215 protein-coding genes, 2 pseudogenes and 2 riboswitches (3 of these 219 running past the window's edge) are annotated in these 216016 nt (G+C 69.2%); of the genes and pseudogenes, 104 read left to right on the forward strand and 113 right to left on the reverse strand.

Features of this window, described 5'->3' with window-relative positions; genetic code table 11:
* Window positions 1–9, reverse strand: partial view of a polysaccharide deacetylase family protein gene (locus tag ACZ5RK_RS07820; protein WP_464908691.1) — the start only. The gene continues 1185 nt to the left of window position 1, outside the view; the window shows 9 of its 1194 coding nt (coding positions 1–9); its start codon is at window positions 7–9; its stop codon lies off the left edge, out of view.
* Window positions 1–1166: the 5' portion of an MFS transporter gene (locus tag ACZ5RK_RS07825; RefSeq protein ID WP_464908692.1), read on the reverse strand. Its footprint begins 1 nt before the window's first position; 1166 of the gene's 1167 nt are visible here — the first part of the coding sequence; its start codon is at window positions 1164–1166; only part of the stop codon is in view: it crosses the left edge, with 2 bases visible at window positions 1–2. Before ACZ5RK_RS07825 ends, ACZ5RK_RS07820 begins: the two co-directional genes overlap by 10 nt.
* A gap of 14 nt (window positions 1167–1180) precedes the next feature.
* Between ACZ5RK_RS07825 and ACZ5RK_RS07830 the strand changes: the two genes are divergently transcribed.
* Window positions 1181–1864 (forward strand): glycosyltransferase family 2 protein, encoded by a 684-nt coding sequence (locus ACZ5RK_RS07830; protein ID WP_054647461.1) that lies wholly within the window; start codon window positions 1181–1183, stop codon window positions 1862–1864.
* Here the strand turns inward: ACZ5RK_RS07830 and ACZ5RK_RS07835 are convergent.
* From ACZ5RK_RS07835 to ACZ5RK_RS07855, 5 genes are read right to left on the reverse strand one after another with little or no spacing between them, the layout of a single operon-like run.
* The gene (locus ACZ5RK_RS07835; protein WP_464908693.1) at window positions 1803–3014 is read right to left on the reverse strand and encodes a glycosyltransferase family 4 protein; all 1212 of its coding nucleotides are present in this window, start codon (window positions 3012–3014) and stop codon (window positions 1803–1805) included. The two genes, ACZ5RK_RS07830 and ACZ5RK_RS07835, sit on opposite strands and share 62 nt — an antisense overlap.
* Window positions 3015–3023: 9 nt before the next feature.
* A complete protein-coding gene (locus ACZ5RK_RS07840) occupies window positions 3024–3911 on the reverse strand; it encodes a glycosyltransferase family 2 protein (RefSeq protein WP_464908694.1) in 888 nt (295 codons plus the stop codon).
* On the reverse strand, window positions 3904–5022 hold the full coding sequence (gene glf, locus ACZ5RK_RS07845) for a UDP-galactopyranose mutase (protein WP_464908695.1): 1119 nt from the start codon (window positions 5020–5022) through the stop codon (window positions 3904–3906). Before glf ends, ACZ5RK_RS07840 begins: the two co-directional genes overlap by 8 nt.
* Window positions 5019–6068, reverse strand: coding sequence for a glycosyltransferase family 4 protein (locus ACZ5RK_RS07850; protein WP_464908696.1), 1050 nt, complete (start codon window positions 6066–6068; stop codon window positions 5019–5021). Before ACZ5RK_RS07850 ends, glf begins: the two co-directional genes overlap by 4 nt.
* Complete coding sequence (locus tag ACZ5RK_RS07855; RefSeq protein ID WP_464908697.1) at window positions 6065–6643, reverse strand: pyroglutamyl-peptidase I; 579 nt, start codon at window positions 6641–6643, stop codon at window positions 6065–6067. The genes ACZ5RK_RS07850 and ACZ5RK_RS07855 overlap by 4 nt, the downstream gene beginning before the upstream one ends.
* A 51-nt stretch (window positions 6644–6694) precedes the next feature.
* Between ACZ5RK_RS07855 and ACZ5RK_RS07860 the strand changes: the two genes are divergently transcribed.
* Together ACZ5RK_RS07860 and mfd are read left to right on the forward strand one after the other, a co-directional pair.
* Window positions 6695–7531, forward strand: a complete 837-nt coding sequence (locus ACZ5RK_RS07860) for a DegV family protein (protein ID WP_464908698.1) — start codon at window positions 6695–6697, stop codon at window positions 7529–7531.
* Between the two features lie 27 nt (window positions 7532–7558).
* The gene (gene mfd / locus ACZ5RK_RS07865) at window positions 7559–10495 is read left to right on the forward strand and encodes a transcription-repair coupling factor (protein ID WP_464908699.1); all 2937 of its coding nucleotides are present in this window, start codon (window positions 7559–7561) and stop codon (window positions 10493–10495) included.
* Here the strand turns inward: mfd and ACZ5RK_RS07870 are convergent.
* Both ACZ5RK_RS07870 and ACZ5RK_RS07875 read right to left on the reverse strand, forming a co-directional pair.
* Window positions 10492–11049: a membrane lipoprotein lipid attachment site-containing protein gene (locus ACZ5RK_RS07870; RefSeq protein ID WP_464908700.1), complete on the reverse strand. Its 558-nt coding sequence runs from the start codon at window positions 11047–11049 to the stop codon at window positions 10492–10494. The two genes, mfd and ACZ5RK_RS07870, sit on opposite strands and share 4 nt — an antisense overlap.
* A gap of 10 nt (window positions 11050–11059) precedes the next feature.
* On the reverse strand, window positions 11060–12400 hold the full coding sequence (locus ACZ5RK_RS07875; RefSeq protein WP_464908701.1) for a hypothetical protein: 1341 nt from the start codon (window positions 12398–12400) through the stop codon (window positions 11060–11062).
* A gap of 122 nt (window positions 12401–12522) precedes the next feature.
* Between ACZ5RK_RS07875 and ACZ5RK_RS07880 the strand changes: the two genes are divergently transcribed.
* The 3 genes from ACZ5RK_RS07880 to ACZ5RK_RS07890 are packed head-to-tail and all read left to right on the forward strand — an operon-like array spanning window position 12523 to window position 17765.
* Window positions 12523–14814, forward strand: a complete 2292-nt coding sequence (locus tag ACZ5RK_RS07880; RefSeq protein ID WP_464908702.1) for a 3-hydroxyacyl-CoA dehydrogenase/enoyl-CoA hydratase family protein — start codon at window positions 12523–12525, stop codon at window positions 14812–14814.
* Window positions 14815–14826: 12 nt separating this feature from the next.
* Window positions 14827–16020 carry a thiolase family protein gene (locus tag ACZ5RK_RS07885; protein ID WP_464908703.1) on the forward strand — a complete coding sequence of 398 codons (1194 nt, stop codon included), beginning with the start codon at window positions 14827–14829 and terminating at the stop codon, window positions 16018–16020.
* Window positions 16021–16031: 11 nt separating this feature from the next.
* Window positions 16032–17765, forward strand: coding sequence for an acyl-CoA dehydrogenase family protein (locus ACZ5RK_RS07890; protein WP_464908704.1), 1734 nt, complete (start codon window positions 16032–16034; stop codon window positions 17763–17765).
* Window positions 17766–17877: 112 nt separating this feature from the next.
* Here ACZ5RK_RS07890 and cysS read toward each other — a convergent pair whose 3' ends face one another.
* Window positions 17878–19317 (reverse strand): cysteine--tRNA ligase, encoded by a 1440-nt coding sequence (gene cysS / locus ACZ5RK_RS07895; RefSeq protein ID WP_464908705.1) that lies wholly within the window; start codon window positions 19315–19317, stop codon window positions 17878–17880.
* 37 nt (window positions 19318–19354) lie between these two features.
* On the opposite strand from cysS, the gene hslO reads away from it, so the two are divergent.
* The 6 genes from hslO (at window position 19355) to merA (ending at window position 24222) form a co-directional block, all read left to right on the forward strand.
* Window positions 19355–20380, forward strand: a complete 1026-nt coding sequence (gene hslO / locus ACZ5RK_RS07900; protein WP_464908706.1) for an Hsp33 family molecular chaperone HslO — start codon at window positions 19355–19357, stop codon at window positions 20378–20380.
* A gap of 12 nt (window positions 20381–20392) precedes the next feature.
* Window positions 20393–20806 carry a universal stress protein gene (locus ACZ5RK_RS07905; RefSeq protein WP_464908707.1) on the forward strand — a complete coding sequence of 138 codons (414 nt, stop codon included), beginning with the start codon at window positions 20393–20395 and terminating at the stop codon, window positions 20804–20806.
* Between the two features lie 10 nt (window positions 20807–20816).
* Window positions 20817–22055, forward strand: coding sequence for an aminotransferase class I/II-fold pyridoxal phosphate-dependent enzyme (locus tag ACZ5RK_RS07910; RefSeq protein ID WP_464908708.1), 1239 nt, complete (start codon window positions 20817–20819; stop codon window positions 22053–22055).
* 152 nt (window positions 22056–22207) lie between these two features.
* Window positions 22208–22636 carry a MerR family transcriptional regulator gene (locus tag ACZ5RK_RS07915; RefSeq protein WP_464908709.1) on the forward strand — a complete coding sequence of 143 codons (429 nt, stop codon included), beginning with the start codon at window positions 22208–22210 and terminating at the stop codon, window positions 22634–22636.
* A 9-nt stretch (window positions 22637–22645) separates the two neighbouring features.
* Complete coding sequence (locus ACZ5RK_RS07920) at window positions 22646–22855, forward strand: heavy-metal-associated domain-containing protein (RefSeq protein ID WP_054647615.1); 210 nt, start codon at window positions 22646–22648, stop codon at window positions 22853–22855.
* Window positions 22852–24222, forward strand: a complete 1371-nt coding sequence (gene merA, locus ACZ5RK_RS07925) for a mercury(II) reductase (RefSeq protein WP_464908710.1) — start codon at window positions 22852–22854, stop codon at window positions 24220–24222. Before ACZ5RK_RS07920 ends, merA begins: the two co-directional genes overlap by 4 nt.
* Window positions 24223–24343: 121 nt before the next feature.
* Here merA and ACZ5RK_RS07930 read toward each other — a convergent pair whose 3' ends face one another.
* The gene (locus ACZ5RK_RS07930) at window positions 24344–24700 is read right to left on the reverse strand and encodes a DsrE family protein (protein ID WP_464908711.1); all 357 of its coding nucleotides are present in this window, start codon (window positions 24698–24700) and stop codon (window positions 24344–24346) included.
* 79 nt (window positions 24701–24779) lie between these two features.
* Between ACZ5RK_RS07930 and ACZ5RK_RS07935 the strand changes: the two genes are divergently transcribed.
* Window positions 24780–25526 carry a Crp/Fnr family transcriptional regulator gene (locus ACZ5RK_RS07935; protein WP_464908712.1) on the forward strand — a complete coding sequence of 249 codons (747 nt, stop codon included), beginning with the start codon at window positions 24780–24782 and terminating at the stop codon, window positions 25524–25526.
* On the opposite strand, the gene ACZ5RK_RS07940 is transcribed toward ACZ5RK_RS07935, so the two are convergent.
* From ACZ5RK_RS07940 to ACZ5RK_RS07950, 3 genes are read right to left on the reverse strand one after another with little or no spacing between them, the layout of a single operon-like run.
* A complete protein-coding gene (locus ACZ5RK_RS07940) occupies window positions 25523–26005 on the reverse strand; it encodes a cytochrome P460 family protein (protein WP_054647129.1) in 483 nt (160 codons plus the stop codon). The genes ACZ5RK_RS07935 and ACZ5RK_RS07940 overlap by 4 nt on opposite strands.
* A gap of 56 nt (window positions 26006–26061) precedes the next feature.
* Window positions 26062–27288, reverse strand: coding sequence for an aminopeptidase (locus ACZ5RK_RS07945; protein ID WP_464908713.1), 1227 nt, complete (start codon window positions 27286–27288; stop codon window positions 26062–26064).
* Window positions 27289–27320: 32 nt separating this feature from the next.
* The gene (locus ACZ5RK_RS07950) at window positions 27321–27452 is read right to left on the reverse strand and encodes a hypothetical protein (protein ID WP_464908714.1); all 132 of its coding nucleotides are present in this window, start codon (window positions 27450–27452) and stop codon (window positions 27321–27323) included.
* 135 nt (window positions 27453–27587) lie between these two features.
* On the opposite strand from ACZ5RK_RS07950, the gene ACZ5RK_RS07955 reads away from it, so the two are divergent.
* Genes ACZ5RK_RS07955 through ACZ5RK_RS07965 form a run of 3 tightly spaced genes read left to right on the forward strand, consistent with a single transcriptional unit; the run spans window position 27588 to window position 32097 of the window.
* Entirely contained in the window at window positions 27588–28544 is a 957-nt protein-coding gene (locus ACZ5RK_RS07955; RefSeq protein WP_464908715.1) for a 2-oxoacid:ferredoxin oxidoreductase subunit alpha, read from the forward strand.
* A gap of 14 nt (window positions 28545–28558) precedes the next feature.
* Window positions 28559–31096: a pyruvate:ferredoxin (flavodoxin) oxidoreductase gene (gene nifJ, locus ACZ5RK_RS07960; RefSeq protein ID WP_464908716.1), complete on the forward strand. Its 2538-nt coding sequence runs from the start codon at window positions 28559–28561 to the stop codon at window positions 31094–31096.
* A 2-nt stretch (window positions 31097–31098) separates the two neighbouring features.
* On the forward strand, window positions 31099–32097 hold the full coding sequence (locus tag ACZ5RK_RS07965) for a dihydroorotate dehydrogenase-like protein (RefSeq protein WP_464908717.1): 999 nt from the start codon (window positions 31099–31101) through the stop codon (window positions 32095–32097).
* Here the strand turns inward: ACZ5RK_RS07965 and ACZ5RK_RS07970 are convergent.
* Window positions 32063–32311 (reverse strand): HTH domain-containing protein, encoded by a 249-nt coding sequence (locus ACZ5RK_RS07970; RefSeq protein ID WP_054647130.1) that lies wholly within the window; start codon window positions 32309–32311, stop codon window positions 32063–32065. The two genes, ACZ5RK_RS07965 and ACZ5RK_RS07970, sit on opposite strands and share 35 nt — an antisense overlap.
* A gap of 34 nt (window positions 32312–32345) precedes the next feature.
* On the opposite strand from ACZ5RK_RS07970, the gene polX reads away from it, so the two are divergent.
* Window positions 32346–34073: a DNA polymerase/3'-5' exonuclease PolX gene (polX, locus tag ACZ5RK_RS07975; protein ID WP_464908718.1), complete on the forward strand. Its 1728-nt coding sequence runs from the start codon at window positions 32346–32348 to the stop codon at window positions 34071–34073.
* Here polX and ACZ5RK_RS07980 read toward each other — a convergent pair.
* Both ACZ5RK_RS07980 and ACZ5RK_RS07985 read right to left on the reverse strand, forming a co-directional pair.
* Window positions 34051–34710, reverse strand: a complete 660-nt coding sequence (locus ACZ5RK_RS07980) for a type-5 uracil-DNA glycosylase (RefSeq protein ID WP_464908719.1) — start codon at window positions 34708–34710, stop codon at window positions 34051–34053. The genes polX and ACZ5RK_RS07980 overlap by 23 nt on opposite strands.
* On the reverse strand, window positions 34710–36275 hold the full coding sequence (locus ACZ5RK_RS07985; protein WP_464908720.1) for an acyl-CoA carboxylase subunit beta: 1566 nt from the start codon (window positions 36273–36275) through the stop codon (window positions 34710–34712). Before ACZ5RK_RS07985 ends, ACZ5RK_RS07980 begins: the two co-directional genes overlap by 1 nt.
* A gap of 70 nt (window positions 36276–36345) precedes the next feature.
* Between ACZ5RK_RS07985 and ACZ5RK_RS07990 the strand changes: the two genes are divergently transcribed.
* Window positions 36346–36762, forward strand: a complete 417-nt coding sequence (locus tag ACZ5RK_RS07990) for a hypothetical protein (RefSeq protein ID WP_464908721.1) — start codon at window positions 36346–36348, stop codon at window positions 36760–36762.
* 142 nt (window positions 36763–36904) lie between these two features.
* Here the strand turns inward: ACZ5RK_RS07990 and ACZ5RK_RS07995 are convergent, their stop codons facing one another.
* The 3 genes from ACZ5RK_RS07995 to ACZ5RK_RS08005 are packed head-to-tail and all read right to left on the reverse strand — an operon-like array spanning window position 36905 to window position 39756.
* Complete coding sequence (locus tag ACZ5RK_RS07995; RefSeq protein ID WP_464908722.1) at window positions 36905–37846, reverse strand: electron transfer flavoprotein subunit alpha/FixB family protein; 942 nt, start codon at window positions 37844–37846, stop codon at window positions 36905–36907.
* Between the two features lie 9 nt (window positions 37847–37855).
* On the reverse strand, window positions 37856–38599 hold the full coding sequence (locus tag ACZ5RK_RS08000; RefSeq protein ID WP_054647622.1) for an electron transfer flavoprotein subunit beta/FixA family protein: 744 nt from the start codon (window positions 38597–38599) through the stop codon (window positions 37856–37858).
* An 11-nt stretch (window positions 38600–38610) separates the two neighbouring features.
* Window positions 38611–39756: an acyl-CoA dehydrogenase family protein gene (locus tag ACZ5RK_RS08005; RefSeq protein ID WP_464908723.1), complete on the reverse strand. Its 1146-nt coding sequence runs from the start codon at window positions 39754–39756 to the stop codon at window positions 38611–38613.
* Between the two features lie 97 nt (window positions 39757–39853).
* Between ACZ5RK_RS08005 and ACZ5RK_RS08010 the strand changes: the two genes are divergently transcribed.
* The 3 genes from ACZ5RK_RS08010 to ACZ5RK_RS08020 are packed head-to-tail and all read left to right on the forward strand — an operon-like array spanning window position 39854 to window position 44189.
* On the forward strand, window positions 39854–42745 hold the full coding sequence (locus ACZ5RK_RS08010) for an ATP-binding protein (RefSeq protein WP_464908724.1): 2892 nt from the start codon (window positions 39854–39856) through the stop codon (window positions 42743–42745).
* Window positions 42723–43076: a response regulator transcription factor gene (locus ACZ5RK_RS08015; RefSeq protein ID WP_054647650.1), complete on the forward strand. Its 354-nt coding sequence runs from the start codon at window positions 42723–42725 to the stop codon at window positions 43074–43076. The genes ACZ5RK_RS08010 and ACZ5RK_RS08015 overlap by 23 nt, the downstream gene beginning before the upstream one ends.
* Window positions 43077–43112: 36 nt before the next feature.
* Window positions 43113–44189 (forward strand): TRAP transporter substrate-binding protein, encoded by a 1077-nt coding sequence (locus ACZ5RK_RS08020; protein ID WP_464908725.1) that lies wholly within the window; start codon window positions 43113–43115, stop codon window positions 44187–44189.
* On the opposite strand, the gene fdhF is transcribed toward ACZ5RK_RS08020, so the two are convergent.
* The 5 genes and pseudogenes from fdhF to ACZ5RK_RS08045 form a co-directional block, all read right to left on the reverse strand.
* On the reverse strand, window positions 44186–46225 hold the full coding sequence (fdhF, locus tag ACZ5RK_RS08025) for a formate dehydrogenase subunit alpha (RefSeq protein WP_464910074.1): 2040 nt from the start codon (window positions 46223–46225) through the stop codon (window positions 44186–44188). The genes ACZ5RK_RS08020 and fdhF overlap by 4 nt on opposite strands.
* Window positions 46225–46827, reverse strand: coding sequence for a 2Fe-2S iron-sulfur cluster-binding protein (locus ACZ5RK_RS08030; RefSeq protein WP_464908726.1), 603 nt, complete (start codon window positions 46825–46827; stop codon window positions 46225–46227). The genes fdhF and ACZ5RK_RS08030 overlap by 1 nt, the downstream gene beginning before the upstream one ends.
* On the reverse strand, window positions 46817–48286 hold the full coding sequence (locus ACZ5RK_RS08035) for an NADH-ubiquinone oxidoreductase-F iron-sulfur binding region domain-containing protein (RefSeq protein WP_464908727.1): 1470 nt from the start codon (window positions 48284–48286) through the stop codon (window positions 46817–46819). The genes ACZ5RK_RS08030 and ACZ5RK_RS08035 overlap by 11 nt, the downstream gene beginning before the upstream one ends.
* Window positions 48287–48301: 15 nt before the next feature.
* Window positions 48302–49346 (reverse strand): annotated as a pseudogene (galK, locus tag ACZ5RK_RS08040) (galactokinase).
* Between the two features lie 7 nt (window positions 49347–49353).
* Window positions 49354–50208, reverse strand: coding sequence for a metal ABC transporter substrate-binding protein (locus ACZ5RK_RS08045; RefSeq protein ID WP_464908728.1), 855 nt, complete (start codon window positions 50206–50208; stop codon window positions 49354–49356).
* An 88-nt stretch (window positions 50209–50296) separates the two neighbouring features.
* Here ACZ5RK_RS08045 and ACZ5RK_RS08050 point away from each other — a divergent pair, with 88 nt between their 5' ends.
* Both ACZ5RK_RS08050 and ACZ5RK_RS08055 read left to right on the forward strand, forming a co-directional pair.
* Window positions 50297–51613, forward strand: a complete 1317-nt coding sequence (locus ACZ5RK_RS08050) for an aminotransferase class III-fold pyridoxal phosphate-dependent enzyme (RefSeq protein WP_464908729.1) — start codon at window positions 50297–50299, stop codon at window positions 51611–51613.
* Window positions 51614–51745: 132 nt separating this feature from the next.
* Window positions 51746–53479, forward strand: a complete 1734-nt coding sequence (locus ACZ5RK_RS08055; RefSeq protein ID WP_464908730.1) for an aldehyde ferredoxin oxidoreductase C-terminal domain-containing protein — start codon at window positions 51746–51748, stop codon at window positions 53477–53479.
* Here the strand turns inward: ACZ5RK_RS08055 and ACZ5RK_RS08060 are convergent.
* Window positions 53452–54999: an acyl-CoA dehydrogenase family protein gene (locus tag ACZ5RK_RS08060; protein WP_464908731.1), complete on the reverse strand. Its 1548-nt coding sequence runs from the start codon at window positions 54997–54999 to the stop codon at window positions 53452–53454. The two genes, ACZ5RK_RS08055 and ACZ5RK_RS08060, sit on opposite strands and share 28 nt — an antisense overlap.
* A gap of 111 nt (window positions 55000–55110) precedes the next feature.
* Between ACZ5RK_RS08060 and ACZ5RK_RS08065 the strand changes: the two genes are divergently transcribed.
* Genes ACZ5RK_RS08065 through pxpB form a run of 3 tightly spaced genes read left to right on the forward strand, consistent with a single transcriptional unit; the run spans window position 55111 to window position 59046 of the window.
* Entirely contained in the window at window positions 55111–55512 is a 402-nt protein-coding gene (locus tag ACZ5RK_RS08065) for a MarR family winged helix-turn-helix transcriptional regulator (RefSeq protein WP_464908732.1), read from the forward strand.
* Window positions 55509–57557 carry an MDR family MFS transporter gene (locus ACZ5RK_RS08070; protein WP_464908733.1) on the forward strand — a complete coding sequence of 683 codons (2049 nt, stop codon included), beginning with the start codon at window positions 55509–55511 and terminating at the stop codon, window positions 57555–57557. The genes ACZ5RK_RS08065 and ACZ5RK_RS08070 overlap by 4 nt, the downstream gene beginning before the upstream one ends.
* A 4-nt stretch (window positions 57558–57561) precedes the next feature.
* Window positions 57562–59046 carry a 5-oxoprolinase subunit PxpB gene (gene pxpB, locus ACZ5RK_RS08075; protein ID WP_464908734.1) on the forward strand — a complete coding sequence of 495 codons (1485 nt, stop codon included), beginning with the start codon at window positions 57562–57564 and terminating at the stop codon, window positions 59044–59046.
* 68 nt (window positions 59047–59114) lie between these two features.
* On the opposite strand, the gene ACZ5RK_RS08080 is transcribed toward pxpB, so the two are convergent.
* On the reverse strand, window positions 59115–60320 hold the full coding sequence (locus ACZ5RK_RS08080; protein ID WP_464908735.1) for a thiolase family protein: 1206 nt from the start codon (window positions 60318–60320) through the stop codon (window positions 59115–59117).
* Between the two features lie 143 nt (window positions 60321–60463).
* Here ACZ5RK_RS08080 and ACZ5RK_RS08085 point away from each other — a divergent pair, with 143 nt between their 5' ends.
* The 14 genes from ACZ5RK_RS08085 (at window position 60464) to ACZ5RK_RS08150 (ending at window position 73497) form a co-directional block, all read left to right on the forward strand.
* Window positions 60464–61456 (forward strand): LacI family DNA-binding transcriptional regulator, encoded by a 993-nt coding sequence (locus tag ACZ5RK_RS08085; protein ID WP_464908736.1) that lies wholly within the window; start codon window positions 60464–60466, stop codon window positions 61454–61456.
* A 72-nt stretch (window positions 61457–61528) separates the two neighbouring features.
* On the forward strand, window positions 61529–62833 hold the full coding sequence (locus tag ACZ5RK_RS08090; RefSeq protein WP_464908737.1) for a sugar ABC transporter substrate-binding protein: 1305 nt from the start codon (window positions 61529–61531) through the stop codon (window positions 62831–62833).
* A 34-nt stretch (window positions 62834–62867) separates the two neighbouring features.
* Window positions 62868–63788 carry a carbohydrate ABC transporter permease gene (locus ACZ5RK_RS08095; RefSeq protein WP_464908738.1) on the forward strand — a complete coding sequence of 307 codons (921 nt, stop codon included), beginning with the start codon at window positions 62868–62870 and terminating at the stop codon, window positions 63786–63788.
* Between the two features lie 3 nt (window positions 63789–63791).
* Window positions 63792–64649, forward strand: a complete 858-nt coding sequence (locus ACZ5RK_RS08100; protein WP_464908739.1) for a carbohydrate ABC transporter permease — start codon at window positions 63792–63794, stop codon at window positions 64647–64649.
* A gap of 20 nt (window positions 64650–64669) precedes the next feature.
* Complete coding sequence (locus tag ACZ5RK_RS08105; protein WP_464908740.1) at window positions 64670–65995, forward strand: GH1 family beta-glucosidase; 1326 nt, start codon at window positions 64670–64672, stop codon at window positions 65993–65995.
* Between the two features lie 49 nt (window positions 65996–66044).
* Window positions 66045–66776 carry an MIP/aquaporin family protein gene (locus ACZ5RK_RS08110; RefSeq protein ID WP_464908741.1) on the forward strand — a complete coding sequence of 244 codons (732 nt, stop codon included), beginning with the start codon at window positions 66045–66047 and terminating at the stop codon, window positions 66774–66776.
* Between the two features lie 32 nt (window positions 66777–66808).
* Window positions 66809–67750, forward strand: a complete 942-nt coding sequence (locus tag ACZ5RK_RS08115; RefSeq protein WP_464908742.1) for a tyrosine-type recombinase/integrase — start codon at window positions 66809–66811, stop codon at window positions 67748–67750.
* A gap of 79 nt (window positions 67751–67829) precedes the next feature.
* Window positions 67830–68441: a TetR/AcrR family transcriptional regulator gene (locus ACZ5RK_RS08120; RefSeq protein WP_464908743.1), complete on the forward strand. Its 612-nt coding sequence runs from the start codon at window positions 67830–67832 to the stop codon at window positions 68439–68441.
* Window positions 68428–69399: a 1,2-phenylacetyl-CoA epoxidase subunit PaaA gene (gene paaA, locus ACZ5RK_RS08125; RefSeq protein ID WP_464908744.1), complete on the forward strand. Its 972-nt coding sequence runs from the start codon at window positions 68428–68430 to the stop codon at window positions 69397–69399. Before ACZ5RK_RS08120 ends, paaA begins: the two co-directional genes overlap by 14 nt.
* Before the next feature lie 9 nt (window positions 69400–69408).
* The gene (locus ACZ5RK_RS08130; RefSeq protein ID WP_464908745.1) at window positions 69409–69939 is read left to right on the forward strand and encodes a phenylacetic acid degradation protein; all 531 of its coding nucleotides are present in this window, start codon (window positions 69409–69411) and stop codon (window positions 69937–69939) included.
* On the forward strand, window positions 69929–70690 hold the full coding sequence (gene paaC, locus ACZ5RK_RS08135) for a 1,2-phenylacetyl-CoA epoxidase subunit PaaC (protein ID WP_464908746.1): 762 nt from the start codon (window positions 69929–69931) through the stop codon (window positions 70688–70690). The genes ACZ5RK_RS08130 and paaC overlap by 11 nt, the downstream gene beginning before the upstream one ends.
* The gene (gene paaD, locus ACZ5RK_RS08140) at window positions 70684–71139 is read left to right on the forward strand and encodes a 1,2-phenylacetyl-CoA epoxidase subunit PaaD (RefSeq protein WP_464908747.1); all 456 of its coding nucleotides are present in this window, start codon (window positions 70684–70686) and stop codon (window positions 71137–71139) included. Before paaC ends, paaD begins: the two co-directional genes overlap by 7 nt.
* Before the next feature lie 11 nt (window positions 71140–71150).
* On the forward strand, window positions 71151–73145 hold the full coding sequence (paaZ, locus tag ACZ5RK_RS08145; protein WP_464908748.1) for a phenylacetic acid degradation bifunctional protein PaaZ: 1995 nt from the start codon (window positions 71151–71153) through the stop codon (window positions 73143–73145).
* 28 nt (window positions 73146–73173) lie between these two features.
* Window positions 73174–73497, forward strand: a complete 324-nt coding sequence (locus tag ACZ5RK_RS08150) for a winged helix-turn-helix transcriptional regulator (RefSeq protein WP_054647830.1) — start codon at window positions 73174–73176, stop codon at window positions 73495–73497.
* Between the two features lie 19 nt (window positions 73498–73516).
* On the opposite strand, the gene bfr is transcribed toward ACZ5RK_RS08150, so the two are convergent.
* The 5 genes and pseudogenes from bfr to nadC all read right to left on the reverse strand — a co-directional run bounded on the left by bfr (window position 73517) and on the right by nadC (window position 75792).
* Window positions 73517–73993: a bacterioferritin gene (gene bfr, locus ACZ5RK_RS08155; protein ID WP_464908749.1), complete on the reverse strand. Its 477-nt coding sequence runs from the start codon at window positions 73991–73993 to the stop codon at window positions 73517–73519.
* Between the two features lie 13 nt (window positions 73994–74006).
* On the reverse strand, window positions 74007–74264 hold the full coding sequence (locus ACZ5RK_RS08160; protein WP_464908750.1) for a hypothetical protein: 258 nt from the start codon (window positions 74262–74264) through the stop codon (window positions 74007–74009).
* A 104-nt stretch (window positions 74265–74368) separates the two neighbouring features.
* Window positions 74369–74785: a type II toxin-antitoxin system VapC family toxin gene (locus tag ACZ5RK_RS08165; protein ID WP_054647892.1), complete on the reverse strand. Its 417-nt coding sequence runs from the start codon at window positions 74783–74785 to the stop codon at window positions 74369–74371.
* Complete coding sequence (locus ACZ5RK_RS08170) at window positions 74769–75020, reverse strand: ribbon-helix-helix protein, CopG family (RefSeq protein WP_054647893.1); 252 nt, start codon at window positions 75018–75020, stop codon at window positions 74769–74771. Before ACZ5RK_RS08170 ends, ACZ5RK_RS08165 begins: the two co-directional genes overlap by 17 nt.
* 25 nt (window positions 75021–75045) lie before the next feature.
* Window positions 75046–75792 (reverse strand): annotated as a pseudogene (nadC, locus tag ACZ5RK_RS08175) (carboxylating nicotinate-nucleotide diphosphorylase).
* Between the two features lie 59 nt (window positions 75793–75851).
* Between nadC and ACZ5RK_RS08180 the strand changes: the two are divergent.
* Window positions 75852–77804, forward strand: coding sequence for a thioredoxin domain-containing protein (locus ACZ5RK_RS08180; protein ID WP_464908751.1), 1953 nt, complete (start codon window positions 75852–75854; stop codon window positions 77802–77804).
* A gap of 68 nt (window positions 77805–77872) precedes the next feature.
* On the opposite strand, the gene ACZ5RK_RS08185 is transcribed toward ACZ5RK_RS08180, so the two are convergent.
* From ACZ5RK_RS08185 to cobT, 6 genes are read right to left on the reverse strand one after another with little or no spacing between them, the layout of a single operon-like run.
* A complete protein-coding gene (locus tag ACZ5RK_RS08185; protein WP_464908752.1) occupies window positions 77873–79198 on the reverse strand; it encodes a cobyrinate a,c-diamide synthase in 1326 nt (441 codons plus the stop codon).
* Window positions 79195–79794 (reverse strand): protoglobin domain-containing protein, encoded by a 600-nt coding sequence (locus tag ACZ5RK_RS08190; RefSeq protein WP_464908753.1) that lies wholly within the window; start codon window positions 79792–79794, stop codon window positions 79195–79197. Before ACZ5RK_RS08190 ends, ACZ5RK_RS08185 begins: the two co-directional genes overlap by 4 nt.
* A gap of 60 nt (window positions 79795–79854) precedes the next feature.
* Window positions 79855–80418, reverse strand: a complete 564-nt coding sequence (gene cobO, locus ACZ5RK_RS08195; protein WP_054647793.1) for a cob(I)yrinic acid a,c-diamide adenosyltransferase — start codon at window positions 80416–80418, stop codon at window positions 79855–79857.
* The gene (locus tag ACZ5RK_RS08200) at window positions 80397–81095 is read right to left on the reverse strand and encodes an adenosylcobinamide-GDP ribazoletransferase (protein WP_464908754.1); all 699 of its coding nucleotides are present in this window, start codon (window positions 81093–81095) and stop codon (window positions 80397–80399) included. Before ACZ5RK_RS08200 ends, cobO begins: the two co-directional genes overlap by 22 nt.
* Window positions 81096–82904, reverse strand: coding sequence for a hypothetical protein (locus tag ACZ5RK_RS08205; RefSeq protein ID WP_464908755.1), 1809 nt, complete (start codon window positions 82902–82904; stop codon window positions 81096–81098).
* Between the two features lie 44 nt (window positions 82905–82948).
* A complete protein-coding gene (gene cobT / locus ACZ5RK_RS08210) occupies window positions 82949–83959 on the reverse strand; it encodes a nicotinate-nucleotide--dimethylbenzimidazole phosphoribosyltransferase (RefSeq protein ID WP_464908756.1) in 1011 nt (336 codons plus the stop codon).
* A gap of 23 nt (window positions 83960–83982) precedes the next feature.
* Here cobT and ACZ5RK_RS08215 point away from each other — a divergent pair, with 23 nt between their 5' ends.
* The 8 genes from ACZ5RK_RS08215 to ACZ5RK_RS08250 are packed head-to-tail and all read left to right on the forward strand — an operon-like array spanning window position 83983 to window position 89791.
* Window positions 83983–84498, forward strand: a complete 516-nt coding sequence (locus tag ACZ5RK_RS08215; protein ID WP_464908757.1) for a histidine phosphatase family protein — start codon at window positions 83983–83985, stop codon at window positions 84496–84498.
* Complete coding sequence (cbiB, locus tag ACZ5RK_RS08220; protein WP_464908758.1) at window positions 84495–85343, forward strand: adenosylcobinamide-phosphate synthase CbiB; 849 nt, start codon at window positions 84495–84497, stop codon at window positions 85341–85343. The genes ACZ5RK_RS08215 and cbiB overlap by 4 nt, the downstream gene beginning before the upstream one ends.
* A gap of 9 nt (window positions 85344–85352) precedes the next feature.
* Window positions 85353–85784, forward strand: a complete 432-nt coding sequence (locus ACZ5RK_RS08225) for a HEPN domain-containing protein (protein WP_054647576.1) — start codon at window positions 85353–85355, stop codon at window positions 85782–85784.
* Complete coding sequence (locus ACZ5RK_RS08230; protein ID WP_464908759.1) at window positions 85711–86040, forward strand: nucleotidyltransferase domain-containing protein; 330 nt, start codon at window positions 85711–85713, stop codon at window positions 86038–86040. The genes ACZ5RK_RS08225 and ACZ5RK_RS08230 overlap by 74 nt, the downstream gene beginning before the upstream one ends.
* Before the next feature lie 45 nt (window positions 86041–86085).
* Window positions 86086–87084: a pyridoxal phosphate-dependent aminotransferase gene (locus ACZ5RK_RS08235; RefSeq protein ID WP_464908760.1), complete on the forward strand. Its 999-nt coding sequence runs from the start codon at window positions 86086–86088 to the stop codon at window positions 87082–87084.
* Window positions 87081–87410 carry a nucleotidyltransferase domain-containing protein gene (locus ACZ5RK_RS08240; RefSeq protein ID WP_054647575.1) on the forward strand — a complete coding sequence of 110 codons (330 nt, stop codon included), beginning with the start codon at window positions 87081–87083 and terminating at the stop codon, window positions 87408–87410. Before ACZ5RK_RS08235 ends, ACZ5RK_RS08240 begins: the two co-directional genes overlap by 4 nt.
* Complete coding sequence (locus tag ACZ5RK_RS08245; protein WP_464908761.1) at window positions 87385–87798, forward strand: HEPN domain-containing protein; 414 nt, start codon at window positions 87385–87387, stop codon at window positions 87796–87798. Before ACZ5RK_RS08240 ends, ACZ5RK_RS08245 begins: the two co-directional genes overlap by 26 nt.
* Window positions 87785–89791: a cobyric acid synthase gene (locus ACZ5RK_RS08250; protein ID WP_464908762.1), complete on the forward strand. Its 2007-nt coding sequence runs from the start codon at window positions 87785–87787 to the stop codon at window positions 89789–89791. The genes ACZ5RK_RS08245 and ACZ5RK_RS08250 overlap by 14 nt, the downstream gene beginning before the upstream one ends.
* 36 nt (window positions 89792–89827) lie before the next feature.
* Here ACZ5RK_RS08250 and ACZ5RK_RS08255 read toward each other — a convergent pair whose 3' ends face one another.
* The 20 genes from ACZ5RK_RS08255 to ACZ5RK_RS08350 all read right to left on the reverse strand — a co-directional run bounded on the left by ACZ5RK_RS08255 (window position 89828) and on the right by ACZ5RK_RS08350 (window position 110841).
* Window positions 89828–91414, reverse strand: coding sequence for a hypothetical protein (locus ACZ5RK_RS08255; protein ID WP_464908763.1), 1587 nt, complete (start codon window positions 91412–91414; stop codon window positions 89828–89830).
* Window positions 91411–92115: a hypothetical protein gene (locus tag ACZ5RK_RS08260; RefSeq protein WP_464908764.1), complete on the reverse strand. Its 705-nt coding sequence runs from the start codon at window positions 92113–92115 to the stop codon at window positions 91411–91413. The genes ACZ5RK_RS08255 and ACZ5RK_RS08260 overlap by 4 nt, the downstream gene beginning before the upstream one ends.
* Before the next feature lie 8 nt (window positions 92116–92123).
* Window positions 92124–92573 (reverse strand): YbjN domain-containing protein, encoded by a 450-nt coding sequence (locus ACZ5RK_RS08265; protein WP_464908765.1) that lies wholly within the window; start codon window positions 92571–92573, stop codon window positions 92124–92126.
* Window positions 92573–92965: a hypothetical protein gene (locus ACZ5RK_RS08270; RefSeq protein ID WP_464908766.1), complete on the reverse strand. Its 393-nt coding sequence runs from the start codon at window positions 92963–92965 to the stop codon at window positions 92573–92575. Before ACZ5RK_RS08270 ends, ACZ5RK_RS08265 begins: the two co-directional genes overlap by 1 nt.
* A 165-nt stretch (window positions 92966–93130) precedes the next feature.
* Window positions 93131–94417 carry a family 4 glycosyl hydrolase gene (locus ACZ5RK_RS08275; RefSeq protein WP_464908767.1) on the reverse strand — a complete coding sequence of 429 codons (1287 nt, stop codon included), beginning with the start codon at window positions 94415–94417 and terminating at the stop codon, window positions 93131–93133.
* Window positions 94418–94495: 78 nt separating this feature from the next.
* A complete protein-coding gene (locus tag ACZ5RK_RS08280; RefSeq protein WP_464908768.1) occupies window positions 94496–95743 on the reverse strand; it encodes a Gfo/Idh/MocA family protein in 1248 nt (415 codons plus the stop codon).
* On the reverse strand, window positions 95737–96978 hold the full coding sequence (locus ACZ5RK_RS08285) for an ABC transporter substrate-binding protein (protein WP_464908769.1): 1242 nt from the start codon (window positions 96976–96978) through the stop codon (window positions 95737–95739). Before ACZ5RK_RS08285 ends, ACZ5RK_RS08280 begins: the two co-directional genes overlap by 7 nt.
* Before the next feature lie 12 nt (window positions 96979–96990).
* A complete protein-coding gene (locus ACZ5RK_RS08290) occupies window positions 96991–98403 on the reverse strand; it encodes an endo alpha-1,4 polygalactosaminidase (protein WP_464908770.1) in 1413 nt (470 codons plus the stop codon).
* Window positions 98404–98413: 10 nt separating this feature from the next.
* On the reverse strand, window positions 98414–99241 hold the full coding sequence (locus tag ACZ5RK_RS08295) for a carbohydrate ABC transporter permease (RefSeq protein ID WP_464908771.1): 828 nt from the start codon (window positions 99239–99241) through the stop codon (window positions 98414–98416).
* A complete protein-coding gene (locus ACZ5RK_RS08300) occupies window positions 99228–100058 on the reverse strand; it encodes a carbohydrate ABC transporter permease (protein ID WP_464908772.1) in 831 nt (276 codons plus the stop codon). The genes ACZ5RK_RS08295 and ACZ5RK_RS08300 overlap by 14 nt, the downstream gene beginning before the upstream one ends.
* 112 nt (window positions 100059–100170) lie before the next feature.
* Window positions 100171–100704, reverse strand: a complete 534-nt coding sequence (locus tag ACZ5RK_RS08305) for a hypothetical protein (RefSeq protein ID WP_464908773.1) — start codon at window positions 100702–100704, stop codon at window positions 100171–100173.
* A 100-nt stretch (window positions 100705–100804) separates the two neighbouring features.
* The gene (locus ACZ5RK_RS08310; protein WP_464908774.1) at window positions 100805–101254 is read right to left on the reverse strand and encodes a hypothetical protein; all 450 of its coding nucleotides are present in this window, start codon (window positions 101252–101254) and stop codon (window positions 100805–100807) included.
* A 14-nt stretch (window positions 101255–101268) separates the two neighbouring features.
* The gene (locus tag ACZ5RK_RS08315) at window positions 101269–103338 is read right to left on the reverse strand and encodes a hypothetical protein (protein ID WP_464908775.1); all 2070 of its coding nucleotides are present in this window, start codon (window positions 103336–103338) and stop codon (window positions 101269–101271) included.
* Complete coding sequence (locus ACZ5RK_RS08320; RefSeq protein WP_464908776.1) at window positions 103307–104044, reverse strand: fimbrial biogenesis chaperone; 738 nt, start codon at window positions 104042–104044, stop codon at window positions 103307–103309. The genes ACZ5RK_RS08315 and ACZ5RK_RS08320 overlap by 32 nt, the downstream gene beginning before the upstream one ends.
* A complete protein-coding gene (locus tag ACZ5RK_RS08325) occupies window positions 104044–106617 on the reverse strand; it encodes a DUF4832 domain-containing protein (protein ID WP_464908777.1) in 2574 nt (857 codons plus the stop codon). The genes ACZ5RK_RS08320 and ACZ5RK_RS08325 overlap by 1 nt, the downstream gene beginning before the upstream one ends.
* Window positions 106614–107531, reverse strand: coding sequence for an NHL repeat-containing protein (locus tag ACZ5RK_RS08330; RefSeq protein WP_464908778.1), 918 nt, complete (start codon window positions 107529–107531; stop codon window positions 106614–106616). Before ACZ5RK_RS08330 ends, ACZ5RK_RS08325 begins: the two co-directional genes overlap by 4 nt.
* Complete coding sequence (locus ACZ5RK_RS08335) at window positions 107528–108418, reverse strand: N-acetylglucosamine kinase (RefSeq protein ID WP_464908779.1); 891 nt, start codon at window positions 108416–108418, stop codon at window positions 107528–107530. The genes ACZ5RK_RS08330 and ACZ5RK_RS08335 overlap by 4 nt, the downstream gene beginning before the upstream one ends.
* Window positions 108415–109278, reverse strand: coding sequence for a 1-phosphofructokinase family hexose kinase (locus ACZ5RK_RS08340; RefSeq protein WP_464908780.1), 864 nt, complete (start codon window positions 109276–109278; stop codon window positions 108415–108417). Before ACZ5RK_RS08340 ends, ACZ5RK_RS08335 begins: the two co-directional genes overlap by 4 nt.
* Window positions 109275–110135, reverse strand: coding sequence for an SIS domain-containing protein (locus ACZ5RK_RS08345; RefSeq protein ID WP_464908781.1), 861 nt, complete (start codon window positions 110133–110135; stop codon window positions 109275–109277). The genes ACZ5RK_RS08340 and ACZ5RK_RS08345 overlap by 4 nt, the downstream gene beginning before the upstream one ends.
* Complete coding sequence (locus ACZ5RK_RS08350; protein WP_464908782.1) at window positions 110113–110841, reverse strand: DeoR/GlpR family DNA-binding transcription regulator; 729 nt, start codon at window positions 110839–110841, stop codon at window positions 110113–110115. The genes ACZ5RK_RS08345 and ACZ5RK_RS08350 overlap by 23 nt, the downstream gene beginning before the upstream one ends.
* A gap of 110 nt (window positions 110842–110951) precedes the next feature.
* On the opposite strand from ACZ5RK_RS08350, the gene ACZ5RK_RS08355 reads away from it, so the two are divergent.
* Entirely contained in the window at window positions 110952–111740 is a 789-nt protein-coding gene (locus tag ACZ5RK_RS08355) for a class II fructose-bisphosphate aldolase (protein ID WP_464908783.1), read from the forward strand.
* A 21-nt stretch (window positions 111741–111761) separates the two neighbouring features.
* On the opposite strand, the gene ACZ5RK_RS08360 is transcribed toward ACZ5RK_RS08355, so the two are convergent.
* From ACZ5RK_RS08360 to ACZ5RK_RS08415, 12 genes are read right to left on the reverse strand one after another with little or no spacing between them, the layout of a single operon-like run.
* Window positions 111762–112538 carry an ABC transporter permease gene (locus ACZ5RK_RS08360; RefSeq protein WP_464908784.1) on the reverse strand — a complete coding sequence of 259 codons (777 nt, stop codon included), beginning with the start codon at window positions 112536–112538 and terminating at the stop codon, window positions 111762–111764.
* Window positions 112526–113332 carry an ABC transporter permease gene (locus tag ACZ5RK_RS08365; RefSeq protein ID WP_464908785.1) on the reverse strand — a complete coding sequence of 269 codons (807 nt, stop codon included), beginning with the start codon at window positions 113330–113332 and terminating at the stop codon, window positions 112526–112528. Before ACZ5RK_RS08365 ends, ACZ5RK_RS08360 begins: the two co-directional genes overlap by 13 nt.
* Before the next feature lie 39 nt (window positions 113333–113371).
* Entirely contained in the window at window positions 113372–114472 is a 1101-nt protein-coding gene (locus tag ACZ5RK_RS08370) for an extracellular solute-binding protein (protein ID WP_464908786.1), read from the reverse strand.
* Window positions 114469–115284, reverse strand: coding sequence for a sugar phosphate isomerase/epimerase family protein (locus ACZ5RK_RS08375; RefSeq protein ID WP_464908787.1), 816 nt, complete (start codon window positions 115282–115284; stop codon window positions 114469–114471). Before ACZ5RK_RS08375 ends, ACZ5RK_RS08370 begins: the two co-directional genes overlap by 4 nt.
* Window positions 115281–116279 carry an ABC transporter ATP-binding protein gene (locus tag ACZ5RK_RS08380; RefSeq protein ID WP_464908788.1) on the reverse strand — a complete coding sequence of 333 codons (999 nt, stop codon included), beginning with the start codon at window positions 116277–116279 and terminating at the stop codon, window positions 115281–115283. Before ACZ5RK_RS08380 ends, ACZ5RK_RS08375 begins: the two co-directional genes overlap by 4 nt.
* A 40-nt stretch (window positions 116280–116319) precedes the next feature.
* Window positions 116320–117159, reverse strand: a complete 840-nt coding sequence (locus tag ACZ5RK_RS08385; protein WP_464908789.1) for a carbohydrate ABC transporter permease — start codon at window positions 117157–117159, stop codon at window positions 116320–116322.
* Entirely contained in the window at window positions 117156–118421 is a 1266-nt protein-coding gene (locus tag ACZ5RK_RS08390; RefSeq protein WP_464908790.1) for an extracellular solute-binding protein, read from the reverse strand. Before ACZ5RK_RS08390 ends, ACZ5RK_RS08385 begins: the two co-directional genes overlap by 4 nt.
* 8 nt (window positions 118422–118429) lie before the next feature.
* Window positions 118430–119248: a carbohydrate ABC transporter permease gene (locus ACZ5RK_RS08395; protein WP_464908791.1), complete on the reverse strand. Its 819-nt coding sequence runs from the start codon at window positions 119246–119248 to the stop codon at window positions 118430–118432.
* Window positions 119229–119999, reverse strand: coding sequence for an SDR family NAD(P)-dependent oxidoreductase (locus tag ACZ5RK_RS08400; protein ID WP_054647463.1), 771 nt, complete (start codon window positions 119997–119999; stop codon window positions 119229–119231). The genes ACZ5RK_RS08395 and ACZ5RK_RS08400 overlap by 20 nt, the downstream gene beginning before the upstream one ends.
* Window positions 119992–121464 (reverse strand): FGGY-family carbohydrate kinase, encoded by a 1473-nt coding sequence (locus ACZ5RK_RS08405; RefSeq protein ID WP_464908792.1) that lies wholly within the window; start codon window positions 121462–121464, stop codon window positions 119992–119994. Before ACZ5RK_RS08405 ends, ACZ5RK_RS08400 begins: the two co-directional genes overlap by 8 nt.
* Window positions 121465–121466: 2 nt before the next feature.
* Window positions 121467–122264: a BtpA/SgcQ family protein gene (locus tag ACZ5RK_RS08410; protein ID WP_464908793.1), complete on the reverse strand. Its 798-nt coding sequence runs from the start codon at window positions 122262–122264 to the stop codon at window positions 121467–121469.
* Window positions 122251–122991: a DeoR/GlpR family DNA-binding transcription regulator gene (locus ACZ5RK_RS08415; RefSeq protein ID WP_464908794.1), complete on the reverse strand. Its 741-nt coding sequence runs from the start codon at window positions 122989–122991 to the stop codon at window positions 122251–122253. The genes ACZ5RK_RS08410 and ACZ5RK_RS08415 overlap by 14 nt, the downstream gene beginning before the upstream one ends.
* A gap of 67 nt (window positions 122992–123058) precedes the next feature.
* On the opposite strand from ACZ5RK_RS08415, the gene ACZ5RK_RS08420 reads away from it, so the two are divergent.
* A complete protein-coding gene (locus tag ACZ5RK_RS08420) occupies window positions 123059–123742 on the forward strand; it encodes a gamma-glutamyl-gamma-aminobutyrate hydrolase family protein (protein WP_464908795.1) in 684 nt (227 codons plus the stop codon).
* 190 nt (window positions 123743–123932) lie between these two features.
* On the opposite strand, the gene lysA is transcribed toward ACZ5RK_RS08420, so the two are convergent.
* Genes lysA through ACZ5RK_RS08470 form a run of 10 tightly spaced genes read right to left on the reverse strand, consistent with a single transcriptional unit; the run spans window position 123933 to window position 134942 of the window.
* On the reverse strand, window positions 123933–125087 hold the full coding sequence (gene lysA, locus ACZ5RK_RS08425; RefSeq protein ID WP_464908796.1) for a diaminopimelate decarboxylase: 1155 nt from the start codon (window positions 125085–125087) through the stop codon (window positions 123933–123935).
* An 8-nt stretch (window positions 125088–125095) separates the two neighbouring features.
* On the reverse strand, window positions 125096–125920 hold the full coding sequence (gene nikC / locus ACZ5RK_RS08430; RefSeq protein WP_464908797.1) for a nickel transporter permease: 825 nt from the start codon (window positions 125918–125920) through the stop codon (window positions 125096–125098).
* Entirely contained in the window at window positions 125913–126920 is a 1008-nt protein-coding gene (locus tag ACZ5RK_RS08435) for an ABC transporter permease (RefSeq protein WP_464908798.1), read from the reverse strand. Before ACZ5RK_RS08435 ends, nikC begins: the two co-directional genes overlap by 8 nt.
* A 12-nt stretch (window positions 126921–126932) precedes the next feature.
* Window positions 126933–128498, reverse strand: coding sequence for an ABC transporter substrate-binding protein (locus ACZ5RK_RS08440; RefSeq protein WP_464908799.1), 1566 nt, complete (start codon window positions 128496–128498; stop codon window positions 126933–126935).
* A 27-nt stretch (window positions 128499–128525) separates the two neighbouring features.
* Complete coding sequence (locus ACZ5RK_RS08445; RefSeq protein ID WP_464908800.1) at window positions 128526–129353, reverse strand: carbohydrate ABC transporter permease; 828 nt, start codon at window positions 129351–129353, stop codon at window positions 128526–128528.
* Complete coding sequence (locus ACZ5RK_RS08450) at window positions 129350–130312, reverse strand: carbohydrate ABC transporter permease (RefSeq protein ID WP_464908801.1); 963 nt, start codon at window positions 130310–130312, stop codon at window positions 129350–129352. Before ACZ5RK_RS08450 ends, ACZ5RK_RS08445 begins: the two co-directional genes overlap by 4 nt.
* Before the next feature lie 22 nt (window positions 130313–130334).
* Window positions 130335–131603, reverse strand: coding sequence for an ABC transporter substrate-binding protein (locus tag ACZ5RK_RS08455; RefSeq protein WP_464908802.1), 1269 nt, complete (start codon window positions 131601–131603; stop codon window positions 130335–130337).
* Entirely contained in the window at window positions 131600–133111 is a 1512-nt protein-coding gene (locus tag ACZ5RK_RS08460; RefSeq protein ID WP_464908803.1) for a glycoside hydrolase family 3 N-terminal domain-containing protein, read from the reverse strand. Before ACZ5RK_RS08460 ends, ACZ5RK_RS08455 begins: the two co-directional genes overlap by 4 nt.
* Entirely contained in the window at window positions 133108–133968 is an 861-nt protein-coding gene (locus ACZ5RK_RS08465) for an N-acetylmuramic acid 6-phosphate etherase (protein ID WP_464908804.1), read from the reverse strand. Before ACZ5RK_RS08465 ends, ACZ5RK_RS08460 begins: the two co-directional genes overlap by 4 nt.
* Window positions 133965–134942, reverse strand: coding sequence for a serine hydrolase domain-containing protein (locus ACZ5RK_RS08470; protein ID WP_464908805.1), 978 nt, complete (start codon window positions 134940–134942; stop codon window positions 133965–133967). The genes ACZ5RK_RS08465 and ACZ5RK_RS08470 overlap by 4 nt, the downstream gene beginning before the upstream one ends.
* An 84-nt stretch (window positions 134943–135026) precedes the next feature.
* On the opposite strand from ACZ5RK_RS08470, the gene ACZ5RK_RS08475 reads away from it, so the two are divergent.
* From ACZ5RK_RS08475 to ACZ5RK_RS08490, 4 genes are all read left to right on the forward strand, one after another.
* On the forward strand, window positions 135027–135707 hold the full coding sequence (locus ACZ5RK_RS08475) for a GntR family transcriptional regulator (protein ID WP_464908806.1): 681 nt from the start codon (window positions 135027–135029) through the stop codon (window positions 135705–135707).
* The gene (locus ACZ5RK_RS08480; RefSeq protein WP_464908807.1) at window positions 135704–136744 is read left to right on the forward strand and encodes an anhydro-N-acetylmuramic acid kinase; all 1041 of its coding nucleotides are present in this window, start codon (window positions 135704–135706) and stop codon (window positions 136742–136744) included. Before ACZ5RK_RS08475 ends, ACZ5RK_RS08480 begins: the two co-directional genes overlap by 4 nt.
* A gap of 10 nt (window positions 136745–136754) precedes the next feature.
* A complete protein-coding gene (gene nagA / locus ACZ5RK_RS08485; protein WP_464908808.1) occupies window positions 136755–137873 on the forward strand; it encodes an N-acetylglucosamine-6-phosphate deacetylase in 1119 nt (372 codons plus the stop codon).
* A gap of 83 nt (window positions 137874–137956) precedes the next feature.
* Window positions 137957–138883, forward strand: coding sequence for an AI-2E family transporter (locus ACZ5RK_RS08490; RefSeq protein ID WP_464908809.1), 927 nt, complete (start codon window positions 137957–137959; stop codon window positions 138881–138883).
* 154 nt (window positions 138884–139037) lie between these two features.
* On the opposite strand, the gene ACZ5RK_RS08495 is transcribed toward ACZ5RK_RS08490, so the two are convergent.
* Genes ACZ5RK_RS08495 through ACZ5RK_RS08520 form a run of 6 tightly spaced genes read right to left on the reverse strand, consistent with a single transcriptional unit; the run spans window position 139038 to window position 146093 of the window.
* Window positions 139038–140897 (reverse strand): APC family permease, encoded by a 1860-nt coding sequence (locus ACZ5RK_RS08495; RefSeq protein WP_464908810.1) that lies wholly within the window; start codon window positions 140895–140897, stop codon window positions 139038–139040.
* A 3-nt stretch (window positions 140898–140900) separates the two neighbouring features.
* Window positions 140901–141818, reverse strand: coding sequence for a tetratricopeptide repeat protein (locus tag ACZ5RK_RS08500; protein WP_464908811.1), 918 nt, complete (start codon window positions 141816–141818; stop codon window positions 140901–140903).
* Window positions 141767–142765, reverse strand: coding sequence for a DUF5009 domain-containing protein (locus ACZ5RK_RS08505; protein ID WP_464908812.1), 999 nt, complete (start codon window positions 142763–142765; stop codon window positions 141767–141769). The genes ACZ5RK_RS08500 and ACZ5RK_RS08505 overlap by 52 nt, the downstream gene beginning before the upstream one ends.
* Window positions 142762–143889, reverse strand: a complete 1128-nt coding sequence (locus ACZ5RK_RS08510) for a polysaccharide deacetylase family protein (RefSeq protein WP_464908813.1) — start codon at window positions 143887–143889, stop codon at window positions 142762–142764. The genes ACZ5RK_RS08505 and ACZ5RK_RS08510 overlap by 4 nt, the downstream gene beginning before the upstream one ends.
* Window positions 143890–143898: 9 nt before the next feature.
* A complete protein-coding gene (locus tag ACZ5RK_RS08515; protein ID WP_464908814.1) occupies window positions 143899–144822 on the reverse strand; it encodes an NHL repeat-containing protein in 924 nt (307 codons plus the stop codon).
* 41 nt (window positions 144823–144863) lie between these two features.
* Window positions 144864–146093, reverse strand: a complete 1230-nt coding sequence (locus ACZ5RK_RS08520; RefSeq protein ID WP_464908815.1) for an Nramp family divalent metal transporter — start codon at window positions 146091–146093, stop codon at window positions 144864–144866.
* Between the two features lie 87 nt (window positions 146094–146180).
* Between ACZ5RK_RS08520 and ACZ5RK_RS08525 the strand changes: the two genes are divergently transcribed.
* From ACZ5RK_RS08525 to ACZ5RK_RS08590, 14 genes are all read left to right on the forward strand, one after another.
* A complete protein-coding gene (locus tag ACZ5RK_RS08525) occupies window positions 146181–146633 on the forward strand; it encodes a c-type cytochrome (protein ID WP_464908816.1) in 453 nt (150 codons plus the stop codon).
* Between the two features lies 1 nt (window position 146634).
* Window positions 146635–147294 carry a response regulator transcription factor gene (locus ACZ5RK_RS08530; protein ID WP_464908817.1) on the forward strand — a complete coding sequence of 220 codons (660 nt, stop codon included), beginning with the start codon at window positions 146635–146637 and terminating at the stop codon, window positions 147292–147294.
* Entirely contained in the window at window positions 147291–148562 is a 1272-nt protein-coding gene (locus ACZ5RK_RS08535) for a sensor histidine kinase (protein WP_464908818.1), read from the forward strand. The genes ACZ5RK_RS08530 and ACZ5RK_RS08535 overlap by 4 nt, the downstream gene beginning before the upstream one ends.
* Window positions 148559–148969: a hypothetical protein gene (locus ACZ5RK_RS08540; RefSeq protein WP_464908819.1), complete on the forward strand. Its 411-nt coding sequence runs from the start codon at window positions 148559–148561 to the stop codon at window positions 148967–148969. Before ACZ5RK_RS08535 ends, ACZ5RK_RS08540 begins: the two co-directional genes overlap by 4 nt.
* A gap of 25 nt (window positions 148970–148994) precedes the next feature.
* Window positions 148995–149056, forward strand: a riboswitch (Fluoride riboswitch).
* Window positions 149057–149087: 31 nt separating this feature from the next.
* The gene (locus ACZ5RK_RS08545; protein WP_464908820.1) at window positions 149088–150623 is read left to right on the forward strand and encodes a MutS-related protein; all 1536 of its coding nucleotides are present in this window, start codon (window positions 149088–149090) and stop codon (window positions 150621–150623) included.
* Entirely contained in the window at window positions 150620–152083 is a 1464-nt protein-coding gene (locus ACZ5RK_RS08550; RefSeq protein ID WP_464908821.1) for a MutS-related protein, read from the forward strand. The genes ACZ5RK_RS08545 and ACZ5RK_RS08550 overlap by 4 nt, the downstream gene beginning before the upstream one ends.
* A gap of 38 nt (window positions 152084–152121) precedes the next feature.
* Window positions 152122–152183: riboswitch (Fluoride riboswitch) on the forward strand.
* A gap of 43 nt (window positions 152184–152226) precedes the next feature.
* Window positions 152227–153396 carry a cation:proton antiporter gene (locus ACZ5RK_RS08555; protein ID WP_464908822.1) on the forward strand — a complete coding sequence of 390 codons (1170 nt, stop codon included), beginning with the start codon at window positions 152227–152229 and terminating at the stop codon, window positions 153394–153396.
* A gap of 42 nt (window positions 153397–153438) precedes the next feature.
* On the forward strand, window positions 153439–153858 hold the full coding sequence (locus ACZ5RK_RS08560; protein WP_054647307.1) for a universal stress protein: 420 nt from the start codon (window positions 153439–153441) through the stop codon (window positions 153856–153858).
* 7 nt (window positions 153859–153865) lie between these two features.
* Window positions 153866–154276 carry a hypothetical protein gene (locus ACZ5RK_RS08565; protein WP_054647306.1) on the forward strand — a complete coding sequence of 137 codons (411 nt, stop codon included), beginning with the start codon at window positions 153866–153868 and terminating at the stop codon, window positions 154274–154276.
* Window positions 154261–154707: a hypothetical protein gene (locus ACZ5RK_RS08570; RefSeq protein WP_464908823.1), complete on the forward strand. Its 447-nt coding sequence runs from the start codon at window positions 154261–154263 to the stop codon at window positions 154705–154707. Before ACZ5RK_RS08565 ends, ACZ5RK_RS08570 begins: the two co-directional genes overlap by 16 nt.
* Window positions 154695–155399 (forward strand): metallophosphoesterase family protein, encoded by a 705-nt coding sequence (locus ACZ5RK_RS08575; protein ID WP_464908824.1) that lies wholly within the window; start codon window positions 154695–154697, stop codon window positions 155397–155399. The genes ACZ5RK_RS08570 and ACZ5RK_RS08575 overlap by 13 nt, the downstream gene beginning before the upstream one ends.
* 5 nt (window positions 155400–155404) lie before the next feature.
* The gene (locus ACZ5RK_RS08580) at window positions 155405–155746 is read left to right on the forward strand and encodes a DUF190 domain-containing protein (protein ID WP_464908825.1); all 342 of its coding nucleotides are present in this window, start codon (window positions 155405–155407) and stop codon (window positions 155744–155746) included.
* Window positions 155743–156864: an MFS transporter gene (locus tag ACZ5RK_RS08585; protein ID WP_464908826.1), complete on the forward strand. Its 1122-nt coding sequence runs from the start codon at window positions 155743–155745 to the stop codon at window positions 156862–156864. The genes ACZ5RK_RS08580 and ACZ5RK_RS08585 overlap by 4 nt, the downstream gene beginning before the upstream one ends.
* A gap of 2 nt (window positions 156865–156866) precedes the next feature.
* The gene (locus tag ACZ5RK_RS08590; RefSeq protein WP_054647879.1) at window positions 156867–157487 is read left to right on the forward strand and encodes a hypothetical protein; all 621 of its coding nucleotides are present in this window, start codon (window positions 156867–156869) and stop codon (window positions 157485–157487) included.
* A gap of 79 nt (window positions 157488–157566) precedes the next feature.
* Here the strand turns inward: ACZ5RK_RS08590 and ACZ5RK_RS08595 are convergent, their stop codons facing one another.
* A complete protein-coding gene (locus tag ACZ5RK_RS08595) occupies window positions 157567–158364 on the reverse strand; it encodes a universal stress protein (protein WP_464908827.1) in 798 nt (265 codons plus the stop codon).
* A 173-nt stretch (window positions 158365–158537) separates the two neighbouring features.
* Here ACZ5RK_RS08595 and ACZ5RK_RS08600 point away from each other — a divergent pair, with 173 nt between their 5' ends.
* The 12 genes from ACZ5RK_RS08600 to ACZ5RK_RS08655 all read left to right on the forward strand — a co-directional run bounded on the left by ACZ5RK_RS08600 (window position 158538) and on the right by ACZ5RK_RS08655 (window position 169672).
* Complete coding sequence (locus ACZ5RK_RS08600; RefSeq protein WP_464908828.1) at window positions 158538–159077, forward strand: hypothetical protein; 540 nt, start codon at window positions 158538–158540, stop codon at window positions 159075–159077.
* Window positions 159078–159174: 97 nt separating this feature from the next.
* Window positions 159175–160386 (forward strand): S1C family serine protease, encoded by a 1212-nt coding sequence (locus tag ACZ5RK_RS08605; protein WP_464908829.1) that lies wholly within the window; start codon window positions 159175–159177, stop codon window positions 160384–160386.
* Window positions 160383–161219 (forward strand): SDH family Clp fold serine proteinase, encoded by an 837-nt coding sequence (locus ACZ5RK_RS08610; RefSeq protein WP_464908830.1) that lies wholly within the window; start codon window positions 160383–160385, stop codon window positions 161217–161219. The genes ACZ5RK_RS08605 and ACZ5RK_RS08610 overlap by 4 nt, the downstream gene beginning before the upstream one ends.
* Window positions 161216–162130 carry a c-type cytochrome gene (locus ACZ5RK_RS08615; protein WP_464908831.1) on the forward strand — a complete coding sequence of 305 codons (915 nt, stop codon included), beginning with the start codon at window positions 161216–161218 and terminating at the stop codon, window positions 162128–162130. The genes ACZ5RK_RS08610 and ACZ5RK_RS08615 overlap by 4 nt, the downstream gene beginning before the upstream one ends.
* Complete coding sequence (zwf, locus tag ACZ5RK_RS08620; protein ID WP_464908832.1) at window positions 162127–163494, forward strand: glucose-6-phosphate dehydrogenase; 1368 nt, start codon at window positions 162127–162129, stop codon at window positions 163492–163494. Before ACZ5RK_RS08615 ends, zwf begins: the two co-directional genes overlap by 4 nt.
* Window positions 163491–164396 carry an NADP-dependent phosphogluconate dehydrogenase gene (locus ACZ5RK_RS08625; RefSeq protein ID WP_464908833.1) on the forward strand — a complete coding sequence of 302 codons (906 nt, stop codon included), beginning with the start codon at window positions 163491–163493 and terminating at the stop codon, window positions 164394–164396. Before zwf ends, ACZ5RK_RS08625 begins: the two co-directional genes overlap by 4 nt.
* The gene (locus ACZ5RK_RS08630; protein WP_464908834.1) at window positions 164393–165040 is read left to right on the forward strand and encodes a 6-phosphogluconolactonase; all 648 of its coding nucleotides are present in this window, start codon (window positions 164393–164395) and stop codon (window positions 165038–165040) included. The genes ACZ5RK_RS08625 and ACZ5RK_RS08630 overlap by 4 nt, the downstream gene beginning before the upstream one ends.
* Window position 165041: 1 nt before the next feature.
* A complete protein-coding gene (locus tag ACZ5RK_RS08635) occupies window positions 165042–167330 on the forward strand; it encodes a glycoside hydrolase family 15 protein (RefSeq protein WP_464908835.1) in 2289 nt (762 codons plus the stop codon).
* 2 nt (window positions 167331–167332) lie between these two features.
* Window positions 167333–167926, forward strand: a complete 594-nt coding sequence (locus ACZ5RK_RS08640) for a QcrA and Rieske domain-containing protein (RefSeq protein WP_464908836.1) — start codon at window positions 167333–167335, stop codon at window positions 167924–167926.
* A gap of 9 nt (window positions 167927–167935) precedes the next feature.
* A complete protein-coding gene (locus tag ACZ5RK_RS08645) occupies window positions 167936–168772 on the forward strand; it encodes a sulfite exporter TauE/SafE family protein (protein WP_464908837.1) in 837 nt (278 codons plus the stop codon).
* A 3-nt stretch (window positions 168773–168775) separates the two neighbouring features.
* A complete protein-coding gene (locus ACZ5RK_RS08650) occupies window positions 168776–169126 on the forward strand; it encodes a DUF1634 domain-containing protein (RefSeq protein WP_054647202.1) in 351 nt (116 codons plus the stop codon).
* A gap of 48 nt (window positions 169127–169174) precedes the next feature.
* The gene (locus ACZ5RK_RS08655) at window positions 169175–169672 is read left to right on the forward strand and encodes a VIT1/CCC1 transporter family protein (RefSeq protein ID WP_464908838.1); all 498 of its coding nucleotides are present in this window, start codon (window positions 169175–169177) and stop codon (window positions 169670–169672) included.
* Here the strand turns inward: ACZ5RK_RS08655 and ACZ5RK_RS08660 are convergent.
* Complete coding sequence (locus ACZ5RK_RS08660; RefSeq protein WP_464908839.1) at window positions 169643–170389, reverse strand: mechanosensitive ion channel domain-containing protein; 747 nt, start codon at window positions 170387–170389, stop codon at window positions 169643–169645. The two genes, ACZ5RK_RS08655 and ACZ5RK_RS08660, sit on opposite strands and share 30 nt — an antisense overlap.
* Before the next feature lie 136 nt (window positions 170390–170525).
* Here ACZ5RK_RS08660 and ACZ5RK_RS08665 point away from each other — a divergent pair, with 136 nt between their 5' ends.
* The 6 genes from ACZ5RK_RS08665 to ACZ5RK_RS08690 are packed head-to-tail and all read left to right on the forward strand — an operon-like array spanning window position 170526 to window position 174988.
* Window positions 170526–170966 (forward strand): PepSY domain-containing protein, encoded by a 441-nt coding sequence (locus ACZ5RK_RS08665; RefSeq protein WP_464908840.1) that lies wholly within the window; start codon window positions 170526–170528, stop codon window positions 170964–170966.
* A gap of 56 nt (window positions 170967–171022) precedes the next feature.
* Entirely contained in the window at window positions 171023–171523 is a 501-nt protein-coding gene (locus ACZ5RK_RS08670) for a PepSY domain-containing protein (RefSeq protein ID WP_464908841.1), read from the forward strand.
* Between the two features lie 6 nt (window positions 171524–171529).
* Window positions 171530–172177, forward strand: a complete 648-nt coding sequence (locus tag ACZ5RK_RS08675) for a phosphatase PAP2 family protein (protein ID WP_054647198.1) — start codon at window positions 171530–171532, stop codon at window positions 172175–172177.
* Window positions 172152–172805 (forward strand): response regulator transcription factor, encoded by a 654-nt coding sequence (locus tag ACZ5RK_RS08680; RefSeq protein WP_054647197.1) that lies wholly within the window; start codon window positions 172152–172154, stop codon window positions 172803–172805. Before ACZ5RK_RS08675 ends, ACZ5RK_RS08680 begins: the two co-directional genes overlap by 26 nt.
* Window positions 172802–174043, forward strand: coding sequence for a sensor histidine kinase (locus tag ACZ5RK_RS08685; RefSeq protein ID WP_464908842.1), 1242 nt, complete (start codon window positions 172802–172804; stop codon window positions 174041–174043). The genes ACZ5RK_RS08680 and ACZ5RK_RS08685 overlap by 4 nt, the downstream gene beginning before the upstream one ends.
* 9 nt (window positions 174044–174052) lie before the next feature.
* A complete protein-coding gene (locus ACZ5RK_RS08690; protein ID WP_464908843.1) occupies window positions 174053–174988 on the forward strand; it encodes a PIG-L deacetylase family protein in 936 nt (311 codons plus the stop codon).
* Here the strand turns inward: ACZ5RK_RS08690 and ACZ5RK_RS08695 are convergent.
* The 4 genes from ACZ5RK_RS08695 to ACZ5RK_RS08710 all read right to left on the reverse strand — a co-directional run bounded on the left by ACZ5RK_RS08695 (window position 174985) and on the right by ACZ5RK_RS08710 (window position 179002).
* Window positions 174985–175503, reverse strand: a complete 519-nt coding sequence (locus tag ACZ5RK_RS08695) for a DUF421 domain-containing protein (protein ID WP_464908844.1) — start codon at window positions 175501–175503, stop codon at window positions 174985–174987. The genes ACZ5RK_RS08690 and ACZ5RK_RS08695 overlap by 4 nt on opposite strands.
* A 73-nt stretch (window positions 175504–175576) precedes the next feature.
* Window positions 175577–176008: a hypothetical protein gene (locus tag ACZ5RK_RS08700; RefSeq protein WP_464908845.1), complete on the reverse strand. Its 432-nt coding sequence runs from the start codon at window positions 176006–176008 to the stop codon at window positions 175577–175579.
* Window positions 176009–176064: 56 nt separating this feature from the next.
* Window positions 176065–177327 carry an ABC transporter ATP-binding protein gene (locus tag ACZ5RK_RS08705; RefSeq protein WP_464908846.1) on the reverse strand — a complete coding sequence of 421 codons (1263 nt, stop codon included), beginning with the start codon at window positions 177325–177327 and terminating at the stop codon, window positions 176065–176067.
* 10 nt (window positions 177328–177337) lie between these two features.
* Window positions 177338–179002 carry an ABC transporter permease gene (locus ACZ5RK_RS08710; RefSeq protein WP_464908847.1) on the reverse strand — a complete coding sequence of 555 codons (1665 nt, stop codon included), beginning with the start codon at window positions 179000–179002 and terminating at the stop codon, window positions 177338–177340.
* Between the two features lie 338 nt (window positions 179003–179340).
* Between ACZ5RK_RS08710 and ACZ5RK_RS08715 the strand changes: the two genes are divergently transcribed.
* From ACZ5RK_RS08715 to ACZ5RK_RS08750, 8 genes are all read left to right on the forward strand, one after another.
* Window positions 179341–180150 (forward strand): cyclase family protein, encoded by an 810-nt coding sequence (locus ACZ5RK_RS08715; protein WP_464908848.1) that lies wholly within the window; start codon window positions 179341–179343, stop codon window positions 180148–180150.
* Window positions 180144–180476, forward strand: coding sequence for a hypothetical protein (locus tag ACZ5RK_RS08720; protein WP_054647352.1), 333 nt, complete (start codon window positions 180144–180146; stop codon window positions 180474–180476). The genes ACZ5RK_RS08715 and ACZ5RK_RS08720 overlap by 7 nt, the downstream gene beginning before the upstream one ends.
* A gap of 21 nt (window positions 180477–180497) precedes the next feature.
* A complete protein-coding gene (locus ACZ5RK_RS08725; RefSeq protein ID WP_464908849.1) occupies window positions 180498–181451 on the forward strand; it encodes a TRAP transporter substrate-binding protein in 954 nt (317 codons plus the stop codon).
* Window positions 181448–181918, forward strand: a complete 471-nt coding sequence (locus ACZ5RK_RS08730) for a TRAP transporter small permease (RefSeq protein ID WP_464908850.1) — start codon at window positions 181448–181450, stop codon at window positions 181916–181918. Before ACZ5RK_RS08725 ends, ACZ5RK_RS08730 begins: the two co-directional genes overlap by 4 nt.
* Window positions 181915–183216 (forward strand): TRAP transporter large permease, encoded by a 1302-nt coding sequence (locus ACZ5RK_RS08735; RefSeq protein ID WP_464908851.1) that lies wholly within the window; start codon window positions 181915–181917, stop codon window positions 183214–183216. The genes ACZ5RK_RS08730 and ACZ5RK_RS08735 overlap by 4 nt, the downstream gene beginning before the upstream one ends.
* Window positions 183217–183906, forward strand: coding sequence for an MBL fold metallo-hydrolase (locus tag ACZ5RK_RS08740; RefSeq protein WP_464908852.1), 690 nt, complete (start codon window positions 183217–183219; stop codon window positions 183904–183906).
* 10 nt (window positions 183907–183916) lie between these two features.
* Window positions 183917–184669, forward strand: coding sequence for a LamB/YcsF family protein (locus ACZ5RK_RS08745; protein WP_464908853.1), 753 nt, complete (start codon window positions 183917–183919; stop codon window positions 184667–184669).
* Between the two features lie 168 nt (window positions 184670–184837).
* Window positions 184838–185284: an SAM-dependent methyltransferase gene (locus ACZ5RK_RS08750; RefSeq protein WP_464910075.1), complete on the forward strand. Its 447-nt coding sequence runs from the start codon at window positions 184838–184840 to the stop codon at window positions 185282–185284.
* A gap of 156 nt (window positions 185285–185440) precedes the next feature.
* Here the strand turns inward: ACZ5RK_RS08750 and ppdK are convergent, their stop codons facing one another.
* Window positions 185441–188056, reverse strand: a complete 2616-nt coding sequence (gene ppdK, locus ACZ5RK_RS08755; RefSeq protein WP_464908854.1) for a pyruvate, phosphate dikinase — start codon at window positions 188054–188056, stop codon at window positions 185441–185443.
* A 67-nt stretch (window positions 188057–188123) separates the two neighbouring features.
* Window positions 188124–188600 (reverse strand): thioredoxin family protein, encoded by a 477-nt coding sequence (locus ACZ5RK_RS08760; protein WP_464908855.1) that lies wholly within the window; start codon window positions 188598–188600, stop codon window positions 188124–188126.
* 76 nt (window positions 188601–188676) lie between these two features.
* On the opposite strand from ACZ5RK_RS08760, the gene ACZ5RK_RS08765 reads away from it, so the two are divergent.
* Window positions 188677–189825 carry an MFS transporter gene (locus ACZ5RK_RS08765; protein WP_464908856.1) on the forward strand — a complete coding sequence of 383 codons (1149 nt, stop codon included), beginning with the start codon at window positions 188677–188679 and terminating at the stop codon, window positions 189823–189825.
* Here the strand turns inward: ACZ5RK_RS08765 and ACZ5RK_RS08770 are convergent.
* From ACZ5RK_RS08770 to hpaI, 14 genes are all read right to left on the reverse strand, one after another.
* On the reverse strand, window positions 189817–190611 hold the full coding sequence (locus tag ACZ5RK_RS08770; RefSeq protein WP_464908857.1) for an SDR family NAD(P)-dependent oxidoreductase: 795 nt from the start codon (window positions 190609–190611) through the stop codon (window positions 189817–189819). The two genes, ACZ5RK_RS08765 and ACZ5RK_RS08770, sit on opposite strands and share 9 nt — an antisense overlap.
* Before the next feature lie 119 nt (window positions 190612–190730).
* Window positions 190731–191153: a thioesterase family protein gene (locus tag ACZ5RK_RS08775; RefSeq protein ID WP_054647758.1), complete on the reverse strand. Its 423-nt coding sequence runs from the start codon at window positions 191151–191153 to the stop codon at window positions 190731–190733.
* Window positions 191154–191155: 2 nt separating this feature from the next.
* Window positions 191156–192490 carry an AMP-binding protein gene (locus tag ACZ5RK_RS08780; RefSeq protein WP_054647757.1) on the reverse strand — a complete coding sequence of 445 codons (1335 nt, stop codon included), beginning with the start codon at window positions 192488–192490 and terminating at the stop codon, window positions 191156–191158.
* The gene (gene paaI, locus ACZ5RK_RS08785; RefSeq protein ID WP_464908858.1) at window positions 192447–192857 is read right to left on the reverse strand and encodes a hydroxyphenylacetyl-CoA thioesterase PaaI; all 411 of its coding nucleotides are present in this window, start codon (window positions 192855–192857) and stop codon (window positions 192447–192449) included. The genes ACZ5RK_RS08780 and paaI overlap by 44 nt, the downstream gene beginning before the upstream one ends.
* Entirely contained in the window at window positions 192854–193579 is a 726-nt protein-coding gene (locus ACZ5RK_RS08790; RefSeq protein WP_464908859.1) for an ABC transporter ATP-binding protein, read from the reverse strand. Before ACZ5RK_RS08790 ends, paaI begins: the two co-directional genes overlap by 4 nt.
* Complete coding sequence (locus ACZ5RK_RS08795) at window positions 193579–195327, reverse strand: branched-chain amino acid ABC transporter ATP-binding protein/permease (RefSeq protein ID WP_464908860.1); 1749 nt, start codon at window positions 195325–195327, stop codon at window positions 193579–193581. Before ACZ5RK_RS08795 ends, ACZ5RK_RS08790 begins: the two co-directional genes overlap by 1 nt.
* Complete coding sequence (locus ACZ5RK_RS08800) at window positions 195327–196304, reverse strand: branched-chain amino acid ABC transporter permease (RefSeq protein WP_464908861.1); 978 nt, start codon at window positions 196302–196304, stop codon at window positions 195327–195329. The genes ACZ5RK_RS08795 and ACZ5RK_RS08800 overlap by 1 nt, the downstream gene beginning before the upstream one ends.
* Window positions 196305–196307: 3 nt before the next feature.
* Window positions 196308–197480, reverse strand: coding sequence for an ABC transporter substrate-binding protein (locus ACZ5RK_RS08805; RefSeq protein WP_464908862.1), 1173 nt, complete (start codon window positions 197478–197480; stop codon window positions 196308–196310).
* Between the two features lie 129 nt (window positions 197481–197609).
* A complete protein-coding gene (gene hpaD, locus ACZ5RK_RS08810) occupies window positions 197610–198566 on the reverse strand; it encodes a 3,4-dihydroxyphenylacetate 2,3-dioxygenase (protein ID WP_464908863.1) in 957 nt (318 codons plus the stop codon).
* Window positions 198554–199003 (reverse strand): 4-hydroxyphenylacetate 3-monooxygenase reductase subunit, encoded by a 450-nt coding sequence (gene hpaC, locus ACZ5RK_RS08815; protein WP_464908864.1) that lies wholly within the window; start codon window positions 199001–199003, stop codon window positions 198554–198556. The genes hpaD and hpaC overlap by 13 nt, the downstream gene beginning before the upstream one ends.
* A complete protein-coding gene (gene hpaB / locus ACZ5RK_RS08820; protein ID WP_464908865.1) occupies window positions 199000–200451 on the reverse strand; it encodes a 4-hydroxyphenylacetate 3-monooxygenase, oxygenase component in 1452 nt (483 codons plus the stop codon). The genes hpaC and hpaB overlap by 4 nt, the downstream gene beginning before the upstream one ends.
* 10 nt (window positions 200452–200461) lie before the next feature.
* Window positions 200462–202009 carry a 5-carboxymethyl-2-hydroxymuconate semialdehyde dehydrogenase gene (hpaE, locus tag ACZ5RK_RS08825; protein WP_464908866.1) on the reverse strand — a complete coding sequence of 516 codons (1548 nt, stop codon included), beginning with the start codon at window positions 202007–202009 and terminating at the stop codon, window positions 200462–200464.
* A complete protein-coding gene (locus tag ACZ5RK_RS08830; protein ID WP_464908867.1) occupies window positions 202006–202746 on the reverse strand; it encodes a fumarylacetoacetate hydrolase family protein in 741 nt (246 codons plus the stop codon). The genes hpaE and ACZ5RK_RS08830 overlap by 4 nt, the downstream gene beginning before the upstream one ends.
* A complete protein-coding gene (gene hpaI, locus ACZ5RK_RS08835; RefSeq protein ID WP_464908868.1) occupies window positions 202743–203639 on the reverse strand; it encodes a 2,4-dihydroxyhept-2-ene-1,7-dioic acid aldolase in 897 nt (298 codons plus the stop codon). The genes ACZ5RK_RS08830 and hpaI overlap by 4 nt, the downstream gene beginning before the upstream one ends.
* Window positions 203640–203786: 147 nt before the next feature.
* On the opposite strand from hpaI, the gene ACZ5RK_RS08840 reads away from it, so the two are divergent.
* Window positions 203787–205160: a PucR family transcriptional regulator gene (locus tag ACZ5RK_RS08840; protein WP_464908869.1), complete on the forward strand. Its 1374-nt coding sequence runs from the start codon at window positions 203787–203789 to the stop codon at window positions 205158–205160.
* Window positions 205161–205183: 23 nt separating this feature from the next.
* Entirely contained in the window at window positions 205184–205600 is a 417-nt protein-coding gene (locus ACZ5RK_RS08845) for a hypothetical protein (protein ID WP_464908870.1), read from the forward strand.
* A gap of 184 nt (window positions 205601–205784) precedes the next feature.
* On the opposite strand, the gene serA is transcribed toward ACZ5RK_RS08845, so the two are convergent.
* Window positions 205785–207350 carry a phosphoglycerate dehydrogenase gene (serA, locus tag ACZ5RK_RS08850; protein ID WP_464908871.1) on the reverse strand — a complete coding sequence of 522 codons (1566 nt, stop codon included), beginning with the start codon at window positions 207348–207350 and terminating at the stop codon, window positions 205785–205787.
* A 99-nt stretch (window positions 207351–207449) separates the two neighbouring features.
* Between serA and ACZ5RK_RS08855 the strand changes: the two genes are divergently transcribed.
* Window positions 207450–208292: a DegV family protein gene (locus ACZ5RK_RS08855; RefSeq protein WP_464908872.1), complete on the forward strand. Its 843-nt coding sequence runs from the start codon at window positions 207450–207452 to the stop codon at window positions 208290–208292.
* A 29-nt stretch (window positions 208293–208321) separates the two neighbouring features.
* On the forward strand, window positions 208322–208780 hold the full coding sequence (dtd, locus tag ACZ5RK_RS08860; protein WP_054647334.1) for a D-aminoacyl-tRNA deacylase: 459 nt from the start codon (window positions 208322–208324) through the stop codon (window positions 208778–208780).
* Here dtd and ACZ5RK_RS08865 read toward each other — a convergent pair.
* Window positions 208767–209216 (reverse strand): EAL domain-containing protein, encoded by a 450-nt coding sequence (locus tag ACZ5RK_RS08865; protein WP_464908873.1) that lies wholly within the window; start codon window positions 209214–209216, stop codon window positions 208767–208769. The genes dtd and ACZ5RK_RS08865 overlap by 14 nt on opposite strands.
* A gap of 120 nt (window positions 209217–209336) precedes the next feature.
* Between ACZ5RK_RS08865 and ACZ5RK_RS08870 the strand changes: the two genes are divergently transcribed.
* The gene (locus ACZ5RK_RS08870) at window positions 209337–210389 is read left to right on the forward strand and encodes a fatty acid desaturase (RefSeq protein WP_464908874.1); all 1053 of its coding nucleotides are present in this window, start codon (window positions 209337–209339) and stop codon (window positions 210387–210389) included.
* Here ACZ5RK_RS08870 and purH read toward each other — a convergent pair.
* Complete coding sequence (gene purH, locus ACZ5RK_RS08875; RefSeq protein ID WP_464908875.1) at window positions 210361–211851, reverse strand: bifunctional phosphoribosylaminoimidazolecarboxamide formyltransferase/IMP cyclohydrolase; 1491 nt, start codon at window positions 211849–211851, stop codon at window positions 210361–210363. The two genes, ACZ5RK_RS08870 and purH, sit on opposite strands and share 29 nt — an antisense overlap.
* A 31-nt stretch (window positions 211852–211882) precedes the next feature.
* Here purH and ACZ5RK_RS08880 point away from each other — a divergent pair, with 31 nt between their 5' ends.
* From ACZ5RK_RS08880 to ACZ5RK_RS08890, 3 genes are all read left to right on the forward strand, one after another.
* Window positions 211883–212269 carry a GatB/YqeY domain-containing protein gene (locus ACZ5RK_RS08880; RefSeq protein ID WP_054647332.1) on the forward strand — a complete coding sequence of 129 codons (387 nt, stop codon included), beginning with the start codon at window positions 211883–211885 and terminating at the stop codon, window positions 212267–212269.
* Window positions 212266–212817 (forward strand): NUDIX domain-containing protein, encoded by a 552-nt coding sequence (locus tag ACZ5RK_RS08885; RefSeq protein WP_464908876.1) that lies wholly within the window; start codon window positions 212266–212268, stop codon window positions 212815–212817. Before ACZ5RK_RS08880 ends, ACZ5RK_RS08885 begins: the two co-directional genes overlap by 4 nt.
* Window positions 212818–212884: 67 nt before the next feature.
* Window positions 212885–214183: an acetyl ornithine aminotransferase family protein gene (locus ACZ5RK_RS08890; protein ID WP_464908877.1), complete on the forward strand. Its 1299-nt coding sequence runs from the start codon at window positions 212885–212887 to the stop codon at window positions 214181–214183.
* A gap of 13 nt (window positions 214184–214196) precedes the next feature.
* Here the strand turns inward: ACZ5RK_RS08890 and ACZ5RK_RS08895 are convergent, their stop codons facing one another.
* Complete coding sequence (locus tag ACZ5RK_RS08895; protein WP_464908878.1) at window positions 214197–215333, reverse strand: BMP family ABC transporter substrate-binding protein; 1137 nt, start codon at window positions 215331–215333, stop codon at window positions 214197–214199.
* A 5-nt stretch (window positions 215334–215338) separates the two neighbouring features.
* Window positions 215339–216016, reverse strand: the 3' portion of a protein-coding gene (locus tag ACZ5RK_RS08900; RefSeq protein ID WP_464908879.1) for an ABC transporter permease. It continues 156 nt past the right edge of the window; the window shows 678 of its 834 coding nt (coding positions 157–834); the start codon falls outside the window, past its right edge — the gene reads right to left on this strand; the stop codon is at window positions 215339–215341.

The raw sequence follows: 216016 nt of genomic DNA on the forward strand, positions 1-216016 counted from the left end.
TAGCTCCATCTCTCCCTCCTCAAGGCGAGGGCGTAGAAGAGGCTCAGGAACAGAAAAATGGCGCTACCCGCGAGGAAGGGGGCCTGGAGGCCAAAGCCTTCCCACAAGGCCCCCCCCGCCACCGGTCCCAGGGCCACCCCCAGGCCCTCCATGGTCATCAGGGTGCCCCAGATGGCGGCGCGGTTTTCCTGGGGCAGGTTCTTGGCCAGGAAGCCGTTCCAGCCGGGCATGAACAGGCCGAAGCCCACCCCGGCCAGAAGGACCAGAAAGGCCACCTCCCCCAAGGAGGGGGCGAAGGCCAGGCGCCCCATGGCCAGCCCCAGAAGGCCGAGCCCTCCCACCAGGGCCAGGCGGTAGCCCCGCCGGTCCACCAGGCGCCCGGTGAAGGGGAGGAGGCCGAAGGCGAGCCCTCCCCCCAAGAGGAGGAGGACCCCCAGCTGGACGGGCTCGAGGCCCAGCCTCTCCTTGGCGAAGCGCAGAAGGAAGAGGGAGACCAGGGCCGGGGCGAAGGTCTGGCCAAAGGCGGCGGGCAGGAAGAAGAGGAGGCGGGAGAGGGGATAGCGCTCCCGGCTTGGCGGCGGTACGGGGATGCGAAAGCGGACTAGGCTTAAGGCGAGGCCCAGGGCCAGGGCCTGGCCCCAGAGGAGGAGGTGGAGGCCCATCTCGGGATGGCGCTGGGCCACCTGGCCCACCCCCACGAGGCCGATCCCCACCCAGGGCATCACCAGGCTGAGGGTGAAGGAGAGGGCCCGGGCCTCCCGCCCCGGGAGGGCGATGCGGCTGGCGTAGGTCATGAGGCCCGGGTAGAGGGTGGACATGGAGATGCCCCAAAGGATCCCCGTGGCCCACAAGAGCCAGGCCTCCTGGGCCATGGGGGTGAGGAGAAGGGCCAGAAGCCCGGCGAAGGCGGCGAGGCTTACGGTGAGCCCGAAGCCCACCCGCTCCGCCAGAAGCCCCCCGAAGCCCTTGGAGAAGTTTTCCGAAAGCTGGTGGAGGGTGTAGGCCAGGGTGAAGGCGGTGGGGCCCAGGTGGAGCTTTTCCGGGGCGTAGAAGGGGAGGAGGCCGGCGAAGTAGCCGCTTCGCACCCCTTCCATGAGGCCCACGGCCAGGAGGAGGCGGAAGAGGACGGAAAGCCCCTCCCGGGTCCACGGCAGATGGCGAAACACGCTAGAGTATACCCGTGCGCATCAGCGTGGTGATCCCTGCCCACAACGAGGAGGCCTATCTGCCCCAGGCCCTGAGGGCGGTGGCCGCCCAGACCCTGAAGCCCCTGGAGGTCATCGTGGTGGACAACGCTTCCACCGACCGCACCCGGGAGGTGGCGGAGGCCCTGGGGGCCCGGGTGGTCTCCTGCGGGAGGAAGGGGGTGGCCTTCGCCCGGCAGGCGGGGCTTCTCGCCGCCCGGGGGGAGTGGGTGGCCATGACCGACGCCGACTCCCTGCCTATGCCCTACTGGCTGGAAAGGCTTACCCAAAGGGCTACGGGGGCCGTGGCCCTTTACGGGCCTCTGCGCTTTTACGGGGTCTCCCCGTGGGAGGCCGCCTTTTCGGAGTGGGGCTACCGGGCCTTCCTGAACCTCATGGCCCTCCTGGGGCGGCCCAACCTGGCCGGGGCCAACATGATGGTGCTTAAGGAGGCGGCCCTCCGGGCGGGAGGCTTTCCCCAGGTGGAGGCGAGGGAGGATGTCCTCCTGGGCTGGAAGCTCAAGGCGTTGGGCCCCGTGCGCTACGTCCCCGGGGCTTTGGTCCTCACCTCGGCCCGCAGGCTCAAGGGGGGGTGGCTTCCCTTCTTGCTCCGTCAGGCTAGAAACCTTCTGGGCGATCCTCGAGGCTATTTCGGGGCAGGCGGGGAAAGGGAAAGATGAGCCTCCTGGGCTCCGCCCGCAGGATCTCGCTGGCCTCGTCGTATACGGCCACGATCCGCTCGGCGATGCGCTCCGCCGAGCGCTCCAAGGCCCAGGCCCTGGCCTGGAGGCTGAAGCGCCTCCGCTTCGCCTCGTCCCTGAGGAGTTCTAAGGCCTTTTCCGCCAGGGCCCGGAAGTCCCTCGGGGGCACGAGGTAGCCCGTCCTCCCGTCCTCCACGCCTTCCAGAACCCCTTCCGCCCCCACGGCCACCACCGGCACCCCCATGGCCTGGGCCTCCCAGATCACCAGGCCCTGGGTCTCCGTCTCGCTGGCGAAGAGGAAGAGCTCCGCCAGGCGGTAGTACCCCCCGATCCTGCGGTAGGGCACCGGGCCCAGGAAGCGGAGGCGCTCTGAGATCCCCAGTTCCTGGGCCAGGGCCTGCAGGTTTAAAAGCTCCGGACCTTCCCCGATGTGCACCAGGAAGACCTCCTCCTCCCGGGCAAGCTCCGCCACCGCCTTCAGGACCACGTCAAAGCTCTTCTCCTTCCCCAGCCGCCCCACGGTGATGAGGCGCCTTTTGCCCTCGGGCCAGGGGGAGGGAGAGGGAAGGGGGGCTTCCTCCAGGAGGCGGTTGTCGATCCCCGTGGGAATGACCCGGATGGGCCTTTCTATGCCGTAGCTTTCCGCCAGGCGCTTCACGGGTTCCGTGGGGGCGATGACCACCTCCACCCGGTTATAAAAGGCCTTGGCCAGCCGGGGCACGATGCCGGTGTACTTGTCCAGGATGGCCAGCCCCGGCACGTAGTGGGCGTACTTCTCGTAGTGGGTGTGGAAGGTGGACACGTGGGGGAGGTTCTTGCCCCGGGCGATCCTCAGGCCCCACACCCCCAGGGTCAGGGGAGTGTGGGTGTGGACGAGCTCAAACTCCGTGGGCAGGTACCGGGCCGAGGGGAGGGCGATCTGCTGGCCCTCGTAGAAGGGGTAGGCCACGGAAGGGACCCGGACCACCCCCTCCTCGTTCTCCGGAGCCTCGGGGTGGGCTGGGGCGAGGACCCAGGCCTCGTGGCCCATGCGCCTAAGCTCCCGCAGGAGGAGGTAGACGCTGGTGGTCACCCCGTTGGGGTTGGGGAAGTAGACGTCGGTGAAGAGGCCTACGCGGTAGAGGCGCACAGCTCTATCCTACAGGGCACCGCAGCCTTTCCAGTCAGGAGCGGTAGCGAAGCCAGCCTTCACCCCTTCCTTGACCACCCGCCAACCCTTGCGCCACCCTGTGCGCCAGAGATAGTCTAAGGCGCTTCCCGTCAGGTGGAGGAGCAAAAGCCCCTTTTCTAGAGGGCTGTAGGCAGGGCCCCTCACTGCCCAGATCCGGTTTCGCACCTCGTAGAAGAACCTCTCGGGGTGGGCGCTTGCGGGAGTGTACTTGGTAGGGGTCTTGTGGATGGCGATGCTGTTTAGCACCCAAAACCCTTTCTCCCGGCGAAGGATACGCCCTGTGTGTTCCAGGTCATCGGTGCGGACGAAAAACTCCGGGCAGGGAAAACCATAGCGCCGCAGGGCCCAGGAGGCGATGAGCACCGAAGGGTATGCGGCCCATCGGATGGGGGAAAGACCCATGGAGCGGAAACGGGAATATTCCGAGAGAGGGAAGAGCCTGGGCCAGGGGTAGTTCATGGGATGCAGCGAGCCGTCCACCCAGAGGACCCGGCTGGCCAGGACTGCCGGATGTTCTGGTTGAAGGCGTTCTGCAGCCATGAGGAGCCGTTCCAGGGCGTCGGGTGTAGGCACGGTGTCGTCGTCCATGACCCACACCCAGTCAAAGCCTTGGTCCATAGCCCACTGCATTCCCACGTTAAACCCCATGGCTCCACCGCGGTTTTCCGGTAACCGGAGCGTGTGCACATTGGGGAAGGCCTGAGCCAGAAGCTCCGGGGTGCCATCGGTGGAGGCGTTGTCCACCACCAGGACGTGGTCGGGGGAGCGGGTCTGGGAAAGCACCGCCTGCAAGCACTCCCGGAGGAGCGCCTTCCGGTTGTAGGTCACGATTACCGCGCAAACCTTTTCACCCATGGGTCAACTCCTCAAAGAGCTTCAGGGCCCGGGCCACCGCCTGGTCCATGTTGTAATAGCGATAGTCCCCAAGCCTTCCCGCGAAATAAACCCCCTTGAGCTGTTTCGCCTCCTCCAGGTACCTCCGGTAGCGCTCCTCGTTCTCCTCCCTGGGCACCGGGTAGTAGGGCTCGTTCCTCCCAGGCTCGTAGGCCTCGGGGTACTCGTAGCACAGGGTGGAGTGGGGGAGGTAGTCCTGCCCCGTCAGGTGCTTGAACTCCGTGACCCGGGTGTAGGGGTGCTCGTTGGGGTAGTTCACCGTGCCCACCTCCTGCGCCCAGGGCTTGGGATGGAACTCCATCCGGAAGCTTAGGGAGCGGTAGGGCAGGGCTCCGTGAAGGTAGCCGAAGAACTCGTCTATGGGCCCGGTGAAGACGAGGCGGTCAAAGCGCACCTCCCCTTCCACCTCCTTCCAGTCGGTTTGGAGGAGGAGCTTGATGTTGGGGTGGCCGAGCATCCGGCGGAAGAGGGCGGTGTAGCCCTCCTTGGGCATGGCCTGGTAGGTGTCCTGGAAGTAACGGGTGTCGTAGCTCACCAGGACCGGCACCCGTGCGGTGACGGAAGGGGAGAGCTCCTCGGGGCGCAGGCCCCACTGCTTCAGGGTGTACCCCTCAAAGACGTTGCGGTAGACGTAGTCCGCCAGGAACCTCAGGTCCGGGTCTTCCTCCTCCTTGAGCCGGAGGATGGGAACCCGGGCCCCGTAGCCGAAGCGGGCCATGAGCTTCTCCTCCAGGCGGTCGGCAACCCTTGGGGAGAAGAGGGCGCGGAGGGTGGCGAGACTGAAGGGGAGGGGGACCTCCTTACCCTCCACCACGGCCCGCACCCGGTGGTAGTAGGGGCGCCACTCGGTGAACTGGGAGAGGTAGTCAAAGACCTTTTTGCTGTTGGTGTGGAAGATGTGGGGGCCATAGCGGTGGATCAGAACCCCATGGGGCTCCATCTCGTCGTAGGCGTTCCCCCCGATGTGGTCCCTCCGGTCCACCACCAGGACCCGCTTTCCCGCCGAGGCCAGCCGCTCCGCCAAGGTGGCCCCGGTGAACCCCGCGCCCACGATGAGGTAGTCAACCTTCATCCCTCCTCCTGGATCTCTTGTAGAGCCTGGGCAAGCTTCTGGGCGGCGTCCTCCAGTGTGTGAGATTGCTCCACGAAGGTCCGCGCTCGTTTCCCAAGCTCCGGGCTAGCCTCCCGGAGGGCCTGGGCCAGCCGCCTGGGGTGAGGGGGGACGAGCCTGCCGGTGAGGCCGTCCTGGATGAGCTCCGCCTGGGCCGGGATGGGTGTGGTGACCACGGGGAGGCCGGAGGCCATGGCCTCGAGGGTGGCCAGGCTCTGGTTCTCCCCCAGGGTGGGGAGAAGGACGGCGTCCACCGCCCGGTAGAGCTCCGGCATGTCCTCCCGCCGGCCCAGGAAGCGCACGTTCCCAAGCCGCAAAAGCCTTGCCGTCTTGCGCCAAAGGCCCAGAAGCTCCCCGGTCCCCACCAGGAGAAAGTCTACCTGGGGAAGGAGCCTTGCGGTGAGGAGGACGGCCAGGTGGTTCTTCTCCGGGCTCATGCGGGCGGAGACGAGGACGGCGGGACCGCCGAGGCCATACCGCGCTCTAAGAGCCTCTTTCTCCCCGGGAAGGGGTGGCCGGAAGCGTTCCGTGTCCACTCCGTTGGGCACGGCGCGTACCCCTTTAACCCCGTGCACCTCCTCAAGCCACCGGGCTGCCCAGCGGGAGACGGTGAGGACCGCTTTGGCCCGCCTTAGATTGGGTACCTGGAGGAGCCGGTAGCCCAGGCGGTAGAGGTAGCGCCCCCCGAAGGGGTAGAAAACCTCCACCTGGTCGTGGATCAGGAGGGTGAGCCTGGGATAGCGGGCGAAGAAGCGGCGGTAGCTTTGCGGGTACCAGGCGGAGGCCACCACCTGGTCCACGTCCTGGGGAAGTTCTCCTAAATGCTGGTAGGCGTGGACCGGGACCCCCTGGCCCGCCAAGGCTTCCCGGATGGAGTGGTTGCCCTCGGCCATGGGCAGGGCGGCCTCGGCCTCGAGGCCGAGGCGCCTAAGCCGGGGGAGCATCTCCCTTAGGTAGACCTCGCTCCCGCCGATGCGCTGGGCGTCCGTGAGGAAGAGAACCCTCACAGGTCCTCCAAGGCCATCCTCACCGCCCGGGCCTGCTCCTTGAGGGGCACGTAACCCCCTCCTTTGGCCAGGGCCAGGGTTTCGTCTGGGGGCAGGTGGATGAAGCCCACGGGGACGCTTTCGGGCAGATGGTACAGGGAGAGGTAGAAGACCTGGTTGCAGAGGTAGCTCCCTGCGGAGAGGCTTTGCCTTCCGGGAATCCCCGCCTCCCGCCAGCGGGAAAGGATGCGCTTGAGGGGAAATCGGGCCTCGAGGGCCAGGGGCCCCCCTGGGATCACCGGGGTATCCTGAAGCCTTTTCCCCCCGTTGTCGGGGCGTTCAAAGTCCAGGAGATTGACCGCCAGGCGCTCCAGGGAAAGAAGGGGCCTGCCCTCGGCAAGTCCCAGATGGAGCACCGCCCGGGGCCTTTCCGCATACAGGACCTGAAGGACCCCCCCTACCTTCTCGGTGTCCACGGGGAGGAGGGCCTTGCGCAGGGGAACGCCTCCCAAGGCCTCGGGCAGGAGGGCGAGGATGGCCTGGGAGGGGTTGTGGGCCAGGCCCCCAAAGGGCTCAAAGCCGGTGACCAGAAGCATGCCTCCGCCATTATAGGGGAGGGTGTTTTGACCTGGTATAAGATGGGGGGCGTGGACCTAGGGCTGGTGACCGACACCGCTTCGGACCTCTCCCCCAAGATTCTCCAGGAAGAGGCCGTGGGCCTGGTGCCCATCTACGTGCACCTGGCCGGGCGCCGCTACAAGGACTGGCAGGAGCTCACCCCCGATGCCCTTTACCAGGCCATGCGCGCCGGGGCCGAGCCCGTGACCGAGCCTCCCAGCGTGGAGGACTTCGCCGAGGTCTACGAGCGCCACCTGCAGGTGTACGACCGGCTCCTTTCCCTTCACGCCTCCGGCGAGCTCTCCAAGACCGTGGAAAGGGCCCGGGAGGCGGCCTTAAGGGTGGCTCCCACCCGCATCCGGGTGGTGGACTCGGGGATGGTCTCCGCCGGGCTTGGAGCCATGGTCCTCCGGGCGGTGGAGATGCTAAGGCAAGGGGCGGAGGAAGAGGCGGTGGTGCGGGAGATGGAGAGGCTCAAGCGCTCCAGCCTCTACTTCAGCGTGGCCGACCTCTCCCACCTGGCCCGGAACGGCCGCCTGCCCCGGTTTGGCGAGGTGGTGGGGAACCTCCTGGGCTTGAGGCCCATCCTGCGCATTGAGAAGGGGCATATCCGCTTCCTCCGGGTGGTTCGGGAGAACGCCGTGCCCGAAACCCTGGCCCGCCTGGTGGTCTCCGAGTTCAAAGGGCGCACCGCCCGCATCACCATCGCCCACTCCGAGGCCCAAAGCGAGTGGATTGAGGGTCTAAAGCGGGGCCTGGAGAGCGCCTTGCGCCTGGAGCGGGGACGGATCACCCGCTCGGGGGCCACCATCGCCGCCAACGTGGGCCTAGGGGCCTTGGCGGTCCACGCCTACGCGGTAGAATAGCCGTTGGCCCTTCGGGGCCGTGGCGGCATGGAGATCGCCCTGGAAAGGCTCTACGGCCACCGCCTGGCGCTTCCGCAGGTGGTGGCGGCCCTTCTTTTCGCCCGCGAAACGCCCCCCGCCCTCCTTCTGGTTCCCGAGGAGAAGCTAAGGCGCTACCAGGACCTCTCCGCCTTTGGGGCCAGGGTCTACGTGAACCCGGGCCTCGAGGCCCTGGAGGAGAAGGCCCTCTTTCTCTTCTCCTACGAGGAGGCCCTAAGCCCCTTCCCCGAGGATCCGGAGGCCTGGCGCCTCCTTCTGGAGGTAGGCCGCCCCTACCCCAGGGAGGCCCTCCTTTCCCGCCTTCTCAAGATGGGCTACGCCCGGGACGAGGACTACCGGGTCTTGGGGGAGGTGGTGGAGCTGGGTGAGGTCCGCCTGGAGTTTTTCGGGGACGAGCTGGAGAGGCTTCTCGTTGGGGGAGAGGAGAGGAGGCGCCACCTCCTCCTGCCCAAGCCCGGTAAGGCGGAGGGCTTCACCTCCCAAAAAATCCTCCACTTCCCCGGGCCCGTGTACCTGGACACCCCCGCCCTGGCCCCCAAGGCCCTTTGGCCCCTCCTCTCGGGAAGGCCCCTGGTGGCCCTGGGGAGCGGACTGGAGCTTCCTCCTCTGGAGCTTGGGGTGGAACCCCTTGCCCCCTACCGGGGGAGCTTAAAGGCCCTGGAGAGGGACCTGGCCCAGTGGCTTAAGGAGGGGAAGCGGGTCCACCTCTTCGTGGCCCACGCCCGCACCCTGGACTACTTGAAAAGGCGCCTCCAGGCCTTCTCTCCCTTGGTCCAGGAACGCTTTCCCGGTCCCAAGGGGAGGCTTACCCTCCTTTGGGGAAGCTTTGAGGGGGGGGCCAAGTGGGGCGAGGACGTCTTCCTCACCGAGGCCCTGGTCTTCGCCACGGGGAGCGCGCGGGCGAGGCTTAGGGCGGGGGAGGGGCTTAGTGACCCCGGGGCCCTTTCCCCGGGGGACTTCCTCATCCACCCCGAGCACGGCATCGGCCAGTTCCTGGGCCTGGAGACCCGGGAGGTTCTGGGGGTCAAGCGGGACTACCTGGTCCTCCGCTACCGGGGGGAGGGAAGGCTCTACCTGCCCGTGGAGCAGCTTCCCCTCCTCAAGCGCCACCCCGGCACCACGGACGACCCCCCGGAGCTTTCCTCCCTGGGAAAGAACGAGTGGCAACGGGCCAAGGAGCGGGCGAGGAAGGACGTGGAGGAGCTGGCCCAGCGCCTTCTTGTCCTTCACGCCAAGAGGAAGGCCACCCCCGGCCGGGCCTTCCCCCCCTTGCCCGACTGGGACCCCTTGGTGGAGGAGGGCTTCCCCTACGAGCTCACCCCCGACCAGAGGCAGGCCCTGGAGGAGGTCCTCCGCGACCTGGAAAGCCCCCACCCCATGGACCGCCTGATCTCGGGGGACGTGGGCTTCGGCAAGACCGAGGTGGCCCTCAGGGCCGCCCACCGGGTGGTGGGGCACGGGGCCCAGGTGGCCTTCCTGGTGCCCACCACCCTTCTCGCCGAGCAGCACGGGAAGACCTTTAGGGAGCGCTTCCGGGGGCTTCCCGTGAGGGTGGGGGTCCTTTCCCGCTTCACCCCCCCGAAGGAGGAGGAGGCCCTCCTGAGGGGCCTGGCCCAGGGCACGGTGGACATCGTCATCGGCACCCACCGCCTCCTCCAGCCTGACGTGCGCTTTAAGGACCTCGGCCTCCTCATCGTGGACGAGGAGCACCGCTTCGGGGTGGCCCAGAAGGAGCGGATCCGGGAGCTCAAGGAGAACGTGGACACCCTCTACCTCTCCGCCACCCCCATCCCCCGCACCCTCTACTCCGCCCTGGTGGGCCTGAAGGACCTCTCCAGCATAAAGACCCCACCTCCCGGCAGGAAGCCCATCAAGACCTTCCTCGCCCCCTTTGACCCCCTTTTGGTGCGGGAGGCCATCCTCCTGGAGCTTGCGCGAGGGGGCAAGGTCTTCTACGTCCACGACCGGGTGGCCTCCATAGAGGCCAGGAGGCGCTTTCTGGAAAACCTTGTCCCCGAGGCCCGCATCGGGGTGGTCCACGGCCAGATGCCCGAGGGCCTCGTAGAGGAGACCATGCTCCTCTTCGCCGAGGGGGCGTACGACCTCCTCCTCGCCACCACCATCATCGAGGCGGGGCTGGACGTGCCCGAGGCGAACACCATCCTCATTGAGCGGGCGGACCGGCTGGGCCTCGCCACCTTGTACCAGCTCCGGGGCCGGGTGGGGCGGAGGGAGGAGGAGGCCTACGCCTACCTCTTCCACCCGCCCCGCCTCACCGAGGGGGCGGAAAAGCGCCTCGCCGCCATCGCCGACCTCTCGGACCTGGGTTCGGGCCACTTTTTGGCGGAGCGGGACATGGAGATAAGGGGGGTGGGAAACCTCTTGGGCCCCGAGCAGCACGGGCACATCCGGGCCCTTTCCCTCGAGGTCTACACGGAGCTTCTGGAGGAGGCCTTGAGGAGGCTCAAGGGGGAGGTGAAGGAGGAGAGGCCCCACGTCACCCTGGACCTGGGGGTCTCCGCCCGCTTGCCCGCCGAGTACGTCCCGAGCCTCGAGGCCCGGAGCCGCTACTACAGCCGCTTCGCCGAGGCGGAAAGCCTCGCCGAGGTCTCCCGCCTGGTGCGGGAGCTAAGGGAGCGCTACGGGCCTCTCCCTGAGGAGGCGGAGAACTTCGTCAACCTCACCCGCCTCCGCCTGGTGGCGGAGAGAAAGGGGGTGGTGTCCATCGCGGAGGGCCTCACCCACCTGGAGGTGGTCTTCCCCCGCTACCCCCTGGACTACGATGCCCGGGGCCTCAAGGGCCTCCCCTTCCGGGTGGAGCCCACCCAGTACCCCCCGGGCTTCCGCCTGGAGAAGAAAGGCCTTAGGCCCCGGGACTATCCCGAGGCCTTGATGGAGGCCCTCTACCTCTTCGCCGACCGCTAGGGGCTGGGGATCAGGTTGAAAAACCTCAGGCGGAGGACCACCTCGGCCTTCTCCAGGGCGTAGCGCACCTCATCGCCACTCCTCACCTGAACCCGGGCCCCGAGGCGGAAGGTGCCCCTCTTGATGAGGGCGTAGAGGGGGTCGCCGGGCCCTATGGCGAGGCTTCCGTCCAGGGTTCCTGCCTCCCCAGGGCTCAGGGTGAGGGAGGCGGTTTTCACGGCGAAGTCCCCTCCCGTGCCGTCGTAGAGGTCGGTATCGTCCCGGGGGCCCGCCCGGACCTCGAGGGCAAGGTCCGCGGGAAGGGTACCCGTGTTCTGAAGCCTCACTTGGAGGGCGATCCGCCCGTCCTCTAGGGCCTCCTCTCCCCGCACGGGGATTTCCTGCCCGGCGCGGTCCTCGGGCAGGTACACCTCGGTTTGGGTGAGGCTGAGGGTGCCGGTGCGGCTTCCCTCGGGGACGAAGCTCAGGAGGTCCACCTCCAGCCGGTGGACCGTGTGGCCGCTACAGGCCGCGAGGACCAGGGTAAGGCTTGCCAGGAAGAAAACGCGCTTCACAGATCACCTCCTAGAAGCTTACTGCCAGGGCTACCCCGTAGACCGTGCCGCCCACCAAGGGGGCCTCGTGGGCGGTGAGGGCCAGGTCCAGGGCCAGGGCTTCCAGGCCCAGCCCGGCCCCCACCCCGAAGCGGAGTCCGCCCCCGAGGCCCGCCCCTGCCCTTAAGGCCCAGGGGCCGAGGCCGTACTCCAGCCCCAGGTGAAAGGCGGGGGCCACGCTGCCGAAGCGGGCATCGGCGGCCACCAGGAGGCTTCCCACCTCCAGGGGCAGGCGGTAGGCCCCGTTCAGAAGAACCTCCGGGGCGGAAAAGTCGCTCTCCTTGGTGGCGGGGGCCCAGGTTTCCCCGCTTTCCGTTCCCGAGACCTCCACCCCGCTCCACCGGGCGAAGCCCAGGAGGTTCCTGACCCCAAGGCCCAAGGCCCACTCCCCCCCGTCCAGGGCCACGCCCGCATCGGCCCGGAGGCCGTAGCCCAGCCCTCCTCCCCGGCCCAGGATTCCCATAAAGTTGGGGACGCTCAGGAAGTAGCGGTAGGCGTAGCTGGCCCCGCTCACGTTGCCGTCCTGGTCAAAGGTGGGGCGGGCTTGGGCGCTGGCCTCCAGGTAGCCTAGGCCGAGAAACCCCTCGCCCCTCACCCCCACGTAGACCCGCCCGAGTCCGGGAACCTGGGAGAGGGGCGTGGCGAGGCCCGCAGCCAGGCTGAGCCCCGCGCCATAGGCCAGGCTGGCCTCGAGGAAACAGGGGGAGGGGTCTTGGCCCCTGCAGGGGTCCAGGCTGCCCCTCTGCAGGGCCTCGGCCAGGGCGGGGCTCGGGCCCACCCGGAGGCCCTGGGCTCCGGAGAAGAGGCCGAGGCTCAGGTAGGTGCCGGGGCCTAGCTCCAAGGCGATGGGCAGGAAAGGGCTAGGAACGAGGGCCTCCGGCCTTTCGGGGGAGCTCCCCACGGAGAAGGAGGGGGTGAGGGACCTACCCTCGCCGTCGGTGATGGAGAGGCCATCTGCGCTCACCCGGAAGACCACCTCGTCGGGGCTTCGGGCGGGGTTGAGGAGGAAGCTGTCCAGGTGGGCGGTTTGATCGTAAAAGCTCAGGAGGTCAAACCGGGTGCGGAAGGCCTGGAAGTCGGTGAAGTAGGCCAAGGGGCTGGTTTCAGGGAAGAAGGGAAGGAGGCGCAACACCCCCAAGGGAACCTGGAAGCCCCCTCTTTCCCAGCGGTCGGGGAAGGCGGCGTAGGCGGGGTTGGCCCCGGCCTGGGCGGGGCCTGGCAGGGCCACGCCCCCCATGCCCAGGCTTCGCACCCCCTGGGCCAGCCCCAGGCCGGAAAGCCCGAGCAGGATTAAAAGAACCCTCCTCTTCATAGGGCCTTCAGCTTAAAGACCTGAGGGCCGGGCGTCAAGGGTTCCTGGGCCCCTTGGTGTTTGGCCCCTTTGACAGGTGGGCCCGGGCGGCGTAAACTTTGACTCAGTATAAGGAGGTGGCCATGATCAAGAAGGTAGGCGTGGTGGGCGCGGGAACCATGGGAAGCGGGATCGCCGCCCTGGTGGCCAGCGCCGGGATCCCCGTGGTCCTCCTGGACATCCCCGGCAAGGAGGACCGGAACGAGTACGCCAAAAGGGGCTTGGAGCGTGCCCTCAAGGCCAAGCCCGCAGCCTTCATGGACCCGGAGCTTGCCCGCCACATAGAGATCGGCAACACCGAGGACCATCTGGAGAAGCTCAGGGACTGCGACTGGGTGGTGGAGGCCATTGTTGAGAAGCCCGAGCCCAAGCAGGCCCTCTACGCCCGCCTGGAAAGCCTTTTGAAACCCACCGCCATCGTCAGCTCCAACACGAGCGGCATCCCCATGAGGGTCCTCCTGGAGGGGCGCTCCCAGGGCTTCCGCCGGCGCTTCCTCGGCACCCACTTCTTCAACCCCCCCCGCTACCTCCACCTCCTGGAGCTCATCCCCACCCCCGAGACCGACCCCAAGGTTCTGGAGGAGATCCGCCGCTTCGGGGAAAGGATCCTCGGCAAGGGCACCGTTCTCGCCAAGGACTCCCCGGGCTTCATCGCCAACCGGCTGGGGGTCTACGGGATGGTCCAGGCGGTGCGCCTCATGGAGAGGCACGGCCTCACCATTGACGAGGTGGACGCCCTCACCGGGCCCCTCCTCGGCCGGCCCAACTCCGCCACCTTCCGCACCGCCGACCTCACGGGGCTGGACGTGCTGAAGCTGGTGACCGAGGAGCTCGCCCAGGCCACGGGGGAGGACTTCGCCTTGCCCGAATGGGTCCTCCGGCTGGTGGAGGAGGGCCGCCTGGGGGAGAAGACGGGGGCCGGGTTCTACAAGCGGGTGAACGGGGAGATCCACACCCTGGACTACCGGACCCTGGAGTATGTCCCCAGGGCCAAGCTGGACCTGCCGGAGCTCCGCGCCCTCCGGGACCTTCCCCTAAGGGAGCGCCTCGCCAAGGTTTTGGACCTCCCTGGCAAGTACGGGGCCTTCCTCCGGGAGCTTTTCGCCAAGACCGCCCACTACACCCTGGAGAAGGCCCCCGGGATCGCCTACGACCTGGTTTCCGTGGACCAGGCCCTGGAGTGGGGCTTCGGCTGGGAGGAGGGGCCCTTTAAGAACATGGACGCCGTGGGGCTTTCCCGGGTGGAGGCCCTTTTTGCCGAGCACGGCCTAAAGGCTCCTGACCTCCTTAAGAAGGCCCAGGGTGCCTTCTACCAGGACGGCGCCTATCTGGGCTTTGACGGGGCCTACCACCCCCTGCCCAGGCGGGAGGGGGTCATCTCCCTGAAGGCCCTCAAGTCCGAGGGGAAGACCCTTTTGGAGAGCCAGGAGGCGGCCCTTCTGGACCTGGGGGACGGGGTGGCCCTCCTGGAGTTCCGCACCAAGATGAACGCCATCGGGGAGGGGGTCATCCGCATGCTCCAGAAGAGCCTGGAGTACGTGGAGGAGAAGGGCTACCTGGGTCTCGTCCTCGGCAACGAGGACCCCAGGGCCTTCTCCGCCGGGGCCAACCTGGCCCTTATCCTCTCCCTGGCCCAGGAGGGGGACTGGGACGAGCTCGCCCTGGCGGTGCGCCAGTTCCAGAAGGCCTCCATGTCCCTCCGCTACAGCCCCTTCCCCGTGGTGGTGGCCCCCTTCGGCCTGACCCTGGGGGGCGGGGCGGAGTTCACCCTGCACGCCGACGCCGTCCAGGCCCACGCCGAGCTCTACATGGGCCTGGTGGAGGCCGGGGTGGGGCTTCTCCCCGCTGGGGGCGGCACCAAGGAGATGCTCCTCCGCTTCACCCAGGAGCTCCTTCCCTACGAGGAGGCCGACCCCTTTGAGGGGGTGAAGCGGGCCTTCGGGCTCATCGCCATGGCCAAGACCTCCACCAGCGCCCTCGAGGCCCGCAAGATGGGCTTCCTGCGGGATAGGGACCGGATCAGCATGAACCGGGACTTCCTCATTGCCGACGCCAAGAGGCGGGTTTTGGAGCTCGCCCCCGACTACCGCCCGCCCCTTCCCCCTAAGGTCCCCGTCCTGGGAAGCGAGGCCCTGGGCAACCTCCGTTACGCCGTATGGTCCTTCCGGGAGGCGGGGGAGATCACGGACCACGACATGAGGATCGGCCTGGAGATCGCCTACGTCCTCTCCGGCGGGGAAGGCCCGGCGCGGGAGGTTTCCGAGTGGGACCTTCTGGACCTGGAGAGGGAGGCCTTCTTGAAGCTCCTCGGGACCCGCAAGACCCAGGAGCGCATCGCCTACACCCTGAAGACGGGGAAGCCTCTCAGGAACTAAAAGGGGGAAAAGATGCGGGAAGCGGTCATCGTGAGCGCAGTGCGGAGCCCCGTGGCCCGGGGCAAGAAGGATGGGGCCTTGGCCACCCTCCACCCCGTGGACCTCTCGGCCCAGGTGATGCGGGCGGCGGTGGAGCGGGTGGGCCTGGACCCCAAGGAGCTCGAGGACGTCCTCTGGGGGTGCGCCATGCCCGAGGCCGCCCAGGGGCTGAACATCGCCAGGCTCGCCCTCCTCCGGGCGGGGTTCCCCGTGGAGGTGGCGGGGGCCACCATCAACCGCTTCTGCTCCAGTGGCCTCCAGACCATCGCCATGGCCGCCCAGGCGGTGATGACGGGGATGGCCGAGGCCGTCTTGGCGGGCGGGGTGGAGATGATGAGCCAGGTGCCCATGTCGGGCTTCCACACCAGGCTCCACCCCGACCTCACCCCCACGGAGTGGAGCCCGGAGACCTATTCCACCTACATCGGCATGGGCTTCACCGCCGAAAGGGTGGCGGAGCGCTTCGGCATCGGCCGCGAGGACCAGGACCGGTGGGCCCTAAGGAGCCACCAGAAGGCCGCCCAGGCCTGGGCCGAGGGGCGCTTTAGCGAGGTGGTGCCCATCCGGGTGCCCCGGGTGACCTACCAGGGGACCAAGAAGCGGGTGGAGGAGATCCTCTTTGAAAGGGACGAGACGGTGCGGCCCGACACCAGCCTCGAGGCCCTGGCCAAGCTCCGCCCCGCCTTCAAGAAGGGGGGCACCGTGACCGCCGGCAACGCCAGCCCCTACTCCGACGGGGCGGCGGCGGTGGTGGTCATGAGCCGGGAGAAGGCCGAGGCCCTGGGCCTAAAGCCCTTGGCCCGCTTCGTTAGCTTCGCCGTGGCCGGGGTGGAGCCCGACATCATGGGCATCGGGCCGGTGAAGGCGGTGCCCAAGGCCCTAAAGCGGGCGGGGCTTACCCTGGACCAGATCGCCCTCATCGAGTTCAACGAGGCCTTCGCCGCCCAGGTCCTGGCGGTGATGCGGGCCTTGGAGATGCCCGAGGAGAGGACCAACGTCAACGGCGGGGCCATCGCCCTAGGCCACCCCCTGGGGGCCACGGGGGCCAAGCTCACCGCCCAGCTCCTGAGCGAGCTTTCCCGGAGGGGCGGGGGGTACGGCCTCGTCACCATGTGCATCGGCGGCGGCATGGGGGCCGCGGGCGTCTTTGAGGTGTACCCGGCCTGAGGAGGGATACCATGACCGAGGAGAAGAAGCTCTGGCAGAAAGGCGGCGGCTGGCTTTTGGAAACCCCGGAACGGGTCTACACCCCGGAGGACTTTGACGAGAGCGTGAAGGAGATCGCCCGCACCACCCGCGCCTTCGTGGAGCGGGAGGTGCTTCCCCTCCTGGAGCGCATGGAACACGGGGAGCTCGAGCTGAACGTGCCCCTCATGCGCAAGGCGGGGGAGCTTGGGCTTTTGGCCATTGACGTTCCCGAGGAGTACGGTGGCCTGGACCTGCCCAAGGTGATCTCCACCGTGGTGGCCGAGGAGCTTTCCGGCAGCGGGGGCTTCTCCGTCACCTACGGGGCCCACACCTCCATCGGCACCCTGCCCCTGGTCTACTTCGGCACCGAGGAGCAGAAGCGGAAGTACCTGCCGAGGCTCGCCAGCGGGGAGTGGATCGCCGCCTACTGCCTCACGGAGCCGGGCTCGGGCTCGGACGCCCTCGCCGCCAAGACCCGGGCCACCCTCTCCGAAGACGGAAAGCACTACATCCTGAACGGGGTCAAGCAGTGGATCTCCAACGCTGGCTTCGCCCACCTCTTCACCGTCTTCGCCAAGGTGGACGGGGAGCACTTCACCGCCTTCCTGGTGGAGCGGGACACCCCGGGGCTTTCCTTCGGCCCCGAGGAGAAGAAGATGGGCATCAAGGCCTCCAGCACCCGCCAGGTGATCCTGGAGGACGTCAGGGTCCCCGTGGAGAACGTCCTGGGGGAGGTGGGCAAGGGGCACAAGATCGCCTTCAACGTCCTCAACGTGGGCCGCTACAAGCTGGGGGCGGGGGCCGTGGGCGGGGCCAAGCGGGCCTTGGAGCTCTCCGCCCAGTACGCCAACCAGCGGGTGCAGTTTGGCCGCCCCATCGGCCGCTTCGGCCTCATCCAGCAGAAGCTTGGGGAGATGGCGAGCCGCATCTACGCCGCGGAGAGCGCCGTCTACCGCACCGTGGGCCTTATTGACGAGGCCCTTTCCGGCAAGAAGGGCCCCGAGGCGGTGATGGCGGGGATTGAGGAGTACGCCGTGGAGGCCAGCATCATCAAGGTCCTGGGCTCCGAGGTCCTGGACTACGTGGTGGACGAGGGGGTGCAGATCCACGGGGGCTACGGCTACTCCCAGGAGTACCCCATTGAGAGGGCCTACCGCGACGCCCGCATCAACCGCATCTTTGAGGGGACCAACGAGATCAACCGCCTCCTCATCCCCGGCATGCTCCTCCGCCGGGCCTTAAAGGGGCAGCTCCCCCTCTTCCAGGCGGCCATGAGGCTCCAGAAGGAGCTCCTGGAACCTGTCTTTGAGGAGCCCGAGGACCTCGAGCTCCACCAGGTGCAAAACCTCAAGAAGCTGGCCCTCATGGTGGCGGGCCTGGCCGCCCAGAAGTACGGGCAAAAGGTGGAAGAGGAACAGGAGGTCCTGGCCGCCGCCGCCGACATCCTCATTGACGCCTACGCCGCGGAAAGCGCCCTCCTCCGGGCCAGGCGGCTTGGGGGGCTGGCCCAGGCCCTGGCCCGCATCTACCTGGTGCAGGCCCTGGACCGGGCCCAGGCCGGGGCCCTCTCCGTTCTCCCGAGGCTGGTGGAGGGGGACGAGGCCCGGGTGGTCTACTCCGCCGCCCGCAGGCTTACCAAGCACGAGCCCGTGGACCTGGTGGCCCTGAGGCGCCAGGCGGCGGAGGCGGTGCTGGAGGTGGGGGGTTACCCCGTTTCCCGCTGATACCCTTTCCTGCCCTGCTGGCTCGGGGAAGCCTGCCTAAGGGCCCCCATGCTGGCTTGGGCCAGCATGGGGTATGAGGCCCCGCTCCCGGACCCGCCCCTGGGGCGGGGCTTTAGGGTTCCAGGCGCCACCGGGGGCCCTCCGGGGTGTCCTCCACCACCACCCCCAGGGCCTTGAGCCTCTCCCGGATGAGGTCGCTCTTGGCGTAGTCCTTGGCCCGTCGGGCCTCCTCGCGAAGCTCCAGGAGGAGGGCGATGAGCCCCTCCAGGAGGGGTCCCGAGACCTTTTCTTCCAAGACCCGCTCGGGAAAGAGGCCAAGGATTCCCTCCCCCAGGGTGTGGAGGACCTCCTGGGCCCGGGCCAGGCTTTCCGCCTTGGCCTCGGGGAGGAGGCGGTGGAGCTCCGGGAGGAAGGTGAAGAGCAAGGCGATGGCTTGAGGAGTGGAGAGGTCGTCCTCAATGGCCTCGAGGAAGCCCTTCTCCAGCGCGTCCAGGGCCCTTTCCAGCCCGGGGGTGGTGCCGGGGGGGGCGGTCCTCCGGCGCTCCCGCACCTCCCGGTAGGCGTGGAGGAGGCGGGCGTAGCCCCTCTTGGCGCCCTCCAGGCCCTCAAAGGTGAAGTCCATGGGGCTCCGGTAGTGGGTCTGGAGGAGGTAGAAGCGCACCGCCATGGGCTCGTGGGCCTTGAGGAGGTCGTGGAGGAGGACCAGGTTCCCCGTGCTCTTGGCCATCTTCTCCCCTTGGAGGAGGACGTGGTTGTGGTGCATCCAGTGGCGGGCGAAGCGGAAGCCTGCGGCCTCCGCCTGGGCGATCTCGCACTCGTGGTGGGGAAACTGGAGGTCTATCCCCCCGGCGTGCAGGTCAAACCCCTCCCCCAGGTACTTGAGGCTCATGGCGGTGCACTCAATGTGCCAGCCGGGATACCCCTCCCCCCAGGGGCTCCTCCAGCGCATGAGGTGCCCGGGCTCGGCGGCCTTCCAGAGGGCGAAGTCCAGGGGGTCTTCCTTCTCCTCCCGCACCTCCACCCTGGCCCCCGCCCGAAGCTCCTCCGGGCGCTTGCCGGAGAGCTTCCCGTACTCGGGGAAGGAACGCACCCGGAAGTAGACGCTCCCCTTCCGCTCGTAGGCGTGCCCCTTTTCCAGGAGAACCCGGGTGAGCTCAATCTGCTCGGGGATGTGGCCGCTGGCCCGGGGGGCGATGGAGGGCCTGAGGACGTTCAGGGCCTGCATGGCGTCAAAATAGCTCCAGGTGTACTTCTCGGCCACCTCCATGGGCTCCAGGCGCTCCAGCTTGGCCCGCCTCACGATCTTGTCCTCGCCCTCCTCGTCCTCGGTGAGGTGGCCCACGTCGGTGATGTTGGAGACGAAGCGTACCTTGTAGCCTTTGTGAAGGAAGTAGCGCCTGAGGACGTCGTAGACGATGGGGCCCCGGGCGTGGCCCAGGTGGGGGTCGGCGTAGACCGTGGGGCCGCAGACGTAGATGCCCACGTGGCCGGGCGTGGCGGGGACGAATTCCACCTTGGCCCTTTGCAGGGTGTCGTAGATGCGAAGGCCCATATGGGCGATTATAGGGCCCGTGGCATAATGGCGGGGTATGGGAAGGATCCTTAGGGGCCTGGCCGGGGAGGGGGATCTGAGGGTGGTGGCCGCCGAGACCACGGACATCGTGGAGGAGGCGCGGCTGCGCCACGGCCTTTCCCCCACGGCCACGGCTGCCCTGGGACGGGCCCTGACCGGGGCCCTCCTCCTCGCCCAGCTCCTCCTCAAGACCCCCAAGGAGCGGCTCACCCTGCGCGTGGAGGGGGCCGGGCCCCTGGGGGGGCTTGTGGTGGAGGCGGACGCCTTTGGGCACGTGCGGGGCTACGTGAAAAACCCCAAGGCCGAGGTGCCCTTGCGGGAGGACGGGAAGCTCAACGTGGGGGCGGTGGTGGGGGCCGGGGTTTTGCGGGTGGACCGGAGCCTGCCTAACGGGGAGGTCTACACCAGCGCCGTGCCCTTGGTCTCCGGGGAGATGGCCGAGGACTTGGCCCACTACCTCTTCCAGTCGGAGCAGATCCCCTCCGCCGTGCTCCTCGGCGTGCGGGTCAAGGGGGAAGGGGAGGTGGAGGTGGCGGGGGGCGTGGCCGTCCAGGTGATGCCCGGGGCTAAGGAAGAGGTCATCGCCCGCCTCGAGGCCAACCTGAAGGACCTCCCCGGCATCACCCCCCTCCTTCGGGAGCGGGGCCTGGAGGGGGCCTTGGAGGCCCTCCTCGCGGGCCTGGGCTTCGCGCGCACGGACCTCCGGGCCCTGGGCTACCCCCAAAACGAGATCCCCGCCCGTTTCCGTTGCCGCTGCAACCGGGAGAAGGCCCTGGAGGCCCTGGTCTTCTTCACCCCGGAGGAAAGGGAGGAGATGATCGTGAAGGATGGGGGGGCGGAGGTGGTCTGCCACTGGTGCGGGGAGGTCTACCGCTTCTTTCCGGAGGAGATCCGCTCCCTGGTGGCCGAGGTGCGCTGCCCGGACTGCGGGGCCCTTTGGCTTTACCCCCGGGCGGACGGCACGGTCTTCCGCTGGGAAGGGGAGACCTGCCGCTGCGGAAGGAGGGTGGAGCTCCCCCCGGAAGCCCGGCCCGAGGCCTGATAAGCTTGGGTCATGTTCAGGACCATTCTTCTGGCCTACGATGGCTCGGAGCACGCCAAGCGGGCGGCCTTGGTGGCCAAGGCCGAGGCGGAGGCCCACGGGGCGAGGCTTGTTTTGGTCCACGCCTACGAGCCCGTTCCCGACTACCTGGGGGAGCCCTTCTTTGAGGAGGCCCTGAAGCGCCGCCTGGAGCGGGCGGAGAAGGTCTTGGCCGAGGCGGTGGCCCTCACCGGGGTGCCCCAGGAGGACGCCCTTCTCCTGGAGGGCCGTCCGGCGGAGGCCATCCTCGAGGCCGCCAGGGGGGAAAAGGCCGACCTCATCGTCATGGGCACCCGGGGCCTGGGGGCGGTGGGGAGCCTCTTCCTGGGAAGCCAAAGCCAAAGGGTGGTGGCCGAGGCCCCCTGTCCCGTGCTCCTCGTGCGCTAGGGGGTGGGGGATGGAGTACGAGACCCTGGCGGTGCTTTCGGGCCTGCCCGAGGATCCCCACGGGGCCCTTGGCCTGCCCATCTACGCCGTGGCCGCCTACGGCTTCAAGACCCTGGAGGAAGGCCAGGAGCGCTTTGCCACCGGGGAGGGGTACGTCTACGCCCGCCAAAAGGACCCCACCACGAAGGCCCTGGAGGAAAGGCTCAAGGCCCTGGAGGGGGCCCTGGAGGCCGTGGTCCTGGCCTCGGGGCAGGCGGCCACCTTCGCGGCCCTCCTCGCCCTTCTCCGCCAGGGGGACGAGGTGGTGGCGGCCAAGGGGCTCTTCGGCCAGACCATCGGGCTTTTCCACCAGGTCTTCGGCCTCATGGGGGTGAGGGTGCGCTACGTGGATCCCGAGCCCGACAAGGTGCGGGAGGCCCTCACGGAAAGGACCCGGGCGGTGTTCGTGGAAACCCTGGCCAACCCCGCCCTCCTGGTGCCCGACCTCGAGGCCCTGGCCACCTTGGCCGAGGAACGGGGTGTGGCCCTGGTGGTGGACAACACCTTCGGGGCGGTGGGGGCGCTTTGTAGGCCCCTCAACTGGGGGGCCCACGTGGTGGTGGAAAGCCTCACCAAGTGGGCCTCGGGGCACGGCTCCGTGCTGGGCGGGGCGGTGCTTTCCCGGGAGACCGCCCTCTTTGAGGGCTACCCCCAGTTCCAGGAGCCGGATGCCAAGGGCCAGGTTCCCTGGGCGGCCCTGGGGCCGCGGTGCTTCGCGGACCGGGTCCGCACCCTGGGCCTCTCCCTGGGGGGGATGAGCCTTTCTCCCTTCAACGCCTACCTTCTCTTCCAGGGGCTGGAGACCCTGGCCTTAAGGGTCAGGCGGATGAGCGAGACGGCGGCCCTCCTCGCCGGGCGCCTCCGGGCTCACCCCAAGGTCAAGGCCCTCCGCTACCCGGGCCTTCCCGAGGACCCCGCCTACAGGAACGCCCGGAAGTACCTGGCCTCGGGCGGGCCCATGCTCACCCTGGACCTGGGAAGCCAGGAGGCGGCAAGCCGCTTCCTCGGGGCCATCCGCCTCTTCAAGGCCGCCAATCTGGGGGATGCCCGCACCCTGTTGGTGCACCCCTGGACCACCACCCACAGCCGCCTCAAGGAGGAGGCCAGGCTTCAGGCCGGGGTCACCCCAGGGCTGGTGCGGGTTTCCGTGGGGCTGGAAGACCCCGAGGACCTGTCGGCCCTTTTCCTGGAGGCCTTGGAGGCGGTGTAGCCGTGGGGGTTCGGCTTGTGAGGAGGAGATCTATGGCACATGCATGTTTAATCGTGAATAAAATCGCTAATGGACCCCTCCCACCTGCCCCCCTCTCAGGTCCTTGACGGGAGCTGGGCCCCGGGCTACCCTGACGAGAGGTTAGGAAGTAGATGCCCTTTACCGTTGGTCAGCTGGCCCGAGAGTTCGGCCTCTCCCCGGACGCCCTCCGCTATTACGAGAGGCTTGGCCTCCTTTCCCCCGAGGGGCGGACGCCCGCCGGGTACCGCCTCTACGGGGAAGAGGCCCGGCGCCGCCTCCGCTTCGTCAAGGAGGCCCAGGCCGCCGGGCTTAGGCTGGAGGACATCGCCGGGATCCTCCGCCTGATGGACGAGGGCAAGCCTCCCTGTCGCCACGTGCGGGAGGTTTTAGGGGCCCGCCTGGAGGAGGTCAGGCGGCGCCTTAGGGAACTGAGGGCCCTGGAGCAGGCCTTGGCCGAGCGTCTGGCCTTTGCCGAGGCCCACCCCGACCCCGCCTGCGACGGGAAGGACCACTGCGTCTACCTGGACCCCCTTGACCCTGGAGCGAGCTCCAGGGTCTAGCCTGGGGGCATGGAGAAGAACCGCTTTCGCATCCGGGTCCCCAAGATCCACTGCGCAGGGTGCATCCGCACGGTGGAGCGTGCCCTGGGCCAGGTGGCGGGGGTGGAGAAGGTGAGGGTGGACTACCTCAGGAAGGAGGCCCACGTCCTGGGGGAGGCGGCCTTGGAGGACCTGCTGGCGGCCTTGGAGCGGGTGGGCTACCCAGGGGAGGCGCTGTGAGCTACGACCTCCTCATCGTGGGCTCGGGCTCCGCCGGGGTGGCGGCGGCCCTGGAGGCGGCCGCCCTGGGGGCGAAAGCCGCCGTGGTGGAGGCGGGGGTCCTGGGGGGCACCTGCGTCAACGTGGGGTGCGTCCCCTCCAAGTACCTCCTCCGGGCGGCCCACGCCTTCCACCGGGCGGGCCACTCCGCCTTTCCGGGGCTTGCCCTAAGGGTCCTCGGGGTGGACTGGAGGGCCCTCCTCTCGGGCAAGGAGGCCCTGATCTCGGCCCTCAGGGAGGAGAAGTACCAGGAGGTCCTGGAGGCGGCCGGGGTCCCCGTGCTCCGGGGGAGGGCCCGCTTCCTGGACGGGGAGAGGATGGAGGTAGAGGGGCGGGAGGTCCTCGCCGGGCGCTACCTTCTTGCCACCGGGGCGAGGCCTTTTATTCCCCCCATCCCGGGCCTCCGGGAAAGCGCCCCCTGGACCTACCTCGAGGCCCTCTCCGCCCCCGCCCTCCCCGAAAGCCTCCTGGTGGTGGGGGGAGGGCCCATCGGCCTTGAGCTCGCCCAGGCCTTCGCTAGGCTTGGGAGCCGGGTGGTGGTCCTCGAGGCCCTTCCCGAGGTCTTGCCCCAGGAAGACTGGGAGCTCGCCCGGCTCCTTCGGGGCTACCTGGAGGAGGAGGGCCTCCGGGTCCACACCGGGGTGCGGGTGGAGGCCGTAGCCCGGGAGGGGACTTTCCGGGTCAGGACCGACCGGGGGGTTTTTGAGGCGGAAAGCCTCCTCGTGGCCACGGGGAGGAGGCCGGACCTGGAGGGGCTCGGCCTGGAGCGGGCGGGGGTGGAGCGGGACGAGAAGGGCTTCCTCCAGCTGGACCCCACCTTGCGCACCACCAACCCCCGGGTCTACGCCGCCGGGGACGTGGCGGGGCTTCCCCAGTTCGTCTACGTGGCCGCCCAGTCCGGCCGGGTGGCGGCGAGGAACGCCCTAGGGGTGGAGACGCCCCTGGACCTCTCCGCCCTCCCCCGGGTGACCTTCACCGACCCCGCCCTGGCCGCGGTGGGCCTCACCGAGGAAGAGGCGAGGGCGAGGGGCCGGATGGCGCGGGCGGCCTTTCTCCCCCTTTCCCTCCTGCCCAAGGCCCTCACCGCCCGCGACACCCGGGGGGGTTTCAAGATCGTGGTGGACGAAGAGGGGACGGTCCTCGGCCTCCACGTCCTGGCCCACGAGGCGGGGGACGTCATCCAAGAGGGCATCCTGGCGGTGAAGTACGGCCTCGGCTACCGGGACCTTATAGACACCTTCCACCCCTACCTGACCCTGGCCGAGGGGATAAGGCTCGTGGCCCAGGCCCTGGACACCGACCCCCAAAAGCTTTCCTGCTGCGCCTGATGGCCCGGCAGGGGCCGACCGTGAGGTGTGAGGCCCTCCTTGACCCCACTTCGGCTAAGTACCCCGCTCTGGCTTTCGCCAAAGCGGGGGCTTACATGTCGCGGAACCGAGGCGCGGGCACTTAGAACGTCACGAGCTGGTACCCCTCCTCCAAGAGGCCCCTGAGACTCGGGTGGTCGTGGAACTCGGAGAGGAAGGGGAAGCCCCGGGCTTCCAGGATTTCCTTGACCCCAAAAGCGCGGGAGCAGTAGGCGCAGGCCCCCAGGATCCGCTCTTTCACCGCCAAGAGGAGGACGTGGGCTTGATGATCGGGATCGGAGAGGGCAGCGAGCCCCTGGGTCCCGGCCCCGTCAAAGACGATCCGCACCTCGTCCCCGGCCCGCTTGAGCTCCTGGGCCAGCATCAGGGCGTTTACCAGGCGGCCCAGGCCCTCGTGGGTTTCCGTTCCTGCCAGCACGATAATGGCTACCTTGTGCATCTTGGCCTCCCTCTGCCCCGAAGGGCAGGGCCCAGGTTAATGGGGAGGGCGGGTTCCAGGGTATAAACTCCTTTACAGGATGGCCCTCTGGCAACCCCACACCCTGCTTCGCCTCCTGGGCCGGGGTGCACCGGCCCGGAAAGGGGTTTTCGTCGTGCCAGAGGCCCGCTTTCCGGAGGGCCTCTCCCCGGAGGAGCGGCAAGAGGTGGAGGCCATCTGCCCACCCCGAAGGCTTGCCCGGGGTGAAGCCGTCTTCCGCCAAGAGGATGAGGCGGCGAGCCTCTACATCCTGGTAGAGGGGCGGGTACGGCTTCTCTTGGAAACCCCTAAAGGGGAGCGCACCCTGGCCCTCCTGGGCCCGGGGGACCTTTTCGGGGAATCCTTCCTCACCGAGCGCTCCCGCCAGGGCGTGACCGCTTTGGTACAAAGCCCGGAGGCGGTGGTCTGCCCCGTTTCCCGGGAGCAGTTCCTGGCCCTTTGCCGTGAGGTCCCCGAGGCGGCGTTAAGGCTTTGCGCGGTGCTGGCGGACCGGGTCACCCTCCTCTCCGAGGAGCTGGCCCAAAGCGCCCTGCCCGCCCCTGTGCGGGTGGGGCGCCTGCTTCTGTCTCTGGCCCGGCGTTTCGGTGAGGCCCAAGGGGAAGGCAGGGTGCGGCTGGACCTAGGTCTGACGCAAGAGGAACTGGGCTCCCTCTGCGGGGTGACCCGGGTGAGCGCAGCCTATGCCCTTCGGCTTTTTCGGATGGAAGGGGCCCTGAAGCGGGACGGGGCCGGGTACCTGGTGTACCCGGCCCGGCTAGAACGCCTTCTGGAGAGCCTAGAATCCTAGCGAATAGGGGTGCTGAACACGAAGTCCTGGGCCTTCGCCTGGGCGTGGCAGGCGGCGCACATGGTTACCTTGCCCGCCACGTCTACCCGCCCGTCGGGGAAGTACTTGACCCAGAACCAGTCTCCTCCCTCGGGGTAGTAGCCCTCGGGCATCTTCACCATGGCGGTGATGGCGTCCAGTTTACCGTCGGGCATGTGGTTGTCCTTGACCAGGACGGCGTTCACGGGATACCTCCCCGCCTTGGCCCGGATGGCGTCGTAGGCGATGTCGTTGACGAAGGTGCGGAGGAGGGCCCCGTGGGGCTCCGTCCCCTTGTAGAAGCCCATGGGCTTGCCCGGGACGTAGTGCCAGGACAGGCGGTAGTCCTGGCCGGAGAAGCCAGCGAGGAGCCGCCAGAGGTTTCGGGCCAGGTCCTCGCCCTGCTGGGCGAGGGCCAGAAGGCCCAGGGCCAGGACACCGCCAAGGAGCGCTTTTCTCATGGTTCACCTCCGCACCCCAGCCTAGGGGAGGCGGGGTGTGGAGGGTGTAAAGGCCTTTACACCACCCACCTTCCCCGGCGCATGAGGGGAACGCGGGTCCCGTCCTCGTAGAGCCCGTCCACGTCCAGCTCCTCGGAGCCGATCATCCAGTCCACGTGGATGAGGCTTTCGTTCCCGCCCCGCCTCCGGAAGGCCTCCCCCGAGGGGCGGCCCTCGAGGTTCTCCTGGTAGGCCTGGCCGAAGGCGATGTGGCTGGCGGCGTTCTCGTCAAAGAGGGTGTCAAAGAAGACGAGCCCCGTCTTGGCGATGGGGTTGTCGGCGGGCACCAGGGCCACCTCCCCGAGGCGCCTCGCCCCCTCGTCGGCATCCAGAAGCCGCCTCAGCACCTCCTCGCCCTTTTCCGCCCCCACCTCCACGGCCACGCCCCTCTCAAACCGGGCAAAGATCCCCTCCACCAGGGTGCCTCCGAGGGCCAGGGGGCGGCTTGCCCGCACCACCCCCTCCACCCGTTCCCGGTGGGGGGCAGTGAAGACCTCCTCCGTGGGCAGGTTGGGGTTGCAAAGGCGCCCCTTCTTGGTGGGGGTGGCCCCTCCCTGCCAAAGGTGCCCCTCTGCGAGGCCCACGGTGAGGTCCGTCCCCGGGCCCCGAAAGTGGAGGGCGTGGAAGCGTTGCCCATTTAGGTAGGCCACCTTCTGGTGGAGGAAGCGGTTGTGGGCTTCCCAGGCGGCCATGGGGTCCTCTTGGTCTACCCGGGTGGCCTGGAAGATGGCTTCCCAGAGCTTGGTTATGGCCTCCCCCTCCGGGAGCTGGGGGAAGACCGCCCGGGCCCAGCCCGGGTGGGCGAAGGGGACGATGGTCCAGTTGGTGACGAACTCGGTGATGGCCTCCAGGGCGGGCTTGTAGGCCCGGGCGTTCGCCTGCTGGGCCCGGCCCACCCGTTCCGGGGGAAGCCCCTCTAAGGCCTTGGGGTCGTTGCCGGAAACGGCAAGCCTCGCCGCCCCTTCCCGGAAGGCCTTGGCCATGCCCTCGTAGAGCCAGGCCGGGGCCTTTTCCAGGCCCTCTTCCGGCACCAGGGAGAGGCGCTTTCGGGCGAGGGCGTTGTCCCCGTAGAGGACGGTGAAGAGGCTAGCCCCCTCCCGGTAAGCCTTCTCCGCCAGGAGGCGCACGAAGTCCACCGCTTCCACCGGGGCAGTGGCGATGACCTCCTGCCCCCTTTCCAGGTTGAGCCCCACCCGGATGGCGAGCTCGGCCAGCTTCTCTAGGCGCTTCTGAAAGGCGTCCACGCCCCCAAGTCTTTCCCTCCCGGGGCTTGGCGTCAAGGCCTCGGGCAGCTTCGGGGCCGGAAGAGGAGGAGGCTGAGGCCGGCGAGGAGGAGGAGAGGCCCCCGGTAGGCCTCGAGGGCCACCCCCAGGGCGGCCAGGACCAGGGCGAGAAGGTAGCGGAGCATGCCCTCATTCTAAGTACCTCGCTATGGCTTTCGCCAGAGCGGGGGCTTATATGCGCAGAACCAGGGCGCGGGCACCCACCTTCCGGGACATTCCTCACCCGGGGAAGGGAATAGGGTAGGGTAGAGGTGAAGCCTATGCGCCCCATCACCGTGGACGGCAACGAGGCGGTGGCCCGGGTGGCCTACCGCCTTTCCGAGGTCATCGCCATCTACCCCATCACCCCCAGCAGCCCCATGGCCGAGCTTGCCGATGAGTGGGCGGCCCGGGGGGAGCCCAACCTCTTCGGCCTCCCCCCCAGGGTGGTGGAGATGCAGTCGGAAGGGGGGGCCGCAGGGGCCTTGCACGGCGCCTTGCAGGAAGGGGCCCTGGCCACCACCTTCACCGCCAGCCAGGGCCTCCTCCTCATGATCCCCGACATGTACAAGATCGCCGGCCAGGCCCTCCCCGGGGTCATCCACGTGGCCGCCCGGGCCCTGGCCACCCACGCCCTCTCCATCTTTGGGGACCACCAGGACCTCTACGCCGTCCGCCCCACGGGGTGGGCCATCCTGGTCTCGGACTCGGTCCAGGCGGCCCAGGACCTGGCGGCCATCGCCCACCTCTCGGCCCTCGAGGCCAGCCTCCCCTTCCTCCACGCCATGGACGGCTTCCGCACCTCCCACGAGGTGCAGAAGATCCTGCCCCTTTCGGACCGGGAGCTCAAGGCCCTTTTCCCCTACGAGGCCCTGGAGGCCTTCCGCAGGCGGGCCCTCACCCCCGAGGCCCCGGCGATCCGGGGCACGGCGCAGAACCCCGACCACTACTTCCAGAACCGGGAGGCCATCAACCCCTACTACCTCAGGCTCCCCCAGGTGGTGCAAAGGGCCATGGACCGCTTCGCCGAGGTCACGGGCCGGCGCTACCGTCCCTACGAGTACCTGGGCCACCCCGAGGCGGAGCGGGTGGTGGTGGTCATGGGCTCGGCCTCCTGGAGCGTGGAGGAGGCGGTGGACCACCTCCTCCGGCAGGGGGAAAGGGTGGGGATGGTGCGGGTCCGGCTTTACCGGCCCTTCCACGCCGAGGCCTTTCTCGAGGTCCTCCCCCCACCCTGAGGAGGCTCGCCGTCTTGGACCGGGGGAAGGAGCCCGGGGCCGTGGGGGAGCCCCTCTTCCAGGAGGTGGCGGCGGCCTTGGCCTTGAAGGGGGGGGAGGTGCCCGTGGTGGTGGGCGGGCGGTACGGGCTTTCCTCCAAGGAGTTCACCCCCGCCATGGCCCTCGGGGTCTACGAGGAGCTCAAGAGGGAGCGCCCGCGCCACGGCTTCACCGTGGGCATCGTGGACAACGTCACCGGCACCAGCCTCGCCTACCCCGAGGTGGACTTTGAGGACCCGGCCTCGGTGCGGGCCGTCTTCTTCGCCCTAGGCTCCGACGGCACCGTCTCCGCCAACAAGAACACCATCAAGATCATCGGGGAGGAGACCCCCCTTCACGCCCAGGGCTACTTCGTCTACGACTCCAAGAAGTCGGGCTCCCGCACCGTGAGCCACCTGCGCTTCGGCCCCAACCCCCTGAACAAGCCCTACCTGATCCAGAAGGCCAGCTTCGTGGGCATCCACCAGTGGGGTTTCCTGGAGCGCTTCCCTATGCTGCAGGTGGCCGAGGAGGGGGCCACGGTCCTCCTCAACAGCCCCTACCCCAAGGAGGAGGTCTGGGACCGCTTGCCGAAACCCGTGCAGGGGGCCATTCTAGAGAAGAACCTCAAGGTCTACGTGGTGAACGCCTACGAGCTGGCCCGGAAGGTGGGCCTTCCCGGGCGCATCAACACCATCATGCAAGCGGCCTTCTTTAAGCTCTCCGGGGTCCTCCCCGAGGAGGAGGCCAAGGCCCGCATCAAGAAGGGCATCGAGAAGAGCTACGGCAAGCGGGGGCGCACGGTCTTGGAGCGGAACTTCCAGGCGGTGGACCTGGGCTTTGAAGCGGTGGAGGCCCTGCCCGTGCCGGGGCGCGTGACCTCCCGGAAGGAGCTCATCCCCCCCATGGTGGGGGACCCGCCCCCTTTCGTGCGGGAGGTGTTGGGCCCCATCGCCCTGGGCCTGGGGGATGCCCTGCCCGTATCCGCCTTTCCCCCGGACGGCACCTACCCCACCGGCACGGCCCGGTACGAGAAGCGAGGGATCGCCGAGTTCGTGCCCACCTGGGACCCCGAGGTCTGCGTCCAGTGCGGGAAGTGCGTCCTGGTCTGCCCCCACGCCGTGATCCGGGCCAAGGTGGTGCCGGAGGAGGCCCTTCTTGGCGCACCCCCGGGGTTCCCCCACCGCAGGGCCATGTGGAAGGAGCTTTCCGGGGAGTTCGTCCTCGCCATCAGCCCCGAGGACTGCACGGGGTGCTCCCTCTGTGTGGAGGCCTGCCCGGCCAAGGACAAGCGCAACCCCAGCCGCAAGGCCTTGAACATGGCCCCCCGCCTCGAGGTCCGGGAGGCCATGAACGCCCACTGGGACTTCTTTCTCTCCCTCCCCGAGACCCCGAGGGCGGGCCTCAAGCTCCACACGGTGAAGGACGTCCAGCTTCTCCCGCCCCTCTTTGAGTTCCCCGGGGCCTGCGCCGGGTGCGGGGAGACCCCTTACCTGCGCCTCCTCTCCCAGCTCTTCGGCGACCGCCTCATCGTGGCCAACGCCACCGGGTGCAGCTCCATCTACGGGGGAAACCTCCCCACTACTCCCTGGAGCAAGAACAAGGAGGGCCGGGGCCCCGCCTGGGCCAACTCCCTCTTTGAGGACAACGCTGAGTTTGGCCTCGGCATGCGCCTGGCCCTGGACAAGAAGGCGGAGTACGCCAGGAGGCTTCTTCCCGAGTTCCGGGAGGTTCTGGGAGAGGCCCTCGTGGAACGGCTTCTTCGGGAGGTGGGGCCTGAGGAGGTGGAGGAAAGGCGGCGGGACGTGGCCCTCCTTCGGGAAAGGCTTGCGGGCTTCGGGGATTCCCGGGTCAGGGACCTCCTGGCGGTGGCCGACGCCCTCATCCCCCACTCCGTCTGGATCGTGGGCGGGGACGGCTGGGCCTACGATATCGGGTATGGGGGCCTGGACCACGTCCTGGCCAGCGGGGCCAACGTCAAGGTCCTGGTCCTGGACACCGAGGTGTACTCCAACACCGGCGGCCAGGCCTCCAAGGCCACGGGCCTGGGGGCGGTGGCCAAGTTCGCCATGGCGGGCAAGCCCACCCCCAAGAAGGACCTGGCCTTCATGGCCATGAGCTACGGCCACGTCTACGTGGCCCAGATCGCCATGGGGGCCAACGACGCCCACACGGTAAAGGCCTTCCTCGAGGCCGAGGCCCACCGGGGCCCCGCCCTCCTCATCGCTTACAGCCACTGCATCGCCCACGGCATCGACATGGCCAAGGGCATGGACCACCAGAAGCTGGCGGAGCGCACCGGCTACTGGCCCCTCTTCCGCTATCTGCCGGGGGAGGGTCTGAAGCTGGACTCCAAGCCCCCCACCCTGCCCCTCAAGGAGTACCTCTACGCCGAAAACCGCTACCGCCTCCTCCTGCAGACCCATCCCGAGGGCGCCGAGGCCTTTTTGCGCCTGGCCGAGGAGGCGGTGCGGGAGCGGTGGGAGCGGCTTACGCGCCTGGCGGTGAAGGAGGCCTTGGCCTCTGGGAGGTGAACATGGACCTGAGGACCACCTATCTCGGTTTAGATCTGGCCCATCCCCTGGTGGCCTCCGCCTCTCCCTTCACGGAGAGGCTGGACGGCTTCCTGCGCCTGGAGGACGGGGGGGCGGCGGCCATCGTCATGCACTCCCTCTTTGAGGAGCAGGTGACCCTCGAGGAGGAGATGCTGGACCACTACCTCCACTACGGCCACGAGAGCTACGCCGAGGCCCTTTCCTACTTCCCCCGGGCCCACGAGTACCGCCTCACCCCGGAGCGCCACCTGGACCTCCTCGCCCGGGCCAAGGAGCGGGTTTCCGTACCCATCATCGCCAGCCTTAACGGGGTGAGCCGGGGGGGATGGGTGGAGTACGCCAGGCTTCTGGAAGACGCCGGGGCCGACGCCCTGGAGCTCAACCTCTACTACATCCCCACCGACCCCGCCCTTTCCGGGGCCGAGGTGGAGGCCATGTACCTGGACACCATCCGGGCGGTGGTGGAAAGCGTGGGGATCCCCGTGGCGGTGAAGGTAGGCCACGCCTTTACCGCCTTCGCCCACTTCGCCAAGCGGGTGGAGGGGACCGGGGCCCGGGCCCTGGTGCTCTTCAACCGCTTCTACCAGCCAGACTTTGACCTGGAAACCCTCTCCGTGGTGCCCACCTTAAGCCTTTCCCGCCCCTACGAGGTCCTGCTCAGGCTCCACTGGGTGGCCCTGCTCTACGGCCGGGTGAACCTGGAGCTGGCCCTCACGGGCGGGGTGCACTCGGGAAAGGAGGCGGCCAAGGCCCTCCTGGCGGGGGCCCAGGTGGCCATGATGACCTCCGCCCTTTTGGAAAAGGGCCCCCGCCACTTCCAGACCGTCCTTTCCGAGCTCAGGGCCTTCATGGAAGAGAAAGGCTACGAGAGCGTGGCCGAGATGCGGGGCGCCATGAGCTACGAGAAGGTGGCCGAGCCCGCCGCCTTGGAGCGGGCCAACTACCTTAAGGTGCTGGGTTCTTACCGCCTTCTTCCCTGAGGGCGTAGAAGCCTTTCCCTAGGGCCACCACCGGGCTTCGCGTCCACCTCGCCAGGGCGGAGAGGCGCACCTTGGCGATCTTCTCCGGTTCCTTGACCGCCTCCCAAAGGCCCATCTCTTTGAGGCGGCGGCCGATCTCCGTGTAGTGGAGGGGGCGGCCTTCGGCTTCCAGGAGGGCTACCACGGCCTTGCGGAAGCGGTCTGGCCTGGGCATGGCTCGGCCTTCAGTATACGCGTATAGTGGGGCCATGAGAAACCAGGAGCTGGCCCGCATCTTTGAGGAGATCGGGCTCATGAGCGAGTTCCTGGGGGACAACCCCTTCCGGGTGCGGGCCTACTACCAGGCGGCCCGCACCCTCTACGACCTGGACACCCCCATAGAGGAGATGGCCAAAAAGGGAAAGGAAGCCCTCTTGGAGCTTCCCGGGATCGGTCCCGACCTCGCGGACAAGATCCTGGAGTTCCTCCGCACGGGGAAGGTGGGGAAGCACCAGGAGCTTTCCCAGAAAGTTCCCCGGGGAGTCCTTTCCGTCATGGAGGTCCCGGGGGTGGGTCCCAAGACCGCCCGAACGCTCTACGAGGCCCTGGGCATAGACTCCCTGGACAAGCTCAGGGAGGCCTTGGAGCGGGGGGACCTTACCCGGCTCAAGGGCTTCGGTCCCAAGAAGGCGGAGCGTATCCGGGAAGGCCTCGCCCTGGCCCAGGCGGCGGGGAAGCGGAGGCCCTTGGGGGCGGTGCTCTCCCTGGCGCGGAGTCTCCTCCAGGCCATCCGGGAGCTTCCCGGGGTGGAGAGGGCCGAGCTTTGCGGCTCGGCCAGGCGCTACAAGGACACCGTGGGGGACCTGGACTTTTTGGCGGCCAGCGGGGAGGGCGAAAGGGTGGTGGAAGGCTTCGTGCGCCTTTCCCAGGTGAAGGAGGTCTACGCGAAGGGGAAGGAAAGGGCCACGGTCTTCCTGAAAAACGGCCTCCAGGTGGACCTCAGGGTGGTGCCCCCGGAAAGCTTCGGCGCAGGCCTCCAGTACCTCACCGGGAGCAAGGCCCATTCCATCAGGCTCCGGGCCCTCGCCCAGGAGAAGGGCCTGAAGCTTTCCGAGTACGGGGTCTTCCGGGGGGAAAGGCGCATCGCCGGGGAGACCGAGGAGGGAGTCTACGCCGCCTTGGGCCTCCCCTGGATCCCGCCCCCCCTCCGGGAGGACCAGGGGGAGGTGGAGGCCGCCCTGGAGGGCAGGCTTCCTAAGCTCTTGGAGCTTTCCCAGGTCAAGGGGGACCTCCAGGTCCACTCCACCTACTCCGACGGCCAGAACACCCTGGAGGAGCTCTGGGAAGCGGCCAAGGCCATGGGCTACCGGTACCTGGCCGTGACCGACCACTCCCCGGCGGTGCGGGTGGCCGGGGGGCCTTCCCCAGAGGAGGCCCTGAGGCGCATAGAGGCCATCCGCCGCTTTAACGAGTCCCACGGGCCACCCTACCTTTTGGCCGGGGCCGAGGTGGACATCCGTCCGGACGGCACCCTGGACTACCCGGACTGGGTCTTGAGGGAGCTGGACCTCGTGCTCGTTTCCATCCATTCCCGGTTCAAGCTTCCCAAGGCCGACCAGACCAGGCGCCTCCTCAAGGCCCTGGAGAACCCTTTTGTGCACGTCCTCGCCCACCCCACGGCGAGGCTTCTGGGCCGCAGGCCCCCCGTTGAGGCGGACTGGGAGGCCGTCTTCCGGAAGGCCCTGGAGCGGAGGGTGGCCGTGGAGATAGACGGCTACTACGACCGCATGGACCTCCCCGACGACCTGGCCCGCATGGCCTACGGGATGGGCCTCTGGATCAGCCTCTCCACCGACGCCCACCAGACGGAGTACCTCCGTTTCATGGAGCTCGCCGTGGGCACGGCGCAAAGGGCCTGGATCGGTCCCGAGCGGGTGCTGAACACCTTGGACTACGAGGCCCTGATGGCTTGGCTCAAAGCCCGGCGAGGCGCTTAGCCTCCATGAGGACCTGAAGGAACATCTCCCGGGTGAGTCTCCCGGTTTGGGTGTTCTGCCGGGAAACGTGGTAGCTGGCGAGGAGGTGCCTTCCCCCGGGAAGGGGGTAGTGGGCCCCGTGGCGGAAGGGGTAGGGGGCCTTCCTCAGGCCGAAGTGGGCGAGGAGGGCCTCGAGGGCCACCCTTCCCAGGGCCAGGTAGACCCGCACCTCGGGGAGGAGGGCGAGTTCCACCTCGGTCCACCGGGCGCAGGTGCGGAGCTCCTCCCGGGTGGGCTTGTTCTTGGGCGGTGCGCAGCGCACCGCCGCGGTGAGGTAGACCCCGTGAAGCCTTAGGTCGTCCCCGGGGCGGCTTTCCGGCTTGCTGGATAGCCCCGCCTCATGGAGCAGGGGGTAGAGGAAGGCCCCGGAGGCGTCCCCGGTGAAGGGGCGGCCCGTGCGGTTGGAGCCGTGGGCCCCGGGGGCGAGGCCGAAGAGGAGGATCCGGGCCCTGGGGTCCCCGAAGCCCGGGACCGGCCTCGCCCAGTAGGGCTCCCCGCGGAAGGCCCGCTTTTTGCCCGCCACCTCCTCCCGCCAGGCCACCAGGCGGGGGCAGAGGCGGCAGGCGGTGAGCTCCTCGCGGAAGGTCTCGAGGTCCATCACAGCGGAATGTTGTCGTGCTTCTTGGGAGGCCGCTCCTCCTTCTTCTCCCAGAGCATCCGTAGGTGCCGGTAGAGGAGGGCGCGGGTATGGGCGGGGTCAATGACGTCGTCAATGTACCCCCTGGCCGCCGCCACCCAGGGGTTGTCAAAGGCCCGGCGGTACTCCTCAATCTTCCTCCTCCGGGTCTCCTCGGGGTTTTGGGAGGACTGGATCTCCTTGCGGTAGATGATGTTGGCCGCCCCTTCCGCCCCCATGACCGCCACCGCCGCCGTGGGCCAGGCCAGGACCACGTCCGCCCCCATGTCCTTGGAGTTCATGGCGAGGTACGCCCCCCCGTAGGCCTTGCGCACGATGAGGGTGATCTTGGGCACCGTGGCCTCGGCGTAGGCGAAGAGCATCTTGGCCCCGTGGCGGATGATCCCCCCGTGCTCCTGGGCCACCCCCGGCAGGAAACCCGTCACGTCCACCAGGGTGAGGAGGGGGATGTTGAAGGCGTCCATGGTGCGGATGAAGCGGGCTGCCTTGTCCGAGGCGTTGATGTCCAGGGCCCCGGCCATGAAGCGGGGGTTGTTGGCGATGACCCCCACGGGGTACCCCCCAAGCCGCCCCAGGCCCACGATGATGTTCCGGGCGAAGCGGGGCTGGATCTCCAAAAACTCCCCCCCGTCCAGGAGGGTGCGGATCACCTGGTGCATGTTGTAGGGCCTTTTGGCGTCGGGGTGGACGATCTGAAGAAGCTCCGGGGTGGGGCGGAAGGGGTCGTCCTTGGGCTCCAGCACCGGGGGCTTTTCCCGGCTGTTTTGCGGGAGGTAGGAGAGGAGCCTCTTGATGAGGTCCAGGACCTCCCGGTCGTCCTCCCCCTCCAGGTGGGCCACCCCGCTTTTCTCCATGTGGACCTCGGCCCCCCCCAGCTCCTCAAAGCTCACCTCCTCCCGGGTCACGCTCTTGATGACCTCGGGGCCGGTGATGAACATGTAGCTGGTGCCCCGGCTCATGAGGACGAAGTCGGTCATGGCGGGGCTGTAGACCGCGCCCCCGGCGCAGGGGCCCAGGATGGCGGAGATCTGGGGCACCACCCCGGAGTAGATGGCGTTGCGGTAGAAGACCTCCCCGTAGCCCGAGAGGCTGTCCACCCCCTCCTGGATGCGGGCCCCGGCGGAGTCGTTGAGGCCGATGATGGGGGCCCCCACCTTGGCGGCCAGGTCCATGAGGCTGGCGATCTTGCGGCCGTGCATCTTGCCCAGAGAGCCTCCCAAAACGGTGAAGTCCTGGCTGAAGACGAAGACCGTCCGCCCCCCGATGGTGCCGTAGCCCGTCACCACCCCGTCGGCGGGGGCCTCGAGGCCCTCCATGAGCCCGGTTTCCAGGTGTTCGGCGAAGGGCATGAGCTCCACGAAACTCCCCGGGTCCAGGAGGTGGTCTATTCGCTCCCTTGCGGTGAGCTTGCCCTGCTGGTGCTGCCTTTGGATGCGCTCCTCACCCCCTCCCAGGAGCACCTTTTTGCGCCGTTCCTCCAGCTCTGCCAGAAGTTCGTCCAGGATGAGACGGGCGTTGTCGGCCATAGGTGAGGGCATGATACAATGCCCTTGGGCCCAGAGGGAAGCCCGGGCCTGAGCGGAAAGGAGGTGTTCCATGAAAAGGTGGCTTTATGCCCTTCTTGCCCTGGCGGTCCTGGCGTTCTTGGGCTGGGCCGGTTACCGGGCCTACACCTCTTACCGGGACCTGGCGGCCCGGGTGGACCTTTTGGAGACCAAGGTAAAGGCCCAGGAGGAAGCCCTAAAGGCGCTTTCTGAAAGGCTTTCCCGGGTGGAAGGGGAGGTCTTCAAGGCCCCGAGCCCGCCCCTTTCCCTGCCCGAGGTGCCCGCGCCCCAGGAAGCCCCGGCCTGGCCCTACGCGTTGGGGCTTTTGGTGGTCCTGGTCCTCCTTTACCTGGTCTTCCGCTTGCTCCGGCAAGGAGGACAGGAGCCGGGGAGGCGGGAGGAGGAAACCCCTTCCCCGAGCCTCGAGGAGGCGCGGATGGAGGAGGAGGGCGGCCCGCCCAGGGCCTGAGGCCACCCCCTCTGCGGCCTAGCCGCGCGGGCGCTTTCCCTTGATGTCCTTGCTCCCGTTTCCGGCCCGGGGAAGCCCCAAAGGAACCTTGCGCCGGGGCCCCCATGCTGGCTTGGGCCAGCATGGGGGGTGTAAGGGGTCCTCAGTCTTTCAGCTTCTTGACGGCTTCAATGAGGGCGGGCAGGACCTGGTGCACGTCCCCCACGATGCCGTAGTCGGCGTGCTTGAAGATGGGGGCCTCGGGGTCCTTGTTCACGGCCACGATGTACTTGCTCTTGTTCATGCCCGCCAGGTGCTGCACCGCCCCCGAAACCCCCAAGGCGATGTAGAGGGCGGGCTGGACGGTCTTGCCCGTCTGGCCCACCTGCTCGGCGTAGGGGCGCCAGCCCGCGTCCACCACCGCCCGGGTGGCCCCCACGGCCCCCCCGAGGAGGGCGGCGAGCTCCTCCACGCCTTTGAAGGCCTCGGCGCTTCCCATGCCCCGCCCCCCCGCCACCACCACGTTGGCCTCGGCGAGGGAGACGCCCTTCTTCTCCTCCTGGAGGCGCTCCAGCACCTCCACCGTGGGCACCTGGGGGACGGAGAGGGCCACCACCTCGGCCTCTCCCGCAAGGGGCTCGGCCAGGGGCGTGGTGTTGGGCTTCACCGTGAGGACCACGGGGAGGGCGGCCCGCACCTTCTCCGTGACCCGGTTCAGGTAGGCGTAGCGGGTGGCGTAGACCTGGTCTCCCTCGGCCCAGGAGTCCAGGGTGTCCTCCAGAAGCCCCGCCTTCAGGGCGTAGGCCACCCGGCCCAGGTAGGTGCGGCTCTGCCTCGAGGAGGGGGCCACCACCGCCTTCGCGCCTCCCTTGGCCGCCTCCAGGACCCCCGCCGCCCACTTCTCGGCGGTGTAGGGGCCTAGGGTGGCGGTGTAGAGGGTCCCCACGTGCTTGCGGGCCTCCTCCAGGGGGGCCTTCTCCTCGGCGAGGAGGACCCCGGCCACCTTCTCCCCCAGGGCCTCGGCCAGCCTACGGGCCCGGGTGAGGGCCTCGAGGCTCCCCTTCCTTAGCCTGCTCCCGTCGTGATCCAGAACCACCAGAACCATGGGCACCTCCTAGATGACCTTGGCCTCCTCGTGGAGAAGCCGCACCAGCTCCTGGGCCGCCTGCACGGGGTCCTTGCCGTCCAGGATCCTGCCGAGCCTGGCCTTTTCCTGGATCTCCTGGCCCAAAAGCTCCACCCTGGGGGCCACCGCCGCCTGTACCTTGCGGATCTCCTTCTTCTTGGCCTTCATGATGCCGGGCAGGGTGGGGTAGCGGGGCTCGTTCAGGCCCTGCTGGGTGGTGAAGACGGCGGGGAGCCTCACCCGCACCCACTCCGCCCCCTCGTCCAGGTCGTGCTTGGCCTTGGCTGTGTTCCCTTCCAGCTCGAGGGCGGTGGTCCAGGCCACCACCGGCACCCCTAGGGCCTCCGCCAGGGCGCCCCCCAGGGCCTGGCTGTCCCAGTCCGCCTGCTGCCCCCCGGTGAGGACCAGGGTGGGGGCCTCCTCCTTGAGCACCTCCGCTAGGGCCAGGGCCACGGCCACCGGGTCGGCGTAGCCCTCAAAGACCACGTGGACCCCCCGGTCCATCCCCATGGCCAAGGCGGTGCGGATGGCCTCCTCGGTGCGCTCGGGGCCAAAGCCCACCACCACCGCCTCCCCTCCGTGCTTCTCCTTGAGGCGGAGGGCTTCCTCCACCGCGTACTCGTCCATCTGGTCCAGGATCATCGTGGCCCCGGAGAGGTCCACCCGGTCCCCCTGGACCTTAAGCCTGCTCTCGCCGTCGGGCACCTGCCGGATCACCGCCACAAACTTCATCCCTCACCTCCTCACTCCGCCAGGATGTACCTGGCGATGATGAGCCTTTGGATCTCGTTGGTCCCCTCGTAGATCTGGTTGAGCTTCACGTCCCTGAGAAGCTTCTCCACCGGGAACTCCCGCACGTAGCCGTAACCGCCGTGGATCTGGATGGCCTGGTTGGCGGCCTCAAAGGCGATCTCCGAGGCGTAGGCCTTGGCGATGGCGCTGGCGTGGGCGTGGGGAAGGCCTTGGTCCGCGAGCCAGGCGGCGTAGTAGGTGTACGTGCGGGCGGTCTCCAGGCCGATGTACATGTCCGCCAGCTTGAACTGGATGGCCTGGAAGCCCGCGATCTTCTGCCCGAAGGCCTCCCGCTCCTTGGCGTACCTTATGGCCTCGTCCAGGGCGCGCCTCGCCACGCCTACGCTCCCCGCGGCCACGGGGATGCGGGTCTTGTTCAGGGTCTGCATGGCGATCTTGAAGCCCTCTCCCTCCTCGCCCAGGCGGTTTTCCACGGGCACCCTCACGTCCTCAAAGACGAGCTCGTAGGTGCCGCTGGCCCTTTGCCCCATCTTCCCGTGGATCTTCACCGCCTTAAGGCCCGGCGTGCCCTTCTCCACCACCAGGGCCACCACCCCCTTGTGGCGGAGCTCGGGGTTCACCGTGGCGAAGACCACCACCCACTCCGCCTCCCCGCCGTTGGAGATCCACATCTTGGTGCCGTTTAGGACGTAGTGGTCTCCCTGGCGGACGGCCCTGGTCTTTAAGGCGGCGGCGTCGGAGCCGTTTCCGGGCTCGCTGAGGGCGAAGGCGGCGAGGGCGGGCTTCTCGGTGAGGGGCCTGAGGAAGCGCTCCTTCTGCTCGTGGGTCCCCGCCAGGAGCACCGGGGTGATGCCCAGGTCGCTGGCCATGGGGATGGTGTAGATGCCCATGCAGGCGTAGGCCAGCTCCTCCCCCACGATGACCTCGTCCAGCATCTTGAGGCCCATCCCCCCGTACTCCTCCGGGACGATGGCGTTCAGGAGGCCAACTTCATGGAGTTTTTCTATAATAGGCCAGGGAACCTCCTCCTTCTCGTCGTACTCCCGGGCCACGGGGAGGATGACCTCCTTGGCGAAGCGCCGGGCCAGGGCCTGGAGCTGTTTTTGCTCCTCCGTGAGGCTGAAGTCTATGGGCATGCCGCACCTCCGAGGGCCAGGGGGCCCGCTCTTTGACCCAGTCTAAGATTTTGCCCCACCCCTGGCAACCCCGGCCCCATGCTACCATTGGGGCAAGATGCGGCTTGTGGGGCAGATGGAGGTCCTGGCGCGGTTCCAGCGGGCGCTTCTCAAGGACCTCGAGCCCACCCAGATCCTCAGGAACCTCCTGGAGGTAGCTACGGACGAGGGGGTGGAGCGGGCGGCCCTTTTCCTGTACCGCCCCGAGATGCGGGAGCTGGTGGGGGAGGTAGCCTCGGGAAGGGGGCGGCACTACACGGTCTCGGCCATCGCCCTCCCCCTCTACCAAAAGGGCCCGGTGCAGGAGGCTTTCTTCGCCGAGGGGCCCTTGAAGCTCAAGGAGGAGTGGCTTCTGCCGGTGGTGGGGGAGGAGGCCTCCTTCTGCTGGGCCGACCCCGAGGGACGGTGCACGGAGCGCCCCCGGGCCACCCGGGAAAGCCGCCCCCTGGTCTGCCCTTCCTGCCCCCGCTTTGCCGCCAGAGGGGTGTTGACCTTGGAGGGGGTTCCCCCTTCCTTAAAGCCCCTCCTCCCCCTCTTGGCCCAGCTCACCGCCTTGGCCTTGAAAAACGGGGAGCTCTTTACCCAGAGGAACGAGGCCCTGGCCCGGCTTTCCCGGCACGTGGAGGCCCTGGCCCACGTGAGCACCCTCGCCCGCGAGGTGGCCCGGGCCCTGGACCCCAACGCCGTGCTGGAGACCCTGGCCCGGGCCCTGGCCGAACGCTTTGGCTTTTACCGGGTCACCGTGGCCCTGGTGCGGGGGGAGAGGCTTCTGGGCCACCTCACCGTGAAGGGGAAGGAGGTCTTGTGGACCGAGGGGAAAAGCGGGCTCCACCTGGCCCTGGCCTCCTCTCCCGACCCCATGGCCCGGGCGGCCCGGGAGCGGCGGAGCCTCTTGGTGTCCCGGGAGGCCCTGCCGCCCACGGTGGCCCAGGGGATGGGGCCCAGCGTGGCCTTCGTGCCCGTGGTGGCCGAGGAGAGCGTGCTCGGGGTGCTGGCCGTGGACCACGGGCCTGGGGGGCCCCCGGTTTCTGAGGAGGAGGTGCGGTACCTGGAGCTTCTGGCGGGGGCGGCGGGGGTGGCCTTCCGCAACGCCCAGCTTTACCGGGAAAAGACGCGCCTTTCCCTGGCCCTGGCCGCCGAGAGAACCCGGCTCTCCCAGGTGCTGGAGGAGCTTCCCGACGGGGTGGTGGTCCTCTTCGGGGAGCGGGGCTTCGCCAACGGCCGGGCCCGGGAGGCCCTGGGCCTGGGGGTGGAGGTGGCCCTGGAGGACCTTCCCGCCGCCTTGGCCCCCGCTTTGGAAGGGGGCAGGCTGGAGCTCGCCCTGGGTGGGGCCACCTACAGCGTGCGGGGTGGGCGGGTGGGGGAGGCCAGGATCCTGGTCCTCCACGACATCACCGAGCGCACCCACATGGAAAGGGCCTTGCGGGACCAGGCGGCCTTCACCCAGGCTCTGGTGGACGTGGCCCAGGCGGCGCTGCGCCAGCGGGGCCTCCGGGCTCTGGGCCAGGCCATCGTGGAGCGGCTCATGGCCCTCTTCGCCGCCCAGGAGGGGGTCCTGCTGGCGGAAGGCGGGGGGCAAGGGGAGGTGCTCCACAGCACCTGCCCCCTGCCCGGGGAGCTTCCCCGGCCCAACCTCCTGGAGAGGGCCCTGGAGGAGGGGGCTCCTTTGGGGGTGGAGGCTCTGACGCCCGAAGACTGCGCCCTGGCGGGGGCCTTGGGCCTGGAAAGCGCCCTGGTGGTGCCCTTCCGCGCCGAGGGCTTCAGGGGCGCCCTCCTCCTGGGTTACCGGAGGAGGCGGCGCTTTTCCGAGAGGCTTTTGGCCCGCCTGGGCCAGGTGGCCACCCTCCTGGCCCTGGTTCTGGAGAAGGGGCGGTTTCTGGCCCTTCTGGAGGCGGAGGAGGAGCGCCTCAAGGCCCTTTTGGAAAACTCCCAGGACGTGGTCTACGTGCTGGACCAGGAGGGAGGGATCCGCTTCGTCAGCTCCAGCGTCCGGAGCCTTCTGGGCTACGATCCCGAAGGGTACAAAGAGGCCCCGGTCCACGCCTTGGACTTCGTCCACCCGGAGGACCGGTCCAAGGCGGAGGCCTTGTTTAGGGAGCTTCTTTCCCAGCCGGGCCACACCCTCACCGGGGAGTTTAGGGTCCTCCACCAAGACGGCACCCCCATCCCCGTGGAGGCCTGGGGGCGGAACCTCCTTCAGGACCCCAGGGTAGGGGGGGTGGTGGTGGACCTCAGGGACCTCAGGCCCAGGCTCGAGGCCGAGCGGGTCAAGGGGGAGTTCATCGCCGCCGTCTCCCACGAGCTCCGCACCCCCCTGGCGGTGATCATGGGCCTGGCGGAGCTCCTCAAGGAGGAGCCCCTCTCCCCCTCGGCCCAGGAGTCGGTGGACCTCATCCTGGAAAGCGCCTTCCGCCTCAAGACCATGGTGGACAACCTCCTGGACACCAGCCGCCTCGAGGCGGGCCGCTTTGAGATCTCCAAGCGCCCGGTGTCCCTGAGGCCCCTCCTTCTGGACCTGGCCCGAAGCTTCCAGGGGGTGGCCCGGCTTTCCGGGGTGGAGTTCCGGGTGGAGGTGGAGGAGGCCACGCTGGAGGCGGACCCCGAGCGCCTGGTGCAGGTGGTGGGGAACCTGCTTTCCAACGCCTTTAAGTTCACCCCCTCGGGGGGAAGGGTGGGTCTAAGGGCGAAGCGGCTTGGGGAAAACCTGGTCCTGGAGGTCCAGGACACCGGCCCCGGCATCCCCAAGGAAGACCTTCCCAGGCTCTTCCAGCGTTACGCCCGGGCCGCGAACGCCCGCACCCGGGGGGTTTCCGGCACCGGGCTTGGCCTTTTCATCTCCAAGCACATCGTGGAGGCCCACGGGGGGCGGATAGAGGTGGAAAGCGAGGAGGGAAAGGGAAGCCTCTTCCGGGTTATCCTACCCCTGTATGGCCCGCATCCTTCTGGTTGAGGACGAGCCCCTGGTGGCCCACATGGTGCGCCGCCTCCTGGAGCGGGCCGGCCACCGGGTGGACTGGGCCCCTTCCGGCCAAGAGGCCTTGGAGCGCTTCGGGGAGGGGTATGACCTGGTGATCTGCGACCTGGTGATGCCCGGCCTCTCGGGCCTCGAGGTGATCCGCTCCCTCCGCGCCGTGAGCCAGACCCCCATCCTGGCCCTTTCCGCCAGCGTCTCGGCCAAAAGCCAGGAGGAGGCCCTGAAGGCCGGGGCCCAGGCCTTTCTGGGCAAGCCCTTTGAGGGCCAGGCCCTCCTTGCCCAGGTGGAAAGGCTTGTGCGGGGCTAGCCCCATCCCCTATAGTGGGAGGCCAAAGGAGGTCCCATGAAACGGCGGAGCTTCCTCAAGCGGGTGGGGGTGGGCCTTGCGGCGAGCCTGGCCTACACCGCCTTCGCCCAGGCGACCCCCCAGGTGCGCTGGCGGCTGGTTTCCAGCTACCCCAAGAGCCTGGACACCCTCTTCGGCGGGGCCGAGGACCTGGCCAAGCGGGTTTCCGAGCTCACGGAGGGGCGCTTCCAGATCCGGGTCTACCAGGCGGGGGAGATCGTGCCCGGGGGGCAGGTGCTGGATGCGGTCCAGGGGGGGACCGTGGAGGCGGGCCACACCTACGGTCCCTTCTACGTGGGCAAGAACCCCGCCTTGGCTTTTGACGGGGGCGTGCCCTTCGGCATGACCTACCGCCAGCACAACGCCTGGATGCTCATGGGCGGGGGACTGGAACTCCTTAGGCAGGTCTACGCCGACTTCGGGGTGATCCAGTTCCCCGGGGGCAACACCGGGGCCCAGATGGGGGGCTGGTTCCGCAAGGAGATCAAGGCCCTCGCCGATCTCAAGGGCCTCAGGATGCGCATCCCCGGCCTGGGCGGGCTGGTGATGGGCCGGCTTGGGGTGGTGCCCCAGACCCTGGCGGCGGGGGACATCTACCCCGCCTTGGAGCGGGGGACCATTGACGCCACGGAGTTTTCCGGCCCCTACGACGACGAGAAGCTGGGCTTTTACAAGGTGGCCCGCTACTACTACTACCCCTCCTTCTGGGAGCCCAGCGCCCAGCTCTCCTTCCTGGTGGGGCAGAGGGCGTGGCAGGGGCTTCCCAAGGAGTTCCAGGAGGCCTTCCAGGTGGCGGCGGCCGAGGTCAACCTCACCATGATGGCCAAGTACGATGCCCAGAACCCCAAGGCCTTGGAACGCCTCCTCAAGGCGGGGGTGCGCCTCAGGCGCTGGCCCGGCGAGATCATGAAAAAGGCCCTGGAGGAGGCCCAGGCCCTCTACGAGGAGCAGGCGGCCAAGGACGCCACCTACAAGAAGGTCTACGCCGCCTACTGGACCTTCCGGGGGGAGGTTTTCCGCTGGTTCGCCGTGGCGGAGCTGGGCTACGAGACCTTCGCCTTCCCCGCCGTTTAATCCGCCTTTTCCAGGCGCACGGCGCTCACCTTGTACTCGGGGATGCGGCTTATGGGGTCCAGGGCGTCCAGGGTGAGGCGGTTGGCGGGGGCCTCGGCGAAGTGGAAGGGGGCGTAGACCACCCCTTCCGGGGTGCGGTCCGTGACCCAGGCCTTGGCCAGGATCCGCCCCCTCCGGCTCACCACGTAGACGGGCTCCCCGTCCTTTAGGCCCAGGCGCCCTGCGTCCAGGGGGTTCACCTCCACCCGCAGCTCCGGGTAGGCCTCGTGGAGGCGGCTGTTGCGGCTTAGGGTCCCCCCGTGCCAGTGGAAGAGGACCCGGCCCGTGGAGAGGGTGAGGGGGAAGTCCTGGGAGGGGGTTTCCGCCGGGGGCGTGTAGGGGGCGGGGAAGAAGCGGGCCCGGCCCGTGGGGGTGTTGAAGCGCTCCCGGAAGAGCACCCCCTCCCCGGGGTGGCCCTCCTCCGGGCAGGGCCAGCGCACCCCCTCTTCCTCCAGCCTGGCGTAGGAGATGCCCCCCATCATCTCCGGCACCGCCTGGCGGATCTCCTCCCAGACGCTCTCGGGGCCGGGATGCTCCCGCCAGGGGCGGCCCAGGGCCCGGGCGAGGCGTTTCCCCAGCTCTTGGGTGATCCACCAGTCGGGCCGGGCCTCCCCCGGGGGATCCAGAAGCTTCCGCACCCGTTGGACCCGGCGGTCGGTGTTGGTGAAGGTGCCGTCCTTTTCCAAAAAGCTCGCCGCCGGCAGGATGACGTCGGCGAAGGGGGTGGTCTCGTTCTCCAGGATGTCCTGCACCACCAGGAAGGGAAGGGCCTGGAGCTTCGCCTTCACGTGGTCCTGGTAGGGCTCGCTGGTCACGGGGTCCTCGCCCACGAGGTAGATGGCCCGGACCTCGGGGATGGAGGCAAAGACCTCGGTCATGCGGAGGCCAGGCTTCTCGGGCAGGGGCACGCCCCAGAAGGCTTCAAACCTCCTCCTTACGGCCTCCTCGGCCACCTTCAGGTAGCCCGGGTAGACGTCGGGCAACCCCCCCATGTCCCCCGCCCCCTGCACGTTGTTCTGGCCCCGCAAGGGGTTGAGCCCCGCCCCTTCCTTGCCCACCTTCCCCGTGAGGAGGGCCAGGTTGACCAGGGCCTGGGCGGTGGCCGTGCCCTTGGTGTGCTGGGTTACCCCCATGGCCCAGTAGGCCCCGGCCCTCTCCGTGGTGGCGTAGAGGCGGGCGGCCTCGGCGATCTTTTCCTTGGGGACGCCCGTCACCTCCTGGGCGGCCTCGAGGGTGTACCCCTCCAGGGAGGCCCGCCACTCCGCGAACCCCTCGGTCCTGGCCTCCACGTAAGGGCGGTCCCATAGGCCCTCCTCCAGGATGTGGCGGGCCATGGCGTTCAAGAGGAAGACGTCGGTCCCCGGGCGCACCCTTAGCCAGAGGGTGGCGGCCTCGGCCATGCCCGTGTACCGCGGGTCCACCACGATCATCCTGGCCCCTTGCCGCACCCGCTTCTTGATCATGGCGGCGATGACCGGGTGGGTCTCGGTGGTGTTGGAGCCCACCACCAGGAAGAGGTCCGTCTTCGGGATGTCCTCCAGGGGGTTGGTCATGCTGGCCCCGCCCAAGGAGCGGCTTAGGGCGGCGGTGGAGGAGGAGTGGCAAAGCCGGGAGCAGTGGTCCACGTTGTGGGTGGAAAGGAGCACCCGGGCCAGCTTCTGGGCCAGGTAGACCTCCTCGTTGGTGGTCTTGGCCGAGGGGAAGACGGCGATGGCCTCCGGCCCCGCCTTCTCCAAAACCTCTAGAAGCCTCCCCGCCACCAGGTCCAGGGCCTCCTCCCAGGTGGCCCGGCGCAAAGGGGCCCCTTTCCTTTCCCGTACCATGGGGTAGAGGAGGCGCTTACCCGAGAAGGGGAAGTCCAGGCCGAAGCGGCCCTTGACACAGAGGGCCCCGTGGTTGGGGGGAATCTCCGGGGCCAGGACCCGGACCACCCGGCCCTCCCGGATCTCGGGCTCCACCTGGCAGCCCACACCGCAATAGGGGCACGTGGTGCGCATCATCCCACCTCCAGGGAAAGGGGCCTCAAGGCCCCCGTGGGGCAGACCTGGACGCAGTTGCCGCAGAAAACACAAGGGGTCTCGGGAAGGGGGCGGTCCAGGGGGGTGGTGGGGTGGGCCAGGAGGCCTCGGCCCTCCAGGGCCAGGGCGTAGACCCCCATGATCCCGTCCCCGCAGGCGTCCACGCACCGGCGGCAGTTCACGCACTTGGCGTAGTCCCGCAGGAAAAAGGGGTTGTCCCTGAGGACTTCCCGTTCCTTCCGCCCCGCCACCCTCCCCCAGCGCTCGGGCCTCGCCCCGTAGCCTGCCATCAGGGCCTGGAGCCCGGGGGCCGAGGAGAGGTCGGTGGTGAGGGCGAGCCACTCCAGAAGGGTCTTGCGGTAGGCCCGAAGCTCCTCGGTCTCCGTGCGCACCTCCATGCCCTCCTGGGCCCGGGTGGTGCAGGCGGGCACCCAGCGCCCATGGGCCTCCACCAGGCAGAGGCGGCAAAGCCCCTGGGTCTCCGTGTGGGGGTGGTGGCAGAGGGTGGGAACCTCGGCCACCTCCAGGAGGAGGGCTCCCTCCCTGGCCTCCACTTCCTTCCCGTCCACCTTAAGCCGCACCTTCCACCTCCAGAAGGCTTTGGTAGGCCCAGTAGGCGCTCTGCCCCAGGCCGCAGAGGCTTCCCTTGAGGGTGCGGGCGAGGTCCTCTAGAAGGCCTCTGTCCCGCTCCTTTCGCCTGACCATCTCCACCTGTACCGCCGTGCCCAAGGGGCAGGGGAAGCACTTGCCGCAGGACTCCTCCCGGAAGAAGTGGGCGAGGCCCTGGAGGACCTCCCAGAGGTCCGCTTCCTTCCCAAAGGCCACCACCGCCCCCGCCCCCAGGGGAAGCCTTTCCTTGAAGCGCAAGGGGAAGGCCCAGTCCCGGGTGAAGACCCCGGCGGCCCCGCCCAGGAGGACGGCCTTCAGGGCTTCGGGCTCTCCCCCCGCCCGGCGCAGGGCCTCTCCCAGGGGGGTGCCCAGGGGGAGCTCGTAGAGGCCGGGCTCGGCCACTTCCCCGCTTAGGGAGAAGAGCTTGGGCTCCCCCTGCCGCCAGGCCTTTGGGCCTTCCCTAAGGATCAGGGGGAGGTTCGCCAGGGTTTCCACGTTCTGCACCAGGGTAGGCCTTCCCCAAAGCCCCCGCTCCACGGGAAAGGGGGGCTTCAGGCGGGGCTCGGCCCGCCTGCCCTCCATGGACTCCAGGAGGGCGGTCTCTTCCCCGCAGATGTAGAGGCCCCCGCTTCGGAAGACCTCCATGGGGACGGGAAGCCCCGCCTCCTCCAGCTCCCGGATGGCGCTTTCCAGGCCCTCTATGGCCGCCTCAAACTCCTCCCGCACGTAGAGGTAGACCCGGCTTGCCCCCACGGCCAGGGCCGCCAGGAGGGCCCCCTCCAGGACCAGGAAGGGGTGGTGCTCCAGGAGGAAGCGGTCCTTGAAATTCCCGGGCTCGGACTCGTCGGCGTTCACCACCAGGTATTTGGGGGGCTCCCCCTGGGCCACGGCCCGCATCTTCACGTGGGTGGGGAAGGCCGCCCCACCCCGGCCCAGAAGCCCTGCCTCTTCCACCCCCTTTAGGATCCTTTCCGGGGCGAGCTGGCCTGCCTCCCAGGCCTTAAGCCAGGAGAACCCTCCCAGGGCGCGGTGCTGGGGGAGGCTCAGGATGGGTTCCGGGGGGATGAGCCGCTTTCCCCGGCCCAGGGCGAAGGGGAGGCGGAACTCCCGGAAGGGGACCCACCGGCCGCCCCACTCCAGGAAGCGCCCCTCGGGGGTAAAGCGGAGGTAAAGGGGGGAAAGGGCCTCGAGGCCCAAAGGGGGGTGGGTGCCGTCCGCCTCCCGCAAAAGCCCGGGAAAGCCCCGGGCCCGGGCCACGGGGTCGTCCACCAGAAGCCTTCCCTGAGGCAGGCCCCGGTACCGGGGGTAGTAGCGCACCACCCCCCAGGCCTGGGCCAGGGGTACCCCCGCCAGGCGGGCGGCCTCCGCCACCTTCTCCTCCGTGAGGGGGAGACGGGCGTCCAGGAGGGGCAGAAGGCTGGGTTGCTCCATGCCCCTAGCTTACCCCTAGAGGATGCGCAACCCCGGGAAGCGGGAGAGGAGAGCCTCCCGGAAGGCCCCGTACCGGCCTTCCTCGAGGAGGGCCACCACCGCCCCCCCGAACCCTGCCCCCGTGAGCTTGGCCCCCAGGGCCCCGGCCTTAAGGGCCTCCTCCACCAGCTGGTCCAGCTCGGGAAGGCTCACCTCGTAGTCCTGGGCCAGGGAGCGGTGGCTTTGGGTCATGAGCTCCCCGAAGGCCCGGGCGTCCCCCCGCCTGAGGGCCTCCACCCCCCGGAGGACCCGCAGGTTCTCGCTCACCACGTGCCGGGCCCGCCGGTCCAGGGGCGGAGGGAGGCTTTCCACCAGGCAGAGGTCGGCCACGTCCCTAAGGGCCCTCACCCCCAGGCGCCTGGCCGCCTCCTCGGCCTCCTGGCGGCGCTGGTTGTACCCGGCCTCCGCCAGGCGGCGCCCAAGCCCCAGGTCCAAGACGGCCACCCGGGTTCCCGGGGGCAGGGGGAGGTTCTCGTGGCCGAGGGTGCGGGTGTCCAGGAAGAAGGCCTTTCCCAGCTCCCCTAGGCTCGCCACCATCTGGTCCATGAGGCCGCAGCGCACCCCCACGTAGGCCACCTCGGCCCTCTGGGCCAGAAGGGCCACCTCTTGGTCGCTTAGGGGAAGGCGGTAGAGGAGCCTCAGGGCCTTGAGGGCGGCCACCTCCAAGGCGGCCGAACTGGAGAGCCCGGCCCCTATGGGAACCTCGCCCTTCAGCGTAGAAGCGGGCCCCCGGCACCGGGTGGCCTGCCTCCCTAAGCGCCAGGACCACTCCCAAAAGGTAGTCCAGGAAGTCCCCCTGGGGAGGGCTTTCCAGGGGCCTGGCCCGAAGCTCCCCCAGGTTCTCGCTGTAGGCCTCCACCCGTCCTTCCGCCCGTCCCGCCTCCACTCGGGTGAAGTAGGGAAGGGGGGTGGGAAGGACATAGCCTTCCTGGTAGTCGGTGTGCTCCCCCAGGAGGTTCACCCGCCCGGGGGCCTGGGCGCTGGCCTCGGGTAGGGCGCCGAAGATCTCTTGGAAGCCCATGCCCTCATTATGGGCAAAGGGCCTTCAGGTTGTGGTCCAGGAGGTCCAGGTAGCTTCTCACCCTTTGGTCCAAGGTGTCGGTGTAGAGCACGGCCACCCGGGCCCCGATGGCCTCGGCCAGGGTCTTCAGGGCCTGCCCTTGGAACTGGGGCTCGGCGAGGACGAGCCTCACCCCTTCCCGCTTGGCCTTCTCCAAAAGGGCCAGGAAGCTCTTGCTTCCCACCTCCTGGGCCCCGCCCTGGCTCAGGACCCCCACCACCTCGAGGCCGTACCGCCTTGCGAAGTAGCGGAAAGCATCGTGCTGGACCACTACCTTCAGGCCTCGGAGGCCGCAGGCCTGGAAGGCCCCGTCCCGCTTTCCCACCTCTTTCCTGAAGCGGTCCAAGTTGGCCTGGTACTGGGCCTTGCCCGCAGGGTCCAGGGCGGAAAGCTCCTGTTGGATCCGCTCCGCGTAGCGCAGGGCATAACTGGGGTCCAACCACAGGTGGGGGTCACAGGGGCCGTGTTCCGCATGCTCTTCGTGCGCTTCCTCGCCACAGATCAGGTCTGGCTGGCCCTCTCCCAGCCTCACCACCTTGGCCCCCTTGGGGAGGAGGCCGAGGAGCTTGGGGAGGAAGGGCTCGAGGCCAAGCCCGTTGGCGAAGAGCACCCGCGCCTGGGCCAGGGCCTTGACCACCGAGGGCGTGGGCTCAAAGGTGTGGGGGTCGGTCCCCGGGGGGACCACCGCCACCACCTCCACCCGGTTTCCCCCCACCTGCCGGACCAGATCCGCCAGGATGGGGGTGGTGGCCGCCACCCGGACCTGGGCCAGGGCGGGGGCCAGGAGGAAGCCGAGGACCAGAAGGATGTGCCGGAGGCTCATGACAGTAGTGATAATGCATTTTCAAACATTTGTCAAGCCCGGTCTCCCCGGACCCCTTGGGGAGAGGGGGGGCATATAATCGGGGTAAATGGACCTCAAAGTCCTCCACCGGAAGCACGTGCTCACACCCTGGCTGGCCCAGAAGGACCTGGACCCTCCCCTGGTGGTGCGTGGGGAGGGGGTGTGGCTGTATGACGGGGAGGGGCGGCGGTACCTGGACTTCTCCGCCGGGCTGGTGGCGGTGAACCTGGGGCACGGCCACCCCCGGGCGGTGCGGGCCATCGCCGAGCAGGCGTCCACCCTGGCCTACGCCGCCCCGAGCCTTTTCCACGACAAGCGGGCCCTCCTGGCCAAAGCCCTCTCCGACCTTGCCCCCTGGCCGGAGGGGGGCAGGGTGTTCTTCACCCCTTCGGGCGCCGAGGCCAACGAGGACGCCATCAAGTTCGTGCGGCACCTTACGGGGCGGTTCAAAGTGCTTGCCGCCTACCGTTCCTTCCACGGGGCCACCCACGGGGCGGCGGCCCTCACGGGGGAGAACCGCCGCTTCCCCGCCGAGCCGGCCATCCCCGGGGTGGTGCACTTCTTTGCCCCCTACCCCTACCGGAGCCCTTTCTACACGGAGGACCCGGAGGAGGAGGCGGGGCGGGCCCTGGAGCACCTGGAGAGGGTGTTGCTCCACGAGGACCCGAGGCGGGTGGCGGCCATCGTTTTGGAGCCGGTGGTGGGCTCCAACGGGGTCATCGTCTACCCGGAGGGATACCTTAGGGGGGTGCGGGAGCTCTGCGACCGCCACGGCATCCTCTTGGTCTTTGACGAGGTGATGACGGGCTTTGGGCGGGTGGGGGAGGCCTTCGCCGCGGTGCGCTTCGGGGTGGTGCCGGACCTCATCACCTTTGCCAAGGGGGTGACCTCGGGCTATGTGCCCCTGGGCGGGGTGCTTCTGCGGGAGGGGCTGGCCCGCTACTTTGACGAGACCCCTTTGCCCACGGGGCACACCTACTCGGGGCACCCTCTGGCGGTGGCGGTGGGGCTTGCGGTTCTGGAGGCCTACCGGGAGGAGGGGCTTTTTGCCCGGGTGCGGGCCATGGAAGGGTTCTTCCGCTCGGCCTTGGAGGGGCTTAAGGCCCATCCTTGGGTGGGGGAGGTGCGGGGCCTGGGGGCGTTTTACGGGGTGGAGCTGGTGAGGGACCGGGGGAGCAAGGAGCCCCTCTCCCCCTGGCACGCTCCCTTGAGCCCGGCCATGGGGGCGCTCGTGAGGGCGCTATTCCGGGAGGGGGTCTACCTTCTCGCCAAGCACAACGTCCTCATCGTGGCCCCACCCCTTACCATCGGGAAGGAGGAGTTCCTGGAAGGGGTGGAGCGGCTTTCCCGGGCCCTCCGGCGCGTGGAGGTGGAGGTGGCCTAGGGTGGGGCTTGGGGGGCAGGGGATTCCCGTGGCGAGGGGGCTTTCCCCTACACTCAACCTGAGGCCAGGGGTCTGCCCCGGGCGGACCTGGGTACCCGGAGGAGGCCCGGGTGGCGCGCGTGGAGGTGGACGGTGTGGCGGTCTTTGCGGGTTGACCTGAAGGCGAGGAAGGCCTACTGGCAAGAGGTCTCCCCCGAGGAGGTGGCCTTTGGGGGTCGGTACCGCACGGGGAAGATGCTCCTGGAGCGGGAGGCCTACCGCTTTGATCCTCTTTCCCCGGAAAACCCCCTGGTCTTTGCCGTGGGGCCCTTGGCGGGGACGGGTTTCTCCAACGCCAACCGCACCAGCGTGGGCACCTGTAGCCCCCTCACCCTCGGCCTCAAGGAGGCGAACGGCGGGGGCACCTTCGGCTACGCCCTGGGCCAGCTGAAGCTTTCCTACCTGGTCCTGGAGGGGGAAAGCCCCGAGTGGGTGGTCCTCCGCCTCACCCGGTCCGGGGAGGTCCACTTTGACCCCGCCTGGGGCCTCCTGGGCCTCGGGAACTTTGAGGCGGCGAGGCGGCTTTTCGCCGCCTACGGGCAGCGGATCGCCTTCGCCCTTTTGGGGCCTGTGGGGGAGTACTTGGGGCTCCTTTCCGGCATCGCCTTCTCCGACACGGACGGCCGCCCCTCCCGCCTCGCCGCCCGGGGAGGCGTGGGAGCGGTGATGGGGCGGAAACGGGTGAAGGCCATCGTGGTGGAGGTGCCGGGGAGGGCGGAGGTCTGGGATAAGCCCAAGGTGGCCGAGGCCATCCGCCGCTACGCCAGGTTCCTTCGGGAAGACCCCCTGGTCATGCAGTTCTACAACGCCATCGGCACCATGGGCATGGCCGACTTCCAGAACGCCTTCGGGGGGCTTCCCGTGCGCAACTTCCGCGAAGGGCGCCTGGCGCCTCCCGAGGCCTTCCGCATGGGCGGGCAGCACATCGCTCCCCTCAACAAGGCCCGGGGCGGCAAGCACACCCACGCCTGCATGCCGGGGTGCGTGATCCAGTGCTCCAACGTCATCGTGGACGAGAAGGGCGAGGAGGTGGTCTCCCCCCTGGAGTACGAGACCATCGGGCTGGAGTACGAGACCATCGGGCTGCTCGGCACCAACTGCGGCCTAAACGACCCCGATGAGCTCGCCCGGCTCAACCGCCTGGCCAACGACCTCGGGGTGGACACCATCGAGACCGGGGCCACCCTGGCCCTCCTCATGGAGAAGGGCCTTGCTTCCTGGGGGGACTACGCCTTCCTGGAGAGGAAGCTAAAGGCCCTCTACACCCCTTCCGAGGAGGCCCGCCTCCTCGCCCAGGGCACGGCCCGGGTGGGGGAGGCCCTGGGGCTTGAGCGGGTTCCCGTGATCAAGCGCCAGGCCATCTCCGCCTACGATCCCAGGGTGGTGGAGGCCACGGGGATCACCATGATGGTCACCGCCCAAGGGGCCGACCACACCGCCGGGAACGCCCCCCGGCTGGAGACCCGGGCCATGAGGGCGGAGGAGATCCTGGAGGCGAGCTACACCGCCCAGGTGAACGCCGCGGCCAACGACAGCCTGGGGCTTTGCGTCTTCGGGGGGAGCGTGACCAACAAGGAGGTGGCCTTCATCGTGGAGAGCGTGAACGCCGCCCTCGGCACCGCCCTCGCCCCGGGCTTCTGGAGGGAGCTTGGGGAAGGGGTCCTGCGCCTGGAGCACCGCTTCAACCACCTGGCGGGCTTCACCCACGAGGACGACCGCCTCCCCGCCTTCTTCTACCGGGAGCCCCTTCCCCCCAAGGGCTACACTGCCCGCTTCCGCCCCGAGGACCTGGGGCCTCTCTACGAGAGGCTCCACCAGGGGTCGTAGAGCCCGGGCCTTCGCCCCCAGGCGGGGAGGGCCTCCCCTTCCAGAAAACGCCGGGCGTAGAGCCCGGCAAGCTCGGGGAAGGGGTCCTCCGCCACCTTCCCCAAGGCGTAGACCGCCGCGGCGTCGGCGAGGCGCCTCAAGGCCTCCTTGGCGTACCAGGGGCCTTCTTCCTGGAGGCGTTTTAAGGCTTTTTCCGCTGCCTCCAGGGCCAGGGGATTCTCCCGGAGCATATCCAAGAAGGGTTCGTGGGCCCCCTTCTTGGCGATGGCCTCCAGCATGTCCAGAGCCTGGATGTTGGCCGGGCCCTCCCATATGGGGGTGATGAGGGCTTCCCGGTGGAAGCGGGCCACGCCGTAGTCTTCCAGAAAGCCCAGGCCCCCGAAGAGCTCCATGGCCAGGGCGGTGACGGCGGTTCCGTGCTCGGCGGTGCGCCCCTTGGCCAGGTGGGAGAGGAGGCGGGCCAGGTGGTAGGCCTCGGTGTAGGGCGGCCTCTCCTCCCAGACCCGGTCAAACTGGGCCACGGCCAAGAAGGCCAGGGCGGTGCCCCCCACCTGCCTCAGGCGCATCTCCAGGAGGTCCTGCGCCACCAGGTCGTGGTCCAAGAGCCTCCGGCCGAAGGCGGTGCGGCGGCGCACCCGGAAGAGGGCCTCGAGGTGGGCCTTCTTGGCGAGGCCCATGGCGGCCACGGCGTTGGCCAGGCGGCTCACCGTGAGGTTTTCCAGGGTGTAGTAGATCCCCTCCTCCGGCCTGCCGATGGGGTAGGCCAGGCTACCCTCCAGCTCCACCTCGCCCGAGGGCACGGCCCTTGTGGCCAGCTTCTCCTTAAAGCGGCGCACCCGGAAGTTGAGCCTCCCCTCCACCTCCCGGGGAAGCAGGAAGAGGGCGAGCCCCTTGGGGCCCTCCGGGGCGCCTTCGGGCCGGGCGGTGACGATGGCGTAGTCGGCGAGGCCCGCTCCCGAGGCGAAGTACTTGTCCCCGGCGTAGAGGCGGAAGGCCCCGCCCTCCTTCCGGGCCAGGGTGCGGTTCGCCCCCAGGTCGCTCCCCCCTTGGATCTCCGTCATCCAGGTGGCCCCGAAGGCCTTCCCGTAGAGGAGTTCCCGCTTCACCCCTTCCCACTCGGGAGCGTACTTGTGGAGGGCATAGGCCACCTGGTGGGTGATGGTGAGAATGCAGTAAAGCCCCCCGTCGGCCAGAAGGTAGCCCAAGGCGTAGTGCAGGGGCCAGCCCCGGCCCTCGTAGGCGGGGCGGACCATGGGGCGGAGCCTTTCCAAAAGGGCCCTCTCCGCAGGGGAGAGCCAGGCCCGGTCTATGCGGTTGCCGTCCAGGTCGTGCATCAAGAGGCGGGGAGGGGAGAGGGCGTCCACGTGATGGGCCACCTCCAGGACCTCCTCCCCCACCAACCTTCCAAAGGCGGAAAGCTCCTCCTGGGGAAGGCCCGGGGCAAAGGTGTCCAAGACCGCTTTCAGATCCGGGTCCAGGGCGTAGTGGTCGTGGCCCTGGCTGTAGAAAAGGCCCTGCATGCGCACCTCCTTCGCCCGTACCCTATTCCCCGCCTTCCTTCCCCGTCAAGGGGGCCCCGGGGTGTAAGTTACTTTACATTTGAACTATTTGGGGGCAAATAAAATGCCCCCGTGGTCTGGACCGCCCTGGCCCGCATCTGGAGGCTCCAGAGGGCCCTCCGGGAGGAGACCGAGCCCGAGCTGGCCCGGCTCGGGTTGAGCGGCTTTTCCCCCTGGCTCCTCCGGGTGGTCCAGCGGCATCCCTACCCCATGGAGGCCGCCCGGGCCATGGGCCTGCCCGCGCCCACGGTGAGCCAGATGCTAAGGCGCCTCGAGGCCCAAGGCTTCCTCCGGCGAAGCCTGGACCCCGAGGACCTCCGCCGCTACCGCCTGGAGCTCACCCCTAAGGGGGAGAAGGCCCTGGCCCAGGCCGAGGGCCTTCTGGAGGCCGCCCTGGCCCGGCGCCTCGCCCGCCTCACCCCGGAGGAACAGGCCCTCCTGGTGGAACTCCTTGCCCGACTGGAGGAACCATGAAAGACCCCACGCCCCAAGAGGTTCGCTTCACCATGATAGGCATCTTCCTGGGCCTTTTCCTCGCGGCCCTGGACCAGACCATCGTCTCCACGGCCATGCCCCGCATCGTGGGGGAGCTACGGGGGGCGGAGTACTACGCCTGGGTCACCACCAGCTACCTCCTGGCCTCCACCGTTTCCGCCCCCATCTTCGGCCGCCTCACCGAGCTTTTCTCCCGCAAGAGCATCCTCCTTACGGCCGTGCTCCTCTTCCTTCTGGGCTCGGCCCTCTCGGGCCTTTCCCAGGACATGGCCGAGCTCATCCTCTTCCGCGGCCTCCAGGGTCTGGGAGGTGGGGCCCTTTTCGCCCTGGCCCTCACCACCATCGCCGTGCTCTTCCCGCCCAAGGAACGGGGGAGGCTTGCTGGGGCCTTCGGTGCCCTCTTCGGCCTCTCCTCGGCGGTGGGGCCTTGGCTCGGGGGGCTTCTCACCGACCACCTCTCCTGGCGGTGGGTCTTCTACATCAACATGCCCGTGGGGGCCGTGGCCCTTTGGTTCATCCTCCGCCACATGCCCAGGCTCTCCCCGGGGCACCGGGAGCCCTTTGACTTCCTGGGGGCCTTTCTTCTGGCGGGCTGGGCGGTGCCTCTGATGCTCGCCTTCTCCTGGGGCGGAAGCACCTATCCTTGGGGAAGCCCCGAGATCCTTGGCCTTTTCGCCTTGGCCGCCTTGGGCCTCCTCCTCTGGGTGGCGGCGGAGCTTAGGGTGAGGCACCCCCTCTTTGACCTCTCCGTGTTCCGCATCCCCACCTTCACCCTCGCCGCCTTGGCCTCCTTCTTTTACGGGCCCGCCTTCCTGGGGGCGGTGGCCTTCCTGCCCCTTTACCTCCAGGTGGTGAAGGGGGTTTCCGCAAGCCAAAGCGGCGTGACGGTGCTCCCCCTGACCTTGGGCGTGGTCCTGGGCAGCGTGGGCGGTGGGCAGCTCTCCTCCCGCCTGGGCCGCTACAAGGCCCTTTTGCTGGGAAGCGCCTCCTTCCTCCTCGCCCTTTTCCTCGCCTTCCATTTTCTTCTCCGCGTGGACACGCCCCTTTGGCTTGCGGTCCTCCTCTTCTTCCTGGTGGGCCTGGGCCTAGGGCCTGCGCAAAGCCTCCTCAACATCGCCGCCCAGAACGATGTCCCCATGACCCGCATCGGGAGCGCCACCAGCGCCGTGCAGTTTATGCGGCAGATCGGGTCCACCATGGGCGTCGCCCTCCTCGGGACGGTGCTGGCGGGTAGCCTTAGCGCCCACCTGTCCCAGGCCCTTCCCGGCGGCGCCTCCGCCCCCGCCGTGGCGCGGGCGGGGGAGGGGATGGCCTTGGATCTGGACCGGGAGTTCGCCCGCCTGGAGGACCTCCTCCTCCGGGCCCTCGCCGGTGACGAGGCCGCCTACCGGGCCCTCCAGGGGGATCCCATGGTGCCCGAGTCCTTCCGGAAAGGGCTGACCCCGGGGGGCATCCCCGCCCGGTTCGCCCGCCTGCGGGGGCTGGCCCTGAAGGCCCTGCAAGGGGACGAGGCCGCCTACCGGGCCCTAAAGGAGGACCCCCAGGTCCCGGAGGAGCTGAAAAGAGCCATCCCTGAAGGCGGCCTGGTCCGGGGCACCCTCGCCCTCCTGGCCAGGGCCTGGGAGGGGGACCGGGAGGCCCGGGCCTTCCTCCTCGCCTCCCCTCTCCTGGGCTCGAGGCTCCAAGACCTCCTGCAAAACCCTCCCCCGCCCGCCCTGCGCCCGCAGGTCCTGGCCCAGGTGGAAAAGGGCTTGAAGGAGGCGGAAGGACAGGCGGCGGGGTCCATCGAGGCCGCCTTGGGCCAGGCCCAGGCCAGGGCCCTGGAGGCGGTTTCCAAAGAGGTGCGGGCCCAGCTGGAGGCGGTCAAGGCCAAGCTTAAGGAGGCCCTGAGCCTGGGGATCACCGAGGCCTTGCGGAGGATTTTCCTCTATAGCGCCTTCTTCATCCTTGCCGCCCTCCTCTTCCTCCTGCCCTTGCCCGATCGGGAGCTTAAGGGGCGGGTCATGCCGGGGGCGGTAGAGTAAGGGTGTGGGGGAAGGGTTTTACCTACGCTTCGGGGAAGGGCTCTCCGAGGAGGCCAACCGCCGGGCCTTGGCCTTGGCCCAGGGTCTTCTTCAAAGCCCTCCCCCCGGCCTCTTGGAGGCGGTCCCCGCCTACGGCACGCTTTACCTGGAATATGATCCCAGAATAACCTCCAGGGAGCGGCTCCTCCGCCTTCTTCACGCCCTCCCCGAGGAGGGGAGGGGAGGGGAGAGGGTGGTGGGGATCCCCGTGCGCTACGATGGGGAGGACCTCCTGGAGGTGGCCCGGAGGACGGGGCTCACCCCGGAAGGGGTGAAGGCCCTCCACCAGAGGCCCCTTTACCGGGTCTACGCCCTGGGGTTTACCCCCGGCTTTCCCTTCATGGCCCTGGTGGAGGAGGCCCTGCGCCTCCCCCGCAAGCCCCACCCCAGGCCCCGGGTTCCGGCCCACAGCGTGGCCGTGGCCGGGGCGCAGACGGGCATCTACCCCCTGCCTTCCCCCGGGGGGTGGAACCTCCTGGGAAGGGCCCTCCTGGCCGTCTACGACCCCCACCGGGAGGAGCCCTTCCTCCTCCGCCCCGGGGACCGGGTGCGCTTTTTTGAGGCCGAAGGGCCCGTCCCTCCCGAGCCCGAGCCCCTGGAGCTCTTGCCCCCTGAACCGGCCCTTCCCGCCTTCCGGGTGGAGGAGCCGGGCCTTTTGGACCTGGTGGTGGACGGGGGGCGGTTTCTGGCGGGGCATCTGGGCCTGGCCCGTTCGGGGCCCCTGGACCCTTACTCCGCCGGGGTGGCCAACCGCCTGGTGGGCAACCCGGAAGGGGCCCCGCTTTTGGAGATCGCCTACAAAGGCCCCGTCCTCACCGCTCTGAGGCCCCTGGTGGCGGCCTTCGCCGGGTACGGCCTGGCGGTCCTCCTGGAGGGGGAGGAGGTCCTCCCGGGGCGGAGCTTCCTCTGGCGGGAGGGGAAGACCCTGCGCTTCCGGCCTAGGGGACGGGGGGTGCGGGGGTACCTGGCGGTGGCGGGGGGCCTGGAGGCCGCCTCCTTTTTCGGTTCCGTTTCCCCGGATCTCAGGGGCCGGATCGGCCGTCCCTTGCGGGCGGGGGACGTGCTGGGGCTTAGGGTGGAACGGGCGGTCCGGCCGGGGAGGGCCTTTGCCTTGAGGCCCTTGCCGGAGGCCTTTCGGGTGCGCCTTCGGCGGGGGCCCCAGTATACGGGGGAGGCTTGGAGGGCCCTTACCGCCGGGCCTTTTCGGGTGGCGCGGGCGGACCGCATGGGGGTGGAGCTTCTAGGCCCGGAGGTGCCGGGTGGGGAAGGGCTTTCCGAGGCCACGCCCTTGGGAGGGATCCAGGTGCCGCCCTCGGGGAAGCCCCTGGTGCTTTTGGCCGACAAGGGAAGCCTAGGGGGTTACGCCAAGCCCGCGGTGGTGGAGGGGCGGGACCTGTGGCTTTTGGGGCAGGTGTGGCCTGGAGCGGAGCTTGTATTCACGAGCGAGTAGAATCGTGAAAAAATACACAAGCATAAACGCCCGGCATCCTGACCAAGGGCAGGGAAGACCCCCCACCCTTATCCCACCGCCTCCACCACGAGGGCGATGCCCTGGCCCACCCCGATGCACATGGTGGCGAGGCCAAACTGGACGCCCCTCCGCCTCATCTCGTGGACCAGGGTGGTGAGGATCCGGGCCCCCGAGGCTCCCAAGGGGTGGCCCAGGGCGATGGCCCCGCCGTTGGGGTTCAGGCGGGGGTCCTCCATGTCTAGGCCCCACTCCCGGAGCACGGCCAGGCTCTGGGCGGCGAAGGCCTCGTTGAGCTCAATGAGGCCGAGGTCCGAGAGGCTCAGCCCCGCCCGCTCCAAAGCCTTTCTCGTGGCAGGCACGGGGCCGATGCCCATGATGCGGGGGGGCACCCCGGCCACGGCCATGGCCCGGATCCGGGCCAGGGGCTTCAGGCCGTGGGCCTTGGCGTAGTCGTCGGAAACGAGGAGCACCGCCGCCGCCCCGTCGTTCAGGGGGCTACTGTTCCCCGCGGTCACCGTGCCCCCTTCCCGGAAGACGGGCTTTAGGCTTAAGAGCTTCTCCAGGGAGGTGTCCCGCCTCGGGCCCTCGTCCACCTCCACCAGGGCCTCCTCCCTGCCCCGCTTCACCGGCACGGGGACCACCTCCTCCCTAAAGCGCCCCTCCTCCCAGGCCCGCACCGCCTTCCGGTGGGAGAGGAGGGCGAAGCGGTCCTGCTCTTCCCGGGGGATCCCGTACATCTCCGCCAGGTTCTCGGCGGTTTCCCCCATGCTCTCGGTGCCGTAGAGGGCCTGCATCCTGGGGTTGACGAAGCGCCAGCCCAGGGTGGTGTCGTACACGACCAGGTTCCCGGTGGGGAAGCCCCGTTCGGGCTTGGGGAGGGCGTAGGGGGCGCGGGACATGGACTCCACCCCGCTTCCGATGTACACCTTGCCCTCCCCGGCCCAGATGGCCCGAGCCGCCTGGGCCACGGCCTCGAGGCCGGAGCCGCAGAGGCGGTTCACGGTGCACCCCGCCACCTCCACGGGGAAGCCCGCGAGGAGGAGGGCCATACGGGCCACGTTGCGGTTGTCCTCGCCCGCCTGGTTGGCGCAGCCGGCGTAGACGTCCTCCACCTCCTCCTTGGGCACCCCCGAGCGCTCCATGAGGGCGGAGAGGACGTGGGCCAGAAGGTCGTCGGGGCGCACCGAAGCCAGCGCCCCCCCGTGCTTGCCGATGGGGGTTCTCGCCGCTTCCACGATCCAGGCTTGGGGCATGAGGCCTCCCTACCAAACGGTCGGTAGCAGCTTACGGGGGCAGGTCCCTTTCGTCAAGGGGCAGGCTTACAAGGGCCTCGCCCAGGCGCTTTTCGGCCAGGGGCTTGCAAGCGCTTTCAAGCCGTGCTACCCTAACCTCAACCATGACCCGGACCCGCCCCACCATTGAAGAGGTGGCCCGCCGCGCCGGGGTTTCCCCGGCCACGGTGTCCCGAGTCCTCAACGGGACCGCCCGGGTCTCCCCAGAGAAGGTGCGGGCGGTGCTCCAGGCGGTGGAGGAGCTAGGCTACGCGCCGAGCCCCTTGGCCCAAGGTCTGGCCACGGGACGCTCTTACGCGGTGGGCATTCTGATCTCAGACTTCGCGAGCCCCTTCTTCGGCCCCATCCTCGAGGCCCTCACCCTGGAGCTGGAAACCACCCCCTACCGCCCCATCGCCGTGCCCGGGCACTGGAGCCCGGTGCGGGAGCTTGAGGCCCTGGAGTTCCTGAAGGCCCATCGGGTAGAGGCCCTGGTCCTCCTGGGCACCGCCCTGGGCGGGGAGGCCCTGAGGGACCTCGGCATCCCGGTCTTGGCCTTCGGCCAACGGGTGGAAGGCCCGAGGGCCTGGTCCCTCCTTTTGGACAACCAGAAGGCCGCCTACGAGGCCACCCGTTACCTCCTCCAGCGAGGCCACACTCGCATCGTCCACATTTCCAGCCACCGGGGAGGCTTGGACGTGCGGGAAAGGCTTCTGGGCTACCGCAAGGCCATGCGGGAGGCCGGCCTCGAGGCCCGGGTGGTCTACGGCAACCTGGAGGAGGACGGGGGCTACCTTGCGGCGGAGGAGGCCTTCCGCCGTTACCCCGACACCACGGCCATCTTCGCCGCCAACGACCAGACGGCCTTTGGCGCCCGGCTTTACCTTTACCAGCGGGGGCTTCGCGTGCCGGAGGATGTTTCCCTCATGGGCTTTGACGACGTGGCCTTGAGCGCCTACCAGACCCCCCCCCTCACCACCGTGCGCCAGCCCATCCAGGAGATCGGGATGGCCCTGGGCCGCGCCCTCCGGGCGGTCCTTGGAGGCGAGTCCCCCAACCTACCCCACCTGGAGCTGGCCTTGGTGGAGAGGGCCTCGGTAAGGGAGGTGGGAGCCTGAAGGGAAAGAGCGGCTTTTCGGCCTAAGGTTCTGGACCGCCTGAAGGCGGGTTTGCCAAAAGAGGTGGAGCGTATGCTAAAGAAAGCGCTTTCAATCATCCTCGCCCTCGCACCCCTGGCCGTGGCTCAAGGGACCCTCGAGGTCTGGATCATGCCCAACAGCGCCCAGCCGGCCGAGGACTTCAAGGCCCTGGTGGCCCCCTTTGAGAAAGCCCGTGGGGTACAGGTAAAGGTGACCGTCCTGGACTGGGGCGTGGCCTGGACCAAGATCACCACCGCCGCCACCAGCGGCGTGGGCCCGGACCTTACCCAGCTTGGCACCACGTGGGTGGGGGCGATCAGCGCCATGGGTGTCCTGGAGCCCGTGGACGACGTGCTGGAGGCCCTGGGCGGGGAGAGGGCTTACCTCCCCGCCGTGTGGCGCACCGCCCGGCTGGAGGGAGGGCGGCAGGCCACGGCCGTCCCCTGGTTCTCGGAGCTCAGGGCCTTCTACTACCGCACCGATGCCCTAAGGGCCGCCGGAGTAGACCCCGCCCAGATGTTCCGCAGTTGGCAGGACTTTGAGGCAGGGCTCGCACGCCTGGCCCAGTCCCGGTTCACCGACCCGGAAACGAAGAAACCCCTCGCCCCCCTCTGCACCCCGGGAAAGAACACCTGGGATGTACTTCACAACGCCGCCCCCTGGATCTGGGGCGCGGGCGGGGAGATCGTGCGTCAAGCCAGCGGCCGCTGGCAGAGCGCCTTAAGCAGCCCGGAGAGCCTAGAAGGCCTGTACTTCTTCCTCTCCCTGGCCCAAAGGGGCTACGTCCCGGCGGAGAGCCTGGAGAAGAACACCGCCCAGATTGAGGCCGACTTCCAGGCCGGGAAGTGCGCCGTCTTCGCCAGCGGCCCATGGATGATCCAGCGGGCCCAGGTCCCCGAAGCCAAGGGCGGCTTCGCCGAGCGCCCCGCCGCCAAGAACCTGGGCGTGGCGCCCTATCCCGCCGGGCCCAAGGGGCGGTACACCTTTTTCGGCGGTTCCAACCTCGCCCTCTTCGCCTTCTCCAAGAACAAGCCCCTGGCCAAGGAACTCCTCAAGTACCTGGGCGGCCTCGAGGCCCAGGTCCGCTACGCCCAGACGAGCGGGATGCTCCCCGCCCTCCGCGCCGCCTGGAATGCGCCGGAGTTCCAGCAGAACCCCCTCCTCCGCACCTTCATCCAGGCGGCCCAGTTCGGCCGCACCTACCCCTCCCTGGCGGGCTGGGGTGGGGTGGAGAACCTGGCGGTGCAGCACCTCGGCATGGCTTGGGACCTGGTGGCCCAGGGCAAGCTCACCCGTGAGGCCCTAAAGGACCTCATGGACAAGGCCTCCCTGGCCATCAACCAGGCCCTCCGGTAGGCGGATGGGGGGGCTTTGCCCCCCCTTTCCTCCCATGAAGACTTTCTGGCGCAAGTACGGCCTCGCCTACCTCTTCGTCGCCCCCGCCTTTTTGGGGATGCTCCTCGTCCACTACGGCCCCATGCTCCAAGGGATCTACATGGGCTTCCTGGACCTGAGGCTCCAGACCCTAAGGCTCTACCTCCAGGCCCCCTTCGTGGGCTTGGAGAACTACCGGGAGGTCCTCCTGAACCCCGAGTCCACCTTCCGCGCCGGGTTCCTCTACGCCGTGCGCACCACCCTTCTCTACGCCCTGGCGGTGAACGCCCTGAACCTCTCCCTGGGACTCCTGGTGGCCCACCTCTTGAACCGGCCCCTCCCCCTCCGGGGGCTTTGGCGGAGCCTGTTCCTCCTCCCCTGGGTGGTGCCGAGCTACGTGGTGGGCCTCCTTTGGGGGTTCATGTGGCTCAAGGAGGGGGTCATCAACCACCTCCTCGTGAACGCTCTCGGCCTTTTCCCGGAGAAACCCCACTGGCTCATCGGCCCCCTCACCTTCGTGGCCATCGTGGTCCCCACGGTGTGGCGGGGCTGGCCCTTCGCGATGGTGACCTACCTGGCCGCCCTGCAGACCGTGCCCCAGGAGCTCTACGAGGCGGCCAGGGTGGACGGGGCCACGCCCTGGCAGCGCTTCCGCCACGTCACCTGGCCCATGCTCCGCCCGGTGACGGCCGTCCTCCTGCTCCACGGGTTCCTGGGAACGCTTTACAGCTTCAACATCGTCTACATGATGTTCGGCCACGGGGCGGGCTACCCGGGGGAGTGGGGGGACCTGCTCATGACCAACCTTTTCCGCAACACCTTCGGCATGTGGAACTTCGGCCTGGGGGCGGCGGCGAGCACCCTCTACATGCTCCTCTCCCTGGCGCTCATCCTCTTCTGGTACCGGGTCTTCCGGGAGGACCTGAAAGCGAGGTGAGCCGTGCGCGAGGAACGCTGGCTTAGGTGGGGCGCGAACCTCCTCCTCTTCGCCGTGCTGGCGTTTCACCTCTTTCCCATCTTCTGGATGGTGAACACCTCCCTCATGACCCAGCTGGAGGCGGCCACGGGAAGCCTATTCCCCAAGACGCCCCAGTGGGGAAACTACCTGGACATCTGGCGGGTCCTGCCCTTCCTCCACTACTTGAAGAACTCCTTCCTGGTCTGCTTCCTCACCACGGCCTTGGCCTTGACGGTGGCCACCTTCGCCGGGTACGCCCTCGCCCGGTTCCGCTTCCCGGGGGCGGAGCTCTTCGGGGGGAGCGTCCTCGTGACCCAGGTGATCCCCGGGATCCTCTTCCTGATCCCCATCTACATCATGTACATCCACGTCCAGAACTGGGCCCGGGTGGCGTTGGGCCTCGAGGTGCGCCTGGTGGGAAGCTACGGGGGGCTGGTCTTCACCTACACCGCCTTCTTTGTGCCCCTGAGCATCTGGATCTTGCGGGGGTTTTTCGCTTCCATCCCCAGGGAACTGGAGGAGGCGGCCCTGGTGGATGGGGCCACCCCCTTCCAGGCCTTTTACCGGGTCATCCTCCCCCTGGCCCTGCCGGGCCTGGCCGCCACCGCCGTGTACATCTTCCTCACCGCCTGGGACGAGCTCCTCTTCGCCCAGGTCCTCACCACCGAGGCCACGGCCACCATCCCCGTAGGGATCCGCAACTTCGTGGGCAACTACCAGAACCGCTACGACCTGGTCATGGCTGCGGCCACGGTGGCCACACTGCCGGTCCTGTTGCTCTTTTTCTTCGTGCAGCGGCAGCTGATTCAGGGGCTCACCGCCGGTGCGGTGAAGGGCTAAGCAAGGCGAGGAGAATCGGGATGCCGACAAGAGAAGATGACTTTCTGTGGGGGGTAGCCACCAGCGCCTACCAGATTGAGGGCGCCACCCGGGAAGAAGGCCGGGGGCCCTCTATCTGGGACGCTTTCGCCAAGAGACCGGGAGCCATCGCCGACGGGAGCTCTGGGGAGCCCGCCTGCGACCACTACCACCGCTATGAAGAGGACATCGGCCTGATGCGGTTCCTCGGGGTGGGAGCCTACCGCTTTTCTGTGGCTTGGCCCCGCATCCTCCCCGAGGGGAAGGGGCGGATCAACCCCAAGGGCCTGGCCTTCTACGACCGCCTGGTGGACCGCCTTCTGGAGGCGGACCTGGTTCCCTTCCTCACCCTGTACCACTGGGACCTCCCCTTGGCCTTGGAGGCCCGTGGAGGGTGGCGAAGCCGGGAGACCGCCTACGCCTTCGCCGAATACGCCGGGCTGGTGGCCCGAGCCCTTGCCGACCGGGTCCCGTACTTTGCCACGCTCAACGAGCCGTGGTGTTCCGCCTTCCTAGGCCACTGGACGGGGGAGCACGCCCCGGGGATGCGGGACCTGGAGGCCGCCTTGCGGGCGGCCCACCACCTCCTTCTGGGGCACGGCCTGGCCGTGGAGGCCCTGAGGGCAGCGGGGGCCAGGCGGGTGGGCCTCGTCCTCAACTTCGCCCCGGTGTACGGCGAGGACCCGGAGGCGGTGGACGTGGCCGACCGCTACCACAACCGTTACTTCCTGGACCCCATCCTGGGCAAGGGGTACCCGGAAAACCCTTTCCGGGAGGCCCCGCCCGTCCCCGCCTACCCCCGCGACCTGGAAATCATCGCCAGGCCCCTGGACTTCCTGGGGGTGAACTACTACGCCCCGGCCCGGGTAGCCCCGGGAACTGGGCCCTTACCCGTGCGCTACCTGCCGCCGGTGGGAGCGGTCACGGCCATGGGGTGGGAGGTGTACCCCCAGGGGCTTTACGATCTCCTGAAGCGCCTGGGCCGGGAGGTGCCCTGGCCCCTCTACATCACGGAAAACGGGGCCGCCTACCCCGACCTTTGGCGGGGGGAGGCCGTGGTGGAGGACCCCGAGCGGGTGGCCTACCTCGAGGCCCACGTAGGGGCCGCCCTCCGGGCCAAAAGGGAAGGGGTGGACCTCAGGGGTTACTTCGTCTGGAGCCTCATGGACAACTTTGAGTGGGCCTTCGGCTATACGAGGCGGTTCGGCCTTTTCTATGTGGACTTCCCCAGCCAGAAGCGGGTCGCCAAGGGAAGCGCCCTCTGGTTGCGGGACCGGATCGCCCGGGAGGCTTCCCTTCGCCTCCGGGAGCCCGAGGGCCCGGCCTGAGGTGGGGGCTGACGGCCCCCTGACCGCCTCCTGGTAGAGTAGGGAGACCATGGAACGGGTCCGTCGGGCCTTCATTGGGGAGCTCTTGGGCACCTTTCTCCTGGTCCTCCTCACGGTGGGCAGCGCCGCCAACGCGGTTCTGGCTCCCCGCCTCAACCCCGGGGCCTACGGCTACGACACCCTGGCCCTGGGCTCGGGGCTTGCCGTGCTGGTGGGCATCCTGGCGGCGCGCAACGCCTCGGGGGCCCACCTGAACCCCGCCGTGACCCTGGCCCTCGCCCTGGGGGGGTTCTTTCCCTGGCGCTTCGTGCCCGCCTACCTCCTCGCCCAGTTCCTGGGGGCTTTCCTGGGGGCTTTGGGGGCCTATCTGGCCTACGGGGCGGGCCTCGAGGCCCAGGGCCTGCCCAACGTCTTCAGCACCGGACCCGGGGCCCTGCGCCTGGAGCCGGAAGCCCCTTACCCCTGGGCAAACGGGGCGGTGGCCGAGGCCCTGGGCACCTTCGCCCTCATGCTGGTCATCCTCCGGGCGGGCCGGGACGGAAGGCTGGTGGCCCTGTGGGTGGCCCTTACCGTGGCCGCCGTGGGGTACGGGCTCGGGGGCCCCGGGGGCTTCGCCCTGAACCCCGCCAGGGACCTGGGCCCCAGGGCCCTGGCCTGGCTGGTGGGGGTGCCGGGGGCGGCCCACCCGTACGCCCTGGTGCCCGCCTTCTTCCCGGTCCTCGGGGCCTGGCTCGCCCTTCCGGTCCACCGGTTTCTTGAGCGGGGGAGCGCCGGGGGGTGATGCAGGTCGTTCGCGAAAGGTACATTTCGCGCATGTATAATGCCCCCATGGTCCCACCGGACGGCCCGGCAGTTATCTGGAAAACCATCGGCGTTAAAAGGCCCGAAAAGGCCCTTGCGGACCTGGCCCCCTATGCGGAATACCTCCTCTTGGAGCGGGGCTACTCGGTCCGGGGGGTGCGGCGCTACCTCCAGGACCTCTCCCTCTGGCTCCGCTTCCTCGAGGAGGAAGGCCTCCCCCCGGGCCCCGAGGCGGTGCGGGCCCTGCTCCTCGCCAAGCGCTGGGCCCCCCGGCGGGTGCAGGGGTTCCTGGCCGCCCTCAGGAGCTACTACCGCTACCTGCGGGAGATCCGGGGGGAGGAGGTCCCCGACCCCACCGAGGGCATCGGCCGTCCCAAGGCGGGCCGGAGGCTTCCCCTGCACCCGAGCCCCGAGGAGCTCAGGCGCTTCCTCGAGGCCCTCTCGGAGGAGAAGGAAGCCCGGCTTCTCCTGGCCCTGGCCCGGTTTCTCTACGGCACGGGCCTGCGCATCTCCGAGGCCCTCTCCCTGAAGGGGCGGAACCTGGTCCTAGAGGGCGGCCACCCCGTGGCGGTGCGGGTGGTGGGCAAGGGCAACAAGGAAAGGCTCGTGCCCCTTTCCCGGACGGCCCAGGGGGCGCTTCTGGAGCTGGGCCCGCCCCAAGGGAATGTGCTTATTTTCACATTCCGAGAGGGAAGGCGCAAGGGCCGCGCCCCCTCGGCCCGCTGGGTGGAGGCCCGGTTCCGGGAGGCCGCCCTGAGGGCGGGCCTGGACCCCAGGCGCCTCACCCCTCACAAGCTCCGCCACGCCTACGCCACCCTCCTGGTGGAGATGGGGGTGGAGCTGGACGCGGTGAAGGACCTCCTGGGGCACGAGTCCATCGCCACCACCCAGATCTACCTCCACGCCTCGAGGGAAAGGCTCAAGGAGGCGGCCTCGAGGCTCCCCGATCTCTGACGGCGGCCCCGGCGAAAGGTGAGGCAGGACACTTGTCCCTTCCCTTGGGGTGTGCGATACTAACTAACGACCGTTCGCTATGGACCGCCGCCAGGAGATTCTCCACATGGCCGGGAAGCTCTTCAGCCAGCGGGGCTACCACGCCACCAGCATGCGGGAGCTGGCCAGGCACCTCAACCTCCAGGGGGGAAGCCTTTACACCCACATCTCCTCCAAGGAGGAGCTCCTCCTGGAGGTGGTGCGCCAGGCGGCCGAGAGGTTCCAGAAGGTGCTGGAGGACCTCCCCCGGGGGAACCCCGTGGAAAGGATGCGGGCCTTGGTCAAAGGGCACCTCCGGGTCATCGCCGAGGAGCTTCCCCGGGCCACGGTCTTCTTCCACGAGTGGAAGCACCTCTCCCCTCCCCTCCTGGAGGAGGCCAAGGCCCTGAGGCGCCGCTACGAGAAGGGGGTGGAGGCCGTGGTGGAGGAGGGGGTGCGGGCGGGGGTTTTCCGGGTGGAGAATGTGCGGCTCGCGACCCTCTTCGTCCTTTCCGCCCTCAACTGGACCTACCAGTGGTACCGCCCCGAAGGGCCCCTCTCTTTGGACGAGCTTTCGGAAGTCTACGCCAAGCTGGTCCTGAAGGCCCTTGGCGTGGCTGCTTCCCCGGAAGGGGAACACCGTGAGGAAGGAGGCGAGGATGGTCAGGCTTAGGATCGGTTACCCCGAGGACCCGGACTACCAGGAGAGGCTAGAGGAGTTCGAGGCGAGGATCGCCCGGGGGGAGAAGATTGAGCCCGGGGACTGGATGCCCGCCGAGTACCGCCGCCAGCTGGTCCGCATGATCTCCCAGCACGCCCACAGCGAGTGGGTGGGCATGCTCCCCGAGGGCGCCTGGATTCCCCGGGCCCCCTCCTTGAGGCGCAAGCTCATCCTCTTGGCCAAGGTGCAGGACGAGGCGGGGCACGGCCAGTACCTCTACCACGCCGCCGAGACCCTGGGGGTAACCCGGGAGGAGATGGTGGAGGCGTTCCTTTCGGGGAAGGCCAAGTACTCCAACATCTTCAACTACCCCACCCTCACCTGGGCGGACGTGGCCATCATCGGCTGGCTGGTGGACGGCATGGCCATCAAGAACCAGACCATGCTGGCCCAGTGCTCCTACGGCCCCTACTCCCGGGCCATGGTGCGCATCTGCGCCGAGGAGACCTTCCACCACAAGCAGGGCAAGGAGGCGGTCCTCCTCTACGCCAAGGGCTCCCCCAAGCAGCGGCGGATGGTCCAGGACGCCCTGAACCGCTGGTGGTGGCCCACCCTGATGATGGCGGGCCCCCACGATACCGACTCCCCCCACACCCCCCTCCTCCTCCGCTGGGGCATCAAGACCAAGACCAACGACCAGATCCGGCAGGAGTTCCTGAACGAGCACGTCCCGGAGCTTCTGGAGGCGGGGCTAGAGATCCCCGACCCCCACCTCCGCTACGACGAGAAGACGGGGAACTGGGTCCACGGCCCCATCCCCTGGGACGAGTTCTGGAAGGTGATCCAGGGAGAAGGGCCCATGAACCGGCACCGCCTCGAGGCCAGGCGCAAGGCCCACGAGGAAGGGCGCTGGGTGCGGGAGGCCGTGGAGGCCCACGCCCGGCGCAGGCTGGCCCAGGCGGCGGACTAGGGAGGCCTTATGTGGGGAACCGAGTGGCCGCGGTTTGAGGTCATCAAGCAGGACACGGAGAGGAGCCTGCCCCAGATGGTGGGCTCGGTGCACGCCGCAGACCCCGAGCACGCCCTCCTTTTGGCCCGGCACGTCTTCGTGCGGAGGCCCTCGGCTTACGCCCTCTTCGTGGCCCCGGCGGAGGCCTTCTTCCACGTGACCCAGGAGGGGCTGAGGGACCCCAAGGCCCTGGATGCTTTCCCGCCAGGGAAACAGCTTGAGGCCTACTGGGTCTTCGCCAAGCGGAGCCACCGCCGGAGCATGGTCTACGGGGACCTGGTGGGGCGCTTCCCAGCGCGAAGCCCCCAGGAGGCGGTGAAGGAAGCCCTCCTCCAGGCCCAGGGGGTGGCCTTCTGGGCGGTGCCGGAGCGGGTGGTGGTGGGCACCGAGCCCACGCCGGAGGTCCTGGAGAGCTGGTTCGCCCCCGCCAAGGACAAGACCTACCGGCTGCAGTCCTACTACGGGCTCGTCACCGCGAAGGAGGTGGCCGATGAGGCTTGATCCTTTCCTGAAGGAGGCCCTCCTCGCCAAGCTCACGGCCTTGGCCGACGACGAGGTGGTCCTGGCCCAGCGCCTTTCCCAGTGGGTGGGGCACGCGCCCATCCTCGAGGAGGACATCGCCATCGCCAACCTGGCCCAGGACGAGCTGGGCCACGCCAAGCTCTACCTGGAGCTGAGGCGGGAGCTGGACGGCTCCGACCCCGACGCCCTGGTCTTCCTAAGGGACCCCCTGGAGTACGGGAACGCCGTGCTGGTGGAGCTTCCCCAGGGGGACTGGGCCTTCACCATGGTGCGCCAGTACCTCTTTGACGCCTACGAGAACCTCTGGCTCGGGGAGGCGAGGCGGTCCGCGTATGCCCCTCTGGCGGAGGCGGCGGAGCGGATCCTCAAGGAGGAGCGCTTCCACCTCCGGCACTCCGCCCTATGGGTGGAGCGCCTGGGACAGGGCACGGAGGAGTCCCACCGGAGGGCCCAGGAGGCCCTGGACCTCCTCTTCCCCTACGCCCGCCAGCTCTTCCAGCCCCTTCCCGAGGAGGAGGCCCTGGTGGAGGCGGGGGTGGTGCCGGAGCTCAAGGCCCTGGAAGGGGCCTACCTGGAGGAGGTCAAGGGGTTTTTGCGCCGGGCGGGCCTCGAGGCCAAGGAGGGAGGGTACGTGCCCAGAAGCCGGAAGGAGCACACGGAGTACCTGTGGTCCCTCCTTGCCGAGATGCAGTCCGTGGCCCGCTGGGACCGGGAGGCCAAGGCGTGGTAGCCCGCTACTGGGAGGCCCTAAAAGGCGTCAAGGACCCGGAGATCCCCGTCCTCAACATCGTGGAGATGGGAATGGTCCTGGGGATTGAGGCCGAGGGGGGGAGGGTGCGGGTGCGCTTCCGTCCCACCTTCTCGGGCTGCCCGGCCTTGGGGCTCATCCGGGAGGAGATCGTCAAGGCCCTCAAGGAGGCGGGCGCGGTGGAGGTGGAGGTGGAGGAGGCCAGGGTCCCCTGGAGCACCGAGGCCATGGCCGAGGAGGCCAAGGCCAAGCTCCAAGGCTACGGCATCGCCCCGCCCCTGCCCCTCCCCCTGGCCTCCCAGGACCCCCCCTGCCCCCGGTGCGGGAGCCCCCAGGTGGTCCTCAAGAACACCTTCGGGGCCACCCTGTGCAAGATGCTCTACCAGTGCGCCGCCTGCGGGGAGGTCTTTGAGGCCTTCAAGGCGGTCTAGGGGGGATTGGGATGAAGGTCCGATGCTACCTGATGGGAGACTGGCGGGAGGGCCAGGGCCCGGGGGTCCCCCTGCGGGACGCCGCCACGGGGGAGGTCCTGGCCTGGGTGACCTCGGAAGGGCTTCCCCTGAAGGAGGCTGTGGCCTGGGGCCGGGAGGTGGGGGGGAGGGGGCTCCTGGCCCTGGGCTTCCAGGAGCGGGGCCGGAGGCTTAGGGCCCTGGCCCAGTACCTCTCCGAGAGGAAGGAGGCCCTCTACCGCCTCTACGCCACCACCGGGGGCACCCGGCGGGACGCCTGGTACGACGTGGACGGGGGCATCGGGGTCCTCTTCGCCTACAGCTCCCTGGCCCGCAACCTCCCCGAGGGCAACCTCCTGCCCGAGGGAGAGGCCCTTCTTTTGGCCAAGGACGCCTCCTTCCAGGGGCGGCACCTCCTGGTGCCCAAGGGGGGGATCACCCTGCAGATCAACGCCTTCAACTTCCCCGTATGGGGCCTTCTGGAGAAGTTCGCCCCGGCCTTCCTCGCCGGGGTTCCCACCCTGGCCAAGGCCGCCACCCCCACGGCCCACGTGGCCGAGGCCCTGGTGCGCCTCATGCTGGACTCTGGGCTCCTCCCCGAAGGGAGCCTCCAGTTCGTGGCGGGCGGCCTGGGGGAGGCCCTGGAGGCCTTGGACCACCGGGACAGCGTCTACTTCACGGGCTCCCAGGCCACCGCCCACCGCCTGCGCCGCCACCCCGCTTTCCTGGAAAGGGGCGCCTTCTTCAACGCCGAGACCGACTCCATAAACGCCGCCATCCTGGGGGAGAGGGCGGGAGAGGAGGAGGTTTCCCGCCTGGCCGAGGAGGTGGCCCAGGAACTCGCCATCAAAACGGGACAGCGGTGCACCGCCATCCGCCGGGTCCTGGCGCCCAGGGACCGCCTCGAGGCCCTCCTCGAGGCCACCCGGAAACACCTGGCCGGCCTCCGCATGGGGGACCCCAGGGAGGAGGGGGTGGACCTTGGGCCCCTGGCCTCCCTGGAGCAGAAGGCCGAGGTGGAGGGCGCCGTGAGGGCCCTCCTGGAGGCCGGGGCCCGGGTTTACTGGGAGCACCCGGGGAGGCGGGACGGGGCCTTCTTCCCCCCCACCCTCCTCCTGGCGGAAACCCCCCACGCCGAGGCCCTCCACCGGGTGGAGGCCTTCGGTCCCGTGGCCACCTTCTTCCCCTACGAGACCCCCGAGGAGGCGGTGGCCCTCGCCCGCCGGGGCGGGGGGATGCTGGTGGCCACCCTCGCCACCCCAGACCCCGAGGAGGCCCGCCTCTTCCTCCTGGGCCTCGGGCAGGAGGTGGGACGGTTCCACATCCTGAACGCCCGGGACGCCCGCACCTCCACAGGCCACGGCTCCCCCCTGCCCCGCCTCCTCCACGGGGGGCCGGGGCGGGCCGGGGGTGGGGAGGAGCTGGGGGGCCTCCTCTCCGTGGCCCGCCACCTCCACCGCCTGGCCCTCCAGGGCGACCCCCTCACCCTCCAGGCCCTCACCGGGGAGTACGCCAAGGGGGCGGAGAGGCCCGCGGGGGTCCACCCTTTCCGCAAGTACTACGAGGAGCTGGAGGTGGGCGAGACCCTTACCACCCACCGCCGCACCGTTACAGAGGCGGACATCGCCCTTTTCGCCCACGTCTCCTGGGACCATTTCTACGCCCACACCGACGAGCTCGCCGCCAGGGAGAGCCTCTTCGGGAAGCGGGTGGCCCACGGGTACTTCGTCCTCTCGGCGGCGGCAGGGCTTTTCGTGGACCCGGCCCCGGGGCCGGTGCTGGCCAACTACGGCCTCGAGGGCCTGCGCTTCCTGGAGCCCGTGGGGGCGGGAGACACCCTTCAGGCCCGCCTCACGGTGCGGGCCAAGCGCCCCCGGGACGAGAAGACCGGGGTGGTGGAGTGGGCGGTGGAGGTGGCGAACCAGGAGGGCAAGACCGTGGCCGCCTACACCCTCCTCACCCTGGTGGCCCGGAGAGGCTCCGCCTAGGCCCGGGCCGCCGTGCTACCATGGGGGCATGGGCGAGCACGGCGCCTTCTGCCCGGTTTACGCCGCCTTGAACCTCCTCCAGGAAAAGTGGACGCTCCACATCGTCCGCGCCCTGTTGGAGGGACCCAAGGGCTTCAACGAGCTGGCCAGGGCCGTGGGCGGGGTGAACCCCGCCACCCTCTCCCAGAGGCTGGAGCACCTGGTGGAGGTGGGGGTGGTGGAGAAGCGGGTGGAGTCCTACATGCCGCCCCGCACCCGTTACAGCCTCACCGAGGCGGGCCGGGAGCTGGAGGCGGTCATTGCCGCCATTGACCGCTGGGCCCGCAAGCACCTCAAGGCCCCGGTGGCCTAGCCGAAGGCCACCTTAGCGGCTACTCCGCTTCCCCTGCCAGGTACTGCAGGTAGTTGGCCAGGCCCATCTGCTGGAGGAGCTCCCGCTGGGCTTCCAGCCAGTCCACGTGCCCCTCCTCGTCCTTGAGGATCTCCGCCACCAGGTCGCGGGTGCCGTTGTCCCCCAGGCTCTGGGCCAGGTTCATGGTCTCGTTATAGCCCCTCACCGCCTGGAGCTCGCCCTCGTAGTCTTTGAAGAGGATCTCCTCCACCGTCTTGCCGATGCGGATCTCGGCGATGCGGCTCACCTCGGGGAAGCCCTCGAGGAAGAGGATCCGCTCGATGTGCCGCTCTGCGTGGCGCATCTCGGTGATGGCGTGGGCCTTGAGGTGGCGGGCCAGGGCCTTGAAGCCCCAGTTCTCCGCCATCTCGGCGTGGACCATGTACTGGAGGATGGCGGCGAGCTCCTCGGAAAGCCGCTCCTGTAGGCTCTGGATTACCTCGGGGTGGCCTTTCATATGCCCTCCTCCTCTACTCTACACCCACAGGAAGGAAGGTGAGGCGCCACCCCTGGAAGAGGCTGTGCCGGGGAGCCTTCTCCTTGGGGAAGTCCTCCCGGAAGTGGGCGCCCCGGCTTTCCTCCCGGGCCAGGGCCGCCCGGGCGAGGAGGCGCATGAGGAGGAGGAGGCTTCCCGCCTCGAGGCGCGCCCGCCCCGCCCGGTCCACCTCCTCCAAGGGCACGGCCTCCGCCGGGCGGAGGAAGACGAGGAGGGCCTCCTTCCGCCGCACCACCCCGGGGGCGCCCTCCGCCTCCTTAGGAGTGGGCCAGGATGACGGCGTTGCGCTCCCGCTTGAGCCTTAGAACCTCCTGCGCCAGGGCTTCCCTATCCATCCTATCCATTATGCAAGGCCTCCTCCACGGGGACGAAGCCCTGTTCCCAGAAGTGCTCGTCGTAGGCGAAGGCCTTTTCCAGCCGCCTTTCCCGCATGAAGAGGAAGCTCGTCCAGTCCACCAGGCTCACCTCCCGCCTGCCCGAGGCCAGGAGGGCCGTGAGGGCGGCCTGGTGCAGGGCCTCCTCCACGGGCGCCACCTCCACCACCCCCAGAAGGTCGTGGACCAGGGCCCGGACCGCCTCCACGCCGAGCCGCCTCTGGACCAAGGCCACGCCCTCCACCACCACGTAGGTGTGGGTCGTGAGGGGCCACCGGGCCTCCAGGAGCCCCCGGAAGGTCCGGGCGGCCTCCCGGTGATGGGCGTCGTCCCGGTCCAGAAGGGCGTAGAGGGCCGAGGTGTCAAGGAAGACGGCCAAAGGCCTCCTCCAGATACCGGTCGTGGGCCTCGCTCACGTCCCTTTGGCCGGAGGCGAAGCGGCCCACGGCGAGGAGGGCCCGCCTGGCCTTTCCCTCGTCGCCCTCACCCTCCTCTTCCAGAAACCGTTCCACCGCCCGGCGCACCAGCTCCGCCAAGGAAACCCCTTCCGCGCGGGCCTTGGCCTTGAGCCGCGCCCACTGCGCCTCGGTGAGCTGCACCTGGGTGCGCACCATGCCATCATGGTAGCACATATTGCCATCATGGGCGCACCACCAGGAGGGAGAGGTCCAGGGCCTTGGCGGAGTGGGTGAGGGCCCCCACGGAGATGTAGTCCACCCCGGCCTCCGCCGCCGCCTTCGCCCTTTCCAGGGTCATGTTGCCGCTCGCCTCCAGGGGCACCCGCCCCCCCGCGCGGCGCACCGCCTCCCGGAGGGCCTCCAGGGGGAAGTTGTCCAGGAGAACGAGGTCGGCCCCCGCCGCCAAGGCCTCCTCCAGCTCGGCGAGGTCCCGGACCTCCACCTCCACCTTGAGGTAGTGGGGAGCCCCGGCCTTGGCCCGCCGCACCGCCTCCCCCACCCCGCCGCCCGGAGGTGGTTTTCCTTGAGGAGGATGCCGTCAAAGAGGCCGAAGCGGTGGTTCCTCCCCCCGCCCACCCGCACGGCGTACTTCTCCAGGGCGCGAAGCCCGGGAGTGGTCTTGCGGGTGTCCAGGACCTGGGTCTTGGTGCCCGCCAGGGCCTCCACGTAGGCCCGGGTGAGGGTAGCGATCCCGGAAAGCCTCTGCAGGAGGTTGAGGGCGAGCCTCTCCCAGGGAGGTGAAGGCGGTGCGGGGGTCGGCGAGGGCGAAGACCCGCCCCGCCACCCCTAGCCCTGCCAGAACGCCCTCCTCCTTGGCGAGGATCACGGCCTCGCCCTCCAGGTCCTCCGGGACCACCAGGAGGCTCGTGAGGTCCCCGTGCCCCAGGTTCTCCCGGAGCCAGGCCGAAAGGGTCTCGTCCGGCACCACGCCCCCATTGTAAGGAGAGGGGGCTTCCTCGAGGCCCTCCGGCCCTAGGCTGATAGGGAATGAACCGCCTCAAAGACGCCCGCAGCCCCTACCTTCTCGCCCACGCGGGGGACCCCGTGGACTGGTACCCCTTTGGGGAGGAAGCCTTCCAAAGGGCGAGGGCCGAGGACAAGCCCATCTTCCTCTCCGTGGGCTACGCCAGCTGCCACTGGTGCCACGTGATGCACCGGGAAAGCTTTCAGGACCCGGAGGTGGCCCGCCTCCTCAACGCCCACTTCGTGGCGGTCAAGGTGGACCGGGAGGAGCGCCCCGACGTGGACGCCGCCTACATGCAGGCCCTCCTGAGCCTCACGGGCCAGGGAGGCTGGCCCATGAGCCTCTTCCTCACCCCCGAGGGTAAACCCTTCTTCGGGGGCACCTACTTTCCCAAGGAGGACCGTGGGAACCTGCCCGGGTTTAGGCGGGTGCTTCTGGCGGTGGCCCAGGCCTGGCGGGAGGAACGGGAAAGCCTAAAGGGGGAAGCGGAAAGGCTGGCCAGGGCCCTTTGGCGAAGCCTCACCCCACCCCCGGGCCCCGTCCCTCCGGAGGCGGAGGAGAGGGCCCTGGAAACCCTCTTCCAGAGCTTTGACCCCGAGTGGGGCGGGTTCCTCCCCGCCCCCAAGTTTCCTCAGGGCCCCCTCCTCCTCTACCTCCTGGCCCTGGCCTGGCGCGGGGAGGAAAGGGCCAAGGCCCTCCTCCCCAGAACCCTCCAGGCCATGGCCCTGGGGGGCATCTACGACCAGGTGGGGGGCGGGTTCCACCGCTACAGCGTGGACCGCTTCTGGCGGCTACCCCACTTTGAGAAGATGCTCTACGACAACGCCCTCCTGGCCCGGGCCTACCTAGGAGCCTATAAGCTTTTCGGGAAACCCTTTTTCCTGCGGGTGGCCCGGGAAACCCTAGGCTGGCTCCTTTCTATGCAGCATCGGGAAGGGGGTTTCTTCACCGCCCTGGACGCCGAGAGTGAGGGGGAGGAGGGACGGTACTACACCTGGACCGAGGCCGAGCTCAAGGAGGCCTTGGGCGAGGACTTTCCCCTGGCCCGCCGCTACTTCGCCCTGGGGGAGGACCTCGGGGAGCGCTCGGTCCTCACCGCCTGGGGGGAGGAGGAGGTGGCCCAGGTTCTCGGGGAGAACCTCCCTCGTTGGAGAGAAGGGGTGCGGGCAAGGCTCCTCGCCGCCCGCAGAAAGCGCCACCCCCCCTTCCTGGACGACAAGGTCCTGGCGGACGGGTCAGCCCTGGCGGTGCGGGCTCTGGCGAAGGCGGGCAGGCTTATGGGGGAGAGGGCCTATCTGGAAGCCGCCCGAAAGGGAGCGCACTTTCTCCTACAGAAGATGCAAAGAAACGGCCTTCTCCGCCACACCTGGTGGAGGGGTACCTTGGGGGAGGAGGCCTTCCTCGCGGACCAGGCCTTTGCCGCCTTGGCCCTTCTGGAAATCTACGGGAGTACAGGGGAATGGCCCTACCTGGAGCAGGCCAGGGTTCTGGCGGAGAGGGCCTGGGCGGAGTTTGGCCCCGGCCAGGGGTCCAGCCGGGCGCCCCTGCCCCTTCCCGCCGCCGGGTTGGAAGAAGGAGCTACCCCCACGGGGGAGAGCGCCCTGGCCGAGGCCCTCTGGCGCCTGGGGGGGATTTTTGCCGAGGAGGGGTACCGGGAGCGGGCGTGGAAGCTTTTGGAAGCCAGGGCCCTTTGGCTTGGCCGCTACCCCCATGCCCTGCCGGGGTTCCTGCTGGCCCATCGTCTTCTCAGGGAAGGCTCCGAGCTTGCCCTTCCCCTTCCCTCCTCCTTGGCGGAGGAGGCTTTAGGCCTCTACCTGCCCCTCACCCAGCTCGTCCTGGGACCGGAGGAGGCCCTTCCTGCCCTGAGGGGAAAGGAGGCAGGGAAGGGGTATCTCTGTGTCCATGGGGCTTGCCGGAGGCCTGCGGGGGATCTGGGGGAGCTTCTGCGGGAGGTGGGGTGGGTGTATGGGGGGTAGGATATTTGTGTTATTTTTCACGACTTTACTAGCTTGTGCTAATATTCTTCGCTTGTAGACCCCCCCGTTTAACCGCCCTTTCCCGGGCCTTGCCTCGGCCCCCATAGAAGCCGCTCCGCCCCTTCAGGCCTTGCGGGCAAGTACAGGTGCACGAAGCTCGCCAGCACCCGCCCGTCCGTGAAGCCCTCCACCTCCCCTCCCCCTGCCCGGCGCCAGGCGGGGCTTGGGGAAGCGGGAAGGCGGGCGTAGTGAAACTCGTGCCCCTTGAAGACCTGGCCCCTTTGGGCCACGGGGCTATCCCTCAAGGCCTCCACCTCCCGGTAGCCAAGGACGGGCCTCTCCGCCATGCGGGCCCCCCCGGGGACCAGTCCCACCATGGGGAAGAAGTCCTCCCCCACCCAAAGCCCTTGGGAAAGGTACATGTACCCTCCGCACTCGGCCACCAGGGGACCGGGAAAGCGGCGGATGGCCTCCCGCATGGCCCGGTTTTCCGAAAGCCTCCCGGCGAAGAGCTCCGGATAGCCGCCCCCCAAGAGGAGGACCTCCGCCTCGGGAAGGGCCTCGTCCTCCAGGGGGCTAAAGGGGATAAGCTCCGCCCCCAGGGCCTCCAGAAGCTCCAGGGCCTCCGGGTAGTAGAAGGAAAAGGCCCGGTCCCGGGCGTAGGCCACCCGGACCCTCGAGGGGCGTTTTTCGGGGAGGAAGGCCGGGGCCTCCGGCAGAGGAGGGGCCTGGCTTAGGGCGAGGACCCTCTGGAGGTCCACCCGGAAGGCCCTCCGGAGGGCCTCCAGGGGCGGGGCCACCTCTCCCGCCAGCACCAGGCCCAGGTGGCGTTCGGGAAGCTCCAGGGCGGGGTCCTGGGGGAGCCAGCCGAGGAGGGGGAGGCCCACGGCCTCCAGGGCCTCCTTCAGGATCTCGGCGTGGCGCTCCGAGCCCACCCGATTGGCGAAGACCCCCACCACCCGCACCCCGGGGTGGAAGTCCCGGAAGCCTAGGGCGAGGGGGGCGATGGAACCCGCCATCCCCTTGGCGTCCACCACCAGGGCCACCGGGGTTTTGAGGCGCCTCGCCACCTGGGCGGTGGAGCCCTCCTCTCCCAGGGGGTCCTTCCCGTCAAAGAGCCCCATCACTCCCTCTATGAGGGCAAAGTCCGCCCCCTTCGCCCCGTGGCGAAAGAGGGCGAGGAGGCCCTCTTCGTCCAGGAAGAAGCCGTCCAGGTTGTAGGGCTTACGCGAAGCGGCCTTCTCCAGGTGGGTGGGGTCAATGTAGTCCGGCCCCACCTTGAAGGGCTGGACCTTAAAACCCGCCTCCCTTAGGGCCAGAAGGAGGGCTAGGGCCACCGTGGTCTTCCCCGAGCCCGAGTGGGGGGCGGCGAGGAGGAGGCGGTAGGGGTTCACCGGGGGGTAAGGGCCTGGAGGAGCCTGGCCGCCTCCTCCTGGGCCAAGCGGCGGAAATCCTGGGGTTCCCTTCCCAAGGCCTCGGCCAAGGCCTCCAGATAGGCGTCCAGGTACTCCTCGGAGATGAGGGCGCTTACGGTGAAGGCCAGCCTACGCCAGGCCTCCTCTAAGGCCCGGGCCTCCTCCGGGGGCAGGGCCTCCTGGGCCCTTTGGGCTACCCTCTCCGTGACCCAGCCCCACATGCTGGTCATCATGGCGTTGGTTACCCCTCGCCTCGCGTGGACCAGCCCCACCAGGGCCTGCCAGGCGAAGTACTGCCCGTTAAAGGGCCCGGCCAGGGTGCGGAGGTACCAGTCCCTGAGGGTCTTCTCCCGGAGGGGCCTTTCTCCCTCACGGAAGATGGCCCGGGTGGGGGGGTGGGCAAAGAGGGTGTCGTAGAAGCCCTGGACCAAGTCCTCGGTGAGGCCCTCCAGGAAAGGCCGGTGCCGGGCCAGCACCTTCCCGTCCTCCACAGGGTGGAAGCGGGCCTGGGGAGGAAGCTGGCCCCAGATGTCCTGGGCGATGGCGTAAAAGCGGGCTAGGTTCTTCTCCGTCATACCTAAGTCAAGGGTACACTCCAAACCGCACGAAGCCCCAGGAAAGCCCTTTTGGGGTACTTAGTGCTCTATCCCCCTCTGGGCGGGGATGCCCTGGTCAAAGGCGTGCTTCACCTTCCGCATCTCCGTCACCGTGTCCGCAAGGGCCAAGAGGGCCTCGAGGGCACCCCGGCCCGTCACCACCACGTGAACGTGGGAAGGCCGGGCCTTTAGGGCCTCCAGGAACTCCTCCAGGGGGATCCAGCCGTAGCGCAGGGGGTAGGTGGCCTCGTCCAGGACCACGAGGTCGTAGGCCCCGGAGAGGATGGCCTCCTTGGCCCGCTCCCACCCCTCCCGGGCCAGGGCGGCCGAGCGCTCAAGGTCCCGGCTTTTCCAGGTGAACCCGTCCCCTAGGCCCTCTATGGGGATGCCGAGCCGCTCCAGGGCCCGGTGCTCCCCGAAGCGGGCGGTCCCGTGCTTCACGAACTGGAAGACCCGCACCTTTAGCCCCCGGCCGAAGGCGCGGAGGGCCAGGCCGAAGGCGGCGGTGCTCTTGCCCTTGCCTTCCCCGGTGTAGACCAGAAGAAGGCCCCGCCTCTCCCCCTTAGGCTTCTCGTAAGGCTTCACCCGCTTAGGCCCTTCCACAGGGCATAGCCTAGCAGGCCGGCGAGCTCGGAAAGGGCGATCATGGCGCCGAGGACGTCCCCGTTGAGCCCGCCAAGGCGCGCCAGGGCGAGCCTCGCCACGCCCCAGGCGGCAAGGAGGGCAAGGAGGGCGGGAAGGGGATAGAGAAGGGGAAGGGGCAGGGCGAGGAGGAAGGGGGCAAGGAGGGGCCCTCCCCGCACCAGCCCCGCCATCCCGGGGTGAAGAAGGGGGTAGCGGTTGAGGAAGGGGAGGGGGACAAAACGGGCCCACCCGGGAAAGAGGAGGAGGAAGAGGGGGTCCCGCACCAGGGCCAGGGCCTGGAAGAGGAGGAGGAGGTAGACGCCCCCCACCCCGAAGGCGAAGGCCCCCAGGTGGGGGTCCTTGAGGATGCGGAGGCGCTCCTCCCTGGGCCTTGCCCCTAAGAGGGCATCTGCCAGGTCCAGGAGGCCGTCCAGGTGCAAAAACCCCGTGAGGCCGAGGAGGAGGGCCACCCCCATGGCGGCGGAAAGCCCCGGGGGCAGGGGCGAAAGGGCGAGGAGGGCCAGGGGAAGCCCTAGGAGGTAGCCCACCAGGGGGAAGAAGGCCACGCTCCGCTTGAACTCCCCCTCCCCTACCCCCGCAGGGGCCACGGGCAACACCGTGAGGAGGGCGAGGGCGAGGCGGAGGATCCGGAGCACCTAGAGCGCGCGGGAAAGGGCCTGCCTGAGGTCTTGGGGCAGACCCACCTCCCCGGCCCCCACGAAGGCCAGGAAGCGCCGTTCCAGAGAGTCAAGGGCCTTTCCCTCCACCTCGGAGAGGGGAAGCCTCCTCTCCCGGACAAGGCGGACAAGCAAGGAGCGGGCCTCGAGGTCCAGCCCCTCAAGGAGGTGCTCCAGGGCCTTGGGCTCCAGGAGGTCCTCCAGCGCCAGGCCCTCCTTCACCTCGAGGTCCACGAACCAAAGGGCCACGAGGGAGTGGGGCAGGCGCCGGAGCCAGTCCTTGAGGCCACCTCCTTCCGGGAGGGGTTTCTCCCGCCAGGGCCTTTGCGTCTCGAGGCGGCGCATGCGGAGGGGGTGGACCTCGAAGCGGTCCAAGAGCATGGCCCTGCTCCCGAGGGGGACGAGGAAGGCCTCCTCCACCTCCTCCTCCGGGGGAGCCAGGAGGAGCCAGGTGAAGAGGAATTCCTCCGGCCAAAGGGCCCCGGGCGGGGGCTCGGGGGGGGAAAGGGGGGCGAGGGGGTCCCGCTTGAGCTCCAGGCGGAGGCGCAAGGCCTCCCCCACCCCCCAGGGGAGCTCCTCCCGCAGCAGGCGGCGCACCCTCCCCTCGGGCCACTCCCGGAGAGGCCGGTGCAGGAGGGCGTAGAGCTCCAGGAGGAGGCTGCCCGGGAAGGCCTTGCGGAAGTGGGCCACCTCCTCGGGGGAAGCTGCGGCCGCGGCCGCCTCCCGCTCCTCCGGGGAGGCCCCGAGGAGCTCCCCTAGGCTCGCCGAGGGCACGAAGGGCGGCCTCCCCTCCTCCAGGGAGCGCAGGCGCACCACCCCCTCCCGCATCTCCTGTCCCACGTCCTCCGGAGAAAGGAGGCCCGAGCGCAGGAAGGGCCTACCCCAAGAGGCGAGCTCCTCCACCCCCAGGCGGGGAAGCCACGGCCGGAAGACCTCCTGGGCAAAGGGAGGGAGGGGCGCGTCCGCCCGGCCCAGGGGGAGGAAGAGCTCCAAGGGGACCAAGGACCTCCCCTCCTCCGCTGCCTCCAGGGGCCCTTCCAAGCGGGGAAAGCGGTCCCTCAAGGGCGGGTCAAAGGCCCGGTCCAGCTCCAGGGCCACCCTCCCCTCCCCTACCCCCAGGGCCAGGAGGGCTACCCCCTCGGCGAGGTGGGGGTCTTTGGGGCGCTGGGCGAGGAGGGGCCGGACCTCCTCCACCAGGCCCGGCCCCTCCTGGGGGAAACGGGCGAGGAGGCGGGCCAGCTCCACCCGCCAGTCCCCGCCCCAAGCCTCCCCGAGCTCCCCGGCGAGGCCTTGCGCCTTGAGGAAGGCCCCGCGGACCAGGTACAGGCGCACCAGGAGGTAGCCCGGATAGGGGGAAGGGTGTTTGCGAAAGAACCCTTCCAGGGAAGGGATATCCTCCTGGTAGAGCCACCGCTCCACCTCCCGGGCCACCTCCAGAGGAAGCCCCTGCTCCACCAGAACGGCCTCCGCCCAGGCGGTGTCTCCTGGGAGGGAAAGGCCCCTTCCCTCCAGGAAGCGGGCCAGGTCTAGGAGGTGGGCCGGGAACTCCGTGCCGTAGACCCGCCAAAGCTCGGCGCAGGCCTCCCCGCCCAAGGCCTTGGCGCCGAGCTCCATGAGGCGGAGCCCCTCGTAGGCTCCGGAGGAGGAGAAGCGCAGGTAGCCGTAGAGAAACCGGGCCTCCGGGTCCTTGGGGTGCCTGCGGTAGGCCCGCTCCGCGTGCTCCAGGGCCCCGAGAAGGTCCCCCTCCTCCAGGAGGTCCCAGGCCAGGTACAGATCCTGGTGCCTCATGGCCGGGATTTTATACCACCCCGTGCCAGGGCCCTGGGGTGGCCTCACCGGGAGGACACCCCCGCCTCCCCGAAGGTGGCCATGTGGAGGATGCGGGCGGCGGCCCTGAGGAGGGGCATGGCCAGGACCGCCCCCGTCCCCTCTCCCAGGGCAAGGTCCAGGTCCAGGAGGGGCCTCAGGTCCAGGGCCTCCAGGGCCCTCCCGTGCCCCGGCTCCCGGGAGAGGTGGCCGGCGAAGAAGTGCTCCCGGACCCCGGGGACAAGCCTCCAGGCGAGAAGGGCCCCTGCCGTCACGGGAAAGCCGTCCAGGACCAGGGGAAGCCCCGCCTCGTACCCCTCCAGGTAGACCCCGGCGATGGCCACAAGCTCAAGCCCCCCTACCTCCGCCGCCACCTCCAGGGGGTCCATCCCCGGGCGGAGGCGGGCCAGGGCCCGGGCCACGGCCTCCCGCTTGCGCCTCAGCCCCTCCTCCCCCACCCCGGTCCCCCGGCCCACCACGGCCTCGGGGGGAAGCCCCAAAAGGGCGGCGGTGAGGGCGGCCGCCGCCGTGGTGTTGCCGATGCCCATGTCCCCGGCAGCGAGGAGGGTGGCCCCCTCGGCCACGGCCCGCCTCGCCGCCTCGCGGCCCGCCAGGAGGGCCCTTTGGGCCTCCTCTAGGGCCATGGCGGGGCCCTGGGCCAGGTTCCCCGTCCCTTCCCGCACCTTGCGCTTGAGAAGCCCGGGGTGGTCAGGAAGCTCCCCCTTCACCCCCACGTCCAGGACGTAGACCGCGCAGTCCGCCACCCGGGCGAACTGGTTGATGGCGGCCCCCCCATGGAGGAAGTTCAGGACCATCTGCCGGGTGACCTCCTGGGGGTAGGCGGAGACCCCCTCGGCCACCACCCCGTGGTCGGCGGCGGCCACCACCACCGCACCCCGGCCGAGCTCCGGCTTCACCCGCCCCTGGAGGGCGGCAAGGCGCAGGGCCACCTCCTCCAGCCTGCCCAGGGACCGGGGAGGTTTGGTGAGCTCGGCCATGCGCCTTTGGGCTTGGGCGAGAACCTCGAGGTCCGGCATGGGAAAGAGTTTACCCTGGAGGCATGGAGCTCTGGCTGGTGCGCCACGGGGAAACCCTCTGGAACCGGGAGGGGCGGCTTCTGGGCTGGACCGACCTTCCCCTCACCGAGGAGGGCGAGGCCCAGGCGAGGAGGCTCCAAGGGCTCCTTCCCGCCCTTCCCGCCCATAGCTCCGACCTAAGGAGGGCCAGGCGGACGGCGGAGCTCGCCGGGTTCTCCCCCTCCCTCGCCCCGGAGCTAAGGGAGATTCACTTCGGGGCGCTGGAGGGGGCCCTATGGGAGACCCTGGACCCCCTCTACAAGGAGGCCCTCCTCGCCTTCCAGGGTTTCCACCCCCCGGGAGGGGAAAGCCTCCTTGCCTTCCAGGAGCGGGTCTTCCGCTTCCTGGAGGGGCTTAGGGCCCCTGCGGTCCTCTTCACCCACGGGGGGGTGGTGCGGGCGGTGCTGAGGGCCTTGGGGGAGGACGGCCTCGTGCCCCCGGCGGCCGTCCTCGTGGTGGACTGGCCCCACAGGGTCCTGGACGGGACGGGGCCACGGTGAGCCTCCTCCTAGCCCTCCTCCTGGACGCCCTCCTGGGGGAGCCCCCTCCCCGGTTCCACCCCGTGGTCTGGATGGGGCGGTACCTCTCCTGGGCCTGGCCAAGGGTGGGGGGCTTCTGGTCCGGGGCCTTTTACTGGGCCCTGGGGGCGCTTCTTTTCGCCCTGCCCGCCTTCCTCCTGGACCTCCTCCTGAGGCCTTGGGCCTGGGGCTGGGCGGCCCTGGGCCTCCTCCTCAAGCCCCTCTTCAGCCTGAGGATGCTCCTCTTGGAGGTCCGGGGGGTGGAGGAGGCCTTGGGGGAGGGCCTCGAGGCGGCTAGAAGACGCCTTTCCCGCATCGTGAGCCGCAGGACGGAGGGCCTCTCCCAGGAAGAGGTGCGGGAGGCCGCCCTGGAAAGCCTCGCCGAGAACCTCTCGGATAGCCTCCTCGCCCCCCTCCTCTACTACGCCCTCTTCGGCCTCGGGGGGGCGGCTCTCTACCGCTACGCCAACACCGCCGACGCCATGTGGGGCTACCCGGAGCACGGGGCAAGGGGCGCCTTCGCCGCCCGGGCGGACGACCTCTTAAACCTCCTCCCCGCGCGCCTCACGGGGCTACTCCTCTGCCCCCCCAGGCTTTGGGGAAAGCTCTTCCGGGAGGCCCGCAAGACCCCTTCCCCCAACGCGGGCTTCCCCATGGCCGCCCTGGCCTTGAGGCTCGGGGTGCGCCTGGGGAAGCGGGGGGTCTACGCCCTGAACCCCGAGGCCCCCTCCCCCAAGGCCCGGCACACCCGGGAGGCCCTCTGGCTCGTGGGGGGCCTGGGCTACGGGGTGGGGCTCCTCCTGGCGGCGGCCACGGGGCTTTGGTAGGCTTTGAAGGTGGAGCGGAGCCGGGACTTCCTGCTTCAGGCCAAGCGGGACCTGGAGCAGGCCAGGCTTTCCTTGCGGGAAGGGTTTTTTGAGTGGGCGGCCTTCGCGGCGCAGCAAGCGGCAGAGAAGGCGGTGAAGGCCGTCTTTCAGAGGCTGGGCGCCGTGGCCTGGGGACACTCGGTGGCGGGCCTCCTCGAGGAGCTGGCCCAAAAGCTCTCCGTGCCCGAGGCTTTGCTGGACGCCGCCAGCGAGCTGGACAAGGCCTACATCCCAAGCCGGTACCCCGATGCCCTGCCGGAGGGCGCCCCCTTCCAGCGCTACCGGCGGGGCGAGGCCGAGCGCCTCTTGGGATACGCGGAGACGGTGTATGCCTACTGTGAAGGTGTTCTATCCCAGATGGACGAAGGAGGAGCTCCTCCTCCGCCTCCAGGAGGGGCTTAAGGCCCTGGAGAAGGAGGTCCCCCTCCTCGAGGCCTGGCTCTTCGGCTCCTGGGCCCGCGGAAGGGCCTCGGTGGGAAGCGACGTGGACCTCCTCCTCCTCTACCGGGGGCCCCGCCGGGAAGACCTCCACCGCCTGGCCCGAAAGGCCTTTCCCGGCCTTCCCCTGGAGCTTCACGCCTATACCGAGGAGGAGGCGGCCCGCCTCGAGGCCGTCCTCGCCCGGATGCGGGAGGGGGCCCTCCGCCTCCGTCCTTAGCCTGGGCCCCACTCGGCCTTGGGAGTCCCCCGTAGCATGGAAGGTATGCTGGACGACGTCCTCCGCCCCATCCACGGGGGCACCGACGAAGGCCCTGAGCCCCTCTACGACTTCTCCACCAACGCCAACGCCCTAGGCCCCAACCCCGTGGCCCTGGCCTACCTCCGGCAGGCCGACCCAAGCCGCTACCCCGACCCCCTCTACCGGAAGCTCCGAAAGGCCCTGGCCGAGGCCCACGGGGTAGCCCCCGAGCAGGTGGCCGTGGGCACGGGGACGAGCGAGCTCATCCACCGCCTGGCCCGCTGGACCTACCTGCGGGGGCCCATCCTCCTCCTCCCCCCCACCTTCAGCGAGTACGCCCGGGCCGCCCGGGCCCTGGACCTCCCCCTTTGGGAAGCGGAAAGCCCCCAGGCCTTCCTGGAGCTTCTCCCCAAAAGCGCCCTGGCCTTCCTTTGCGTGCCCAACAACCCCACGGGGGAGGTCTACCCCTTCCTGGAGGAGGCGGCAAGGCGCGCAGGGGGCGCCCTGGTCCTGGACCTGGCCTACCACGACCTCATGGAGGCCCCCCCTCCCCTTCCCCAAAGGGCCTTCCGCCTCTACAGCCCCAACAAGGCCCACGGCCTCACCGGGGTCAGGGCGGGGTACCTCCTGGCCCCCCTGGACCTCACCCCCTTCCAGAACCTGGCCCCGAGCTGGCCCCTTTCCGTCTACGGGGAGGCCCTCCTCTACGCCCACCTGGACCCCGAGGCCAGGGCCTGGCTGGAGGAGAGCAAAAGGGAGCTTTTCCGCCTGCGGCGCCTCCTCGCCGAGGGGCTGAGGGGGCTTGGCCTCACGGTGCGGGAAAGCCCCGCCAACTTCCTCATGGCGCGGGTGGGAAGGGCCACGGAGGTGGCGAGGGCCCTGAGGGAAAGGGGCATAAGGGTGCGGGACGCCACCAGCTTCGGCCTCCCCGAGTGGCTCAGGCTTTCCGCCCAGAAGGAGGAGGCCATAAAGGCTCTTCTCCTCGCCCTGGAGGAGGTTCTGGCGGGTAAACTCAGGGCATGAGCCCGGAGCTTGCCCGCTACCTGGAGGAGGCCCTGGGGCGGCTCAGGGCGGCCCTGGACCTGGAGGCCCTGTACCTCTTCGGCTCCCACGCCCGGGGGACGGCGGACCGAAGGTCGGATCTGGACCTCCTGGTGGTGGCCCGCACCTCCCTCCCTCCCCTCAAGCGCATCGGCCTGGTCCTGGAGCTCCTCCAGGACGCTCCCCTCCCCGTGGAGGCCGTCGTCCTCACCCCCGAGGAGTTCCGAGAGCGCCGGGACCTCCCCTTCCTCCAGGGGGTCCTACGGGAGGCGAAACCCATCTATGAGCGTGGAAAAGCGCCTACTTGAGGCCCACCGCTGGCTCGCCCAGGCCTGGGACGATTGGGAGGCGGGAAAGGCCCTCTTGGAGAGGGGCAAGCATGCCCAGGCCGCCTTCCTCGCCCAGCAGGCGGGGGAGAAGGCCCTAAAGGCCCTCTGGATCGCCCTAGGCCTGGACCCGTGGGGCCCCAGCCTCGCCCGGCTCCTCCGGGACCTCCCCCCGGAGGAAGCCCCCGCCTTCCACCCCCTCCTGCCCCAGGCCCTGGCCCTGGACAAGCTCTACATCCCCACCCGCTACCCCGACGCCCTCCCCGGGCTCACGCCCAAGGAGGCGTACACGGAGGAGGAGGCCGAGAAGGCCCTGGGGGACGCCCAGGCCATCCTGAAGGCCGTGGAGGTGCGCCTTGGGAAAGGCTAAGGCCCTCGCGGTCTGGGGCACGGGAAGCGGGGTGGGGAAAAGCCTCTTCACGGCGGCCCTCCTCCGCCACTTCAAAAGGCTCGGCCTCAAGGCCGCCCCCTTCAAGGCCCAGAACATGGCGAACCACGCCCGGGTGGTGCGGGGCGGGGAGATGGCCTCTGCCCAGTGGCTCCAGGCCCTGGCCGCCGGCGCCGAGCCCGAGGTGCGCATGAACCCCGTCCTGGTGAAGCCCTTCGGGGAGAGGGGCGCCCAGGTGGTGGTGTGGGGAAGGGTGGACCCAAGGCTTTCCCGGCTCCCCTGGAAGGAGCGGAGGCCCCACCTCGAGGCCCCCATCCGGGAGGCCCTGGAAGGCCTCCTCACGGAGTACGACCTCGTGGTGCTGGAGGGGGCGGGAAGCCCGGTGGAACGGAACCTCTGGCCCGACCTGCCGAACCTAAAAGCGGCGGAGTGGGCGGAGGCCAGGGCCCTCCTGGTGGCGGACGTGGACCAGGGCGGGGCCCTGGGAGCGCTCTACGGCACCTGGGCCCTCTTGGGGGAGCACCGGGGGAGGCTTATTGGCTTCGCCTTCAACAAGTTCCGGGGGGACCCGGAGCTCTTGAGGCCCGCCTACCGCCTCCTTGCAGAGTGGACCGGCCTCCCCGTCCTGGGTACCCTGCCCTTGCTTCCCCTCGCCCTCCCCGAGGAGGACGGGTTCCGCCACCGCCTGGAGGGGAAAGAGGGCCCCAAAGTGGCCCTCCTCCGCTACCCCCACGCGGCCAACCTGGACGAGTTCTGGCCCCTCTCCGAGCTCGCCCGGGTGCGCTACGCGGAAAGCCCGGGGGAGGCGGAAGGGGCGGAGCTCCTCGTCCTCCCGGGAAGCCGCCTCCCGGCGCGGGACCTCCCCTGGCTCAGGGGCTTCCTCCCCCTGATCCAAAGGCACCTGGAGGAGGGAAAGCCCGTGCTCGCCGTCTGCGGCGGGGCGGAGATGCTGGCCGAGGCCCTCCTGGACGAGGAGGGGGTGGAGGAGAAGGGCCACTTCCCGGGCCTCGGCCTCCTCCCCTACCGGGTGCGGATGGCGCGGGAGAAAACGGTGGAGAGGAGGCGGGTGCGGCTTCGGGGGCTTTCCGGGTACTGGGCGAGGCTTGAGGGCCTCGAGGTGGAGGGGTACGAGATCCACCACGGCCAGGGCCTCCCCCTCTTCCACCAGGAAGGCCCCCTCCTCGCCACCTGGCTCCACGGTCTCCTGGAAAACCCCGGGGTGCAACGGGCCCTCTTCGGAAAGGAGGCCAGGAGCCTGGAGGAGGGGCTAGACGCCCTGGCGGACGCCCTGGAGGCGCACCTGGACCTGAAGCCCCTCCACCGGGCCCTGGGGCTTACGGGCAGGTCCTTCCCCGCGGCAAGCCCCAAGGCCCAGGTGGCTCCTGGTTTTAGCCCCCAGGAAAACCTCCTTGGGGCCCCCACCGAGGCGAAAGCCTTGGTGGGGCACGTAGACCCTCCCCCACCCCCCGGCCTCGTCCTCCTCTTAGGGGGGGCACGGAGCGGCAAAAGCCGCTTCGCCCAGCGCCTCGCCGGCCCCTTCGCCACCCTCATCGCCACCGCCCAGGCCCGGGACGAGGAGATGGCGGAAAGGATCCGGCGCCACCAGGAGGAACGCCCCCCCACCTGGGAGACCCTGGAGGAGCCCTTGGACCTGGTGGGGGCCTTGGAGCGGGCCCGCCACCCCACGGTGGTGGTGGACTGCCTCACCCTATGGGTGTCCAACCTCATGGAAAAGGGCCTGGACCCCCTGGAGGAGGCGGGGCGCTTCCTCGGGGCGGTGGAGGGAAGCGGCAAGCGGGTCATCGCCGTCTCCAACGAGGTGGGAATGGGAATCGTGCCGGAAAACCCCCTCGCCCGGCGCTACCGGGACCTGCTGGGGAAGGTGAACGCCCTCCTTGCGGAAAGGGCCCAGGAAGCCTACCTCCTGGTGGCGGGGCAGGCCCTTTCCCTCAAGGCCCCGCGGGGCCCTGCCTAAGCGCCCGCGCCTCGGTTCTGCCTGGGGCCCCCCGCCTCACCGCCAGGTGCCGGGAAGGCCGCTTAAGGACTCCTCCAGCCTCCGCCACCCCGCCTGCCCCAGGAGCTCCTCCAGCTTCCCCCCACGCTCCACGGTGCCCAGGATCCCGCCAAAGACGGGGTCCCGCCAGAAGGTTCCCGTGTTGAAGGACTCCTTGTAGAGGCGGAAGGTCTCCCCGGTGGCGGGGTCGCGGGCGTAGGTCTGGTCGGAAAGGAGGTTGGTCCAGGAGCGGCTCATCCAGGAGTTGAACTCCTCCCCCTCCTTGAGCATCCCCAGGACCATCCGGGTGAGGTCGGCGCTGGCCTGGCGGCTCCGCTCCGCCTCCAGGGCCGCCCAGCGGGGGTCCAGGGAGAAGCCCAAGGTCACCCCCGCAAGCACCCCCGTCTCGCGGGCCAGGGCCTCGGAAGGCCCGTGCACCAGACCCACCTGCAGGTAAAGGGCGCAGTGGACGGAGGAGGCGGCGAAGGAAGGAGCGTAGCGGAAAAACCCCCGGGCCTCCACCGTGGCCTGCCGCCGGAGGCCTCCCTGGGCCGCCCAGAGGCCCAGGACCTCCCGCCAGCTCTGGAACTGGTCCCCGGGCCGCCCCATGGCCATGAGCATGGACTGGGCCATCTGCTGCTCCCAGGCCCAGTGCACCCCCTCCAGGTAGCGGGCCACCCGGCTGGTGCCGCGGAGGGGCTGGGCCTTGGAAACCTGCCAGGGGGCCCCCGCCTCCCAGGCCCAAAGCCCCTGGGCGAAGAGGGCAGGAAGCTCCTCGGGAGACCTGGCGCAGAGGTACCCCGGCACTTGCCCAGGCTGGCCGTTCCAGAGGAGGATGGTGCTCGGGTTGCCGCCAAAGGGCGTGGCGATGGACAAGGCCTCCAGGTAGAGCACGTCCCTGCGTAGGACCACCCCCCCCTTGGTGAGCTGGAAGGCGGGGAGGCGGAGGGTCTCGGTCTGGGCCACCACGCTCCCCCGGAAGGTATACCCCTGGGGCACGGGCAGATGGGCCGCCGGAACCCCGAGGAGGGGGTCCAGGATGGCCTCGGTCCGGTAGGGCACCCGGTCTTTGGGGTCCAGGAACTCCAGGGAGCGGAGAAGCCCCCTAAGCTCCCGCCGCTCGTCCTCGGGAAGGTCCTGGGGCAGGTAGGCGCTCACGGTGAGAAGGCTCTTGGGGCCGGGAAGGAGTAGGTGGGTGGCCTCATAGCGAAGGCTGGAGAGGGCCCTTTGGACCTGGGGTTCCAAGGCGAAGACGGCAAGCTCCCCCATGGCCCCCTGGGTGAAGGCCATGGGGTAGGCCAGGCCCCGGGCCAGAAGCATGAGGCCCCTCGAGGCCTGCTTGAAGTGGAGGGTGGCCTGCTCCCCGCCTATGCGCCTCGCCTCCTCCAAGAGGGGCCTGACCGCCTCCTTGGGGCTTTTGAGAGGCATGCCCCGCACCAGGACCACGCTCTCCAGGTCAGTAAAGAGGAGGCTCCCCTGGGAGAAGAACACCTTCCACCCCTCGGGCAGGTCCACGGCGAAGCCGTGGAGGCGGTCCACCATCCGCTCGGCCCACGCAGGGCCAAGCCCCAAAAGAACCAGCGCCAAGAAGGCCAGCTTCCTCATCCCCTTCCCTCCTCCCAAAGCCTCCGGAACTCGGGGTCCAGGGGGTTGTACCGCCCCCCACCCCCCCGCAGGCGCACCATGTCGTAGGGGAAAGACAAAAGCCACCAGAGGGCAAGGCCAAATCCCAGGGCCAAGAGGGCGGTTCCCAGGCCCTCGGCGAGGGAGAAGAGGAGGAGCCCCACCCCCGCCAGGGCCAGGGCCCCGTAGATCCGCCGGAAGTGCCGCCGGTAGACCCCCAGGGCCCAGGCGTGCACCCCCTCGGCCTCCCGGGGTGGGTAAAGACCCCCCAGGAACCAGACCCGGCCCCGGTTGAGCAGGAGGTAGCCCTCGAGGCCTTCCACCTCCCGCCAGTCCACCCCCAGGTGGGCCAGGACCCCATCCCAGCCGGGAAGCCCCAGGGGAAGGGGAAGCCTTTCCCCGCCGAAATCCAGCCAGAGCCGCCCCAAGAGGGGGTCAAGCCTCACGCCCTTCAAGGCCCCCCGGGGATAAAACCTGCCCTCGTAACGAAGCCCCTCGGGCTCCAGGGCCACGGCGTACCCCGTGCGGCGGAAGTGCACGGCGAAGGCCCCGAGGAGAAGAGCCCCCAGGAGGAGGCTCACAAGCTCCCGCGCCCAAAGCCCGAAGGCCAGGAGGAAAGCCCCAAGGAGGAGGGCCCACCAAAGCCGCCAGCGCGCCCACGCCGGAAAGGCCACCTCTTCCACGGCGCCTCCTACTCCCACCCGATCCAGGCCGCAAAGGCCCGGAGACTCTCCTCAAAAAGGTCCAGGAAAACCCTTATGGCCCCGTCCGCCACCCCGCCCGCCAGGTTCAGGTCGGCCTCCAAAACCGGGTCCCCCTCCTCGTCCAGGTAGGCTCGGGAGAAGCGCTTCTTCCCGTTCCACTCGTTCACCCGCTCCAGGCTGGGGGGGTTGTCCGTGGAAAACCCCGCGTAGAGCTGAAGGCTCTGGCAGCCTCCCTCCCGGCAGTCCAGGAGGAAGAGAAGCGCCCTAAGACCCGCAAGCCGCAGGCGGAAGTAGACCTCCCCTTTCTCCTCCACCCGCTCGTAGCGGTAGGAGCCGGCCTTGAGGAGGGCCTCCATCTCCTCGGGCGTGATCCGGGTGCGCACCCCCTGGGCGAGGGCCGGGACCAGGAGGAGGGCCAGGAGGAAAAGGCGGGCCATCACCGCACCTCCTTCAAGGTGTAGCGGACGCAGGGGTTGGCCTTCTTGGTAAGGTGGGAAACCTGCGCGCCCTGGGCCCTAAGCTGCGCGTCCACCTGGGCCAGGCGCTGGAGGTTCTGCTGGTGGAAGGCCTGCAGGTCCCCCTCAAAGGGCCGGGAGGCGGCGTAGAGCTCGGCCCCCATGGGGTGCAGGAAGACGGCCACCATCCCCCCCTCATAGGGCATCTCCTGCATCCTCTGAAACCCCGTGGGGACGGGAAAGCGCATCCCCAGGGCCGGGTTCTGGTACATCTGGCTCTGCAACGACCCCTGCCCCTGGGGTCCCGGCACGGGACCGAACTGCGCCAGGGCAACCCAGACCAGCCAGCCAACCACTCCTGCCGCCTTCCTCATGGAGCACCTCCCCTAGGGCGCGGACCCAAGCCGCCTTCATACCGCCTCCCACCTACCCGAGGGGCCCGGGGGAAGGACAGAGCCTCTGCCCCACGCCCTACCTCCATGATGGGCCGGGGGGCTTACACGCTCCTTAAACGGCCCCGGGCCGCCCCCGAGAAGGGGCTAAGGCCGAAGGAAAGGGGGCATCAGGGCGGCGTGCGCCCTCAGCAACTCGGCGAAGAGGTCCTCTATGCCCCTAAGGTCCAGCACCGCCCCCGTGAGGGGGTCCAGGGCAAGCCCCTGGAGGAGGAGGTCCCGGTCTTTCCGCACAAGCCCTTCCACCCAGAGGGCCTGAACCTCCTGGACCCTCCGGGCCAAGGCTGCGGGCCCGGGGGGAAGGGAGCCCCCCTGGGGCAGCACCCTCCCCAGCTTTACCCTCACCGGCACCTCCACGGCGAAGGGCAGGAGTTGGGGAACCGTCCCCTGGTTGTCCAGGGTGGCGTACGCCTCCCCCTCCAAGCCCAGGTAATAAGCCTCCAGGATGCGGCTGGCGTACTCCTGGCTTCGCTCCAGGCCGCCCTGGCCCTCCAGCCAGGCCTCTACCTGCTCCTTGGCCTCCCGCACCCACCGGGAGTGGTGTTTGGCGTAGAAGCCGCTCTCCCCCCCGTACCCAGGACGGGCGTACCGGGCGAGGACGGAGGGAGCCTTGCGAAAGTAGGGCACGTACTCGGAAACGTGTCCGCTGGACTCCGAGGGGAAGAGGCCAAAGACCCTGAGGATCTCAAAGCGCACGGGGTCGCGTTCCCAGTAGAGGGGGTCCTCCGCCAAAGCGCGGAGGCGGGGGTAGAGGTCCTGCCCCTTGTGGGCCAGCTGGACGAAGAAAGAAAGGTGGTTCACCCCCAAGGCCCGGTAGGCCAATTCCTCGGCGGGCACCTGGAGATAAGCGGCCAAGGTCTTGGCTGTCTCCGGCACCGAGTGGCAAAGGCCCAGGGCGGGAAGCCCCCTCCGCAGGAAGTAGGCGGTGACGGGACTCAGGGGGTTCATGTAGTTGAGGAGGAGATCCCCCTGGAAGGCCTCCGCCACCTCCTCCATGAGGGCGTGGAGGCGAAGGAACTTCATGAGCCCCCCCGGCCCCAGGGTGTCGCCGATGGTCTGGTCCACCCCGTGGCGGAGGGGAATCTCGTAGTCCTTCCGAATGGCCTCCTCCCCTCCCACATCCGCCACCAGCACCGCTACATGGGCCCCATCCAGGGCCTCCCGCAGGGGAAGCACCTCCAGGGAGAAGCCCTTCTCCGGGAATCTATCTAGAAGGTGCTTTCCGAGGCGGACCGTGGGCTCGAGGCGCTGGGGATCAGGGTCCACCAGCCTCAGGACCACCCCCTCCAGGCGGGAAAGGAGGAGGTCCACCATGAGGGTGCGGGCGAACACGGCGCTCCCCGCCCCCACCAAAGCCAGCTTTATCCCCTTCACACCCTCTCTCCCTGTTTCCTTGCCCGGGGAAGCCTGCCTAGGGGCCTCCACGCTGGCCCGAGCCGGCATGGGGTGGTATCACCCCTCCGCCTCCACCACCCGCCCCTCCTTGCGGGCCCTCTCGGCCAAGAAGACCAGGCGGTGGGCCTCCACCGCCTCCTCCAAGGGCGCAATCAGGGAAGGATCCCCCCCTTCCACCGCCCGCACAAAGGCCTCCACAAGCCCCATGTCACCCCCCGCGTGCCCCGTCCGCACCGAAGCCTCCACCTCCGTCTCCAGGTCCACCGTCCACTCCCCACGCAGAAAGTGGAACACCCGGATGCGCCGCCCGTCCCCGTAAAGCTCCCCCTCCGTCCCAAAAAGCCGCGTCTCCCGAAACCGCATCCGGGAAAGCGCCTCCACATGGAGGCTCGCCGTCCGCCCGTCCCCGTACTCCAAAACCACCACCTGGTGGTCCACCACGTCGTTCCTCCCCAGGTAGACGCACTCCCCGTAGGGGCCCTCCTCCAAAGCCCGCACCAGGTTCTCCCAGGTGAGGGGAAAGGCCACCACGTCCAAGGGCCACCCCCTCTCCCCCCGCTCGTAGGCCTCCAGGTAGATCCTCCGGGCAGAAAAAGGACAGCCCCTCTCCACCTCCCCAGGGCAGGAAAGGCACCGCTCCGAAGACCCCGGGGGACGGTTCTCGGGACGAAAGTGGTAAAGCCCCCCAAAAGAACTCACCCGCCTCACCTTCCCAGGAAGCAGGAAAAGGAGCCAGTCCAGATCGTGCACGCTCTTCGCCAAAAGAAAAGGACTGGACTCCGCCTCCCTTCGCCAGTTGCCCCGCACAAAGGAGTGGGCGTAGTGCCAGTGCCCCACGGGCTCCAGGTGCTGCACCGAAACCACCTCCCCGATGACCCCCTCCCCCAGCAGGGCCTTGAGCCTCCGGGCATAGGGAGTGTAGCGCAGCACGTGGGCCACCGCCACCATCCGCCCCGTGGCCCTGGCCGCCTGGGCCACCCCCTCCACCTCCTCCCAGGTGGAGGCGATGGGCTTCTCCAAAAGAAGGTGGTAGCCCTTCCGCAAAAGGGCCGTGGCCGCTTCCGCGTGTAAGCGGTCCGGCAGGGCCACAATGGCCGCCTCCCCCAGAAGTGGAAGCTCCAAAAGACCCCGCCAGTCCGAAAAGGCACGTTCCCGGGGCACCCCAAACTCCCGCCGAAAAGCCTCCCGGTAGGCCTCCCGCGGTTCCGCCACCGCCACCACCCGGGCCCGCTCCGGGTGGTGGCGGGCGTAGGCCGCCAAGGCGAAACCCCGGCTCCCGGCGCCCACCACCACGAGCCTTACCATAGAGGCTTGCTACTCCTGAGAAGGGCGTTCATGTCGTTCCGGGCCTTCTCTATAGCCCTGTCCAGGGGGAGATTGCCCGTCCACGCCAGGTTCATGGCGCTGCTGAGGGCATCCAGCACCTCGGGGAGGTTGTTGAGGTTGCGCACGTCGGCGTGGCGCACCACCATGTCGGGAAGCTGGCGGAAGACCACCTCGGCGTTTTTCCCGGGCAAGGCCTGGAGGTAGGTGCTCCTGTACCTATCGGCCAGGGTGGGCAGGAGTCCCGCCCCGGCCAGCATGCGGTTGGCCTGGACGCTGGTGGTGTACCACTCCACGAGCTTGGCGGCCCCTTCCTTGTTCCGGCTCGAGGCCGGGATCACCAGGGCGTGCACGCTGTAGACCCCCTTGGGTTTAAGACCAGGCCGCATGGCGGGCAGGGGGGCGAAGGCCCAGTCCAGGCCGGGGGTTCCCTTCCAGACCTCGGTCATCCACGAACCCAGCACGTAGATGCCCATCTGCCCCGCCTGGAAGAGCTGGTAACCCTGAAGGGTGCTGTCCTGGGGACCGGGAGAAACCTTGTCCACGTAGATGAGATCCAGGAGCTTCTGGGCCGTGTCGCGGAAGGCCTGGTCCAGATTGGCCTCGTAGCGGTCCCCCACCTTCCGGATGAGGCCCGTTCCCCCGTTGGAGTAGTAGAAGGCCATGCCGTACTCGCTGTCTATCTGCAGGTCCATGGCGTTGATGCCCCAGACCTTCTTCCCGTCGGGACGGGTGAAGGTGAGGCGTTTGGCCGCCTCCCGGAGCTCCTCAAAGGTCCAGCCCTCCTTGGGAAGGGGCACGCCCCGCTCCTGGAAGAGCTTGCGGTTGATGTACACGGTGACCACCTGGGGCCCCAAGGGAACCCCCAGGACCTCACCCCTAACCGTGTAGAGGCCAAGGGCGCCCTTGGGAAGGACCCCCTGGGCCTCCTGGGAGAGGGGGATGGGGGCGAGGGCGCGCTGGGAAGCGTAGAAGGGGAAGTTGTCCAGGTTCATCCACATGACGTCAAAGGTGGCGCCGCCCGCCACCATGGCCGAGGCCTTTTGCCAGTAGGTGCCCCAGGGTACCAGGTTGTAGCTCACGGGTATACCCGTGGCCTCGGTGAAGGCCTTGAGGAGCCGTTCGTCCGCCTTCTGCCGCGTCCCGTCCCAGGTGGCGTACTGCACCTGGGCCAAAGCCAGCGCCAAGCCCACCAAAAGACCCAACATCCTCCGCATGACCCACCTCCTTCAAGGGTTGTGCAGGAAAACCCGGTCCAAGAGGATCACGGAAACGTAGGGAACGAACCCGAACTCCCTGGCCCGCTGGTAGTCGCGGACCAGCAGGTCCTGCTCCTCCGGGAGGGCGTAGTCCATGGCCAGAACCACGAGGCCGCGTTTGGCGAAGGGGAGGACCGGGGAAGGGTCCCCCTCCACGGCCACGTAGCGCCCCGACTTGAAGTCGTACATGCTGGAGAAGTTCTCGTACATCACCGCGTCCAAGGCCTGGGCCGTCTCAGGGAGGAGGCGGAAGCCGCGATTTTGAATCAGGATGGCCTTCGGGAACTCCTGGCGGAGCCTCTTCACCAAGGCCACCAGGCCTGGGCCCACCTCGGGGAAGACGTCCGCCGTATCCAGGGTGTCCAAGAAGAGGCCGTCAAACCCCCGGTCCAGGTACTCCTTGGCCCTTCCCAAGACCCACTCCTGCCACCCGGGTTGCCGGGCGTCCACAAAGTAGCTGCCCCAGTTGGGGTTCTGCCCAAGGATCCACTCCTTGGGCACCTGGTGCCCCGGCTCGGCCTCCCCGATGGAGAGATAGGCCACCACCTTGACCCCGGCCTTCTTGAGGAGGTTAAGGAGGGCGTCGGGGAGGGTAGGCTGCACGATAGCCAGGTCAAAGTTGACCAGCTTCTCCGCCTCGGCGGGGTCTTTGCCGTAGTAAACGGCGTACGTGACAATCCCCTCCAGGCGGCTTTCTATGGGAGGCTCCTGGCCCAAGGCGGCGGCGATCCTTTCCGCCCAGGAAGCGGGGTCTCCCGGTCGGTCCACGAAAACCAGATAGCCGAAGTTGCTCGGGGAGTGGTAGTCGCCGCCCATGGGCCAGAGGGGGTACTCGGAGGCGGCCTGGTGCTCCCGCCCCACCTTCAGGCCCCAGAAGGCCCCCACGGAGGGAGGAGAGACCTTCAAGGAGGCGAAGGGGATGGCCCACTCCAGCACCCAGGCGTCGGGCCCTATCCGGCTTGCGGTGCGGTACTCCGTGGTGAAGGTGTAGGCCTTGAAGCGCGTGCCCCTGGGGTTGGCGGCCAGGTGCAGGTACTCGGCCGCCTTCAGGTTGGGCTTCAGGAAGACCTCCATGGTGTCGTCCGTCCACCACTCCGGGTGGTCGGCGGGGTTTTGGGCCCGCAGGGTATCGGACCTTTGCTGGAAGATCCCCAGTAAATACAGGTTCTGGTCGTCCCACGCCACGCTGAAGTAGCCCTTGCTGCCCACGGGCTTGGCCGGAAAGGTGTTGGAAAGGATGACCTCATAGCGGGGAAGGCCATCCCACTGGGCCAGGTCTCCCCCGATCTGGATGGTGCGCCTGGCGGCCTGGGCCACGTGGGCGGGGTCCACCTGGGCCATGGCCAGGCCCGCCAACCACAGGACTCCCAACCACTTCCTCATCCTTCACCTCCTATCCCTTAAACCCGGAGAAGATCTCCGGGTTTTGCAGGCGCTTCTGGAAGAACAGGTAGACCAACACGGGGGGCAGGGCCATGAGGGTGGTGCCCGCCATCAGGAGGGGGATGTGCACGGCGTAGTGGTTCTGCACCGCCAGGAGGGCCACGGGAAGCACCATGCGCTCCGGGGAGGAGAGAACCACGCTGGGCCAGATGAAGGCCTGCCAGTGGGCGAGAAAGAGGAGGATCCACAAGACCACCAGGGCCCCCCGGGACAGGGGCAGGACCACGCGGACCAGGGCGGTGAGGGGGGTGCCCCCGTCCACCAGCACGCTCTTCTCGAGGCTCCTGGGAAACGTCTTCAGATACTGGACCAAAACGTAGACGGCGTAGCCGCTGGTGAGGCTCGGAAGGATGTACCCCGCGAAGGTGTCCACGAGCCCCATGGCCCGCACCAGGAGGAAGGTGGGGATGAGGGTGATCTGCCAGGGGAGGAGCATGGAGAGGATGTGCGCCTGGAAGAGCCACTCCCGCCCCCGGAAGCTGAGCCTGGAGAGGGCGTAAGCCGCCAAGGAGGCCAGGACCAGGTTGCTGGTGGCCAAAAGCGCCGAGGTCCAGAGGCTGTTCCAGAGGGCCCGCCCCAAGGGGACGGCGGAGAAGAGGCTCTTGTAGTTGTCCAGGGTCCAGCCCTGGGGCCAGAGGGAGGGGGGCCACTGGTAGGCCTCCTCGGGGGTCTTGAAGCCCGTGAGAACCATCCACAAAAAGGGGTAGAGGACCCCCAGGCTCAAGAGGCCGAGGAGGAGGGCGAGCCCCACCTGCTGAAGACGCTCACGCTTCCGCATCCACCAGCCTCCTCTCCAGGCGCCTCTGGATTAGGACCAGGAAGAAGAGCCCCAGGGCCAGCACCCAGGCCATGGCCGTGGCGTAGCCCATGCGGAAGTAGCGGAAGGCGGTGGTGTAGATGTAGTAGGCCAGGGTGGTGGAGGCGTCCCCCGGCCCGCCCCGGGTCATAAAGAGGACCGCCTCAAAGAGCTGCACGCTGGCCATGAGGGAGAGCACCGTCACCAGCCCCACGATGGGGAGGACGCCGGGCAGGGTGATGTGGAGAAAGCTGGCCCAGGGCCCGGCCCCATCCACCGCCGCCGCCTCGTAGAGCTCCCGGGGGAGCCGGGAGAGGGCCGCCAGGTAGAAGAGGATGGCGCTCCCCATCCCCTGCCAGGTGCTGAAGACGGCCAGGGTGGGGAGCACGGTCTCCGGCCGGTTCAAGGGGTTGAAAGGGAAGAGGCCCACGAGGGCCTGGACCAAGAGGGCGGTGGCCACCACCCCGGTGACCAGGGGAAGGTAGAAGACCACGCGGAAGAAGGAGGCCCAGAAGCCCTTGAGGTTGTGGAGGGCCAGGGCGATGGCCAAGGGCAGGGTGACCCCCAGGGGAACAGCCAGGAGGGCGTAGGTGAGGGTCTGGCGGAGGTAGCGGTGGAAGCGCTCGTCCTGGAGGAGGGCGGCGTAGTTGGCTAGCCCCACCCACTCCGGCGTGGACAGACCGGTCCAGGAGGTGAGGGAGAGGAAGAGGCTGGCCCCCACCGGGACCAGGGCGAAGACCGCCACCACCAGGGTGGAGGGGAGGGCGAGGAGGAGGCCAGAGGGGGTCCTGCCGTGCATGGCTAGCCCTAGCCTACCCTCCCAGGGAGGGGGAGCGGGGGCTAGTGAGCGCGAAAAGGGGTAAAACGCGCAAAAACGGGGCGGCCTGTGGGCCGCCCCGGGCCCGAGGGGGTTACTGGGCCATGATGGTGAAGGTCACGGTGGCCGAGTAGGTTCCCACGGCGGGCGAGGAGCTGAAGACCAGCTTCAGTTTCGGAGCGATGGCGTACTTGCCGTTCTGGATGCCCACCACCACGTCCTGGTCGGTGGTGCCCAGGGTCAGGGCGCTCCCGGTGAAGGCCCAGGTGCCGGGGGTAGTACCGGAACCCCAATCCGGCGGAGTGAAGGGGTTTGGGTACGACTCCTGTTTCTCCAGCACCACAGAGAGGATGGGGCTGGTGGTGGTGGCGCTGGCCACCAGCTTGCGGTTGGTGGCGTAGTTGGTGGAGTAGATGACGGTGGGGTACCAGGCGCAGAAGCGGTCAGCGGAGGAGCAGTAGGTGGTGTTGCTGTAGTCCACGGTGAGGGGAGCCGTGCCGGTGTCAATCTGCACGCTCTCCGTACCCGACACCGTCACCGTGAAGGTCTTGCTGTCCGTGGCGTCGGCCAGGGCCAGGCCCAGGGCCACGCCCACCAGGGCCAGGAGCCGAAGAAGCCTTTTCCGCATAAGCACCTCCTATTTGGGGTTTTTCCCCAGGGCTAACCTAACCCCTTTCCCGCAAGGGGCGCAACCCCCCCATCGCGCGAAAGGGGGCGTAAAGCGCACTTCACTGGGAGAGGATCACCGCCGTCACCTGGAGGAAGTAGTAGCCGGGGGGGAGAGGCCCGGAGGCCCTGGCCTCCAGCTCCAGGGTAAGGGGGAGACTGGCCCGCACGGACCCCACCCCCTGGAGGAGGGTCTGGAAGCCCGGGGACCACCGGGTCCGGCCGCTCACCCCCAGGGTCCCGGGGCCGGAGCCCTGCAGGACCTGGGGGATCCCCGGGGTGAGGTAGGCGGCCAGGCTGGCCCCCGAAGGCCCGGCGGGGACCAGCTCCACCAGGACCCGGTGGGTGCCGGACCGGCCCAGGGTGTCGTAGACCAGCTGGGCGGTGAAGGACCAGAGGCCCTCTCCCCGCCGCACCTCCTCCAGGGACGCCATGCGGGTCTCCCCCGAAAGGGGCACGATCTCCAGGGCCTGGGCCAGGGCCAGGCCCTGGAGGGCCAAGAGGAACGCCATCCAGCTCCTTCCCATCACCGAACCTCCTGCTCTTCCACGGGCCGCTCGGGAAAGGCCAGGCAAAGGTCCAGAAGGCCGCCCTCCCGCACCCGGAGGGCTTCCACGGGCCTCCCCTGGCGGTCCGCCAGGTAGGCCGCCTGGGCCCACGGCCCTTCCAGGCGCAGGCGGTACTCCCCCGGGGAGAGGAGGGCCCACCCCCCGGGGACCAGCCGGGCGGAGACCGGCCCCTCCAGGCGCACGGCGAAGCGCCCGAGGGAGGCCTCCAGGTCCACCCCGGGAACCCCCCGCACGTACCCCGGCCTGGCCTCCAGGGAACACGGGGAGAGGGCGAGCCCGAGGCGCACCGCCGGGACCAGCCGGAGGGCCAGCCTCCGCCCCTCCGGCCCCAGGTCCACCCGGAGCTCCGAAAGGAGCCCCTCCCCCTGGGCAAAGCCGTAGCCCTCCGGGGCCAGAAGGCGGTACCGCCCCTGGGGAAGGCGCAGCACACCCCCGCCCCCCTCCCCCGGGACCACGAGGTAGCGCCTGCCCTCCCCTTCCACCACCAAGGCCCTGGGTTCCCCGTCCAGGTCCACCCGGAGCTCCGGCCAGGCCAGGGGGTAGAGGGGCAGGTCAAAGGCCAGGCTCCCGGACAGGCGGGCCTCCCTAAGCCCTCCCCCGGCGAACCCCAAGGAGGCCGCCAGGGAGAAGGGGTGGAGGTCCGCCCGGGCCTCCAGGGAGAGGGACTGGGGGTTCAGGGAGAGGCGGCCCTCCACCCGGGACCTGCCCAGCTCCGTGAGGAGGTGGGTGTAGGCCCGCAGGTAGTAGGCCCAGGCGGCGCCGTCCCAGGAGAGCCCTTCGTCCAGGCCGCTTTCCGGGTCGCGGAGGACGTGGAAAAGGGTGGCCCGGAAGGCCTGGCTTGCGAGGCCCCACTCCCCCCTCACCTCCACGGTGCCCAGGAAGGGGAGGCCCAGGAGGAAGAGCAGGGAGGGTTCCCGGGCCCAGGACACCCCCAGGCCCAGGTTGTACCCTCCCCCCAGGGCGCCCACTGCCTGCAGGAGGCCGCCCCTGGGCTGGCCGTAAGCGGCGAGGAGGTTCCAGCCCCAAAGGCCGTAGCGGGCCTCGGTCCACCAGCCCTCGGAAGCCACCCCACCCGAGAGGGCGAGGCTTCCCCCTCCCACCCCCTGGAGGTAGCTCCCCTCCAGGCCGTAGGCCCAGGGGTAGCCAAGCCTCCCGGAGAGGCGCAGGGATGGCGTGGCGTAGGCGAGGCTCACCTGGCCCCTCCCCCCGGTGTCCGCCCCCAAAGAGGCGGTGAGGCCCTCCAGGGGAAGGTAGCGGAGGCTGAAAGAGGCGCCCGCGGGCCCCAGGGAAAGGCCGAAGCCGTAAACCGGGTTATCGTAGGCCAGATAGGCCCCGCCCAGGGAGGCGCGGTAGGCCACGGTGCCCAGGGCGCGCCCCTGGGGTTCCAGGAGCGCTCCCCGGCCCTCGAGGCTCACCCCTCCCCGGCTATCCCAGAGGAGGCGGGAAGGCAGGGTGGCCCAGCCCTCAAAGGGCCCAGGGGGAGCCGGGGCCGCTTCCACCCTCACCTCCTCCGTGGCCCCGGCCAGGCTCAGGACCACCCTCCCGTCCCTCCCCTGGCCCCGGAGGCGCAGGGAGAGGAGGGCCTCCTGCCCCGGGGGCAGTTCCCCCACGGGCTCCCAAGACAGGACCTCCACGTTCACCCCCACCGCCTTGGGGGGGAGCCTGAGGGGAACGTTGCCCAGGTTCACCACCCGCACCCGGGCCTCCCCCACCTCCCCCAGGGCCAGGCGGGGATGGGAGAGGGGCCTCAGGAGGGCCCGGGCCTGGGGGCGGATGCGGAAGGGGTAGACCCTCTCCCCGAAGCGCAAGGGGTACTCCCCGGGGGGCAGGTTGGGCACCTGCACCGCCAGCACCGTGACCCCGTCCAAGGAGGAGGGGGAGAGGAGGAGGTGGAATCCCTCCGGCAGGACCACCTCCCCTTCCCCCGAAAAGACCAGGGTCACCGCCTCCCCGGGCCCCCCCTCCAAGGGCACCAGGGGGGCGGCCAGGGCCAGGCTAGCGAAGGTCCAGGCGAGAGCGAGCCGCATAGGCCTTCACCCCGTCGTCCAGAAAGACCAGGAGCTGGTAGCTTCCCGGGGCCAGTTTGGGCAGGGGAACCACCAGGGTCTTGGGGTTGCCCGGGAGGAAGGTGTACGTGCCGAGCCCTCCTTCCGCCACCACTCCCCCCGTGCCCACCACCTGGTAACGCACCCAGGGGCGGTAGTAGCGATTCCCGGCGTTCTCCCCCAGGAGGAAAAACCTTCCCTCCTCCACCCAGCCCTTCTGGAAGCTCACCCGGGCCTCCCCCCCGTGGCTCACCATGAGGAGCACGGCGTACCGCTGGACAAGCTGGAGGCCCACCCCGGAGCCCCCCTGTCCCCCGGCCGCCTTCTCGGGGGTCAGGAGGAGGTAGGCGTAGCGGGTGCCCTGGAGGCCCTCGGGCGCCCGGAGGGTGAGGCGGAAGGAGGCCCTCCCGCGGGGGGGAAGGCTCGCCTCGGGGGCCGCCAGGACCACGCCCTGGGCCAGGCTCTGGGGCAGGGTCCCCGGGGGGAGGAAGCCCCGGTCCTCCCGGTAGTCCGCCACCTCCGCCCGCACCCTAAGGGGCTCGTCCCCCTCGTTGCGCAGGGTGAGGACCAGGGAGACCTCCTCCCCCGGGGAGAGCTCAAAGGCCTGCACCAGGTCGTCCTCCAGGACCAACCCCTGGGCCAGCCCCAGGCCCAAGAGGAGGGCCAAGCCAAGGAGCCATCCTCGCATCAGCGCACCTCCAGGTAAAGGTTCAGGGCGTTGCGGCCGTCCCGGTACTCGGTGCGGGTAGCCAGCTGGACGTTATACCGGGGGTCCCCGGGGTTTTCCGGATCGGCTATCTCCAGCCAGAGGGAGTAGGTGCCCGGCTCGGAGGGAGGGGACACGGTGTAGGTGTAGGAGGCCTCCTCCCCCGCGGGGGGGCCGAAGAAGCGGGGCTCGAGGCTCCGCCGCACCAGGAGACCGTCCCCTTCCCGCAGGAAGACCAGGGCCAAGGCCTTGGGGTTGTAGAGGGAGCCGAACCCCTCGTTGGCCAGGTAGAGGCGCAGGGTGAGGGTGTCCGAGGGGGAAAGGACCGCCCGGGAGATCTCCGCCCGGCGCAGGTGGAGCCGGTAACCCAGCCTGGCCTTGAGGACTTCCAGGAGGGTGCCCCCACCGTAGGGGGTGCGGCCCAGCCAGGCCATGAAGTCCGGATGGTAGGCCAGGTTCAGCACGCTCACCCGGTAGCGCTGGAAGTAGCGGTAGACGTAGGCGGCCGGGTCCTCCCCTGGGGGGACGTAGGGGGCGGGGGTGCAGGTCTCCCCGCCCATGACCGTGTAGAGGGCGTCCCGGCTCCAGAAGTCCTTCTCCAGGTCCTGCTGGGGCCCCGCATCGTAGTAGAAGGTGCCGTAGTCGTTGGGGGAGGAGAGCATGCAGTCGTTGTGCCCCCCCAGGCGGGCCTTCAAGGTGGGCCCGTGGGCCTCCCCCGGGGCGAGGGGTGCGAAGGAGGCGGAGGAGGGGTAGGTGCCCCTGGGCCCCCCGGCCTCCAGCTCCAGGAGCTTGGCCTTGGCCATGGGATACCGCACCGCCACCAGCTTGCCCGGCACCTCCTCCAGAAGGGCCTGGACGATCTCCAGGGTATCCGGGTTAGGGAGCTTGCGATCGTAGTTTCGCTGGCCACAGGGGGGCTGGCTCCCCTCGCTGTAGCCGGGCAGGGGGTCCATGAGGGCGGTTTCGGGACTCGCCGAGTGCCACTCCCCCCACGGCCCGATGAGGCCCGCCTCCAGGTAGGCGATGGCCCCCAGGTGGGCCCGCAGGACCCCTCCCAGCTGGCGCAGGTGGGCCAGGATGCGCTCCTTGGGGGGGTCGCAGTAGGTGGGCCCCCCGGGGGCGTTCTCGTCGGGCCGGTAGGCGAAGCGGAGGACGAGCTTCACCCCGGCGCTCTTGGCGCTTTGCAGGTCCGAAGCGAGCTGGTCTAGGAAGCCCTGGGGCAGGGCGTCCAGACCGGCGAAGGCGTGAAGGTAGTAGGTGCGGCGGATCACCCGCACCTCGTAGCCCTTCCGCCTGGCTTCCGCCACCAGGGCGGGGGCGTCCAGGGAGGGTTCGTCGGGGTAGTAGCTGTCCTCGGCGAAGCCCCGCTCGGGGTTTGGCACCTCGAAGGTGGCGGGGAGGAAGTCAAAGGCCAGGGCCCCCCCCGGGGCCATGAGCCTCTCCAGGAGGCGGATCTTGTCCCAAACGGGAGTCTTCCAGTCCTCCTCAAGAAGCCCCCCCGTGTCCCCCGAGTTGGGGTTCAGGGCCCAGTAGAACCACACCCGCACCCCCTTGGCCCGCAGGTAGTCCACGAAGGCCTCCTGCCAGACCCGGTCCTGGCCGGTGTACCTGCCCCCGAACTCCCCTATCCCCCAAGGGAGAAGCCGCCCCGAGAGGTGGCCAAAGTGGGCGTCCCAGACCGCGGGCATGTTGTCTGGGAAGTCGGGGTCCGAGAAGTAAGGCTGGTCGTACACCGAGGGGCCGTAGACGTGGGGCAGGTAGAGGAGGCGGTCCCCCAGCCCCAGGTCGTCCCGGGCCTCCGCCAGGTTCTCCCCCCAGAAGGCGTTGTACCCCCCGTTAGGGGAGAGGTTCCCCACGCCCTCCACCGCCACCAGCACCCTGGGGTTCACCCCAAGCACCGCCCGGGCCCCCTCCTGGGCCAAGGCCTTCCACTCTGTCCAGGTGAGGCCATAGGGCTCGTTGGCCAGGTCAATCCCAAAGACGTTGGGGAACTCCAGGGAAAGGCCCGCAAGCCGCCGCAGATCGGCGAGCCAGTCGTCCTTGGTGTACCCCTGGGAGGGGTCAAAGGGCCTCCCGGGAAGCCTCCCCCCGATGAGATCGCACCGGAAGGTGTGGAAGTCCAGGAGGACGTGAAACCCGAGCCCCCGGGCCTTTTCCAGCACGTAGCGGAGGCCCGCGAGGGGCGAGGCGGGGTAGGCGGGGTCCCCCCCCTGGGCCCAGGAGGCCACGGTCCCCTGGTCGCGGAGGACCTCGGGGGCCACAGGGAGGCGGAGGGCGTTGAAGCCAAAGCCCTTGAGCTGGGCCAGGAAGTCGGCCACGCTCCGCCCGGACCAGAGGCCGTGCGGCGCCCGGTCACAGGTCTCCAGGCCGAACCAGTTGACCCCGTAGAGGGGAAGGAGGACCCCGTCCTTGTAGACCCCACCGGGCCGGGAGGCGTAGAGGGGCACGGTCTGGCCCGCATCCTTAGGGGGCGGGGAACCCCCCGCGCCCTTCTGGGCAGCGCAACCTCCCAAGCCCAGGAGCAAGGAGAGCCAGGCGAGGAAAATCCACCTCATGGTCCTTCCTCAACGGCCAGTCCCAGGGTGTAGCGGGTGGGCAGGTCCAGAAGGCGCCTGGGCCCCTCCGCCTCCAGGCGGTAGAGGCCCCCGGGGCCCTGGCCGCTGGGGTCGGTGCTGGTGACCAAGTAGAGGGCCCCTTTCACGAGGGCCACGCCCCAGGGGTCGGGAAGTCCCTTGGCCACCACCTCGGCGAAGCGGTCCAGGTTCTGGGGCTCGGGCACGGGAAGGACGGCGTCCAGGGGAAGGCGCACCAGCCTCCCGTCCCCGTCCTTGCTGCCCGTAAGGTAGAGGTTTCCCTTGCCGTCCAGGGCCAGGCCCCTTATGGGGTTGAGCACCCCGGGCAGGGCAAAGGCCCTCCTCAGCTCCAAGGTGGAGGGGTCCAGGAAGACCACGTAGCCCCAGGTGGTGGCCGCCAACAGGGCCTCCTTGGCGGCGAGGAGGGTCTGGGGGTAGCCGAACTGGCCATGGGGGAAGGCCTTGCGGGCGAGGGGCTCCTCCCCCTCCGGGGCGTACACCAGCACCTCCGGCTCCCCACGGGGCTGCCCCGACCAGTCCACGGCGCTGGAGGCCACGTAGACCTTCCCCTGGAGGAAGGCGACCCCCATGGGGTAGTGGGCCCCTTTGAGGGTCCGGAGCGCCTTCCCCTCCCGGTTCAGTTCCACCACCCGGCCCGCGGGCTTGGGGGCGTCCGGCCGCCCCACGTACTCGGCCACGTAGACCTTCCCGTCCCCATAGGCCACGCTCCACGGCTGCTGGAAGCCCGGCCAGGCCCCCACCACCCGGGGGCCCTGAAGGTCCAGGAGGACCACCGTGCTGTTCCCGGCGTTGCCCACGTAGGCCCGCTGGCCCAGGGCCAGGCCGGCCGCCAAGACCAGAAGCCAAACCGCCGTCCACAACCCAAACCCTTTCATGGCCTCACCTCCTCATGGGTAGCGAGATCCCGCGCCCAAAGGGCGGCGTACAGGGCGGGGTCCCGCTCACCTTCTACCACTTCCAAGCCCTCCCGGAGGACCAGGGCGGAAAAGACCCCCTTCACCACTGGGCTCCGGAAGACGCTTCCCCAGTAGGCCACCCGCCGGGTGCCCAGCCTTAGGGCCAGGGACTTGGCCAGGAGGAAGAGCTCCCCCGCGGCCCTCTCCAGCACCTCGCGGGCCCCCTGGTCCCCCCCCTGGGCCAGGCGGTCCACCTCCTCGGCCAGGGCGGCCAAGCGCGCCCGAAGCCCACCGGGCTCCTCCTCCAAAAAGGCGAGGAGTTCCAGAAGGTTCTCCTTCCCATAGACCCGCGGAAGCCCCTGGAGGGCGGTGGGCCCCGCCCGGCCGTCCTCGGCCCGGCTCGCCCGGTTCAGCGCCTGCACCGCGATCCAGTAGGCGCTCCCTTCGTCCCCGAAGAGGGGGCCGTAGCCCCCTGCGCGCCCCACCCCCAAGGGCCCCCGGCCGTAGGCCATGGAACCCGTTCCGGCCACCACCAAGACGCCCTCCTCCCCGCCGAAGGCCGCGTGCCAAGCCAGCTCCACATCGTTAAGGAGACGGAAGGGCCCAGGAAGGCGGGAAGCCACCGCCTCCCTGTAGGCCTCGTCCCACCGGGCCACCTCCCCGTACCCCCCAAGCCCCAGCACCGCCGCCCGGGGAGGCTGAGGCAGGGCTTCCAGGAGTTCTTGGAGGACCCTCTCAAAGCCTTCCCGGCCCAGGGCGGGAAGGTAGCTGGAGCCCAGGGAGACCTCCCGCACCACCCGCCCCTCCGGGTCCACCGCCACCGCCTTGGTCTTGGTCCCGCCTCCGTCCACGCCCAAGAAGATCATGCCTCCTCCACCTCCACCTGGGGCAGGAGCCGGGCCACCTCCTCGGGACTGACCCGCCCGCCCCCTCTCCCCACGTTGGCCGCGGCGGCGGCCACGGCGAAGCGCAGGGCCCCCACCAGGCCCTCCCCCCGCTCCCGGGCGAGGAGGAAAGCCCCAAGCAGGGTGTCCCCCGAGGCCACGGGATTGCCCGGCCTCCTAGGGGCAAAGGCCCGGTAGCTCCCCTCCTTTCCCACGTACAGGAGGCCTTCCTCCCCCAGGGAGACCAAGAGGGCCACCCCGTAGCGCCGGAAGAGGCGGCGGCTGGCCTCGAGGGGGCGCCCGGGCACCAGGCTCCGGAGTTCCGCCCGGTTGGGCTTGATGAGGGAAACGCCCAGGGCCAAGGCGGGGGCGAAGGCCTGCAGGGAGTCCACGGCGTGGGGACGGAACACCGCAAGAAGCTCCTCCGGAGGGAGGCCCGGGGGCAGGCTCCCGGAAAGGACGCGAAGGGCCTCCGGCCTGACCACCGGGGCCACCTGGTCCAGAAGCCCCCTCCCCGCGGGAGGGCAGGGCTCGTAAACCTCGGTGGTGGCCGAGGGATCGGAGAGGATCTGGCAGGCGCGGGTACGCTCCGCCTCCAGGGCCACGAGGGGAAGCCCCTCCTCCGCCGCCAACTCACGCACCCGGGCCCCCACGTGCCCGCCCAGGAAGGCCACCGCCTCCGCCTCCCCGCCCAGGCGCACCACCGCCCGTGCCAGGTTGAGCCCCTTGCCCCCGGCGAGCTCCTCCACCTCCTGGACCCGGTGAAGCCTCCCCGGCCGAAGCCTCTGGGAGAGCCGGAGAATGCGGTCCAGACAAGGGCAAGGGGTGAGGCTCTGGATCATAGCCGCACGGCGTAGGTCAGGTGGCGGGGCCGGTTGGGGTCCAGACCCCGCTCCAGGGCCAGGCGGTAAGCGAAGAGCTGGAGCCGCGCGAGGCTCAAAGGGAGTTCCCCAAGCTCCCCCGGAAGGCGCACCACCTGGGCCCCCAAGGACCCCGCCTCCTCCGCCAGGGGGGCCTCGAGGGGATGGCTCTCCAAGAGGAAAACCACGCTCTCCTCGTCCAGAAGGCTCTTGGGACCGTGGCGGAACTCCAGGCTTTGGAAGGCTTCCGCCCAGACCAACGCGGTCTCCTTCAGCTTGAGGACGGCCTCCTGGGCCACCGCCCAGGCCACCCCGGACCCCAGCAGGAAGTACCGCTTCCCCCGGGGAAAGTCCTCGGCCCCGTGGGTGGCGAAACGGTGGGGCAAGGAGCGCAAGGCCTCGCTTCCCGTGAGGGCATAGGCCAGGTACACGAAGGCGCTGGAAAAGGAGCGGGTCTGGACAATGGCCTCCTCCTGGGCCTCGGAGAGGACCACCTTTTGGGCGAAGAGATCGCCCCCGGCCTCCCGGGTGGTGATGAGCCAGGCCTGGCGCCCCAAAGCCCTCACGGCCTGAAGGAGCTCGGTGGTCTGACCCGAGCGGGAGATGCCCACCACCAAGGGGAACCCCCCCGCGGCCTCGGGGTAGAGCATGGCCTCGGCCGAGGGCAGGGCCAAGGCCTTCCGCCCTCCGGAGCGGGCGAGATGGGCTGCGGCTTGGGCGAGGAAGTAGCTGGAGCCCGAGCCCAAGAAGAGGGTGTCTTCCTGGGGAAGGGCTTTCTCCTCTGCCAGCCTCAGGGCCTGCTGCCAACCCGCCGGACTACCCAAGATCTCCTCCAACATCCCCATGGTCTACCTCCCTGATCCAGGCCGTCACGCCCTCCAGAGGGGCGAAAAACCCCGCCGCCACCTTTCCCCATTTGCGAGACTCCGCCAGCACGTACACGGCCTTGGCCCGCTCCGCCAGCGCCCGGGCCACCTGAGCCTCCGGGGTGTCCCGCATGAAAAACCCCTCCTCGTTGACGGCGCTGGCCCCCACAAAAAGGGCGTCCAGCTCCGGGACGCGGCGAGCGCTCTCCAGGGCCCTCGGGCCCACCAGCTCGTAGGAGTAGGCGTTCAAATCCCCCTCCAGGACGTGGACCCGGGTCTTGGGGTACGAGTAAAGCTCCACGGCGATGTTTACGGCGTTGGTGTACACCTCCACGGAGCGGAAGCGGAGGGTGCGGGCAAAGAGGGTACAGGTGGACCCCCCCGAGATGCCGATGCGGTAACCCTCCTTCACCAGGGCGAGGGCCTTGTGAGCGATGCGCTTCTTGGCCTCTGGAACCTCCTCCATGTGCCGGGCCATCTCCCCCACGTAGTTCACCGCGGCGAAGAGCCGCGCGCCTCCCCGGCGGCGCTCCACCAAGCCCTTGGCCTGAAGGCGGGCCAAGGAACGCCGCACCGTGGCCTGGTGAAGCCGAAGAAGGCGGGCGAGCTCCTCCACGGACACCTCGCCGTACGTCTGGACCAAGGCCAGCACCTGGGCATCGGCAGCCTTCCTCGGCACAAGGACCAGCATAGGGGACGCCCGACCCGGCTTCATGGGTATATGCGCGTTCGCCGGGGATTCGCGCATTTCTTTCCCCAAGGGAGCCCCAGGGGGGCTAAAGTGGGCCCATGACCGCGGGGGAGATGGTCCAGAGGGCCTACGAGAGGGGGCAGGCCCTCCTGGCGGTGAATGCGGTGAACCTGGAAACCGCCCAGGCGGTGGTGTGGGGGGCCGAGCGGGCAGGAAAGCCCATCTTCCTCATGTTTTCCCAAAACGCCGTGCGCTACGCGGGCCTGCAGGAGCTGGCCGCCTTGGGGAAGGTCCTCCGCGAGAGGGCGAGGGTCCCCGTCTACCTGCACCTGGACCACGCGGAGGACCTTGGCCTCCTGGAAGAGGCCTTTCGCCTGGGCTTTGACTCGGCCATGGTGGAGGAAGGCCCCCTGGAGTTTCTCTTGGAAGCGCGCAGGATCGCGGGGGAACGCCCCTTGGAGCTGGAAGTGGAGGTGGTGCCCAAAGGGGAAAGGTCCGGCCGGCGCCGCCCCGTGGAAGAGTTGATGTGGCTTTTAGGGGAAACTCGGCCCGACTGGATCGCGGTGGACCTGGGAACGGTTCACAAGAGCCTGACCCCGAGGAAGCTGGAGCTATCCCGTCTGGAGGGGCTGGCCTCCCTGCGCAGGCCCATGGTCCTCCACGGGGGTTCCAGCGCGGACCTCGAGGACCTGGCCAGGGCCGCGGCCTTAGGGGTGGCCAAGATCAACGTGGCCACGAGGGCCTTCGCCGCCTTTACCGCCGCCTTGAGGGAGAAGGTGGAAGGGGAGGTGGACCCCCGCAGATACCTGGGGCCGGCGCGGGAAGGGATGGCGGAGTGGGTTCACCGTTTCCTGGAGGTCCCCCTGTTCGCCCGCGCCCCCGGGTGATCCAAGCGCCCCTTGGGGGCCTCAGCGCCGCCGGAGGAGGGTCAGGCCCAAAAGGGCCAGGAGGGTGGTGTAGAGGAGGACGCTGGCCACGGCGCTCGCCGCCCGGAAGTCCTCCCGCAGGCTCTGAAAGAGAAGGAGGGGAAGGGTCACGGTGCCGAAGCCCGCCACCATGCTGGTCACCTCAAACTCCCCCATGGAGATGGCGAAGGCCACAAGGCTACCCGAGAGGACCGCAGGCAGGAGATTGGGCAGGAGGACGTAGCGTAGCCGCGCCCCAAGCCCCGCCCCCGAGGCCTGGGCCGCCTCCATGAGGAGCCGGACCTCCAGGCCCGAGAGGCCGGCGTAGACCGTGCGGAAGAAAAAGGGAAAGCCCAAGGCGGCGTGGCCGAACACCACGATCCAGAAGGTGCCGGAAAGGGCCAGGGGAGGGCGGTTGAAGGCCAGGAGGAAGCCCAGCCCCACCACCAGGGGGGGCACCAGGAGGGGAAGGACCTGGAGAAGCCGCCTCAAGCCCTCCCCCACCCGCCCCGCCCAGGTATGGGCCACGTAGGCCGTGGGCACCCCCACCAGCAGGTTGAGGGCCACGGCCATGAGGGCCACGCGCAGGGAGAGCAGGGCCCCTTCCAAGTACCCGGGGTCGGTGAAGATCTTGCGGTACCAGGCCAGGGTGAAGCCCTCGGGCAAGGGGCCCAGCCACATCTGGCTGAAGGAGTAGACCACCGGGGCCAGCATGGGGAGGACCAGGTAGAGGAGGAAGAGGGCGAAAAAGGACCAGCCCAAAAGTCTCAACGCCGCCACCTCCTTTCCCAAAGGGCAAGGAGGTAGAGGCCCACCCCGGTGCTGGCCATGAGGACCACCGCCAGGGCCGCCGCCTGGGGCAGGTCAAAGGCGCTCTCGGCCACCAGGCTGTAGATCTGCAAGGAAAGGAGGTTCTTGGCGAAGCCGGTGAGGGCCAAGGCGGTGCCGAAGGCCCCCATCATCCCGGCGAAGACGATGGCGCTCCCCGCCAGGACTCCCGGCATGAGGTTGGGGAGGAGGACCCGAACCCAGGCCTGGAGAGGCGTGGCCCCCGAGGCCCGGGCGGCTTCCAAAAGCTCCCTCCCCAGGCTCTCCAAGAGGGGCATGAGGGCCAGGGCGAAGAGGGGGATGTTGTAGAAGGGGAAGACCAGGAGAAGCCCCGTCCAGGTGTAAAGGTCAAAGCGGGGAAGGCCAAGGGAAAGGAGGAGCTGGTTCACCACCCCGTTCCGCCCCAGGAGGACGATGAAGCCGAAGGCCACCACCAGCCCCGAGAGGGAAACGGGGATGGCGTAGAGGGAGAGGAGGAAGCGCTTGAACCTCAAGGGAAGCCCCGCCGTCCAGTAAGCCACGAAGACCCCGCCAAGGGCGGCGAGGAGGGTGGAAGCGGTGGCGAAGAGGAGGGAGTTGCGCCAGGCCTCGAGGTAGGCGGGAGCGGTGAGGGCCTTGAGGTAGCGGGCAAGGGTGAGGCCCTCCGGGGAAGAGAAGCTTCGCTCCAGGATGGCCCAGAGGGGGTAGGCGAAGAAGAGGGCTAGGAAGAGGAGCCCGGGAAGGACGAGAAGGCGTTCGCCGCGCATGGGGAAAAGGGGGGCGGGGAAGCCCCGCCCCCAGGAAGCTTAGCGGATGGTCTCCCCGTAGTACTTCTGCAGGGCCTCGGACACCGCCTCCTCCTTTTTGTAGTCCACGAACATCACCTTGGCGTAGGCGCTCTTAGGAGGGAACTTGGCCGCCACCTCCTTGGGGAGCTCCACGTCGGGACGGATGGGGGACACGAAGGCCTTAGCGAAGAGGGACTGCCCGTACCGGGAGAAGATGAACTCCAGGAAGAGCTTGGCGGTGTTGGGGTGGGGAGCGTTGCGGGCGGCGATGATGCCTCCGCCGTTGGCCAGGCTGCCGTCCTGAGGGATCACCACCTCCGTGGGGAAGGGGAAGCGCTCCCGCCAGGCCAGGAGGTTGTAGTCGTAGTTGATGAAGATACCCACCTCGCCCCGCTCAAACTTGGCCGTGGTCACCTTGGGCTCCACCGCCCCGATGACCCCAAGCTTGTGGAGGCGGGCGAAGAAGTCCACCCCGGCCTTGTAGTTGTAGGGGTCCCCCGTAAGGGCGTAGGCCGCCGCCATGATGGTGGCCACGCCCGTGCCCGTGGCCCGCGGGTCCTGGTACTGGATGAGCCCTTTGTACTCGGGGTTTTCCAGGTCCTTCCAGGTCCTGGGCACCTTCTTCACCAGCCGGGTGTTCACGATCCAGCCCAGGGTGCCCTTGTAGCCCGCGTACCAGGTAGAGCCCTCCTTCCCTTCCCCCTTCTGCCCCTGGGGGAGAGCCGCCCAGGAGGTGACCCGGTAGGGCAGGGTGAGCCCCTCCTCGGCCAGGGTCATGGCAAAAGCGGGTTTAAGGTCGGCGATGTCGTTCTTGCTGGCCTTTTCCTCCCGCATCCTGGCCAGGACCACGGCGCTTCCCATGTCAATGTCCTGCTGGCGGATGCCGAAGAGGCGCTGGAACTCGGCGAAGATCTCCCCGTAGTTGGCCCAGTCGTTGGGCATGCCGTAGGAGTTGATGACCCCGCCCTCCGCCCGGGCCTTGGCCGCCAGGTCCCGGATGTAGGCGTTGTTCAGCTCCGGGGGAAGCTGGGCCCCGCCCTGGGCCAGGCTGCCGAGCCCCTTCAGGCCGATGCCCAAAGCGGAAAGTACCAGAAAAACCGCCAAAACCTTTGCCTTCATCCTTCCTCACCTCCCATTGCCTCGGGGACAAGCCCCGCTGAGGCCAAGCTCCGGTGCACTTCCAGGTACTCCTCCACGCTCCTCGGGGGGAGCTCCACCAAAAGGGTGCAGGGGCGGCCCGCGAAGGGGGCCGCCTCCTCGAGGCGGGGAGGCAGGTGCAGATCGTAGCGGCCGTCGTTGGTGTGGGCGTGGACGTGGACGAGCCTCTCCCCGAGGGCCTCCAGAAACCCCTCCGGGGCCTCCCCCGCCATGCGGGCGTGGCCCAGGTCCAGGCAGAAGTAGAGGTCCGGGACCTCTAGGAAGCGGGCCATCTCCCTGGGGGTGCGGGGAAACTCCTGAGGAGCGGGCAGGTTCTCCAGGGCGAGGCGCACCCCCAGGTCCAAGGCCAGCCGGGTGAGGCGGGAGAAGACCTCCAAGGCCCGCTCCAGGGCCTCCTCCCTCAGCCTCCTTTCCGCCTCCCGCAGGGCCTCATGGGCCGGGGAGAGGCCGGGAGGCGGGTAGTCCGTCCAGGGGATGTTCCCCGCATGGACGTTCACCAGCTCCGCTCCCATGCGGGCGGCCCGGACCAGGTCCTCCTCCAGGATCCCCAGGGAGGCCCGGCGAACGGCGGGCTCCGGGGAAGCGGGGTAAACGTCCTGGTAGCGGGCGTGGAGGGTGAGGCGGAAACCCATGGCGCGGGCCTCGAGGGCCGCCCCCGCCAGGGCCTCCGCGGCGCTTCCCGGGATCTCTATGAAGGCGTAGCGGCCCTTAAGCCTCCTGGCGTACTCCAGGAAGCCCTCAGGGTCCTTGGGGGGGCGAAAGCCGAGGGTCATGCTTCCTCCTTCACGAAAGGCGCGGCCTCGGGGAGGGCCAGGCCCACCTGCGCTCCCATCTCCGGCGCCCCTTCCGGGGAGGTGTCCACCTTGAGGAGGAGGCCTTCCCCCTCCACCTCCACCTCGAGGCGCGCCAGGTTGCCCAGGTAGGTGGCGAGGACCACCCTCCCCCGGAGGAAGCCCCCGGGGGCGAGGCGAAGGGCCTCGGGGCGGAGGAGGAGGTAGCCCCTTCCCTCCCCTTCCACCCGCACGGGCCAGGGCCGGTCCCGGTGGAAGAAGCCGCCCTTGGCCTCCCCGGGGACCAGGGTCCCCTGGCCCACAAAGCGGGCCACGAAAGAGGTCCTGGGGCGGGTGTAAATGGCCAGGGGGGTGTCCACCTGCTCTACCCGCCCCTCCCGCATCACGGCGATGCGGTCGGAGAGGGCCAGGGCCTCCTCCTGGTCGTGGGTGACGTAGAGGGCGGTGAGGCCCGTTTCCCGTTGCAGGCGCTTGAGCTCCCCCCTCAGCTCCTCCCGGATCTTGGCATCCAGGGCGGAGAGGGGCTCGTCCAGGAGGAGGACCTTGGGCTCCCGGGCCAGGGCCCGGGCCAGGGCCACCCGCTGCTGCTGCCCCCCCGAGAGCTCCCTGGGGTAGCGGCCCTCCAGCCCAGAAAGGTGGACCATCTCCAAAAGCTCTAGAACCCGCCTCCTCACCCTTCCCTCCGGAATGTGCTTAAGCCGCATGGGAAAGGCCACGTTGCCGTAGACCGTCATGTTGGGGAAGAGGACGTAGCTTTGGAAGACCATGCCGATGGGCCGCCGCTCGGGGGGCAGGTGGTCCACCCGCTCCCCGGAAAGCCACACCTCCCCCCCGTCGGGCCGTTCAAACCCGGCCACCAGGCGCAAGGTGGTGGTCTTGCCGCACCCCGAAGGGCCAAGGAGGCTGAAGAACTCCCCCTCCCGGACCTCGAGGCTCACCCGGTCCACGGCCAGGACCCGCCCGTAGCGCTTGCTCACAGCCCGTAACTCCACCACAAGGAATCCTCACCCCCTCCTGTCAGGTACGCGTCAGCTGCCGGTAGTAGAGGGCCACCAGGGCCAGGGTAAAAAGGAGGAGCAGGTAGCCCATGGCGCTCGCCCCCGAAAGGTCCAAGCCCAGGAAGGCCTTGCGGTAGACGTAGTAGCTCACCAGGTCGGTGGCGGTGCCGGGCCCCCCCCGGGTGAGGACGTAGACCAGATCGTAGGTGCGCGCCTCGGCCACGGTCTGGAGCACCAGGAGCACCCCCAAAACGGGGAGAAGGAGGGGAAAGGTCACCCGCCAGAAGGCCTGCCAGGGGGTGGCCCCGTCCACCAAGGCCGCCTCCAAAGGCTCCTTGGGCAGGCTCCTCAAGCCCGCCAACAGGACGAGGGCGGCGAAGGAGACCTGCTGCCACACGTCCACCAGGGCCAGGGTGAGAAGGGCGTAACGGGCGTCCCCCAGGAAGTCCCGCCCCCCGAAGAGGTAGGCCAGGATGCCCAGCTCGGGGTGGAGGATCATCTTCCAGATAAGCCCCACGCCCACGGGAGCGATGAGCATGGGAAGGCTCACGGCGAAGTAGTGGAAGGTCCGGAAGGGAAGGCGCTGGTGCAGGAGGACGGCGAGGAGAAGCCCCAGGGCGAGGGTAAGGCCCACGGTGAGGGCCACGTAGAGGGCGGTGACGCCCAAGGCGGAGAGGAAGTAGGAGTCCTGGAAGGCGTCCAGGTAGCGCCGGAGGCCCACGAAGGCGGCCTCCCGCCTCAAGAAGGTGTAGTCCGTGAAGGAGAGCCGTAAGGCGTAGAGGAGGGGCAGGCCCACCACCCCCAGGAGGACGAGAAGCCCCGGCAGACCGAGGAGGAGGCCTGTCCCCTGCCCTCTCACCTCAAGAGCCCCGCCTTCCTAAGAAGGTCCTCCAGGCCCTTGGCCGCGTCCTCGAGGGCGCGCTTCACCGGCTTTTGCCCCGAGGCCGCCAGGCTGATCTCCCGGCCCACCACGTCCTCCATCTCCGCGGTGTAGGCGAAGATGGGCACCTTCTTGGCCCCGGCGATGATGCGCTCCGCCTCCTTGTAGTACGGGAACTTCCTCAGCACCTCGGGGTCCTGGAAGGCGTCCTTGCGGGTGGGGGCGTGGCCTCGGAGGGCGCGGGCCTTCACTATGGGCTTGGACTCCACCCAGCTGATGAAGCGCCAGGCCGCCTCCTTGTTGGCGCTGTTCCGGGGAATGGCCCAGCCCCAGCCCCCGTTCACGCCGGCCCCGCCCGGCACGGGGCTCAGGGCCACCTTGCCCGCCACCTTGGGGCACTGCTTGGGGTCGTCCAGCTGGGGGAGCATCCACCAGTAGGTGATCATGCTGAAGGCCCCACCCTGGCACATGACCCGGAAGGTATCGTCCAGGTTGGCGTTCAAGGCCCCCTTCTGGGCCCCTTGGCGGAGGTTGTGCACGTAGAGGGTGAGGGCCTTCTCCCCCTGGGGGCTTGCCAGGGTCACCCGCCAGTTCCGGTCCACGTAGTCCCCCCCAGCGGCGAAAAGGTAGTTGGAAAACTCCATGAAGTTAGGGTCCCCCCGTTGCCCCTGCATGGCCGCCCCCGCCACGCCGGCGTTCTTGGCCATGAAGAGGGAGAGGTCCACGTACTCCTCCAGGGTCTTGGGAAGGCCCAGGGCCCGGCGGTACTGGACCCGGAACCTCTCCTGCAGGTCCTTCCGGGCCAGGAGGTCCTTCCGGTAGAGGAGGCCCATGGCGTAGTTGTACATGGGGATCATGTACAGGGTGCCCCGGTAGTAGCCCACCAGGTCCAGCATGGAGGGGTAGTAAGGGGAAAGGTCAAAGCCGCTCTGCCTCACGTAGGGCTCCAGGGGCTCGAGCCACCCCGCCGCCGGGAACTCTCCCGCCCAGAGGAAGTCCACCTCCAGGAGGTCGTAGGCGCTCTGGGGAGCCAGGAGCTGGGCCACCAGCTTGTCGTGCATGGCCGAGTACTGGACCTTCTCAAACTCCACCCGGATCCCCGTCTCCTTCTCAAACTGGGGCAGGAGCTCCTCAACGATCCGGGTCTCGGGCACGTCCTCCATGAGGGCCCGGAGGACCACCCCCTGGGCCAGGGAAAGGCCCAGGGCCACCAAAACCGCAAAAAGCCGCCGCACTGCCATCACCTCCTTCACTTCACCGCCCCCAGGGTGAGACCCTCCACCAGGTACCGGTCCACCGTGCGGGCGAGAAGGGCCACAGGAAGCACCGAGAGCACCACCCCCGCCGCTACCTGGGCGAAGAGAACCCCCCGCTGGGTGATGAGGGTGGAAAGGGCCACGGGGATGGTCTGGGTCTCCCGCCCGGAGAGGAGGAGGGCAAAGAGGAACTCGTTCCAAGAGAGGAGGAACCCTAAGACCCCGGCGGCGAAGAGGCCGGGGGCCGAAAGGGGCAGAACCACTCGGAAGAAGGCGGAAAGGGGGGTGGCCCCGTCCACCAAGGCCGCCTCCTCCAGCTCCCTGGGGAACCCCTGGAAGAAGCCCATGAGAAGCCAGGCCATGAAGGGAAGGGCAAAGGCCAGGTAGGCCAGGACCAGGGCGGCCAGGGTGCCCGCCAGGGCGAGCTCCCGGAAGAGGGCGAAGAGGGGCAGGGCCAAGACGATGGGGGGGAGCATCTGGGTGGCCAGGACGGCGAAGCGAAGCCCGTGCCCCCCCAGGCGGTAGCGGGCAAGGGCGTAGCCCAGCCCCGCCGCCAGGGGCAGGCCCAGGAGGACCACCAGAGAGGCCACCGCGAAGCTGTTGCGGAAGGCCCGCCCCAAGGGCCCCTCCAGCACCCTGAGGAAGTTCTCCAGGGTCCAGGGACCGAAGGCGGGGGGAAGGGCGTAGGCCATCCCCTCGGGGAGGAGGGCGCTCCTCAAGGTCCAGAGGAGGGGAAGGAGGAAGGAAAGGCTGAAGCCGAAGAGGAGGAGGTTGGCGAGGAGGGAAAGTCCCCTAGAAGATCCAGGCCCCACCGTTCACCTCCACGGCCTCCCCCGTGAGGAAGTCGGCGTCAGGACCCGCCAGGAAGGCCACCACCCCCGCCACGTCCTCCGGGGTCTCCAGCCGTCCCAGGGGCGTCTGGCGCACGTAGTCCTCCAGGACCTCCTCGGGGGTCAGGCCCCGCAAGGCCGCCTCCCAACGCACCTCCCTCTCCTGCATGGAGGTCCGGACGAACCCGGGATTCACCGCGTTCACCGTGACGCGGTAGGGGGCGAGCTCCCTGGCCGCCGCCTGCACCAGGCCCAAGACGGCGAACTTACTGGCGGAGTAGTGGGCGAGGAGGGGGGCGGCCTGGCGGGCGGCCATGGAGGCGGTGGCGATGATCTTCCCCCGCAGCTCCCGGCCCGGCATGAGGTCCTGGGCCACCATGGCCCGGGCAAAGGTCTGCAGGGTGAGGAAGGTGCCCTTGGCGTTCACCCGGAAGTTGAAGTCCCACTCCTCCTCCGTGAGGTCCAGGAAGCGGTTCATGGTGGAGACCCCGGCGTTGGCCACCAGAACGTCCAGCCGCCCGTCCTCGGCGTAAACCCGCTCCCGGGCGGCCTCCAGGTCCTCCCTCCGGGTCACGTCCACCTTGAGGTGGGGCATGCCAAGGGCTTCCCCTACCCGCCTGGCGGCCCCCGGGTCCAGGTCCGTGACCCAGACCTTGAACCCCTCCCACACCAACCTCCGGGCGATGGCCTCCCCGATGCCCGTGCCCGCTCCCGTGACCAAAGCGTTAGGCATAAGCCCCTCCTAGTCTGGGATAAAGGTCCTTAAGCCTCCGGTAGGTCTCCCGATAGAGGGGGTAAAGCTCCCCGTAGACCCGGGTCCAGGTAGCCTCGGGCTCGGTTAACCCGGCCACCTCGCGCTTGAGGTCCTGAAACCCCCAAAGCCCCGCCGCCACCCCCGCCAGGAAGGCCACCCCGTAAGCGCTTCCCCTCTCCCCCCCCAGGAGGTGCTCCACGGGGGCCTCGAGGACGCTGGCGAGGACCCTCCGCCAGAGGGGGCTCCTGGCCCCGCCGTCCATGACGAAGTACCGTCCCACCCGGTACCCCCTCCCCTCCAACACCTCCACGTGGTGGCGGTAGGCGTAGGCCACCCCCTCCAGGAGGGCCCGCCAGAGGTGGGCGGGGGTGTGGCTTAAGGTGAGGCCCACCACGGTGCCCCGGGCCTCGGGGTCGTGGATGGGGGTCTTCTCCCCCAGGAAGTAGGGAAGGACGAGGAGCCCCTCGCTCCCCGCGGGGAGGGCCTCGGCCTCCCGGTCCAGCTCAGGGAAGGCCGCCCCTGGCCGGAAGGCGTCCCGGTACCACCGGAGGAGGCTTCCCGTGGTGGCCATGCAGCCGTTGAGGACGTAAAGGCCAGGGACATCGTGGAAGTCAATGAAAAGCTCCGGCACGGGATCAAAGCGCTCCACGGCGTAGAGGAAGTCCCCCGCCCCCCCGAGCTTGAGCACCGCCTCCCCCGGGGAGAGGAGCCCGGCGGCCAGGGCGGCGGCGATGTGGTCGGCGCTTCCCGCGATGACGGGAAGCCCCTGGGGAAGGCCCGTGGCCGAGGAGGCCTCCCGGGTGACCCCCCCCACCACCTCCAGGGGGCGCCGCACGGGACCGAAAAGACCCTCCCGGGCCCCCACCGCCTCCAGCACCTCCTCGAGCCAGGCCTCTTCCCTGGGGTCCCAGAGCCCCGACTCCAGGGCCCAGTTGGCCTCCTGGTACCTGGCCCCGGTCAGGCGGAAGGCCAGGTGCTCGTAGGAGCCCGAGACCCAGCCCACCCGCGCCCACACCTCCGGGAGGTGGCGGCGGAACCAGAGGAGCTTAGGGGCCACCACCTGCTGGTTCCAGGTGGCCCCGGTGCGGGCGAAGAGCCACCCGTCCCCGAAGCGCTCCTTGAGTTCCCGGATCTCCGCCACCGCCCGGGCGTCGTTCTGGAGGGGGGCGGGGGCGAGGGGCCTGCCCTCCCCGTCGTGGAGGACCACTGCGGGGACCATCCCCGAAACCCCCAGGGCCCGCACCCCTTGGGGGTCCAGGCCCCTTAGGACCTCCCGGATCCCCTCCACCGCCCCCCGCCACCAGGCCTCCGGGTCCTCCTCGGCGAAGCCGGGGTGAGGGGTGAGGAGGGGATGGGGACGCTCCGCCGCCCTAAGGGGACGGGCCTCCTCGTCCAGGAGGAGGACCTTCACCGCGGTGGTGCCCACGTCCACGCCCAGGACCACGCCTACCTCCTGACACCCCGAACGATTTCCATAAAGTTTCTGGCCCGCTCGGGGTCCACCTCGTTCCAGGTGATCCCGTCCCGCTTGAGGGCGGTGCCCACGATGACGCCGTCCGCCACCTCCAGGATTTCCGCCACCGTTTCGTGGCGCACCCCGGTGTTGGCCAGGACGGGCACGTGGGGCAGGGCCTCCTTCACCGCCCGTAGGTGCTCCAGGGCCACCCCCTCCCCCGTCATGGGCCCCGAGACCAAAACGGCGTCCGCCAGGCTGGAAAAGACGGCGCTCTTCGCGCGCTCGGGAAGGGGTCTTTGGTCCAGGGGAGAGGCGAACTCGGCGGAGACGTTGTAGAGGAGGAAGAGGTCGTCCCGGAGCAGGCGCTTCCTATAACGCAGGGCCTCGGCCGCCCTTCCCTCCCAAAGCCCCATGTCCGAACCGTAAAGCCCGGTGAAGATCTCCCGAGCAAACCGGGCCCCGGTGGCCGCCGCCAGGGCCATGGTGGCCAGGGGGTCCCAGAGGACGTCCACCCCGAAGGGCACCCGGAGAAGGGGTTTGAGCCTGCCGATGACGTAGGCCATGGCGGCCACGCTGGCCCGGTCCACGGAGAGCTCGTAGGGGCGGTCGTTCTCGTTGCCGAACATCACCGCGTCTACCCCGGCCTCCTGCAGGGCCAGGAGGTCCCTCCGGGCCACCTCCACGATGGCCTCCAGGTCCCCGTCGTAAAGGGGGGTGCCTGGGAGGGCCTTCAGGTGCACCATGGCGATGACGGGCTTCCTGCCGAAAAGGGCCTCAAAGCGCTCCATCCACCACCTCCACCCTCACCCGCTCCCGGAGGGCGGGCTCTTTCAGGTCGGTAATCACCAGGTCCAGGGCCTCCAGGGGGGCCACGAAGGCCGGGGCCCTCCTCCCCCACTTGCTGCCGTCGGTGAGGAGGACCGTCCTCCGGCTCACCTCCATGGCCTTCCGCTTCACCGCCGCCTCCTCAAAGGTGTGGTTGGTGACCCCCTCTGGGTCAAAGGCGTCCGCCCCCAGGAAGAAGAGGTCGGCCCGCACCCGGGCCAAGAGCTCCTCCGCCCAGGAGCCCACCAGGCTGAGAAAACCGTTGCGCACGCTTCCCCCCGGCAAGAGGACCTCCGTCCGCCCCTGGGCCAGGGCCTGGGCCACGGGGAGGTCCAGGGCCACCGCCCGGATGGGCCTCCCCGCCAGGAGCCGGGCCAGGGCCAAGGCAGTGGTCCCCGAGTCCAGGACCACCGTGGCCCCGTCGGGCACCAAAAGGGCCGCCCTCCTTGCGATGGCCTCCTTGGCCTTCTGGTTCCGCTTAAGCTTCTCGGCGTAAGGGGGTTCGGCCTCCGGGAGCAGGGCCCCTCCGTGCTCGCGCCGGAGGAGGCCCCTCTGGGCCAAAAGGGCCAGGTCCCGGCGCACCGTGGCCTCGGAAACCCCCAGGCGCTCCGCCAGCTCCCGGGTGCTGAGGGCCCCGTGGCTCCTGAGGAGGGCGAGAAGCCGGTCTCGGCGCTCGGCGGCTATGGGCATTCTTGCTCATATTTAAGCGATTTTGAGCGAAGTTGTCAAGGGTCGCCCCAGGGGGTAGAATCCCCCCATGCGCCTCATCGGCGTGGCCACCCAGCGCAAAGCCCTCGAGGGCAGGCCTTTCTCCGGCCTCCTGGAGGCCTACCTGGAGGCCCTGACCTCCCAAGGCCTGGCCTACGTCCTGGTCCCTCCCCAGCCCGAAGCCGCCCTGGAGCGGCTCCTGCGGCATCTAGACGGGGTCCTCCTGCCGGGAGGCGGGGACGTGGACCCCGCCCTCTACGGGGAGGAACCCCTGCCGGAGCTGGGCGAGGTGGACCCGAAGCGGGACGGCCTCGAGGTCTTCCTGGCCCGCTACGCCGCGGAAAAGGGGCTTCCCCTCCTCGGGGTGTGCCGGGGGATCCAGGTCCTCAACGTGGCCCTGGGAGGAAGCCTCCACCAGGACCTGGGCCGGGCGGGCTTTCCCCTGCAACACTACCAGAAAAGCCCCCCCGCCTGGAGGGTCCTGGGGCACCGGGTGGAGCTCGTGGGGGAAAGCCCCTTAGGCCGCCTCTTTCCCCCCGGTTTCCGGGTCAACTCCTACCACCACCAGGGCCTGAAGGCCCTGGGGAGGGGGCTTAAGCCCGCGGCCCTGGCCCAAGACGGCCTGGTGGAGGCCGTGGTCCTGGAGGGCCACCCCCTCTACCTCGGGGTGCAGTGGCACCCGGAGCTTCTTTTGGCCCACTGGCCCCTCTTCGGCCTTTTCAAGGAGGCCTAAGCGCCCGCACCTCGGTTCTGCGACATAAAGGCCCAGGAAAGTCCTTTTGGGGCCCCCCTCTGGCGTAAGCCAGCATGGGGTGGCATTATACCCTTTCTCCCTGTTTCCTTCGCCCTACGGGCTCCAGGAAGCCTGCCTAGAAACCTTTTGCCGGGGCCCCCATGCTGGCGCAAGCCAGCATGGGGTGGTATTAGGCCTCCTCCGCCCACAGGGCCTCCAGGGACTCCCTCCTCCGCAGGACCTCCCACCCCTCCCCCATCCAGAGGAGCTCCAAGGGCCTGGGGGTGTCCAGGTAGGTGAGGGCCATGCTGGCCCCGTAGGCCCCGGCCTCGAGGAGCGCCACGGCGTCCCCCTCCTTGGGCCTGGGCAGGCGCACCTCCCGGGCAAGCACGTCCCCCGCCTCACAGGCGGGGCCCGCCAGGTCGTAGACCTCCTCTTCCCCACCCTCGTAGAGGGGCAAGACGGGGTGGACCGCCCCGTAGAGGGCGGGGCGGAGGAGGCTGGTCATCCCCGCCTCCAGGAGGAGGTAGTTCCGCCGGGTGCGCTTCAGGCCCACCACCCGGACCACCAGCACCCCGGCCTCGGCCACCAGGTAGCGGCCGGGCTCCAGGAACACCTCCGCCCCGTAAAGCCGCGCCAAGGCCTCCAGGGGCTCCCTAAGGGCCTCCAGGCGCAGCCCAAGCCCAAACCCGCCCCCGAGGTCCAAGACCCTCACGGGGCCCACCTTGGGGAAGAGCCCCTCCAGCACCCGGTACCCGGCGAGGAAGTCCTCCAGGGCCTCCAGCTTGGAGCCCAGGTGCAGGTGGAGGCCGAGCACCTTAAGGCCGAGCTCCCGGGCGAGGGAAACGAGCCCCGGCGCCTCCTCCGGCAGGACCCCGAACTGGCTCTCCCCCCTCCCCGTGGCCAGGTGGGGGTGGGTGGCCACGGGGAGGTCCGGGTTCACCCGAAGGAGGACCCGGGCCCCCGGGAGGAGGCGGGAAACCCGCCTTAGGTCCCCCTCCGAGTCCAGGACCACCCAGGGAGGCCGCTCCCTCAGGGCCCAAAGGGCCTCCTCCGTCTTCACCGGCCCGTTCCACAGGACCTCCTCTGGGGAAAAGCCCGCCCGGTAGGCCCTGAGGACCTCCCCCAGGGAGACCGCCTCGGCCCCGAGGCCCAGGGCGCGCAGGCGGCGGAGGAGGCCCAGGCGGGGGTTGGCCTTCAGGGCGTAGAAGAGTCTGGCCTGGGGAAAGGCCTCCTTCAGCCTTTCCACCCGGGCCCGGATCTGGGTCCAGTCGTAGGCGTAAAAAGGGGTGGGGTAGGTCTTTAGCGCCTCTCCCAGGGCTTGGAGAAAGGGTTCTGACAGCATCTTCACCTCTAGCGGCCCCGGGGGTCCAGGACGTCCCTGAGCCCGTCCCCCAGGAGGTTAAAGGCCAAGACGGTGAGGAGGATGGCCACCGCCGGGGCCGTGGCCGCCCAGGGGGCCTCGGCCATGTAGTTCCGGGTCTCCGCCACCATGGCCCCCCACTCGGGGGTGGGGGGTTGGGCCCCGAAGCCGATGAAGGAGAGCCCCGCCGCCGTGAGGATGGCCGAGCCCACCTCGTAGCTCGCCTGCACCAGCACGGGGGTCAGGCTGTTGGGGAGGAGGTGGCGCAGGAGAATCCTCCCCTGCCCCGCCCCCAAGGCCCGCGCCGCCTCCACGAACTCCCGCTCCCTCAGGGCCAGGACCTGGGCCCGCACCAGCCTCGCGTAGATGGGCCAGGTCACCAGGGCCACGGCGAGGACGGTGTTCCCCAGGTTGGGCCCCAAGGCGGCGGCGATGGCCATGGCCAGGATCAGGGAGGGAAAGGCGAAGAAGACGTCGGTGAGGCGCATGAGGAGGTTGTCCCAAAAGCCGCCGAGCCCCCCGGCCAGGAGGCCCACCCCAACCCCTATGGCCGAGGCCAGGAGGACCACCCCAAACCCCACCCCCAGGCTGATCCGGGCCCCGTGAACCACCCTGGCCAGGACGTCCCGGCCCAGCTGGTCGGTGCCCAGGGGATGGGTGGGGCCTGGGGGCTTAAGCCTTTCCAGGATGTTCTGCTCCAGGGGGTCCCCCACCAGGGCGGGGCCGAAGGCCGCCACCAGGAGGAGCCCGGCGAGGAGGAGGAGGCCCAAAACCGCCCCGGGGTTGCGGAGGAAGCGGCGGAAGAGCTTAGGCATAGCGGATCCTCGGGTCCAAGAGGGCGTAGAGGAGGTCCACCAGGAGGTTGAGCAGGGAGTAGACCACCCCCACCAGGAGGGTGACCCCCATGACGGCGGGAAAGTCCAGGCTGGTGGCGGACTGGGTCACGTAACGGCCGAGGCCGGGCCAGGAGAAGATGGTTTCCGTGAGGACCGCCCCGGAGAGAAGGCCCCCAAGAAGCCCCCCGAGGAGGGTGAGGACGGGCAAGGCCGCGTTTTTAAGGGCGTGGCGGAAGACCACCTGCCCCTCGGAAAGCCCCTTAGCCCAGGCGGTGCGGACGTAGTCCTGGGACAGGACCTCCAGCATGGCCGCCCGGACCATGCGGGCGAGGAGGGCCGCCGAGGCCGAGCCCAAGACGAAGGCCGGGAGGACCAGGTGGGCGAGGGCATCCCGGAAGGCCGCCCACTCCCCCGCCAAGAGGGCGTCCAGGCTCACCATGCCCGTGACCCTAGGAGGGGGCAGGAGGAAGGGATCCAGCCGCCCAGGGCCCGGCAGGAGGCCCAGCCTGTGGTGGAGGAGGTCCAGGAGGAGGATGGCCAGGAAGAAGACGGGGGTGGAGCCCAGGAGGAGGGCGAAGAGGCGCACCAGGAGGTCGGGGGGGCGGTTTTGCCGCAAAGCCGCCCAGACCCCTGTGGGAAGGCCCAGGAAAACGGCCACCAGGAAGGCGCTCAGGGCGAGCTCCAAGGTAGCGGGGAAAAACTCCCTCAGGTCCTCGGCCACGGGCCTCCCCGTGCGCAAGGACCGGCCCAGGTCCAGTTGGAAAAGCCTCTTTAGGTAGAGGCCGTACTGGACCAGGAGGGGCCGGTCCAGGCCGTAGCGCTCCCGGAACTCCCGGATCTGCTCCTCCCGGGCGTTCTCCCCCAGGGCGGCCACGGCGGGGTCTATGGGGATCACCTGGGAGACGAAGAAGGTGACGAAGGTGATCCCCAGGCCCACCAGGAGGACGTAGGCGAGGCGCTTGAGGAGGTAGGAGGCCATGGGGAAGGCCCGCTACGGCTGCTTGCTCACCTGCCACAGGGGGGAGGACATCATGGGGTTCTTGAGGAACCCCTCCACCTTGCCGGAGAGGGCGATGGGCTGGGCGGGCTGGTAGAGGACGACGTAGGGCCCCTGGTGGAGCACCCGCTCGGTGAGCACCTTGTAGAGGGCCTTGCGCTTGTTGGTGTCCGCCTCCAGGGCCGCCTGCCGGGCCAGCTTGGCCGCCACCTCGTCCTGGTAGCTGTTCCGCCAGGCCAAGGAGCGGGCGCCGTAGTCGGCCCAGGGGGTGGCGTTCCCGTCGGGGTCAGGGAAGTCGGGGCTCCAGCCCGCCAGGACCATCTGGTGGTTCTGCGCCCGGTAGGTGGCGAGGAGCTCGGCGTTGGCGATGGCCCGGATCCGGGCCCTTAGGCCCGCCTTGGCCATGTCCGCCTGGAGCTTGGCGGCCACGTCGGGGCAGGGCACCCCGCCGCCGCAGATCCCGGTGCTCACCAGAAGCTCAAACTCCAGGCCCTGAGGGTAGCCCGCCTCGGCCAGGAGCTTCCTGGCCCGGGCGGGATCGTAGGTGTAGGGGGTGGCGGGGTTATGGCCCAGAAGTCCCTTGGGAATGAAGGTCTGGATCTTGAGGGCGTTCCCCTGGAGGAGGCCCTGGATCAGCTCATCCTGGTTGACCGCATAGCGCACCGCCTCCCGCACCTTGGGGTTGGCGAAGGGGCTTCCCGCCTTCATGTTCATGCCCAGGTACTGGAGCCTCAGGGTCTCCGCCCGGAGTACCTTAAAGCGAGGGTTGGCGGCGATGGCCCTCAGGGCCTCGGGAGTAAGCCCCTCGGCGATATCGATCTCCCCGGACTCCAAGGCGGTGCGGAGAACGGCGGGCTCCTGGATGTAGCGGAGGATGACCCGCTGGATCTTGGGCTTGGTGCGGGCGTAGGGGTTGGCCTCGAGGATCACCTGGCTCCCCCGGTCCCAGCGCACCAGGCGGTAGGGGCCGGAACCGGCCGAGTTGCTGCTTAGGAAGTCCTTGCCGTAGTCGCCCCCCTTGGCGTTCCTCTGCGCCTCCTCCGAGTCCACCACCCCGCCGATGGTGAAGGTGAGGATGGAGAGGAAGGACTGGGGAGAAGCGCTCTTGGGAAGGCGCACCTCCACGGTGTAGGGGTCCAGGGCCCGGTAGGCCCCGGGCTTGAGCTGGGCGATCTCGGTGTACAGGAAGGAGCCGGGGCCCTTCAGGGCCAGGGCGCGGTCAAAGCTGTAGACCACGTCCTTGGCCGTCACCTCCCGCCCCGTGGAGAAGCGGCTTCCCTTGCGCAGGTTGAAGGTGAGGACCCAGTCGTCCTTGCCCCGCTCCACCCTCCAGCGCTCCGCAAGCCCCGGGCGGAGGGTGGAGAGGTCGTTCCCCTCAAAACGCACCAGGGTCTCGTAGAGGTTGTCGGCGATCATCACCCCGCTGAACTCGTAGACCACCTGGGGGTCCAGGGTGATGAGGTCGGTGAAGTCGCCGCCGTAGACCAGAACCTGGGTCCGGTCCTGGGCGTAGCCCATAGCCGCCAAAACCGTAAGTGCCAGCCAAAACCCACGCTTCATCGCTTGACCTCCTTGTGCCGCCCCATTCTAACCTTTCAGGCTCCCCAGGGTAAGCCCCTGGATGAAGTAGCGCTGGGCCAAGAGGAAGACCAGGATGGGGGGAAGGGTGCCCAGGGTGAGGCCCGCCATGAGCACCGTCCACTCGGTGGAGAACTGGTTCTGGAAAACCGCAAGCCCCACGGTAAGGGGGCGCATCTCCAGGGAGTTGGTGACGATCAGGGGCCAGAGGAAGCTGTTCCACCCCGCCAGGAAGGTGAAGGTGCCCAGGGTGGCCAAGGCGGGAGCCGCCAGGGGCAGGGCCACCTTCCAGTAGACCTGCCAAGGGGTGGCCCCGTCCACGATGGCCGCCTCCTCCAGCTCCCGGGGAAGCTGCAGGAAGTGCTGGCGCATGAGGAAGATGGCGAAGGCGTCAAAGAGCCCCGGGAGGATGAGGGCGTAGTAGGTGTCCACCCACCCCAGGTTCCGCATGAGGATGAAGAGGGGAATGATGAGGACGTGCACGGGGATCATCAGGGTGGCGAGGAAGAGGAGGAAGAGGGCCCCCTGCCCCCGGAAGCGGAAGCGGGCGAAGGCGTAGCCCGCCATGGCCCCGCTGGTGAGGTTGAGGAAGGTGAGCCCCAGGGCCACCAGGAGGGAGTTCAGGTACCAGCGGCCGAAGGGGACGGCGGTGAGCACCCGCTGGTAGTTCTCCAGGTGAAGCTCCCGGGGCCACACCTCCACGGGCAGGTCAAAGACCGCCCCCGGGGCCTTGAGGCTGGTGGAGACCATCCAGAAGAAGGGGACGAGCATGGTGAGCCCCCCCAGGAGGAGGAGGAGGTAGACCAGGACGTCCCAGAGCCTTCCCAAAAGCTTCACGCTTCCTCCAGAACCCAGCGGCGCCTCAGGGCCCACTGCAGGTAGGTGAGGGCGAAGAGGATGAGGAAGAGCACCCAGGCGATGGCCGAGGCGTACCCCATCTCAAAGGGAAAGGTGCCGAAGGCCTTCCGGTAGAGGTAGAGCATGAGGACGTTGGTGCTGTCCAAGGGACCCCCTCCGGTCATGGTGTAGACCAGGCCGAAGACCTGGAAGCCCCCGATCATGGCGAGGAGGGTGTTCAGGAAGACCGTGGGGGAAAGCAGGGGGAGGACCACGTAGAAGAAGCGCTGGAGCCCGTTGGCCCCATCCAGGCTCGCCGCCTCCAGGTACTCTCGGCTGATATTTTGCAGCCCCGCCAGGAAGATGAGCATCCTGAGGCCCACCCCCGCCCAGACCGAGGCCAGGATGACCCCCCAGATGGCCCAGTGGGGGTCGGAAAGCCAGCCGGGGCCTTCCCGGGCCAGCCAGGCCAAAAAGGCGGGGGGCTCGGCCCCCAGGAGACGCCATAGGGCGGCAAGCTTCTCCCCCACAAAGCGGAGAAAGAGGTTCACGGGGCCCACCGTGGGGTTTAAGACCCAGCGCCAGAGGAGGCCCACCGCCACCACGCTGGTCACCGTGGGCAGGAGGTAGAGGGTGCGGAGCACCTTCACCCCCCACCAAGGCCGGTTGAGGCCCAGGGCGAGGAGCAGGGCGAGGACCATCTCCAGGGGCACCGCCACCCCCACGTAGAAGAGGGTGTTCCAGAAGGCCCTGTGAAAGACGGGGTCCTCCAGGAGGCGGCGGTAGTTCTCCAGACCCACCCAGTTCTCCTGAATGGTCCTCAGGGTGAGGGGCCTGAGCCCGTCGTAGTCCACGAAGGAGAGGAGGAGACTTGTGAGGATGGGGCCCAGGTTGAAGGCCAGGAAGCCCGCCAGGGAGGGCAGGAGGAAGAGGAGGGGAAAGCGGAAGTAGACGCGCACGGGAGCCTCCTGGCCTCTTGGGCTAGCGCTTCCTGGCCGCCTGGACCTCGTCCAGGATCTTCTGCACCTGAGGGGCCGCGCCGTCCAGGGCGGTCTTCAGGTCGGCCTTGCCCTGCCACACGGGCTCCAGGGCCTTGTTGATGAGCTGCAGGGCCTCGTTCCAGCGCTCAAAGGTCTCCGTGGGCCGGGCGGTGCGGTTCACCGTGAGGAAGTACTGCTGGTTCTTGGGGGGAGGAGGAACGAAGAAGTCCCTGAGGTTCTGGATGCTCTTCTCCACGCTCTTCACATCCACCCCCCGGGCCGGGATGATGAGGCCGGTCTTGGTGAAGGCCTGGCTCGCCTCGGGGCCCGCCAGGAAGGAGAGGAGCTTCCAGGCGGCCTCGGGGTTCTTGGTGCCCGCGGCCATCACCCAGCCGGAGCCGTCTATGTCCACGATGCTTCCCGCCTTGCCCCGGGGGAAGGGGACCACGTCAAAGTCAAACTTGGCCCGGGCCTTCAGGGTGGGCACCCGCCAGCGCCCGTCCACGATCATCCCCGTCTGGCCGTTGAGGAACATGGTGAAGGCCCCCCGGTCCTGGGCCTCCTCGGGGGTGGGGGCCACGTGGTGCTTGTAGCGGAGGTCCAGATAGAACTGGAGGCCCTCCAGGGAGGCGGGGCTATTCAGGAGGAACTTGCTGTGGTCGGGGCTGTAGAAACGCCCCCCCGCCGACCAGACCCAAGGCTGCCAGAAGAGGTAGAAGGTCTGGAAGGAAACCCCCCACTGGACCCGGCGGCCGTCCTTCTCCAAGGTGAGGGCCTTGGCGTAGCGCAGGAAATCCTCCCAGGTCCAGTCGGGCCGGGGGTCGGGAAGGCCCGCCTTGCGCAGGAGGTTCCGGTTGTAGAAGACCACCAGGTTGGAGACGTCCCGGGGAAGACCGTACTGGACCCCTTCCCACTGGAAGGCCTTGAGGATGCCCGGGAAAATGTCCCCGGTGGGGTAGCGGTCCCGCTTCAGGAAGGGGTCCAGAGGCCTCAGGACCCCCCTTGAGGCCATCCCGGGGAAGTCTATGTTGTTGAGGAAGAAGACGTTGGGCGGGGTCCCGGCGGCCATCATGGCGGTGATCTTGGCCAGGTACTCGTTGGAGGGGATGTTGATGTACTCCACCTGGATCCCCGGGTTCCTCTCCTGGAAGAGGCGCAGGACCTGCTGGTAGGCCTGGATCTCCTCCTGGCTTCCCCAGCTGGCCAGGACCAGCTTCTGGGCCGAAGCCAGACCCAAAAGAAGCAAAAGGACGCCCAAGAGCTTTCTCATGGTTCACCTCCAAACACCCATTGCCCGGTGGGGGTGTACACCCCCGCCAGGGCTTCCAACGCGGCCCGCACCTGGACCGCGCGGTAGCCGTGGGTCGCCAGGTAGCCCAGGGGCCTTCCCTCCAGGTGTCGGAGGTCGTCGGGATTGCCCAGGGCCACCACGTAAAGGGGCTTGCCCAAGGCCAGAAGGGCCCGGTAGAGGGCCTTCTGCCCCTCCTTGAAGGGCCCGAGCCAGTGGAAGGTGGAGAGGACCACCCGCTCCGCCCCCCTGGCCTCGGCCACCGCCCGGGCCACCTCCTGGGAGGAGGGGTCCTCGGAGAGGACCAGGCCCCGGCTTCCCCGGAGGTAGGTGGGGGCCAGGTCCGCCAGGGTGGGCTCCGCCCCGTAACGGTCCGTGACCTTTAGGCCCACCACCAGGGTCCCCGGCCCCGGGATGGGCAAGGGCCCGAAGAGGTGGACCACCCCCCGGCGGGCGGCCTCCAGGGCCAGGGCCTCCTCCTCCTTGGGACCGAAGGGACACTCCCCTCCCCGGGCCAAGAGGGCGAGGGCCCGTTTCCTGGCCTCTTCCGCCCGGGACCGGGGGATCTCCTTGCCCAGGGCCCCCTGCAAGCGGGCGTGGACCTCGAGGATGGCCCCCTCGTCGGGCTCCAAAAGGAGCAGGTCCGCCCCGGCCTTCACCGCCAGGAGGGCCGCCTCCCCGGCCCCGTAGTTCCGCTTGATGGCCCCCATGGCCATGTCGTCGGTGAGGACCGCCCCCTTAAAGCCCATCTCCCGCCGCAGGAGTCCGGTAAGGATGCGCTCCGAGAGGGTGGCGGGAAGCTTCGGGTCCAGGGCGGTGAAGAGGATGTGGGCGGTCATGAGGGCAGGCATCCCCGCGGCCACGTAGCGGCGGAAGGGAAGGAGCTCCACCCTCTCCAGGGCCTCCCGTGGCTTGTCCACCCGGGGGAGGTCCAGGTGGGAGTCGGTGGCGGTGTCCCCGTGGCCCGGGAAGTGCTTGCCCACGGGCCTGGCCCCCGAGCGCAGGACCCCTCGGGCGAAGGCCAGGCCCAGGCGGGCCACCCGCTCGGGGTCGGCCCCAAAGGAGCGGAGGCCGATGATGGGGTTTTGCGGGTTCACGTTCACGTCCAGGACCGGGGCCAGGTTCACGTCCGCCCCCAGGCGGCGCACCTGGCACCCCAGGGCCCAGCCCACCCGTTCCACCAGCCCCTCGTCCCCGCCCGCCGCGAGGGCCATGGCGGCGGGAAAGCGCACCACCCCCTCCCGGTAGGAGGTGAAAGGCCCCCCCTCCTGGTCCACCAGGAGGACCAGGTTGGGGTCAAAGGCCTTGAGGCGGCGGACCAGGTCCTCCGGACCCTGGCGCAGGTTGGTGGGGTAGAGGATGACCCCGGCGGGGCGGACCCGCCTTAGGAGGTCCCAAGGGGGCTCGCTCCCCTTAAAGCTCACCACCAGGAAGCTCCCCGCCTGCGCCGCCGCCACACCAAGCCCAAGGGCCATGGCCAAAAGCCTCACCTCCCCACCTCCTCCAGCGCCCCCCGCACCCCCTTCTCCTCCAGGAGGGCCTCCGCCCTTTCTGGGGAAAGCCCCAGGGCCACCAGGGCGGCCAGGGCGGGGTCAGGGTGGGCCCGGAGGAGCCTCAGGGCTTCCTCCTCCCCTACCCCGGCCACCTCCTCCACCAGGGCGGCGCCCCGCCTTATGAGCTTGGCGTTGCCCACCCGCATCCGGGCCATGCGGTTCCCGTAGACCCGGCCCAAGAGGACCATGACCAAGGTGGAAAGGAGATTCAAGGCCGCTTTCTGGGCCGTTCCCGCCCCCAGGCGGGTGCTCCCCGCCACCACCTCGGGGCCGGTGTCCAGGAGGACCGGGTGGTGGGCCTCCTCCAGAAGGGGGGTCCCGGGGACGTTGGCCAGGGCCACGGTGAGGGCCCCCGCCTCCTTCGCCCCCCGCAGGGCCCCCAGGGTGAAGGGGGTGGTGCCGCTGGCCGCCACCGCCACCAGGACGTCCCGTGGGGCAAGGGCCCGCCCCTGGGCGAGGCCTCCCTGGAGGTCATCCTCCGCCCCTTCCACCGCCCTCAGGAAGGCCTCTTCCCCCCCGGCCAGGAGGAAGCGCACCCGGGGGAAGCCGAAGGTGGGCCAGAGCTCCACCCCGTCCAAAACGGCCAGCCTGCCGCTGGTTCCCGCCCCGGCGTAAACCAGGTACCCCCCTACCCTAAGCCTTTCCGCCGCGGCCAGGGCGGCCCCCTCCAGGGCGGGCAGGGCGGCCTTCAGGGCGGAGAGGGCCCGGAGCTGCCCCTCGTAGAGGACCTCCAGCACCTCCCTGGGAGGCCAGAGGTCCAGGTCCCGGTAGCGCTTGGCCACGTCCTCCGTCATGGCGCCTCCGCAGCCAGGGCGTTGGCCACCGCCCGCCGCAAGGGGGCGATGGAGGGGCGGTGGCGGGTAGGGTGGACGGCGTGGGTGAGGAGGGCCCAGGCGTATCCCCGCTCCGGGTCCACAAAGGCCGCCACCCCGGTGAAGCCCGTGTGCCCGAAGGCCTTCTCCGAAGCCAGGCTCCCCCCCTGCCAGCCCGGGCGCTTCCTCTCCCAGGAGAGGAGCCTCTCCCCGTGGGGGCGGAGCATCTCCTCCAGGGCCGCCCGGGAAAGCCAGCGCCCCTCCAGGATGGCGAGGAGCTCGTCCAGGAGGCCCTCCAGGGTGCCGAAGAGGCCCGCGTGCCCCGCCGCGCCCCCCAGGGCGAAGGCGTTCTCGTCGTGGACCTCGCCCCGGAGCACCCTTCCCCGCCAGGGGCACCTCTCGGTGGCGGCGGTGCGCTCCGGAGGCGGGCTGAAGGTGAGGCCGGGAGGGAGGGAGAAGTCCTTGAGGGCCCTTCCCCGCACCCTTTCCAGAAGGATGCCGAGGAGCATGTAGCCGATGTCGGAGTACACGGGCTCCCCCAGAGGCCAGGGGTGCTGGAGGAGGCGGGCCTTGAGGGCTTCGCCGGAGCCCCAGGTGTAGACCGCCTCCCAGGCGGGAAGCCCCGAGGTGTGGGCCAGAAGCTCCCGCACGGTCTTGGCCTTCAGGGGGTGATCCTTGAGCCAGAGGAGCTCGGGGAGGTGCTGGGCGAGGGGATCGTCCAGGTCCAAAAGGCCCTCCTCCACCGCCCTCAGGGTTTCCTTGAGGGTGAAGAGGGGCTTGGTGAGGCTGGCCAGGTCAAAGTAGAAGCCGGCCTCCAGGGGCACCGGGTGGGGCTCCCGCTGGGCGAGGCCCAGGTGGAAGGCCTCGCGGCGGCCGTCGGCGAAGACCACGCCCAAGGCGGCCCCGGGGACCAGGCCCCGGGCCACGGCCTCCTCCAGGATTCCCCTGGCCCGCATGGCCTAGAGTTTAACCGGTAGGCTATTGGTAGGCAAGTGGTATGCTTGGGGCATGGTGGGGCCGGAGCGGATGGGGGTGATCCCGTGGCGCCCCTAGGACCCAGGTACCTCGAGGTGGCGGAAGGCCTGCGGGAGGCCCTCCTAAAGGGGGAGTACACCCGCACCCTCCCCCCGGAGCGCCTTCTGGCGAAGCGCTACGGGGTCTCCCGGGACACCTTGCGCCGCGCCCTGGACCTCCTGGAGGAGGAGGGGCTTCTGGAGCGCAGGCGGGGAAGCGGCACCTACGTGGCGCGGCGGGCCACCTTCCGGGCCAGGCTCCTCGGCTTCAGCGAGGAGATGCAGGCCCTGGGGCTCACCCCCGCCACCCGCCTCCTCCGGTGGGAAAAAGGTCCCGCCACGGCGGAGGAGGCTTTCCACCTCCGCCTCTCCCCCGGGGAAAGGGTCTTGCGCCTGGAGCGCCTCAGGCTGGCGGATGGGGAGCCCATGGCCCTGGAACGGGCCACCCTCCCCGCCTGGGCCCTGGAGGAGCCGCCGGAGGGCCCCTTGTACCGGGCCCTCGAGGCCAAAGGCCTCCGCCCGGCCCGGGCCCTCCAGCGCCTCCGCGCCGTGGCCGCCCGGGAGGAGGACCGGCTCTTGGAGGTGGAGCCGGGAAGCCCCCTCCTCTACCTGGAGCGGGTGAGCTTTCTCTCGGACGGCCGGCCCATTGAGTTCGTCAAAAGCCGCTACCGGGGGGACCGGTACGAGCTTCTGGTGGAGCTCCTATGAGGGTCCTGGGGATCATGTCCGGCACCAGCGCCGACGGGGCCGACCTGGTCCTGGCGGAGTTCACGGGGAGCCCTCGCCACCTGGGCCACCGGGTCCTCCGGCACCTAGAGGTGCCCTACCCGGAGGCCCTCAGGGCCAGGGTCCTGGCCGCCATGCGGGGGGCCTCCACCCGGGAAGTGGCCCTCCTTCACCACGACCTGGGCCGCTTCTACGCCGAGGCCGCCCTCCCCTTCCGGGGCGAGGCCGAGCTCGTGGGCCTCTCCGGGCAGACCCTCTGGCACGAGCCTCCCCAGGCCACCTTTCAGATCGGGGAACCCAGCTACCTGGCGGGGGCCCTGGGGGTGCCCGTGGTCTACGGCTTCCGGGCGGTGGACCTGGCGGCGGGAGGGGAAGGGGCCCCCTTGGTGGCCTATCCCGACCTTCTCCTCTTCGGGGAGGAAGGGCTCTCCCAAAGCGTCCACAACCTAGGGGGAATCTCCAACCTCACCGCCTTCCGGGGCCGTGACCCCACCACCCTTCTGGCCTTTGACACCGGCCCCGGGGTCTGCCTCTTTGACGAGGCGGCCCAGGGGCTGGGCCTTTCCCCGGAAGAGGCGGTGGACCTGGCGGAAGGGGGCGGGGTGGACGAGGAAGCCCTGGCCCTCTGGCTCCAGCACCCCTACTTTCACCGGCCCCCGCCCAAGACCACGGGGCGGGAGGTGTGGCGCCTTCAGGCCCTCCCCCACCTCCCCCAAGACCCCGCCACCCTCCTCAAGACCCTCCTGGCCCTCACCGCCAGGAGCGTAACCCTGGCTTACCATCGCTTCGTGGGGCCCGTGGACCGGGTCCTCCTGGCAGGGGGTGGGGCCAGGAACCGGGTGCTGGTAGCCTTGCTGAAGGAGGCCCTGCCCCTGGAGGTCATGGAGAACCCCAAGGTGCGGGAGGCTTTGGCCTTCGCCCTCCTGGCCTACCTCTACGCCCAGGGGGAGGTGAACGTCCTGGGCCGGGCCACGGGCGGGAGGGACGTGCGCGCCGGGCAGAAGGTGGATCCATTCTAAAGGAGGCGAAGTGCTGGAGGGAAGGATCCTGACCGAAAAAGGCTTCGTAGGCGGAAGGGTGTTCTTCTCCGAGAGGATAGAAGCCCTGGAGGAGGCCAGGGTGGAAAGCCCCTACATCCTCCCGGGCTTCCTGGACCTTCACGTCCACGGGGGGTTAGGGGCGGACGCCATGGAGGGGAAGGAGGCCGTGCTCAGGATGGCCCGCTTCCACCTCCAGCACGGCACCACGGGCCTCCTCCCCACCACCGTCACCGCGCCCCCGGAGGCCATAGAGAAGGCCCTCTCGGGCATCGCCGAGGCCATGGCGGAATGCGAGGCCCTCCTGGGCGCCCACCTGGAGGGCCCCTTCCTCAGCCCAAGGCGCCTGGGGGCCCAGCCTCCCTATCCCAGGCTCCCCGACCTCCCCCTTATGGCGGGTTGGCTCTCCCTGGCCCCCGTCCGGGTGGTGACCCTGGCCCCCGAGCTTCCGGGGGCCTTGGAGCTGGTGCGGTTCCTGGCAAGGCGGGGCGTCCGGGTCCAGCTCGGCCACACCGCCGCAGGCTACGAGGAGGCCCTCCCCGCCTTGGAGGCTGGGGCCCAGGGCTTCACCCACCTCTTCAACGCCATGAGCCCCCTCCACCACCGCGCCCCCGGGGTGGCGGGCCTGGCCCTGGAGCGGGGGACCTGGGCAGAGCTCATCCCGGACGGCCTCCACGTGCATCCGGCCGCCTTGCGCCTCGCCCTGAAGAGCATCCCCGGGCTCTACTTCGTCACCGACGCCGTGGCGGCGGCGGGGATGCCGGATGGGGTCTACCCCTTGGGGGCCCACCGGGTGGAGAAGCGGGGGGAGGGGGTGTGGCTCGGGGAAAGCCTGGCGGGCAGCACCCTCACCATGGACCAGGCCCTCCGCAAGCTGGTGGCCTTCGGGCTTTCCCTGGAGGAGGCGGCGAGGAGGCTTTCCACCCTCCCCGCCCGGTACCTGGGCCTAAAGGACCGGGGGGAGATCGCCCCCGGCAAGCGGGCGGACCTTTTGGTGCTGGGGGAGGGCCTCGAGGTCCTGGAGGTGTATCTGGGGGGCAGGCGGGTGACCCCGGCGTCACCCCCTCTGCCTGGAGAAGAGGGCCGCAGGAAGGGGCCGGAAAGCCCTTAGCCCTTGCCATGCTACGCCAGGCATGGCATGGCGACTCCGCCCCCATTCCACCCCTCCCGGGCCCCGGGAATAGAGTGAAGGGCATGGGACGCTGGTTCCTCAGCCTGGGCCTCTTTCTCCTGGGCCTCTGGGCCCTAGCCCGCCTCTACCCCCTTCTCCTCTGGGTCTTCCTGGCCTTCACCCTGGCCGCCGCCCTGGACCCGGCGGTGAGGCTTTTAGGGCGCCGTCTCCCCCACCCAAGCGCGGTCATCCTGGCCTACCTCCTGGTCCTGGGGGTGGTGGCCCTGGGGGGCTTCCTGGCGGCGCCTTTGCTCGCCGCCCAGTTTCGCCACCTGGCCGAGCTTCTCCCCCAGACAGTCTCCTGGGTAGAGTCCAACCTCGGTCTGGTGCCCAACGACCTTACCGCCTCTCTAGCGGCCTCGGTGCGGGTGGCAGGAGGCCTTCTCGCCCGGACGGCCGAGACGGTTTCCGAGCTGGTCCTGGCCCTGGTGCTGGCGGTGATGATCAGCCTCGAGCCCCACCTGGTGCAACGGGCCGCCCCCTACTTGCCCGGACAGGGCTGGGACCGGGTCCTGGAGGACACCTGGCGCCGCATGGGCTACTGGGCCCGGGCCCAGTTCCTCATCGCCCTCTCCTTCGCCCTCCTCTTCGGGAGCTGGCTCCTCCTCCTGGGGGTGCCGAGCCCCCTGGCCCTGGGGGTCATAGGCGGGGTGCTGGAGGTGGTGCCCTTCGTGGGGGGGCTCACCACCGCCTTGCTCGCCACCTTCTTGGCCCTCTCCGCCAAAGGACCCCTGGCCGCCCTTTTGGTCCTGGCAGGCTACGGGGTCATCGCCCTTCTGGAAGGCAAGGTGCTCATCCCCCTCATCTACGGGCGCACCCTGGGCTTCCACCCCGCCTTGGTGCTCCTCGCCATCTTCGCCTTCGGGAAGCTCTTCGGCTTCCTGGGCATCTTTTTGGCGGTGCCCATGACCATCCTGGCGGCGGGCCTTTTGCGCCACTGGCGGGGCTAAGTATCCGCGCCTCGGTTCTGCAGCATGAAGGCCTTTACCCAAGGCCGAGGGCGTCCTTTGGGGGCCCCCCTTCGCCCTACCGACCGGCTCGGGGAAGCCTGCCTAGGGGCCCCCATGCTGGCGCAAGCCAGCATGGGGTGGTATTACGGGGTACTTAGCCCCCCACGTAGACCAGGGGCCGCCATTCCGGGTCCGGCTCCGCCCGCCGCAGGACCTCGTGGGTCAGGGTGGGCACGTCCCCCTCGCCGAAAAGGAGGAAGTCCAAGGCCGCCTGCAGGGGGCTTTCCTCGGGCCACTCAAAGTAGATGTGGGGCCGCCTGCCCGTGCGGTCCCGGAGGTAGAGGAGAAAAGCGGCCAGGGTGTTGGGGGCCGAGGTGCCGATGATGCGGAAGACCTTGTACTGGGGGTGATCCACCCCCCAGACCCGGGCCTCGGCGCTGAACTCCGAGGGGTCCTGCACATAGACCTCCACAAAGTAGATGGGGTCGGCGGAAGGGATGTGGCCGATCTCGCGGATGCGCCGCTCCTTCTCCAGGTAGGCGTAGGGGCTGGGCCGCTCGGGACGGTGGGCCACCAGGCGGATCTCCCCCTTCCCTTCCCCCAGGCGGGCGATGAGGCGCTCCGCCTCCTCGTCGGGGAGGAAACGCTCCACCCGGAGCTCAAAGGAGCGGAGGGCCCGGGAGGTGAAGGACACGAGAAGGGTGGCGGCGATGAAGAAGGAGGCGATCTTGACCCCGTCCGGGCGCTCGAGGACGTTGGCCACCAGAACGTAGAGGAACACCAGGACCAGGCCCCCGTGGTAGAGGGCCCCGGGGCTCTGCGCCTGGCGGTCCAGCCAGTAGGCGGCGAAGGCGGCCGAGGTCATGACCACCAGGACCCCCGTGGCGTAGGCCGCCGCCTGGGCCTCCACCCGGGCCTGGAAGGCCAGGGTGACGGCGAAGGCGATGACGGTGAAGAAGACCACCAGGGGGCGCTCCTGGCGGGCCCACTCCGGGGCCATGCCGAAGCGGGGCAGGTAACGGGGCACGATGGTGAGAAGGCCGGCCATGGCGCTGGCCCCGGCGAACCAAAGGATGAGGATGGAGGCCAGGTCGTAGAGGCTTCCCACCCCCTCCCCCAGGTAACGGTGGGCCAGGTAGCTGATGGCCCGGCCCGAAACCTCTTCGCTCCCCCAAAGGTCCGGGGGGATGAGAAGGGTGGTGGTCAGGCTGCTGGCCAGAAGCAGCGCCCCCATGATGAGGGCGGCGGCGGTGAGGAGGCGCCGGGTGTTGCGGATTCGGCCCTGGGGACGCTCGGGGTCGTCCCCGGGGGCGCCCCTTATAAGGGGCATGACCGCCACCCCGGTCTCAAAGCCGGAAAGCCCCAGGGCGAGCTTGGGAAAGGCCAGAACCACCCCCAGGAGGAGGGGCAAAGGGTCGGGGTACTGGTGGGAGAGGGCCTCGAGGTAACGGGCGAGATGGGCCCCTTCCAGGTGGGGCAGGGCAGCCAAGAGGGCCCAGGCGTTCAGGGCCAGGTAGCCCAGGGTGAGGACCACCGCCACCCCTATGGCCTCCCGGAAGCCCAGGTAGAAGACAAAGCCCAACAGGGCGATGAGGAAAAGGGTGAGGCCCACCTGCTGCCCCTGAAGCCAGGGGGGGGCCAGGGGGTTACCCAGGAAGTGAACGGCGGCGTCGGCGGCGGAGAGGGTGATGGTGATGGTGTAGTCCGTGGCCATGAAGCCCAGGACCACCAGCACCAAGAGCTTCCCCCGCCAGCCGAGGAAAAGCCGGCTGAGGATGGCCACCGAACCCTCCCCGTGAGGGCTTTCCTCCGCCACCCGGCGGTAGACGGGCAGGGCCCCGAAGAGGGTGAAGAGCACCAGGGCCAAGGTGGCCAGGGGGGAGAGGAGCCCCGCCGCCAGGAGGGCGATGCCCGGTTGGTAGCCCAGGGTGGAGAAGTAGTCCACCCCGGTGAGGCACATCACCTGCCACCAGGGGTAGCGGCCTTCCTCCTTGGGGGAAGGGGGAGCGGCCATACCCTAAGGGAGGCCCAGGGCCCGTCGCGGCCCCTCGGGGACGTGGCCGAAGGCCTGGTAGAGGCGGAAGGCCGCCTCCAGCTCCGCCTGCCCCCCCCGGTGGAGCTTCCTCTTGGTGAGCCCCAGGACGTAAAGGGCAAGGGGGTTCTTGGGGTCCAGGGCCACGGCCCGCTCCAGCATGCCTAAGGAGCGCTCCAGGCCCAGGCGGGTGGAAGGCTTGGCGAAGACCCCCCCCTTGGCCTGCTCCCCCCGGTAGTAGTAGAACTGGGAGCGGAGGAAGGCGAAGGGTAAGGGCCGGACCTCCTCCGGCCTCAAGACCCTGCCCTGGAAACGGTAGCCCACGATACCACCCCCATCTGTATAGACCGGCTCCACAAAGCGGTAACCCGCCGCGGTGTCCAGGAAAAGGCCCCGGTGGCGGGCGAAGGGCTCGGGTTCGGAAGGGTCCACCAGGTAATCCCTTCCCTTCAGGCGGAGAACCGCCACCGCATGGCCCAGGTTGCTCTCCCTCCCCTCCGGATTCCGCCAGACCATGTAGACCCCGGCCTCATAGCCCATCTCCTGCAAAAGCCCCTGGACCAGGACCGCCTGCAACAGGCACTGCCTTTCCCCCTTGAGGGCGGCGTAGGCGAACTCGTACCCCTCCTCCAGGCTGAAGCGGGGAAGGAGGCGTTTCACCAGGAGGAAGGCGAAGCGGGCCGCCTCGAGGCCCCCCCTCCTCCCCTCCTCCTTCAGGGCCCGCTCCAGGGAGGCGCCGAAGGCCCGGGCGTAGGCCCCTTGCAGCCAGGGGAGAAAGGCGGGGGCCCCCCTCACCTCCCGGTAGGAGTCCTGCACCAGGGTGGAGAACTCCTGGCCGTGGAGGGGAAAGGCTAAAGCCGGAAGAAAAAGCGCAAGCGGTAGAGCCAGAAGAATACGAGCCACCACCCGAGAATATACCCCGCCGTCCAGGCCCAACCCCCAAGAAGGCCATAGCGGGCGGTGAGAAGGGCAAGGAGGGCCTCCAGGGGGGCCTTGAGAAGGGTGAGCTTGAGGGCCAGGGGAAGGACGTAGGCCAGAAGGGGGTTGGCCCCCAGGGGCCGCAAGGGAGCCTGGGCCCAGGGAGGAAGCCCTTCCAGGAGCAAGAGGAGGAACGCTCCCACCCCCAGGGCCAGGAGGAGGTAGGTGGGGGTCCAGTAGGTCTTGTCGGGAGGGAGAAGAAAGAGGCCCAGAAGGCCCAGGAAGAGGCCCAAAAGGCCCAGGGCCAGGGTCCTTCCCCGCCGCCCTTCCAGGAGGGCCTCCCCCAGAAAGGTGGCGAGGAGGGCGAACCCTCCTGTGGGCACCGCCGAAGGAAGACCCCGGAGGCCCAGGGGAGCCAGGTAGGTGCGGTTCAGGTGGAGGGGGAGGTTGGCGTCCTCGCGGTACACCCCCACCCCGACCCCGGGCACGGGCACCAGGAGGAGGGCCGCCCCGTAGCCCAGGAGGAAGAGGAGGGCGAGGAGGAGGCGCCGGAGGGGCGGGAGGTCGTAAAGCCAGGCGGCCCCAAGGTAGGCCAGGGCGATGAGCTGGAGCACGTCCAGGGCGAAAACGGGGCGGCCCGCCTGAAGGCTTGTGAGGCCAAGGCCCAGGAGGAAGAGAAGGGCGGCGCGGTGGAGAAGGCGCACCTCGTAGCGCCATCCCGGAAGGCCCCGCTGAAGAAAGCCTCTCCGGCTCATGGGGATAGCCGCGCCCATGGCGAGAAGGAACCAGGGGAAGACCCAGTCCGCCAGGTAGTAGCTGTGGCCGAAGGGGCCGTGGCCCATCCATGGAGGAGCGCCCGGCGGCAGGTTGTTCACCAGAAGCATGAGAAAGACGGTAAGCCCCCGGAAAGCGTCCAGAGCGGGGTTTCTCATCTTCTGGCCTGGGGAAGGGTGGAGACGGGGCCCAGGGCCAGGCCCTGGGCCTTGGCCAGGCGGACGAAGAGGGGGAGGACCTCGAGGGTGGCCCTCACGTTGTCGTGGAGAAGGACGATTCCCCCGGGGCGGAGGTGGGCCTGGAGGCGGGCCTCCAGGACCTGGGGGGAGAGGCCGGCATAGTCCCCCGGGTCATCGGTCCAGAAGACCGTGGTGAGGCCAAGCTCCCGGGCCACCCGGAGCACGGTGCGGTCAAACCGCCCCCCGGGGGGGCGGAAGTAGCGGGGAGGCGCGCCGGTGAGGGACTCCAGGACCCGGTTGCAGGCGAGGAGCTCCTGGCGAATGGCCTCCTCGGGAAGGCCCGGAAGGCGCACGTGGTGGTAGGTGTGGTTGCCGAGCTCGTGGCCCGCCGCCACCAGGTCGCGGACGAAGTAAGGGTAGGCCTCGGCGTTGCGGCCGATGACGAAGAAGGTGGCCCTCACCCCAAGCCGCCTCAGGGTGTCCAGGAGAAGGGGGGCAAAGAGGGGGTGGGGGGCGTCGTCAAAGGTGAGGGCGGCGTAGGGGTAGGCCGGGCTCCCGTGGTAGAGGACACCACCCCTAGGACCCGTGCGGCTTTGCAGGAGCTGGAGGGCCTTCTCCCTGCCCTGGAAGGGACCGGGCTCCTCCAGGCGGGGACGGTCCTCCAACACCGGCTCGGGGGAGCGCCCCGGCGCAAGCCCCGGGTTGAGCCAAAGCCGCTCATACCTGGAAGGCTCCTTTAGGCCCAGGAACTCCCTGGCCCGCTCCCTAGGCACGCTGGCGGTGAAAAGGGGGAAGTCCCCCGGCCCCCGGTAGGGGCTTGCGTAGAGGGAAAGATCCACCTCGCCGAGGCCCGGGCGCGCGGAGAGGGCCAGCTCCAGGGCCCGCTGGGCCAGGCCCAAAAGGCGGGAGGGGGTGGCCCCGTCCTTGGGCACCTGCAACACCACGTGGGCCACCTCCAGGTGGCCGTTGGAGAGGTAGACCGCCCGCACCGCCTCGGGCAGGGGGAGGCTCAAGGCGGGCAGGGACTCGTGGGGCAGGGGCTTGGCGGGGCCGGAGCCCTCCACGTAGGGCAGGGGGGCGAGGGCGAGGAGAAGGAAGAGCATGGTGGGATTTTACCTGAGGAGGTCCAGCCCGTCGGGGAAGCGGAGGAAGCCGGGCCCCACCCCGGGGGTGCCGGTCCTGCCGTACTGGAGAACCACCCGGCCCGCCTTGCGGTCCACCACCAGCACCCGGTGGCGGCGGTCGTCGGTGAGGACCACCAGGCCCGAGGGGAGGCCCACGGCCACCGAGGGATGGTCCAGGCGGTCCTTGGGAGAGGTGGGGGCGTAGCGCCAAAGGACGCGGCCCGAAAGGTCCACCTCGTACACAGCCCCCGGGGAGGACCAGTCCGCCACCAGCAGGGTGCCCCAGGGGGTGAGGTTGGTGTCGGAGGGATAACGGGCAGGGAGGGGCAGGGTCTTGAGGCGGCGCCCCTGGAGGTCCACGATGGCCACGTCCCGGCCCACGATCTCCGTCACCAGGAGGCGGTCCTGGCCCAAGGGGAAGGCGCCGTTGGGCTTGTTGAAGTAGCCATCGGCGTTGCGGCAGACCCCGGTATGGCCCAGAACCCGCTTGAGCCGGCCCTCCTGCGTGAGGAGAAGGACCCGGCAGTTGCGGATGTCGGCCACGGCGAGAAGCCCCGAGGGCAGGGGCACCAGGTCGTCGGGGTTATCCAGCTGGCCCGGTCCCTTCCCTGGGCGGCCGGGCTTTCCGTAAACCCAAAGGAGCCTCCCCTCGGGGTAGCTCACCGCCGCCACCGCGTCCACCTCGGGGTCGGTGATGTAGGCCACCCTTCCCCCGGGTGCGAAGAAGACGTCGTCGGTGTAGCGGAAGGGGGGTGGGAGGGGGACCGTGCGCACCAGGCGCCCCTCGCCCGAAAGCTCCACCAGGCGGTGGTTGCCAGCGTCCGCCACCACCAGGCCCTTCCCCAAGGGACCCTGGGCAAGGGCAAGGAGGCCCCAAAAGCTTAGGAGCAAGGCAGGGATAGACCTTCTCATCGGGGGCAGTCTAAGCTTGCACCCTGAACCCAGGCTGAAGCCTAGCCCGCAAGGCCTTGCCACACCAGAAAGGCGTTGAGCCCCAGGACCAAGAGGGCCCCCGCCCAGGCCAGGGCCCGCACCCAGGGGGGGTTGGCCAGGGAGCCCATCACCCCGGGGTCCTCGGTGAGCCGGACCAGGGGAAAGAGGGTGAAGGGAAGCTGGAAGGAGAGGACCACCTGGGAGAGGACGATGAGGGCCATGGGGGAGGCCCCCAGGGTGAGGGCGAAAGAGGCGGGCAGGACGGCGAAGAGCCGGGTGAGGAGGCGAAGCCTCGCCGGCTGGCTCCTCGCCCTTAGGAACCCCTCCACCACCACCTGGGCGGCCAGGGTGCCCGTGGTGGTGCTGGAAAGGCCGCTGGCCAGGAGGCCCACCCCGAAGGCCAGGGCCGCCAGAGGGCCCAGGAGGGGGGCCAGGGTGTGGTAGGCCTGGGCCAGGTCGGCGATGACCAAGCCCCTCTGGTGGAAGACCGCCGCCGCCACCACCAGGATGGCCCCGTTCACCAGCCAGGCCCCCGAAAGCGCCAGCACGGTGTCCAGGAGGAGGAGGCGGTAGACCCTCTTGCGGGCCTCCCCCAGCCTCGTCTTCACCTGGGCCGAGTGCAGGAAAAGGTTGTGGGGCATGACCGTGGCCCCCAGGATGCCCAGGGCCACGTAGAGGCCCCCGGGGTCCAGGAGGCTCCCGTCGGGGAGGAAGGCGTGGCGCAAGAGGCCAGGGAGGGAAGGCTTGGCCAGGAAGAGCTCCGCCACGTAGGCCAGACCGATGACCCCTACCAAGAAGGCGATGGCCCCCTCCACCGCCCGGAAGCCGAACCGCTCCAGGCGAAGGATCAGGAAGACGTCCAAAACGGTGAGCCAGGCGGCGAGGACCAGGGGCAGGCCGAAGAGGAGGTTCAGGGCCACCGCCATGCCCATGAACTCGGCCAGGTCGGTGGCCACCATGGCCAGGAGGGCGGTGAGGAAGAGGAAGCGGCCGAAGCGGCCGGGGTAGCGGGCCCTGAGGTGTTCCGCCAGGTCCTGGCCCGTGGCCACCCCCAGCTTGGCGGCCAGGGCCTGGAAGAGGACGGCCATGGCGCTGGCCAGGGTGACCACGAAGAGGAGGCTGTAGCCATAGCGGCTTCCCGCCTCGAGGCTCGTGGCCCAGTTCCCCGGGTCCATGTAGCCCACGGAAACGAGGAACCCCGGTCCCAGGTACCACCACCAAGGCCGGGATTTAGGTATGCCTAATCCCATGAAGCCCAGTATACACTCCCCCCTTGGGAAGCAGGGCTTCAGCCTCTTTTCAGGAAGGGTGGCATACTGGAGGCCAGGAGGTGAAGCATGGGCAAGCGGAAGTGGGCGTACGCGATCCTGGTCCTCGGCCTGGGCCTGGCCTTGGCCCAAAGCGGCCAGGCCCTCTACGGGCAGCACTGCGCTACCTGCCACCAGGCGAACGGCCAGGGCCTCCCCGGGGCCTTCCCCCCTTTGGCGGGGCACGTGCCGGAGATCCTGGCCAAGAAGGAGGGGCGCACCTACCTCCTGGACCTGGTCCTCTTCGGGCTTCAGGGCCAGATCCGGGTGAAGGGCCAGACCTACAACGGGGCCATGCCCGCCTGGGGCCCGCAGCTTAAAGACGCCGAGGTGGCCGCCATCCTGAACTACGTGGTCCAGGCCTTCGGCAACAAGCCCCCCAAGGGGTTCAAGCCCTACGAGGCCAGCGAGGTGGCCAAGGAGCGGGCCAAGAAGCTGACCCCGGAGAAGGTCTTGGCCTTTAGGAAGTCCCTCGGGCTCTAGCATGGCGCATCTTCTCCTCCTCGAGGACGACCCCATCCTGGGCCAGGCGGTGGCGGAGGCCCTGGAGCAACACGGCTTCCACGTCCTCTGGGCCAAAGGGGAGGAGGAGGCCTGGGGCCTGGTCCTGAGTAAGCCCCTGGAGGCCCTGGTTCTGGACGTCAAGCTCCCCGAGGGAGAGGAGGCGGGCTTTCGCTTCGCCCGTGACCTTCGCCAGGCGGGCATCCAAAGCCCCATCCTCTTCCTCACCGCCAAGGACGCCCTAGAGGACCGCCTGCGGGGGCTGGAGGTAGGGGAGGACTACCTCACCAAGCCCTTCCACCTTCCCGAGCTCATCGCCCGGGTCCGGGCCCTGTTGAGGCGGGGGGAGGTGCGGCCCACCCGGGTGGAGGCAGGAGGCGTGGTCCTGGAAGTGGAGGCGCGCCGGGTGCTCAGAGAAGGCGCCCCCGTGGCCCTCACCGCCAAGGAGTACCAGGTGCTTGAGCTTCTCCTCCTGAACCGGGGCCGGCTCTTCACCAAGGAAGAGATCCTGGAAAGGGTATGGGGGCCGGGGTACGAGGGGGAGTCCAACCTGGTAGAGGTCTACGTGAAGAACCTGCGCAAGAAGCTGGGTGAGGAGCTGATAGAAACGGTGCGGGGGCTGGGCTACCGCGTCCCGGGATGAGCCTCCGGGCCCGCATCGCCCTCCTCACGGGGCTCGTGGCCCTCCTGGGGCTTGGTCTGGGCCTTTTCCTTTCCAGCCTCCTCCTCTCCCGCCTGGCCCTCGCCGAGATGGACCGCACCCTGCGCCTCCAGGCCCGCACCCTGTTGCAGGAGGCCCTGGCCGAGCCCGACCGCCAGATACCCCCGGAGGAGGAGGCGGACCTGCTTTTCAGCGACTTTCCCGCCGCCGCCTGGGTCTACCAGGGAGAGAGGCCCGTCTGGCAGGGAGGGCTTCCCGGGGCGCCCGCCCTGGTGCAGAGCGTGGCCCCGGGCAAGGCCGTGAGCGTGGCGGGCTGGAGGGCCTTGGCCCTGGAGCGGGAGGGCCTGAAGGCCGTGGTGGCCCAGCCCCTGGGGGTGGTGGAGCGCCTGGCCCTCCTCTACCTCCGCCTGGGCCTTCCCCTCCTCCTCTTGGCGGGCCTTTTCTCCGGGGGCCTGGCCTACCTCCTCCTGGGCCCCGCCCTGGCCCCCCTCAAGCGCCTGGCCGAGGCGGCCTCCCGCTTCCAACCCCCCGGCCCCACCCCTGGGCGGGACGAGGTGGCCCGCCTGGCCCAGGCCTTCGCCCGCCTCCTGTCCACCCTCAAGGAGGAGCGGGCCCGGGAGCAGGCCTTTTTGGCCTTGGCCAGCCACGAGCTCAAAACCCCGGTGGCGGCCTTCCGCGTGGGGCTGGAAAGCCTCTTGGCCCAGGAGCGGGTGGACCGGGAGGCCCTGAGGCGGCTCAAGGCCCAGGCCGAGCGCCTCGAGGCCCTGGCGGAAAACCTCCTCGCCCTCTCCCGCGCCGGGGCCCAGGACCTGAGGCCCGCCGAGGTGGACCTCTACGCCCTTCTCTCCGAGGCCTTTGACCGCTTCCAACCCCTGGCCGTGGCCCGGGGCAGGGAGATCGGCCTGGAGGGGGAGCCCACGCGGGTGCGGGCCGACCCCAGGCTCTTGGAGCGGGCCCTGAACAACCTGGTGCAAAACGCCCTCCTCCACGGCCAGGGGTCCATCCGCCTCCGGGTGGGCCGGGAAGAGGAAGGGGTGTACCTGGAGGTGGAGGACCAGGGCCCGGGGCCCAGGGCCTCGGCGCAGGAAGGTCTAGGTCTCCGGGTGGTCCGCCAGGTGGCGGAGGCCCTGGGCGGGACCCTCCTTCTCCTCCCAGGCCCCCCCTTCCGCGCCCGCCTCCTCTTCAGGCCCGCTTCAGGGAAAGGGCCTAGGCTTCCTTCCGGAGCGGGAAGCTCCGGAGGTGAGAGATGAAGAGGATGGTCTGGCTTCTCATGGCATCGGCGATGGCCCTGGCCGCCCCGGCCACCCAGGGGAGGATCCACGTGAGCTTGGTCTTCCCGCCCAGGGTGCTCCCGGCGGGGACGGTGCTGGTCCTGGAGGACGCCCATGGGATGGCCCTTTGGGAAGGGGGCAAGGGCACCCTTCCCGGGCCGGAAGCGCTGGACAAGGCGGTCTACGTGGTCTTCAAGCTCCCCAAGGCCAGCTACCGCTACCCGGTGGTGCAGAAGGCCACCGCCTTGGAGGAACTCGTGGTCAAGGTGGGCAAGAAGGACTACACCCTGGGCACCCTCCTCAAGAACCGGCACGTGGCCCTGGGCAAGGATGGAAGCCTGGTGCCGGTCAAGGTGGCCTCCGCGTCGGCCCCCAAGAAGCCCTAGACGGGGGAGGCTCCCTTTGCTAGACTGGGTGTAGGGCGATGGAGTCCGCCTGAACCGCCCGCTGGGGCTGATGACTCCTACCGGTGAAGCCGGTAGGAGTCTTCCTTTTGGAGGAGCCATGGAGAAGGTGGAAGGGGTTTCGCCAAGCCTGCTGGGCCCCATCCAGGAGCCCATGGAGGAGGTTCCGGCCCACTTCAAAGACCTCTTGCTGGGCGAGCTGGAGAAGGAAGTCTTCGCCGCCCACCCGGGGATGGGCCTCGAGGCGGTCTTCCGCAACCCCCTGAGGGAGCGGGATGGGGTCCTCCACCGGCAACAGGTGGCCCGGGACCTGGAGGGAAAGGGGCTCTCGGCGGCCTTCCGCCCCTACTTCCGGGCCATGGAGGAGGTGAGGGCGCGGCTGGACCTGGCGGCTCAGGACCGCCACCCCTGGCAGGCCCGCCTCTACTTCCTCCAGGCCGCCTCGGCCTATCTGGAGGGGGTGGAGGCCTTGGCGGAAGGCCTCGCCCGCCATCCCCCGCGGTCGGAGGGGCTGCGCGCCTACCGGGACTACCTGGAATCCTACCGGAAGGGAGCGGGCTTCCTGGGGCTTAGGAGGGACCTCGAGGCCCTCCAAGCGGCCCTGCGCCACCTCCGCTACGTCCTCCACGTGCACGAGGGACGCCTGGCCCTCAGGGCCTACGGGGGCGAGGAGGACTACGGCGAGCGGGTCCAGGCCACCTTCCGGCCCTTCTTCGGCAAAAGCCCCCCCTCCTTCCGGGAGGAGGCCCTGCCCCTCGGGCCCTGGCTCAACCACGTGGAGGAGTGGATCCTGGACCACCTCGCCCTCCTCTTCCCCGAGGTCTTCCGCCGCCTCGAGGCCTTCTTCCGGGAACACCGGGACTTCCCGGACCCTACCCTTGCCCGGCTGGAGCGGGAGGCCCGCTTCTTCCTGGCCTATCTGGACTTCGTGGCCCCCCTGCGGGCCGTGGGCCTTCCCTTCGCCTACCCCGAGCTGGCCGAGGCCCCGCCCTTCCTCGCCGAGGAGGCCTACGACCTGGTTCTGGCCGCCAGGCTCCTCGCCGAGGGGAAGCGGCCCGTGGGCAACGGCTTCCGCTTCCAGGAGGCCAGGATCCTGGTGGTCACCGGGCCCAACCAGGGGGGCAAGACCACCTTTGCCCGGATGGTGGGGCAACTCCACCACCTGGCCGCCTTGGGCCTCCCGGTGCCGGCCAGGCGGGCCCGGCTCTCCCTACCCAGGGCCATCCTCACCCACTTCGAAGCGCGGGAAAACCCAGAGGAGCTTAAGAGCAAGCTGGAGGAGGACCTCCACCGGCTCAAGGCCCTACTGGACCGGGCCGATGGGCACTCCCTCCTCCTCCTCAACGAGCCCTTGGCCTCGGCCGCCCTCCTGGACGCCCGCCTCATAGGGCGTTTCCTCCTGGAAAGGATCCGGGCCAAGGGAAGCCTGGCGGTGTTGGTGACCTTCTTGGACGAGCTCGCCCGCCTACCCGGCACCCTCAGCCTGGTGGCGGAGGTGGACCCCCAGGACCCCTCTAGGCGGACCTTCCGCATCCTGGAAAGGCCGGCGGACGGCAAGGCCTACGCCCTGGCCTTGGCGGCGAAGCACGGCCTCACCTACCCGCTCCTCAAGGAGCGCCTCGGGGGTAGGCCATGAGGGTGGGCCTCCTCTACCCCGACCGCGACCTGGACCTAAACCATCCCCTCCCCTTCGGCTGGGAGGACCTGGAGCACGACCTGGGGCTGGGAACGCTCCTGGAAACCATGGGCGAGGGGGATGCCTACCTCGTGGAGGTGGCGCGGAAGGTCCTGGCCCAAGGCCTCCACACCGGCATCCCCGCTATCCTCCACCGCCAGGAGGCGGTGCGGGAAGCCTTGGAGCAACCCGGGCTTGCGGAGGGGCTCTACCGTCTGGCCGACGAGACCCTGAGGGCCAAGCGCCGGGAGGGCTACGGCCTCTACCGGAGGGACCGGCCCGACCTCTACGGGGCCATCAAGGGGATGGAGGCCCTGCTCAAAGGCCTGCGGGAGCTTCTGGACCTCCTCGCCCGCACCCCCCTCGCCCACGCCCCCTTCCTGGACCTCCGGGCGCGGCTTTCCGCCGTCCTCACCCCCGACTTCTTCCGGGAGGCCAAGGCGCACCTCGAGGCCCTCCGCTTTCCCCAGGGCATCTGGATGGCCGCCGGCCTCGGCCCGGAGGGGCGGGGCGAGGGGTACACCCTCCTTCCCCCCGAGGGCCGAAGGTTCCCCTGGCCCTTCGCCCGCAGGCCCAGGACCTACCTCCTCACCCTCCACCCCCGGGACGAGACCGGGGCGAGGATCCTGGGGGAGATCCGGGAGCGGGGCGCCTGGGCCGCGGCCAAGGCCTTGGCCACGGCGGTGGAGGAGGTGGCCCGCTTCTTTGAGGCCTTGCGGGCAGAGGCGGGCTTTCTCCTGGGGGCCTCTCGCCTGGCCTCGAGGCTTAAGGCCCTGGGCCTTCCCCTGGCCTTTCCCACCCCCAGGGAGGGCCTCCACCTGGCCTTCAAGGGCCTCTACGACGTGGGGCTGGCCCTTCGGCAAGGGGGGGCCGTGGGCAACGACCTCGAGGCCCACGGCAAGAACCCCGTTTTCATCACGGGGGCCAACCGCGGGGGCAAGACCACCTTCCTGCGGAGCCTGGGCCTCGCCCAGCTCCTCATGCAGGCCGGGCTCTTCGTGGGGGCGGAGGCCTTTGAGAGCGGTCTCGTGGATGGGATATTCACCCATTTCAAGCGCGAGGAGGACCGGGAGCTTTCGGCGGGGAAGTTGGAGGAGGAACTCCGGCGGCTCAGCGGCCTGGTGGACCACCTTTCGGCGCGGCCCCTTTTCCTCTTCAACGAGAGCTTCGCGGCCACCAGCGAGCCCGAGGGCTCGGAGCTGGGGGGCCAGGTGGTGCGGGCCCTGACGGAAGCGGGGGTACGGGTGGTCTTCGTCACCCACTTCTACACCCTGGTGGCGGCCTTCCTGGAGGACACACGGGCGCTCTTCCTCAAGGCCGAGCGGCTTCCCGACGGCACCCGCACCTTCCGCCTCCTGTCCGCACCCCCCGAGCCCACGGCCTACGGCGAGGACCTGTTGCGCCAGGTCTTCGGAGGGTGAAGAGGCTTCACCTTGGCTTCAGGCTTGCCGTGGTATCCTCTTTTTAAGGCGATGGGGCCCGCCTAAACCGCCCCGTGGGGCTGATGGCTCCTACCCAAAAGGGGTGGGGGCCTTTTCCTTCACCCCGGAAAGGAGGAAGCCCGATGGACTGGGGTGTTGCGGCCATATGGCTTGGGCTTGCGGTGCTGGCCACCTTGCTCTCCGTGGCATTCCGCCTCTCCGTGGCCCTGACGGAGATCGTGGTGGGCGTGGCCGCCGGAGCGGTCCTGGGAAGGGACCTGATGCAGACGGGCGCCCCCTGGGTAGTTTTCCTGGCGGGCGTGGGGAGCGTGGTCCTCACCTTCCTGGCCGGGGCGGAGCTTGACCCCGAGACGCTAAAGCGGAGCTGGAAGGAGGCCCTGGGCATCGGCCTTGCGGGGTTTCTCGCCCCCTTCCTGGGGGCCGCCCTGCTGGCCCACCTCCTCCTGGGCTGGACGCCGAGGGCGAGCTGGCTGGCCGGGGTGGCCCTATCCACCACCAGCGTGGCCGTGGTCTACGCGGTGATGCTGGAGCTCGGCCTCAACAGAACCCCCTTCGGCAAGGTGATCCTGGCCGCCTGCTTCGTGAACGACCTGGGCACGGTCCTCGCCCTGGGCCTTCTCTTCGCCCCCTTTGGCATGCGCACCCTCCTCTTCGCCCTGGGGCTTCTCCTGGCCCTCCTTTTCCTGCCCCGGGCCACCCCGGCCTTCTTCCGCCGCTTCGGCGGGGGCACCTACGAGCTGGAGGCCAAGTTCCTCCTCCTCGCCCTCTTCGCCCTGGGGGCCCTCGCCGTGTGGAGCGGCTCGGAGGCGGTCCTCCCCGCCTATCTGGTGGGCATGGTCCTGGCGGGGAGCGTGGGCCGGGACCACGGCCTTTTGCGGAGGCTGAGGACCCTCACCCTCGGCCTCCTCACCCCCTTCTACTTCCTCAGGGCGGGAAGCCTGGTGAGCCTCCCCGGCCTGATGGCGGGGATGGGGGCCTTCCTGGTGCTCTTCGTCGCCAAGATGGCCAGCAAGCTCCTGGGCGTCTACCCCGCCACCCTGGCCCTTGGCCACCGGGGCCGCGAGGCCGCCTACACCACCCTGATGATGTCCACCGGCCTCACCTTCGGTACCATCTCCAGCCTCTACGGCCTCACCCACGGCATCATAGACCGGGACCAGTATTCCCTGCTGGTGGCCACCGTGATCGCCAGCGCCGTGGTGCCCACCTGGCTCGCCAACCGTTTCTTCCTTCCCCACCACCACCTGGAGGAGGCCCGGGCCTCCAAGGGGGAGGTGGTTTCCGGTGACTGAGAAGGCGATCTGGCTCGCCCGGGCAGAAAGGAGGAGTGGGGGATGTTCCGTAGAATCCTTGTAGGATACGATGGCTCAGAGGCGGCGAGGAAGGCTCTGGTGGCGGCCCTGGAGGTGGCCCGGGCCTTCCGCGCCGAGGTGCTGGCCTTGGCGGTGGTGCGGCCCCCCGAGTTCGCCGAGCTGGGCCTCGAGCTGGAGGGGGTGTTGGAGGAGGCCAAAGGCCCCTTGGCGGAGGCCTTTCGCTACGCCCACCAGGAGGCGGAGCGCCGGGGCGTGCCCTTCCGGGCGGAAACCCGGGTGGGCCATCCGGCGGAGACCCTGGTGCGGGTGGCGGAGAAAGAGGGGTACGAGCTCATCGTCCTGGGGCGGCGGGGCCTCACCCCGGTCCAGCGCTGGATGCTGGGCTCGGTTTCGGAGCGGGTGCTCCGCTATGCCCACTGCGCGGTCATGGTGGTCCACTGAGGACGGGATGGAGGGCTGGCCTCCCTGCCCCTACCGGCACCAAGGGCTTTGCGGCGCCGAAGAAGACCGGCCCGTGACCCCGGAGGTGTGCCGCGCCTGCCCTATTCCCGAGGCCCTGGCCCACCCGCAGGCCTGCCTCTACCTGGTCCCCCTCCGGGTGCTGGGGGAAGCCCGCTTCGCCTGCCGCTTCACCTTCTCTTGGGCCCGGGAGCCCGCGGTCAAGGACTGGCGGCGCCTCTGCCCCTGCCCCTACTGGTTCCCCCGCGCCCCCGAGGAGGCGTGGATCCGCGACCTCAGGGAGGTGCAGGACCGGTACCGGCGGGTTCTCCTGGGCCTCGAGGCCCGCTGGTCGCCCCCGGCGGGCAAGCCCAAGCCCGGCAAGCCCAAGGAAAGGAGGTGGCCGTGGAGGCGAGGCTGATCCCGGTGGGCCCCAAGGACCTCTACGAGGCCCTGGTCTTGGTGGGGGAGGGGCTTGGCTGGCCGGAGATCCTTCCCGCCCTCCGCCAAGCGGTGGACGAACCCTTGGAAGCCCTGGCCCTGGGTGAGGAACTGGGTCTTTGGCGGCAGCGGGGCTTCTCCTTGGAGCTCACCCCGGCAGGCCGGGCCTGGCTGGAAGACCCCGCACGGCCTCCCGAAGCCCTCTTTGGGCTCCTGGAAGCCCTCCCCTGGGTGGAGGTGCTGGAGGCCCTAAAGGGGAAGGAGGTCCTGCGCCTCCCCCACCTCCTGCCCCTCTTTCCCCCGGGCCCCAGGGGGGAGAAGGCGGCCCGGGCCCTGGCGGAGTGGGGTGGGGTGCTGGGCCTGTGGGACTACGAGGAAGGGAAGGAGGAGATAAGGCTATGCGCGTCCTGATCCTGAGCGACCTTCACGGGAACGTCTGGGCCCTGAGGGCCATCGTGGCCGCGGCGGGGCGGGTAGACGCCGTCCTCTTCGCCGGGGATGCGGTGAACTACGGGCCAAGCCCCCGGGGGGTCCTCTCCTGGCTCAAGCGGACCGGGGCGGTAGCGGTGCGGGGCAACCACGACCACGCCGCCGCCTTTGGCGCCGACCCTAAGGCCGCCCCCCGCAAGGCCCGCCTGGCGCAGGCCTTACTGGAGTGGACGCGAAAGGAGCTGCGCCCGGAGGACCTCGCCTACCTGCGCAGCCTTCCCCTTTACGCCGTGTGGGCCGCCGACGGCACCCGCTTCGCCCTGGTCCACGGAAGCCTCCAGGACCCCCTTTACGACTACCGCCTGGACCCCGAGGCGGGGGAGGAGGCCCTCCTGGAAGCGGCGGAGAGCCTCCGGGCGGAGGTGGTGGTCTTCGGCCACACCCACCTGCCCTTCGTGCGCACCGTTGGGGGGAGGCTCTTCGTCAACCCGGGCTCGGCGGGCCAGCCTTTGGACGGGGATCCCAGGGCCAGCTTCGCCCTCTACGAGGAGGGCCGGATCCGCCTCCACCGGGTGGCCTACCCCATGGAGGAGCTCTTCCACGCCCTGGAGGGGCTCCCCCTGGACCCAGGGACCAAGGCGGAGCTCATGGAGCTTTACCGGAAGGCGAGGTGAAAGGGATGCGGCTTGCAGGCGAGGCCAAGCTCCTGCGGGTCTTCGTGGGGGAGTCGGACCGGTACGAGGGTAGGCCCCTTTACGAAGCCATCGTCCTCGAGGCCAAAGGCCAAGGCCTCAGAGGGGCCTCGGTCTTCAAGGGAATCATGGGCTACGGGGCCCACTCCCGGGTGCACACCGCCAAGATCCTCCAGCTCTCGGAGGACCTGCCCGTTATGGTGGAGATCGTGGACGAGGAGGAAAAGATCCGGGCCTTTCTCCCCACCCTGGACCGGATGGTGCGGGAAGGGCTCGTGACCTTGGAACGGGTGGAGGTGGTACGCTACCTGCCCGGGGAGGGGAAGTGAGCGAGGCCTGGCGCTTCGTGGTGGCCATCGGCCTGGTGAGCCTCCTGGCGGACCTTACCTATGAGGGGGGACGGAGCATCTCCGGGGCTTTCCTGGGAGCCCTGGGGGCCTCGAGCCTCCTGGTGGGAGCGGTCTCGGGCCTCGGGGAGTTCCTGGGCTACGCCGTGCGCTTCCTCTCGGGCCGCCTGGGGGAAAAGCGCCTCGCCTGGCCTCTCCTCTACCTGGGCTACACCCTAAACCTTCTGGCCCTCCCCACCCTGGCCCTGGCGGGGAGCCCTTACGCCGCAAGCCTCCTCCTCTTCCTGGAAAGGCTGGGCAAGGGGCTGAGAACCCCGGTGCGGGACGCCCTTCTGGCGCGGGCCGGGGCGGAGGTGGGCATGGGCAGGGCCTTCGGCCTCCACGAACTCATGGACCAGCTGGGGGCGTTTTTGGGCCCGCTCCTGGTGGCCTGGGCCGTGGCCCAGGGGGGCTACCGCCTGGGCTTCGCCGTCCTTATAGCGCCGGCCCTCCTGGCCCTTGGGCTTCTGGGCCGGGCCCGGGGCCTGGAACCCGAGCCCCCTCCCCCCGGCGGGCGGAGCCCCCTGCCCCGGGCCTTCTTTCTCTACCTGGCCTTCGCCGCCCTCTTCGCCTTGGGCTTCGCCCACTTCCAGATCCTCGCCTTCCACCTGGAGCAAGCCGGAACACCTCCCGAGGGCATCGCCCTCCTCTTCGCCCTGGCCATGGGCGCCGATGCCCTCGCGGCCCTCCTGGCAGGCGTGGCCTACGACCGGGTAGGGTTCCCGGTGCTCCTCCTGGTACCCCCCATGGCCGCTATGGGCACCTCCCTCCTCCTCTTGGGGACGGGGACCCTCGCCTGGGCCTTGGGGAGCGCCCTCTGGGGCGGGGCCCTGGGCCTACAGGAAAGCCTGATGCGGGCCGGGGTGGGACGGCTCGCCCGCGGCTCCGCCTGGGCCTACGGGCTCTTTGACGGCGCCTTTGGCACCGCCTGGCTTGTGGGGAGCCTGCTCCTGGGGTACCTCTACGCCCTCTCCCCTGCCCACGCCGCCGGGGCCGCCCTGGCGGCCGAGGTTCTCGCCTTCCTCTCCGCCCTCCCCCTGCTACGAAAGGAGGTGGCCTAGCCATGCCCCTATTCCGCCGGAAGCCCGCCGGGAGGCCCCCGGAAGAGAACCCGGAGGCCCTGGCCCTAAAGGAGGAGGTGGCCCGCCTCCGGGAAGAGGTGGACCTCCTCAAAGGGCAAAACGCCCGCCTCGCCCGGGAAGCCTCCCCTGCCCTCAAGGAGAACGCCGTCCTCCGCTATGAGCTCTTCAAGTGTCAGCAGGACCGCCAGGTGCTGGAGTTCCACCTTTCGGGGCTCCGGGCGGAGCTCCGGGGCACCCTGAGCCTCCTTCAGCGCTACGCCCCCGGGGAGCCGCCCAAGGGAGGGCCACTTCTCGCCGCCCTGCTGGACCTTCTGGAGGTGGGGCGGAGGCTCGGACTAAAGGTGGAAGCTTTCCATGAAGCGGAGGAGGCGGCCCGGGCCGCCGTGGGGGAAAGGGCCTTTGACCCGGAGCGGTTCCTCGCCCTGCGCCTCTCCGGCCTTCTCGCCGCACTGGAGCGCCTCCTGGATGAGGAACTCCGCCGGGCGGAGAGGCCGGGAGAAGGGCTTCAGGCCTACCCGGAGGCGCTGGAACGGGTGCGGGAGGCCTTGGCCAGGGCCCTGGAGCAAGAGGGCCCCCGGGAGCGCGAAGGGGGAAAAGCCTGACCCCCAGGGCAGTCCCCCACCGGGAGGCGCCAGCGGACCTGGCGGCCTAAGGCGCGCGCACTGGGCCGACCCCCATCCGTTAGGGGACCAGGACCAAGGGCCTGTGCAGGTGGAGGGCCGCCCGCACCGAGGTGTCGGGGAAGACCACCTCTTCCCAAAGCGCCTGGGGGTGGTGAGGCAGCACCAGGAGGCCCAGCCTGGCCTCCTCTTCCTTGAGAAGGGCGAAGGGGCGCTCCCGCAGGAACAAGGGCTCCGCCGCCACCCCTTCGGCCCGGGCGCGGGCGGCGAGGCGTTCCAGTAGGCTCCGCTCCTCGGTGGTCTCGCCGGCCTCGAGGGCCGCCTCCTCCAAAACCAGCTCGTGAGGGGTTTCCACCAGGGGAATGTGGGGCACCGCCCCCAGAAGGCGGAGGGGGCGGCCCAGGGCCCGGGCCAGGGCTAAGGCCAGGGCGAAGGCCCGCTCCCCGGCCTCTCCCTCCTCCGCCAGGAGGCCCACGGGCCCCTCCCCCAGCACCCCCCGGGCCAGGAAGAGGGGCCGGTCCAGGTGGTGCACCAGGTAAAGGGCCACCGAGCCCAGGAGGAGGGCCCCTAGGAGGGTGTGGTCCCGGGCGCCCGCCAGAAGGCCGTCGTACGCGCGCGCGGCCTGCACCAGGGCGGGGCCCACGGGACCCTCCAGGTAAAGGGTTTCCGCCTCGAGGCCCATCCCCCGGGCCCGTTCCTGCGCTTTGGCCAGATAGGCCCGCGCCGCCTGGCGGAAGGCCTCCTTCACCTCCTCCGGGTCCAGGCCCTCGAGGCCCATGACCGCAGGGGCCACATCGGCCACGTGCGCCAGGGTGACCCTCGCTCCCAAAACGCCCAAGGTCCGGGCAAGGGACAGCACGCTAGCCTCCTCCCGTCCCGGGGACACCGCCACCAAAAGACGCTTGGAAAACATGGTTCTAACCTGCCTCTCCCAGGGTGAAGGTGGATGAAACCCTTTTGAGCTCCGTGAGGGGGAGCTTCAGCTCCGCTTTAGGCACCCGGGGCAGGATGCTGGGTGGAGGTGATGGAAGGATGCGCAAGTACATCTGGCTCACCGCCCTCGGCGCAGGCCTCGCCCTGGCCCAGCCTGCCCAGGCCCCCGACCCTGCCCGGTACGGCTTTCCCCAGGTGGTGGCCTCCGTGGTCCTGAACCCCTGGGACTACCTGCGCCTGGGCCTTGGCCACCTGGTCCTCACCGCGCCCGACCAGGCCTTCGGCCAGGACCCCGTGCGGCTGGAGCTTCTGGTGGGCGACCCCACCTACTGGCAGGCCTACGCCCCCAAGGGGGAACGGGTGGTCTACGCCTTCGCCCTCAGGGTGACCGACCTCAAGACGGGCGAGCGGATCCTGCGCTTCGCCCGGCCCCTCCACCTGAGCTTCTACGGCGAGGAGATCGGCGAAAAGGCGGGCTACTACGACGTGACCCTCACCGACCCGCCCCAGGTGAGCCCGAACCCCGTGAAGCCCGTCATCCGGGTCTACCGCCTGGGTTCACGGCACCAGACGGGGTGGCTCTCCCACCCCCTGGCCGGGGCCGCCGTGGGCTGGCTCATCACCGTGCCCGCACCTTAGGGCCTGCGCACCGGGTGGGGCGCGTTAAGGAGCCCGCCCTGTTGCAACCCGGGCAAGGGTAATATGGAGGGGGAATGCGAAGAAAGGAGGTAAAGGGATGCTTCGCAAAGCAGGCGCTATCGGCACGCTGACGGTGCTCCTCCTGGTGGGGGTCCTGGTCTGGTGGGGGCTGGACCGGGTGGACGGCCAGACGCAAGGAACCCCGGCCCCGGTCCCTCCCCAGGGCCTCCTCCCCGACGAGGCCAACACCGTGGAGATCGCCGCCAAGTATGGCCCGGGGGTGGTCCTGGTGGAAAGCCTCATCCCCGGGCAGACCCTTCCCCCCAACGTTCCTCCACAGTTCGCCCCCTTCCTGGAACCCTTCCTCCATCCCCCCCAGATGGGCACGGGCTCGGGCTTCTTCATAGACCCCGAGGGGCACATCCTCACCAACTACCACGTGGTCCAGGGGGCGAGCGAGGTGCGGGTACGCCTCTATGGGGACCCCAGGCGCTACCCGGCCAGGGTGGTAGGCTCGGTGCCCGCCCTGGACCTCGCCCTCCTCAAGGTGGAGGCGAAGCCCCCCGCGGTCCTCCCCCTCGGGGACTCGGACCGGGTCCTGGTGGGGCAGAAGGCCATCGCCATCGGCAACCCCTTCGGTTTGGAGTTCACCGTGACCACGGGGGTGGTATCGGCCATCCGGCAGAACCCGGGGGCGGTGGACCCCCTGGTGCCCAAGCTCATCCAGACCGATGCCCCCATCAACCCCGGCAACTCCGGGGGGCCCCTTCTGGACTCCCGGGGCGAGGTCATCGGGGTCAACACCGCCATCCTCTCCCCCTCGGGCCAGGTGGGGGCTCCCCAGTACTCGGGCATCGGCTTCGCCATCCCCATCAACCTGGTGAAGGCCTGGCTCCCCGAGATGCGGACGGGCAAGCAGGTGAACGAGGCCGAGGTGCTGGCCAAGCGCCCGCGGATCGGGGTCCAGGTGCTCCCCCTCTCCGCCCTCCCTCCCCAGCTCCTCCAGCAGTACGGCCTGCCCCAGGAGGGGCTCCTGGTGGAGAAGGTGGAACCGGGTTCCCCCGCCGCCAGGGCGGGCCTCAAGGGGGCAAGCCGGTTCGTGACCCTTGCCGGCCCCGGTGGGCAGGCGGTGCAGGTGGGGGTGGACGGGGACGTCCTCCTGGAGGCCAACGGCAACCCCTTGGTCAACCCCCCGGACCTGGCCAACCTCATCGCCAACCTGAGGCCGGGGCAGGCGGTGGTCCTTAAGGTGTGGCGGCAAGGGAAGACCCTGGAGGTGCGGGTGGTCCCGGAGGGGGGAAAGCCATGAGCCCGGGAGAAGTCCTCAACGGCCTCTTCTGGCTTTTCCTTATCTTCACCTTCCTAAGCCCCTACCTCCAGCGCCAGGCCCTGGAAGCCGCCCGGACCCGGACGCTCCTCGCCCTGGAAAAAAGGCGGCAAACCCGGGTCATCACCCTCATCCACCGGCAGGAGGCCATCAGCCTCCTGGGGGTCCCCGTGGTGCGCTACATCGATGTGGACGACTCCGAGGAGGTCTTAAGGGCCATCCGCCTCACCGACCCCCAGGTGCCCATTGACCTCATCCTCCACACCCCGGGCGGGCTCGTCCTGGCGGCGGAACAGATCGCCCTGGCCCTCCTTAGGCACCCGGCCAAGGTCACGGTCTTCGTGCCCCACTACGCCATGTCGGGGGGCACCCTCATCGCCCTGGCCGCGGACGAGATCGTCATGGACGAGAACGCCGTCTTAGGCCCCATTGACCCCCAGATCGGGGAGTACCCGGCGGCAAGCCTCCTCGCCCTGGTAGAGACCAAGCCCCTGGACAAGTTAGAGGACGCCACCCTCCTCAAGGCGGACATCGCCGCCAAGGCCATGAAGCAGGTGGCGGAGGTGGCGGAGAAGCTCCTTGCCAAGCACATGGACCCCGACAAGGCCCGCACCGTGGCCCGGCTCCTCTCCCAAGGCACCTGGACCCACGACTACCCCATCACCGTGGAGGAGGCCCGGGGCCTGGGCCTCCCCGTGTCCACGGGGATGCCCCGCGAGGTCCACCAGCTTATGGAGCTCTACCCCCAGGCCCAGATGCGCCGCCCCAGCGTCCAGTACGTCCCCATGCCCTACGGCCGCGGAGGTGCCCGGTGAGGCGGGGCTACGATACCCTCCTAACCCTCATGACGGTGGTCCTGGTGGGCCTGGGATTCACCAGCTTTTTCTTCGCCCTGGCCTACCTGCGGACAATGGTGGGAGGGGACTCCGCGGTCCAGACCGGGGGGGCCCAACCCGCCGCCTACCCCGCCCTGCCCACCGACTTCCCCGAGTCCTTGGACCAGGTAGTGGCCCTGGGAAAGGAGATCTTCCTCAACACCAAGGACCACCCCCTTTCCAAGCCCTACGTGGGGAACGCTTTAAACTGCACCTCCTGCCACCTGGACGGGGGCACCAACCTCAAGGCCCTTCCCTTGGTGGGCACGGCCACCGCCTTCCCCGCCTACTCCCCCCGGGAGAAGGCCGTCATCACCCTGCAAAACCGCATCGGCGACTGCTTCATGCGCAGCATGAACGGAGTCCTGCCCCCCCTGGGGAGCGCCCCCATGGTGGCCTTGGACGCCTACATCGCCTCCCTCTCCCAGGGTATGCCCATGAGGATGAACCCCAGGAGCCCCACGGGCCCCAACGCCCTAAAGCCCCTGGCGGTAGACTGGACCAAGGCCGATCCCAACCGGGGCCAGGCCCTTTATGCCCAGAAGTGCGCCGTCTGCCACGGGCAGAACGGGGAAGGCCAGGTAGGCCCTCCCCTCTGGGGCCCTCGCTCCTACAACGCCGGGGCGGGGATGGCCAACTGGAAAAACCTGGCCGCCTTCATCCACGGGGCCATGCCCCTGGGCAACCCCAACCTGACCCCGGAGGAGGCCCGGGATATCGCCGCCTTCGTGGACAGCCAGCCCCGGCCCGACTTCGTCCTCAAGGACCACCTGCCCCCGCCTGCAGGCCTGGGGGTCTACACCTCCAAGGTGCTGGACGAGACCAAGAAGGTGGCGCCGGTGAAGCCATGAAGCTGGTGGTCTTTGGGTTCACGGGGGACCTGGCCCGCAGGCTTCTGGTCCCCGCCCTCCTCCGCCTCCTGGCCCGGGGGGAGGTGGGGGACCTCGAGGTCCTCGGCCTCGGCAAGGAGGCCCTGGGGGAAGACGAGGTCCTGGACCGGATGGAGGCCTTTCTCAAGACCCTCCCGGGCACGGCGCTGGAAGCCTGGCCTGAGCTCCGCAAAAGAACGCGCTACCGCCAGGCGGAGCCCACCCCTGAGGGGCTTCGGGACCTCCGGGGCCTCGAGGGGGACGCCGTCTTCTACCTGGCCCTGCCCCCCGCCCTCTTCGCCCAGGCGGCGGAGGCCCTGGGGAGGCTGGGCCTCGCCGAGGAGCGGACCGGCTTCCGCAGGTTGGTGGTGGAGAAGCCCTTCGGCACCGACCTGGCCTCCGCCCAGGCCCTGAACCGGGCCCTCCACCGCCACTTTCGCGAGGAGCAGATCTTCCGCATGGACCACTTCCTGGGCAAGTGGGGGGTGGAAAACCTCCTGGCCACCCGCTTCGGCAACCGCTTTCTAGAACCTTTGTGGCGCAGTTGCCACGTGGAGTGGGTGGAGATCACCTACGCCGAGACCCTGGGCCTGGAGGGTCGGGCCGCCTACTACGAGGGGGCGGGGGCCCTAAGGGACATGCTCCAGAACCACCTGATGCAGGTCTTCGCCCTCACCGCCATGGAACCCCCGGCCCGGCTCTCCCGGGACTCCCTCCGGGCGAGGAAGGTGGAGATCCTGCGGGCGGTGCGCCCCATCCCCGAAGGGGCTAAAGGCTTCGCCGCCCGCGGCCAGTACCGGGGCTACCGGGAGGAGGAAGGGGTCCCCCGGGACAGCCGCACCGAAACCTACGCCGCCCTCAAGCTCTACGTGGACGACTGGCGCTTCCAAGGGGTGCCCTTCTACCTGAGAAGCGGCAAACGCCTGGCCAAGGATGCTGGCTACGTGGCCCTGGCCTTAAGGGCCGTGCCCCCGGGGTGCTTCGGGGAGGTGGGGCGGAGTTACCTGGTCTTCTGGCTGGGCCCAGGCGGGGGCCTAGACCTCACCCTTTTCGGCAGGGCCCTAGAGGGAAACGGCCTAGAGCCCCACACCCTCCGCTTCCGCCCCCAGGGGGCCCCGGAGCGCACGGCCTACGAGGAAGAGCTCCTGGCCGTCCTCCAGGGCGACCTGAACCACTTCCCCTCGGAGGAGGAGGTGGAGGCGGCCTGGGCCATCGTGGACCCGGTGCTCAGGGCCTGGCGGGAAGGGGAGCCGGAGGTCTACGAGGGAGGAGGCGAGGGCCCGGCCTCGGCCCAGGGCCTCCTGGAGCCTGGGCACCGCTGGCTTCCCCTGGGAGGTGAGGCATGATGCGCTTAATCGGGCTGGGCAGGATGGGCCTCGGCATGGCCCGCCGCTGGCACCGCCGGGGCCTAGGGGTGGTGGGCTACGACCCCGACCCCAAGGCCCGGGAGCGGGCAGAGGCCTCGGGGGTGTGGGTGCGGGAAGACCTCCAGGCCCTGACGGAAGGGGCGCCGCCGCGGCTCTTCTGGCTCATGGTCCCCCATCAGGCGGTGGAAGGCGTCCTCGAGGCCCTGGTCCCCTTCCTCCGGACAGGGGACCTGGTGGCGGACGGGGGGAACAGCTTCTACAAGGACTCCCTTCGCCGGGGCCGCGCCCTGGCGGAAAAGGGGGTGGGCTTCGTGGACGTGGGCGTCTCCGGGGGGGTACGGGGGGAGGCGGAGGGGTACGGGCTCATGGTAGGGGGGGAGCAAGCCCACGTGGAAGCCCTCTGGCCCTACCTCGAGGCCCTGGCCCCCGAGGGAGGCGGCCTGGTCCACGCCGGGGGGCCGGGGGCTGGCCACTACGCCAAGATGGTGCACAACGCCGTGGAGTACGGGCTCATGGAGGCGTACGCCGAGGGGGTGGAGCTCCTCGCCGCAGGAAGGGAGCTTGGCATCAACCCCGCCAAGGTGGTCTCCGGCTGGAGGCAGGGGACCATCGTCCGGGGCTTCCTCCTGGACCTCCTCGCCGAGGTCCTGGCCGAGGGGGTTGACGGGATCGCCCCCATGGTCGCCGAGACCGGCGAGGCGCGCTGGGCGCTGGCGGAGGCCCTAGAGAGGCGGGTGAGCCTCCCCGCCATCGCCCAGGCCTTCTTCGCCCGGCTGGAAAGCCAGGACGCAAAGAAGCTCCGCTTCCGCATCCTCGCCGCCCTGCGCCACACCTTCGGCGGCCACCCGGTGGTGCGGGAAGAGGGAGGAGGCCGGGAATGAAGCGGGCGGGTCTACAGGGCTGGGCGGTGGAGGCCTACCCGAGCCGCCTCCAGGCCCTCGAGGCCGCCTTGGCCTGGCTTCTGAACCGCCTGGCCCACGCCGCCACCGGGGTGCTGGCCGGGGGCGAGACCCCCCTCCCCCTCTACCGCGCCCTGAGGGGGCTCCGCTTCCACACCACCCTTCTGCTCTCCGACGAGCGCTGGCTTCCCCCGGGGGACCGGGGCACCAACCTCGCCCGGGTGGCCGAGGCCCTGGGACCCCAGGCGGACCACCTCCTCTCCTTCCCCCTGGGGCTACCCGCAGAGGAAGCCCGGGAGCGGATGGAGGCCAGGGTCAGGGACCTCCTCCCCTTCGGCTTCGCCCTCCTCGGCGTGGGGGAGGACGGGCACACCGCAAGCCTCTTCCCGGGCCACCCCGCCTTGGAAAGCCCCCGCCTCGTGGAGGTGGTGCAGGACGGCCCCAAGCCCCCACCCCTGCGCCTCACCCTCACCCCCAAGGCCCTCTCCACGGCGGAGGAGGTGGTTTTTCTGGCCCTGGGCGAGGCCAAGCGGGAGGCCGTGCGCCGCCTGAAGGCCGGGGAGGACCTTCCCCCCCGGCGGATCCTGGCCCCCAGGGTGCGCCTCATCACCGACCAGGAGGTCTAATATGGAAGCTTTTGGAAAACCCGGCATTCCCCCCACCTGGGCTACCAGCGACAAGGACCGGGTGGGCACCGCCCTGGGCACGGGCCGCCTTTGGTTCACCCTGGGGCACGGCATCCTCAACGAGGTCTTCTGGCCAAGCGTGGGCAGGCCCCAGACCCGCGACCTGGGCTTCCTCGTGGCCCGGCCGGGGTTCTGGCGGGAAGTGAAGCGGGTGGCCCGCTACCGGATCCTGGAAGCCGACCCCGCCTCTCCCCTGGTGGAGGTGGTCCACGAGGGGGAGGGGTACCGCCTCCACCTGGCCTTCGTCCCGGATCCTAGGCGGGACGCGCTTCTCATCGGCTTTCGCCTCGAGGGGGAGGGCTTCCGCCTCTACCCCCTGCTCGCCCCGCACCTCGGGGGAAGCGGGTGGGGCAACACCGCCTGGGTGGAAGAGGGGGCCCTGCTGGCCCAGAAGGGGGAGGAGGCCCTGGCCCTCGTGGGCCCCTTCGCGCGGGGAAGCGCCGGGTACGTGGGTTTCTCCGATGGCTGGCAGGACTTCGCCAAAAACGGGGCCATGACCTGGACCTTTCCCCGGGCCGAGGACGGGAACGTGGCCCTCATAGGGGAAGTGCTGGAGGCCAAGGGAACCCTGGCCCTGGCCTTCGCTTCCACCCCGGAGGGGGCCAAGACCCTGGCCGAAGGTGCGCTGGCTGAGGGGCTGGAAGGGGTACGAAAGCGGGTGGAGGCCCTCTGGCGAAGGGAGCTGGGGGACCTGGACCTGAAGGGCCCGGAGGCCGAGCTGGAGGCCCTGGCCCGCCGCTCCTTCTTGGTTTTGAAGACCCACGAGGACCGCACCTACCCCGGGGCCCTGGTGGCCAGCCTCTCCGTACCCTGGGGCAACACCCGGGACGACCCCGGGGGCTACCACCTGGTCTGGACCCGGGACGCGGTGGAGGCGGCCTTCGCCCACCTGGCCCTAGGCCGGGAAGAGGAGGTCCGCACCGTCCTGGCCTACCTGGCGGCTACCCAGGCCCAAGACGGACACTGGCCCCAGAACTTCTTCCCGGACGGCCGCCCCTACTGGCAGGGCATCCAGCTGGACGAGACGGCCTTGCCCGTCCTTCTGGCGGCGGCCCTGAAGGAACGGGGTGGGCTGAACGGGGCCTTTCCTCTGGAGACCGCCCGTACCATGGTGCGGCGGGCGGCAGCCTTCCTGGCCCGGGAAGGTCCGGTAAGCCCCCAGGACCGCTGGGAGGAGAACCCGGGCCTTTCCCCCTTCACCCTGGCCACCGCCATCGCCGCCCTAGCGGCGGCCGCCCTCTACGGCTTTCTGGAGGGGGAGGAGGCGGAGTACGCCCTCTCCTTAGCCGATTGCTGGAACGCCCGCGTGGAGGAGTGGACCTACGTGGGGGGCACGGAGCTGGACCGCTCCCACGGCATCCGGGGCCACTACGTGAGGATCGCCCCTCCCGGGCCCCTGGGTCCCCGGGGCCGGGTAGAGGTCAAGAACCGGACGGGGGTGAGCCTGGAGCCCGCAGCCCTGGTGGGGCTGGAGTTCCTGGCCCTCCTCCGCCTGGGCCTGAGGCCTCCCCACGACCCCCGCATCCGGGACTCTCTCCGGCTCGCCGACGCCCTCCTCCGGGTAGAAACCCCCACGGGGTCCTTCTACCACCGCTACCCGGAGGACGGATACGGGGAGCACGAGGACGGCCGACCCTTTGACGGCACGGGAAGGGGCAGGGCCTGGCCCCTCCTCACCGGGGAGCGGGGGATGGCCGCCCTGCTCCTCGGGGAAGACCCCCTCCCCTACCTCCGCTCCATGGCCGGGAGCACGGGGCCCGGGGGCCTCATCCCCGAGCAGGTCTGGGACACCTCCCCCCTCCCCGAACGGAAGCTCTTCCCGGGAAAGCCCACGGGAAGCGCCCAGCCCTTGCTTTGGGCCCATGCGGAGTACCTGAAGCTTTACCTGGCCTGGACGCGGGGGAAGGGGCCCCCTGAACGCCTGGGCCGCGTGGCCGCCCGCTACCTGGAAGGACAGCCCAGGCCCCGGGTGCGCCACTTCCGGCGGGAGGTGCCCCTCGAGGCCCTAGGCCCCGGGGAGCGCCTCCTGGTGGAGGAGCGGCGCCCCTTCGTCCTCCACCTAGGCTTTGACGGCTGGCGCGGGGTACGGGACGTGGAGAGCGAGCCCCTGCCCTTCGGCCTCCACGGGGTGCTTCTGGACCTGGAGGACCACGGGAGCCTAGAATTCACCCTTTACTACCCGGAGGAGGGCCGCTGGGAGGGGCGGGACTACCGGATAAGGAGGGCGTAGCCATGGAACAGGAAGACCCTAAGCTCAAGCAGGAAAGGCGCCTAATGCTCGCCCTTATGGGCACCAGCATCGGCTTCGCTACCCTTTCGGCCCTTTTGGTGGCCAAGGACCTCGTCCCCAGGGCGAGCCAAAGCCCCGACCGGCTTCCCCCCCAGGTGGGGGACATCCTGGTCCACGCCACCGGGCACACCCAGGGGCAACCCCTGGACCCGGCCTCCCTCCCCCTCGGGGGGCCCTTCCTCCTCGCCTACCCCATGGACCCCAAGACCGGGGTGGTGCGCAGCGGGGACCCCAAGAGCACCCTCCTGGTGCTCCGCCTGGACCCAAGGCGCCTGGCCCCGGAGGTGGCCCGGTATGCGGCGGGGGACGTGGTGGTCTACTCGGCAGTCTGCACCCACCTGGGGTGCATCGTGAGCCTATGGCACCAGCAGGGGATCATGCAGTGCCCCTGCCACGGGGGGGAGTACAACCCCTACACCGACCAGGTGGCGGGAGGCCCACCCCCTAGGCCCCTTCCCCTCCTCCCCGTGAAGGCCGAGGGCGGCAAGCTCGTGGTCTCGGGTCCCTTCAGCGGCCCCGTGGGGGTCCTGGGGTAGATTCGGGGCATGAGCTATCTGGACTTCGCCCTCCTCGTGCTTCTGGGGAGCGCTGGAGCAGGGCTGGTGGGGGCCCTTACGGGGCTGGGAGGCGGCGTGGTCTTGGTGCCCATGCTCACCCTCCTCTTCGGCGTGGACCTCAAGCTCGCCCTGGGGGCCTCTCTGGTTTCGGTCATCGCCACCAGCAGCGGGGCGGCGGCGGCCTATGTGCGGGAAGGGTTCACCAACCTGCGGGTGGGCATGCTCCTGGAGGTGGCCACCACCCTAGGAGCGGTGGCGGGGGCCACCCTCACCGCCTTGCTGCCACACCGGGCAGTGGCCACCCTCTTCGGCCTGGTTCTCCTCCACGCCGCCTACACGGGGCTCAGGCACCGGGAGCGGGAGGGGTATCCCGACCCTGGGCCCTCCGATCCCCTGGCGGTACGCCTGCGCCTTCCCAGCACCTACCCAGGTCCCTGGGGACCTGTCCCCTATCGGGTCCAACGGGTCCTTCCCGGTTTCCTCCTCATGGGGGTGGCGGGGGTCCTCTCGGGCCTCCTCGGCATCGGCTCCGGGGCGGTGAAGGTCTTGGCCATGGACCGGGTCATGGGGCTCCCTTACAAGGTTTCCACCACCACCTCCAACTTCATGATCGGGGTCACCGCCGCCGCCAGCGCCGGCATCTACTTAAAAAACGGTTTCATCCATCCGGACCTGGCCTTCCCCGTGGTCCTGGGGGTGCTGGCAGGTGCCCTCCTGGGCGCCCGTATTCTGCCAGGGGCCAAGGTGGCCGGGCTTAGGCTCCTCTTCACCGGGGTCATCGTCCTCCTGGGCCTGGAGATGGTGGCCCAAGGGCTTTGGGGGTGAGGGATGGCGCTCCTCTTAAGCCTGGTGTTGCGGGGAGGAGTCCTCCTGGCAGCCCTCCTTGTCCTCACCGGGGGGCTTTGGGAACTCGCCGCGCGGGGAGCAGAACCCGTAGCCCAGGTCCTGGCCAGCCCCCCCGGCCCAGGGGACTGGAGCCCCTTGGCCCTGGTCTTCCGGGCGGCCCGGGGGGAGGCCCTCGCCCTGGTCCAGCTTGGCCTCGAGGTCCTCGTCCTGACCCCTGTGGCCCGCGTGGCCCTCTCCCTCGTGCTCTTCGCCCGGGAAGGCGACTGGCTCTATGCGGGCGTGGCCCTGTGGGTGTTGGGGCTCCTGGGGCTCAGCCTCCTGGGCATCATATGAGAGTAATAACTACTTGCAATATAAGTTCCGCGCTGCCAAAATGGTCCCATGCGGCTCTCCTCTCCACCAAAGGACCAGCGGTTCGTCCTCCAGATCGTCCAGCCCGCCCTCCTCGGCCTCATGGACGGCTCCGTTTCCACCCTGGCCCCCATCTTCGCCGCCGCGGGCCTTACCCAGCGCTCCCAAGACGCCTTTCTGGTAGGCCTGGCGGCCGCCCTGGGGGCCGCCCTCTCCATGGGGTTGGCGGAGGCCCTTTCCGATGACGGCAAGGTCACAGGGCGCGGCCACCCTGTCCTGCGGGGCGGGGTCACGGGCCTGGCCACCTTCCTGGGCGGCATGTTCCACACCCTTCCCTTCCTGATCCCCGAGGTCCGGACCGCCCTCTTCCTGGCCTCGGTGGTGGTGGCCATGGAGCTTTTGGCCATCGCCTACATCCGCTACCACTTCATGCGAAGCCCCCTTCTCCGGACGGTGGTCCAGGTGGTGCTGGGAGGGGGTCTCGTCTTCCTGGTGGGGCTAACCCTGGGGCGCCTGGGAGGCGGCTAGGCCCCGAGTCCAGGCGAGAACGGCGTCCAGGTCCTTCTCCCTTAAGTACAGGACCCCCTGTAGGCCCTCCGGGCTGAGGGCCAAGGGCTCAAAGCGTACGGGAAAGATCTGTTCCAGCGCTTTCCAGGCTGTCCCGGACGGGAGCGTAACCTGAAGGGATAAACCCTCCTCTCTAACCAAAACCGAGTCCATAAAGCGGGCATTGGGGATCCGTATCTCTCCCTGGGGTCCCTCCAAAACGGTATGCACCAGGGTAATGTCCTTCACACGGCCTCGGTACTCTACCCCGCCGTAGGCCCAGGAGCGAGCCCGTATAGGATCCCCCAACTTGAGGGCCCCAGAAAGCATAAGAACCACGCCCGAGAGAATGTTGGAAAGAGTCGCCTGGGCAGCGAGCCCCGCCACCGCACCCACTACAGCACCCCCTGCCAGGAAGGCGGTGGGGTGGTAGCCTGCGGTAGAAAGGCCCAAAGCCAAGACCACCACGTACCCCAAAGCTTCCAGTATCCTAACCCCAGGGGCCAGGTGGGAAAGGCCTACCCCGTTCAAAGCCCTTCTCCCAAGGCCCGAGAGGGCGTACACCAAAAGCCCACCTGCCAGCACAAACACCAGGCCCAAATAGCGGGCAAGGCTTTTTACCCCTAGGTCCTCCAGAAGGGGTGGCAAGGCCAGAAGGAGAAGAAGACCCAAGGCCAGGTAGGCGAGGTAACGCCTCATGCCTCCAGTATATAAAGCAACTCCGCCTCACCAAAGGCCAGGTCGCCGCCTGAAGACCTTTTACCCCCGTGTTACCTCCCCCCTCCACTCTGGAGGTGCCCAAGGGGAAAAGCCCCCGGGGCAGAAGGAGGCAACCATGTTCAGCGAAGCTACCTTGAGGAAGCTCACGGCGATTGGTCTTGCGGCAACGGCCCTGGCGGCCCCCGGTCTAAGCCTGGCGGAAAAGGTCCAGAAGGGCGTCCAAAACCCGGGCTACCAGGGGTCCATCCCCGTCCAGGAGGCCCAGGGTGAGGATCAGGAGTCGGCCTTGTACCAGAGCCTGGCCAAGGTGACCCGCGACCAGGCGGTGGCCGCCGCCCAGCAGGCCCTGGGCACCCAGGCCGTCCCCACCCGGGTACAGCTGGGGGTGGAAAACGGCTACCTGGTCTGGGAAGTGGTCCTGGCAGGCCAGGAGGTGAAGGTGGACGCGGGCACGGGCCAGGTGCTCCACAAGGAGGCGTACGGACAGGAGGAAAAGGGCTCCGTTGAGGAGCACGAGGCCCAGGGCGAGCAGGAGGACGCGGAGGACGGGAACTAACCCCCTGGACCCCCCGGGAAGCACCCCCTCCCGGGGGGTTATTTCTGGAGCGCACCATGAGAAACTTTCTCCCCAGGATAGCTTCGCTGACCACCGCGCTTTTGGTCCTAGGGTGGGCTATCGCCCAGAGCTGGCCCAGCCTGGGCCCCACGGAAGCCGCCCGCATTGCGCAAACCCACCTCAGGGTTCCCACCCCGCCGGAAGAAGTCTCCCTCTCCTGGCGCAAGGGCCAGCCCGTCTACGCCGTGGATCTAGCGCGAGGACGAACTCTGGTTCAGGTCTACGTGGACGGTCTCTCCGGAAAGGTTCTTGGGAAAAGGCCCCTTCAGGAGAAGGCCCTGGGCAAACGGTCCTGGCTCCAGGCTCCGCCCAGGGTGTCCTTCCTGGAAGCGGCCGGGCTGGCGAAAAAAGCCCTCGGAACCGAGGAACCCGTGGCGGAGGTGGCTTACCAGGTGTGGCGGGGCCGCCCCGTGCTTCGGGTAGACCTGGGGAAGCGCCAGGCCATCCTGGACGCCCAAACCGGAGCCCTCCTGGGCCTTGGACCTGCGGGGCAGTAAAGGACCATGGGGACCAAGACCCTCCTCCCCTGGACCCGGCCCCTCTTCCTCTACGGGGGGCTGGTCCTTGCCCTGGGGGTTTTCGTGGAGCTTGCCGAGGACGTGTACCGCCGGGAAGGGTTTTCCTTAGACCGGACCCTCCTCGCCTGGCTTCACGCCCTGCGCTCCCCCTTCCTTGACGGCCTGGCCCACCTTCTCACCCAGAGCGCCTCCCTCCCCATGGTGGTCCTGAGCGCGATAGGGGCGACGCTTTGGGCCTTGCGGGCAGGCCTTCCCTGGTACCGGTTCCTGCTCCTCCTCGGGGGCAGCGAGGCCCTCAACCTCGCCGGAAAGCACTTCTTCGCCCGCCCCCGTCCCCACCTCTTTCCCCAGCTCGCCCCGGAGCACGACTTCAGCTTCCCCTCGGGCCACACCATGGCAAGCCTCTCCCTAGTGCTGGGGCTCTACTGGCTCTTGGAGAAAAGCCCACGGGGGGCGCGGCTCACCTTGGCCTTGGGCCTTCCCTGGGCCTTTCTGGTAGGCCTCTCCCGGCTCTACCTCCAGGTGCATTACCCCTCGGACGTCCTGGCGGGCTGGGCCCTGACCCTGGCCTGGTTCCTGGGCCTCCGGCTTATCCTAGGGAGGCGGGATGCGGCTCCTTATGGTGGAGGATGACCCCCGGGTGGGGGAGCTGGTGAAGGAGGCCCTCGAGGCCGAGGGGTACGCCGTGGACTGGGCGGAAAGCGCCGAGGAAGCCCTGGGACTTTTGGAAGCCTTCCCCTACGACCTGGCCGTCCTGGACGTCATGCTTCCGGGTATGGACGGCTTCGCCCTCCTCAGGCGCCTCCGGGAGAGGTGGCGGCTTCCCGTCCTCATGCTCACCGCCCGGGGGGAGGTGGAGGACCGGGTGGAGGGCCTGGAGGGCGGGGCGGACGACTACCTGGTGAAGCCCTTCCACCTGCGGGAGCTCCGGGCCAGGGTGCGGGCCCTTCTCCGCCGGGCCCACGGGGAAGCGCAGAACCTGGTGGCCCGGGGGAGGCTCGCCCTGGACCTGGAGAACAGGCGGGCCTACTGGGAGGGTAAGGAGGTCCGGCTTTCGGGCCGGGAGTTCGCCCTCCTCGCCTTCCTGGCCTTAAACGCCGGGGGGCACTACCCGAGGGAGGTGCTACTGGAAAAGGTCTGGGCCGGAGAAGAGGGGGTGGACCCTAAGGCGGTGGACGTCTACGTTTACCGCCTGAGAAAGAAGCTCGCCGAAGACGCCATCCGCACGGAGCGGGGGCTCGGCTACACCTTCTTGGGATGACCCTCCGCCTGCGCCTCACCCTCTTTTACGTCCTCCTCCTGGGCCTGGTCCTGGGAGGGCTCGGCCTCTTCCTGCGCTACGCCCTAAGGTCCGCCCTCTACGGCGCCCTGGACGCCACGCTCCTGGACGCCCTCCTCCTCGCCCGCCCCCTGGTGAACGAGGAAAACCACGGGCTCCGCCTGGAACAGGAGCCCGAGGCCTTCCCGAAGGACCTGGCCCTCTTCCTGATGGTGGGAAAAGAGGTGGCGGCGCGGGAAGGCCCTCCCCTTCCCCCGCCCGCCCCGCCAGGGGCGGGGTGCTTCAGCCAAAAGGAGGTGCGCTACTGCGCCTTGGAGGGGGAGGGCTACCTCCTGGTGGCCGCGCGCTCCCTGGAGTGGGCCGACCGGGCCATGGACCGGGTGGAACGGGTACTCCTTTTGGCCTTCTCGGGCGCCACGGGCCTGGCCTTCCTCCTGGGCTACCTCCTGGCGGGAAGGGCCCTGGCCCCCCTGGACCGCATGGCCCGGAGGGCCCTGGAGCTCGCCCGGGCCCCAGACCCGAAGGCGCGGCTCCCCGAGCCCGGGCGCCTGGACGAGGTGGGCCGTCTGGCCCGGGCGCAGAACCTCCTCTTGGAGGCCCTGGAGAAGCTTCTGGAGGCGGAAAAGCAGTTTGTCCGCCACGCCGCCCACGAGCTCCGCACCCCCCTCACGGTGCTCATCGGCCGCCTGGAGCAGGCCCTGGAGGCCGAGCCCCCCGCCCGCCGCCCCCTGGAGCGGGCCTTAGAGGCGGCCCTGCACCTCAAGGCCCTGGCCGAAGGCCTCCTCCTCCTGGCCCGGGCCGAAGCCCCCTTGAGGCGGGAAAACCTGGACCTGGCGGAGGTGGTCCTCGAGGCCCTGGAGGACCTGCCCCAGGGGGGAAAGGCCCTGGAGCTTGCCCTTCCTCCTTCCCTCCCCTACCGGGGGGACCCCGACCTTTTGCGGGCCCTGGTGCGCAACCTTCTGGAAAACGCCTTCCGCCACGCCCGAAGCCGGGTGGCCGTGCGCCTCGAGCCCGGCCCCTGCCTGGTGGTGGAGGACGACGGGCCGGGGATTCCCAAAGACCGGTGGGAACAGGTGTTCCGGCCCTTCCACAGGCTGGCCTCGGGGCCGGGAAGCGGGCTCGGCCTCACCCTGGTGCGGCGGGTGGCCGAGGCCCACGGGGGCTTCGCCCGGGTGGAGGAAAGCCGCCTGGGGGGAACCCGGGTGCGGGCCTGCTTGTAGGATGGGGGGATGAGGCGGCGGATGTTCTTCCTTCTCCTCGGACTCCTCTTCCTCCTCTTTCTCCTCATCAACGCCCCCTGGATCAGCCAGCAGGCCTACGCCTTCTACTACCGCTTTAGGGTCGGGTCCCTGCCCCCCCTGGCCGTCTCCCCCGGAACGCGCCTCCTGGTGCTCGCTCCCCACCCCGACGACGAGAGTCTGTGCTGCGCCGGCCTCATCCAGAAGGTGCTCCGGACCGGGGGCCAGGTCTATGTGGCCTGGATGACCCTGGGAGACGGCTTCCAGTGGGATGCCGCCCTCCTGGACCGCACCCTTAGGCCCACCCCCAAGGACCTGCAGGCCCTGGCCCTGCGCCGCGAGAAGGAGGCCAGGGCGGCGGCCCAGGCCCTAGGGATCCCGGAAGGGCACCTCTACTTCCTGGGCTACCCGGACCGGGGCCTCCTCCCCATGTTCCTGGAGCACTTCTACACTCCTTACCGCTCCCGGGCCACGGGGCTTGCGCGGGTGGCCTACGAAGGGGCCCTCTCCCCTGGGGCTCCCTACACGGGAGAGGCCTGGGAAGGGGACCTCCGCCGGGTCCTCAAGGAGGCCGCCCCTACCCTGGTCCTGGCCCCCGCCCCCGAGGACGCCCACCCCGACCACCGGGCCACCGGGTACATGGCCCTGAGGCTCCTGGGCGAGATGGACGCCCTGGACCGGCTCCTCTACTACGTGGTCCATGGAGGCCTGGAGTGGCCCCTGCCCAAAGGCCTCCACCCCAGCCTCTACCTGGAGCCCCCGCCCCGGGGCCGCCACCTCCTTTGGCGCCGCCTGGACCTGAGCCCCGAAGAGGAGAAAATCAAGCTCCAGGCCCTGAAGGCCCACCGGAGCCAGATGGAGCTCCTGGGGCGCTTTATGGAGGCCTTCGTGCGCAAAAACGAGCTCTTCGCCCCCTACACCCCCTAACGGTTGCGGCTGGAGCGCACCTTGCGCACCCGCTTGGGCACCAGGTGGTCCTTGGGGATAACGCTGATGGTGCCGTCCACTTCCAGCACCGCCGCCAGCACCTCCTTGAGCTCCATGACCCCGTGCTCCCTGAGGGCGGCCATGAGCTCCTCGAGGTCCACGCCCTCCCGCTTCAGGTGCTCAGGGATAGGCACGCCGTCGTGCACCAGCAGGGTGGGCTCCCCCGCCATGCGCCGGGCCCAAGGGCTTCGGGAGAAGAGGCGGTCCAGAGCCAGGAGCGCCCCTGCTCCCAGAAGCCCCCCCACCAGGCTGTTGTCCGGCCCGATCATGGCGTTCTGCACCACGTTGGAAAGGAGCAGGAGGGTGAGGAGGTCCGCGGGCGTCATCTGGCCTAGGACCCGTTTGCCGCTGAAGCGGAGAAGGGCGAGGAGGGCGCCATACACCGCCAAGACCCGGAGCAGGGTGAAGAGGACCGTGAGGGGGTCGCCCAAAGCTTCCCTAAGGTGGGCTTCCACGGGACCATTTTGGCGGATCCTTCGCCCCGGTCAGGGCAAAGGATCCGCAGGAAGGTTTTTGCCGGGGGCGGTATCAGCGGCCCCGGCCCACCCAGCGCCCCTCCGGGCCGGCCCTCCCGTGGGCCGCCCCCTCCTGCGCAGGCTCCGGCTTCACGCGGACCAGGTTCCCGTCCTCCAGGGCAAACCCCTTGGCGTGCAGGAGCTCCGGCAAGGGCACGGGCTTCCCGTCCACCCAGAGCTTGACCTCGCCGAGCCCCTTTCCCTTGCCCTCCACCGCCACCGGCACCTGGTGGGTGGTGCCGTCGGGCAGGGCGATGAGCAGGAAGGCGGCCTGTTGCAGGGCTTTCGGGAGGAGATCCACCCCCGGCTGCCAGACCACGTGGCCCTCGGCGTCCACCAGGGCGAAGGTGGTCCCCTCCGGCCAGGTGGTGGGGAGGGAAGGGGATGCGGAAACCGTAGCCCAGGCCAGGCCCAGGGCCACCAGGAACGGCACAAGCACCCTCATACGCCCACCTCCTTCGCCCCCATCTTAGCACCCCACTTGAAACCAGGCTGAAACGCCTAGGCCTCCGCCTCCTCGGGCGGGAAAAGGAGGCGGGCCCGCTCGTCGTAGGCCAAAAGCCCGGCGAAGCGGCCCCATTCCAAGAGCCTGCGCCACACCCGCTTGGCCTCCTCGGGAGGAAGGCGCATCGCCAACCTGTCCAGCACTTCCTCCTCCCGCAACCGCCCCCGGGCCAGCACCTCCCGGTGAAGGTCGGCCACCAGGGAAACGTGGCGCAAGAGATGCTCGGCGAAGATCTCCCTCTGCCGGGAAAGCTCGGCCTCGGCCAGGGCAAACCCCGCGGCGGAAAGCTCCACGTCCCCCTCCGCCACCTTGGCAAATCCCAGAAGCGCCAAGGCCTCGAGGAGGGGCAGAAGGTCGTCCGCCCCCAACCCCTCTTCCTCCGCCAGCACCGGCAGGTCGGCCCGGCCCCCAAGCCGCCCCAGGGTTTCCACCAGGGCCAAAAGGGCCCCCACCGGGGCCTCGGGCAGGCGGTAGGCCACCTCTTCCACCCGGCGCTCCACCTCCTCCCGGTGGGTGAGTTCCACGTAAAGGCGGTCGGTGAGGGCCAGGAAGCGCAGGTCCTTGGGGTCCCGGGGGTGGGGAAGGCGGATGGCCACCTCGGCCTCCACCCGGGCCGGGCTACCCTGGAGGACCAAGGCCCGGTCGGCCAGGGCCACCGCCTCCTCCATGTTGTGGGTGACGAGGAGGATGGCCTTGGTGCCGAGCCTCCCCGCTTCCCAGAGGTCCAGGAGGTCCTCCCTTAGGCCCTCGGCGGTCAGGGGGTCCAAAGCGGAGAAGGGCTCGTCCATGAAGAGGATCTCGGGCTCCACCACCAAGGCTCTGGCGAAGCCCACCCGCTGGCGCATCCCCCCGGAGAGCTCCTTGGGAAGCGCCTCCTCAAAGCCCTCGAGGCCCACCAAGGCGATGGCCTCCCGGGCCCTTCTTTCCCTTTCCTCCTTGGGAAGCCCCCGGGCCTCGAGGCCCAAGGCCACGTTCTCCAGCACGGTGAGCCAAGGAAAGAGGGCGAAGCTCTGGAAGACCATGGCCATGCCCTCCACTGGACCCTCCACCCGCTTTCCCTTGAAACGCACCTCCCCCTCATCCGGGGGGATGAGCCCGGCGAGGATCCTTAAGAGGGTGCTCTTCCCTCCCCCGGACCGCCCCAAAAGGGCCACGATCTCCCCCTCCCGCACCTCCAGGCTCACCCCGGCCAGGACCCGGTGCACCCCGTCCCCCGTCCGGAAGAACTTGCCCACGTTTCGGGCCTCCAGCAGGACCACGCCCCACCTCCTAAAGCCTAAACCGCTCCTCCGCCAGGCGGTAGAGCCTGCGCCAGAGGAGGCGGTTCAAAAGGAGCACGAAGCCGCTCATGACCACGATGCCCAAAAGAAGCCTTCCCTCGTCTCCCGCCTCCGTGGCCTGGGTGATGTAAGCCCCAAGGCCCGTGGCCTCCAGGGTCTTCCCATGCCAGGAGACCACCTCGGCCACGATGGAAGCGTTCCAGGTGCCCCCGCTTGCGGTGATGAGCCCCGTGACCAGGTAGGGGAAGACCCCGGGGAGAAGAAACCGCCGCCAAAGGAGGGGCCCCTTCAGGCCGTAGGCCCTGGCCGCCTCCCTGAGGTCCGAGGGCAGGCTCATGGCCCCCGCCACCACGTTGAAGAGGATGTACCACTGGGTCCCCAAGGCCATGAGGAACGCGGAGAAGACCTCCAGGGAAAGTCCGTAGCGCAGGAGGAGGTAGGCGGCGAAGGGGTAAAGGAGGTTGGCGGGAAAGGCGGCGAGAAATTGCAGGAGGGCCTGGACCCGCACCGCCAAGGCGGGCCTCCCCCCCAGGACCACCCCCACGGGCACCCAGACCAGGGCGGCGAGGACCATGATGCCCAGGACCCTAAGGAGGGTGAGAAACCCAAGGTAAAGCGCCTTCAGCCACTCCCCCGGACCCAGGGCAAGGAGGAAGGCCAGGAGGCCGTAGGCCCCGCCCAGGCCCGCCAGGGTCAGGAGGGAAGGCCAAAGAAACCCCGGAAGGCGAACCCTCACCGCCGGTACCCCCTTCCAGGCCACGGCCCGCTGGAGGAGGGCCTCCGCCAAGGCCTCCCCCAGGGCCCGCGCCGCCCGGGTGCGCCGCAAGAGGTCCAAAACCCAGCTTCGCGCCGGGGCCTCCCCGGGCCGCTCCTCGTACTTGAAGCGCTCGCTCCAGGCCACCAGGGGCCGGAAGAAGAGCTGATCGTAGAGGAGGATGGTGAGGAACATGGCCAAAGTGGCGTAGCCCACGGCGGGGAGGTTGCCCTCTTGCAGCGCCCGGGCCAGGTAGGAGCCTACCCCCGGGAGGTCCACCTCCGTCTTCCCCACGCTGATGGCCTCGGAGGCCACCACGAAGAACCAGCCTCCCGACATGGACATCATGGCGTTCCACACCAGGCCCGGAAGGGCGAAGGGAAGCTCCAGCCTGAGGAAGCGTTGGAAAGGCCGCAAGCGGTAGAGCCGCGCGGCCTCGTCCAGGTCCCGGGGCAGGGTCTTCAAGGACTGGTAGAAGCTGAAGGCCATGTTCCAGGCCTGGGAGGTGAAGACGGCGAAGACGGCCGCCAGCTCGTACCCCAGGGCCTTCCCCGGGAAGAGGGCCGCCAGGGCCCCCACGCTGGCCGCCAGGAACCCCAGGACGGGCACCGACTGCAGGATGTCCAGAAGGGCCACCAAGAAGGGCTCCAGCCGGGTCTTGGCGGCGAGGGGGGCGTAGACCAGGGTGAAGAGGGTGGAGAGGAAGAGGGCGAGCCCCATGCGGAAGCCGGTCCTCAGGGCGTACTCGGGAAGCCGCCAGGGGTCCAGGGAAATGGGCTCGGGGCCCAAAGGCCCCGCGGCCTCCCTCGAGGCCGCCAGGAAGGCGGCGAGGAGGGCTACGACCGCTAAAAAGGCCAGGAGGTCGTAGCGGTTGGGCCGGGAAAACTCGCCGGGGCGCACACCACCTCCTCTTCAACCAAGCCCGGCCCGGCCTGGGGCTCCGGGCCTCGGGAGCGCCCCCCAACCCGGCACCAGGGGGAAGTGGGCGGCGCTCGGTCCTCTCCCATTCTTGGCCGCCATGCCTTCCCGAGTCTAACCCGGCGTCTCCTCTATCCCAAGGTCATATCCCCAAACGGCCCGGACCCGCCGAAGCGCACCCTGTGGACTCCCCGCGAACCCGTCCAGCCCACCGCAGAACCGCGAGGGACCTCCCTAAGGCAGAGCGGGCCGCCATGCGGTGGCCCTCTTGCAAGATTATGCGGGGGCGTGGTAAGGTCTTGCCGGAAAAGGAGGTAACCATGTGCGCCCCCCTGGTGATGGAGCAGGTGGCCCGTTCCCTTTCCCGCAGGAGCTTCCTGGCCTCAGGCCTTTCCGCCCTGGCCGGGGTGGCCTTGGCCCAGGCCCAGGTCCCGGGCAAGGCCTTCTCCCGGGCGGTGGACCTCACCCATGAGCTCTCCCCCGAGATCCCCCTCTTCCCCGGGGCCGAGCCCATGCGCATCACCACCCTGGTCACCGTGCGCCAGAACGGCTACTACGGAAACCGCCTGGACCTTTGGGAGCACTCCGGCACCCATATGGACGCCCCGGCCCACTTCGTGGAGGGGGCGCCCACGGCGGAGAAGCTCCCTCCTAGCCTCCTCATCGCTCCCCTGGCGGTGGTCCACATCCACGAGAAGGCGGCCAAGGACCCCGACGCCCAGGTGACGGTGGACGACCTCCTGGCCTACGAGAGGCAGTACGGCCGCCTCCCCAAGGGGGCCTTCGTGGCCATGCACTCCGGCTGGGAGGCCAGGTGGCAGAACCCCAAAGCCTTCCTCAACCAAGACGCCTCCGGTACCCTCCACTTCCCCGGGTTCTCCCCCGAGGCGGCGGCGTTTCTGGTGCGGGAGCGGGAGATCGTGGGCATCGGCGTGGACACCCTCTCCCTGGACTTTGGCCCCTCCAAGGACTTCAAGACCCACGTCACCGTCCTGGGAGCGGGAAAGTACGGCCTGGAGAACCTGGCCAACCTGGCCCAGGTGCCTCCCGCAGGCGCCCTCATCTTCGTGGGGGGCCCCAAGCACAAGAACGCCTCCGGCGGCCCGGTGCGGGCCCTTGCGGTATGGTGATCTCCTGGCTTCAGGTCCCCGAGGAGGAGGCGCTTTCCGAGGAGGTCCGGGCCCTCTTCGCCCAGTTTCGGGAGAGGACGGGCTTCGTGCCCAACGTGGCCCGGGCCTTCGCCTTAAGCCCCCGCTTCCTCTTCATGGTTTACCTCGAGGTGCTCCGGAACTCCCTGGAGTCCTTCTCCCCCACCGGGCGCTTCAGCGACACGGCCCCCTTGCGCCCCCTTACGGTGCTCTCCGCCTTTGACGAGAGGGTCAGGCAGGCCAGGATTGACCTCAAACGCACCTACACCAACGCCTTCGTGGAGCAGGCCCTCAAGGTGATAAAGTAGCCCCTGTAAAGGAGGTGCGAGATGAAAAGGCTTCTGGCCCTAGTTCCCCTGTTCCTCGGCGCCTTGGCCCAGGGCTGGAACATGGCCACCCCCTACCCCCCGGCCAACTTCCACACCCAGAACATCCAGCAGTTCGTCAAGGAGGTGGGGGAGGCCACGGGAGGCCGGGTGAGGGTCACCGTCCACCCCGGGGGCTCCCTCTTCCCCCACCCCCAGATCCTCCCGGCGGTGCGGAACGGACAGGTGCAGATGGGGGAGGTCCTCATGTCCCTCCTCGCCAACGAGAACCCCCTCTTCAACCTGGACTCCATCCCCTTCGTGGCCACGAGCTACGAGGAGGCCTGGCGGCTCTACCAGGCCCAGCGGCCCGAGGTGGAGAAGTGGCTTGCCCAAAGGGGCGTGGTCTTTCTCTACGCCGTGCCCTGGCCCCCGCAAGGGCTTTACACCAAGAAGCCGGTGAACTCGGCCCAGGACCTCAAGGGCCTGCGCTTCCGCGCCTACAACCCGGCCACGGCCAGGCTGGCGGAACTCCTCGGCATGAGCCCGGTCCAGGTGGAGGCCGCCGATATCCCCCAGGCCTTCGCCACCGGCATTGTGGAGGCCATGATCACCTCCCCCACCACCGGGGTGGACAGCCAGGCCTGGGACTTCGCCCGCTACTTCTACGACGTGAAGGCCTGGATCCCCAAGAACATGGTGGTGGTGGGCCGCCGCGCCTTTGAAAGCCTCTCCCCTCAGGACCGGGAGGCCCTCCTGCAGGCGGCCAAGCGGGCGGAGGAACGGGGGTGGAAGCTCTCCCAGGAGCAGGAGACCAAGGCCCAGCAAACCCTGGCCCAGAGGGGCATGCAGGTGGTGAAGCCTTCCCCGCAGCTTTTGGCCGACCTGAAGCGGGCCGGACAGACCATGATCCTGGACTGGCAGCGCCAGGCGGGGGCCACGGGGATCAAGGTCTACCGCCAGTACCTGGGCCGATGAGGCTCCTGGAAGCCCTCTACCGCCTTTCCGAGTTCCTGGCCCTCCTCCTGGGGCTCTTCGTCCTCGGGGTCATCCTGGCCCAGGTGGTGGGCCGCCTTCTCGGCTTCGTGGTGCCCTCGGCCCTGGAACTGGCGGGTTTCGCCACGGCGGGGCTCATCTTCCTGGGCCTCGCCCCCACCCTCAGGGCCGGGGGGCACATCCGGGTGGGCCTCGCCCTCATGCGGCTTCCCCCGGGGCTTAGGCCTTGGGCGGAGCGCCTAAGCCTCGCCCTGGGCTCCGCCGCAAGCGCCTACGGGGCCCTCCAGCTTTGGGGCAAGACCCTGGAAAGCCTCCGCTTCGGCGACCTGGCCCCCGGCCTCCTGCCCCTGCCCCTTTGGCTTCCCTTGGCGGTGGTGGCCCTGGGGGTGAGCGTCTTCGCCCTGGCCCTCCTCGAGGCCCTCCTCCGGACCCTCGGAGGGCGCCCGTGAGCCTCCTCACCACCGGCCTCGCCCTGGTCCTCCTCCTCTTCCTCCTCCTGCTCCTGGGGGTCTACGTGGGGCTGGCCCTACTCCTGGTGGGGCTTGCGGGGCTCGCCTTCTTCACCACCGCCCCTCCCGGGCCCAACGTGGCCACGGCCCTTTGGACCAGCACCTCCTCCTGGAGCCTGGCCGCTTTGCCCCTCTTCGTCTGGATGGGGGAGATCCTTTACCGGACCCGGCTGGCCGAGGGGCTTTTCCGGGGGCTTGGCCCCCTCCTCGGCCGTCTACCCGGGGGACTTCTCCACGTGAACGTGGTGGCCAGCGCCCTCTTCGCCGCCGTCATCGGCTCTTCGGCGGCCACCACCGCCACCGTGGGCCGCTTCACCCTGCCCGAGCTTCTGCGCCACGGCTACCCCAAGCCCCTGGCCCTGGGCTCCCTGGCGGGGGCGGGCACCCTGGGCTTCCTCATCCCGCCCAGCATCGTCATGATCGTCTACGGGGTCATGGCGGAGGTCTCCGTGGCCAGGCTGTTCATGGCCGGGGTGGTGCCGGGGCTGGTCCTCACCCTGCTCTTTATGCTCACGGTGGCCTTCCTGGCCCTCCGCCAAAGGGAGGGGATGCCCCGGGAAGCCCCCCCTCCCCTGGGGGAGGCCCTCAAGGGGCTCGGTTCGGTCCTACCCGTCCTCCTCCTCATCCTCCTCGTCCTGGGGTCCATCTACCGGGGCGTGGCCACCCCCACGGAGGCCGCGGCCATCGGCGTGGTGGGGGCCTTGGCCCTGGCCGCCTGGAACCGGGAGCTAAGCCCGGCCTCCTTCCGGGAAAGCCTCCTGGGGGCGGTGCGCACCACCAGCATGATCGGGCTCATCCTGGCAGGGGCAAGCGTCCTCACCCTGGCCATGGGCTTCACGGGGATTCCCCGGGCCCTGGCCGCCTGGGCGGTGGAGGCGGGGATCGGCCCCCTGGCCCTGGTGTTTTTCCTCAGCCTGGTCTACATCGTCCTGGGCTGGTTTTTGGACGGGATCTCCATCGTGGTCCTCACCATCAGCGTCATCCTGCCGGTGGTGAAGGCCGTGGGCCTGGACCCCCTCTGGTTTGGGGTCTACCTGGTCCTCATGGTGGAGCTCGCCCAGATCACCCCGCCCGTGGGCTTCAACCTCTTCGTCCTCCAGTCCCTGAGCGGGGAGGACCTCTTCCGCATCGCCCGCTACAGCCTGCCCTTCATGGGGGTGCTCCTCTTGATGGTGGCCCTCCTGGTGGCCTTTCCTGGGCTTGCCACCTGGCTCCCCCGCACCATGACGGGAGGGTAGATGCGGGTGGTCCCGGTGCACACCGGCTTCCCCGGGAGAAGCCACCGTGGGTATTTGGGGCTTTCCAGCGCCTACCTGGTGGTGGGCACCTGCCTCCTCCTCTACGACACCCTGGGCTACGGGGAGCGGGAAGGCCTTTACGGCCGCCTCGAGGCCCTGGGCTTCTCCCCCCTGGACGTGGCGGGGGTGGTCTTAAGCCACCTCCACTTTGACCACGCAGCCAACGCCGACCTATTTCCCTGGGCCGAGGTCTATGTCCACGAGGCCGAGCTCCGCCACGCCGAGCGGGTGGCCCGGGACCCCAGGCTGGACCCAGCCTGCCTCGCCCACCTGCCCCAGGCCCTGCCCCGGCTTAAGGTCGTTTCGGAGGGCCTTCTGGAACCGGGGCTCTTTCTCCTCCACCTCCCCGGCCACACCCCGGGGCTTTTGGGCCTTGTCGTGAAGGGGGTGGGAGCCTTGGTAAGCGATGCGGTGAAGAGCCGCTTTGACCTCGAGGGCCCCCCGGCACCCCCCTGCCTGGACCCGGAGGCGGCCCTGAAGAGCCGGGAGCGCCTCCTCGGCTTCCCTAGACTCTTTCCTGGCCATGACGTCCCCCTGCGGCGCGCGGGGGACCGTTTCCTCCCCGAGGGCGAGGCCAGGCTGGAGGTTACCCTGCCCCACGGGGCCAAGGTGGAGCTTAAGCTTGGATAAGGAGGGGGATATGACGGTAGACCTGAATGCGGACGCCGGGGAGTCCTACGGGGCCTTCGCCTACGGGCACGACCGGGAGATCTTTCCCCTGGTTACCTCCGTCAACCTGGCCTGCGGCTTCCACGGGGGAAGCCCAAACCGCATCCTGGAGGCCGTCCGCCTGGCCAAGGCCCACGGCGTGGCCGTGGGGGCCCACCCGGGCTTCCCCGACCTTGTGGGCTTCGGCCGCCGCGACATGGCCCTGAGCCCGGAGGAGGTCTTCGCCGACGTGCTCTACCAAATAGGGGCCCTCTCCGCCTTCCTCAAGGCGGAGGGCCTCCCCCTTCACCACGTGAAGCCCCACGGGGCCTTGTACCTCAAGGCCTGCCGGGACCGGGAGACCGCAGAGGCCATCGCCCTGGCGGTAAAGGCCTTTGACCCGGGGCTTCCCCTCGTGGTCCTCCCCGGCACGGTCTACGAGGAGGAGGCGCGGAGGGCGGGGCTTAGGGTGGTCCTCGAGGCCTTCCCCGAAAGGGCCTACCTGAGAAACGGCCAGCTCGCCCCCCGCTCCATGCCGGGGTCCTGGATCACCGACCCCGAGGAGGCCGCCCGGAGGGCCTTGCGCATGGTCTTGGAAGGGAAGGTGGAGGCCCTGGACGGGGGGGAGGTGGCGGTGAAAGCCGACACCCTCTGCATCCACGGGGACAACCCCAAGGCCCCCGAGGTGGCCAGGGCGGTGCGGCGGGCCTTGGAGGAAGCGGGGGTAAGGGTTCAAGCCTTCTGATGGCCACAACCTTTCTACGGTTTCCCTCGGCCCCGGCCTGGGCAAAGGACCCGCGCAAAGGGGGATGACCGAGAGCCCCGCCTAGGAGGACGGAAGGGCCACTGCCCCTTTAGGCCTCAGGCCCAATGGTTCAGCGGCCCGTGGCCGTGGCCCAGAGGAGGCGCCCTCCTGGGGGCGGGCCCCGGGGACCCGGGGCTTCTCACCCTCAAGGCCTACCGCCTCCTCCAGGAGGCCCCCGTGGTCCTCCATGACCAGCTGGTGGACCAAAGGGTTCTTTCCCTCGTTCCCGGGGAAAAGGTCTACGTGGGCAAGGCGGAAGGGGAAAGCGGGAAGCAGGAGGAGATCCACCGCCTCCTCCTCCGCTGCGCCCGGACCCACCCCTGGGTGGTGCGCCTCAAGGGGGGGACCCCATGGTCTTCGGGAGGGGCGGGGAGGAGGTGCGCTTACTCCTTACCGGAGTCTTCACCCTACCTCTCACCCCCCTTCCCGAGCTTCCTCCTTGGGGGCAAGGAGGCGTCCCCAAACGGGGGCCTTGCGGCCGGGGTGGTAGACCTGGGCCAGGCCCCGGATTTGGGGGCCGGTGTGGGGGGAGGGGGCTGGCGCGGCTTGGGGTGAAGGGGAGGAGGCCTTCTTCCCACATGGCGTGGGGGGTTTTCCTTTGGCTGAGGACTCTCCTCGTGGTTTACCCCAACACCCCACGCCCGCATAGGGGCAAGCGTCCCACTACGGTGTGAGCCGTGATGGGAACCTGCATAGGACTTCCCCCGGCCTTCAGGCAGAGGCTTTCACACGCGGCGGGTACCCAGGGGCGGCAAGCCCCGCCTGGGCGGCGGCGAGCCTGGCGGTGAGGACCCGGAAGGGGCTCGCCGAGGTGTAGTCCAACAGGTCCGCCACGAACCGGACGCTCCCCGCCTCCCCCCCGTGCTCCCCGCAGAGGCCGAGCTTGAGCCTGGGGTTGGCCCGCCTTCCCTCCTCCACCGCCATCTTAAGAAGGCGCCCCACCCCCTTCTCGTCCAGGCGCTCCGTGGGATCTGAGGGGAAGAGGCCCTCCTCCACGTAGCGGGGCAGAAACTTCCCGGCGTCGTCCCGGGAGAGGCCGAAGGCCATCTGGGTGAGGTCGTTGGTGCCGAAGCTGAAGAAGTCCACCAGGGGAGCGATCTCCGAGGCCAGAAGGGCCGCCCTGGGGGTTTCTATCATGGTGCCGAAGGGGATGGGCCCGTACTCCTGGAAGAGTTCCTCGGCCAGGGCCCTGGCCCTCTCCACCTCCTTGGGGTCGGCCACCAGGGGGACCATGACCTCGGGACGGGGGTCATGCCCTTCCTCCCTTAGCTCCTTGGCGGCCTCCAGGAGGGCCTTTAGCTGCATGCGGAAGATGCCGGGTCTAAGGAGAAGGAGCCTTACCCCCCGGAAGCCCAGCATGGGGTTCAGCTCCCTTAAAGCCCTTGCCCGCTCCAGAAGGCGCCTGGCCTCCTCATCCCCGGTCTTGGCCTGCTCGGCCAGCTCCTCCAGGGGGGGCAGGAACTCGTGGAGGGGCGGGTCCAGGAGGCGCACGGTCACGGGGAGGCCGTCCATGGCCCGGAGGATCTCCTTAAAGTCCTCCTTCTGGAACCGGAAGAGCCGCTCCAAGGCCTCGGCCTCCTCCTCGGGGGTTTCCGCCAGGATGAGCCGGCGCACCCAAGGGATCCGGTCCTCCTGGAAGAACATGTGCTCCGTGCGGCAGAGGCCGATCCCCTGGGCCCCGAAGGCCCGGGCCCTCCGGGCGTCCTCCGGGGTGTCGGCGTTGGCCCTGACCCCAAGGCGCCTATGGGGTTCGGCCCAGGCGAGGAGCTTCTCCAAAAGGGCCTCCCCCGCAGCCTCCACCAGGGGCACCACCCCCAGGAACACCTCCCCCGTGCTCCCGTCCAGGGTGAGGAGGTTCCCCTCCCGGACCTCCACCCCGCCCACCAGGGCCCTTCCTTCCTCGGGGAAGACCCGCATGGCCTCCGCCCCCACCACCGCCGGCACCCCCAGGCCCCGGGCCACCACCGCCGCGTGGGAGGTGAGGCCGCCCCGGGCGGTGAGGATGCCCTGGGCGAGGTACATGCCGGTGATGTCCTCGGGGGTGGTCTCCGGGCGCACCAGGATGACGGGAAGCCCCTCGGCGTAGAAGCGCTCCACGGCCTCGTTGGAAAAGGCGGCGTGGCCCACCGCAGCCCCGGGGCTTGCCGGGAGGCCCTTGAGGAAGGGCTTGGGCGCCCTCTCCCGGTCCACGGCGGGGCGGAGGAGGCCGGGGAGGGCGTTGGCCTCCACCCGGAGGACGGCCTCTTCCTTGGAGATGAGGCCCTCTTCCGCCATCTCCACGGCGATCCTCACCGCCGCCTGGGCCGTGCGCTTTCCGGAGCGGGTCTGGAGGAGGTAAAGCCTTCCCCGCTCCACGGTGAACTCAAAGTCCTGCATGTCCCGGAAGTGGCGCTCAAGCCTTTCCGCCACGGCGAGGAGCTCCCGGTAAAGCCCCGGGGCGTAGTCCTTAAGGCGCTCCAAGGGCTCAGGGGTCCTCACGCCCGCCACCACGTCCTCCCCTTGGGCGTTCCTCAGGTACTCCCCGTAGAGGCCCCTTTCCCCGGTGGCGGGGTTACGGGTGAAGCCCACCCCGGTGCCCGAGTCCTCCCCCAGGTTGCCGAAGACCATGGCCTGGACCACCACCGCCGTGCCCAGGTCCTCGGGGATGCCGTAGATGCGGCGGTAGGTCCTGGCCCTGGGGTTCAGCCAGCTCCGGAAGACGGCCTCCACGGCCCCTTGGAGCTGGGCCCAAGGGTCCATGGGGAAGGGGGTGCCCCGGGCCTCGAGGTGGCGGAGGTACTGGAAGGCGAGCCCCTCCAGGTCCTCAGGCCCAAGCTCGGCGTCCGTCCCCGCCCCCCGCCCCTCCTTGAGGGCGGAAAGCATCTCCTCAAAGACCTCGGCCCTCTCCCCCAGGACCACCTCCCCGTACATGGCGAGGAGCCTGCGGAAGCTGTCCCAGGCGAAGCGGGGATTCCCCGTGGCCCGGGCCAGGGCCTCCACCCCTTCCAGGGTGAGGCCCAGGTTGAGGATGGTGTCCATCATGCCGGGCATGGAAACCGGGGCCCCGCTCCGCACGGAAACAAGGAGGGGAGGGGTCTTCCCCTCCCCCCGGCCGAAGCGCTTGCCTACTAGGCCCTCCAGGGCCGCCATCTTGGCCCGCACCTCCTCCCAAAGCCCCGGAACCTCCCCCGCCTTCAGGTACCGGCGGCAGGCCTCTGTGGTGACCACGAAGGCCGGAGGAACGGGAAGGCCCGCCCCCGCCATCTCCACCAGGCCGAAGCCCTTGCCGCCCAGGAGGTCCCGGGAAAGCCCCCGGGCCTCCGAAAGGAGAAAGACCCACGCGTCCATGCTCCCAGTCTGGGGCCCGGCGTGGAAGCGTGGAAAGGTGTAGTCCCGGAAGACCTACACCGCCCCGCTAGGAGGAAAGCAAGGCCCGCCACTCGGCCAGCATGGCCTGGGCGAACCGGGGGAAGGCCTCGTGGTAGGAGCGGACCAGGTCCGCCGGGGATAACCCCTCCGCCCTCCCCGCCTTAAGGAAGGCCCGGGCGGCCTCGGGGGGGCCGTGCCAGCGGGCAAGCTCCCCATAGGCCTCGTCCAGGAAAACCACGGTGGGCACGATGCGCTTCCCCTCCTTGGCGTAGGCCTCGGCGAGGTCCGGGTTCTCGTCCCGGAAGAAGAAGCGGACCTCGAGGGGAAGCCTCGCCAAAACGGGGATGGCCTGGACGCAGTCCGGGCACCAGTCCTCCACCAGGGCCAAGGCCCTCTTCGCCCGGGGCAAAGGCCCCAGGGGAGGGAGGTTCCTATAGAAGGCCTCCACCCGGGCCCGGTTCCTCTGCATGCGGGAAAGAAGCTCCTCGTAGCCAAGCCCCTCCCGGTAGCGCACCCCAAGCATGGTTCCATCCTTCCCAAGGCCAAGGGAAGGCGCAAGGAGGCCCCGCACCTTGGGCCTTGGGGCTAGACTTGCCCTTGTGGACCGCAGGCTGCTCGCCCTTCTCTCCGGGGTCCTCCTCGGCACAATCAGCGAAAGCAGCCTGGCCCCGGCCCTCCCCGTCCTGGCCAAGACCTACAGGGTCGGGCCGGAAGCGGCCCAGGGCGTGGTCTCCCTGGGCCTTTTTGGGGCGGCCCTGGCCTACCTTCCCCTGGCAGGCCTCGCCGGGCGGGTAGGAACGGGGAGGCTCTTCCGGCTTGGGCTTCTCCTTCACGCCTTCCTCGTCCTTCTCCTCGCCCTGGCACCCGGGCTCTTCTGGCTCTACCTCCTCCGCCTGCTCCAGGGGGTGGCCACGGCCATGGTGGTGGGCCTGGTGCCGGGCCTGGCGGCGAGCGCCTTCCCTAAGGCGCGGGGCTACGCCCTGGGCATGGTGGCCAGCACCGTGGCCGCGGGGACCCTCCTGGGCCCGGCCCTCGGGGGGCTTGCGGCCGGATGGGGCCTCCCCTTCGTCTTCCTCCTCCCCCTCCCTGCCGCCTTCCTGGCCCTTGCCCTCTCGGGCAACCTCCCCGAGCTCCCCCGGCAGGGGGGCTCTCTCCTAGGCCTCCTCGAGGCCCCCAGGTTCCTTCCCGCCCTCCTCGCCACCGGCCTCTACTTCCTCCACACCCTGGGAACCACCGTGGCCCTCTCCTTTCACCTGGGGCAGGAGGGCTTCTCCCCGAAGGCCATCGGGGGCCTCCTCCTCCTCGGGCCTTTGGAGCTCCTCCTCCTCGGGGCCTGGGCGGGGCGGAGGGCGGACCGGCTGGGGTTCGGCCGGGTGGCCCTCCTCGGGGCCTACCTCCTGGTGGGGGCGGGCCTGGCCTTCGCCCTCCTTCCCCTCCTTCATCCCCTCTGGGGTACCGCCACCGCCCTCGCCCTCCTGGGGGTGGGGCGGGCCCTCTTCCAGGCCGCCAACAACGCCCTCGTCCTTTCCCTGGCCCCCGTGGGGACGGAGGCGCTGGCCTCGGGGGCCCTCTCCGTGGCCCGGGCCCTGGGCCAAGCCCTGGGAAGCGCCCTCGCCGGGGGAAGCCTCGGCCTCTTCTACCGCCTCTTCCCCAACCACGGCCTGGCCTTCGCCGCCACCGCGCTCCTCCTCACCGCCCTCATGGGGCTTTCCACCCTCCTCATCCGGGCCCGGGAGGGGTCAGGTTAGGAGGTGGGCCATCCGGCGCTGGATGATCCGGGCGGCCAGGGCCGGGCTGAGGCGGCAGAGGAGGTCCATGGTCTGGGCGTCCCTGCCCAAGAGCACCCGGAAGGCGTCCCGTTCCACAGCCTCCAGGAGGCGCCTGGCCGCCACCTCGGGCTCGAGGACGGGCACCTCCACTCCTTCCGCCCTCGGGACTTCCACCCCCGAGTGCTGGGCGATGCCCGTGCGCATGGCCCCGGGCAGGACCAAGGTGACGCGCACCGGGGTCCCCTGGAGCTCGGCCCAAAGGGCCTCGGTGAGGAGCTTCACCGCCGCCTTGGAGGCCCCGTAAAGGGCCTGCCCCGGCACGGGCACGAAGGCCCCCATGCTGGAGACGTTCACTATGTGGGCCTCGGGGCGCTTGAGGAGCCTTGGCAGGAAGGCCCGGGTCATGTAAAGGGTGCCCCAGAAGTTCACCCGCATCACCCGCTCCACAGTGGCCTCGTCCAGGTCCAAAAGGCGTTTGAAGGGCTGGATGACGCCGGCGTTGTTGATGAGGCCGTCCACCTGGCCGTGGGCCCTCTCCACTTCCTCGGGCAGGGCTGCCACCCTTTCCTTGTCGGTGATGTCCAGGGCGTGGAGGCTTAAGCCTTCCCCGTGGCTTCCCGCCTTGGCCTGGGTCTCCCGGAGCCCCTCCGCCCTGAGGTCCACCGCCGCCACCCTCGCCCCCCGCTGGAGAAGCCCCAGGACCAGGGCCTGGCCCAGGCCGCTTCCCGCGCCGGTGACCACCACCACCTTCCCCGCGAGGCGCATGGCCTCAGTCTACGCCACCCCTCCGCCCCAGGGCCAAAAGATCGGCGCAAAACCCACCCTGCTGGCGAGGCCAAGGGAAAAGGCAGGGAAAACTTCCCCACCAGGCCCCAAGAAGGAGGCTAGGGCGAACGTGTAACCTCCCAGCGCTCCCTAAGGCGGCGGAAGATGGCCTCCACCTTGGCCTTGGGGAGGATCACCTGCTCCGTGCGCCCCACCCCGATGAGGTCCCCGAGCTCGTTGAAGGCTTCCATGGTGGCGTGGACCCGATTTCCCTCGGTCTTCTCGTGGCGGGCCACCACCTTAACCCGCATCCCCGGGAGGGCGGAGGCCAGGTGGCGCACCTCCACGTAGCTCCCGATCCCCTCCTCCCCCTCCTCCAAAAAGGGCAGGATGATCTTGCGGCCCGCAAGCTCCATGTGCTTGGCCATCCAGTAGGTGGCGTAGACGGGGTGGACGGGGCCCAGTTCCTCAAAGTTCACCGTCATCTCGGGGGTGACCACGGTCTCAAAGACCGCCTCGTAGCCATCGGGGATGGGGCGCATGGCTACTTCCTCAGGTCCAGAACCCGCCTGAGCTTCCCCCCCTCGCTTCTCGGGGCCTGGCCCGGGGGAAGGAGGGTGACCTTCATGGTGACGCCGATGTTGTCCTTGATCTTGCGGGCGATCCTCTCCCTCAGGGCGTGGAGCCGGTGGTCCGCCTCAATGACCTCGTCGGAGAGGGCCTTCTGGCCGATCTCCCGGAAGAAGACCTCGGAGACCTCCACCTTAAGCTCGGCCTCGTCCAGGGTGCCCTCCCGCCGGACCACGATCTGGTAGTAGGGCTCCACCTCGGGAATCCCCAGAAGCACCGCCTCCACCTGGGTAGGGTAGACGTTCACCCCCCGAATGATGAGCATGTCGTCGGTGCGGCCCAGGATGGGCCCCATGCGCACGTGGGTGCGGCCGCAGGCGCAGGGCTCGTAGGTGAGGTAGGTGAGGTCCCCGGTCCAGTAGCGGAGGAGGGGCATGGCCTCCTTGGTGAGGGTGGTGAAGACCAAAACCCCCACCTTCCCCTCGGAAAGGGGCTCCCCGGTGTCCGGGTCCACCACCTCGGGCAGGAAGTGGTCCTCCCAGATGTGGCTTCCTTGGCGCTCCTCCACGCACTCGTTGGAAACACCGGGGCCGATGATCTCGGAGAGGCCGTAGATGTTGGTGCTCCGCACCCCCAGGCCCTCGTCCACCTGCTTCCTTATGGCCTCGGTCCAGGGCTCGGCGCCCAAGACGGCGTACTCCAGGGAGAGCTCCTCCGGGGGAACCCCCCGCTTCCTGAACTCCTCCGCCAGGGTCTGGGCGTAGGAGGGGGTGCAGGAGATCACCTCGGGGCGGAAGTCCTGGAGGAGCAGGATCTGCCTCTCCGTCATCCCCCCGGAGACCGGCACCACCGTCATCCCCAAGGCCTCGGCTCCGGCGTGGAGGCCCAAGCCCCCGGTGAAAAGGCCGTAGCCGTAGGCGTTGTGAAGCATCATCCCAGGTCCCGCCCCGGCCGCCGCCAAGGAACGGGCCACCACCTCGGCGAAGACCCCGAGGTCGTTTTTGGTGTAGCCCACCACGGTGGGCTTGCCGGTGGTGCCGCTAGAGGCGTGGATCCTGGCCACCTCCTCCCTCGGCACGGCGAAGAGGCCGAAGGGGTAGTGGTCGCGGAGGTCCGTCTTCTTGGTGAAGGGGAGTTTGGGGAGGTCCTCGAGGCCCCTAAACCTCTTGGGGTCCACCCCGGCCTCGTCCAGAAGCCTCTTGTAAAAGGGGACCCGCTCGTAGACGTAGGCCACCACCCGCTTAAGCCGTTCCTCCTGCAGCGCCCTAAGCTTCTCCCTGGAGAGGGTTTCCAGTTCCGGCTGGTACATCATCCCCATCACCTCCCAAGCGGAAGACCGTTCCCGTGAAAAGGGCCACGAGCTTACCCCCAAAGACCACCTCCACCCGGTAGGTGGCCGTGCGCCGGGAAAGGTTCACCTCTTTTGCCCTCGCCTCCACCTCCGCCCCCAAGGGGAGGGGCCGGAAGTAGTCCATGCGGCAGGAGAGGGCCACCGCAGGCCCCCGGGAGTTAGAGGCCAAGGCGAAGGCGCTATCCGCCAAGGCGTAGAGGAAGCCCCCGTGGGCGGTGCCGTGAAGGTTCAGGTGGCGCGCCTCCACCCGCCCCGCCACCACCGCCTCCCCCGGGGAAAGGGAGAGGACCCTTAGGCCCAAGGCCTCCATAAAGGGGTCCCTCATCCCTCCTCCACCTCCCGCGCCGCCCCCAGGTAGGCCTCCACCACCCGGGGGTCCTGGCGGAGGGCCTCCGCCCTCCCCGAAAGGACCGCCTCCCCCGCCTCCAGCACCAGCCCCTGGTCCGCCAGGGCAAGGGCTACCTTGGCGTTCTGCTCCACCAGGAACAGGGTCACCCCCTCCCCCTTGAGCCCCGCCAGGATCCGGTAGATCTCCTGCACCATCAAGGGGGCGAGGCCCAAGGAAGGCTCGTCCAGAAGGAGGATTCTGGGCCTGGCCATGAGGGCCCGGCCTATGGCCAGCATCTGCTGCTCCCCCCCGGAGAGGGTGCCCGCAAGCTGCCGCCGCCTCTCCCAAAGCCTGGGAAAAAGACGGTAGACCCGCTCCAGGTCGGCCCGGAGGTCCTCCCCCTTCCGGAAGCGGGTAAACCCCCCGAGGAGAAGGTTGTCCTCCACGGAAAGCCCCGGGAAAAGCGCCCGCCCCTCGGGCACCAGGACCACCCCCCGCCGGAGAAGGGCCTCGGGGCTCGGCCGGGGCACCGCCTCCCCGTCCAGGTACACCCGCCCCTCGGCCCGGGCCAGGCCCAGCAGCCCCCGTAGGACGCTGGTCTTGCCCGCCCCGTTGGGGCCGATGAGGGCCAGGGCCTCCCCTTCCGCCAAGGTAAAGGAGACCCCCCGCACCGCCTCCAAGGCCCCGTAACGCACCGTGAGGTTCTCCACCTTTAGCATCAAGCCGCCTCCCCCAGGTAAGCCTCCCGCACCAAGGGGTTCCTCTGCACCTCCTTGGGGGTACCCTCGGCGATCTTCTCCCCGTAGTTCATCGCCACCACCCGGTCGGCCAGGCCCATGATGAGGTCCATGTCGTGGTCCACGATGAGGATGGTGTACCCCTCCCGGGCCAGGGCCTTGAGGAGCTGGGCGAGCTCCCGCTTCTCCCCGGCCCTTAAACCCGCCCCAGGTTCGTCCAGGAGGAGGATCTCCGCCCCCGAGGCGAGAAGGCGGGCGATCTCCAGAAGGCGCTGCTGCCCCGCGGTAAGCCGGGCGGCAGCCTCCAGGGCGAGCCCCTCCAGGCCCACCCGCTTGAGGGCCTGGTAGGCGGTGGCCAAGGCCCTCCCCTCCTCCTTGCGGTGGAGGCCGAGGAGCACCCGGAAAAACCCCGCCCGGGTCCGGGCGTAGGTGCCTAGGGCGGCATTCTCCAGCACGGAAAGCTCCGGGAAAAGGTGGGGGTGCTGGAAGGTCCGCCCCAGGCCCAAAGGGTGGATGCGGTGGGGCGGAAGCCGCGTGATCTCCCTTCCCAAGAGGAAGACCTTGCCCCCGTCCGGCGGGATGGCCCCGGTGAGGAGGTTGAAGGTGGTGCTCTTCCCCGCCCCGTTGGGGCCGATGAGGGCCAGGATCTCCCCCCGCCTGAGGGTGAAGGAGACGTTGTTCACGGCGAGGAGCCCCCCAAAGGCCTTCTTGAGGCCCTGGGCCTCCAAAACCACCTCTCCCCGGGCGCCGGAAGGGGCCGGAAGGGGCAGGGGCTCGGCCCGGGGAAGGTCCCCCTCCTTCTGGGGCAGGAAGCGGGCCAGAAGGGGGAAAAGCCCCCGGGGGGCCAGGAGGAGGATCCCCGCCAGCACCAAGCCGTAGGCGATGGTCTCGTAGTTCCCCTGCCGCCCCAAAAGGAGGGGAAGGAGGTCTTTAAGCCAGTCCTCGAGGCCGGTGAAAAGGGCCGCCCCCAGAAGCACCCCGGGGATGGTCCCCACCCCCCCCGCCACGGCCATCACCAGGTACTTGATGGAGGCCTCCAGGGAGAAGGGCGTGGGGTTCACGAAACGCAGGAAGTGGGCGTAGAGGAAACCGGCCAGGCCCGCCATAGCCCCCGCCAGGAGAAAGGCCTTGAGCCGCAAGAGGGCAGGGTCCACCCCGAAGCTGGCCGCCGCCAGGGCGTCCCCCCGGAGGGCAAGGAGGGCCCGGCCCAGACGGCTAAAGCGCAGGTTGTAGAGGGCCAGCACCCAGAGGACCAGGACCAGGAGGCTTAGCAAGCCGTAGCGGAAGGCGTTGTCCAGGGGAAGGCCCAGGAAAACCAAAGGGGGCAGGTCGGTGAGCCCGGTGTGCCCCCCGGTGAGCCCCACCAGGTTGCCCGCCAGGATGTAGAGGGCCACCTGCCAGGCGATGGTGGAAAGGGGCAGGAAGTGCCCCTTGAGCCGCACGGTGAGCCCCCCGAGGACCAGGGCCAGGAGAAGGGAAAGCCCCAGGCCCACCCCCAGGCCAAGCCAGGGGGAAAGCCCCGCCTTCACCGTGAGAAGCGCGGTGGCGTAGGCCCCCATGCCCATGAAGGCCGCCTGGGCAAAGCTGGTCATGCCCGCAAGGCCGGTGAGGACGTAAAGGGATAGGGCCACCAGGCCCGAGAGGGCGAAGAAGTTCAGGAGGGTGAGGTAAAAGGGAAAGGGGGACAAGGCCAAGGGCAAAAGGAGAAGCAAAAACCACCCGTAGCGCATCACTCCTCCACCGAACGCGCCCTGAGGCTCTGGAGCAAGAGGGCGGGCACCAGGAGCAGGAAGACCAAGGCCTCCTTGTAGGCGCTGGCGTAGAAACTGGTAAAGCTCTCAAAAAGGCCCACCAGCACCGCCCCTAAAAAGGCTACCGGGTAGCTCAAAAGCCCCCCCAGGATGGCCGCCACGAACCCCTTCAGACCCAGCATGAACCCCATGAAGTAGGCGGCGTTGATCAGGGGGGCGAGAAGAAGCCCCGAGAGGGCCGCCATGAGGCTCGCGATGGCGAAGGCCACCATCCCCGCCTCCTCCGGACGGATGCCGCAAAGCCTGGCCCCAAGCCGGCTCTCCGCCGCCGCCAAAAGGGCCTTGCCGTAGAGGGAGAGGCGGAAAAAGAGGTAAAGCCCCCCCACGGCCACCAGGGCGAAAAGGAGGACCAGCACCCCCTGCCAGGAAAGCCCCACCAGGACCTCCCCCTCCACCAGGGGGGCGGGACGGAACTGCTCGGGGCCGAAGAAGACCAGCCCGAGCCCCTGGTAGGCCACGTGGAGCCCCACGGCCATGATGAGGTAGGCCAGCACCGTGGCTTCCCGAAGGGGTTGGAAGAAGACCCGGTAGGTGGAAACCCCCAGGTAGACCACAAGGCAGGCCGCCGCCAGGTAGGCCAGGGGAGGCGCCTTTAGGGCCAAGAGAAAGAGGAGAAACAACCCCGCCCCGCCCAGGAGGGGCAGGAGGGCCCCCCGGCCCCGGGCCAAGAGGGCCCAGGCCGCCCCCAGGGCCAGGGCCAGCCAGAGGGTCCCGGGCAGCTTACCCGCCTGGAGCCAGACCAGGGAGAGGGGGGCGAACATCATGAGCTCCCCGATGGGCACCAGGATCACCCGGGTCACGGCGAAGACCAGGACCAGGGCCAGGGCCAGGAGGCCGTAGATCACCCCGTTCTGCAGGGCATCCAGGAGGAGAAGGCCGAGGATGGTGGCGTCCATGGCCTAGCGGAAGGTGCGGATGAGCTTCCAGCGGCCCCCTTCCACCTGCACCATCACCGCGGCGTCCTCAAAGCGGAGGCCCAGGTGGTCCTCCTTGCTATAGGTGAAGACCCCGTGGGTGGCCACCAGGCCCTTGGTGGCCTCAATCTCGTCCCTCAAGGCGGCGCGGAAGGCGGCGAGGTCCTTTCCGGGGTCCGCCTTCTTGAGGGCCCGCTCCAGGGCAGGCTTCAGGATGAGCCAGGCGTCCCAGGCGTGGGCCCCGAAGGTGGAGTAGCTTCCGATGCCGTACCTGGCCTCGTAGCGCTGGATGTAGTCCAGGGCCACCCGCTTGGAGGGGAAGGTGCCGGGAAGCTGCTCCGCCACCAGGATGGGCCCGGCGGGGAGAAGGGTCCCCTCCACGTCCTTGCCTCCCACCCTGAGGAAGTCGGGGTTGGCCACCCCGTGGGTCTGGTAGACGAGGCCCGCGTAGCCCCGCTCCTTCAGGGTGCGCTGGGGAAGGACCGCGGGGGTGCCGCTCGCCCCCACCAGCACGGCGTCGGGCCTGCGGGCGAGGATCCTTAGGGCCTGGCCGGTGACGCTGGTGTCCGTGCGGTTGTAGCGCTCAGAAACCACCACCTGCAAGCCCTTGGCCTTGGCCTCGGCTTCAAAGAAGCGGGCCCACCCCTCGCCGTAGGCGTCGTTGAAGCCGATGTAGCCCACGGTCTTCACCCCACGGGCCACCATGTCCGCCACGATGGCCCGGGCCATGAGCTCCTCCGTCTGCGGGGTCTTGAAGACCCAGAAGCGCTGGGCGTCCACCGGGTAGATGATGTCCTTGCTGGCGGCCAGGGAGATCATGGGCATCTTGGCCTCGGCCACCACGGGGATCATGCCCAAGGAGGCCGGGGTGGTGGTGGTGCCCACCACGGCCACCACCCCCTCCTCCGCCAGGCGCCTGGTGTTGCGCACCGCCTGGGTGGTGTCGGAGGCGTCGTCCAGGATGACGAACTCCACCTTCCTCCCCGCCACACCCCCCGTGCGGTCCAGAAGGTCTTGCAGGAGAAGGAAGGTGTTCCGCTCGGGGATGCCCAAGGAGGCGGCGGGTCCCGTGGCCGAGACCACCACCCCCACCTTCAAGGTGCCCTGGGCCCATGCGGATAGGGCCAACGCCAAAAGGGGTACCAACCAACGCTTCATGGTTCTCCTCCTTTTTCCCACCGGGCCGGGGCCCGGAGTGGGGACGAACAAACACCCGTTCGGTTCGGGTTCTAGTGTAAGAAGGGACCTTTGTCCCGTCAAGGCCCGGGCTGGAACCGGGCCCTGGCCTTAGGTCACGTGCTCCGGCAAGCCCGCAAGGGCCGAAGGCTCCGTGGGCACGGGCCTTTCCTCGAGGTCCAAAAAACGGCTTCCCTCCAGGAACCAGCTCTTGGGCGTGCGGTGCCCCCAGAGGGTCTGCCGCCTGGGGTCGTTCAGGCTCCAGCGCACCGGGGGCAGGTCGGGGTCCACGGTGAGGTAATCGGAGGTGTAGAGCTCCAGCCGGTGCCCGTCCGGGTCCTTGAGGTAGAGGAACATGGCGTTGGAGATCCCGTGCCGCCCGGGACCCCTTTCTATCTGGTCGGTGCGCATGGCCCCCGCCAGGATGTCCGCCGCCTTGAGGATGGCCAGAGGGTCGGGAAGCCAGTAGGCGAAGTGATGGAGCCTGGGGCCCTCCCCGTTGGTGAAGGCGATGTCGTGGACGTTCCCCTTGCGGTGAAGCCAGCTCGCCCAGAGCCTCCCCTCCTCGTCCTCGGTGTACTCGGTGAGGCGGAAGCCCAGGACCTCCTGGTAGTAGCGGGTGGCCTCGGAGACCCGGGGGGAGAAGACGTTGAGGTGGTCCAGGCGCAGCACCCCGGGCCCCCGGTACTCGTGGTAGTTCTGGAGTACCCGGGGAAGCTTCTCCGCCTTGAAGTAAAAGGCCAGGGGGTAGCCGAAGGGGTCCTGGACGCGGAGGATCTCGGGCCTATTCCAGTCGGACTCCAGCCGGTGGGGAAGCCCTTCCTGCCGCACCCAGGCCAGGCCCTGCTCCAGGCCCTTCTCGTCCACCTTGAAGCCCAAGGCGCGCACCGCCGGGAAGGGGGCCTGGGTGAGCTTCAGGCTCCACTCCAGCTCCTCGTAGCCCCGGAGGTAGGCCACTTTCCCCTCCCTCCTCTCCAGGCGGAAGCCCAGAAGCCCCTGGTAGAACTCCAGGCTTTTCTCCAGGTCCCGTACCCAAAGCTCCAGAAACCCCACCCTCACGATGGCCATACCAACCTCCTGTAGCCCCTCTGGAAGTAGACCAAAGGAGGCCCCGCTCCCCCCAGCTCCACCGCCTCCACCAGGCCCACCACCAGCCGGTGGTCCCCCCCGGGGTAAAGGGCGTGGAGGCGGCAACGGAGGACGGCCAGAGCCCCGGGCACCCTTCCCTCCAAAAGCCCCACCCCCTCCTTGGGCCTCCCCGCGAAGTGCTCGGAGACCCCCTCCTGCCCCTCCCGGAGGAGGCTTACGGTGAAGGCCTGGGCCTCCTCCAGTAGGGGGAGGAGCCTGGCCCGCTCCGAGATCCCCAGGGCCACCAGGGGCGGCTCGAGGCTTAGGGACATGAAGGCGGTGGCCGTCATGCCCCTCTCCTCCTCCCCAAGCCTCGCCGCCACCACCGCAACCCCGCTGGCGAAGCGGCTCAGCGCCTCCTTGAAGGCCTCCTTCACGCCCGGACCTCCTCAAACACCGCCAGGCTGGCCTTCAGGTACTCCCGGATGCGGGCCTTGTAGGGCTCCTTGTCGTAGACCCCAAAGAGGGTCTGGTACATGCGCACGGGGTCGCCGAAGAAGAAGCGCTCGTAGAGCTCCTGCCTGGCGCCGAAGCCCGAGAGGGTCATGTCCCAGGCCAGGCGGAAGAGGGCCACCCGCTCCTTGGCCTCGAGGGTGGCCCCTTGCAGGTACTTCTCCAGAAGGGGGGCCAAGGGTCCCTTGAAGTCCCTCTCCGAGGGCAGGGTGATGAGGCCGGAAGCCCCGATCTGCTCCAGGATCTCCCGGATCCTGGGGTAGAGCCGCGGGTAGAGGTTCCTGGCCCCGTCCAAGGCCGCGCGGTCCGGCACCAGGAGGCCATAGGCGTTCTCCTTGGCCTCCTCCTCGGCCCTCGTCCAGAAGGCCCGCATGGCCTCGAGGTAGACGATGATCTCGGCGATCTTCTCCTGCACGTGGCCGTAGGCGTCCGCCCCGATGCCCTCGGCCATGAGGGAGGCCACCCCCAAAAAGGCCTCGGTCTTGGCCGTCTTCAGGGCCACCACCTGGTGGGCCATGTGGTGGAGGGCCCCGGTGGCGGCATAGGCGTTGTTGCAGAGCTCCACGTTCCCCAGGATGAAGACCCTTTCCCAGGGCACCAGGACGTCGTCAAAGACCACCAGGCAGTCCATCTCCTCGAGGCGGCTGGAGAGGGGGTGGTCAAAGGGGCTCTCCCCGCCCACCAGGCCTTCCCGGCAGACGAAGTGGAGGCCGGGGGTGGAGGTGGGGAGGGCGAAGGCGATGGCGTACTTCTCGCTTCCCGGCCCCTCCTTGAGGAGGGTGGAGGGGAAGATGAGGACCTCGTCCGCCAGGGGGAAGGTGGCCGTCATCCGAGCCCCCCGGACCACGATCCCCTTCTCCGTCTGCCGGACCACCCCCACGGGAATGTAGGGATCGGGCTGGGCGGAAGGGGGCTTGGCCCGGTTCACCTGGGGGTTGGTGAGGGCGTGGGTGGTGGCGAGGTCCAGGTCCCGGAGGTGGCGGTAGTAGTTCCGGACGTTCTCGGCGAACTCCCCGAAGTAGTCGGCGCTGGCCGCGTAGGCCGTGACCACGGCGTTCAGGTAGTCGGGGCTCCGCCCCATCATCCCCAGGTTCTGGTCGGCCCAAAGCTTGTAGGCCCGTCCCCTCCGCTTCAGGTCCTCCTTGGTCTTGGGGATGAGGAAACTCATCCCGTGCCGCTTCCCGTCCTCCTCGTAGGTGAGGGCCTCCCGGTAGCGGGGGTCGTGCTGCAGGTCGTAGAGGGCGGCCATGGTGCGCACGATCCCCCGGAAGACGGGGTGGGCGGTGGGGTCCTCCACCTTCTCCCCCTTGTACCAGAGGTTGGGGGGCCTCTCCTTCAGGGCCTCCAGGTACTCCGCGCCGGTTCTCGCCATACTCCCTCCTTCACTTCCCGAACCCGGGCACATGGGGGGGCCTGAGGGGAAGGGCCACGCTCTTCAAGTCGGTGTAGAAGTCCAGGGCGTAATGCCCCCCTTCCCTCCGGTCCCCGCTTCCCTTCACCCCGCCGAAGGGCGTGGGCAGGTGGCGGACGTTGTGGCTGTTCAGGTAGACCATCCCGGCCTCCAGCTCCAGGGCAAGCCTATGGGCCCTCTCCAGGTCCCGGGTGAAGACGTAGGCGGCAAGGCCATAACGGGTGTCGTTGGCCTTCCTCAAGGCCTCCTCCTCGTCCTTGAAGGGGATGGCCACGAGCACGGGGCCGAAGATCTCCTCCTGGGCGATTTTCATGTGATTCTCCCCCAGGAAGAGGGTGGGAAGCAGGTAGTTCCCGGCGGAGAGGTCCTCCCCCCGGAAGGAGACCTTGGCCCTTTCCCCGCCCACGAGAAGCCTCGCCCCTTCCCTCTTCCCCGCCTCTATGTAGCCCAAGACCCGCTCCAGGTGCTCCGGGTGGATCAAGGGCCCCACCTCCGTCTCCGGGTCCAGGGGGTGGCCCACCCGGATCCTTCCCGCCCTTTCCGCCACCCTCGCCACGAACTCGTCAAAGATGCGCTCCTCCACGAGGAGCCTGGAGCTTGCCGTGCACCTCTCCCCGTTGAAGGAGTAGACCTGGAAGACCACGGCGTCCAGGGCCCGCTCCAGGTCGGCGTCGGCGAAGACCAGGGCGGGGCTTTTGCCGCCGAGCTCCGGGGAGAGGCGCTTGAGGTTTTGGGCGGCGTTTCGCATGACGATCTTCCCCGTCTCCGTCTCCCCGGTGAGGGTGAGGAGGGGGACCAAGGGGTGGGCCACCAGGGCCGCCCCCGCCTCCTCGCCAAAGCCCTGGACCAGGTTGAAGACCCCAGGGGGAAGGTCCGCCTCCCTTAGGATCTCCGCAAGCTTCGTGGCGGTGAAGGGGCTCCACTCGGCGGGCTTCAGGACCACGGTGTTCCCGAAGGCCAGGGCGGGGGCGATGCGCCAGGTGGAGAGCATGAGGGGGGCGTTCCAGGGGGTGATGATGCCCACGGGGCCCGTGGGGACCCGCACGGTGTAGTAGAGCCAGTCCCGGTCCACGGGGTAGGTGCGGTCCTCCATGGCGTGCTCGGCGTACTCGGCGTAGAAGGCGAAGTTCTCCGCCGCCCGGGCCACCTGGGCCCGCACGATCCTCAGGACCTGCCCCGCGTCCAGGCACTCCATGACGGCGAGCTCGTCGGCGTGCTTCTCTATGAGCTCGGCGATCCTTAAGAGGTAGCGCTTCCTCTCCTTGGCCTGGGTGCGGCTCCACTTGGCGAAGGCCTCGTGGGCCGCCCTGGCCGCCCGGTCCACCTCCCTTTCCCCGCCCCGGGCCGCCACGCCTAAGACCTCGTTCGTGGCGGGGTCCAGGGAGGGGAAGGTCTCCCCGCTTTCCGAGGGAACAAACTCCCCGGCGATGAAATGGAGGGCGGGCCTTTCCTTAAGGCGCCGCCGCACCTCCTCAATCCTTTCCCAGGGAATCCCGGCCACCTGGTCGGCGTATTTCATGGTTCCTCCTCTATGGGGTTTTCCAGGGCCCCGAGGCCCTCTATCTCCAGGCGCATCACGTCCCCGGGGTGGACCTGGCTTATGCCCTCGGGGGTGCCGGTGAGGAGGACATCGTAAGGCTCCAGGGTCATGAACTCGGAGACGAACTCCAAAAGCTCCGCCACGGAGTAGAGCATCCTCGAGGTGTGCCCCTCCTGCCGGAGCTCCCCGTTCACATAGGCCCGAAGCCAGAGGTCCTGGGGGTCTTCCACCTCCTCCACCACGAGGAAGGGCCCCAGGGGGAGGAAGGTGTCCCGCCCCTTGGCCCGGATGGGGGGGCGGAAGGTATTGGTCACGTAGTCCCGGGCCACCAGGTCGTTGGCGATGGTGTAGCCCAGAACGTAGTCCAGGGCGTCCTTGGCCTTGACCCGCTTCATGGGACGGCCCACCACCACGGCGAGCTCCACCTCGTAGTGGACGAACCTGGCCCCCTTGGGGTAGAGGACCACCCCCTTGTGGGGAAGGAGGCTAGAGTTGGGCTTCCAGAAGAGGGCGGGCTCCTCGGGGCGCTCTAGGCCAAGCTCCTCGGCGTGGCCTTGGTAGTTCAGGGCCACCCCCAGGACCTTCCCGGGGGTGAAGGGGAGGAGCCAGGCCACGGCCTCGGGGTCGTGGGCCTCCCCCGCCTCGTCCAGGAGGAGGCCTTCCCGGTAGACCCCCTGGTGGACCCTTCCCTTGGCGAGAAAGCGGGCGAGCTTCACACCGCCTCCTTCCTGGGGACGAGGCCGTAGCGCTCGGCCATGCGCCGAAGCCTTTCCTCCACCTCGGGGGTGGTGGGCCCGAGGGGAGGCCGCCACTCCCTCTCGCAAAGCCCCATCCAGGAAAGCACGGTCTTCAGGGGGATGGGGTTCGTGTCCCAGAAGATGGCCTCGTTGGCCTCCAGGAGGTAGTAGTGCACCTCCCTCGCCCCCTGGTAGTCCCCGGAGAGGGCCCTTTCGCAGAGGAGGGCCACCTCCCGGGGCAGCCAGTTGGCGGTGGCGGCGATGGTCCCCACCGCCCCCAGGCTCATCATGGGGAGGGTGAGGCTCTCCAGGCCGCAGAAGACCAGAAAGTCCCGCCCCGCCTCCTGGAGGAGGTGGGAAACGTACTCCAGGTCCTTGGAGGAGTGCTTGAGGCCCACGATGTTGGGGAAGTCCCGCCGCAGGCGGGCCACGGTCTTGGGGGCGATCTCCACCCCCGCCCTTCCGGGGATGTTGTAGAGGAGGAGGGGGAAGTCCGGGACCGCCCTCGCCACCTCGGCGAAGTAGCGGTAAAGCCCCTCCTGGTTGGGCTTCACGTAGTAGGGGACGATGACCAAGGCCCCCTGGGCCCCGGCCTCCTGGGCGAAGCGGGTGAGCTCCAGGGTCTCCTCCAGGCGAAGCGCCCCGGTCCCCGGGATCACCGGCACCCGGCCCACCACCTGGTCCAGGACCACCTCCATGGCCCGCTTTCTCTCCTCCAGGGTCTGGGTGCCGGGCTCTCCCGTGGTGCCCCCCACGCTCACCCCGTGGGAGCCTCCTTGCACCACCCGTTCGGCAAGGCGCCTCAGGGCCTCCTCGTCCAGCCTCCCGTGGCGAAAGGGTGTGGGTAAGGGCGGTATGGACCCGTGGAACATGCCTCTCCTTTCGCCTCCCAGGATGCCCCCGGGCGCGATGGGGGGACAACTGGGGCTTTGAACAACTACCCTTTTATCTTTGTCCACAAAAACAAACGAGGTGCCCCTTGCCGGCGGAGGAAACAGGGATTATGGTTAAAATGAACAATGCAAGGTGAGTCCTTTGGAGAAGACCCCATAGGCTTCGCGGCCCTTTGCCGGGACCTGGGCCTAAGGGTCCTGGTGTCCTCGGAAAGGCCCGTCCTCTACCTGCTCCCCGAGCCCCGGCCCCTCCTCTCCCAGGAAGGGGCCCTGCTCCTCTTCCGTCCCGAGGGGAGCCTCTTCCGCCACCGCTCGGCCTCGGGCTTCCTCCTGCCCGAGCCCTACCCGGAGGTGGAAGCCTTCTGCCGGAGGGAAGGCCTGGGCCTGGCCCTTTACCCGCCCTGGCTTAAGAAGGAGGAGGTGGAGCGGGCCCTGGCCTCGAGGCTCTTCGCCCTGGGCCCCGGGCTGGCCCTGGCCGGGCTTTTGGACCTTCTGCTGAAGCTTCCCCCCAGACCCCTCCTGGAGGTCCTCCACCAGGCCACGGGCCTGGCCCTAGCCCAGGTGGCCCCTTGGGGGGAGGTCCTGGCCTTCGCCGGCCCCGTGCCCCCCCAGCACCCCAAGGAGCCGGGGGAAGGCCGGGGGTACCTGGCCTTGGAGGCGGGGGAGGGGGTCTTGGCGGCCTACGGGGAGGAGGGCCTTCTCAGGCAGGCCGTGGGGCTTCTGCAGGTGGCCTCCCGCCTCCTCCGCCTCAGGGCCATGGAGCGAAGCCTGGAGAGGATGCAGGAGGAGTCCCTGGGCGGGGCCCTCCTGGAGGGCCTCATCCTGGGGGAGGCCGAGCCCGAGCGCCTCTTCGCCTTCGGCTTCACCGAAGGGGTGGAGTGGGTCCTGGCCCTGGTGGAACCCCCGGCCATCCCCGGCCGCCACCGCCTGGCGGAGGAAAGGCGGCGGGAGGCCACCCTGGAGCTTCGCCGCCGGGCCGGGACCTACCTGGACCGCCTGGGAGTGCCCTACCTCCTGGGGGTGCGGGGCAACCGCCTGGCGGCCATGTGGCAGGTGCACAACCCCAAGAAGGAGGCGGAAAGCCTCCTGGCCGCCCTCCCCTCGGGAAGCCGCCTGGGCTACTCGGCGGTGCACGCCGGGGGCGGGGTGCAGGAGGCCTACCGGGAGGCCCTCATCGCCCTCAAGGCCGCCCGCCCCGGGGAGGCCCTTTCCTTCACCGGCTTGGACCCCGTGGCCTTCGTCCTCCTGCAGCAGTCCCCGGAGGACCTCAAGGCCCTGGTGGAACGCTACCTGCCCCTGCCCCCCAAGCTGGTGAAGACCCTGGAGGCCTACCTCCAGGCCCACACCCTGGAGGAGGCGGCCTCCCGCCTCAACGTCCACCCCAACACCCTGCGCTACCGCCTGAAGCGCATGGAGGCCTTCCTCGGCCCCCTCTCCCACCCCGAGACCCTGGCCCGGGTGCACCTGGCCCTGAGGGCGCGGGAACTCCTTCTGGGCTGAGCCCCCAAGGTACAATGAGGGGCATGAAAAAGCTGGCCAGCCTGGTCCTCCTCGCCGTGGGCGCCTTGGCCCAGACCCTGGTGGAGGTGACGGCGGTGGCCGCCCTGGCCTCGAGCCTGGACCCCGCCGTGCGCCTGCCCCAGGGAACCTACAGGGCAAGAGGCCTCGAGCCCATCCTGGCCCGTTTTCCCGAGGCCAAGGGCTACACCCTGGAGGCCTTCGCCGCCAAGGGCCTAACAAGCCGCCTCCACGCCGCCTTTGTCCAGCAGGTCCTCACCAACCTGGCCGCCGCCGGCTACTTCCTGGAGGGCCAGGAGGAGAAGGTGGTGGGCGGGGAGGTCCGGACCAAGTACGTGCTGAAGGACGGATTGGGGAGGATGGCCTTGCTCCTGGTGGTGCGCAAGGGGGACGAGCTGGTGTACGCCTTCGGAAAAAAGTAAGTGAGTTGATTCACGATTTCTGCGCTCGTGCCACAACTCTCCCCCCCTCGGGCCCCAGAAGAGGACGGCCCTAAGCGCCCGCGCCTGGGTTCTGCGACACGAAGGCCCAAGCCAGGGCGCCTTTCTCCCCCTTTCCTTCGCCCTGCCGGCTCGGGGAAGCTACCGGGGCCAGCACGGGGTGGCATCAGAGTTCCACCACGTCCACCCGTTCCAACACCGGCAAGGCCCTCAGGGCCTCCAGGACCTCGGGGGTGGGCTTCTGGTCCACGGTGAGGACGAAGAGGGCCCGCCCCCCGGGCACGTCCCGCCCGAGCTGCATCCCGGCGATGTTCACCTTGGCCTCGCCCAAAAGGGTCCCCACCTGGCCCACCACCCCGGGGCGGTCGTAGTTGACGCAGACCAGCATGTACCCCTCGGGCACCACCTCCAGGGCGTAGTCGTCAATCCCCACCAGGCGGGGCCTCCCCCCGATGACCACCCCCCGGGCCCGGCGCTCCTCCTGGTCGGTGGAAAGCCTCACCTCCAGAAGCCTCGTGTACTCCCCCGCCTCCTCGGAGCGCAGGGTGGTGAGGGCGATGCCGCGGTCCTTGAGGAGGGGGCGCGCCGAGACCAGGTTCACCGCCTCCTCCCCCAGGACCCGGGAAAGGAGTCCCTTGGCCACGGCGCCGGCCACGGGCTCGGGGTCCTTCTCAAACTGGCCCAGGAAGCGCACCTCCAGGGCCTGGGGCCGGCCCCGGGTGATCTGGGCGAGGAGCTTCCCCAAGGCCTCTCCCAGGGGCAAAAAGCCCCGCAGGGCCTCCAGGGCCTCGGGGTCAAAGCCGGTGTTCAGGGCGTAGGAGAGGTCCCCTTCCAGGGTGCGCACCACCCGCTCCAGAATGGCCTCCCCCACCCTCTCCTGGGCCTCCAGCGTGTTCGCCCCCAGGTGGGCGGTGTGGACCACCCTGGGGTGGTGGATGAGGGGATGGTCCTTGGGCGGTGGCTCCTCGGCGAAGACGTCCAGGCCGGCGGCGAAGAGGTGGCCTTCCTCCAGGACCTCCAAGAGAGCCTTCTCGTCTATGATCCCGCCCCTGGCGGCGTTCACCACCACCGCTCCCCGGGGCAGGAGGTAGAGTTCCCTCCGGCCGATCATCCCCCGGGTCTCCTCGTTGAGGGGGGTGTGGACGGTGAGGAAGTGGCTCTGCCTTAGGAGGTCCTCGAGGCTCTCCAGAAGCTCCACCCCCAGGCTCTCCGCCCGGGTCTTGGGGATGTAGGGATCGTAGGCCAGGACCCGCATCTCAAAGCCCTTGGCGAAGCGGGCCACCTGGCTTCCGATGCGGCCCAACCCCACGATGCCCAAGGTCTTCCCTTTTAGCTCCAGGCCCAGAAACCTCCGGTCCCACTCCCCGGCCCGCACCTTCCGGTCGGAAAGGGCGATGCCCCTGGCGGCCGCCAGGAGAAGGCCGAAGGCGAGCTCGGCGGCGGAGCGGGTGTTGGCCTCGGGGACGTTCACCACCAGGATGCCCAGGCGGCTTGCCGCCTCGAGGTCCACGTTGTCCACCCCCACCCCGCCCCGGCCCACCACCTTAAGCCGCTTCCCCCGCCTGAGGAGCTCGGCGTCCACCTGGGTGCGGCTTCGGGTGATGAGGGCATCGTAGGCGGGGATGACCTCCAGAAGCTCCTCCCGCCCGATGCCCGGCCGGTAGTCCAGAAGGACCCCGGGGTACTTGACGTCCCCAAGCCGCATGTCGTCGGAAACCAGCACCCGCCACATATACCCTTGACCCTAGCACGAAAAAAGCCCCTGGGGCAAGGCTTCCGCTACACTACACCGGGCCCCTGTGGTATCCTGGGCCGGAACAAGAGGAGGCCTATGAAGGTAGCCTTGGTAACCGACTCCACCGCCGACCTACCCAAGCCCCTTCGGAAGGACCTGGGCATCCGGGTGGTCCCCCTTTACGTGAACCTGGGCGGCCGGGTGTACCGGGACTGGGAGGAGATCACCCCCGAGGAGATCTTCCAAAGGGTGCGCTCCGGCGAGGCCTTCCCCAGCACCAGCCAGCCCTCCCCCGAGGACTTCGCCAAGGTGTACGCCGAGGCCCTCCAGGAAGCGGACCACGTCCTTTCCATCCACATCTCCAGCAAGCTTTCCGGCACCCTGCAGTCGGCGGAGCTGGCGGCAAGCCGGTTTCCCGGCCGGATCATCCTCTTTGACAGCCAGGCCGCCTCCTTGGGCATCGGCATGATGGTCCTCAGGGCCAAGGAGCTTTTGGACCAGGGCCAGGGGCTAAACGGAGTGGTGGCGGAGCTGGAGCGGATCCGGCAGGACCACTTTGTCCGCTTCACCGTGGCCACCCTGGAGTTCCTCAAGCGGGGCGGACGCATCGGCGGGGCCCAGGCCCTCCTGGGCACCCTCCTCAACATCAAGCCCATCCTCACCCTCAAGGAGGGCCGGGTGGAAACCGCAGGCCGGGCCCGGGGGGAGAGGAAGGCCCGGGAGGCGATCCTGGAGGACTTCCGCACCTGGGGGAAGGGGCGGCCCAGAATCCGGGCCTTCTTCCTCTACAGCGCCGAGGAAAGAGCGGTCAAGGAGCTCAAGGAGGGGGTCCTCTCCTCCGGGCTTCCCGTGGAAGAGGCCCTGGTAAGCGAGCTGGGAGCGGTGATCGCCAGCCACACCGGCCCCGGCACCTACGGGCTTTATGCCTACAGCCTCTGAGCGTCCTTTGCCGGACCCAGGAGGTAACCGTGCGGGCGGTGGTGCAACGGGTCTCCGAGGCCTTCGTGGAGGTGGAGGGCGAGGTGGTGGGAAGGATCGGCCTGGGGCTGCTCGTCCTCCTGGGGGTGGGGCAGAAGGACACCCTCGAGGACGCCCTCTACCTGGCCCGCAAAACCGTGGCCCTGCGCATCTTCCCCGACTCGGAGGGCAAGATGAACCTCTCCTTGAAGGACGTGGGGGGAGAGGTGCTTCTGGTGAGCCAGTTCACCCTCTACGCCGACACCCGCAAGGGAAACCGCCCCTCCTTCCTCAAGGCGGCCCCGCCCGACCAGGGCAAGAGGCTCTACGAGGCGGCCGTAGAGGCCTTCCTAGAGCAGGGGGTGCACGTGGAAACCGGGGTCTACGGGGCCCACATGCGGGTCCACCTGGTGAACGACGGCCCCGTGACCCTCCTTTTGGACTCGGAGGAGCGCCTTAAGCCCCGTTAAGGGGAGCCGGGCGGCCCAGAAGGTACCCCTGGCCCAGGCGGTAGCCCACCTGGAGAAGCCAGGCCCGCTGGGTCTCCTGCTCCACCCCCTCGGCCACCACGGAAAGCCCCAGCTCCTCGGCCAACCGCAAAGCCGCCCGAAGGGCCGCCTCCGCCCGAGGGCTCCCGATGTTCCGGACAAAGCCCCGGTCCACCTTCACCAGGGAAAAGGGGTAGCGCACCAGGGTGTTCAAGGAGGCAGGAGGGGGCTCGTCCAGGCGGTGCTCGGCCACCAGGACCAGCCTCTCCCCGCGCCGCAGGAAGATGGCCCCCCGGGGCTCCAAGGAGAGCCAAGGATGGGAGAGCAGGGTCTCCAGGAAGGCTTGCAGGCGCTCCTTCAGGGGCCTTTCCTGGAGGAGGATGTGGGAAAGCTCCAGGGTCAGCGCCGCGCGCTTCATGAGTACGCCTCTGATTATAAGGAGAGGTCCTTAACCCGGGCTTAGGGGGCCTGAACTCTCACGCCCCTCATGGAGGAAGGGCCTACCCTGAGGTGCGCTCCCAAGAAGCGCGGGATGGCGATGAAAAAAGTAGAACCCAAGGACTGGATCCCCCTCATCAAGCCCTATACCAAGCCCCACGTGGCCCGAAGCCTCCGCCAGGTGGCGGACACCCTCCTGCCCCTCCTCCTCCTCTTCTACCTGGCCCACAAGGCCCTCTCCGCCTCCCTCCTCTTCACCCTGGCCCTGGACTTCTTGGCGGCCCTCTTCCTGGTGCGCCTCTTCATCCTTCAGCACGACGCCGGGCACGGCTCCTTCTTCCCCAAGAAGTGGATGAACGATCTTCTGGGGTTTTTCGCGGGCGTCCTCACCCTTGTCCCCTACCACCACTGGCAGCTCTCCCACGCCCGGCACCACGCCACCAGCGGCAACCTGGACAAAAGGGGCGTGGGGGACATCTACACCATGACCCTGGAGGAGTACCTGAAGGCCACCCCTTGGGAGAGGTTCAAGTACCGGGTGTACCGCAATCCCTTCGTCATGTTCTTCATCGGGCCCGTCTACGTCTTCCTGCTCTCCTACCGGCTGCCCTTGGGCTACGGGGCGGACAAGCCCTCGGTGCGGAACTCCGTGGCCCTCACCAACCTCTTTTTGATCCTCCTCTGGACGGGCATCTACCTGGGCTTCGGCCTCGAGACCCTTCTTCTCGTCTACCTGCCCATCCAGTACCTCGCCGGGATGGTGGGCATCTTCCTCTTCTACGTGCAGCACCAGTTTGAGGACGCCTACTGGGAGCACGACCCCCGCTGGGAGCACCTGAAGGCGGCCATGGAGGGAAGCACCTACCTGAAGCTCCCCAGGGTCTTGCAGTGGCTCACGGGGAACATCGGCTTCCACCACATCCACCACCTGGCCCCCAAGATCCCCAACTACCTTCTGCCCAAGGTGCAGGAGGAGGTGGACCTGGTGAAGGTGGCCCCCACGGTGACCCTCAAGGACGCCTTTAGCATCGCCTTCGCCGACATGCACCTCCACGACGAGGAAAGCCGGAAGCTCGTGGGCTTCAAGGAGGCCCACCGGCGTCTGCGCCAGGCGGAAAGGCTCGCTAGTGGCGGAAGTGGCGCGCGCCCGTGAAGACCATGGCCATCCCCGCCTCGTCCGCCGCCCTTATGGAGTCCTCGTCCCGCACGCTTCCCCCGGGCTGGATGATGGCGGCGATGCCGTAGGAGGCGGCGAGGCGCACCGCGTCGTCAAAGGGGAAGAAGGCGTCGGAGGCCATGACGGCGCCCCTCGCCTTCTCCCCCGCGGCCTCCAGGGCGTGCCTCGCCGCCCAAAGGCGGTTGGTCTGCCCCACGCCGATGCCCAGGGTCCTCCCTCCCTTGGCCACCACGATGGCGTTGGAGCGCACGTGCTTCACCACCTTCCAGGCGAAGAGGAGGTCCTGCCACTCAGGCTCGGTGGGGGTTTTCTGGGTGACCACCCGCAGGGCCACCGGGTCCTCGGTATCGGCGTCCTGCAGGAGCACCCCGCCCCTTAGGCGCCTCAGGTCCAGGTAGGGCCCCTGGGCGGGGAAGGGGACCTCGAGGAGGCGGAGGTTCTTCCTCTTGGCCAAGACCGCCAGGGCCTCGGGGCTGAAGGAAGGGGCGAGGACCACCTCCAAGAAGACCTCCCCCATGGCCTGGGCGGTGGGGCCGTCCACCTCCCGGTTAAAGGCCACGATGCCCCCGAAGATGGAGACGGGGTCAGCCTCGTAGGCCCTCCGGTAGGCCTCCAGGGGGGTCCCGCCCAGGGCCACCCCGCAGGGATTCTGGTGCTTCACCGCCACGCAGGCGGGCTCGGCGAACTCCGAGACCAGGTTCCAGGCGGCCTCGGCGTCCAGGTAGTTGTTGAAGCTCATGGCCTTGCCCTGGAGGACCCGGGTCTCGAGGAGGGGCCCCTTCTCCCCCATAACCCGGTAAAGGGCCGCCTCTTGGTGGGGGTTTTCCCCGTAGCGCAAGGGGGCTTCCCGCCTGAGGACCAAGAACCTCTCCCCGGGGAACTTCTCCCCGGAAAGCCACTCGGCGATGGCGGCGTCGTAAGCCGCCGTGTGGGCGAAGGCCTTGCGGGCAAGCTCCCGGCGGAACTCCGAAGAAGGCCCCTCCTTAAGGGCCTCCAAGACCCTGGGGTAGTCCCCGGGGTCGCACACGGGGAGCACCGCCTCGTGGTTCTTGGCCGCCGCCCGGAGCATGGCGGGCCCGCCGATGTCTATCTGCTCCAGGGCCTCCGTGAAGGAGGCCCCCCGGGCCACCGTCTCCCGGAAGGGGTAGAGGTTCACCGCCAAGACCCCGATCCGTTCCAGGCCCAAGGCCCTAAGCTCCTCCTCCTGGTCGGGGCGGGCGAGAAGGGCGGCGTGGACCTTGGGGTGGAGGGTCTTGACCCGTCCCCCCAGCACCTCGGGGAAACCCGTGAACTCGGAAATGTAGGTTACGGGAAGCCCCGCCTCCTGTAGCGCCCTGTGGGTTCCCCCGGTGGCGAGGAGCTTGAAGCCAAGCCCCAAAAGCCCCCGGGCGAAGTCCAAAAGGCCCCTCTTGTCGGAAACGGAAAGGAGCGCCCACATACCAGGGATTGTACCGGCTAGACTAAGGGGGATGACCATCTACGAGGCCATCAAGGAGACCATCAAGGAGGCCATGAAGGCACGGGACCAAAAGACCCTGGACTTCGCCCGGGTGGTGAAGGCCGAGCTGGACCGCAAGGGAGACGGCAAGCCCCTTCCCGACGAGGAGGCGGTAAAGGTGCTAAGGGCCCTCAAAGAGATCGCCCTGGAGCAGGGAAACGCCTTTGAGGTGGCGTTTCTGGACCGCTTCCTTCCAAAGGAGATGAGCGAGGAGGAGCTGGAGGCCTGGATCCGGGAACACATTGACTTCTCCCAGTTCAAGACCCCCCTGGCGGCCATCGGGGCGGTGACCAAGGCCCTGGGCCCCCGGGCCCCCGGGGAGAGGGTGCGGCGGGTGATTGAGCGGATGACGCGATGAGCCCCTGGGAACGGCTTTCCCTAGAGGAGATTCTCCAGGAGCCCGTGCGGCTGGTGCGGGAGAGGCTTAGGACCCACACCGGCAAGGAGCTCACCTACATCTACCGCCCCGGGCCGGTGGCGGCAAGCTTCGTCCTGCCGGTCACCAAGGGGCGCACCGCCCTCCTCATCCGCCAGTACCGCCACCCCACGGGGAAGTTCCTCTTGGAAATCCCTGCGGGCAAGGTGGACGCCGGGGAGACCCCCGAGGAGGCGGCGCGGAGGGAGCTTTTGGAGGAGGTGGGGGCGGTGGCGGAGGCCGTTCTTCCCCTGCCGCCCTTCCACCCCCAGCCCTCCTTCACCGCCGTGGTCTTCCACCCCTTTCTGGCCCTGGGAGCGGAGGTGGTGGCCGAGCCCCGCCTCGAGGACGGGGAGCTTCTGGAGCCCGTGGAGCTCTCCCTGCGGGAGCTCTACGCCCTCCTGCAGGAGGGGAGGATCCAGGACGCCTCCACCGCCCTCACCCTCTTCTACGCCCGGCCCCACCTGGAAAGGCTTGGCCTCCTGGGGTAAAACCCCGCAAAAGGGCGCATAAAGTTGGCCTGGGAAAGGGCCAGAAGCCCTGGTAGACTGGCGGCGTATGAAGCCCATGGTGAGAACGCCCCTGCCGGGGCCCAAGGCCCAGGAACTCCTCACGCGGGGGGAGAGGGTCCTTTCCCCCTCCTACGTAAGGCCCTACCCCTTCGTCCCCGCCCGGGGCCAGGGGGTCTTCCTGGAAGACGTGGACGGGAACGTGTTCTTGGACTTCATGGCGGGCATCGCCGTGAACACCACGGGCTACGCCCACCCCAAGGTGGTGGAGGCGGTGCGGGCCCAGGCGGAACGCTTCGCCCACGTCTGCTTCTCCGACTTCACCCACGAGCCCACCCTCTCCCTGGCGGAGCGGCTTTCGGCGAGGCTTAAGGGGAGGTACCGGGTCTTCTTCGGCAACTCGGGCACGGAGGGGATTGAGGCGGCCATCAAGCTCGTCCGCCACCACACGGGCCGCCCCTACCTCCTGGCCTTCGCCGGGGCCTTCCACGGAAGAAGCCTTGGGGCGCTTTCCCTCACCGCCAGCAGAAGCGCCTACCGCAAGGGCTTCGGCCCCCTTCTGCCCGGCGTCTTTCACATCCCCTTCCCCAACCCCTTTCGCCCGCCCCTGGGGGCCTCCCCCGAGGACGCGGGGGATGCGGTCCTGGAGCACCTGGAGCACCTCTTCCGCACCGTGGTCCCGCCGGAGGAGGTGGCGGCCTTCTTCGTGGAGCCCATCCAGGGCGAGGGGGGGTACGTGGTGCCCCCACCCGGCTTCCTTTCCCAGCTCAAGGCCCTCCTGGAGCGCCACGGCATCCTCCTGGTGGCGGACGAGGTGCAGACCGGGGCGGGCCGCACCGGGCGGTTTCTCGCCCTGGAGCACGAGGGAGTGGAGGCGGACGTCTACGTCCTGGCCAAGGGTCTGGCCTCGGGGTATCCCCTAAGCGCCCTCCTCTTCCGGGAGGAGCTCGGGAGCTGGCGCCCCGCCGCCCACGGCACCACCTTCGGCGGCCAGGCGGTGGCGGCGGCGGCGGCCCACGCCACCTTGGACCTCCTGGAAGGAGGCCTCATGGAAAACGCCGCCCAGGTAGGGGATTTCCTCCTTAAGGAGCTCCGGGCCCTGCAGGCCCGCTTCCCCTTCCTGGGGGACGTGCGGGGCCGGGGGCTTATGATCGGCCTGGACTTCGGCAGCGCCAAGGAGGAGCGGCCCGACCTCCGGGACAAGGCCCAGCGGCTCGCCTTTGAGAAAGGCCTCCTCACCCTGGCCGCGGGGCCCTCCGCCCTGCGCCTGGCCCCGCCCCTCATCCTCTCCCGGGAGGAGGCGGCCATGGGGCTGGAGATCCTGGAGGAGGTCTTCCGGAGCCTGTGAGATTCAGGAAGCCCTACTTGGGCTCCCCCGGCCAGTCCCCCACCACCCCGGGAACGGCCCACTCCATGGTGAGAAGCTCCTCCAGGCTGGCCTTCCTCCCGGCGGGGATCCGCACCACCCCCTTGCGGTCCCGGATGGGCCCGGTGAAGGGGTCAAAGGTGGGCTTGGGGCTGGACATGTCCTTCAGGAGGGCTATGATGCGGTCGTAGACCGCCACCTTTTTGCCGCCCACGCTCATCTGGGCCTTCTGCAAGAGGGGCACGTGCTTGGGGTTGATGGGCACCCCGTAGTCCGCCCCCATCTCCACCGCCCCCTCCTTTAGGAGCCAGAAGTAGTCCACGTTCTGCAGGTTCTTCGGGGTGTAGACCCCTTCCTTCACCTTCTTGAGGAAGTCTATGTAGATGACCTCCCAGTGGACGATCTGCCCCGAGACCACGTGGTCGGGGGCGAACTTGAGCATGGGGGTGTAGTGGCCGAAGGAGTAGGCCCCCTTCCTGGCCGCCGTCTGGATCACCGTGGGGGTGTCCTCGGTGAAGGCGAAGACATCGGCCCCTTGGGAAAGCAAGGCCTCCGTGGCCTCCCGGGCCTTGGCCGGGTCGTACCAGGCGTTGATCCAGCGCACCAGGACCTGGGCCTTGGGATTCACCGCCCGCACCCCCAGGGCGAAGGCGTTGATGTGCCGCTTCACCTCGGGGATGGGGAAGGCTGCCACGTACCCCACCTTGCCCGTCTTGGTTAGGGCCCCGGCGGCGAGGCCGTTCAAGTAGTAGACCTGGTAGAAGTCCGCCATGTAGGTGGCCACGTTGGGGGCCCGCTTGATCCCGGTGGCGTGGGCGAAGAGGACCTCGGGGTACTTCTTGGCGGCCTCGAGGACCGCCTCCCCGTACCCGAAGCTGGTGGCGAAGATCGCCTGGCAGCCCTCCCGCACGAAGCGGTCTATCACCGGCAGGGCCTGGGCCTCGGGAACGCTTTCCACGTAGCGGGTCTCCAGCCAGGGAAGGGCGGCCTCCGCCTTCTTGCGACCCACGTCGTGGGCGTAGGTCCAGCCCGCATCCCCCACGGGCCCCACATAGATGAAGCAGGCCTTGGGCTTGTCCCCCTGGGCCAGCCCTAGGCCCAGGACCAGAAGAAGCGCCAAGAGTCTCCGCATCCTCCTCACCTCCCCCGTTCAAAGGGCACCCCCAGGGCCTTGGGGGCCCGGGTGCGCCCCGAGAGGGCCAGGACCAGGATAACCAAGAGGTAGGGCATGGCGGCAAAGGCCTCGCTCGGTATAGGTACACTGCCCTGCAGGCGGAACTGGAGGAAGAAGAGGAGGCCAAAGAGGTAGGCCCCCAAGACCGCCCGCAGGGGCTCCCAGGCGGCGAGGATCACCAGGGCGATGGCCACAAAGCCAAGCCCCCCCGTCATGCCGTCCGTCCAGGAGGGGCGGTAGGCCAAGGAGAGGTAGGCCCCCGCCATCCCGATGAGCCCACCCCCCAAGGCCAGGGCCCCGTAGCGCACCCGGTCCACGTCCACGCCGAAGAGGTCCGCCGCCTTGGGGTTCTCCCCCACGCTCCGGAGGTAGAGGCCGAAGCGGGTACGGTAGAGGAGGAGGTGGACAAGGAGGGCGAGGGCCAAGGCCAGGAGGGCCAGGCCTCCCTCGGGAAGGGGGTTCTCCAGGGGGACCCCCTCGTAGCGCTTCCCCAAGAGCCCCGAGGCCCCGAGGCCCAAAGCGGCCACGGCGAGCCCCGCCACGAACTGGTTGGCCCTCAAGGAGACGGCGAAGAGGCCCAGGGCCACCCCGCCCAAGACCCCCACCCCCACCCCCGCCAGGAGGCCCCAGAGGGGGGAGGC

This window comes from Thermus kawarayensis JCM 12314 (assembly GCF_055393575.1).

Coding starts and splice junctions, on each gene's coding strand:
- ACZ5RK_RS07840 (WP_464908694.1), bottom strand. CDS start 3,911: ATGGGTGAAAAGGTTTGCGCGGTAATCGTGACCTACAACCGGAAGGCG.
- glf (WP_464908695.1), bottom strand. CDS start 5,022: ATGAAGGTTGACTACCTCATCGTGGGCGCGGGGTTCACCGGGGCCACC.
- ACZ5RK_RS07855 (WP_464908697.1), bottom strand. CDS start 6,643: ATGCTTCTGGTCACCGGCTTTGAGCCCTTTGGGGGCCTGGCCCACAAC.
- mfd (WP_464908699.1), top strand. CDS start 7,559: ATGGAGATCGCCCTGGAAAGGCTCTACGGCCACCGCCTGGCGCTTCCG.
- ACZ5RK_RS07875 (WP_464908701.1), bottom strand. CDS start 12,400: ATGAAGAGGAGGGTTCTTTTAATCCTGCTCGGGCTTTCCGGCCTGGGG.
- ACZ5RK_RS07880 (WP_464908702.1), top strand. CDS start 12,523: ATGATCAAGAAGGTAGGCGTGGTGGGCGCGGGAACCATGGGAAGCGGG.
- ACZ5RK_RS07885 (WP_464908703.1), top strand. CDS start 14,827: ATGCGGGAAGCGGTCATCGTGAGCGCAGTGCGGAGCCCCGTGGCCCGG.
- ACZ5RK_RS07890 (WP_464908704.1), top strand. CDS start 16,032: ATGACCGAGGAGAAGAAGCTCTGGCAGAAAGGCGGCGGCTGGCTTTTG.
- cysS (WP_464908705.1), bottom strand. CDS start 19,317: ATGGGCCTTCGCATCTACGACACCCTGCAAAGGGCCAAGGTGGAATTC.
- hslO (WP_464908706.1), top strand. CDS start 19,355: ATGGGAAGGATCCTTAGGGGCCTGGCCGGGGAGGGGGATCTGAGGGTG.
- ACZ5RK_RS07905 (WP_464908707.1), top strand. CDS start 20,393: ATGTTCAGGACCATTCTTCTGGCCTACGATGGCTCGGAGCACGCCAAG.
- ACZ5RK_RS07910 (WP_464908708.1), top strand. CDS start 20,817: ATGGAGTACGAGACCCTGGCGGTGCTTTCGGGCCTGCCCGAGGATCCC.
- ACZ5RK_RS07915 (WP_464908709.1), top strand. CDS start 22,208: ATGCCCTTTACCGTTGGTCAGCTGGCCCGAGAGTTCGGCCTCTCCCCG.
- ACZ5RK_RS07920 (WP_054647615.1), top strand. CDS start 22,646: ATGGAGAAGAACCGCTTTCGCATCCGGGTCCCCAAGATCCACTGCGCA.
- ACZ5RK_RS07930 (WP_464908711.1), bottom strand. CDS start 24,700: ATGCACAAGGTAGCCATTATCGTGCTGGCAGGAACGGAAACCCACGAG.
- ACZ5RK_RS07935 (WP_464908712.1), top strand. CDS start 24,780: ATGGCCCTCTGGCAACCCCACACCCTGCTTCGCCTCCTGGGCCGGGGT.
- ACZ5RK_RS07940 (WP_054647129.1), bottom strand. CDS start 26,005: ATGAGAAAAGCGCTCCTTGGCGGTGTCCTGGCCCTGGGCCTTCTGGCC.
- ACZ5RK_RS07950 (WP_464908714.1), bottom strand. CDS start 27,452: ATGCTCCGCTACCTTCTCGCCCTGGTCCTGGCCGCCCTGGGGGTGGCC.
- ACZ5RK_RS07955 (WP_464908715.1), top strand. CDS start 27,588: ATGCGCCCCATCACCGTGGACGGCAACGAGGCGGTGGCCCGGGTGGCC.
- ACZ5RK_RS07965 (WP_464908717.1), top strand. CDS start 31,099: ATGGACCTGAGGACCACCTATCTCGGTTTAGATCTGGCCCATCCCCTG.
- ACZ5RK_RS07970 (WP_054647130.1), bottom strand. CDS start 32,311: ATGCCCAGGCCAGACCGCTTCCGCAAGGCCGTGGTAGCCCTCCTGGAA.
- polX (WP_464908718.1), top strand. CDS start 32,346: ATGAGAAACCAGGAGCTGGCCCGCATCTTTGAGGAGATCGGGCTCATG.
- ACZ5RK_RS07980 (WP_464908719.1), bottom strand. CDS start 34,710: ATGGACCTCGAGACCTTCCGCGAGGAGCTCACCGCCTGCCGCCTCTGC.
- ACZ5RK_RS07985 (WP_464908720.1), bottom strand. CDS start 36,275: ATGGCCGACAACGCCCGTCTCATCCTGGACGAACTTCTGGCAGAGCTG.
- ACZ5RK_RS07990 (WP_464908721.1), top strand. CDS start 36,346: ATGAAAAGGTGGCTTTATGCCCTTCTTGCCCTGGCGGTCCTGGCGTTC.
- ACZ5RK_RS07995 (WP_464908722.1), bottom strand. CDS start 37,846: ATGGTTCTGGTGGTTCTGGATCACGACGGGAGCAGGCTAAGGAAGGGG.
- ACZ5RK_RS08000 (WP_054647622.1), bottom strand. CDS start 38,599: ATGAAGTTTGTGGCGGTGATCCGGCAGGTGCCCGACGGCGAGAGCAGG.
- ACZ5RK_RS08005 (WP_464908723.1), bottom strand. CDS start 39,756: ATGCCCATAGACTTCAGCCTCACGGAGGAGCAAAAACAGCTCCAGGCC.
- ACZ5RK_RS08010 (WP_464908724.1), top strand. CDS start 39,854: ATGCGGCTTGTGGGGCAGATGGAGGTCCTGGCGCGGTTCCAGCGGGCG.
- ACZ5RK_RS08015 (WP_054647650.1), top strand. CDS start 42,723: ATGGCCCGCATCCTTCTGGTTGAGGACGAGCCCCTGGTGGCCCACATG.
- ACZ5RK_RS08020 (WP_464908725.1), top strand. CDS start 43,113: ATGAAACGGCGGAGCTTCCTCAAGCGGGTGGGGGTGGGCCTTGCGGCG.
- fdhF (WP_464910074.1), bottom strand. CDS start 46,225: ATGCGCACCACGTGCCCCTATTGCGGTGTGGGCTGCCAGGTGGAGCCC.
- ACZ5RK_RS08035 (WP_464908727.1), bottom strand. CDS start 48,286: ATGGAGCAACCCAGCCTTCTGCCCCTCCTGGACGCCCGTCTCCCCCTC.
- ACZ5RK_RS08045 (WP_464908728.1), bottom strand. CDS start 50,208: ATGAGCCTCCGGCACATCCTTCTGGTCCTCGGCTTCCTCCTGGCCCCC.
- ACZ5RK_RS08050 (WP_464908729.1), top strand. CDS start 50,297: ATGGACCTCAAAGTCCTCCACCGGAAGCACGTGCTCACACCCTGGCTG.
- ACZ5RK_RS08060 (WP_464908731.1), bottom strand. CDS start 54,999: ATGCAGGGCCTTTTCTACAGCCAGGGCCACGACCACTACGCCCTGGAC.
- ACZ5RK_RS08070 (WP_464908733.1), top strand. CDS start 55,509: ATGAAAGACCCCACGCCCCAAGAGGTTCGCTTCACCATGATAGGCATC.
- ACZ5RK_RS08080 (WP_464908735.1), bottom strand. CDS start 60,320: ATGCCCCAAGCCTGGATCGTGGAAGCGGCGAGAACCCCCATCGGCAAG.
- ACZ5RK_RS08085 (WP_464908736.1), top strand. CDS start 60,464: ATGACCCGGACCCGCCCCACCATTGAAGAGGTGGCCCGCCGCGCCGGG.
- ACZ5RK_RS08090 (WP_464908737.1), top strand. CDS start 61,529: ATGCTAAAGAAAGCGCTTTCAATCATCCTCGCCCTCGCACCCCTGGCC.
- ACZ5RK_RS08095 (WP_464908738.1), top strand. CDS start 62,868: ATGAAGACTTTCTGGCGCAAGTACGGCCTCGCCTACCTCTTCGTCGCC.
- ACZ5RK_RS08105 (WP_464908740.1), top strand. CDS start 64,670: ATGCCGACAAGAGAAGATGACTTTCTGTGGGGGGTAGCCACCAGCGCC.
- ACZ5RK_RS08110 (WP_464908741.1), top strand. CDS start 66,045: ATGGAACGGGTCCGTCGGGCCTTCATTGGGGAGCTCTTGGGCACCTTT.
- ACZ5RK_RS08115 (WP_464908742.1), top strand. CDS start 66,809: ATGTATAATGCCCCCATGGTCCCACCGGACGGCCCGGCAGTTATCTGG.
- ACZ5RK_RS08120 (WP_464908743.1), top strand. CDS start 67,830: ATGGACCGCCGCCAGGAGATTCTCCACATGGCCGGGAAGCTCTTCAGC.
- paaA (WP_464908744.1), top strand. CDS start 68,428: ATGGTCAGGCTTAGGATCGGTTACCCCGAGGACCCGGACTACCAGGAG.
- ACZ5RK_RS08130 (WP_464908745.1), top strand. CDS start 69,409: ATGTGGGGAACCGAGTGGCCGCGGTTTGAGGTCATCAAGCAGGACACG.
- paaC (WP_464908746.1), top strand. CDS start 69,929: ATGAGGCTTGATCCTTTCCTGAAGGAGGCCCTCCTCGCCAAGCTCACG.
- paaZ (WP_464908748.1), top strand. CDS start 71,151: ATGAAGGTCCGATGCTACCTGATGGGAGACTGGCGGGAGGGCCAGGGC.
- ACZ5RK_RS08150 (WP_054647830.1), top strand. CDS start 73,174: ATGGGCGAGCACGGCGCCTTCTGCCCGGTTTACGCCGCCTTGAACCTC.
- bfr (WP_464908749.1), bottom strand. CDS start 73,993: ATGAAAGGCCACCCCGAGGTAATCCAGAGCCTACAGGAGCGGCTTTCC.
- ACZ5RK_RS08170 (WP_054647893.1), bottom strand. CDS start 75,020: ATGGTGCGCACCCAGGTGCAGCTCACCGAGGCGCAGTGGGCGCGGCTC.
- ACZ5RK_RS08180 (WP_464908751.1), top strand. CDS start 75,852: ATGAACCGCCTCAAAGACGCCCGCAGCCCCTACCTTCTCGCCCACGCG.
- ACZ5RK_RS08190 (WP_464908753.1), bottom strand. CDS start 79,794: ATGACGGAGAAGAACCTAGCCCGCTTTTACGCCATCGCCCAGGACATC.
- ACZ5RK_RS08205 (WP_464908755.1), bottom strand. CDS start 82,904: ATGAGGCACCAGGATCTGTACCTGGCCTGGGACCTCCTGGAGGAGGGG.
- cobT (WP_464908756.1), bottom strand. CDS start 83,959: ATGCCGGACCTCGAGGTTCTCGCCCAAGCCCAAAGGCGCATGGCCGAG.
- ACZ5RK_RS08215 (WP_464908757.1), top strand. CDS start 83,983: ATGGAGCTCTGGCTGGTGCGCCACGGGGAAACCCTCTGGAACCGGGAG.
- ACZ5RK_RS08230 (WP_464908759.1), top strand. CDS start 85,711: ATGCCTACTGTGAAGGTGTTCTATCCCAGATGGACGAAGGAGGAGCTC.
- ACZ5RK_RS08235 (WP_464908760.1), top strand. CDS start 86,086: ATGCTGGACGACGTCCTCCGCCCCATCCACGGGGGCACCGACGAAGGC.
- ACZ5RK_RS08240 (WP_054647575.1), top strand. CDS start 87,081: ATGAGCCCGGAGCTTGCCCGCTACCTGGAGGAGGCCCTGGGGCGGCTC.
- ACZ5RK_RS08245 (WP_464908761.1), top strand. CDS start 87,385: ATGAGCGTGGAAAAGCGCCTACTTGAGGCCCACCGCTGGCTCGCCCAG.
- ACZ5RK_RS08255 (WP_464908763.1), bottom strand. CDS start 91,414: ATGAGGAAGCTGGCCTTCTTGGCGCTGGTTCTTTTGGGGCTTGGCCCT.
- ACZ5RK_RS08265 (WP_464908765.1), bottom strand. CDS start 92,573: ATGGCCCGCCTTTTCCTCCTGGCCCTCCTCCTGGTCCCGGCCCTCGCC.
- ACZ5RK_RS08270 (WP_464908766.1), bottom strand. CDS start 92,965: ATGAGGAAGGCGGCAGGAGTGGTTGGCTGGCTGGTCTGGGTTGCCCTG.
- ACZ5RK_RS08280 (WP_464908768.1), bottom strand. CDS start 95,743: ATGGTAAGGCTCGTGGTGGTGGGCGCCGGGAGCCGGGGTTTCGCCTTG.
- ACZ5RK_RS08285 (WP_464908769.1), bottom strand. CDS start 96,978: ATGCGGAGGATGTTGGGTCTTTTGGTGGGCTTGGCGCTGGCTTTGGCC.
- ACZ5RK_RS08290 (WP_464908770.1), bottom strand. CDS start 98,403: ATGAGGAAGTGGTTGGGAGTCCTGTGGTTGGCGGGCCTGGCCATGGCC.
- ACZ5RK_RS08295 (WP_464908771.1), bottom strand. CDS start 99,241: ATGCGGAAGCGTGAGCGTCTTCAGCAGGTGGGGCTCGCCCTCCTCCTC.
- ACZ5RK_RS08300 (WP_464908772.1), bottom strand. CDS start 100,058: ATGCACGGCAGGACCCCCTCTGGCCTCCTCCTCGCCCTCCCCTCCACC.
- ACZ5RK_RS08305 (WP_464908773.1), bottom strand. CDS start 100,704: ATGCGGAAAAGGCTTCTTCGGCTCCTGGCCCTGGTGGGCGTGGCCCTG.
- ACZ5RK_RS08310 (WP_464908774.1), bottom strand. CDS start 101,254: ATGGCGTTCCTCTTGGCCCTCCAGGGCCTGGCCCTGGCCCAGGCCCTG.
- ACZ5RK_RS08315 (WP_464908775.1), bottom strand. CDS start 103,338: ATGCGGCTCGCTCTCGCCTGGACCTTCGCTAGCCTGGCCCTGGCCGCC.
- ACZ5RK_RS08320 (WP_464908776.1), bottom strand. CDS start 104,044: ATGCGAGGATGGCTCCTTGGCTTGGCCCTCCTCTTGGGCCTGGGGCTG.
- ACZ5RK_RS08325 (WP_464908777.1), bottom strand. CDS start 106,617: ATGAGGTGGATTTTCCTCGCCTGGCTCTCCTTGCTCCTGGGCTTGGGA.
- ACZ5RK_RS08330 (WP_464908778.1), bottom strand. CDS start 107,531: ATGAAAGGGTTTGGGTTGTGGACGGCGGTTTGGCTTCTGGTCTTGGCG.
- ACZ5RK_RS08335 (WP_464908779.1), bottom strand. CDS start 108,418: ATGATCTTCTTGGGCGTGGACGGAGGCGGGACCAAGACCAAGGCGGTG.
- ACZ5RK_RS08340 (WP_464908780.1), bottom strand. CDS start 109,278: ATGATCCAGAGCCTCACCCCTTGCCCTTGTCTGGACCGCATTCTCCGG.
- ACZ5RK_RS08345 (WP_464908781.1), bottom strand. CDS start 110,135: ATGTTGGAGGAGATCTTGGGTAGTCCGGCGGGTTGGCAGCAGGCCCTG.
- ACZ5RK_RS08355 (WP_464908783.1), top strand. CDS start 110,952: ATGACCGCGGGGGAGATGGTCCAGAGGGCCTACGAGAGGGGGCAGGCC.
- ACZ5RK_RS08365 (WP_464908785.1), bottom strand. CDS start 113,332: ATGCGCGGCGAACGCCTTCTCGTCCTTCCCGGGCTCCTCTTCCTAGCC.
- ACZ5RK_RS08370 (WP_464908786.1), bottom strand. CDS start 114,472: ATGAAGGCAAAGGTTTTGGCGGTTTTTCTGGTACTTTCCGCTTTGGGC.
- ACZ5RK_RS08375 (WP_464908787.1), bottom strand. CDS start 115,284: ATGACCCTCGGCTTTCGCCCCCCCAAGGACCCTGAGGGCTTCCTGGAG.
- ACZ5RK_RS08390 (WP_464908790.1), bottom strand. CDS start 118,421: ATGGCAGTGCGGCGGCTTTTTGCGGTTTTGGTGGCCCTGGGCCTTTCC.
- ACZ5RK_RS08400 (WP_054647463.1), bottom strand. CDS start 119,999: ATGCCTAACGCTTTGGTCACGGGAGCGGGCACGGGCATCGGGGAGGCC.
- ACZ5RK_RS08410 (WP_464908793.1), bottom strand. CDS start 122,264: ATGGAGCGCTTTGAGGCCCTTTTCGGCAGGAAGCCCGTCATCGCCATG.
- ACZ5RK_RS08415 (WP_464908794.1), bottom strand. CDS start 122,991: ATGCCCATAGCCGCCGAGCGCCGAGACCGGCTTCTCGCCCTCCTCAGG.
- ACZ5RK_RS08420 (WP_464908795.1), top strand. CDS start 123,059: ATGCGCCTCATCGGCGTGGCCACCCAGCGCAAAGCCCTCGAGGGCAGG.
- lysA (WP_464908796.1), bottom strand. CDS start 125,087: ATGCTGTCAGAACCCTTTCTCCAAGCCCTGGGAGAGGCGCTAAAGACC.
- nikC (WP_464908797.1), bottom strand. CDS start 125,920: ATGCCTAAGCTCTTCCGCCGCTTCCTCCGCAACCCCGGGGCGGTTTTG.
- ACZ5RK_RS08435 (WP_464908798.1), bottom strand. CDS start 126,920: ATGGCCTCCTACCTCCTCAAGCGCCTCGCCTACGTCCTCCTGGTGGGC.
- ACZ5RK_RS08440 (WP_464908799.1), bottom strand. CDS start 128,498: ATGAAGCGTGGGTTTTGGCTGGCACTTACGGTTTTGGCGGCTATGGGC.
- ACZ5RK_RS08455 (WP_464908802.1), bottom strand. CDS start 131,603: ATGAGAAAGCTCTTGGGCGTCCTTTTGCTTCTTTTGGGTCTGGCTTCG.
- ACZ5RK_RS08465 (WP_464908804.1), bottom strand. CDS start 133,968: ATGACGGAGGACGTGGCCAAGCGCTACCGGGACCTGGACCTCTGGCCT.
- ACZ5RK_RS08470 (WP_464908805.1), bottom strand. CDS start 134,942: ATGCGGGCCAGGGGAATCCTGGAGGAGGCCGTGGCCCGGGGCCTGGTC.
- ACZ5RK_RS08480 (WP_464908807.1), top strand. CDS start 135,704: ATGAGGGTCCTGGGGATCATGTCCGGCACCAGCGCCGACGGGGCCGAC.
- ACZ5RK_RS08490 (WP_464908809.1), top strand. CDS start 137,957: ATGGGACGCTGGTTCCTCAGCCTGGGCCTCTTTCTCCTGGGCCTCTGG.
- ACZ5RK_RS08495 (WP_464908810.1), bottom strand. CDS start 140,897: ATGGCCGCTCCCCCTTCCCCCAAGGAGGAAGGCCGCTACCCCTGGTGG.
- ACZ5RK_RS08505 (WP_464908812.1), bottom strand. CDS start 142,765: ATGAGAAACCCCGCTCTGGACGCTTTCCGGGGGCTTACCGTCTTTCTC.
- ACZ5RK_RS08510 (WP_464908813.1), bottom strand. CDS start 143,889: ATGCTCTTCCTTCTCCTCGCCCTCGCCCCCCTGCCCTACGTGGAGGGC.
- ACZ5RK_RS08515 (WP_464908814.1), bottom strand. CDS start 144,822: ATGAGAAGGTCTATCCCTGCCTTGCTCCTAAGCTTTTGGGGCCTCCTT.
- ACZ5RK_RS08520 (WP_464908815.1), bottom strand. CDS start 146,093: ATGGGATTAGGCATACCTAAATCCCGGCCTTGGTGGTGGTACCTGGGA.
- ACZ5RK_RS08525 (WP_464908816.1), top strand. CDS start 146,181: ATGGGCAAGCGGAAGTGGGCGTACGCGATCCTGGTCCTCGGCCTGGGC.
- ACZ5RK_RS08530 (WP_464908817.1), top strand. CDS start 146,635: ATGGCGCATCTTCTCCTCCTCGAGGACGACCCCATCCTGGGCCAGGCG.
- ACZ5RK_RS08535 (WP_464908818.1), top strand. CDS start 147,291: ATGAGCCTCCGGGCCCGCATCGCCCTCCTCACGGGGCTCGTGGCCCTC.
- ACZ5RK_RS08540 (WP_464908819.1), top strand. CDS start 148,559: ATGAAGAGGATGGTCTGGCTTCTCATGGCATCGGCGATGGCCCTGGCC.
- ACZ5RK_RS08545 (WP_464908820.1), top strand. CDS start 149,088: ATGGAGAAGGTGGAAGGGGTTTCGCCAAGCCTGCTGGGCCCCATCCAG.
- ACZ5RK_RS08550 (WP_464908821.1), top strand. CDS start 150,620: ATGAGGGTGGGCCTCCTCTACCCCGACCGCGACCTGGACCTAAACCAT.
- ACZ5RK_RS08555 (WP_464908822.1), top strand. CDS start 152,227: ATGGACTGGGGTGTTGCGGCCATATGGCTTGGGCTTGCGGTGCTGGCC.
- ACZ5RK_RS08560 (WP_054647307.1), top strand. CDS start 153,439: ATGTTCCGTAGAATCCTTGTAGGATACGATGGCTCAGAGGCGGCGAGG.
- ACZ5RK_RS08565 (WP_054647306.1), top strand. CDS start 153,866: ATGGAGGGCTGGCCTCCCTGCCCCTACCGGCACCAAGGGCTTTGCGGC.
- ACZ5RK_RS08575 (WP_464908824.1), top strand. CDS start 154,695: ATGCGCGTCCTGATCCTGAGCGACCTTCACGGGAACGTCTGGGCCCTG.
- ACZ5RK_RS08580 (WP_464908825.1), top strand. CDS start 155,405: ATGCGGCTTGCAGGCGAGGCCAAGCTCCTGCGGGTCTTCGTGGGGGAG.
- ACZ5RK_RS08590 (WP_054647879.1), top strand. CDS start 156,867: ATGCCCCTATTCCGCCGGAAGCCCGCCGGGAGGCCCCCGGAAGAGAAC.
- ACZ5RK_RS08600 (WP_464908828.1), top strand. CDS start 158,538: ATGCGCAAGTACATCTGGCTCACCGCCCTCGGCGCAGGCCTCGCCCTG.
- ACZ5RK_RS08605 (WP_464908829.1), top strand. CDS start 159,175: ATGCTTCGCAAAGCAGGCGCTATCGGCACGCTGACGGTGCTCCTCCTG.
- ACZ5RK_RS08610 (WP_464908830.1), top strand. CDS start 160,383: ATGAGCCCGGGAGAAGTCCTCAACGGCCTCTTCTGGCTTTTCCTTATC.
- zwf (WP_464908832.1), top strand. CDS start 162,127: ATGAAGCTGGTGGTCTTTGGGTTCACGGGGGACCTGGCCCGCAGGCTT.
- ACZ5RK_RS08625 (WP_464908833.1), top strand. CDS start 163,491: ATGATGCGCTTAATCGGGCTGGGCAGGATGGGCCTCGGCATGGCCCGC.
- ACZ5RK_RS08630 (WP_464908834.1), top strand. CDS start 164,393: ATGAAGCGGGCGGGTCTACAGGGCTGGGCGGTGGAGGCCTACCCGAGC.
- ACZ5RK_RS08635 (WP_464908835.1), top strand. CDS start 165,042: ATGGAAGCTTTTGGAAAACCCGGCATTCCCCCCACCTGGGCTACCAGC.
- ACZ5RK_RS08640 (WP_464908836.1), top strand. CDS start 167,333: ATGGAACAGGAAGACCCTAAGCTCAAGCAGGAAAGGCGCCTAATGCTC.
- ACZ5RK_RS08645 (WP_464908837.1), top strand. CDS start 167,936: ATGAGCTATCTGGACTTCGCCCTCCTCGTGCTTCTGGGGAGCGCTGGA.
- ACZ5RK_RS08650 (WP_054647202.1), top strand. CDS start 168,776: ATGGCGCTCCTCTTAAGCCTGGTGTTGCGGGGAGGAGTCCTCCTGGCA.
- ACZ5RK_RS08655 (WP_464908838.1), top strand. CDS start 169,175: ATGCGGCTCTCCTCTCCACCAAAGGACCAGCGGTTCGTCCTCCAGATC.
- ACZ5RK_RS08660 (WP_464908839.1), bottom strand. CDS start 170,389: ATGAGGCGTTACCTCGCCTACCTGGCCTTGGGTCTTCTTCTCCTTCTG.
- ACZ5RK_RS08665 (WP_464908840.1), top strand. CDS start 170,526: ATGTTCAGCGAAGCTACCTTGAGGAAGCTCACGGCGATTGGTCTTGCG.
- ACZ5RK_RS08670 (WP_464908841.1), top strand. CDS start 171,023: ATGAGAAACTTTCTCCCCAGGATAGCTTCGCTGACCACCGCGCTTTTG.
- ACZ5RK_RS08675 (WP_054647198.1), top strand. CDS start 171,530: ATGGGGACCAAGACCCTCCTCCCCTGGACCCGGCCCCTCTTCCTCTAC.
- ACZ5RK_RS08680 (WP_054647197.1), top strand. CDS start 172,152: ATGCGGCTCCTTATGGTGGAGGATGACCCCCGGGTGGGGGAGCTGGTG.
- ACZ5RK_RS08685 (WP_464908842.1), top strand. CDS start 172,802: ATGACCCTCCGCCTGCGCCTCACCCTCTTTTACGTCCTCCTCCTGGGC.
- ACZ5RK_RS08690 (WP_464908843.1), top strand. CDS start 174,053: ATGAGGCGGCGGATGTTCTTCCTTCTCCTCGGACTCCTCTTCCTCCTC.
- ACZ5RK_RS08700 (WP_464908845.1), bottom strand. CDS start 176,008: ATGAGGGTGCTTGTGCCGTTCCTGGTGGCCCTGGGCCTGGCCTGGGCT.
- ACZ5RK_RS08715 (WP_464908848.1), top strand. CDS start 179,341: ATGTGCGCCCCCCTGGTGATGGAGCAGGTGGCCCGTTCCCTTTCCCGC.
- ACZ5RK_RS08720 (WP_054647352.1), top strand. CDS start 180,144: ATGGTGATCTCCTGGCTTCAGGTCCCCGAGGAGGAGGCGCTTTCCGAG.
- ACZ5RK_RS08725 (WP_464908849.1), top strand. CDS start 180,498: ATGAAAAGGCTTCTGGCCCTAGTTCCCCTGTTCCTCGGCGCCTTGGCC.
- ACZ5RK_RS08730 (WP_464908850.1), top strand. CDS start 181,448: ATGAGGCTCCTGGAAGCCCTCTACCGCCTTTCCGAGTTCCTGGCCCTC.
- ACZ5RK_RS08740 (WP_464908852.1), top strand. CDS start 183,217: ATGCGGGTGGTCCCGGTGCACACCGGCTTCCCCGGGAGAAGCCACCGT.
- ACZ5RK_RS08745 (WP_464908853.1), top strand. CDS start 183,917: ATGACGGTAGACCTGAATGCGGACGCCGGGGAGTCCTACGGGGCCTTC.
- ppdK (WP_464908854.1), bottom strand. CDS start 188,056: ATGGACGCGTGGGTCTTTCTCCTTTCGGAGGCCCGGGGGCTTTCCCGG.
- ACZ5RK_RS08760 (WP_464908855.1), bottom strand. CDS start 188,600: ATGCTTGGGGTGCGCTACCGGGAGGGGCTTGGCTACGAGGAGCTTCTT.
- ACZ5RK_RS08770 (WP_464908857.1), bottom strand. CDS start 190,611: ATGCGCCTCGCGGGGAAGGTGGTGGTGGTCACCGGCGCGGGAAGCGGC.
- ACZ5RK_RS08775 (WP_054647758.1), bottom strand. CDS start 191,153: ATGCGCCCCATCCCCGATGGCTACGAGGCGGTCTTTGAGACCGTGGTC.
- ACZ5RK_RS08780 (WP_054647757.1), bottom strand. CDS start 192,490: ATGTACCAGCCGGAACTGGAAACCCTCTCCAGGGAGAAGCTTAGGGCG.
- paaI (WP_464908858.1), bottom strand. CDS start 192,857: ATGAGGGACCCCTTTATGGAGGCCTTGGGCCTAAGGGTCCTCTCCCTT.
- ACZ5RK_RS08790 (WP_464908859.1), bottom strand. CDS start 193,579: ATGCTAAAGGTGGAGAACCTCACGGTGCGTTACGGGGCCTTGGAGGCG.
- ACZ5RK_RS08795 (WP_464908860.1), bottom strand. CDS start 195,327: ATGCGCTACGGGTGGTTTTTGCTTCTCCTTTTGCCCTTGGCCTTGTCC.
- ACZ5RK_RS08800 (WP_464908861.1), bottom strand. CDS start 196,304: ATGGACGCCACCATCCTCGGCCTTCTCCTCCTGGATGCCCTGCAGAAC.
- ACZ5RK_RS08805 (WP_464908862.1), bottom strand. CDS start 197,480: ATGAAGCGTTGGTTGGTACCCCTTTTGGCGTTGGCCCTATCCGCATGG.
- hpaD (WP_464908863.1), bottom strand. CDS start 198,566: ATGGCCATCGTGAGGGTGGGGTTTCTGGAGCTTTGGGTACGGGACCTG.
- hpaB (WP_464908865.1), bottom strand. CDS start 200,451: ATGGCGAGAACCGGCGCGGAGTACCTGGAGGCCCTGAAGGAGAGGCCC.
- hpaE (WP_464908866.1), bottom strand. CDS start 202,009: ATGAAATACGCCGACCAGGTGGCCGGGATTCCCTGGGAAAGGATTGAG.
- hpaI (WP_464908868.1), bottom strand. CDS start 203,639: ATGTTCCACGGGTCCATACCGCCCTTACCCACACCCTTTCGCCACGGG.
- ACZ5RK_RS08840 (WP_464908869.1), top strand. CDS start 203,787: ATGCAAGGTGAGTCCTTTGGAGAAGACCCCATAGGCTTCGCGGCCCTT.
- ACZ5RK_RS08845 (WP_464908870.1), top strand. CDS start 205,184: ATGAAAAAGCTGGCCAGCCTGGTCCTCCTCGCCGTGGGCGCCTTGGCC.
- serA (WP_464908871.1), bottom strand. CDS start 207,350: ATGTGGCGGGTGCTGGTTTCCGACGACATGCGGCTTGGGGACGTCAAG.
- ACZ5RK_RS08855 (WP_464908872.1), top strand. CDS start 207,450: ATGAAGGTAGCCTTGGTAACCGACTCCACCGCCGACCTACCCAAGCCC.
- ACZ5RK_RS08865 (WP_464908873.1), bottom strand. CDS start 209,216: ATGAAGCGCGCGGCGCTGACCCTGGAGCTTTCCCACATCCTCCTCCAG.
- ACZ5RK_RS08870 (WP_464908874.1), top strand. CDS start 209,337: ATGAAAAAAGTAGAACCCAAGGACTGGATCCCCCTCATCAAGCCCTAT.
- purH (WP_464908875.1), bottom strand. CDS start 211,851: ATGTGGGCGCTCCTTTCCGTTTCCGACAAGAGGGGCCTTTTGGACTTC.
- ACZ5RK_RS08880 (WP_054647332.1), top strand. CDS start 211,883: ATGACCATCTACGAGGCCATCAAGGAGACCATCAAGGAGGCCATGAAG.
- ACZ5RK_RS08885 (WP_464908876.1), top strand. CDS start 212,266: ATGAGCCCCTGGGAACGGCTTTCCCTAGAGGAGATTCTCCAGGAGCCC.
- ACZ5RK_RS08890 (WP_464908877.1), top strand. CDS start 212,885: ATGAAGCCCATGGTGAGAACGCCCCTGCCGGGGCCCAAGGCCCAGGAA.
- ACZ5RK_RS08895 (WP_464908878.1), bottom strand. CDS start 215,333: ATGCGGAGACTCTTGGCGCTTCTTCTGGTCCTGGGCCTAGGGCTGGCC.